The sequence below is a fragment of the Actinomadura sp. 1N219 genome (assembly GCF_044326405.1).
Lineage (GTDB): Bacteria > Actinomycetota > Actinomycetes > Streptosporangiales > Streptosporangiaceae > Spirillospora.
The window spans coordinates 1,479,349-1,702,515 of the sequence record NZ_JBIRAY010000001.1; the positions used below are offsets into that span (position 1 = coordinate 1,479,349).

Annotated in this window: 240 protein-coding genes, 2 tRNA genes, 1 pseudogene and 1 riboswitch (2 of these 244 cut by a window edge); of the genes and pseudogenes, 165 read left to right on the forward strand and 78 right to left on the reverse strand. The window is 70.9% G+C overall.

The features are described from left to right. The 5 genes from ACH35V_RS06730 to ACH35V_RS06750 form a co-directional block, all read left to right on the forward strand. On the forward strand, positions 1-706 hold the 3' portion of the coding sequence (locus tag ACH35V_RS06730; protein ID WP_395970652.1) for an alpha/beta fold hydrolase. It extends 104 nt beyond the left edge of the window; the window shows 706 of its 810 coding nt (coding positions 105-810); the start codon falls outside the window, past its left edge; its stop codon occupies positions 704-706. Continuing rightward, on the forward strand, positions 703-1,860 hold the full coding sequence (locus ACH35V_RS06735) for a thiolase domain-containing protein (protein ID WP_395970653.1): 1,158 nt from the start codon (positions 703-705) through the stop codon (positions 1,858-1,860). The genes ACH35V_RS06730 and ACH35V_RS06735 overlap by 4 nt, the downstream gene beginning before the upstream one ends. Continuing rightward, entirely contained in the window at positions 1,857-2,261 is a 405-nt protein-coding gene (locus tag ACH35V_RS06740) for a Zn-ribbon domain-containing OB-fold protein (RefSeq protein ID WP_395970654.1), read from the forward strand. Before ACH35V_RS06735 ends, ACH35V_RS06740 begins: the two co-directional genes overlap by 4 nt. Positions 2,262-2,820: 559 nt before the next feature. Next, positions 2,821-3,750: a hypothetical protein gene (locus tag ACH35V_RS06745; protein ID WP_395970655.1), complete on the forward strand. Its 930-nt coding sequence runs from the start codon at positions 2,821-2,823 to the stop codon at positions 3,748-3,750. A 139-nt stretch (positions 3,751-3,889) separates the two neighbouring features. Then, a complete protein-coding gene (locus tag ACH35V_RS06750) occupies positions 3,890-4,723 on the forward strand; it encodes a hypothetical protein (RefSeq protein WP_395970656.1) in 834 nt (277 codons plus the stop codon). A gap of 55 nt (positions 4,724-4,778) precedes the next feature. Here ACH35V_RS06750 and ACH35V_RS06755 read toward each other — a convergent pair whose 3' ends face one another. Next, positions 4,779-5,444, reverse strand: a complete 666-nt coding sequence (locus tag ACH35V_RS06755) for a GntR family transcriptional regulator (protein WP_395970657.1) — start codon at positions 5,442-5,444, stop codon at positions 4,779-4,781. Between the two features lie 165 nt (positions 5,445-5,609). Here ACH35V_RS06755 and ACH35V_RS06760 point away from each other — a divergent pair, with 165 nt between their 5' ends. The 16 genes from ACH35V_RS06760 to ACH35V_RS06835 all read left to right on the forward strand — a co-directional run bounded on the left by ACH35V_RS06760 (position 5,610) and on the right by ACH35V_RS06835 (position 16,780). After that, positions 5,610-5,756 (forward strand): hypothetical protein, encoded by a 147-nt coding sequence (locus tag ACH35V_RS06760; protein WP_395970658.1) that lies wholly within the window; start codon positions 5,610-5,612, stop codon positions 5,754-5,756. Positions 5,757-5,867: 111 nt separating this feature from the next. Beyond that, complete coding sequence (locus ACH35V_RS06765) at positions 5,868-6,182, forward strand: WhiB family transcriptional regulator (RefSeq protein ID WP_395970659.1); 315 nt, start codon at positions 5,868-5,870, stop codon at positions 6,180-6,182. A 203-nt stretch (positions 6,183-6,385) separates the two neighbouring features. Then, on the forward strand, positions 6,386-6,967 hold the full coding sequence (locus ACH35V_RS06770) for a hypothetical protein (protein ID WP_395970660.1): 582 nt from the start codon (positions 6,386-6,388) through the stop codon (positions 6,965-6,967). Beyond that, positions 6,967-7,878 (forward strand): DUF2637 domain-containing protein, encoded by a 912-nt coding sequence (locus tag ACH35V_RS06775; protein WP_395970661.1) that lies wholly within the window; start codon positions 6,967-6,969, stop codon positions 7,876-7,878. The genes ACH35V_RS06770 and ACH35V_RS06775 overlap by 1 nt, the downstream gene beginning before the upstream one ends. Further along, positions 7,875-8,180, forward strand: a complete 306-nt coding sequence (locus ACH35V_RS06780) for a hypothetical protein (RefSeq protein ID WP_395970662.1) — start codon at positions 7,875-7,877, stop codon at positions 8,178-8,180. The genes ACH35V_RS06775 and ACH35V_RS06780 overlap by 4 nt, the downstream gene beginning before the upstream one ends. Continuing rightward, the gene (locus tag ACH35V_RS06785; protein WP_395970663.1) at positions 8,177-8,524 is read left to right on the forward strand and encodes a hypothetical protein; all 348 of its coding nucleotides are present in this window, start codon (positions 8,177-8,179) and stop codon (positions 8,522-8,524) included. Before ACH35V_RS06780 ends, ACH35V_RS06785 begins: the two co-directional genes overlap by 4 nt. Next, the gene (locus ACH35V_RS06790; RefSeq protein ID WP_395970664.1) at positions 8,521-8,880 is read left to right on the forward strand and encodes a hypothetical protein; all 360 of its coding nucleotides are present in this window, start codon (positions 8,521-8,523) and stop codon (positions 8,878-8,880) included. The genes ACH35V_RS06785 and ACH35V_RS06790 overlap by 4 nt, the downstream gene beginning before the upstream one ends. A gap of 4 nt (positions 8,881-8,884) precedes the next feature. Further along, positions 8,885-10,900: a hypothetical protein gene (locus ACH35V_RS06795; RefSeq protein WP_395970666.1), complete on the forward strand. Its 2,016-nt coding sequence runs from the start codon at positions 8,885-8,887 to the stop codon at positions 10,898-10,900. Between the two features lie 232 nt (positions 10,901-11,132). Further along, complete coding sequence (locus ACH35V_RS06800) at positions 11,133-11,396, forward strand: hypothetical protein (RefSeq protein WP_395970668.1); 264 nt, start codon at positions 11,133-11,135, stop codon at positions 11,394-11,396. Positions 11,397-11,502: 106 nt separating this feature from the next. After that, positions 11,503-11,865 (forward strand): hypothetical protein, encoded by a 363-nt coding sequence (locus tag ACH35V_RS06805; protein ID WP_395970669.1) that lies wholly within the window; start codon positions 11,503-11,505, stop codon positions 11,863-11,865. Continuing rightward, positions 11,862-12,092: a hypothetical protein gene (locus tag ACH35V_RS06810; protein WP_395970671.1), complete on the forward strand. Its 231-nt coding sequence runs from the start codon at positions 11,862-11,864 to the stop codon at positions 12,090-12,092. The genes ACH35V_RS06805 and ACH35V_RS06810 overlap by 4 nt, the downstream gene beginning before the upstream one ends. Continuing rightward, positions 12,089-12,913: a hypothetical protein gene (locus ACH35V_RS06815; RefSeq protein WP_395970673.1), complete on the forward strand. Its 825-nt coding sequence runs from the start codon at positions 12,089-12,091 to the stop codon at positions 12,911-12,913. The genes ACH35V_RS06810 and ACH35V_RS06815 overlap by 4 nt, the downstream gene beginning before the upstream one ends. After that, positions 12,910-13,869, forward strand: a complete 960-nt coding sequence (locus ACH35V_RS06820) for a bifunctional DNA primase/polymerase (protein WP_395970674.1) — start codon at positions 12,910-12,912, stop codon at positions 13,867-13,869. Before ACH35V_RS06815 ends, ACH35V_RS06820 begins: the two co-directional genes overlap by 4 nt. Beyond that, a complete protein-coding gene (locus ACH35V_RS06825) occupies positions 13,866-15,035 on the forward strand; it encodes a DUF3631 domain-containing protein (RefSeq protein WP_395970676.1) in 1,170 nt (389 codons plus the stop codon). The genes ACH35V_RS06820 and ACH35V_RS06825 overlap by 4 nt, the downstream gene beginning before the upstream one ends. Before the next feature lie 186 nt (positions 15,036-15,221). Further along, entirely contained in the window at positions 15,222-15,416 is a 195-nt protein-coding gene (locus ACH35V_RS06830; RefSeq protein ID WP_395970677.1) for a helix-turn-helix transcriptional regulator, read from the forward strand. Then, on the forward strand, positions 15,413-16,780 hold the full coding sequence (locus ACH35V_RS06835; protein ID WP_395970679.1) for a tyrosine-type recombinase/integrase: 1,368 nt from the start codon (positions 15,413-15,415) through the stop codon (positions 16,778-16,780). Before ACH35V_RS06830 ends, ACH35V_RS06835 begins: the two co-directional genes overlap by 4 nt. 132 nt (positions 16,781-16,912) lie before the next feature. On the opposite strand, the gene ACH35V_RS06840 is transcribed toward ACH35V_RS06835, so the two are convergent. Continuing rightward, positions 16,913-16,984: transfer RNA gene (locus ACH35V_RS06840), tRNA-Arg, on the reverse strand. A gap of 129 nt (positions 16,985-17,113) precedes the next feature. On the opposite strand from ACH35V_RS06840, the gene ACH35V_RS06845 reads away from it, so the two are divergent. From ACH35V_RS06845 to ACH35V_RS06975, 27 genes are all read left to right on the forward strand, one after another. Beyond that, on the forward strand, positions 17,114-17,476 hold the full coding sequence (locus ACH35V_RS06845; RefSeq protein WP_138649149.1) for a response regulator transcription factor: 363 nt from the start codon (positions 17,114-17,116) through the stop codon (positions 17,474-17,476). A 10-nt stretch (positions 17,477-17,486) separates the two neighbouring features. After that, positions 17,487-18,173, forward strand: coding sequence for a DALR anticodon-binding domain-containing protein (locus ACH35V_RS06850; RefSeq protein ID WP_395970681.1), 687 nt, complete (start codon positions 17,487-17,489; stop codon positions 18,171-18,173). Next, positions 18,170-19,561: a diaminopimelate decarboxylase gene (gene lysA, locus ACH35V_RS06855; RefSeq protein WP_395970682.1), complete on the forward strand. Its 1,392-nt coding sequence runs from the start codon at positions 18,170-18,172 to the stop codon at positions 19,559-19,561. The genes ACH35V_RS06850 and lysA overlap by 4 nt, the downstream gene beginning before the upstream one ends. 14 nt (positions 19,562-19,575) lie before the next feature. Continuing rightward, a complete protein-coding gene (locus ACH35V_RS06860; RefSeq protein WP_395971141.1) occupies positions 19,576-20,868 on the forward strand; it encodes a homoserine dehydrogenase in 1,293 nt (430 codons plus the stop codon). A gap of 182 nt (positions 20,869-21,050) precedes the next feature. Continuing rightward, on the forward strand, positions 21,051-22,118 hold the full coding sequence (thrC, locus tag ACH35V_RS06865) for a threonine synthase (protein WP_395970684.1): 1,068 nt from the start codon (positions 21,051-21,053) through the stop codon (positions 22,116-22,118). A 15-nt stretch (positions 22,119-22,133) separates the two neighbouring features. Next, complete coding sequence (gene thrB / locus ACH35V_RS06870; protein WP_395970685.1) at positions 22,134-23,102, forward strand: homoserine kinase; 969 nt, start codon at positions 22,134-22,136, stop codon at positions 23,100-23,102. Between the two features lie 454 nt (positions 23,103-23,556). Continuing rightward, positions 23,557-25,698 (forward strand): transcription termination factor Rho, encoded by a 2,142-nt coding sequence (gene rho, locus ACH35V_RS06875; protein WP_395970687.1) that lies wholly within the window; start codon positions 23,557-23,559, stop codon positions 25,696-25,698. Positions 25,699-26,306: 608 nt separating this feature from the next. Then, positions 26,307-27,713, forward strand: a complete 1,407-nt coding sequence (locus ACH35V_RS06880; protein ID WP_395970689.1) for a sensor histidine kinase — start codon at positions 26,307-26,309, stop codon at positions 27,711-27,713. Positions 27,714-27,815: 102 nt separating this feature from the next. Next, positions 27,816-28,469, forward strand: a complete 654-nt coding sequence (locus ACH35V_RS06885) for a response regulator (RefSeq protein ID WP_395970690.1) — start codon at positions 27,816-27,818, stop codon at positions 28,467-28,469. Between the two features lie 207 nt (positions 28,470-28,676). After that, positions 28,677-28,895 (forward strand): 50S ribosomal protein L31, encoded by a 219-nt coding sequence (rpmE, locus tag ACH35V_RS06890; protein WP_121434040.1) that lies wholly within the window; start codon positions 28,677-28,679, stop codon positions 28,893-28,895. Between the two features lie 155 nt (positions 28,896-29,050). Beyond that, entirely contained in the window at positions 29,051-30,115 is a 1,065-nt protein-coding gene (prfA, locus tag ACH35V_RS06895; protein WP_395970693.1) for a peptide chain release factor 1, read from the forward strand. 109 nt (positions 30,116-30,224) lie between these two features. Next, complete coding sequence (gene prmC, locus ACH35V_RS06900; protein WP_395970695.1) at positions 30,225-31,085, forward strand: peptide chain release factor N(5)-glutamine methyltransferase; 861 nt, start codon at positions 30,225-30,227, stop codon at positions 31,083-31,085. A gap of 72 nt (positions 31,086-31,157) precedes the next feature. Further along, positions 31,158-32,021: an L-threonylcarbamoyladenylate synthase gene (locus tag ACH35V_RS06905; RefSeq protein ID WP_395970697.1), complete on the forward strand. Its 864-nt coding sequence runs from the start codon at positions 31,158-31,160 to the stop codon at positions 32,019-32,021. An 88-nt stretch (positions 32,022-32,109) separates the two neighbouring features. Then, on the forward strand, positions 32,110-33,177 hold the full coding sequence (locus ACH35V_RS06910) for a DUF2207 domain-containing protein (RefSeq protein WP_395970699.1): 1,068 nt from the start codon (positions 32,110-32,112) through the stop codon (positions 33,175-33,177). Between the two features lie 101 nt (positions 33,178-33,278). Then, complete coding sequence (locus tag ACH35V_RS06915; protein ID WP_395970701.1) at positions 33,279-34,430, forward strand: MraY family glycosyltransferase; 1,152 nt, start codon at positions 33,279-33,281, stop codon at positions 34,428-34,430. A 182-nt stretch (positions 34,431-34,612) separates the two neighbouring features. Beyond that, entirely contained in the window at positions 34,613-35,029 is a 417-nt protein-coding gene (locus tag ACH35V_RS06920) for a hypothetical protein (RefSeq protein ID WP_395970703.1), read from the forward strand. Positions 35,030-35,113: 84 nt separating this feature from the next. Beyond that, positions 35,114-35,335, forward strand: a complete 222-nt coding sequence (locus tag ACH35V_RS06925; RefSeq protein ID WP_395970705.1) for a hypothetical protein — start codon at positions 35,114-35,116, stop codon at positions 35,333-35,335. Between the two features lie 61 nt (positions 35,336-35,396). Further along, positions 35,397-36,191: a F0F1 ATP synthase subunit A gene (gene atpB / locus ACH35V_RS06930; RefSeq protein ID WP_395970706.1), complete on the forward strand. Its 795-nt coding sequence runs from the start codon at positions 35,397-35,399 to the stop codon at positions 36,189-36,191. 96 nt (positions 36,192-36,287) lie between these two features. After that, complete coding sequence (gene atpE, locus ACH35V_RS06935; protein ID WP_138646493.1) at positions 36,288-36,521, forward strand: ATP synthase F0 subunit C; 234 nt, start codon at positions 36,288-36,290, stop codon at positions 36,519-36,521. Positions 36,522-36,552: 31 nt separating this feature from the next. After that, positions 36,553-37,110: a F0F1 ATP synthase subunit B gene (locus ACH35V_RS06940; RefSeq protein WP_395970708.1), complete on the forward strand. Its 558-nt coding sequence runs from the start codon at positions 36,553-36,555 to the stop codon at positions 37,108-37,110. Continuing rightward, positions 37,107-37,934 carry a F0F1 ATP synthase subunit delta gene (locus tag ACH35V_RS06945; protein ID WP_395970710.1) on the forward strand — a complete coding sequence of 276 codons (828 nt, stop codon included), beginning with the start codon at positions 37,107-37,109 and terminating at the stop codon, positions 37,932-37,934. The genes ACH35V_RS06940 and ACH35V_RS06945 overlap by 4 nt, the downstream gene beginning before the upstream one ends. Before the next feature lie 38 nt (positions 37,935-37,972). After that, positions 37,973-39,607 carry a F0F1 ATP synthase subunit alpha gene (gene atpA / locus ACH35V_RS06950; protein WP_395970711.1) on the forward strand — a complete coding sequence of 545 codons (1,635 nt, stop codon included), beginning with the start codon at positions 37,973-37,975 and terminating at the stop codon, positions 39,605-39,607. Between the two features lie 5 nt (positions 39,608-39,612). Beyond that, positions 39,613-40,509 (forward strand): F0F1 ATP synthase subunit gamma, encoded by an 897-nt coding sequence (locus tag ACH35V_RS06955; RefSeq protein ID WP_395970713.1) that lies wholly within the window; start codon positions 39,613-39,615, stop codon positions 40,507-40,509. 2 nt (positions 40,510-40,511) lie between these two features. Next, positions 40,512-41,942, forward strand: coding sequence for a F0F1 ATP synthase subunit beta (gene atpD, locus ACH35V_RS06960; protein ID WP_395970714.1), 1,431 nt, complete (start codon positions 40,512-40,514; stop codon positions 41,940-41,942). Positions 41,943-42,020: 78 nt separating this feature from the next. Beyond that, entirely contained in the window at positions 42,021-42,410 is a 390-nt protein-coding gene (locus tag ACH35V_RS06965; RefSeq protein WP_395970716.1) for a F0F1 ATP synthase subunit epsilon, read from the forward strand. 40 nt (positions 42,411-42,450) lie between these two features. Next, on the forward strand, positions 42,451-42,915 hold the full coding sequence (locus ACH35V_RS06970; protein WP_395970718.1) for a DUF2550 domain-containing protein: 465 nt from the start codon (positions 42,451-42,453) through the stop codon (positions 42,913-42,915). Between the two features lie 163 nt (positions 42,916-43,078). Beyond that, complete coding sequence (locus ACH35V_RS06975; protein WP_395970720.1) at positions 43,079-44,605, forward strand: M28 family peptidase; 1,527 nt, start codon at positions 43,079-43,081, stop codon at positions 44,603-44,605. 4 nt (positions 44,606-44,609) lie between these two features. Here the strand turns inward: ACH35V_RS06975 and ACH35V_RS06980 are convergent, their stop codons facing one another. Both ACH35V_RS06980 and ACH35V_RS06985 read right to left on the reverse strand, forming a co-directional pair. Continuing rightward, positions 44,610-45,542, reverse strand: coding sequence for a DUF4097 family beta strand repeat-containing protein (locus ACH35V_RS06980; protein WP_395970722.1), 933 nt, complete (start codon positions 45,540-45,542; stop codon positions 44,610-44,612). A 136-nt stretch (positions 45,543-45,678) separates the two neighbouring features. Beyond that, entirely contained in the window at positions 45,679-46,305 is a 627-nt protein-coding gene (locus ACH35V_RS06985; protein WP_395970724.1) for a cob(I)yrinic acid a,c-diamide adenosyltransferase, read from the reverse strand. Positions 46,306-46,377: 72 nt separating this feature from the next. Here ACH35V_RS06985 and ACH35V_RS06990 point away from each other — a divergent pair, with 72 nt between their 5' ends. After that, a complete protein-coding gene (locus tag ACH35V_RS06990) occupies positions 46,378-47,970 on the forward strand; it encodes a GMC family oxidoreductase (protein WP_395970726.1) in 1,593 nt (530 codons plus the stop codon). A gap of 50 nt (positions 47,971-48,020) precedes the next feature. Here the strand turns inward: ACH35V_RS06990 and ACH35V_RS06995 are convergent, their stop codons facing one another. Then, a complete protein-coding gene (locus tag ACH35V_RS06995; protein ID WP_395970728.1) occupies positions 48,021-48,281 on the reverse strand; it encodes a DUF397 domain-containing protein in 261 nt (86 codons plus the stop codon). Further along, positions 48,278-48,982: a DUF5753 domain-containing protein gene (locus ACH35V_RS07000; protein WP_395970730.1), complete on the reverse strand. Its 705-nt coding sequence runs from the start codon at positions 48,980-48,982 to the stop codon at positions 48,278-48,280. The genes ACH35V_RS06995 and ACH35V_RS07000 overlap by 4 nt, the downstream gene beginning before the upstream one ends. A gap of 292 nt (positions 48,983-49,274) precedes the next feature. Here ACH35V_RS07000 and ACH35V_RS07005 point away from each other — a divergent pair, with 292 nt between their 5' ends. Continuing rightward, the gene (locus tag ACH35V_RS07005) at positions 49,275-49,589 is read left to right on the forward strand and encodes a hypothetical protein (protein ID WP_395970732.1); all 315 of its coding nucleotides are present in this window, start codon (positions 49,275-49,277) and stop codon (positions 49,587-49,589) included. Then, the gene (locus ACH35V_RS07010) at positions 49,586-49,873 is read left to right on the forward strand and encodes a hypothetical protein (RefSeq protein WP_395970734.1); all 288 of its coding nucleotides are present in this window, start codon (positions 49,586-49,588) and stop codon (positions 49,871-49,873) included. Before ACH35V_RS07005 ends, ACH35V_RS07010 begins: the two co-directional genes overlap by 4 nt. 305 nt (positions 49,874-50,178) lie before the next feature. Here the strand turns inward: ACH35V_RS07010 and ACH35V_RS07015 are convergent, their stop codons facing one another. From ACH35V_RS07015 to ACH35V_RS07035, 5 genes are all read right to left on the reverse strand, one after another. Further along, entirely contained in the window at positions 50,179-50,730 is a 552-nt protein-coding gene (locus ACH35V_RS07015; protein ID WP_395970736.1) for a hypothetical protein, read from the reverse strand. 1,038 nt (positions 50,731-51,768) lie between these two features. Next, the gene (locus tag ACH35V_RS07020; RefSeq protein ID WP_395970738.1) at positions 51,769-52,533 is read right to left on the reverse strand and encodes a hypothetical protein; all 765 of its coding nucleotides are present in this window, start codon (positions 52,531-52,533) and stop codon (positions 51,769-51,771) included. Further along, positions 52,530-52,895: a hypothetical protein gene (locus tag ACH35V_RS07025; RefSeq protein ID WP_395970740.1), complete on the reverse strand. Its 366-nt coding sequence runs from the start codon at positions 52,893-52,895 to the stop codon at positions 52,530-52,532. The genes ACH35V_RS07020 and ACH35V_RS07025 overlap by 4 nt, the downstream gene beginning before the upstream one ends. Positions 52,896-52,990: 95 nt before the next feature. Next, positions 52,991-55,204 carry a glycoside hydrolase domain-containing protein gene (locus tag ACH35V_RS07030; protein WP_395970742.1) on the reverse strand — a complete coding sequence of 738 codons (2,214 nt, stop codon included), beginning with the start codon at positions 55,202-55,204 and terminating at the stop codon, positions 52,991-52,993. A gap of 494 nt (positions 55,205-55,698) precedes the next feature. Beyond that, a complete protein-coding gene (locus ACH35V_RS07035) occupies positions 55,699-55,854 on the reverse strand; it encodes a hypothetical protein (RefSeq protein ID WP_395970744.1) in 156 nt (51 codons plus the stop codon). 54 nt (positions 55,855-55,908) lie between these two features. Here ACH35V_RS07035 and ACH35V_RS07040 point away from each other — a divergent pair, with 54 nt between their 5' ends. The 4 genes from ACH35V_RS07040 to ACH35V_RS07055 all read left to right on the forward strand — a co-directional run bounded on the left by ACH35V_RS07040 (position 55,909) and on the right by ACH35V_RS07055 (position 59,393). Next, positions 55,909-56,163, forward strand: coding sequence for a hypothetical protein (locus ACH35V_RS07040; protein WP_395970746.1), 255 nt, complete (start codon positions 55,909-55,911; stop codon positions 56,161-56,163). Then, the gene (locus tag ACH35V_RS07045) at positions 56,156-57,391 is read left to right on the forward strand and encodes a peptidoglycan-binding protein (protein ID WP_395970748.1); all 1,236 of its coding nucleotides are present in this window, start codon (positions 56,156-56,158) and stop codon (positions 57,389-57,391) included. Before ACH35V_RS07040 ends, ACH35V_RS07045 begins: the two co-directional genes overlap by 8 nt. A 53-nt stretch (positions 57,392-57,444) precedes the next feature. Continuing rightward, positions 57,445-58,095: an ABC transporter ATP-binding protein gene (locus tag ACH35V_RS07050; RefSeq protein WP_395970750.1), complete on the forward strand. Its 651-nt coding sequence runs from the start codon at positions 57,445-57,447 to the stop codon at positions 58,093-58,095. 149 nt (positions 58,096-58,244) lie between these two features. Then, entirely contained in the window at positions 58,245-59,393 is a 1,149-nt protein-coding gene (locus tag ACH35V_RS07055) for an ABC transporter permease (RefSeq protein ID WP_395970752.1), read from the forward strand. A 146-nt stretch (positions 59,394-59,539) separates the two neighbouring features. Here the strand turns inward: ACH35V_RS07055 and ACH35V_RS07060 are convergent, their stop codons facing one another. The 7 genes from ACH35V_RS07060 to nucS all read right to left on the reverse strand — a co-directional run bounded on the left by ACH35V_RS07060 (position 59,540) and on the right by nucS (position 64,695). Further along, on the reverse strand, positions 59,540-59,695 hold the full coding sequence (locus ACH35V_RS07060) for a hypothetical protein (RefSeq protein ID WP_395970754.1): 156 nt from the start codon (positions 59,693-59,695) through the stop codon (positions 59,540-59,542). A 130-nt stretch (positions 59,696-59,825) separates the two neighbouring features. Beyond that, positions 59,826-60,311, reverse strand: coding sequence for a GNAT family N-acetyltransferase (locus ACH35V_RS07065; protein WP_395970756.1), 486 nt, complete (start codon positions 60,309-60,311; stop codon positions 59,826-59,828). 7 nt (positions 60,312-60,318) lie between these two features. Then, complete coding sequence (locus tag ACH35V_RS07070; protein ID WP_395970758.1) at positions 60,319-61,818, reverse strand: aldehyde dehydrogenase family protein; 1,500 nt, start codon at positions 61,816-61,818, stop codon at positions 60,319-60,321. Positions 61,819-61,947: 129 nt separating this feature from the next. Continuing rightward, positions 61,948-62,742: a site-2 protease family protein gene (locus ACH35V_RS07075; RefSeq protein ID WP_395970760.1), complete on the reverse strand. Its 795-nt coding sequence runs from the start codon at positions 62,740-62,742 to the stop codon at positions 61,948-61,950. 90 nt (positions 62,743-62,832) lie between these two features. Then, positions 62,833-63,417 (reverse strand): TetR/AcrR family transcriptional regulator, encoded by a 585-nt coding sequence (locus tag ACH35V_RS07080; RefSeq protein WP_395970761.1) that lies wholly within the window; start codon positions 63,415-63,417, stop codon positions 62,833-62,835. Positions 63,418-63,455: 38 nt separating this feature from the next. Then, positions 63,456-63,863 carry a DUF3224 domain-containing protein gene (locus tag ACH35V_RS07085; protein ID WP_395970763.1) on the reverse strand — a complete coding sequence of 136 codons (408 nt, stop codon included), beginning with the start codon at positions 63,861-63,863 and terminating at the stop codon, positions 63,456-63,458. Between the two features lie 151 nt (positions 63,864-64,014). Next, entirely contained in the window at positions 64,015-64,695 is a 681-nt protein-coding gene (gene nucS / locus ACH35V_RS07090; RefSeq protein ID WP_395970765.1) for an endonuclease NucS, read from the reverse strand. Between the two features lie 147 nt (positions 64,696-64,842). On the opposite strand from nucS, the gene ACH35V_RS07095 reads away from it, so the two are divergent. Together ACH35V_RS07095 and ACH35V_RS07100 are read left to right on the forward strand one after the other, a co-directional pair. Further along, positions 64,843-65,034 carry a hypothetical protein gene (locus ACH35V_RS07095; protein WP_395970767.1) on the forward strand — a complete coding sequence of 64 codons (192 nt, stop codon included), beginning with the start codon at positions 64,843-64,845 and terminating at the stop codon, positions 65,032-65,034. Between the two features lie 150 nt (positions 65,035-65,184). Continuing rightward, positions 65,185-65,571 (forward strand): SCO5389 family protein, encoded by a 387-nt coding sequence (locus tag ACH35V_RS07100; RefSeq protein WP_395970768.1) that lies wholly within the window; start codon positions 65,185-65,187, stop codon positions 65,569-65,571. 64 nt (positions 65,572-65,635) lie between these two features. Here the strand turns inward: ACH35V_RS07100 and ACH35V_RS07105 are convergent, their stop codons facing one another. Further along, complete coding sequence (locus ACH35V_RS07105) at positions 65,636-66,628, reverse strand: LLM class flavin-dependent oxidoreductase (protein WP_395971142.1); 993 nt, start codon at positions 66,626-66,628, stop codon at positions 65,636-65,638. A gap of 55 nt (positions 66,629-66,683) precedes the next feature. Between ACH35V_RS07105 and ACH35V_RS07110 the strand changes: the two genes are divergently transcribed. From ACH35V_RS07110 to ACH35V_RS07125, 4 genes are all read left to right on the forward strand, one after another. Then, a complete protein-coding gene (locus ACH35V_RS07110; RefSeq protein ID WP_395970770.1) occupies positions 66,684-68,273 on the forward strand; it encodes a 3-hydroxyacyl-CoA dehydrogenase family protein in 1,590 nt (529 codons plus the stop codon). 13 nt (positions 68,274-68,286) lie between these two features. Continuing rightward, positions 68,287-68,613: an ATP/GTP-binding protein gene (locus ACH35V_RS07115; protein ID WP_395970772.1), complete on the forward strand. Its 327-nt coding sequence runs from the start codon at positions 68,287-68,289 to the stop codon at positions 68,611-68,613. A gap of 24 nt (positions 68,614-68,637) precedes the next feature. After that, positions 68,638-69,360 (forward strand): alpha/beta hydrolase, encoded by a 723-nt coding sequence (locus tag ACH35V_RS07120; protein WP_395970774.1) that lies wholly within the window; start codon positions 68,638-68,640, stop codon positions 69,358-69,360. A 128-nt stretch (positions 69,361-69,488) separates the two neighbouring features. Continuing rightward, positions 69,489-70,280, forward strand: coding sequence for an alpha/beta fold hydrolase (locus ACH35V_RS07125; RefSeq protein WP_395970775.1), 792 nt, complete (start codon positions 69,489-69,491; stop codon positions 70,278-70,280). Between the two features lie 16 nt (positions 70,281-70,296). On the opposite strand, the gene ACH35V_RS07130 is transcribed toward ACH35V_RS07125, so the two are convergent. The 3 genes from ACH35V_RS07130 to mce all read right to left on the reverse strand — a co-directional run bounded on the left by ACH35V_RS07130 (position 70,297) and on the right by mce (position 74,061). Beyond that, complete coding sequence (locus ACH35V_RS07130; protein ID WP_395970777.1) at positions 70,297-71,748, reverse strand: AI-2E family transporter; 1,452 nt, start codon at positions 71,746-71,748, stop codon at positions 70,297-70,299. A gap of 158 nt (positions 71,749-71,906) precedes the next feature. Then, positions 71,907-73,232: a DivIVA domain-containing protein gene (locus ACH35V_RS07135; protein ID WP_395970779.1), complete on the reverse strand. Its 1,326-nt coding sequence runs from the start codon at positions 73,230-73,232 to the stop codon at positions 71,907-71,909. Between the two features lie 394 nt (positions 73,233-73,626). Continuing rightward, complete coding sequence (gene mce, locus ACH35V_RS07140) at positions 73,627-74,061, reverse strand: methylmalonyl-CoA epimerase (protein WP_395970781.1); 435 nt, start codon at positions 74,059-74,061, stop codon at positions 73,627-73,629. A gap of 106 nt (positions 74,062-74,167) precedes the next feature. On the opposite strand from mce, the gene ACH35V_RS07145 reads away from it, so the two are divergent. Beyond that, complete coding sequence (locus tag ACH35V_RS07145) at positions 74,168-75,349, forward strand: acetyl-CoA C-acetyltransferase (RefSeq protein ID WP_395970783.1); 1,182 nt, start codon at positions 74,168-74,170, stop codon at positions 75,347-75,349. 134 nt (positions 75,350-75,483) lie between these two features. Continuing rightward, on the forward strand, positions 75,484-76,689 hold the full coding sequence (locus ACH35V_RS07150; RefSeq protein ID WP_395970785.1) for a serine hydrolase domain-containing protein: 1,206 nt from the start codon (positions 75,484-75,486) through the stop codon (positions 76,687-76,689). A gap of 30 nt (positions 76,690-76,719) precedes the next feature. Here the strand turns inward: ACH35V_RS07150 and ACH35V_RS07155 are convergent, their stop codons facing one another. The 3 genes from ACH35V_RS07155 to ACH35V_RS07165 form a co-directional block, all read right to left on the reverse strand. Then, positions 76,720-77,415: a DUF4230 domain-containing protein gene (locus tag ACH35V_RS07155; protein WP_395970787.1), complete on the reverse strand. Its 696-nt coding sequence runs from the start codon at positions 77,413-77,415 to the stop codon at positions 76,720-76,722. Positions 77,416-77,539: 124 nt separating this feature from the next. Continuing rightward, on the reverse strand, positions 77,540-78,958 hold the full coding sequence (locus ACH35V_RS07160; RefSeq protein WP_395970789.1) for a hypothetical protein: 1,419 nt from the start codon (positions 78,956-78,958) through the stop codon (positions 77,540-77,542). Further along, positions 78,951-80,138, reverse strand: a complete 1,188-nt coding sequence (locus ACH35V_RS07165; protein ID WP_395971143.1) for an ATP-binding cassette domain-containing protein — start codon at positions 80,136-80,138, stop codon at positions 78,951-78,953. The genes ACH35V_RS07160 and ACH35V_RS07165 overlap by 8 nt, the downstream gene beginning before the upstream one ends. A gap of 232 nt (positions 80,139-80,370) precedes the next feature. Here ACH35V_RS07165 and ACH35V_RS07170 point away from each other — a divergent pair, with 232 nt between their 5' ends. From ACH35V_RS07170 to ACH35V_RS07180, 3 genes are all read left to right on the forward strand, one after another. Beyond that, positions 80,371-81,327, forward strand: a complete 957-nt coding sequence (locus tag ACH35V_RS07170; protein WP_395970791.1) for a tetratricopeptide repeat protein — start codon at positions 80,371-80,373, stop codon at positions 81,325-81,327. A gap of 82 nt (positions 81,328-81,409) precedes the next feature. After that, positions 81,410-82,054, forward strand: coding sequence for an AAA family ATPase (locus tag ACH35V_RS07175; protein ID WP_395970793.1), 645 nt, complete (start codon positions 81,410-81,412; stop codon positions 82,052-82,054). Between the two features lie 54 nt (positions 82,055-82,108). After that, complete coding sequence (locus ACH35V_RS07180) at positions 82,109-83,512, forward strand: NAD-dependent malic enzyme (RefSeq protein WP_395970795.1); 1,404 nt, start codon at positions 82,109-82,111, stop codon at positions 83,510-83,512. Positions 83,513-83,526: 14 nt separating this feature from the next. On the opposite strand, the gene ACH35V_RS07185 is transcribed toward ACH35V_RS07180, so the two are convergent. Beyond that, positions 83,527-84,165, reverse strand: coding sequence for a hypothetical protein (locus tag ACH35V_RS07185; RefSeq protein WP_395970797.1), 639 nt, complete (start codon positions 84,163-84,165; stop codon positions 83,527-83,529). Positions 84,166-84,334: 169 nt separating this feature from the next. Between ACH35V_RS07185 and ACH35V_RS07190 the strand changes: the two genes are divergently transcribed. From ACH35V_RS07190 to ACH35V_RS07205, 4 genes are all read left to right on the forward strand, one after another. Beyond that, a complete protein-coding gene (locus ACH35V_RS07190; protein ID WP_395970799.1) occupies positions 84,335-84,910 on the forward strand; it encodes a YqgE/AlgH family protein in 576 nt (191 codons plus the stop codon). A gap of 10 nt (positions 84,911-84,920) precedes the next feature. Further along, entirely contained in the window at positions 84,921-85,187 is a 267-nt protein-coding gene (locus tag ACH35V_RS07195; RefSeq protein WP_395970801.1) for a DUF3039 domain-containing protein, read from the forward strand. Between the two features lie 198 nt (positions 85,188-85,385). Beyond that, positions 85,386-86,303 (forward strand): zinc metalloprotease, encoded by a 918-nt coding sequence (locus ACH35V_RS07200; RefSeq protein ID WP_395970803.1) that lies wholly within the window; start codon positions 85,386-85,388, stop codon positions 86,301-86,303. A gap of 108 nt (positions 86,304-86,411) precedes the next feature. Then, the gene (locus ACH35V_RS07205; protein WP_395971144.1) at positions 86,412-88,157 is read left to right on the forward strand and encodes a DEAD/DEAH box helicase; all 1,746 of its coding nucleotides are present in this window, start codon (positions 86,412-86,414) and stop codon (positions 88,155-88,157) included. A 57-nt stretch (positions 88,158-88,214) separates the two neighbouring features. Here ACH35V_RS07205 and ACH35V_RS07210 read toward each other — a convergent pair whose 3' ends face one another. The 4 genes from ACH35V_RS07210 to ACH35V_RS07225 form a co-directional block, all read right to left on the reverse strand. Next, on the reverse strand, positions 88,215-88,808 hold the full coding sequence (locus ACH35V_RS07210) for a Uma2 family endonuclease (protein ID WP_395970805.1): 594 nt from the start codon (positions 88,806-88,808) through the stop codon (positions 88,215-88,217). Positions 88,809-88,913: 105 nt separating this feature from the next. Next, positions 88,914-89,468 (reverse strand): gluconokinase, encoded by a 555-nt coding sequence (locus ACH35V_RS07215; protein WP_395970807.1) that lies wholly within the window; start codon positions 89,466-89,468, stop codon positions 88,914-88,916. Positions 89,469-89,470: 2 nt separating this feature from the next. Then, positions 89,471-90,052: an isochorismatase family protein gene (locus ACH35V_RS07220; RefSeq protein WP_395970809.1), complete on the reverse strand. Its 582-nt coding sequence runs from the start codon at positions 90,050-90,052 to the stop codon at positions 89,471-89,473. Between the two features lie 134 nt (positions 90,053-90,186). Further along, a complete protein-coding gene (locus tag ACH35V_RS07225; protein WP_395970811.1) occupies positions 90,187-91,539 on the reverse strand; it encodes a nicotinate phosphoribosyltransferase in 1,353 nt (450 codons plus the stop codon). Between the two features lie 97 nt (positions 91,540-91,636). Here ACH35V_RS07225 and clpS point away from each other — a divergent pair, with 97 nt between their 5' ends. The 9 genes and pseudogenes from clpS to rdgB all read left to right on the forward strand — a co-directional run bounded on the left by clpS (position 91,637) and on the right by rdgB (position 97,834). Beyond that, complete coding sequence (clpS, locus tag ACH35V_RS07230) at positions 91,637-91,933, forward strand: ATP-dependent Clp protease adapter ClpS (protein WP_395971145.1); 297 nt, start codon at positions 91,637-91,639, stop codon at positions 91,931-91,933. A gap of 4 nt (positions 91,934-91,937) precedes the next feature. After that, positions 91,938-92,468 (forward strand): DUF2017 domain-containing protein, encoded by a 531-nt coding sequence (locus ACH35V_RS07235; RefSeq protein ID WP_395970813.1) that lies wholly within the window; start codon positions 91,938-91,940, stop codon positions 92,466-92,468. A 52-nt stretch (positions 92,469-92,520) separates the two neighbouring features. Further along, positions 92,521-92,937, forward strand: coding sequence for a Mov34/MPN/PAD-1 family protein (locus tag ACH35V_RS07240; protein WP_395970815.1), 417 nt, complete (start codon positions 92,521-92,523; stop codon positions 92,935-92,937). A 273-nt stretch (positions 92,938-93,210) separates the two neighbouring features. Beyond that, positions 93,211-93,491 (forward strand): annotated as a pseudogene (locus tag ACH35V_RS07245) (MoaD/ThiS family protein). A 30-nt stretch (positions 93,492-93,521) separates the two neighbouring features. Further along, entirely contained in the window at positions 93,522-94,469 is a 948-nt protein-coding gene (locus tag ACH35V_RS07250; protein ID WP_395970817.1) for a PLP-dependent cysteine synthase family protein, read from the forward strand. Positions 94,470-94,529: 60 nt separating this feature from the next. After that, complete coding sequence (locus tag ACH35V_RS07255; RefSeq protein WP_395970819.1) at positions 94,530-95,324, forward strand: thioesterase family protein; 795 nt, start codon at positions 94,530-94,532, stop codon at positions 95,322-95,324. A gap of 378 nt (positions 95,325-95,702) precedes the next feature. Beyond that, positions 95,703-96,452: an MBL fold metallo-hydrolase gene (locus tag ACH35V_RS07260; protein ID WP_395970821.1), complete on the forward strand. Its 750-nt coding sequence runs from the start codon at positions 95,703-95,705 to the stop codon at positions 96,450-96,452. A gap of 20 nt (positions 96,453-96,472) precedes the next feature. Continuing rightward, complete coding sequence (gene rph, locus ACH35V_RS07265) at positions 96,473-97,198, forward strand: ribonuclease PH (protein ID WP_395970822.1); 726 nt, start codon at positions 96,473-96,475, stop codon at positions 97,196-97,198. 30 nt (positions 97,199-97,228) lie between these two features. Further along, complete coding sequence (rdgB, locus tag ACH35V_RS07270; RefSeq protein WP_395970823.1) at positions 97,229-97,834, forward strand: RdgB/HAM1 family non-canonical purine NTP pyrophosphatase; 606 nt, start codon at positions 97,229-97,231, stop codon at positions 97,832-97,834. 4 nt (positions 97,835-97,838) lie between these two features. Here the strand turns inward: rdgB and ACH35V_RS07275 are convergent, their stop codons facing one another. The 3 genes from ACH35V_RS07275 to ACH35V_RS07285 all read right to left on the reverse strand — a co-directional run bounded on the left by ACH35V_RS07275 (position 97,839) and on the right by ACH35V_RS07285 (position 100,755). Beyond that, the gene (locus tag ACH35V_RS07275; RefSeq protein WP_395970824.1) at positions 97,839-98,759 is read right to left on the reverse strand and encodes an anti-sigma factor RsbA family regulatory protein; all 921 of its coding nucleotides are present in this window, start codon (positions 98,757-98,759) and stop codon (positions 97,839-97,841) included. Beyond that, entirely contained in the window at positions 98,759-99,673 is a 915-nt protein-coding gene (locus tag ACH35V_RS07280; protein ID WP_395970825.1) for an MEDS domain-containing protein, read from the reverse strand. Before ACH35V_RS07280 ends, ACH35V_RS07275 begins: the two co-directional genes overlap by 1 nt. A gap of 77 nt (positions 99,674-99,750) precedes the next feature. Further along, positions 99,751-100,755: an anti-sigma factor RsbA family regulatory protein gene (locus ACH35V_RS07285; RefSeq protein ID WP_395970826.1), complete on the reverse strand. Its 1,005-nt coding sequence runs from the start codon at positions 100,753-100,755 to the stop codon at positions 99,751-99,753. A 245-nt stretch (positions 100,756-101,000) separates the two neighbouring features. Here ACH35V_RS07285 and ACH35V_RS07290 point away from each other — a divergent pair. After that, positions 101,001-101,085, forward strand: a tRNA-Leu gene (locus ACH35V_RS07290). Between the two features lie 17 nt (positions 101,086-101,102). Here the strand turns inward: ACH35V_RS07290 and bcp are convergent. Further along, positions 101,103-101,570 carry a thioredoxin-dependent thiol peroxidase gene (gene bcp, locus ACH35V_RS07295; RefSeq protein WP_395970827.1) on the reverse strand — a complete coding sequence of 156 codons (468 nt, stop codon included), beginning with the start codon at positions 101,568-101,570 and terminating at the stop codon, positions 101,103-101,105. Positions 101,571-101,708: 138 nt separating this feature from the next. Here bcp and ACH35V_RS07300 point away from each other — a divergent pair, with 138 nt between their 5' ends. Then, positions 101,709-102,032 carry a DUF3618 domain-containing protein gene (locus ACH35V_RS07300; protein ID WP_395970828.1) on the forward strand — a complete coding sequence of 108 codons (324 nt, stop codon included), beginning with the start codon at positions 101,709-101,711 and terminating at the stop codon, positions 102,030-102,032. Here ACH35V_RS07300 and ACH35V_RS07305 read toward each other — a convergent pair. The 3 genes from ACH35V_RS07305 to ACH35V_RS07315 all read right to left on the reverse strand — a co-directional run bounded on the left by ACH35V_RS07305 (position 101,983) and on the right by ACH35V_RS07315 (position 104,252). Then, positions 101,983-102,288 (reverse strand): anti-sigma factor family protein, encoded by a 306-nt coding sequence (locus ACH35V_RS07305; protein WP_395970829.1) that lies wholly within the window; start codon positions 102,286-102,288, stop codon positions 101,983-101,985. The two genes, ACH35V_RS07300 and ACH35V_RS07305, sit on opposite strands and share 50 nt — an antisense overlap. Positions 102,289-102,364: 76 nt before the next feature. Then, positions 102,365-103,039: an SIMPL domain-containing protein gene (locus ACH35V_RS07310; RefSeq protein WP_395970830.1), complete on the reverse strand. Its 675-nt coding sequence runs from the start codon at positions 103,037-103,039 to the stop codon at positions 102,365-102,367. A gap of 28 nt (positions 103,040-103,067) precedes the next feature. Beyond that, positions 103,068-104,252, reverse strand: coding sequence for an amino acid deaminase/aldolase (locus tag ACH35V_RS07315; protein WP_395971146.1), 1,185 nt, complete (start codon positions 104,250-104,252; stop codon positions 103,068-103,070). A gap of 191 nt (positions 104,253-104,443) precedes the next feature. On the opposite strand from ACH35V_RS07315, the gene purU reads away from it, so the two are divergent. From purU to ACH35V_RS07405, 18 genes are all read left to right on the forward strand, one after another. Beyond that, on the forward strand, positions 104,444-105,298 hold the full coding sequence (gene purU / locus ACH35V_RS07320) for a formyltetrahydrofolate deformylase (protein WP_395970831.1): 855 nt from the start codon (positions 104,444-104,446) through the stop codon (positions 105,296-105,298). A 135-nt stretch (positions 105,299-105,433) separates the two neighbouring features. Continuing rightward, the gene (locus ACH35V_RS07325) at positions 105,434-106,063 is read left to right on the forward strand and encodes a DUF6286 domain-containing protein (RefSeq protein WP_395970832.1); all 630 of its coding nucleotides are present in this window, start codon (positions 105,434-105,436) and stop codon (positions 106,061-106,063) included. A gap of 1 nt (position 106,064) precedes the next feature. Further along, a complete protein-coding gene (locus ACH35V_RS07330) occupies positions 106,065-106,598 on the forward strand; it encodes a hypothetical protein (RefSeq protein ID WP_395970833.1) in 534 nt (177 codons plus the stop codon). Positions 106,599-107,143: 545 nt separating this feature from the next. After that, positions 107,144-108,745, forward strand: coding sequence for an ATP-binding protein (locus tag ACH35V_RS07335; protein ID WP_395970834.1), 1,602 nt, complete (start codon positions 107,144-107,146; stop codon positions 108,743-108,745). Then, positions 108,742-109,413, forward strand: coding sequence for a response regulator (locus ACH35V_RS07340; protein WP_131964924.1), 672 nt, complete (start codon positions 108,742-108,744; stop codon positions 109,411-109,413). The genes ACH35V_RS07335 and ACH35V_RS07340 overlap by 4 nt, the downstream gene beginning before the upstream one ends. 47 nt (positions 109,414-109,460) lie before the next feature. Further along, a complete protein-coding gene (locus ACH35V_RS07345) occupies positions 109,461-109,685 on the forward strand; it encodes a hypothetical protein (protein WP_395970835.1) in 225 nt (74 codons plus the stop codon). 147 nt (positions 109,686-109,832) lie between these two features. Further along, entirely contained in the window at positions 109,833-110,312 is a 480-nt protein-coding gene (locus tag ACH35V_RS07350) for an Asp23/Gls24 family envelope stress response protein (RefSeq protein ID WP_395970836.1), read from the forward strand. Then, positions 110,309-110,629 carry a hypothetical protein gene (locus ACH35V_RS07355; protein ID WP_395970837.1) on the forward strand — a complete coding sequence of 107 codons (321 nt, stop codon included), beginning with the start codon at positions 110,309-110,311 and terminating at the stop codon, positions 110,627-110,629. The genes ACH35V_RS07350 and ACH35V_RS07355 overlap by 4 nt, the downstream gene beginning before the upstream one ends. A gap of 21 nt (positions 110,630-110,650) precedes the next feature. After that, positions 110,651-110,854 (forward strand): hypothetical protein, encoded by a 204-nt coding sequence (locus tag ACH35V_RS07360; RefSeq protein ID WP_395970838.1) that lies wholly within the window; start codon positions 110,651-110,653, stop codon positions 110,852-110,854. Then, positions 110,851-111,243 carry an Asp23/Gls24 family envelope stress response protein gene (locus ACH35V_RS07365; RefSeq protein ID WP_395970839.1) on the forward strand — a complete coding sequence of 131 codons (393 nt, stop codon included), beginning with the start codon at positions 110,851-110,853 and terminating at the stop codon, positions 111,241-111,243. Before ACH35V_RS07360 ends, ACH35V_RS07365 begins: the two co-directional genes overlap by 4 nt. Continuing rightward, complete coding sequence (locus ACH35V_RS07370) at positions 111,240-111,848, forward strand: DUF6286 domain-containing protein (RefSeq protein ID WP_395970840.1); 609 nt, start codon at positions 111,240-111,242, stop codon at positions 111,846-111,848. The genes ACH35V_RS07365 and ACH35V_RS07370 overlap by 4 nt, the downstream gene beginning before the upstream one ends. Next, complete coding sequence (locus tag ACH35V_RS07375) at positions 111,848-112,426, forward strand: alkaline shock response membrane anchor protein AmaP (protein WP_395970841.1); 579 nt, start codon at positions 111,848-111,850, stop codon at positions 112,424-112,426. Before ACH35V_RS07370 ends, ACH35V_RS07375 begins: the two co-directional genes overlap by 1 nt. Positions 112,427-112,773: 347 nt before the next feature. Further along, positions 112,774-113,937, forward strand: a complete 1,164-nt coding sequence (locus tag ACH35V_RS07380; protein ID WP_395970842.1) for a thiolase family protein — start codon at positions 112,774-112,776, stop codon at positions 113,935-113,937. Between the two features lie 19 nt (positions 113,938-113,956). Beyond that, a complete protein-coding gene (locus ACH35V_RS07385) occupies positions 113,957-114,403 on the forward strand; it encodes a winged helix-turn-helix transcriptional regulator (RefSeq protein ID WP_395970843.1) in 447 nt (148 codons plus the stop codon). A gap of 352 nt (positions 114,404-114,755) precedes the next feature. Further along, complete coding sequence (locus ACH35V_RS07390) at positions 114,756-115,397, forward strand: hypothetical protein (RefSeq protein ID WP_395970844.1); 642 nt, start codon at positions 114,756-114,758, stop codon at positions 115,395-115,397. Further along, positions 115,394-116,263, forward strand: coding sequence for a DUF692 domain-containing protein (locus ACH35V_RS07395; protein WP_395970845.1), 870 nt, complete (start codon positions 115,394-115,396; stop codon positions 116,261-116,263). Before ACH35V_RS07390 ends, ACH35V_RS07395 begins: the two co-directional genes overlap by 4 nt. Continuing rightward, the gene (locus ACH35V_RS07400; protein ID WP_395970846.1) at positions 116,256-117,101 is read left to right on the forward strand and encodes a putative DNA-binding domain-containing protein; all 846 of its coding nucleotides are present in this window, start codon (positions 116,256-116,258) and stop codon (positions 117,099-117,101) included. The genes ACH35V_RS07395 and ACH35V_RS07400 overlap by 8 nt, the downstream gene beginning before the upstream one ends. Then, on the forward strand, positions 117,098-118,462 hold the full coding sequence (locus ACH35V_RS07405; RefSeq protein ID WP_395970847.1) for a ferritin-like protein: 1,365 nt from the start codon (positions 117,098-117,100) through the stop codon (positions 118,460-118,462). Before ACH35V_RS07400 ends, ACH35V_RS07405 begins: the two co-directional genes overlap by 4 nt. 24 nt (positions 118,463-118,486) lie before the next feature. Here ACH35V_RS07405 and ACH35V_RS07410 read toward each other — a convergent pair whose 3' ends face one another. From ACH35V_RS07410 to gcvT, 4 genes are read right to left on the reverse strand one after another with little or no spacing between them, the layout of a single operon-like run. Next, the gene (locus tag ACH35V_RS07410; RefSeq protein ID WP_395970848.1) at positions 118,487-119,860 is read right to left on the reverse strand and encodes an L-serine ammonia-lyase; all 1,374 of its coding nucleotides are present in this window, start codon (positions 119,858-119,860) and stop codon (positions 118,487-118,489) included. A 56-nt stretch (positions 119,861-119,916) separates the two neighbouring features. Next, entirely contained in the window at positions 119,917-121,173 is a 1,257-nt protein-coding gene (gene glyA, locus ACH35V_RS07415) for a serine hydroxymethyltransferase (RefSeq protein WP_395970849.1), read from the reverse strand. A gap of 3 nt (positions 121,174-121,176) precedes the next feature. After that, on the reverse strand, positions 121,177-121,566 hold the full coding sequence (gene gcvH, locus ACH35V_RS07420; protein WP_395970850.1) for a glycine cleavage system protein GcvH: 390 nt from the start codon (positions 121,564-121,566) through the stop codon (positions 121,177-121,179). 40 nt (positions 121,567-121,606) lie between these two features. Continuing rightward, complete coding sequence (gene gcvT / locus ACH35V_RS07425) at positions 121,607-122,710, reverse strand: glycine cleavage system aminomethyltransferase GcvT (RefSeq protein WP_395970851.1); 1,104 nt, start codon at positions 122,708-122,710, stop codon at positions 121,607-121,609. 177 nt (positions 122,711-122,887) lie between these two features. Further along, positions 122,888-122,983, reverse strand: a riboswitch (glycine riboswitch). 196 nt (positions 122,984-123,179) lie between these two features. On the opposite strand from gcvT, the gene ACH35V_RS07430 reads away from it, so the two are divergent. Further along, positions 123,180-124,409 carry an RNA-guided endonuclease InsQ/TnpB family protein gene (locus ACH35V_RS07430; protein WP_395970852.1) on the forward strand — a complete coding sequence of 410 codons (1,230 nt, stop codon included), beginning with the start codon at positions 123,180-123,182 and terminating at the stop codon, positions 124,407-124,409. A 106-nt stretch (positions 124,410-124,515) separates the two neighbouring features. Next, the gene (locus ACH35V_RS07435) at positions 124,516-125,814 is read left to right on the forward strand and encodes a M50 family metallopeptidase (protein WP_395970853.1); all 1,299 of its coding nucleotides are present in this window, start codon (positions 124,516-124,518) and stop codon (positions 125,812-125,814) included. Positions 125,815-125,829: 15 nt separating this feature from the next. Here the strand turns inward: ACH35V_RS07435 and ACH35V_RS07440 are convergent, their stop codons facing one another. After that, positions 125,830-126,927, reverse strand: coding sequence for a PLP-dependent cysteine synthase family protein (locus ACH35V_RS07440; protein WP_395970854.1), 1,098 nt, complete (start codon positions 126,925-126,927; stop codon positions 125,830-125,832). Positions 126,928-127,030: 103 nt separating this feature from the next. On the opposite strand from ACH35V_RS07440, the gene ACH35V_RS07445 reads away from it, so the two are divergent. Further along, entirely contained in the window at positions 127,031-128,230 is a 1,200-nt protein-coding gene (locus ACH35V_RS07445) for a hypothetical protein (protein ID WP_395970855.1), read from the forward strand. A gap of 14 nt (positions 128,231-128,244) precedes the next feature. Here ACH35V_RS07445 and ACH35V_RS07450 read toward each other — a convergent pair whose 3' ends face one another. Continuing rightward, the gene (locus tag ACH35V_RS07450) at positions 128,245-129,771 is read right to left on the reverse strand and encodes an ATP-dependent DNA ligase (RefSeq protein ID WP_395970856.1); all 1,527 of its coding nucleotides are present in this window, start codon (positions 129,769-129,771) and stop codon (positions 128,245-128,247) included. 124 nt (positions 129,772-129,895) lie between these two features. On the opposite strand from ACH35V_RS07450, the gene ACH35V_RS07455 reads away from it, so the two are divergent. Continuing rightward, positions 129,896-130,609, forward strand: coding sequence for a hypothetical protein (locus ACH35V_RS07455; protein WP_395970857.1), 714 nt, complete (start codon positions 129,896-129,898; stop codon positions 130,607-130,609). 341 nt (positions 130,610-130,950) lie between these two features. Here the strand turns inward: ACH35V_RS07455 and ACH35V_RS07460 are convergent, their stop codons facing one another. Continuing rightward, a complete protein-coding gene (locus tag ACH35V_RS07460; RefSeq protein ID WP_395970858.1) occupies positions 130,951-131,919 on the reverse strand; it encodes a diiron oxygenase in 969 nt (322 codons plus the stop codon). A gap of 85 nt (positions 131,920-132,004) precedes the next feature. Between ACH35V_RS07460 and ACH35V_RS07465 the strand changes: the two genes are divergently transcribed. Next, a complete protein-coding gene (locus ACH35V_RS07465; protein WP_395970859.1) occupies positions 132,005-132,358 on the forward strand; it encodes a hypothetical protein in 354 nt (117 codons plus the stop codon). Then, on the forward strand, positions 132,351-132,611 hold the full coding sequence (locus ACH35V_RS07470) for a hypothetical protein (protein WP_395970860.1): 261 nt from the start codon (positions 132,351-132,353) through the stop codon (positions 132,609-132,611). The genes ACH35V_RS07465 and ACH35V_RS07470 overlap by 8 nt, the downstream gene beginning before the upstream one ends. Here the strand turns inward: ACH35V_RS07470 and ACH35V_RS07475 are convergent. Together ACH35V_RS07475 and ACH35V_RS07480 are read right to left on the reverse strand one after the other, a co-directional pair. Next, the gene (locus ACH35V_RS07475; protein ID WP_395970861.1) at positions 132,608-133,471 is read right to left on the reverse strand and encodes an SDR family NAD(P)-dependent oxidoreductase; all 864 of its coding nucleotides are present in this window, start codon (positions 133,469-133,471) and stop codon (positions 132,608-132,610) included. The genes ACH35V_RS07470 and ACH35V_RS07475 overlap by 4 nt on opposite strands. A gap of 14 nt (positions 133,472-133,485) precedes the next feature. Next, positions 133,486-134,592 (reverse strand): ferritin-like domain-containing protein, encoded by a 1,107-nt coding sequence (locus ACH35V_RS07480; RefSeq protein ID WP_395970862.1) that lies wholly within the window; start codon positions 134,590-134,592, stop codon positions 133,486-133,488. A gap of 110 nt (positions 134,593-134,702) precedes the next feature. On the opposite strand from ACH35V_RS07480, the gene ACH35V_RS07485 reads away from it, so the two are divergent. After that, positions 134,703-135,383 (forward strand): TetR/AcrR family transcriptional regulator, encoded by a 681-nt coding sequence (locus ACH35V_RS07485; protein WP_395970863.1) that lies wholly within the window; start codon positions 134,703-134,705, stop codon positions 135,381-135,383. Here the strand turns inward: ACH35V_RS07485 and ACH35V_RS07490 are convergent. Beyond that, positions 135,334-135,996 carry a TetR/AcrR family transcriptional regulator gene (locus ACH35V_RS07490; RefSeq protein ID WP_395970864.1) on the reverse strand — a complete coding sequence of 221 codons (663 nt, stop codon included), beginning with the start codon at positions 135,994-135,996 and terminating at the stop codon, positions 135,334-135,336. The two genes, ACH35V_RS07485 and ACH35V_RS07490, sit on opposite strands and share 50 nt — an antisense overlap. A gap of 83 nt (positions 135,997-136,079) precedes the next feature. Here ACH35V_RS07490 and ACH35V_RS07495 point away from each other — a divergent pair, with 83 nt between their 5' ends. Further along, positions 136,080-137,543, forward strand: a complete 1,464-nt coding sequence (locus ACH35V_RS07495; RefSeq protein WP_395970865.1) for a flavin-containing monooxygenase — start codon at positions 136,080-136,082, stop codon at positions 137,541-137,543. Between the two features lie 6 nt (positions 137,544-137,549). Here the strand turns inward: ACH35V_RS07495 and ACH35V_RS07500 are convergent, their stop codons facing one another. The 3 genes from ACH35V_RS07500 to ACH35V_RS07510 all read right to left on the reverse strand — a co-directional run bounded on the left by ACH35V_RS07500 (position 137,550) and on the right by ACH35V_RS07510 (position 140,352). Then, complete coding sequence (locus ACH35V_RS07500) at positions 137,550-138,197, reverse strand: TetR/AcrR family transcriptional regulator (protein ID WP_395970866.1); 648 nt, start codon at positions 138,195-138,197, stop codon at positions 137,550-137,552. A gap of 82 nt (positions 138,198-138,279) precedes the next feature. Then, positions 138,280-139,071 (reverse strand): NAD-dependent epimerase/dehydratase family protein, encoded by a 792-nt coding sequence (locus ACH35V_RS07505; protein WP_395970867.1) that lies wholly within the window; start codon positions 139,069-139,071, stop codon positions 138,280-138,282. A gap of 42 nt (positions 139,072-139,113) precedes the next feature. Next, positions 139,114-140,352 carry a helix-turn-helix domain-containing protein gene (locus tag ACH35V_RS07510; protein ID WP_395970868.1) on the reverse strand — a complete coding sequence of 413 codons (1,239 nt, stop codon included), beginning with the start codon at positions 140,350-140,352 and terminating at the stop codon, positions 139,114-139,116. A 380-nt stretch (positions 140,353-140,732) separates the two neighbouring features. On the opposite strand from ACH35V_RS07510, the gene ACH35V_RS07515 reads away from it, so the two are divergent. The 21 genes from ACH35V_RS07515 to ACH35V_RS07615 all read left to right on the forward strand — a co-directional run bounded on the left by ACH35V_RS07515 (position 140,733) and on the right by ACH35V_RS07615 (position 162,300). Further along, positions 140,733-141,728, forward strand: coding sequence for an ABC transporter ATP-binding protein (locus ACH35V_RS07515; RefSeq protein WP_395970869.1), 996 nt, complete (start codon positions 140,733-140,735; stop codon positions 141,726-141,728). A 127-nt stretch (positions 141,729-141,855) separates the two neighbouring features. Continuing rightward, the gene (locus ACH35V_RS07520; protein ID WP_279508641.1) at positions 141,856-142,557 is read left to right on the forward strand and encodes an ABC transporter permease; all 702 of its coding nucleotides are present in this window, start codon (positions 141,856-141,858) and stop codon (positions 142,555-142,557) included. 7 nt (positions 142,558-142,564) lie between these two features. Then, positions 142,565-143,395: an MlaE family ABC transporter permease gene (locus ACH35V_RS07525; protein ID WP_395971147.1), complete on the forward strand. Its 831-nt coding sequence runs from the start codon at positions 142,565-142,567 to the stop codon at positions 143,393-143,395. 1 nt (position 143,396) lies between these two features. After that, positions 143,397-144,671 (forward strand): MCE family protein, encoded by a 1,275-nt coding sequence (locus tag ACH35V_RS07530; RefSeq protein ID WP_395970870.1) that lies wholly within the window; start codon positions 143,397-143,399, stop codon positions 144,669-144,671. Further along, entirely contained in the window at positions 144,668-145,726 is a 1,059-nt protein-coding gene (locus ACH35V_RS07535; protein ID WP_395970871.1) for an MCE family protein, read from the forward strand. The genes ACH35V_RS07530 and ACH35V_RS07535 overlap by 4 nt, the downstream gene beginning before the upstream one ends. Further along, positions 145,723-146,838, forward strand: a complete 1,116-nt coding sequence (locus ACH35V_RS07540) for an MCE family protein (protein ID WP_395970872.1) — start codon at positions 145,723-145,725, stop codon at positions 146,836-146,838. Before ACH35V_RS07535 ends, ACH35V_RS07540 begins: the two co-directional genes overlap by 4 nt. Before the next feature lies 1 nt (position 146,839). Beyond that, on the forward strand, positions 146,840-148,096 hold the full coding sequence (locus ACH35V_RS07545; RefSeq protein WP_395970873.1) for an MCE family protein: 1,257 nt from the start codon (positions 146,840-146,842) through the stop codon (positions 148,094-148,096). Beyond that, the gene (locus ACH35V_RS07550; RefSeq protein ID WP_395970874.1) at positions 148,096-149,352 is read left to right on the forward strand and encodes an MCE family protein; all 1,257 of its coding nucleotides are present in this window, start codon (positions 148,096-148,098) and stop codon (positions 149,350-149,352) included. The genes ACH35V_RS07545 and ACH35V_RS07550 overlap by 1 nt, the downstream gene beginning before the upstream one ends. Position 149,353: 1 nt before the next feature. Continuing rightward, a complete protein-coding gene (locus tag ACH35V_RS07555) occupies positions 149,354-150,613 on the forward strand; it encodes an MCE family protein (protein ID WP_395970875.1) in 1,260 nt (419 codons plus the stop codon). After that, complete coding sequence (locus tag ACH35V_RS07560; RefSeq protein WP_395970876.1) at positions 150,613-151,149, forward strand: hypothetical protein; 537 nt, start codon at positions 150,613-150,615, stop codon at positions 151,147-151,149. The genes ACH35V_RS07555 and ACH35V_RS07560 overlap by 1 nt, the downstream gene beginning before the upstream one ends. Further along, positions 151,146-151,742 (forward strand): hypothetical protein, encoded by a 597-nt coding sequence (locus tag ACH35V_RS07565; protein ID WP_395970877.1) that lies wholly within the window; start codon positions 151,146-151,148, stop codon positions 151,740-151,742. Before ACH35V_RS07560 ends, ACH35V_RS07565 begins: the two co-directional genes overlap by 4 nt. A 20-nt stretch (positions 151,743-151,762) precedes the next feature. Beyond that, complete coding sequence (locus ACH35V_RS07570) at positions 151,763-152,422, forward strand: hypothetical protein (protein ID WP_395970878.1); 660 nt, start codon at positions 151,763-151,765, stop codon at positions 152,420-152,422. 17 nt (positions 152,423-152,439) lie between these two features. Next, on the forward strand, positions 152,440-152,994 hold the full coding sequence (locus ACH35V_RS07575) for a hypothetical protein (protein ID WP_395970879.1): 555 nt from the start codon (positions 152,440-152,442) through the stop codon (positions 152,992-152,994). 315 nt (positions 152,995-153,309) lie between these two features. Then, on the forward strand, positions 153,310-153,972 hold the full coding sequence (locus tag ACH35V_RS07580) for a hypothetical protein (protein WP_395970880.1): 663 nt from the start codon (positions 153,310-153,312) through the stop codon (positions 153,970-153,972). A gap of 85 nt (positions 153,973-154,057) precedes the next feature. After that, positions 154,058-156,175, forward strand: a complete 2,118-nt coding sequence (locus tag ACH35V_RS07585; RefSeq protein WP_395970881.1) for a hypothetical protein — start codon at positions 154,058-154,060, stop codon at positions 156,173-156,175. A 105-nt stretch (positions 156,176-156,280) separates the two neighbouring features. Further along, positions 156,281-157,093: a hypothetical protein gene (locus tag ACH35V_RS07590; protein WP_395970882.1), complete on the forward strand. Its 813-nt coding sequence runs from the start codon at positions 156,281-156,283 to the stop codon at positions 157,091-157,093. 84 nt (positions 157,094-157,177) lie between these two features. Beyond that, complete coding sequence (locus ACH35V_RS07595; RefSeq protein WP_395970883.1) at positions 157,178-157,831, forward strand: hypothetical protein; 654 nt, start codon at positions 157,178-157,180, stop codon at positions 157,829-157,831. A gap of 30 nt (positions 157,832-157,861) precedes the next feature. After that, complete coding sequence (locus tag ACH35V_RS07600; RefSeq protein WP_395970884.1) at positions 157,862-158,452, forward strand: hypothetical protein; 591 nt, start codon at positions 157,862-157,864, stop codon at positions 158,450-158,452. After that, entirely contained in the window at positions 158,449-159,648 is a 1,200-nt protein-coding gene (locus ACH35V_RS07605; RefSeq protein ID WP_395970885.1) for a helix-turn-helix domain-containing protein, read from the forward strand. Before ACH35V_RS07600 ends, ACH35V_RS07605 begins: the two co-directional genes overlap by 4 nt. A 167-nt stretch (positions 159,649-159,815) precedes the next feature. Beyond that, a complete protein-coding gene (locus ACH35V_RS07610; protein WP_395970886.1) occupies positions 159,816-161,066 on the forward strand; it encodes a helix-turn-helix domain-containing protein in 1,251 nt (416 codons plus the stop codon). A 151-nt stretch (positions 161,067-161,217) separates the two neighbouring features. Further along, positions 161,218-162,300, forward strand: coding sequence for a hypothetical protein (locus tag ACH35V_RS07615; protein WP_395970887.1), 1,083 nt, complete (start codon positions 161,218-161,220; stop codon positions 162,298-162,300). 3 nt (positions 162,301-162,303) lie between these two features. Here the strand turns inward: ACH35V_RS07615 and ACH35V_RS07620 are convergent, their stop codons facing one another. From ACH35V_RS07620 to ACH35V_RS07630, 3 genes are all read right to left on the reverse strand, one after another. Then, a complete protein-coding gene (locus ACH35V_RS07620; protein ID WP_395970888.1) occupies positions 162,304-163,020 on the reverse strand; it encodes a TetR/AcrR family transcriptional regulator in 717 nt (238 codons plus the stop codon). Between the two features lie 66 nt (positions 163,021-163,086). Continuing rightward, entirely contained in the window at positions 163,087-163,695 is a 609-nt protein-coding gene (locus ACH35V_RS07625; protein ID WP_395970889.1) for a lytic transglycosylase domain-containing protein, read from the reverse strand. 390 nt (positions 163,696-164,085) lie between these two features. Beyond that, on the reverse strand, positions 164,086-164,730 hold the full coding sequence (locus ACH35V_RS07630; protein ID WP_395970890.1) for a MarR family winged helix-turn-helix transcriptional regulator: 645 nt from the start codon (positions 164,728-164,730) through the stop codon (positions 164,086-164,088). A 212-nt stretch (positions 164,731-164,942) separates the two neighbouring features. On the opposite strand from ACH35V_RS07630, the gene ACH35V_RS07635 reads away from it, so the two are divergent. The 10 genes from ACH35V_RS07635 to ACH35V_RS07680 all read left to right on the forward strand — a co-directional run bounded on the left by ACH35V_RS07635 (position 164,943) and on the right by ACH35V_RS07680 (position 174,812). Next, positions 164,943-165,746 carry an MlaE family ABC transporter permease gene (locus ACH35V_RS07635; RefSeq protein WP_395970891.1) on the forward strand — a complete coding sequence of 268 codons (804 nt, stop codon included), beginning with the start codon at positions 164,943-164,945 and terminating at the stop codon, positions 165,744-165,746. Further along, positions 165,746-166,600, forward strand: coding sequence for an MlaE family ABC transporter permease (locus tag ACH35V_RS07640; protein WP_395970892.1), 855 nt, complete (start codon positions 165,746-165,748; stop codon positions 166,598-166,600). Before ACH35V_RS07635 ends, ACH35V_RS07640 begins: the two co-directional genes overlap by 1 nt. After that, complete coding sequence (locus ACH35V_RS07645; RefSeq protein WP_395970893.1) at positions 166,597-167,670, forward strand: MCE family protein; 1,074 nt, start codon at positions 166,597-166,599, stop codon at positions 167,668-167,670. Before ACH35V_RS07640 ends, ACH35V_RS07645 begins: the two co-directional genes overlap by 4 nt. After that, entirely contained in the window at positions 167,667-168,746 is a 1,080-nt protein-coding gene (locus tag ACH35V_RS07650; RefSeq protein WP_395970894.1) for an MCE family protein, read from the forward strand. Before ACH35V_RS07645 ends, ACH35V_RS07650 begins: the two co-directional genes overlap by 4 nt. Then, positions 168,746-169,768: an MCE family protein gene (locus ACH35V_RS07655; protein ID WP_395970895.1), complete on the forward strand. Its 1,023-nt coding sequence runs from the start codon at positions 168,746-168,748 to the stop codon at positions 169,766-169,768. Before ACH35V_RS07650 ends, ACH35V_RS07655 begins: the two co-directional genes overlap by 1 nt. Further along, positions 169,768-170,799 (forward strand): MCE family protein, encoded by a 1,032-nt coding sequence (locus ACH35V_RS07660; RefSeq protein WP_395970896.1) that lies wholly within the window; start codon positions 169,768-169,770, stop codon positions 170,797-170,799. Before ACH35V_RS07655 ends, ACH35V_RS07660 begins: the two co-directional genes overlap by 1 nt. Further along, positions 170,799-171,887 carry an MlaD family protein gene (locus tag ACH35V_RS07665; protein ID WP_395970897.1) on the forward strand — a complete coding sequence of 363 codons (1,089 nt, stop codon included), beginning with the start codon at positions 170,799-170,801 and terminating at the stop codon, positions 171,885-171,887. Before ACH35V_RS07660 ends, ACH35V_RS07665 begins: the two co-directional genes overlap by 1 nt. Continuing rightward, positions 171,884-173,185, forward strand: coding sequence for an MCE family protein (locus tag ACH35V_RS07670; RefSeq protein ID WP_395970898.1), 1,302 nt, complete (start codon positions 171,884-171,886; stop codon positions 173,183-173,185). Before ACH35V_RS07665 ends, ACH35V_RS07670 begins: the two co-directional genes overlap by 4 nt. Positions 173,186-173,209: 24 nt before the next feature. Beyond that, entirely contained in the window at positions 173,210-174,211 is a 1,002-nt protein-coding gene (locus ACH35V_RS07675; protein ID WP_395970899.1) for a hypothetical protein, read from the forward strand. A 97-nt stretch (positions 174,212-174,308) separates the two neighbouring features. After that, a complete protein-coding gene (locus ACH35V_RS07680; protein WP_395970900.1) occupies positions 174,309-174,812 on the forward strand; it encodes a MarR family winged helix-turn-helix transcriptional regulator in 504 nt (167 codons plus the stop codon). A 22-nt stretch (positions 174,813-174,834) separates the two neighbouring features. On the opposite strand, the gene rpsD is transcribed toward ACH35V_RS07680, so the two are convergent. Beyond that, positions 174,835-175,440: a 30S ribosomal protein S4 gene (gene rpsD, locus ACH35V_RS07685; protein ID WP_395970901.1), complete on the reverse strand. Its 606-nt coding sequence runs from the start codon at positions 175,438-175,440 to the stop codon at positions 174,835-174,837. A 67-nt stretch (positions 175,441-175,507) separates the two neighbouring features. Between rpsD and ACH35V_RS07690 the strand changes: the two genes are divergently transcribed. Together ACH35V_RS07690 and ACH35V_RS07695 are read left to right on the forward strand one after the other, a co-directional pair. Beyond that, a complete protein-coding gene (locus tag ACH35V_RS07690) occupies positions 175,508-176,311 on the forward strand; it encodes a DUF2470 domain-containing protein (RefSeq protein WP_395970902.1) in 804 nt (267 codons plus the stop codon). 319 nt (positions 176,312-176,630) lie between these two features. Next, positions 176,631-177,812, forward strand: coding sequence for a trans-sulfuration enzyme family protein (locus ACH35V_RS07695; RefSeq protein WP_395970903.1), 1,182 nt, complete (start codon positions 176,631-176,633; stop codon positions 177,810-177,812). 34 nt (positions 177,813-177,846) lie between these two features. On the opposite strand, the gene ACH35V_RS07700 is transcribed toward ACH35V_RS07695, so the two are convergent. Both ACH35V_RS07700 and ACH35V_RS07705 read right to left on the reverse strand, forming a co-directional pair. Continuing rightward, positions 177,847-178,998 carry a DUF5925 domain-containing protein gene (locus tag ACH35V_RS07700; protein WP_395970904.1) on the reverse strand — a complete coding sequence of 384 codons (1,152 nt, stop codon included), beginning with the start codon at positions 178,996-178,998 and terminating at the stop codon, positions 177,847-177,849. Positions 178,999-179,048: 50 nt separating this feature from the next. Continuing rightward, positions 179,049-179,822: a lysophospholipid acyltransferase family protein gene (locus ACH35V_RS07705; RefSeq protein ID WP_395970905.1), complete on the reverse strand. Its 774-nt coding sequence runs from the start codon at positions 179,820-179,822 to the stop codon at positions 179,049-179,051. Between the two features lie 155 nt (positions 179,823-179,977). On the opposite strand from ACH35V_RS07705, the gene ACH35V_RS07710 reads away from it, so the two are divergent. Beyond that, positions 179,978-180,832 carry a hypothetical protein gene (locus ACH35V_RS07710; RefSeq protein WP_395970906.1) on the forward strand — a complete coding sequence of 285 codons (855 nt, stop codon included), beginning with the start codon at positions 179,978-179,980 and terminating at the stop codon, positions 180,830-180,832. Positions 180,833-180,848: 16 nt separating this feature from the next. Here the strand turns inward: ACH35V_RS07710 and ACH35V_RS07715 are convergent, their stop codons facing one another. Continuing rightward, positions 180,849-181,526, reverse strand: a complete 678-nt coding sequence (locus ACH35V_RS07715) for a uracil-DNA glycosylase (protein ID WP_395970907.1) — start codon at positions 181,524-181,526, stop codon at positions 180,849-180,851. Between the two features lie 188 nt (positions 181,527-181,714). On the opposite strand from ACH35V_RS07715, the gene ACH35V_RS07720 reads away from it, so the two are divergent. Further along, positions 181,715-183,175: a wax ester/triacylglycerol synthase family O-acyltransferase gene (locus tag ACH35V_RS07720; protein WP_395970908.1), complete on the forward strand. Its 1,461-nt coding sequence runs from the start codon at positions 181,715-181,717 to the stop codon at positions 183,173-183,175. Here ACH35V_RS07720 and ACH35V_RS07725 read toward each other — a convergent pair. Further along, on the reverse strand, positions 183,162-184,163 hold the full coding sequence (locus tag ACH35V_RS07725) for a hypothetical protein (protein WP_395970909.1): 1,002 nt from the start codon (positions 184,161-184,163) through the stop codon (positions 183,162-183,164). The two genes, ACH35V_RS07720 and ACH35V_RS07725, sit on opposite strands and share 14 nt — an antisense overlap. 61 nt (positions 184,164-184,224) lie before the next feature. Between ACH35V_RS07725 and ACH35V_RS07730 the strand changes: the two genes are divergently transcribed. Continuing rightward, positions 184,225-184,797 (forward strand): helix-turn-helix domain-containing protein, encoded by a 573-nt coding sequence (locus ACH35V_RS07730; protein ID WP_395970910.1) that lies wholly within the window; start codon positions 184,225-184,227, stop codon positions 184,795-184,797. Here ACH35V_RS07730 and ddaH read toward each other — a convergent pair. Together ddaH and ACH35V_RS07740 are read right to left on the reverse strand one after the other, a co-directional pair. Continuing rightward, positions 184,794-185,618 (reverse strand): dimethylargininase, encoded by an 825-nt coding sequence (ddaH, locus tag ACH35V_RS07735; protein WP_395971148.1) that lies wholly within the window; start codon positions 185,616-185,618, stop codon positions 184,794-184,796. The genes ACH35V_RS07730 and ddaH overlap by 4 nt on opposite strands. A gap of 136 nt (positions 185,619-185,754) precedes the next feature. Beyond that, on the reverse strand, positions 185,755-186,282 hold the full coding sequence (locus ACH35V_RS07740; RefSeq protein WP_395970911.1) for an ATP-binding protein: 528 nt from the start codon (positions 186,280-186,282) through the stop codon (positions 185,755-185,757). A gap of 266 nt (positions 186,283-186,548) precedes the next feature. On the opposite strand from ACH35V_RS07740, the gene ACH35V_RS07745 reads away from it, so the two are divergent. Together ACH35V_RS07745 and ACH35V_RS07750 are read left to right on the forward strand one after the other, a co-directional pair. Beyond that, the gene (locus ACH35V_RS07745; RefSeq protein WP_395970912.1) at positions 186,549-187,733 is read left to right on the forward strand and encodes an XRE family transcriptional regulator; all 1,185 of its coding nucleotides are present in this window, start codon (positions 186,549-186,551) and stop codon (positions 187,731-187,733) included. Between the two features lie 18 nt (positions 187,734-187,751). Further along, positions 187,752-187,970: an excisionase family DNA-binding protein gene (locus ACH35V_RS07750; protein WP_395970913.1), complete on the forward strand. Its 219-nt coding sequence runs from the start codon at positions 187,752-187,754 to the stop codon at positions 187,968-187,970. On the opposite strand, the gene tgmC is transcribed toward ACH35V_RS07750, so the two are convergent. The 4 genes from tgmC to ACH35V_RS07770 all read right to left on the reverse strand — a co-directional run bounded on the left by tgmC (position 187,952) and on the right by ACH35V_RS07770 (position 191,932). Beyond that, entirely contained in the window at positions 187,952-189,145 is a 1,194-nt protein-coding gene (gene tgmC / locus ACH35V_RS07755; RefSeq protein ID WP_395970914.1) for an ATP-grasp peptide maturase system methyltransferase, read from the reverse strand. The genes ACH35V_RS07750 and tgmC overlap by 19 nt on opposite strands. Further along, positions 189,114-190,061: an ATP-grasp ribosomal peptide maturase gene (tgmB, locus tag ACH35V_RS07760; protein WP_395970915.1), complete on the reverse strand. Its 948-nt coding sequence runs from the start codon at positions 190,059-190,061 to the stop codon at positions 189,114-189,116. The genes tgmC and tgmB overlap by 32 nt, the downstream gene beginning before the upstream one ends. A gap of 5 nt (positions 190,062-190,066) precedes the next feature. Continuing rightward, positions 190,067-190,336: a putative ATP-grasp-modified RiPP gene (locus tag ACH35V_RS07765; RefSeq protein ID WP_395970916.1), complete on the reverse strand. Its 270-nt coding sequence runs from the start codon at positions 190,334-190,336 to the stop codon at positions 190,067-190,069. Positions 190,337-190,432: 96 nt separating this feature from the next. Beyond that, on the reverse strand, positions 190,433-191,932 hold the full coding sequence (locus tag ACH35V_RS07770) for a helix-turn-helix domain-containing protein (protein WP_395970917.1): 1,500 nt from the start codon (positions 191,930-191,932) through the stop codon (positions 190,433-190,435). Between the two features lie 117 nt (positions 191,933-192,049). Between ACH35V_RS07770 and ACH35V_RS07775 the strand changes: the two genes are divergently transcribed. The 3 genes from ACH35V_RS07775 to ACH35V_RS07785 all read left to right on the forward strand — a co-directional run bounded on the left by ACH35V_RS07775 (position 192,050) and on the right by ACH35V_RS07785 (position 195,072). After that, complete coding sequence (locus ACH35V_RS07775; RefSeq protein WP_395970918.1) at positions 192,050-193,303, forward strand: NAD(P)/FAD-dependent oxidoreductase; 1,254 nt, start codon at positions 192,050-192,052, stop codon at positions 193,301-193,303. Positions 193,304-193,432: 129 nt separating this feature from the next. Beyond that, positions 193,433-194,410, forward strand: coding sequence for a DUF2637 domain-containing protein (locus tag ACH35V_RS07780; RefSeq protein ID WP_395970919.1), 978 nt, complete (start codon positions 193,433-193,435; stop codon positions 194,408-194,410). Positions 194,411-194,463: 53 nt separating this feature from the next. Further along, positions 194,464-195,072: a hemerythrin domain-containing protein gene (locus ACH35V_RS07785; RefSeq protein ID WP_395970920.1), complete on the forward strand. Its 609-nt coding sequence runs from the start codon at positions 194,464-194,466 to the stop codon at positions 195,070-195,072. 80 nt (positions 195,073-195,152) lie between these two features. Here ACH35V_RS07785 and lpdA read toward each other — a convergent pair whose 3' ends face one another. Then, positions 195,153-196,556 carry a dihydrolipoyl dehydrogenase gene (lpdA, locus tag ACH35V_RS07790; protein WP_395970921.1) on the reverse strand — a complete coding sequence of 468 codons (1,404 nt, stop codon included), beginning with the start codon at positions 196,554-196,556 and terminating at the stop codon, positions 195,153-195,155. Between the two features lie 309 nt (positions 196,557-196,865). Between lpdA and ACH35V_RS07795 the strand changes: the two genes are divergently transcribed. After that, positions 196,866-197,459 carry a hypothetical protein gene (locus ACH35V_RS07795; RefSeq protein WP_395970922.1) on the forward strand — a complete coding sequence of 198 codons (594 nt, stop codon included), beginning with the start codon at positions 196,866-196,868 and terminating at the stop codon, positions 197,457-197,459. A 75-nt stretch (positions 197,460-197,534) separates the two neighbouring features. Then, positions 197,535-198,941, forward strand: coding sequence for an MFS transporter (locus ACH35V_RS07800; protein WP_395970923.1), 1,407 nt, complete (start codon positions 197,535-197,537; stop codon positions 198,939-198,941). 16 nt (positions 198,942-198,957) lie between these two features. Here ACH35V_RS07800 and ACH35V_RS07805 read toward each other — a convergent pair whose 3' ends face one another. Both ACH35V_RS07805 and ACH35V_RS07810 read right to left on the reverse strand, forming a co-directional pair. Beyond that, positions 198,958-199,095, reverse strand: coding sequence for a hypothetical protein (locus ACH35V_RS07805; RefSeq protein WP_395970924.1), 138 nt, complete (start codon positions 199,093-199,095; stop codon positions 198,958-198,960). A gap of 134 nt (positions 199,096-199,229) precedes the next feature. Then, entirely contained in the window at positions 199,230-199,550 is a 321-nt protein-coding gene (locus ACH35V_RS07810) for an ArsR/SmtB family transcription factor (protein WP_395970925.1), read from the reverse strand. A 213-nt stretch (positions 199,551-199,763) separates the two neighbouring features. On the opposite strand from ACH35V_RS07810, the gene ACH35V_RS07815 reads away from it, so the two are divergent. From ACH35V_RS07815 to ACH35V_RS07835, 5 genes are all read left to right on the forward strand, one after another. Continuing rightward, positions 199,764-201,194, forward strand: a complete 1,431-nt coding sequence (locus ACH35V_RS07815) for a family 2B encapsulin nanocompartment shell protein (RefSeq protein ID WP_395970926.1) — start codon at positions 199,764-199,766, stop codon at positions 201,192-201,194. Beyond that, complete coding sequence (locus tag ACH35V_RS07820) at positions 201,191-202,612, forward strand: family 2B encapsulin nanocompartment shell protein (protein WP_395970927.1); 1,422 nt, start codon at positions 201,191-201,193, stop codon at positions 202,610-202,612. Before ACH35V_RS07815 ends, ACH35V_RS07820 begins: the two co-directional genes overlap by 4 nt. A gap of 65 nt (positions 202,613-202,677) precedes the next feature. Next, positions 202,678-203,883 carry a family 2 encapsulin nanocompartment cargo protein polyprenyl transferase gene (locus ACH35V_RS07825; RefSeq protein WP_395970928.1) on the forward strand — a complete coding sequence of 402 codons (1,206 nt, stop codon included), beginning with the start codon at positions 202,678-202,680 and terminating at the stop codon, positions 203,881-203,883. A gap of 22 nt (positions 203,884-203,905) precedes the next feature. After that, on the forward strand, positions 203,906-205,420 hold the full coding sequence (locus ACH35V_RS07830; protein WP_395970929.1) for a serine/threonine protein kinase: 1,515 nt from the start codon (positions 203,906-203,908) through the stop codon (positions 205,418-205,420). Between the two features lie 31 nt (positions 205,421-205,451). Further along, entirely contained in the window at positions 205,452-205,700 is a 249-nt protein-coding gene (locus ACH35V_RS07835; protein WP_395970930.1) for a hypothetical protein, read from the forward strand. 5 nt (positions 205,701-205,705) lie between these two features. Here the strand turns inward: ACH35V_RS07835 and ACH35V_RS07840 are convergent, their stop codons facing one another. After that, on the reverse strand, positions 205,706-205,903 hold the full coding sequence (locus ACH35V_RS07840) for a DUF397 domain-containing protein (RefSeq protein WP_395970931.1): 198 nt from the start codon (positions 205,901-205,903) through the stop codon (positions 205,706-205,708). Next, positions 205,900-206,721 (reverse strand): helix-turn-helix domain-containing protein, encoded by an 822-nt coding sequence (locus ACH35V_RS07845; RefSeq protein ID WP_395970932.1) that lies wholly within the window; start codon positions 206,719-206,721, stop codon positions 205,900-205,902. The genes ACH35V_RS07840 and ACH35V_RS07845 overlap by 4 nt, the downstream gene beginning before the upstream one ends. 128 nt (positions 206,722-206,849) lie before the next feature. Between ACH35V_RS07845 and ACH35V_RS07850 the strand changes: the two genes are divergently transcribed. After that, positions 206,850-207,332 (forward strand): hypothetical protein, encoded by a 483-nt coding sequence (locus ACH35V_RS07850; protein ID WP_395970933.1) that lies wholly within the window; start codon positions 206,850-206,852, stop codon positions 207,330-207,332. 9 nt (positions 207,333-207,341) lie between these two features. Here the strand turns inward: ACH35V_RS07850 and ACH35V_RS07855 are convergent, their stop codons facing one another. Both ACH35V_RS07855 and ACH35V_RS07860 read right to left on the reverse strand, forming a co-directional pair. Next, positions 207,342-208,232: an LLM class flavin-dependent oxidoreductase gene (locus ACH35V_RS07855; RefSeq protein WP_395970934.1), complete on the reverse strand. Its 891-nt coding sequence runs from the start codon at positions 208,230-208,232 to the stop codon at positions 207,342-207,344. A gap of 54 nt (positions 208,233-208,286) precedes the next feature. After that, entirely contained in the window at positions 208,287-209,477 is a 1,191-nt protein-coding gene (locus ACH35V_RS07860; RefSeq protein WP_395971149.1) for an ABC transporter substrate-binding protein, read from the reverse strand. Positions 209,478-209,739: 262 nt separating this feature from the next. On the opposite strand from ACH35V_RS07860, the gene ACH35V_RS07865 reads away from it, so the two are divergent. The 4 genes from ACH35V_RS07865 to galT are packed head-to-tail and all read left to right on the forward strand — an operon-like array spanning position 209,740 to position 214,592. Next, entirely contained in the window at positions 209,740-212,391 is a 2,652-nt protein-coding gene (locus ACH35V_RS07865; protein ID WP_395970935.1) for a nitrate- and nitrite sensing domain-containing protein, read from the forward strand. A gap of 6 nt (positions 212,392-212,397) precedes the next feature. Beyond that, a complete protein-coding gene (locus ACH35V_RS07870) occupies positions 212,398-212,775 on the forward strand; it encodes a DUF742 domain-containing protein (protein ID WP_131965546.1) in 378 nt (125 codons plus the stop codon). Next, positions 212,756-213,481 carry a GTP-binding protein gene (locus ACH35V_RS07875; protein WP_395970936.1) on the forward strand — a complete coding sequence of 242 codons (726 nt, stop codon included), beginning with the start codon at positions 212,756-212,758 and terminating at the stop codon, positions 213,479-213,481. The genes ACH35V_RS07870 and ACH35V_RS07875 overlap by 20 nt, the downstream gene beginning before the upstream one ends. Positions 213,482-213,536: 55 nt before the next feature. After that, positions 213,537-214,592: a galactose-1-phosphate uridylyltransferase gene (galT, locus tag ACH35V_RS07880; protein ID WP_395970937.1), complete on the forward strand. Its 1,056-nt coding sequence runs from the start codon at positions 213,537-213,539 to the stop codon at positions 214,590-214,592. A 4-nt stretch (positions 214,593-214,596) separates the two neighbouring features. On the opposite strand, the gene ACH35V_RS07885 is transcribed toward galT, so the two are convergent. After that, a complete protein-coding gene (locus ACH35V_RS07885; RefSeq protein ID WP_395970938.1) occupies positions 214,597-216,042 on the reverse strand; it encodes a hypothetical protein in 1,446 nt (481 codons plus the stop codon). A gap of 106 nt (positions 216,043-216,148) precedes the next feature. Here ACH35V_RS07885 and ACH35V_RS07890 point away from each other — a divergent pair, with 106 nt between their 5' ends. Beyond that, positions 216,149-217,084 carry a hypothetical protein gene (locus ACH35V_RS07890; RefSeq protein ID WP_395970939.1) on the forward strand — a complete coding sequence of 312 codons (936 nt, stop codon included), beginning with the start codon at positions 216,149-216,151 and terminating at the stop codon, positions 217,082-217,084. On the opposite strand, the gene ACH35V_RS07895 is transcribed toward ACH35V_RS07890, so the two are convergent. After that, positions 217,081-217,206, reverse strand: coding sequence for a hypothetical protein (locus ACH35V_RS07895; RefSeq protein ID WP_395970940.1), 126 nt, complete (start codon positions 217,204-217,206; stop codon positions 217,081-217,083). The two genes, ACH35V_RS07890 and ACH35V_RS07895, sit on opposite strands and share 4 nt — an antisense overlap. A 10-nt stretch (positions 217,207-217,216) precedes the next feature. Beyond that, complete coding sequence (locus ACH35V_RS07900) at positions 217,217-217,594, reverse strand: nucleotidyltransferase domain-containing protein (protein ID WP_395970941.1); 378 nt, start codon at positions 217,592-217,594, stop codon at positions 217,217-217,219. Positions 217,595-217,758: 164 nt separating this feature from the next. Here ACH35V_RS07900 and ACH35V_RS07905 point away from each other — a divergent pair, with 164 nt between their 5' ends. Beyond that, the gene (locus ACH35V_RS07905; protein ID WP_395970942.1) at positions 217,759-218,817 is read left to right on the forward strand and encodes a LacI family DNA-binding transcriptional regulator; all 1,059 of its coding nucleotides are present in this window, start codon (positions 217,759-217,761) and stop codon (positions 218,815-218,817) included. A gap of 58 nt (positions 218,818-218,875) precedes the next feature. On the opposite strand, the gene ACH35V_RS07910 is transcribed toward ACH35V_RS07905, so the two are convergent. Further along, positions 218,876-218,998 (reverse strand): hypothetical protein, encoded by a 123-nt coding sequence (locus ACH35V_RS07910; protein WP_395970943.1) that lies wholly within the window; start codon positions 218,996-218,998, stop codon positions 218,876-218,878. 194 nt (positions 218,999-219,192) lie between these two features. On the opposite strand from ACH35V_RS07910, the gene ACH35V_RS07915 reads away from it, so the two are divergent. Further along, complete coding sequence (locus ACH35V_RS07915; RefSeq protein WP_395970944.1) at positions 219,193-219,738, forward strand: NADAR family protein; 546 nt, start codon at positions 219,193-219,195, stop codon at positions 219,736-219,738. 6 nt (positions 219,739-219,744) lie between these two features. On the opposite strand, the gene ACH35V_RS07920 is transcribed toward ACH35V_RS07915, so the two are convergent. Continuing rightward, positions 219,745-220,122, reverse strand: coding sequence for a winged helix-turn-helix transcriptional regulator (locus tag ACH35V_RS07920; RefSeq protein WP_395970945.1), 378 nt, complete (start codon positions 220,120-220,122; stop codon positions 219,745-219,747). Positions 220,123-220,185: 63 nt separating this feature from the next. On the opposite strand from ACH35V_RS07920, the gene ACH35V_RS07925 reads away from it, so the two are divergent. Continuing rightward, a complete protein-coding gene (locus ACH35V_RS07925) occupies positions 220,186-220,839 on the forward strand; it encodes a DsbA family oxidoreductase (RefSeq protein ID WP_395970946.1) in 654 nt (217 codons plus the stop codon). A gap of 9 nt (positions 220,840-220,848) precedes the next feature. Here ACH35V_RS07925 and ACH35V_RS07930 read toward each other — a convergent pair whose 3' ends face one another. Together ACH35V_RS07930 and ACH35V_RS07935 are read right to left on the reverse strand one after the other, a co-directional pair. Next, complete coding sequence (locus ACH35V_RS07930; protein ID WP_395970947.1) at positions 220,849-221,709, reverse strand: hypothetical protein; 861 nt, start codon at positions 221,707-221,709, stop codon at positions 220,849-220,851. Next, positions 221,706-222,290, reverse strand: a complete 585-nt coding sequence (locus ACH35V_RS07935; protein WP_395970948.1) for an RNA polymerase sigma factor — start codon at positions 222,288-222,290, stop codon at positions 221,706-221,708. The genes ACH35V_RS07930 and ACH35V_RS07935 overlap by 4 nt, the downstream gene beginning before the upstream one ends. A gap of 299 nt (positions 222,291-222,589) precedes the next feature. Here ACH35V_RS07935 and ACH35V_RS07940 point away from each other — a divergent pair, with 299 nt between their 5' ends. Further along, positions 222,590-223,167, forward strand: the 5' portion of a protein-coding gene (locus ACH35V_RS07940; protein ID WP_395970949.1) for an AAA family ATPase. The gene runs 2,818 nt beyond the window's last position; only the first 578 of its 3,396 coding nucleotides appear in the window; it begins with the start codon at positions 222,590-222,592; the stop codon falls past the right edge of the window.

Genomic DNA, 223,167 nt, shown 5'->3' on the forward strand with positions numbered 1-223,167 from the left:
CGGCGTGCAGTACCGGCACGTCGCCGCCGGCCTGGCCGAGCTGGGCTTCGGGGTCGTCGTGCCCGACCTGCCGGGCCACGGCCGCTCGGAGCCGGCGCTCGACGGCCCGGTCAGCGACCTGTCCTGGTACGCCGACTGGTGCATACGGCTGATCACCGCGCTGGGCCTGGAGCGCCCCTACCTCCTCGGCTGCTCGATCGGGGGCAGCATCGCACTCGACATCGCCACGAAGATGCCCGACGGCCTGTCCGGCGTGATCGCGCTAGACCCGTCCGGGGTGCTCGGCAGCGACGGCAGACCACCGCCGCCACCGTCCCTGGAAGACTCCGGCTCCCCAAGCATGCGCGACCGCACCTACTACGGCACGGTCGAAGCCTGCGGACGATCCGTCCCGCCCGAACGAGTCGAGCTGATCGCCCAAATGCACTGCCGCGAGGACTGGCACATCACCGTCAGCGACATCCACGGCGCGCTCACCCACGACATCCGCGACACACTGGCCCGCATCACGTGCCCGGTGCGGATCCTCGCCGGCGAGGACGACTTCTTCGTGCCGCCGAGCCGCGTCCGGCGCATCGCCGACCTCGTCCCGCACGCGGCCTTCGAGCTGATGCCGGGCATCGGGCACTACCCGATGGAGGAGATCCCGGACTTCCCGGCGCGCTTCGAACGCTGGGTGAAGGACTTCGAGGAGGTCGCGCCATGACGGTGCGCCGCGCCGCGTTCATCGTCGGCGCCCACGAGCACCCGCGCCGCGACATCCCCGACCTGTCGGTAGCGGAGATCCACGCCGAGGTGGCGCTCGCCGCGCTGGCCGACGCAGGGCTGTCCCCGCCGGACGTCGACGCGTACTTCTGCGACTCCGACGCTCCAGGCGTGGGGCCGCTGTCGATGGCGGAGTACCTGGGAGTGCGCTGCCGGTACCTAGACACGACCGAGACGGGCGGCGCATCGTACCTCTCGCACGTCGGGCACGCCGCCGCCGCCATCGCGGCCGGAAAATGCCACGTCGCGCTGGTCGTCATGGGCGGACGCCCGCGCACCTTGCGGCTCGCCTCCGGGCCGAACCTGTCCGGAGCACCGGAGACGCACTACGAGACGCATTGGGGGATCACGGACACCGTCCACAACTACGCCCTGGCCGCCATGCGGCACATGCACGAGTTCGGGACGACGAGCCGCCAACTCGCCGAGGTGAAGGTGGCCGCGTCGCTGCACGCGCAGCACAACCCGAACGCGTTCCTGCGCAAGCCGGTCACCGTCGACGACGTGGTGAACTCACCACTGATCAGCGATCCGCTGCACCGCCTGGACTGCTGCGTGATGACCGACGGCGGCGGCGCGGTGGTCGTGGCCAGCGCGGAGGTCGCCCACCGACTGCCGCGCCACTCCGTCGCCGTCCTCGGCCACGGCGAGGCGGCCAAGAGCGCCGGCGGCGACCTGACCCACACCGCCGCGGTCTGGTCCGGCCCAACGGCGTTCGCCGAGGCCGGCGTGACGCCCGCCGACATCGACTACGCGTCCGTCTACGACTCCTTCACCATCACCGCGCTGATGGCGCTGGAAGACCTGGGCTTCTGCGAGAAGGGCCAGGGCGGACGGTTCGTCCAGGACGGCACGCTCGTCGCCCCGCACGGACGCCTCCCGATGAACACCGACGGCGGCGGCCTGTGCAACAACCAGCCCGACAACCGGGGAGGAATGGCGCGGATGATCGAGGCCGTCCGCCAGCTCCGCGGCGAGGCCGCCGCGGAGGTACAGGTACCCGACTGCCGCCTGGCGGTCGTGCACGGCTCAGGCGGACGCCTGGCAACCCGAAGCTCCGCAGCCACCCTCATCCTGGGACACGAGGACGCATGAGCATGCCCACACCGTCCGAGCCCTTCTGGAAAGCCACCGCCGAGGGCCGCCTGCTCCTCCCCCGATGCGAACCCTGCACAACCGTGATCTGGTACCCACGCCCGTTCTGCCCGCACTGCGGCGGACGCAACATCACCTGGTTCCAAGCGTCAGGCGAGGCAACCATCTACTCCTACACAGTGGTCCGCAAAGCGCGCGGAGAATACCGCGACCTAACCCCATACGTCGTCGCCTACGTAGAACTGGCCGAGGGCCCAAAAATCCTCACCAACATCATCGCCTGCGACCCGTCCAAGATAAAAATAGGCCACCCCGTAACCCTGACCTTCGACCCCCCCACACCCGAGGACGACACCGTCAGCGCAAGGCTCTACCGCTTCCACCAAACAAACACCAACTGACCGGACGGTGCGAGAAAGAACATCACGGAACGAGGATCTGAGATACAACAGAGCCGAAACGGCCGCCTGTCCCCACCATCTGTGCGCCCCCTGCAGGATTCGAACCTGCGCACACGGCTCCGGAGACCAGCACCGATCAGGTCCCCCACCAGGGGGAACGTCCGTACGCCGCCGCAATCTGGACGCAGATGGAACACGCTGCACCTCACAGAGGGCTCCAGCGTGGAGCATCACGCCGTGCCTTGAACGGCGCTCTCCGGGGCCTCTCATGTAGGGGCCGCCTGGGCCGCGGACGAGCTGCGATTGGACTCGAACGGGTCGCATACATGTTCGATGCATGCTCATCCACCGGACGAGCATGGCGAACGGTCCCCCAGCCTCAGGTACGTCCACGGGCGTCCAGGGCAGTCGATACTCAGTTCGGTACTCGTGGAGGCACGCCAGACAGGAGCCGTGCGACACATGCGCGGAAGTTTTGGTCGTGACTGACGGATTCTGAACCTACGCCCTGCCTAGTGCCACGAACGCATAAGACACGGTTCCTGTACTATCGATGAATATGACTCTCGTGCTCACTGTGCACAACCGCGAAACTCTGTGGGTCGTGACCGATCGGCGACTCTCGTATAGCGATCGCAGACCCCCCATTGAGGATGCGATCAAGGTTATGGATCTAGAGACCATCGACGGTCGTGGTCTTCTTGCATACGCAGGTCTGGGCGCCACGTTGCTAGGAACTCACCCGTCCGACTGGATGAGTGCCGTGTTGCGCGGACACGGAGGTCTTAGGTTCGAACAGGCATTGGGTGTCCTTGCGGATGCCGCAAATAGAGAGCTCCCCAGGCACCTGGCTACCTTGCCAAGCGGGCGCCGTGCACATTTTATCCTAATCCCAGCTTTCTTGCGAGGGATCGGTTTTCAACTTTACAGCATTGACAACATAATCAACGCCAATACCGGGGATCATTGGTATCGCTACACACGCCATGTTGTCCCAACCCAGAAAGGCCCTATTAGTCCTCGTTTTGGCGTCACAGGGTCAGGGGGTATTTATCTTAAACAGAGAGTGAAGCAATGGCAGCGACCCCTATTGAGTCTACTTAAATCACATGATCGCGGAAAGATTTCGGATCTTTCAATCGCCGATTCGCTTGCTCGCCTTAACCATGAGGCTCACCAAGCAATTCAAGATGGCACAGTGGGGCCACAATGTCTCGTCGTATGGCGCCGAAACATGGCGACCAGAAAGCCCGCATCGGGAGGCGGACATCAATTCTATAATGGCATCAATCGTGACGGCACTCCCAAGCCAATACCCACCATCGCAAATGGAATGGACGTGCAATCCCTAGCCGGAGTGGTGATGGCGCAGTTCCAAGCACAGACGGCTGCATTCTTTAACGATGGCGCACCATTTACCTTTGATACTGTCGAGATGGATCGACTGGTGGGTGAGCTTCCCTCAGAACCTGATGACAAGCTTCGATAAGTGGAATCGTGAGATCTCGGTGTAGGAATCGGTTCAAACTCTGCAGAGCTCCGTCCCTTGGCGTACTCGGGTGGTCAGCACATCGCCACGATCACGGCAAGGTCTGGACTGCTGGTCTGAGGTACGAGAAACTTGCAGCATGGCCAAGCTGACTATGACGGCAAGCCGATGGGACGAACTCACCGCGTTGTTGCAGGACGGGCAGAGACTCCAGACTGAGTACCCCAAGGTCGCCGAATACCTCGACATGGCGGCACGGCTGGCAGGAACCGGTGACGACCAAGCCGACGCGCAGTTTGACCTACGGTTCGTGCACTACGTGACGGGCGGCAGCGCTGTGAGCTCGAACCCGTACTGGGACATCGTTGAACCGTTCGTGTCTGAGCATGAAGGCCGCCGGGTGGTGAATGGCGGTAGGCCCGAAGGAAGCGCCCGACTCGCCTTTGCGCGAATGCTTTTGCAAGCCACCTATGCGTATGCGGTACCGGCGCCACAGACCATCGGATGGATGAGGGAATTCTGCGCCAATCTCCCTATAGTTGAACTCGGAGCTGGACGAGGCTATTGGGCAGCACAGTTGGCAAACTCCGGACTGAGTGTTGAGGCGTATGACTCGGAGCCACCGGACAAGACTGAGAACATCTCATTTCCCAGAGCAGTAGGCCAAGCGGACATCTGGCACCCTGTGGGGGAGCTAAACGATTTCGCGACTCGTGCCCGACCTGCCAATTACACGCTGTTTCTATGCTGGCCGCCTGGCTGGGGAGACACGATGGCGTCTGAGGCGCTCACCCTTTTCGAGGATGCCGGAGGCGAGCGACTCATCTACATTGGGGAGCCGGAGGGTGGCAAGACAGGTAATGACGCCTTCTTCGACGCATTGTCCGCTCGCTGGACCCTTAACGCCGTGGATCCAAACTTCGTTTCTTGGTGGACGGAGACGGACACCGCCCAAGGGTGGATCCGGAACTGAGCCGCACACAAGGAAGGGGGGTGCCGAGCTACTCGGCACCCCCCTTCGTTTCCCTCTATTTGAGAGTCATGCGGAACACGAACGCGTCGTATCGGTCCCGCGGATACGACACGTCGGAAATCATGATGATTTGCTTGTCGGCGGAAATAAACCGCTGGTGAACCGTTTTGACGAGATCGCCGGGCGTGGTCCGCAGCCATTCGGCGTGCGTCGCTGTCGGAAGCTGATCGGAGATTGTCTCTTCCAGGAACGCGGCGTCCGAGATGTCGACAACGTCCAACGGATGGTAAGTGTCTGAGATCGAGATCGGCCGCCCAGCCTCGACGGCTCGGGTAATGACGTGGTTGATCTGCTCCCCTATTCGGATACCGAGACTCTCCGCGACTTCGCTCGTGGCGGGGATTTGCTCGGTCTCACGTTCTACTTGGATGTCTTGATCGGACTCGTTCTGGAACGACCGCTCGGCGCTCTCCAGCTGGCGTTCGGGAGATACGCGAACGAGGTTGGGACGGTCGGCGACGAAGACGCCTCGCCGTCGCACGGATCGAACAAGCCCCTGACTCTGGAGGAGTTCGAGGGCCTTCCGAACCACGATGTCTGACACACCGTGCTGCTGGGCGATCTCGGCGTAGCTCGGCAGCTGCGTGCCGGGCGGGAGCTCCCCACCGCGGATGCGTCGGGCGTACTCGCCTGCGATACGGACGTAGGCCGGTTCTGCCACTTCGGATCCCTTCGCGCGCTCTTCGATGGCCTGCTGACCAGCGTATACGCATCATCGTATACCTAAGGCTTGTGCGTATACGAAGTTACGTATACGCTGCCCTCAGTGACGCGCTCCCCCCGAGTGAGTCAGCGGCATCACTCGAAGGCGATCAGGAGGTTCCAGATGTTCCCTCAGAGTTCCAGCAAGATCGGCCAGTGGATCGCTGGTCTGGTTCTGGTGGTGTTCTGCTTCCAGAACCCGGAGAAGGCCGCGGCGTTCGTGACCGGCTTCTTTGACGCCGTATCGCGGTTCGCCAACGCGCTGGGCTGATCACTAGTGCCCGCGCTCCGTTCTTCGATCTCGCCGCCCTCGGCGCACAAGCCACCACGCACGCCGCCGAGGGCCTGCCCCCGACCGATCACGACCCGCATGGAGGGCCGCATGTCCGTTGACCCGTCCGCTTTGCCGCTGGTGGACCTGGTGACCGAGTTGGGTGAGCGCGGCGACTGCCGCCACGACCCCGATCTGCACATGGGCCCGGACGCGTTCGAGGACGAGCCGCTCGCCGATCGGCTGGCCCGGCAGGACGTGGCCCGTGAGGTGTGCGAGTCCTGCCCGGTGTGGGACCTGTGCCTGGACTACGCGCTGCGGGTCCGTCCCACGTTCGGCGTGTGGGCGGGCTACCTGCCGCGTGAGCTGGCCGCGCTGCGCCGTGAGGCCCGGACGCTGCCCGCCGCCCTGTCCGAGGTGGCCTGATCTTCGCGCCCCGGGACGCCGCTTACCGACCAAAGCAGTCGGCGCCCCGGGACTCCTCTCCCCAGGAAAAACCCAAGGAAGGAAGTTTCCACGATGGCTGACAAGCCGACCTCCGGCAAGTCCTCGACCTGGCCGAACGGTGAGCCCAAGTCCGTCCGGGACGCCTACGACGCCGCCCAGTCCGGCAAGAAGAAGTGATCGGCATGAGCTTCGTTCTCCACGACGCCGACGACCTCGACCGCGCCTCGGACGGCACGTCCCGGTACGGCGCCTACCTGCGTCAGAACGGCGCGCTGTTCGCCGACTGGGACGACGGCACGGTGACCGGTGACCCGGTCCAGTTCACTGTCGCCGCATGGCAGGTGGCCACGTCCCCGGTCATGGCGCCGCCGTATGTGTCCTGGACGGCCGAGCGGCTCCGGTCGGTGACGGTGACCAGTGGCGAGGACCCCGGCCTGCTGATCGCCCGTATCCAGGTGGCCACCCCGCGCCCGGCCGCACTGGCCGGACTGGCCGGGTTCACCGGCTGGGAGCGCCCGCCGAGCTGGCGCGAGACGCGCGGTTACCACACCCCCGGCGAGGAGTCGCTGAGGGTGCGTCCCGCGCTGCTGCCCTCGGTTGAATTGCTGTTCGCGGTCCCATACGACCTGCTGTGCGTCCCGCAGGACACGCCCGGTTCGCTGACCGCCGCCGACGCCAAAGCGTCGGTGCGGCGGCTGGCCGAGTTGCTGGACGCCTGCGTGGCGCCGGTGCTGGCCGCGGCCGACTCGGCGGGGGTGGCGTGATGGCCCGCACCGCACCGGCCCGGACCGGTGACCGGGTGATCCGTGTCAGCACCGCCGCGACCGTGGTGGGCATCGGCGGGATTGCCGCGGTGGTGTCGTTCCGGCATGCGCTGGAGGTGGTCCGCGCTAACGGCGAGTCGGGGCTGACCGCCTACCTGACGCCGTTGACGGTGGATGGGCTGGTGTTCACCGCGTCGATGGTGTTGCTGGACGCCGCGCGCCGCGGCGACCGCGCGCCGATGCTCGCCCGCGTGGCGCTGGCGCTGGGCATCGCCGCGACGGTGGCCGTCAACGTCCTGCACGGGCTGGCCCACGGCCCGGTCGGCGCGGTGGTCGGCGCGTGGCCGGCAGTCACGCTCATTCTCGTTGTCGAGCTGCTCATGGGCATGATCCGGCGCGGCCGCCGCAACGACTCCGCCCACCACGCCGCCGAGCCCGCCGCCGAGGGCGCCCCCACGTCCGGCCACGCGTCCGGCCGTACGTCCGGCGAGGTCGCCGCGTACCCGGCCGGTGACCGCGCTCACGGGCCGCGCCTTGTGCCCGTACCCGAGCCGGTGACCGTACCCGCGCCCGCACTCGCCCAGGCCGTACCCGAGCCCGTACCTGATGCGTCGCGTTCAGCTGGGCTCGACGCGTCCGGCGAGCGTGTACCCGCGCCTGCGCAGGTGCGCCCGCCGCGGCGCATCCGGGCGGGTGGCGATCCTGCCGAGGTGCGCGCGGTGTCGGTGTTCGCCGATGACATCGCGGCGGGTCAGGTGCCCTCGATTCGCCGGATCAAGGCCGCGCTGCGGTGCGGCCAGACCAAGGCGTCCCAGGTCCGCGCGTACCTGGCGACCCTCGACCCCGCCACCCACACCCCCGTCACCCACGCACCCGCCGCCGCGACGGCAGGCAAGGAGGTCCTGTCATGACCACCCGCACCCGTACCCGCACGACCCGCCCCACCCGTACCCGCACGGCCCGGACGGCCCGGACGGGTGGCCGTACCCGCCGGACGCGTCGCGGCGGCTACCGGCTGGCGTTCGCCGACCGGTTCATGCTCGCCGGTTCGGCCGGTGGCGCGATGTACCTGCTGGCGTTGCACCTGGTGGACCTGCCGACCGGCACGGCCACCGCCGCCGGGCTGCTGGTGTTCGCGTTCGCCCTCGGCGTGCTGGTGACCGTCAAGCGGCTGCCGCGCCTGCGGGCCCTGCTGGGGAGGGCGCGGCGATGACGCTGGACTACCCGACCCGCCCCGACCGCCCTCGCGAGACCCGCGCCCGCGTGCTGGCCGCGGTGTGCGCCGTCCTGCGCGGCGCGTGGGCGGTGGCGCGGCTGCTGGCCGGTGCACTGGCCGCGCTGCTCTCCGCTGCCCTCGGCACGCCCCCAGCCTCGGGGACCCGCCTGGGGCACCTGATCGCTGACGAGTACCGCGCCGGACGCGCGGGCGCGATCAACGCCGAGGTCATCGACGACCCCGACCCCGACTCCGACCGCGACGGCGCCGACGGCCCCCGGCTGGACGAGACCGAGCCCATGAGCTGTGAAGACGAGTACGTGAAGGAGGGTCGCCGGTGAGTGTGAAGCGGCGTATCCCGGAGTTGTCGAACATCGAGTTCACCGGCGCTAAGTCGATCACCGCCTACAGCAAGGCGTCCCGGTCGATCTGCCGGGACCTGGCGATGGAGTTCGACATGGCCGCCGATGAGGTCTACGGCGCCCTGATCGCTTCGCAGAAGGGGCACCCGGCCCTGTTCGGCGTGGACGTCAAGATGCGCGCCCGCCGGGTCCGTAACCGGCTGCGGCGCGCGTCCGAGCACGCCAAAGGCGCCGCGGTGGAATCGGTGAAGTTCCACAACCAGTTCCGCAAGGAGTTCGCCGACATCCTCAACCCGCCCAAGCGCAAGCCCAAGTTCGACTTCAAGGACGAGTGAGGTCATGGCCACCAAGAACACTCTCAAGAGCACCCAGCTCGCGACCGTGGACGACGCGTCGTGGGACAGGTTCAAGGCTGCCCAAGCGTCCAAGCTCGCCGTCCTCGCCCCGCCGTGGCTGGTCTGGCCGGTCGTCGCCGGTCTGGGCCACGCCGCCCACAACCTGTGGGGGACCGGGCAGGGCGCCGCGTGGTCGGCGATGGGCCTCACCCTGGGGACCGGGGTCCTGTCCGGCGTGACGTGGCTGGTCTCCCACACCCGCGGCATCCTCGGCCGCGGGTCGGCGACCGTGACCACGTTCGCGACCGGGATGTGGGTCACCTCCTGCTCGGTCGCTGGCATCGGCCAACCGGTCGTCACCTGGTTCTTCCTGGCCGGTGGGGTGGTGACCTGCACGGGCTGGAACATCCGGACCGTGATCCGGAGCAAGGCCGGACTGTCCGGCGTCACTGACCCGCTGGCGTTCCTGTTCGATCAGGGCAAGGACCGCACTGGCCTGGACGGCGCCCGCTTGGCCACGGTCAAGGCCGGTGACCGCAAGATCGACGCCGCGATGGCGCTGCCCGCCGGTCAGAAGACCGTGAGCGACGTGCAGAAGAAGACCGAGCACATCGAGGGCGCTATGGGCCTGCCGCCCGGCACCATCACCGTGGCCGCCGACACCGATCGCGCCGACCGCGCCAAGGTCACCCTGTCCGACCCGCGCATCATGCGGGCCCCGATCCCCTGGCCCGGCCCGTCCCTGCCCGGCGCGTCGATCGCCGAACCGGTCCGTCCGGGGGTGTGGCAGGACGGCGACGACGTCGCCGACACCATCCCCGGCAGCCACCGGCAGTTCATGGGCAAGACCGGCTCGGGCAAGTCCATCGGCGGGGCGTGGGACTACCTCGCCGAGATCATCACCCGGCACGACGTGGCCGTGTTCGCCGCCGACATCACCAAGGGTGAACAGACCCTCGGCCCGCTCCGCCCCGCCCTGCACCGCTTCGAGACCACGAAGACTGGTGTCCGGTCCCTGATCAACCACCTCCAAGCGCAGCTCAAACCCCGTACCGACTGGCTGTCGGCGCGCGGGTACGTCAACTGGGAACCCGGGTGCGGGCTGGCCTACTGGGTGCTGTGGCTGGAGGAGTTCCCCGACATCGGCGAGGCCCTCGGCGACAAGGGCATGGACACCTTCCTCAAGCTGCTCAAGGCGCTCCGGTCCGCTGGCGGGTCCATCGTCATGAGCCTGCAGCGCTCGGACTGGACGCAAATGCCCACCATCGCCCGCGGCCAGCTCGCCAACGTCTGCTTCGGAGTCGCCAACTCCCACGACGCCGCGTTCGGCCTCTCCGAGGCGCAAGACGACGCTGGCGCCCGCCCGGAGCTGTGGGGGTCCTCTCAGCCCGGCATGGCCTATCTGGACGCCCCTGGTATCCCCGCGGAGCGCATCGCGATGCCGCTGCGCACCTTCGCATGGCTCGATGCTCACGGGAAGCCCGACACCGCCGCCATCGCCGCCCACGCCGCCGACTGGCCCGCCGCCAGCAAGACCGCGGACGAGTTCACCGCAGCCATCACCACGAGCGCCACCACCGGCGGAACGGCCGCGGCCCGGCCGGTCGCCGAGATCGACCCGCCCGACACCGCCCAGGACAACGACGAGCGGGAGGACGACGACCGGGGATGGTCCGCCGCCGACGACCTGACCACCGAAGACCCCGACCCGACCATCACCGCCGACATGGACGACCCGATCGTGGACGACCCCGACGACCAAGAGTGGGAGTTCACCCGGCCCGAACCCGCCATGACCGCCGCCCAGGCCCGTCAGGCGCTGCGTGACCGCATCGCCGCATGGCACGCCGAGGGCCGCGCCGACTTCACCACCGCCGACCTGTCGGAGATCTGGACCAGCGCCGGTCTGTCCCGCCAATGGGCACAGAACCAAATCCGCCGACTGCGCGAACACGGCGTGCTCGGCTACGACGACGACGCCCAACGGCACCTGCTGCTCGCCGTCCCCGACGCCGCCTGACCACCCGCAGCCGTGCGCATGCACGCGTGCGCACGGCTGCGCGCAGGCCGCGCCCGAACGCAAGTTGATCATGGTGCAACGAGTGCCATGACCAGGTGCAACGCGGGGGTGCAAGGCCCCCTGCAACACCCGGGTGCAACACCCCTGTGGCACCCCCGCCGACCAGCAAACCAACCCCCAAACCCCCGCCCGCCCGCAACACCACCCGCAAATGCCGAGAAAGGACGCCGCCATGAGCGCCCCGAAGATCCGTGTCATCAAGGCCCGGCTGTCCGGCGAAGGCGACGACGCGGGCGCCGTCGCCGAGCTGCTCGCCCGGTTGCTGCCCGCGCTGTCGGAGGGCCGCTGCCAGGTCGGCGAGATCTCGCCCGCCTACCCCAACCGCCGCGGGACCGGCGCCCGCCGCTACTTCGACCTCTACCTGATCAACCCCGACACCACCGGACGCACCGGCACCGAGGACCGGCCCGGCGCCCGGCCGCCGCTGCCGGGCTAGGACGCAAAGCGGCCCTCGGCGCACAAGCCACCAAGCACGCCGCCGAGGGCCTGCCCCCAACCGATTCACGGACCCCAGCAGGGCCCTAGAAGGAGGCACCACCATCATGACACTGCCTGCCCCCGACCCGGCCGACTTCCCGCCGGTCCAGCAATGGCCGATCGTCACCCCGCCCGACTGCCCCCTGTGCGACCGGCCCGCCGACGTGGTGTTCATCGGACCCGCCACCCTCTACGACGGCGCCGAGGTCAACGCCTGGCACTGCCGCGCCTGCCGCCACGACTGGCACATCCCCGTCACCCGCTGGCCCGTCGAAGACGGCCCCAACTGCCCGCACTGCCTCACCCGGGACACCTTCTGGGCCGCGCTGGCCCTCGACATCCCCGGCGACCTGTGGCACTGCACGTACGGCCACGAATTCGTCCTCACCCCCGCCGGTGACATCGTCCGACCCCAGGACGCCGCATGACCCGCCCGCGTATCGGCCTGGACTGGCGCTCGGCCGTCCATTGGGGCGGTGGCCGGCGCCTGCCGTGCGTGCACTGCGGTGAGGGCGCGTTCTGCCGGGACGAGACCGGCCGCCCTAGCCACAAGACGTGCGCCGAGACCGTCATGCGCTACGCCGCCGACCTCGCCGCGCGGAACGGCGCCGACGACGCCTCCGGCGCCCTGGGGCTGGACGGTGAGGCCGCATGACCGCGCTCGGCTCCGAGGGGGCGCCGCTGTTCTACCTCGGCGCCCACCAACCGCACTGGCTGTGGATCGCCCGGTTCCCGCTGTTCGTCTCGCACCGCCAGCTCGCGCGCAAGGCTCGGCTACGTCCGGCGACCTGCCGCGCCGCGCTGGACTCGGGAGGGTTCACCGAACTGACGCTCAACGGCCGGTGGACCACCACGCCCGCCCAGTACGCCGAAGCGGTCACCCGCTACACCGAGCAACTCGGCGTCCTGGACTTCGCCGCGCCGATGGACTGGATGTGCGAACCGTTCATGATCGAACGGACCGGCCTGAGCGTCCGCGAACACCAAGACCGCACCGTCGCCAACTACCTCGACCTGCGCGCGCTGGCTCCCGCCGTGCCGTGGCTTCCCGTTCTGCAGGGCTGGACCCTGCCTGACTACCTGCGGTGCTGCGAGCTGTACGCCTCCGCTGGCGTGGACCTGGCCGCGCTGCCGCGAGTGGGACTGGGCTCGGTATGCCGCCGCCAGAACACCGGCGAGATCGGGCACATCGTGACCACCCTCGCCGCCCGCGGACTGCGTTTGCACGGGTTCGGCGTCAAGACCGGCGGACTACAGCGCTACGGCCACCACCTGGCCTCCGCCGACTCCATGGCATGGAGCTACAACGCCCGCCGTCTGCCGCCCCTGCCTGGCTGTCAGACGCATAAGAACTGCGCGAACTGCCTCACCTACGCCACCGCGTGGCGCGCCCGCCTGCTGACCGGCCTGGCCGCCCGCGGCCACCAAACCGACCTGTTCCCCCTGCCGACGCCAACCGAAGGGACGGCCGCATGACCACCACCCGTTCCGGTGCCCGCGCCGCCGAGGTGGCCGAAGCCGCGCTGGCGTGCGCCGCGCGCCGCTGGCACGTCTTCCCGCTCCGGCCGCGCGACAAGCGCCCGCTGGCCCGGTTCACCGACTGGGAGGCCCACGCCACCACCGACCCGGCCCGGATCCGCGCGTTCTGGGAACGTGGCCCGGCCTTCAACGCCGCGGTCGCGTGCGGCCCGTCCGGGCTGGTGGTGATCGACCTCGACACCCCCAAGCCCGGCCAGACACCGCCGCCCGAGTGGGACAAGCCCGGCGTCAACGACGGCGCCGACGTGCTCGCCGTCCTCGCCGAGCGGCACGGCGAGCCGTTCCCGCTGGACACCTTCACCGTGACCACCCGGCGCGGCGGAACGCACCTGTACTTCACCGCCCCATCCGGCGCCGAGCTGCGCAACACCTCCGGACGGCACGCCACCGGCCTGGGATGGCTCATCGACACCCGCGCCGCCGGTGGTTACGTCGTCGCACCCGGCAGCTTCGTGGACCTGCCGGACGGAACCGGCCCCTACCGCATCGCCAACGACGCCGCGCCCGCCCCGCTCCCGGAATGGCTGGCCCGACTGCTCACCGCCCCGCGCCCGGCTTCTCCCTTGGGTGCCCCGCCGATTGCCGGGACCGTGGCCGACCTACCCGCCTACGTCCAAGCGGCACTCAAGGGAGAAGCCGCGCGGGTCACCTCGGCTGTGGCCGGTGGCCGCAACCACGCCCTCAACAAGGCCGCCTACAACCTCGGCCGTCTCACCGGCGCCGGTGCCCTCGACACCGACACGGCCGCGACCGTGCTGTTTGAGGCCGCCGCCGTGCACTTCGGACCCACCAGCGCCGATGTCACTCCGGCCGAGGCGCGCGCCACCATCCGTTCCGCGCTCGCCGCGGGCGCCCGCAACCCGCGCACCATCACCAGGGGGAACCCCGCATGACCACATCCGACGACCAACCGCCGATCGACGGCGCCGCCCTGCTGGACACCGTGCACGACGCGCTGACCCGCTACGTCGTGCTCCCGTCCCCGCAGGCCGCCGACGCCGTGACGCTGTGGATCGCCGCCACGCACGCGCAACCGGCGTGGCCGCACGCGCCGCGGCTGGTCATCCGCGGCCCGGAAAAGCGGTGCGGCAAGTCCCGGCTGCTGGACGTGACCGAGGCGACGTGCCACACCCCGTTCATCACCGTGAATTCCTCGCCCGCCGCGGTCTACCGGTCCATCACCGACGACCCGCCCACTCTGCTGGTGGACGAAGCCGACACCATCTTCGGCGCCAAAGCCGAGGGCAATGAGGACCTGCGTGGACTGCTGAACGCCGGTCACCAGCGCAACCGGCCCGCCAAGCGCTACGACGCCAACGCCAACCGGGTCGAATCCATCCCCACGTTCGCGATGGCCGCGCTCGCCGGTATCGGCGCGATGCCCGACACCATCGAAGACCGCGCCGTGGTCATCCGGATGCGCCGCCGCGCCCCCGGCGAAACTGTGGCTCCGTTCCGGTACAAGCGCGACCGGCCACCACTCCGCCAGCTCGCCGCCGACCTCGCCGCGTGGCTGCGCGCTGACCTCGCCACTTTGGAAGCCGCTGAACCGGCGATGCCGGTCGAAGACCGCGCCGCCGACACCTGGGAACCGCTGGTGGTCGTCGCCGACCACGCCGGAGGGCACTGGCCCGACCGCGCCCGCGTCGCCGTCCTGGCCCTGACCGCCGAGGCCGAGGGCAACGGCGAGATGTCCACCCGGCTCCGGCTGCTCACCGACTGCCGCGCTGCATTCGACACCGACACCGCCCTCCCTACCGCCGTCCTCCTGGACCGGCTCAAGACCGACGCCGAGGCGCCGTGGAACGACTACGGCCCCAACGGGCTGACGGCCATGAAGCTCGGCACCATCCTGCGCGAATACGAGATCCGATCCAGCAACATCCGGTTCCTGGACGGCACCCAGGCCAAGGGTTACCAGCGCGCCGACTTCACCGACGCATGGGCCCGGTACTGCCCCCAACCCGCCCCGGCCGAGGGCGAGAACGCCCCGGACGGCGGGGGTAGCCGTCCCAGCCGTCCCAGCCTCGTCATCGCAGGTCAACGCGGGACGGCTTAAAACCCTGGGACGGCTAAGCCGTCCCAGCCCGACAAGCCGTCCCAGCCTGACCAGCACAAATGACCCTGGGACGGCTGGGACGGCTACCCCTCACCCAACCCCCACACACGGCCCGGCGCACAAGCCGCCAAGCCCGCCGCCGGACCACCCCAACCGATCAACCGCACTGCGGAGGTGCACCAACCCATGACCGAGAGGTCAAAGACTTGGATCACGGTCCCGGAGATCCTCGAAGAACTCGACATCACGCGACGGACGTGGCAGCGCTGGCGCGCCCTCGGTAAGACGCCGCCCTGCACTGTTCTGCCCAATCGCAAGCTTCGGATTCGCCGCGTGGATTTCGAGAACTGGCTCTCTAGCCTGGAAGAGAGGGCCGCTTGAATAAGAGCTACGACGTCCGATTCTGGAACGTCACGGTTAAGAAGGGCAGGAAGCGGCCCTACGTCCTGCGCTGGCTGGTGGGCGGCAAGGTCCACACCAGACCGTTCACCATGCGAGAACTCGCAGAGAGCTTCAAGTCGGAACTCATTCAAGCCGCTCGGCGAGGTGAGGCGTTCGACGTCGACACCGGCCTCCCCGAGTCCATGATTCGCGCGGCGCTGTCTGTGAGCTGGTATCAGCACGCGCGGGACTACGTTGACGACCGGTGGGGCAAGGTGTCCGCCAAACAGCGAATCTCGATCGCTGAAACGCTCACTGCCGTGACCGTAGCTCTCACCGCCGACCACAAGGGCGCGCCGGATGCGGCGACGCTGCGGAACGCGCTCCGCCGCTGGGAGTACAACAAGACTCGGCGCGGCATCGACCGCCCCGCCGAGGTGGCCGCGGCGCTCAACTGGGTCCGAAAGACAGCCGTGCCGCTGGCGGACCTCGCCGAGTTCGAGGGCATCACGCTGGCCCTCGGCGCGTGCGCGCTAAAGCTCGACGGCACCCCAGCCGCCCCGAGTTACTACACGCGGCGCCGACGCGTTCTCTACAACGTGCTGAAGTACGCCGTCCAGCGGAAACGCCTCGCGGTCAACCCAATCGACGGCCTCGACTGGAAACCGACCGAAGATGACGAAGTGTGGGAGGAAGTAGACCCGGCCGCCGTACCCTCGCCACGGCAAATGGCGGAACTGCTGACGGCGGTCAGCTACGCCGGACCTCGGCGAGGCCCTCGAATGGTCGCGTTCTTCGCGTGCGTCTACTACGCCATGATGCGGCCCGGCGAGGTCGTCTCTCTGCGCGAATCCGACTGCGATCTACCGGCGACGGGATGGGGTCGACTGATGCTCGCCGGTTCCAAGCCCTCAGTTGGAACCGAGTGGACTGATTCCGGTGAGTACCACGATGACCGCGGACTCAAAGGGCGAAATCGCAAGGCCAAGCGTCCGGTGCCGATCCCGCCGGAACTCGTCCGGATCGTGCGGGACCACATCAACCGGTACGGCGTTGCCCCGGACGGCCGGTTGTTCCGCACGGAGCGCGGGGGAGTGCTACTCCCGTCCGGCTACGGGCGCACCTGGCACAAGGCACGCACGCTCGCCCTGGCGCCCGCCGAGGAGGCGTCCGACCTCGCCCGGCGCCCGTACGACCTCCGTCACGCCGGCGTCTCGCTGCGGCTCAACGCCGGGGTGCCACCCACCCAGGTCGCCGAGTGGGCAGGCCACAGTGTGGAGGTGCTGTTGAAGATCTACGCCAAGGTCATCGCCGGTCAGGACCACGTGTGGCTAGGCCGCATAGACGACGCGCTCGACGGCTAGCGACTGGAACACAAATGGAACGCGTTCCGTGGCATTCCGCGTCCCGTGGTGGCATCTGATGTCACATGGCCCATGAACGACAAGAGCCGGTTTCCGCAGGTCAAGTGCGGGAACCGGCTGTTCGTTTAGGTGCGCCCCCTGCAGGATTCGAACCTGCGCACACGGCTCCGGAGGCCGTTGCTCTATCCCCTGAGCTAAGGGGGCGTGCGCGCCCCTGGGCGGCGCGGTAGAAGATTACCAGGGTTGGCGGGGTGACGCGCACGTGGGCGTTCGCCGTGCGTCACGGGGGTGGAGTGGGCTAACTTCGAGGCCGTGACCGAGCCACTGGGACGCGTGCTGGTCGTCGATGATGACGAGGTGATCCGCCAGCTCATCGCCGTGAACCTGCAACTGGAGGGGTTCGAGGTGTCGACCGCGGTGGACGGTCAGGACTGCCTGGAGAAGGTGGCCGAGGTGCGGCCGGACGTGATCACGCTGGACGTGATGATGCCCAGGCTGGACGGGTGGGTGACGGCGGTCCGGCTGCGCGAGGACCCGGAGACCGCGCACATCAGGGTCGTGATGATTACGGCACGCGCGCAGGAGCACGATGTGCGCAGGGGGCATGAGATCGGGGTCGACGCCTACGTGACCAAGCCGTTCGACCCCAATCAGCTGATCCAGACCGTGCGGAAGCTCGCCGCGGTGGCCGGATAGTCTCACCGGTGTGACTTCAGCCGATGTGAGCGGTGCTCTTGTGGGCGCGGTGCGGGACGCCGTGGCCGAGGGTGAGCTTGATGTGTCGGTGCCTGATGAGGTCGTTGTTTTCAGCCGGGGTGTTGGGGTTTACGAGAGTCCTGTGGCGTTGCGGCTTGGGGTCGATCCGGGGGTGATCGCGCGGCGGGTCGGGGGGTCTGTCAGTGGGAGCGGGTTCGTGCGGGTTGTCCTGTCGGTAGACGACGTGGTGGACGGGGTTCTGAAGGGTTTTGACGGCGTGCGGGTCAAGGGTGGGTGGAGTGAATGGCCTCGGACGTTTGAGAATCCAGGGTTTTCGGTGCGGTACGCCTATGCGCGGGCCTGTTGGGTGGGGCGTTGGGCTTTGGAGCTTGGGATCGGGCGGGGGCCGTTGCGGGACGTCCAAGCGGAGGAGCTTGAGCTTGTGGGGGCGCTGGGGGATGTGCGGGGGAGAGTCCTTCAAGCGGAGCGGGAACGGGATGCGAGGCCGCTGATGTTCTGTTTGGAAAGAGTGGCCGGGGCGTACCACGACGTCCACGAGCGGTGTCCTGCCGTGCCGAAGGGCGATGAGGCCCCGGGGGCGGTGCACGAGGGACGGGTCGGCTTGGCGGAGGCCGTGAAGGTCGTCCTCGGCGATGGGCTGAACATGATCGGTGAGACCCCTAGAGAGCGGATATGAGTCGAGTACATCCTGCTGGGCCGCGGCATGCCGACGTTCTGCCGGAGGACCATCCGGTCGGTCCAGCGGACGATCTGAACGCGTTGGAGCCTGCGGTCTGGCCGCGGAGCGCCAAGCGGGTCGGCGGTGTCCTGACGGTCGGCGGTGTCGATGTGCGGGATCTCGCACGGGAGTATGGGACGCCTCTGTACGTCTATGACGAGGAGGACGTGCGGAGCCGTGCGCGGGAGTATGCGGCGGCCTTCCATGACGGCGACGTGCATTACGCCGGTAAGGCGTTCCTCTGTACTGCTGTCGCGCGGTGGCTGAAGGAAGAGGGCCTCGGCCTGGACGTGTGTAGTGGGGGCGAACTCGCCATTGCGTTGGCTGCAGGGTTCCCTACTGAGCGCATCACTTTGCATGGGAGCAACAAGGCGTCCTGGGAGATTGAGCAGGCGCTTGATGCCGGCGTCGGACGGATCGTGCTGGATTCCTTCGAGGAGATAGCCCGGCTGGGTTATCTCGCCCAGGAGAAGGGTGTCCGGGCCAAGGTGATGGTCCGCGTCACTACGGGTGTCGAGGCGCACACACATGAGTTCATCGCGACAGCCCATGACGACCAGAAGTTCGGGTTCTCCAGGAGTTCCGGGGCCGCTCTGGAGGCGGTGCGGAGGGTACTTGAGCTGAAGCAGTTGGAGCTTGTGGGGCTGCACAGCCATATCGGGTCCCAGATTTTCGATGTGGACGGTTTCGAGGTGGCCGCGCACAGGCTCGCCGAGTTGCTGGTGGCCATCCGGGACGAGCACGGAATCGAGCTTCCGGAGCTGGACCTTGGGGGCGGCTACGGGATCGCGTACGTGCCCGGTGAGGAGCCGCACGACCCGAAGTCCATCGCGGACGGGCTGCGCGGCATCGTGGCGCGCGAGTGCCGGGCGTACGGGCTGGCCATGCCGCAACTGACCGTGGAGCCCGGACGGGCCATCATCGGTCCGGGCGGCGTCACGGTGTACGAGGTCGGGACGGTGAAGGACGTCGAGGGCCTGCGCACCTACGTGTCGGTGGACGGCGGCATGAGCGACAACCTGCGGACCGCGCTGTACGGCGCCGAATACACCGGGGCGCTGGCGAGCCGGTCGTCCGACGCATCGCCCATGCTCAGTAGGCTTGTCGGCAAGCACTGCGAAAGCGGCGACATTGTGGTGCGGGACCTGTGGTTCCCCGAAGATATTGCGCCGGGGGACCTTGTGGCGGTGGCGGCGACCGGTGCGTACTGTCGGTCGATGGCCAGCAACTACAACCACGTCCCGAAGCCCGCCGTGGTGGCGGTGAGGGACGGCAGGTCGCGCGTGATCGTCCGCCGGGAGAGCGCGGAGGACCTGCTGCGGCTCGATGCGGAGGTCGAAGCGTGAAACGCGGACTGCGCGTGGCGCTGCTCGGTTGCGGCGTGGTCGGGACGGAGGTCGTCCGGCTGCTGAACGAGCAGGCCGACGATCTCGCCGCGCGGGTCGGGGCGCCGCTGGAGCTGGCCGGGATCGCGGTGCGGCGGCCGGACCGGGTGCGCGAGGGCGTCGCCAGGGAGCTGCTGACGACGGACGCGCAGGCGCTGGTGACCAGGGACGACGTCGACATCATCATCGAGGTGATCGGCGGGATCGAGCCGGCCAGGTCGCTGATGCTGGAGGCGATGAAGTCCGGCAAGTCGGTCATCACGGCGAACAAGGCGCTGCTGGCGGAGGACGGCGCGACGCTGTTCGCGGCGGCCAGGGAGTACGGCGCCGACCTTTACTACGAGGCTTCTGTCGCGGGTGCCATTCCGCTGTTGCGGCCGCTGAGGGAGTCCTTGGTCGGCGACCATGTGCATCGGGTGCTCGGCATAGTGAACGGCACCACGAACTACATCCTCGACCAGATGGACACGCACGGCGCAGGGTTCAACGACGCGTTGGAGGAAGCGCAGTCGCTCGGCTACGCGGAGGCTGACCCGACCGCCGATGTGGAGGGTTTCGACGCGGCGGCCAAGGCGGCGATCCTGGCGCAGTTGGCGTTCCACACTCCGGTGACGGCCGCGGACGTCCATCGCGAAGGAATCACCGAAGTGAGCGCCGCCGACATAGCGGGCGCCCAGGGAATGGACTGCGTCGTCAAGCTTCTCGCCATATGCGAGCGCGTTCCTTCAGCGGACGGACACAACGGCAACGGCCGTGGGGTATCGGTTCGCGTCTATCCGGCGATGATTCCCAGGTCACACCCACTGGCGAGCGTCCGCGAGGCGTACAACGCGGTGTTCGTTGAGGCGAAGTCGGCCGGTTCGCTGATGTTCTATGGCGCGGGAGCCGGTGGAGCTCCGACGGCGTCTGCTGTGCTTGGCGATCTGGTCGCGGTGGCCAGGAATGTAGCCAGCGGTACGCCCGGCCCAGTGGAAGTGACGTATGCGGAGCTTCCCGTACTGCCGATGGGTGAGACGGTCACGCGCTACTACATCCAGGTGGACGTGACCGACGAGGCCGGTGTCCTCGCCACCGTCGCCGAAGAGTTCGCCAGGCACGGAGTGTCGATCCAGGCCGTCCGGCAGGTCGGGCTGGGCGAGGAGGCGCAGCTCGTGGTCGTGACGCACCGGGCCCCGGACGCGGCCCTGGCGGCGACCGTCGAGGGCCTCCGCGGGCTGGACATCGTCCGCGAGGTGACGAGCGTCATGCGCGTCGAAGGCGAGGAATGACCCCGCCGCCCCTAGGAATGACCTCCGCCTCGTAGGAGGTGGGCCCCGCCGTAAGAAACCCCCGTAGAGAGCCCGTCCGTAGGGGAATGTGTCCTGTCCGTAACCTGCGGCCCGGGGCCGGGGGAAACGCGGCGGCACCGGTAGACTCCCGGCAACATCGCAGGTCATTCAGGGAGACCGACGTGAACGCGAACGCCCGCCCGTGGCGCGGCCTGATCGAGGAGTACCGCGACCGGCTTCCGGTGTCGGACGCGACGCCGGTCGTCACCCTCCTGGAGGGTGGGACGCCGCTGCTGCCCGCCGGCCGGGTGTCCCAGCTGACCGGCTGCGACGTGTTCCTCAAGGTGGAGGGCGCGAACCCGACCGGGTCGTTCAAGGACCGCGGCATGACGGTGGCGATCAGCAAGGCCGCCGAGGACGGCGCGAAGGCGGTCATCTGCGCCTCGACCGGCAACACGTCCGCGTCCGCCGCCGCGTACGCGGTGCGGGCCGGGATGACGTGCGCGGTCCTCGTCCCCGCCGGCAAGATCGCGATGGGGAAGCTGGCGCAGGCGCTGGTGCACGGCGCGCGGCTCCTCCAGGTGGACGGCAACTTCGACGACTGCCTCGAACTGGCCCAGAAGCTGGCCGTCGACTATCCGGTGGCCCTCGTCAACTCCGTCAACAAGTACCGGCTGCAGGGCCAGAAGACGGCCGCGTTCGAGATCGTGGACGCCCTGGGCGACGCACCGGACGTCCACTGCCTGCCCGTCGGGAACGCCGGCAACATCTCCGCGTACTGGATGGGCTACAAGGAGTACGCAGACGGAAAGGCCGCCTCGAAGACCCCGCGCATGCTCGGCTTCCAGGCGTCCGGTGCGGCGCCGTTCGTGAAGGGCGAACCCGTCCTGAAACCGCAGACCATCGCGACCGCCATACGCATCGGCAACCCGGCGTCCTGGGATCTGGCGATCGCCGCGCGGGACGAGTCAGGCGGTGCCATCGATTCGGTCACCGACCGGCAGATCCTGGCCGCCTACCGGCTTCTCGCCAGGGAAGAGGGCGTTTTCGTTGAGCCCGCCTCTGCGGCGAGCGTCGCGGGCCTTCTGCAGGCGAGTGAGCAGGGTGTGGTCGCGTCCGGTTCCACGGTCGTCTGCACGGTGACGGGCAACGGCCTCAAGGACCCCGACTGGGCCATCTCAGGCGCGCCCGCCCCGACCACCATCAAGGTCGACGCGCATTCCGCCGCGTCGGAACTCGGCCTCACCTGACGTGAGCCGCAAGCCATGAGCCGCACGAACGGCGCGGGCTGGACGGAAGGGCCCGTCCTGGTCCGGACGCCGGCCACCAGCGCCAACCTCGGTCCCGGATTCGACTCGCTCGGCCTCGCGCTGTCCCTGTACGACGACGTCGAGGTCGAAGTCGGCACGGCGGACGGCGGCCTGGCGATCGAGGTGGACGGCGAAGGCGCCGAAGTCGCCGACCGGGCCGAGCGCCACCTCATCGTCAAGGTGCTCCGCCGCGCCTTCGACCTGCTCGATGACCTGGCCGGAACCGGACCTGTAACGCGCCCGGACGGCCTCCGCCTGCGCTGCCGCAACCGCATCCCGCACAGCCGCGGCCTCGGCTCGTCGTCCGCCGCGATCGTCGCCGGGATCGTCGCGGCCCGCGCGCTGCACCCGGCCGGGAAACTCCTGAGCGACGACGAGGCGCTGCGCCTCGCCACCGAGATCGAGGGGCATCCCGACAACGTCGCGCCGTGCCTCGCCGGCGGCCTGACCGTCGCCTGGACGACCCCGCGCGGCCCCCGGCTCGTCCGTTTGGAGACACAGATCACGCAGGTCACGGCGTTCGTCCCGGAGCAGCGCCTCGCGACGGAGCGGGCCCGCGGGCTGCTGCCCGAGACCGTCCCGCACGGCGACGCCGCCGCGAACGCCGGACGCGCCGCGCTGCTCATCGCGGCGCTCACCGGCGGCCTGGACGCGGACGTCCTCCTCGACGCGACCGAGGACCGCCTCCACCAGACCTACCGCGCGCCCGCGATGCCCGAGTCCGCCGCACTGGTCGGACGGCTCCGCGCCGCGGGCGTCCCGGCGGTGATCTCCGGGGCAGGACCTACTGTCCTGGCCTTCACAAGCGCATCACGAGTTGATTCGATAGTCCCCGAAGTGGGTAATGGGTGGCTCAAGCACCCGTTGGACGTCGCGACCCGCGGCGCACGCGTCGTGGCCGGAGAATCGGAGTTCCGGCCCTGATGGCGGCACCGCGGGCCGGGGGAGGCGTCTCGCCGCGGCCGACGCGGGTTCCGGCACGTTCCCGCTAGGTAAAATGCGAAGACATCGACCTCTGGGGAATAGCAGTGCGCCCTGGTGATGTTAGGCTGAATGCCGCACCAGATGCCCCGTTCGGGGCAGCGTGCTCGTCAGCCGCGCGTCACCTGACCGGCCTTTCGGCCGTGTCGGTCCCGCGTACTAGGCTTCCCGACACCGTGACATCCCGTTGTCCGGCATTCCAGCGAAACTTCGGACGTGGCGGTACCGGGAACACGTGCGAGCGAACCGTCCCGTCCACCATCTGGCTGTGCCCAGAACACGCAGATCCCGGCCCCACCGTGATCAGCGGAGCCCGTCCCGGCGCCCCCGCCGGGCCGCACTACCGGGTCGGCTGGCCGAACACCGGCCAACGCCCGCTCCCTGGGAAGGACCCTTAGTGAGCGAATCCAGCGAACTCCTTACGGACGCATCGAGCACGGGACCCGTCGACGCCGCGCAGGCCGCCGACGCCGAGCCCGCCACCCCCCGGCGCCGCCGGGCGGGCACCGGCCTGTCGGCCATGGTGCTGCCCGAGCTCAAGGCGCTCGCGTCCAGCCTCGGCATCACCGGTGTGACCGGGATGCGCAAGAGCCAGCTCATCGCGGCCATCCAGGAGAAGCAGGGCGGCCAGGGGCAGGGCTCGGCGGGGGGCGAGCAGGGAGACGCTGCCGCGGCCAAGCTCGACTCGGCCCAGCCCGACGCGGGACGCGCCGAGCGCCCCCGGCGGAGCCGCACGACCGCCAAGCGCGAGGTGTCCGACGACCAGGTGGCCCTCGCCGAGGTCTCGCCCGCGGGCGAGCAGGGCCAGGCCGCCGAGCAGGCGCCGTCGTCCGAGCAGGCGCCCGCCGCCGCACAGGCCGAGCAGGCCGGGACGGCGGAGAAGACGGAGCCGGCCGAGAGGCCGGAGAAGACGGAGCGGGACGGGCGCCAGGGCGGCCGGCAGCGCGAAAGGCAGGACCGCGGGGGCGAAGGACGCGGCGAGCGGGGCCGCGACCAGCGAGACCAGGGCCGGGAGCAGAACACCGAGGACGGCGAGTCCCAGGGCGGACGCGACGGGCGCGAGGGACGCGAGAACCGCGACGGCGGGCGCGAGGGACGCGAGGGCGGCGGACGCCAGCGCCAGCGCGGCGGCCGTGAGCGCGGAGAACGTGGAGAGCGCGGCGAGCGCGGAGAGCGCGGCGAAGGCCGCGACCGCGGCGAGCGCGGCGAGCGCGGTGACCGTGGCGAGCGCGGTGACCGCGGCGAGCAGGGCGGCGGCGGACGTCAGCGCGGCGGCCAGAGCCAGGGCGGCGGCCAGCACGACGACGACGAGAGCGGCGGCCGGAGCCGTCGCGGGCGCCGCTTCCGCGAGCGCAACCGCGGCCGTGGCCGCGAGCGCTACGAGGAGCCGGTGATCACCGAGGACGACGTCCTGATCCCGGTCGCGGGCATCCTCGACATCCTCGACAACTACGCGTTCGTCCGCACGACCGGGTACCTGCCCGGCCCGAACGACGTGTACGTGTCGCTGGCGCAGGTCCGCAAGAACGGGCTGCGCAAGGGCGACGTCATCACCGGGGCCGTCCGGCAGGCGCGCGAGGGCGAGCGGCGCGAGAAGTTCAACGCGCTGGTCCGCCTCGACACCGTCAACGGGGTGGAGCCCGACCAGGCCAAGGGCCGCGTCGACTTCAGCAAGCTGACCCCGCTGTACCCGCAGGAGCGGCTGCGCCTGGAGACCGACCCCGGCATCCTGACGACCCGGATCATCGACCTGGTGTCGCCGATCGGCAAGGGCCAGCGCGGCCTGATCGTGTCGCCGCCCAAGGCCGGCAAGACGATGGTGCTCCAGGCGATCGCCAACGCGATCACCAAGAACAACCCGGAGTGCCACCTGATGGTCGTCCTCGTGGACGAGCGTCCGGAGGAGGTCACCGACATGCAGCGGACGGTGAAGGGCGAGGTGATCCACTCGACCTTCGACCGTCCCGCCGAGGACCACACCACCGTCGCGGAGCTGGCCATCGAACGTGCTAAGCGGCTGGTGGAGCTGGGCCACGACGTGGTCGTGCTGCTCGACTCGATCACCCGGCTCGGCCGCGCCTACAACCTGGCGGCGCCCGCGTCCGGACGCATCCTGTCCGGCGGTGTCGACTCGACCGCGCTGTACCCGCCGAAGCGGTTCTTCGGCGCCGCCCGCAACATCGAGAACGGCGGCTCGCTGACCATCCTCGCCACCGCGCTGGTGGAGACCGGGTCCCGCATGGACGAGGTCATCTTCGAGGAGTTCAAGGGCACCGGCAACATGGAGCTGAAGCTCAACCGGGGCCTGGCCGACAAGCGGATCTTCCCCGCGGTGGACGTCGACGCGTCCAGCACCCGCAAGGAGGAGATCCTCATGGCGCCGGAGGAGCTGCGCGTCGTCTGGCAGCTCCGCCGCGTCCTGCACGCGCTCGACATGCAGCAGGCGCTGGAACTCCTCCTGGAGAAGATGAAGGAGACGAAGTCGAACGCCGAGTTCCTGCTGCAGGTCCAGAAGACGACGGTCTCCGACGACCGCTGAGCCTGAACGCCGCACGCCCCCGCCCGGAACGGTCCCGGCCGGGGGCGTCCCGCGTCCCCCCGGCGCCGCGTTCGCCCCGCGTCCGGACCTCGCCCCGCCCCGCGCCGCGTCCGCGTCCGCCCCCGCGCCGCGTCCGCGTCCGCCCCCGCGCCGCGTCCGCCCCGCCCCGCCCCGCGCCGCGTCCGCCCCGCCCCGCGCCGCGTCCGCCCCGCCCCGCGCCGCGTCCGCCCTGCGTCCGCCCCGCGCCGCGTTCGCCCCGCCTCGCGTTCGCCCTGTCTCGCGTTCGCCCCGCGTCTGCCCCCGCCCCGCGCTGCGTCCGCCCCCGCCCCGGCCGCGCAACGACCCCCACTGTCGCGATCGCGTCCGAAGGCAGGTTTCGAGCTCGCGAGAAACCTGATCGCGAAGCGAGCCGCCAGGCGAGACGGAGCGATGCCAGCGATCGCACGCATTTCTCGACGATGGAGGGCCCCCAGGGCCCGAAGGAGGAGAGAAAGGCAATAAGAAGGTGGGGTTAGCCCCACCCTCGAATGGGCGGCGGACATCATGGTCGCCCCACCTCGTGCCGGGCAGTCTTGGACCGTACGTTGGAACGGGCATGGAGGGACGACGTGGGCGAGCTGAGCAGGGATCGCGGGACCGGCGGCGCGACCGCCGGCGGCGCCGCCGCGCGGTGGGCGGCGGCGCGGTGGGCCACGGTGATGCAGGCCGGCGGGGACGCGGCGGCGACCGTCGCGAACACCCCGTGGACGCCGCTCGCCATGCTGAGGTCGTCGCTGACCTGGCGTTCGGCGATCTATCTGGCCGTCAGCATGGCGTTCGGGCTCGGCTGGTTCATCGTGCTGGTCGTCGGGCTGGCCCTGTCCCTCAGCCTGCTGATCATCTGGGTGGGCCTGCCGATGCTGGCGCTGATGATGATCGCGTGGCGGTTCGGCGCGATGCTGGAACGGCAGCTCGTCCGGGCGGCGTTCGGCGTCCGGATCGCGAGCCCGTACCGCCGGCTGCCGGCGGGCCGCAACCCGCTGACGAAGCTGAAGGGCATGGCGGGCGACCCCGCCACCTGGAAGGACCTCGCCTACCTCGCAGTGCTGTTCCCCATCACGCTGGTGGAGTTCGTCGTGTCCGTGACGGTCTGGTCGGCGACGGGGATGCTGCTGTTCATGCCGGTGATCGTGGCGGTGGACGGAAGCGGCGCCGAGGTCGGCGTCGGATTCGTCTCGTACTGGGCCGGCAACCCGCTGGAGGCGCTGCCGATCTCGGTGGGCGGGCTGTTCTTCCTCGTCCTGGCGATGTACGTGACGCGGATCATGGCGATCGGGCACTCGGCGTTCGCCGGGCTGATGCTCGGCCCGAGCCCGTCGCAGAAGGAGAACCTGGAGCTGCGGCAGCGGACGGAGCACCTGCGCGCCAGCCGCGCCCGCGGCGTTGACGCGGCGGAGTTCGAGCGGCGCCGCATCGAGCGCGACCTGCACGACGGCGCGCAGCAGCGGCTCCTGGCCGTGGCGATGGACATCGGACGGGCCCGCGCCAAGCTGGACGACGACCCCGAGGGCGCGCGGGCGCTGATCGAGCAGGCCCACGACGGCACCAAGGAGGCCATCTCCGAGCTGCGCGACCTGGCCCGCGGCATCTACCCGGCGATCCTCACCGACCGGGGCCTGGACCCGGCGCTGTCCGGCCTGGCGGGCCGCGCGCCCGTCCCCGTCGAGGTCGAGGTGGACCTGCCGGAGCGCCCGCCGGCGGCGGTCGAGAGCATCGCCTACTTCATCGTCGCGGAGTCGCTGGCGAACATCGCCAAGTACGCCCGCGCGACCCGCGCGTCCGTCCGGGTCGTCCGCGAGGACCGCTGGGTGGTCGTCGAGGTGATCGACAACGGGATGGGCGGCGCGGTGGCGCGGGCCGGGGGCGGGCTCGCCGGCCTCGCCGACCGGGCCGCGACGATCGACGGGATGCTCATCGTGGACAGCCCGTCCGGCGGCCCGACGATCATCCGCGCCGACCTGCCCTGCACCTGGTGACCCGGGACGGGGCCCGCCGCCACGGGCCCCGTCCCGTCGCCGTTGGGCCGCGCCCCGACGCCGCGGATCCCGTCGCGTCGCCGCAGGGCCGATAATGGGCGGATGCGGGTAGTGATCGCCGAGGATTCGGTGCTGTTGCGCGAAGGGCTCGTCCGGCTGCTCGACGACGCCGGGATCGAGACGGTGGCGACGGTCGGGGACGGCCCCGGCCTGCTCGGCATCGTCGAGGAGCACAAGCCGGATCTCGCGATCGTGGACGTGCGGATGCCGCCGTCCTTCACCGACGAGGGGCTCCGCGCCGCGCTGGCCGTCCGGGAGCGGCTGCCGGGCACGCCGATCCTCGTCCTGTCGCAGTACGTGGAGGAGCGGTACGCGACCGACCTGATCGGCGGCGGCGCCGAAGGCGTCGGCTACCTGCTGAAAGAGCGGGTGTCGGACGTCGCCGAGTTCATCGACGCGGTCCGCCGCATCGCCGCCGGCGGGACCGTCATCGACCCGGAGGTGATCGGCCAGCTGCTCGGCCGCCGCCGCACCGGCGACCCGCTGGAGGCGCTGACCCCGCGGGAGCGCGAGGTGCTGGCGCTGATGGCGCAGGGACGGTCGAACGGCGCCATCGCGGGGGACCTCGTCGTCACCGAGGGCGCCGTGGAGAAGCACATCTCGAACATCTTCATGAAGCTGAACCTGCAGCCAGCGCAGGGCGGGCACCGCCGCGTCATGGCCGTCCTGGCCTACCTGGGCCGCACCGACGCCTGAGCTCCGCGACGGCCGACCGGGACGCCGCCCGGGAACGTCCAAGATCGGGAATGCCCGGTGACGTCGGCACGTTCACCTATCTGGCACACTTGGGTAGCCAACCGCTGCGGTACCGGTTCACGTTCCCACGTTCTCTCGTGGCCCCGTCATGCGGACTCGGCCATGCGAGCCCGGAGCGCCCGGCGACCGCCAGAAGCGAGGAGAACCATGAAGCCCGACATTCACCCGAACTACGTCGTCACCACCGTGACGTGCACGTGCGGCAATACGTTCGAGACCCGCAGCACCGCCGAGAACGGCGTGATCCACGCGGACGTCTGCTCGAACTGCCACCCGTTCTACACGGGCAAGCAGAAGATCCTCGACACCGGTGGCCGGGTGGCGCGCTTCGAGCAGCGCTTCGGCAAGAAGAAGGCCGACAAGTAGAGGACGAGCGCCGCACCTACAGCGACCACTGACGGCCCGGGGACTCGCCATGGGTCCCCGGGCCTTCTGAATCGGCGTCGGAGGCCGCCGCGAACCGCCGCGAACCGTCGCGGTCCATCGCGGCCCCCGGCGCCGGAACGGGCCAGGAACACATCGTGAATCTCGACGAACTGATCAGCGAATACGCGGGCATCGAGGAACGGCTCGCCGATCCGTCCGTCCATGCCGACCAGGGCCTGGCGCGCAAGCTCGGCAAGCGCTACGCCGAGCTGCGGCCGATCGTCGAGACGCACCGGGAACTGGCGTTGACCGAGGACGACCTCGCCGCCGCCCGCGAGCTGGCGGGGGAGGACGAGGCGTTCGCGGCCGAGGCCGCCGACCTGGACGGGCGCCGCGAGGAGCTGGAGGAGCGGCTGCGGCGGCTCCTCGTCCCGCGCGACCCGAACGACGCCAAGGACGTCATCCTGCAGGTGAAGGCCGGTGAGGGCGGCGAGGAGTCCGCGCTGTTCGCCGGCGACCTGCTCCGCATGTACCTCCGGTACGCCGAACGCGTCGGCTGGAAGACCGAGGTCCTCGACTCGCACCCGTCCGATCTCGGCGGGTACAAGGACGTCACCGTCGCCGTGAAGGCCAGGGGCGCGCAGGACGAGGGCGTCTGGATGCGCCTGAAGTACGAGGGCGGCGTCCACCGGGTGCAGCGCGTCCCCGCGACCGAGTCGCAGGGACGCATCCACACCAGCGCCGTCGGCGTGCTGGTGACCCCCGAGGCCGAGGACGTCGAGGTCCAGATCGACGCGAACGACCTGCGCATCGACGTGTACCGGTCGTCAGGGCCGGGCGGGCAGAGCGTCAACACCACCGACTCCGCGGTCCGCATCACGCACCTGCCGACCGGCGTCGTCGTCTCCTGCCAGAACGAGAAGAGCCAGCTGCAGAACAAGGAGCAGGCGCTGCGGATCCTGCGGTCGCGGCTGCTGGCGATGGCGCAGGAGGAGGCCGACAAGGCCGCCGCGGCGGAGCGCAAGAGCCAGGTCCGGACGGTCGACCGGTCCGAGCGGGTGCGCACCTACAACTATCCGGAGAACCGGATCTCCGACCACCGGGTCGGGTACAAGGCCTACAACCTCGACCAGGTGCTGGACGGCGACCTCCACAACGTCACGCAGGCGCTCGTCGACGCGGACATGGACCGCCGGCTGGCCGAAGCCCAAGGATCATGAGCGCAGCGAACCGGGGGGCGCGGGGGGTCGTCCCCCCTCGGAAAGTCACGGTCATGAGCGCAGCGAACCGGGGGGCGCGGGGGGTCGTCCCCCCTCGGAAGGCAGATTCATGAACCTGCTGCTCGACGAGATCGCCAGGGCCACGGCGCGGCTCGCGGACGCGGGCGCCGCGTCGCCCCGCGCCGACGCCGAGGAGCTGGCGGCGGCCGTGCACCGGGTGAAGCGCTCGGAGCTGCACGGCGTCCCGGACGGCTCGTTCGACGCCCGGTTCTGGGAGTTCGTCGCGCGGCGCGAGGCGGGGGAGCCGCTGCAGCACATCACCGGACGTGCTTTCTTCCGCTACCTGGAGCTGAAGGTCGGGCCGGGCGTGTTCGTGCCGCGTCCGGAGACCGAGGTGATGGTCGGGTGGGCGCTGGAGACGCTGCGCGACATGGACGTCCGCGACCCCCTCGTCGTCGATCTCGGCACCGGGTCGGCGGCGATCGCGCTGTCGATCGGGCTGGAGGCGCCGCGCTCCCGCGTGCACGCCGTGGAGAAGGACCCGACCGCGTTCGTGCACGCCACCCGCAACATCGAGGAGCTGGACGAGCGCGGCCGCGTCCGGCTGCACCTGGACGACTTCGCCACCGCCCTGCCCGAGCTGGACGGGACCGTCGACCTGGTCGTGTCGAACCCCCCGTACATCCCGATGAGCGAGTGGGAGTACGTGCCGCGCGACGTCCGCGACCATGATCCGGCCGACGCGCTGTGGGGCGGCGGGGACGACGGCCTCGACGCGATCCGCGTGGTCGAGCGCACCGCGCGGCGGCTGCTGCGTCCTGGCGGCTACGTGGCGGTCGAGCACAGCGACCTGCAGGGCAACGGCGTCTACTGGGTGTTCGCGGAGGAGAACGGCTGGCGCGACGTCCGCAACCGACGCGACCTCACCAACCGGGACCGCTTCGTCACGGCCCGGATCGCGTCCGACTAGCGGTCTGGAGCGCCGCTATCCTGGGCGGTGCCATGCCGGACGAGCGCTGCGCAGATGGGAAGACGGGCGACCGTGAGCCGACGTTATGACTGCTCCGATCCGATGGAGCGCACCCGCGGGATCGCCGAGGCCGTGTCGGCCGTGCGGCGCGGCGAGCTGATCGTCCTGCCGACCGACACCGTGTACGGGGTCGGTGTGGACGCGTTCCTGGCGGACGCGGTGCAGAAGCTGCTGGACGCGAAGGGACGCGGCCGCGAGATGCCGCCGCCCGTCCTGGTCGGGTCGGTGCGGGCCGCGACGGCGCTGGTGGAGAACCTCGGCACCTACGGGCAGGACCTCGTCGACGAGTTCTGGCCGGGCGCGCTGACGCTGGTGTGCCGCGCCAACCCGAACCTCATGTGGGACCTCGGCGAGACCAAGGGGACCGTCGCGCTGCGGATGCCGATGCACGAGCTGGCGGTGGAGCTGCTGAAGGAGACCGGCCCGATGGCCGTGAGCAGCGCGAACCTCAGCGGCCGGCCCGCGGCCCGGGACGTCGAGGAGGCCGAGAAGATGCTCGGCGACGCCGTCTCGGTCTACCTGGACGGCGGCGTGTCCGGGCACGCCGACCCGTCGACGATCGTGGACCTGACCGGGTCGGTGCCGCGGCTGCTGCGCGTCGGCGCCATCCCCGAGGACAAGATCCGCTCGGTGGTCGGGGTGCTGCTGACCGAGGAGGACGAGGAGGACGAGGCGGACGAGCCCGACGAGTCCGGCGATTCCGAGGACTCCGACGGGCCCGCAGACGCCGCGTCCGGGCCGGAGATCGGTAAGCCTTCCCTCACCAAGGGAGACGGCGCGCACACCCAGGACGCGCCCGCTGAGCCGTCCCCCGAGGCCGCTGAGCCCGCAGAGGCCGCGGCGAAGCCGTCGCTCACCAAGGACGACGAGAAGTAGCGCAGGTCGAAGCCGTCCGGAAGCCTCTCCTAACCCGGCGAGAGTATCGGCGTCGTTACACCCGCATGATCTCGGCAACGGTGGAACCATGCCTGACGTGCGTGGCCGTGTCCGGGGGCCTGCGATCACCGCGGGCGTGCTGCTGACCCTCGTCCTAGCGCTGCCCGCCCCCGCCCCCGCCACCGCTTCCGCCTCCGCCTCCGCCTCCGATGAGCGCATCCCGACCTACGACGTCCTCCTCACGATCGGCGCGGACGGCGTCCTGTACGTCCGGGAGACGATCACCTACGACTTCGACCGGGGCGGCGAGCACGGGATCGTGCGGAGCGTCCCGTTCCGGCACGGCGACCGGGTGTACGACGTGCGGGACGTCCGGACCAGCTCGTCCACCGGCGCCCCGTCCCGGGTCAGGACGACGCGGTTCCTGAACGACGTGCGGATCAGCGTCGGGGACCGGAACCGCGAGGTCAGCGGGCGCCAGGCGTACGTGATCGAATACGCCGTGGCGTGGGCGTTCACGCCCCGCACCCGCCACGACGAGCTGCTCTGGGACGCCATCGGGACGGCCTGGAGCGTGCCGATCGGGAACGCGGCCGTCCGGGTGGAGGCGCCGGTTCCGCTGCGGCATGCCGCCTGCCGGGCGGGCGCCCCCGGCGCGACGACCCGCTGCCTGCGCGACCGCGACGGCCCCTACGCCGTGGACTTCATCCAGCGCGGGCTCGCCCCGCACGAGGGCATGACGATCAAGGTCAAGCTGCCGAAGCGGGCGATCGCCGTGCAGCCGCCGCGGTACGTCCCGCCGCGCTGGACGGGCGGCTGGACGGGCACCGCGCTGCTCGCCCTCGCCCTCGCCGCCGTGGCCCTGCTCGCCCGCCGCCCGGCGCTGCCGGGACGCGCCGGCGCGGGCCTGGCCGCGGCCGGATTCCTGCTGGTCGTCGCCGACGCGGGCGACGACCTGGCCGCCCATGGCGGATGGGCGTTCTCGCTCGGGGACCGGTGCCTCGCCGGCCTCGCGCTCATGATCGTCGGGGCGGGGATCAGGTGCGCCCGCCGGTTCCGGGACGGCGCGATCGGGCACCGGACGGTCGCCGGTCGGACTACAGTTGGTCGGTCGCGATGTGAACAGATCGTCCCGGCGAGCCGTCTACCAAGGTGACGGCCCGCGCGGACGGGGTACGGAGCGTGCGCGGGCGACCGCGAGGCGTGCGAGACGCGCCGGACGCGCCGGGCGGAATCGGTGAAGGGAGGCGCAGGGGAGTGCGGGAATACCTGCTCAGCATCCTGGTCGCCGCCCTCGTCGCCTACCTGCTGACGCCGCTGGTGCGCACGTTCGCCGTCTGGTTCGGCGCGCAGGCCGTCCCCCGCGAGCGCGACGTCCACGTCATCCCGACGCCCCGGCTCGGCGGCCTCGCGATGTTCGGCGGGATGGTCGCGGCGCTGGTGGTGGCGACCGGGCTGCCGGAGATGCGCAAGGTCCTCGCGGACGGCGACATCAGCGTCACCAGGGCGCTGCTGCTGTCCGGCGGCCTGCTGGTGCTGATCGGCATCGCGGACGACCGCTGGGAGGTGGACGCCCTCACCAAGTTCGCCGGCCAGGTCGCCGCGGCCGGGATCTTCATCATGCAGGGCATCCAGATCTACGTGATCCCGCTGCCGACGGGCGAGTCGCTGACGCTGCCGCCCGCCTACGGGGTGCCGCTGACGGTCTTCGTCGTCGTCGCGACGATCAACGCGGTGAACTTCATCGACGGCCTGGACGGCCTCGCCGCGGGCGTCGTCGGGATCGCCGCGCTGGCGCTGTTCTCCTACGCCTACCTGCTGTCGCGGACGGAGGGGCTCAGCACGCTGACCGCCGCGACCCTCATCGCCGCGATCCTGTTCGGGATGTGCCTGGGCTTCCTGCCGCACAACTTCAGCCCGGCCAAGATCTTCATGGGCGACACCGGCTCGATGCTGATCGGGCTGCTGCTCAGCGCGTCCACGATCATGCTGACCGGCCAGTTCGACCCGGCCGTGCTCGCCAACGGGCTGTTCCCGTTCTTCGTCCCGCTGCTGCTGATCCCGGCGGTGGCGGCGGTGCCGTTCATCGACATGCTGCTCGCGGTGTGGCGGCGCACCAACCAGGGCCGGTCGCCGTTCGCGCCCGACAAGCAGCACCTGCACCACCGGCTGCTGGAGCTCGGCCACTCCACCCGCCGCGCCGTCCTGATCATGTACTTCTGGGTCGGCCTGCTGGCGTCCGGCCTGGTCGGCCTGGCCCTGTTCGACGCCGCCTGGATGACACTGGGTGTCACGGTCCTCGTCGCGGTGGCCGGCGTCCTCGTCATGATCGCCAAGCCCCGCCGCCGCCCCGCCGCCGTCCCCGGCGGCGGCGACCGCTCCGCCGAGCGGCCCAGAATGCCGGTCTGACCTCGCCGTACCCCGGCGCGAGCAGACCCGGCTCCTGGGCTAGAGTCCGTGGTGCCTAGCGTGGGGGGTCGCTCTCTCCCCCCGGATCGCATTACCTCTAGGGTAATTGCGGACATACCGGACGCTTGTGATACCTTTCACGAACAACGGACGACCACTCAACGTGACCAGCCGGAGCCCTCATGCATACCTCCGACGCCCGGATGCTCCGCGGCGCCGCGATCCCGGCCGCCGCCGCCGGGGTGGGCGCCGTCCTCATCGGCCTGCTGACCGCCGGCGCCAAGGGCGCGTTCGCGGCGGCGCTGGCCACCGTCGTGGTGATCGCCTTCTTCTCGCTGAGCGCGCTCGCCGTCTCGTGGGCCGCCAAGTACTCCGCGCAGACGATGATGCTGGCCGCCCTCGCCAGCTACACGGTCAAGATCCTCGCGGTGATGGTGCTGGTCACCGCCATGGACGAGGTCACGATCTGGAACACCAAGGTCTTCGCCTGGACGGTCATCGGCCTCGCGCTGCTGTGGATCGCGGCTGAGTTCCGCCTCGCGATGCAGCAGAAGCTCTACATCGACGAACCCCAGAACGTCCTGGACCGGAGTCCGTGATGACGCACTCACGGACGGAGCCGGCCCGCAGGGACTACTCCAATATGACCACCGCATGGATGGCCTGCTATCGTCCGGAGCGCGATGAGCGAGCAGAAACGTCGGCCGGAGGACGGCCAACGGGAATTCGCCGATGCCGCCTGGTCCGTGCCCAGCTACCTCCTCTCCGGGATGATCATCTGGGGCGGTCTCGGGTGGCTGCTGGCCGAATGGACGGGCCAGAACTGGCTGACCGCGGTCGGTGTGGTCATCGGTGTCGGGCTCGCCGTCTACCTGGTCTACGTGAAGTACGGTCGCACCCTCTGAGCGGCCCCGCCGCCGAGGAAGCCTTCGTGAAACATCAACACAGTGATGAAGGGAACGCCGCGTGAACGCGCTGACGGTCCTCGCCTCCGAGGGGGCTGAGTTCCAGGCCCCTGGGACGGAGCTGTTCGAATTCCCGCCCCTCTTCGCCGGCGGCCCTGAGTGGCTCACCAAGCCGGTCGTCTTCGCGGTAGTCGGCTCGCTGGTGGTGTGCGTCTTCTTCTGGAGCGCGTTCGCCAAGCCCAAGCTGGTGCCGAAGGGCGTCCAGAACCTCGGCGAGATCGGCTACATGTTCGTGCGGGACGAGATCGCCCGCCCGTTCCTCGGCCGCAACACCGAGCAGTGGATGCCGCTGCTCATGTCGATCTTCTTCCTCGTCTGGATCTGGAACATCTTCGCGGTCGTCCCGATCATCCAGTTCCCGGTCGCCTCGCACATCGCGTTCCCGGCCGTGCTGGCGCTGTTCGTCTACTTCATCAAGGTGTACCTGGGCATCAAGCACCAGGGCCCGGCGAAGTACTTCACGAACATGATCCCGCGAGGCCTGCCGCTGCCCGTCTACTTCCTGCTGGTGCCGATCGAGTACCTCTCGACCTTCATCATCGCCCCGTTCACCCACGCGGTCCGGCTCTTCGCCAACATGTTCGCCGGGCACATGATCCTCGCGTTCTTCAGCCTCGTCGGCTTCTGGTTCCTGTTCGAGAAGCCCACGGTGGCCGGTTTCGGAGTCGGCATCATCGGGGTGCTGGTCACGATCCTGATGACCGCGTTCGAGCTGCTGATCCAGTTCCTGCAGGCGTTCCTGTTCACGATGCTCGCCGCCATGTACATCCAGAGCGGCCTGCACGCGGACCACTGAGCCCCAGGGCGGCGCCTCGACGTTCCGCCCGTACCGACAACCTCGTAAGCACAGACCGGCGAACCTTTCGCCGGCCGACAGAAAAGGAATGAAGCAATGGGAGTCCTCGCCGAGGTCAGCGGTAACGTCACCTCGATCGGGTACGGCCTTGCGGCCATCGGCCCGGGTATCGGCGTCGGCATCATCTTCGGCCAGGGCGTGAACGCCATCGCCCGCCAGCCCGAGCTGACCGGTGTCATCCGCACCAACATGATGCTGGGCTTCGTCCTCACCGAGGCCCTCGCCCTGATCGGCCTGGTCGCGCCGTTCATCTTCCAGGGCATCAAGTAGCGGGTCCGTCCCCTGAGGAAGGGCTGAAGACATGATCAGAGCGGCGTCCGTCCTCGCGGCGGAGGAGAACAACCCCCTCATCCCGCACACGTTCGAGATGGTCGTGGGCATCTTCTCGTTCGTCGTCGTCCTGGTCGTCGTCGGCAAGATGCTCGTCCCGCGGCTGCAGAAGACGCTGGAGGAGCGCACCGAGGCGATCGAGGGCGGCCTGGAGCGGGCCGAGCAGGCGCAGAAAGAGGCCAAGCAGGTCCTCGAGGAGTACAAGGCCCAGCAGAAGGCGGCCGCGGTCGAGGCGTCCAACGAGCGCCGCAAGGCCGAGGAGCAGGGCGCGCAGATCATCGCCCAGGCCAAGGAGCAGGCCCAGGTCGAGGCGCGCCGGATCGTCGAGAACGCCAAGGCGCAGATCGAGGCGGAGCGGCAGCAGGCGCTGCAGTCGCTGCGGGCCGAGATCGGCGCCATGTCGGTCGAGCTGGCCGGACGTGTCGTGGGCGAGTCCCTTGAGGACAGCGCGCGGCAGAGCCGGGTCGTCGACCGGTTCCTCGAAGAGCTCGAGGAGCGCGCTCGCACGCAGGAGCAGATCACATCATGACCATCACGGGAGCGGTGAGCAGGGCGTCGCTCGCCGAGGCCAGGGAGCGGCTGGAGTCGGTGATCGACTCCGGCGACTCCGGGCTGGCCGAGCTCGGCGGCGACCTGTTCGCGGTGCTGCACCTGATCGACCGCGAGCACGGCCTGCGGCGGGCGGTCTCCGACCCGGCGCGGGACGGCGCCGACAAGGCGCAGCTCGCCCGGATCCTGCTGGAGGGCAAGGTGTCGCTGGCCGCTCTCGGGCTGGTCGCCGACGTCGTCCGGCTGCGCTGGTCCAAGCCGTCGGAGCTGGCGGACGCGGTGGAGACCCTCGCGGTCACCGCCGAGGCCGCCCGCGCCGAGGCCGAGGGCAAGATCGACGACCTGGAGGACGAGCTGTTCCGGTTCTCCCGCGTCGTCGAGGGCGAGCCGGAGCTGCGCGGCGCCCTCGCCGGGCAGGGGCTGCCGGACGAGCGCAAGCTCGGCGTGGTCAACGCCCTGCTGGACGGCAAGGTCACCGCGTCGACGCTGACGCTGGTCACCGAACTGGTGCTGCGCCCGCGAGGACGTAGCCTGGAGGGTGGGCTCGCCGAGTACGGCAAGCTCGTCGCCCAGCGCAGGCAGCGGCTGGTGGCGCTCGTGCGCACGCCCGCCGAGCTGCCGGAGGCGCAGCGGACGCGGCTCGCCGCGGTGCTCGCCGCCGCGTACGGCCATGACGTACACCTGAACATCGAGATCGACCCCACGGTGATCGGCGGAATGTCGGTCGAGATCGGGGACGAGATCATCGACGGCACGATCGCCGGACGGCTGGACGACGTCCGCCGGCGGCTCGGTTCCGGCTGAGGCCGGCAGAGCGGACTCTGAGGAGCAAGAGAGGAATCATGGCGGAGCTGACGATCCGTCCGGATGAGATCCGGAACGCGCTGGAGCGCTTCGTCCAGTCGTACGAGCCCGATGCCGCCGCGCGCGAAGAGGTCGGCACCGTCGTCGATTCCGGCGACGGCATCGCCCACATCGAGGGCCTGCCGTCCGCGATGGCGAACGAACTCCTCGAGTTCGAGGACGGCACCCGTGGCCTGGCTCTGAACCTGGACGTACGCGAGATCGGCGCCGTTGTCCTGGGGGACTTCAGCAAGATCGAGGAGGGCCAGAAGGCCCGCCGCACCGGCGAGGTCCTCTCGGTCCCCGTCGGCGACGGCTTCCTCGGCCGCGTCGTGGACGCGCTGGGCAACCCCCTGGACGGCAAGGGCCCGGTGGAGAGCACCGAGCGCCGCGCACTCGAACTGCAGGCCCCCACGGTCGTGCAGCGCCAGTCGGTCAGCGAGCCGCTGCAGACCGGCATCAAGGCGATCGACGCGATGACCCCGATCGGCCGGGGCCAGCGGCAGCTGATCATCGGTGACCGGCAGACGGGCAAGACGACCGTCTGCGTGGACACGATCATCAACCAGAAGGAGAACTGGGAGTCCGGCGACGAGAAGAAGCAGGTCCGCTGCATCTACGTCGCGATCGGGCAGAAGGGCTCCACGATCGCGAACGTGCGCCGCTCCCTGGAGGAGGCCGGCGCGCTGGAGTACACCACGATCGTGGCGGCGCCCGCGTCCGAGCCTGCGGGCTACAAGTACATCGCCCCCTACACCGGGTCCGCGATCGGGCAGCACTGGATGTACCAGGGCAAGCACGTCCTGATCATCTTCGACGACCTGTCGAAGCAGGCGGAGGCGTACCGCGCCGTGTCGCTGCTGCTGCGCCGCCCCCCGGGCCGCGAGGCTTACCCCGGTGACGTGTTCTACCTGCACTCGCGGCTGCTGGAGCGCTGCGCGAAGCTGTCGGACGACCTGGGCGCCGGTTCGATGACGGGTCTGCCGATCATCGAGACCAAGGGCAACGACGTGTCGGCGTACATCCCGACGAACGTCATCTCCATCACCGACGGGCAGTGCTTCCTGGAGTCGGACCTGTTCAACCAGGGCGTCCGGCCGGCGATCAACGTCGGCATCTCGGTGTCCCGCGTCGGCGGCGACGCGCAGGTGAAGGCGATGAAGCAGGTCGCCGGCACGCTGCGGCTGGCGCTGTCGCAGTTCCGCGACCTGGAGGCGTTCGCGGCGTTCGCGTCCGACCTGGACGCCGCGTCCCGCGCCCAGCTGGACCGCGGCGCCCGCCTGGTCGAGCTGCTGAAGCAGCCGCAGGGCAGCCCGTTCCCGGTCGAGCAGGAGATCGTGTCCGTGTGGGCGGGCACCTCCGGCGAGCTGGACGACGTGCCCGTCGCCGACGTCCGCCGTTTCGAGCGCGAGTTCCTCGACTACATGGAGCGCGAGCAGAGCGGCTTCCTGACGTCGCTCCGCGAGACCGGGAAGCTGTCGGACGACGGCCTCACCAGCCTCAAGAGCGCGGTCACGGAGTTCAAGAAGGGCTTCCAGACCAGCGAGGGCGAGCTGCTGGCCGAGGAGCCCGTCGAGGCGATCGCGGACGAGGACGTCGAGCAGGAGACGATCACCCGCGTCAAGAAGGACTGACGGCGATGGCCGCACAGCTTCGCCAACTCCGGCAGCGGATCAAGACGGTCAAGTCGACCGCCAAGATCACGCGTGCGCAGGAGATGATCGCCACGTCGCGGATCGTCAAGGCCCAGCAGGCGGTGGCGGCGTCCAAGCCGTACGCCGACCAGATCACGCAGGCCCTGTCCGCGCTGGTGAGCCATCATGTGGGGATCGACCATCCGCTGCTGAAGGAGCAGCCGGCCGACACCCGCAGCGCCGTCCTGATCATCACCAGCGACCGCGGGTTCTGCGGCGCGTACAACGCGAACGTGATCCGCGAGGCCGAGTCGCTGATCAAGGCGCTGCGGGCCGAGGGCCGCGAGCCCGTCCCGTACGTCGTCGGCAACAAGGGCATCACCTGGTACCGGTTCCGGGACCGGGACGTCGCGCAGAGCTGGCACGGGTTCAGCGACCGCCCGGCGTTCGTGAACGCGGAGGAGATCGGCCGTCGGCTGACCGACGACTTCCTGAAGACGGACGCGGAGGGCGGCGTCGGCGAGATCCACGTGGTCTACACCGAGTTCGTCTCGATGCTGACGCAGGCCGTCCGGGTCACCCGGCTGATGCCGCTGGAGATCGAGGAGGCGTCGTCGGACAAGGTCCCCCCGGCGTACGAGTTCGAGCCGTCCGCGTCGGCCGCGCTCGACCTGCTCCTGCCCAACTACATCGAGAGCCGCATCTTCCACATGCTGCTTCAGTCGGCGGCGTCGTTCCAGGCGTCCGTCCGGCGGGCCATGAAGTCGGCGACCGACAATGCCAACGAACTGATCGGGGTCTACACGCGCCAGATGAACCAGGCGCGGCAGGCCGCGATCACCCAGGAAATCAGCGAGATCGTCGGTGGCGCTGACGCGCTCGCCGAGTCTGGCGGGGAGTGATAATGACTGCTCAGGTAGAGACGGCGACCGCCACTGGGCGCGTCGCGCGTGTCATCGGCCCGGTCGTCGACGTGGAGTTTCCCGCCGACAGCATCCCGGACATCTACCAGGCCCTCCACGCGCAGGTCGCGCTGGGCGGCGAGGAGAAGACCCTGACGTTCGAGGTCGCGCAGCACCTCGGCGACAACATGGTCCGGGCGATCTCGATGCAGCCGACGGACGGCCTCGTCCGCGGCGCGCCGGTGACCGACACCGGCAAGTCGATCGCGGTGCCGGTCGGCGAGATCACCAAGGGGCACGTGTGGAACTGCCTCGGTGACGCGCTGGACGTCCCGACCGCGTCCCTGGAGATCAACGAGCGCTGGGGCATCCACCGCCGCGCGCCGGCCTTCGACCAGCTGGAGTCGAAGACCGAGATGCTGGAGACCGGCATCAAGGTCATCGACCTGCTGTGCCCGTACGTCCAGGGCGGCAAGATCGGCCTGTTCGGCGGCGCGGGCGTCGGCAAGACGGTGCTCATCCAGGAGATGATCCGCCGGGTCGCCCGCAACTTCGGCGGCACCTCGGTGTTCGCCGGCGTCGGCGAGCGCACCCGCGAGGGCAACGACCTCTGGGTGGAGATGGCAGAGGCGGACGTCCTCAAGGACACCGCGATGGTGTTCGGCCAGATGGACGAGCCGCCGGGCACCCGGCTGCGGGTCGCGCTGTCCGCGCTGACGATGGCGGAGTACTTCCGCGACGTGCAGAACCAGGACGTGCTGCTGTTCATCGACAACATCTTCCGGTTCACGCAGGCCGGCTCGGAGGTGTCCACGCTGCTCGGGCGCATGCCGTCCGCGGTGGGCTACCAGCCGACGCTGGCCGACGAGATGGGCGTGCTGCAGGAGCGGATCACCTCGACGCGCGGTAACTCGATCACCTCGATGCAGGCGATCTACGTGCCCGCCGACGACATCACCGACCCGGCGCCGCACACCACCTTCGCGCACCTGGACGCCACGACGACCCTGTCGCGCGGCATCTCGGAGAAGGGCATCTTCCCGGCCGTCGACCCGCTCGACTCCACCTCGCGGATCATGGACCCGCAGGTGCTGGGGAACGAGCACTACTCGGTCGCGCAGGAGGTGAAGCGGATCCTGCAGAAGTACAAGGAGCTGCAGGACATCATCGCGATCCTCGGCATCGACGAGCTGTCCGAGGAGGACAAGGTCACCGTCCAGCGGGCGCGGCGCATCGAGCGCTTCCTGTCGCACCCGATGTACGTGGCCGAGCAGTTCACCGGCCAGCCCGGCGAGACCGTGCCGAAGGACGAGACGATCGCCTCGTTCAAGGCGCTGGCGGAGGGCAAGTACGACCACCTGCCCGAGCAGGCGTTCTTCATGTGCGGCGGCATCGAGGACGTCGAGCGGAAGGCCAGGGAGCTGGAGAAGTAGCCCGCACCGGCGGGGCCGCCGCTTGACTGCGAGGGGCGGCCCGCCGGCGACGGCTCCCGGTGGACTCGGAGGGAAAACGTGGCAAACCTGAAGGTCGGGCTGGTCTCGCCGGAGCGCGAGATCTGGTCCGGCGAGGCCAAGACGGTGGTCGCCCAGACCATCGAGGGCTCGCTCGGCATCCTGCCGGGCCACGCCCCGGTGCTCGGCATCCTCCTCGACGGCAGCGTGGTGAAGATCGAGCCGGCCGACGGCGGTGAGCCGATCACCGCGATGGTCGGCAGCGGCTTCTTCTCCGTCGCGGCGGACGAGGTGTCGGTGCTGGCCGAGCAGGCCGAGCTGGGCGACGAGATCGACGTCCCGGACGCCAGGCGGGCGCTGGAGGACGCGCTCGCGGCCGAGGGCGGCGACGACGCGACGCCGGAGCGGCGGGCCCGCGCGCGGCTGCGCGCCGCGGGCATCGAGGCCTAGCCGCGCGGGGCGCGGCGGCTCAGGGCGGACGGCGGGGGATGTGGGCGAGCACCTGGCATGGGACGCGGGCGGGGTGCTCGCCGCGGTCGTCGTGGTGGCGGCGCTGCTGTTCGCGTCCATGGCGGTGCGGCGTCGGCTGTTCACCCGCGGCGGCGGCACCGTGGAGTGCAGCCTGCGGGAGCTGTCCCCGGAGGGCGGAGCCCCGGGAGTGTGGCGGCTCGGCATCGGCCGCTACAAGGGCGATGTCCTGCACTGGCACCGCGTGTTCGGTTTCCGTACCAGGCCCCGGCAGGTGATCCACCGCCGGGGCCTCGTCGTGTCCAACCGCCGCCGTCCCGGCCCGGAGGAGGCGGAGGGCCTGCTGCCGGACGTGAGCGTCATCGAGGTCAGGGACGGCGACCTGACGGTGGAGCTGGCGATGGGCGCGGCGGCGCTGACGGGGTTCCTCGCCTGGCTGGAGGCGGCGCCGCCCGGCTTCCCCGTGGAGCTGCATCCCCCCGAATGACCTGGCCCTGGCCGAGCGCCTCCGTGATTGAGGCGGTCTTGGGTACGGGTTGGTAAGGCGCAGGTATGGAATTGGCGCGGGTGAGCGCGTCACCGTTGTGGGCCGGTGCGGCGCGGGTGAGGATCGCTGCTGGTCAGCTCCGTCCTCGTCCGCAGGAGTGCACGTGCGCAAGCTGCTCATCGGCGCCGCCGTGGCGTTGCCCCTCGCCGTTCTGCCCGCCGCCGTCATGCCCGCGGGGTCTCCGGCCTCCGGCGCCGGGCCTGGCCGTCCCGAACTCGCGAAGCTCGTCACGCTGAAGGACGTCGTGGCGCACCTGGAGGCGTTCCAGGAGATCGCCGACTACAACGGCGGCAACCGCGCGTCGGGCGGCGCCGGGTACGACGTGTCGGTGCGGTACGTCGCCGGACGGCTGCGGAAGGCCGGGCTCACCCCGAAGATCCAGAAGTTCGACTACCCGTTCTGGCGGGAGAGGTCGCGGGCGGTGCTGGCGCGGACGGCGCCGTCCAAGGCGTCCTACCGGCACGGCAGGGACTTCGCCACGCTCGCGTACTCGGGGGCCGGGAAGGTGACGGCGCGCGTGATCGCCGTGGACGTCCCGTCCAGGGGCGAGGGGACGAGCGGCTGCGAGAAGGGCGACTTCAAGGGCTTCACCCGGGGCTCGATCGCGCTCGTCCAGCGCGGGACCTGCACGTTCGCCGTCAAGGCCGCGAACGCGCGGGCCGCGGGCGCGTCCGCCGTCGTGATCTACAACAAGCCCGGCGAGCAGGGGCTGCTGAACGGCACGGTGGGCAAGCCGGCCGGGATCCCGGTCGTCGGCACGTCCCGGACGGTCGGCGTCGCCCTGGCCAAGGCGGCGAAGAAGGGCGGGGTCACGCTGCACGTGCGGACCGACACCGTCCACGGGAAGCGGCGCTCGTCCAACGTCATCGCCGACACCGGACGCGGACGGGCCGACAACGTGGTGCTGCTCGGCGCGCACCTCGACAGCGTCCCGGAGGGCGCGGGGATCAACGACAACGCCACCGGCGCGGCCGCGCTCCTCGCCATCGCCGCGAAGATCGGGCGCCTCGGCAAGGACGGGCTGCGCAACCGGGTCCGGTTCGCCTGGTGGGGCGCGGAGGAGGAGGGCCTGCGGGGCTCCACGCACTACGTGAAGTCGCTGTCCCGCGCGAACCGCGAGAAGATCGCGGTGGCCCTCAACTTCGACATGCTCGGCTCGCGCAACGGCACCCGCGGCGTCTACGACGGCGACCACTCCACCCGCGCCGGGACGCGCGGCCCCGCCGGATCGGGCGCGATCGAGAAGATGTTCCGCGACTACTTCAAGAGCCGCCGCCTGCCGACGACCGAGCACGTGTTCAGCGGACGCTCCGACTACGGCCCGTTCATCGAGGCGGGCATCGCGTCCGGCGGCATGGCCACCGGCGCGGACGGAGTCAAGACCGCGGCGGAGGCCAAGGCGTTCGGCGGCCGGGCGGGCAAGGTGTACGACCCCTGCTACCACGCCAGGTGCGACCGGCTGAAGAACGTCAACCACAAGCTCCTCGACACCAACGCCGACGGGATCGCGCACGTCACGCAGCACCTGGCCCGGACGACCGTCGCCGTGAACGGCGGAGCCCGCCTGACCGTCGGCGGCGTCCCGGCGTCCGACGCTCCCGCCTGGCAGGGCCCGTACCGGCTCCGCTAGGGCTCTAGGCGGGCGAGACGGTGATGCTGCCGTTGCCGCTGCGGAGCTGAAGCTGGTGCCGCGCGCCCGAGTCCTGCCGGACGGCCGAGTCGACCCGCTCGCCGCCGTTCGCGCTGGACATGCTGATCGCGTAGCCCTCGCTGGTCGGGACGCGGACGTGCACCGACCCGTTGTCGCTGACGGCGCGGACGCTCGTCGGCGGCGTGATGAGCCGCAGGTCGATGCTGCCGTTGCTCGTCTCGGCGGTGATCCGGTCGGTGGTCAGGTCGCCCGCGTCGATCGAGCCGTTGTCGGTGCGGACGTCGGCGACGGTGGCGCGTCCGCTGAGCTCGATGCGGCCGTCGTAGGTGTGGGCGGTGAGCTGGTTCACGGTGAGGCCGGTGGCGTTGATCGAGCCGTTGTCGCTGCGCAGGACGGCGGTCGTAGCGCGTCCGGCGACGTTGATCGAGCCGTTGTTCGAGCTGATCGCGGCCGTCGTCGCGCGCAGGTCGGTCACCTTCATCGAGCCGTTGTCGCTGTGCAGCTTCACGGCCCCGCTGAGCCCGGACGCGACGACCGCCCCGTCGGCGTTGTCGACCTCCACGGGCATGTTGTGCGGAACCGCGACGCGGTAGGAGACGCCGCAGTTCGTGTACCCGATCGTGGCCCTGGCGCACTTGGACGACAGCGAGAGCGTGTCGCCTTCGACGGTGTGCCGCGCCTCCGGCTTGTTCTTGTCGTTGGACCAGCGCAGCCGTTCCCGCACCTTGACGCCCGGGGAGTCGGACGCCGTGAGCACCAGCCTGTTGCCGTTCGACTTGATCTTCAACGCGGTGATCCCGGCGGGCGCGGAGTAGGAGCGGTCCTCCTGATGCGTGCCGAAGGTCAGGTTGCCGCACCCGGTCAGCGTCGCCGCGGCCGCGGCCGTCGCGACGGCCGTGATCGTCAGGGTCCTCACGTGGTCACTCCTGTTGTCGCTGTGCGCCCTGCGGAAAGCTGTGCGCCCGTACGGAACCAGCCTGCTCCGCAGGAGGCGGCGTCACCAGGAGGGGAACCGGTCTCCCAGGGGTGGGGCTAACCCCACCATGGTGGTCTCAACGTTCCCCGCCCGGCTTCCAGAGCACGTCGCCGTGCTCGGCGTTGGCGATGCGGCACAGGATGAACAGCAGGTCGGACAGCCGGTTGAGGTAGCGCGCCGTCAGCGGGTTCACGCCGCCGACCGGGGCCTCCGGGTCGCCCTCGGCGGCGGCGCCGTGCGCCTCGATCGCCGCCCACGCGGTGCGTTCGGCGCGGCGGCTGACCGTCCGCGCGACGTGCAGCAGCGCCGCGCCCGGCGACCCGCCGGGGAGGATGAAGCTGCGCAGCGGCGGGAGGGCCTCGTTGTGCTCGTCGCAGGCCGCCTCCAGCCGGTCGACGTACGACGCCTCCACACGCAGCGGCGGGTACGGCGGGTCGGGGACGACCGGCGCGCACAGGTCGGCGCCGACGTCGAACAGGTCGTTCTGGACGACGGTCAGCAGCGCGACGAGATCGTCCGGCAGGGCCCCCAGCGCGATGGCGGCGCCGATGGCGGCGTTGGCCTCCTCGACGTCGGCGTAGGCGGCGAGCCGCGGGTCGGTCTTGCTCGTCCGGGACGCGTCGCCCAGCGCGGTGGTGCCGTCGTCGCCCGTCCGGGTGTAGATCCGCGACAGGACGACGGGGTTGTCCCTGTTCTTCGCCATGTCGATCAGCCTAGCGACCGCCGCCGCCAGAAGGCCGTTCGGTAGGGTTCGAGAAATACCCCGGAGGCCGCCGTGTACGACTACATCATCGTGGGAGCGGGCAGCGCGGGCTGCGTTCTCGCCGCCAGACTGACCGAGGACCCCTCGGTGAAGGTCCTGCTGCTGGAGGCGGGCCCGCCCGACGCGGCCCCCGAGATCCACATCCCGGCCGCCGCCGCGACGATGTTCAAGGGCCCCTACGACTGGGACTACACCACCGTCCCGCAGGAGCACGCCGGGGGACGCGGCGTGTACTGGCCGCGGGGCCGGACGCTCGGCGGCAGCTCGTCCACCAACGCGATGATCTACATCCGCGGGTCCCGGTACGACTACGACACCTGGCGCGACTCCTACGGCTGCGAGGGCTGGGGCTACGAGGACCTGCTGCCCTACTTCTGCCGCGCCGAGGACCAGCAGCGCGGCGAGATCCCGTACCACGGCGTCGGCGGCCCCCTCCGCGTCGAGGACCTGCGCTACAAGCACCCGCTGACGCGCGCGTGGGTGCAGTCGGCCAAGGCGTACGGCCTCGCCGCGAACCCCGACTTCAACGGCGCCGACCAGGACGGCGTCGGCTTCTACCAGGTCACGCACAAGCGCGGCCGCCGCTGGTCCACCGCCGCCGGCTACCTCCACCCGGTCGAGAACCGCCCGAACCTCACGATCGTCACCGACGCGCTGGTGACCCGCGTCCTGTTCGAGGGCCGCCGCGCGACCGGCGTCCGGTACGAGGCGCGCGGCGAGAGCCTGTCGGCCCGCGCCGAGGCGGAGGTCATCCTGTCGGGCGGCGCGGTGAACAGCCCGCAGCTCCTCATGCTCTCCGGGATCGGCCCCGCCGACCACCTGCGCTCGCTGGGCATCGACGTCCTAGCCGACTCCCCGGTCGGGCAGCGCCTCCAGGACCACCCGTTCGTGACCGTCATGTTCGCCACCCCCCGGACCAAGGCCCTGTGGGAGCTGGCGCACAGGCGCTCCCTCGCCCTCTACCAGGCGTTCGCGCGCGGCCCGTACGCGTCCAACCTCGCCGAGGCGGGCGGGTTCGTCCGGACGGTGGAGGGCCTGCCCGCGCCCGACCTGCAGTACCACGTCCTGCCGTCGCCGTTCGTCAAGCAGGGCCTCACCGAAACGCACGAGCGGCTCCTGTCGATCCTCGTGGCCGCCGTCGCCGTCGCCGGCCGCGGCTCGATCACCCTCCGCTCCGCCAGCCCCCACGCCAAACCCCTCATCGACCCGGCCTACCTCGCCGACAAGGCCGACCTGGACATCCTGGTCGCGGGCGTCCGGCAGGCGCGCGAGATCGCCGCGTCCGGACCGCTGGCGTCCCTGACCGGCGGCGAGTGGGCCCCCGGCGAGCAGGCCGACACCGACGAGGCCATCGTCGACTTCGTCCGCCGCGACGTCGCGACCCTCTACCACCCCACCAGCACCTGCGCGATGGGCGCGGACGACGCCGTCTGCGACCCGGACCTGCGCGTCCGCGGTGTCGAGGGCCTGCGCGTGGTGGACGCGTCCGTCATGCCCGCCGTCCCACGCGGCAACACCAACGCCCCCACCATCGCGATAGCCGAACGCGCCGCCGACCTAATCCGCAACCACACCCCGCTAAAGCCCGCCACCGCCGAGAAATGAGAAACGCCCTCGTCCGGGGGACGAGGGCGCGCGTTGCTTCCTAGCTCGCGTTAGAGATCGAGCGCGCCCGCCTTAGCCTGAGCGAGCAGCTCACCGAAGGCTGCCCGGTCCATAGTGAAGTGCCCGGCGTCCGGGTCCTTGCTGTCCCGAACACCGATGACGGCGTCCGTCAACGCCACCTCAACGCACTGGCCGCTCTGCCCACCGCTGTAGCTGCTCTTGCGCCACCCTTGCGCGACCTCAACGCACATGCCGGTGTCTCCTCCGCTGTGGCTGCTTTTGCGCCAGCGGGCGGACGAGAAGTCGTTCATCTCCACAGTTCCTCCAACGCCTTGCGGATTGCGGCTTGCGAGTCTTCGGCGTTCAGCGCCTTGGACCTGATCAACTCAAACAGTATGCCAAGTTCGGCGACATATCCGTCATCATCGATCAGCCGCCCACGGCCGCCCGCCATCTCGGCGTATGCGGTGTCAGGCTCTCCGGGCGAGCACAAGATCGTGAACGACCCCTCCGGGAGCAGTTCAGCGTCCTCCGGGACCACGTGGATACGGATCTGGGGCAACGCCGCCAAGTCCAGCAGGCGCTCTAGCTGAGCACGCATGACTTCTCGGCCACCGAACGGACGGCGGAGTGCAGATGCGTCGATAAGCGCGACGATCACGGGTGGGTTCTCCCGGTGCAGGATCTCCTGTCTCTGCATCCGCTCAGCCACGACCTGTTCTAGTTTGCCGGGTTGTTGAAATGCCCGCAGGACGGCGCGCGCGTAATCCTCCGTGTGGAAGAGGCCGGTGATCGCGAAGTTCTCGTACTTCTTAATCATGGCGGCGTCGGACTCGGCGTCGACGAACTCGGGGAAGCCCGCCGGGAGGCCGGTCTCCTCGATGACGCGGGGGTAGAGAGCCTCGAAGAACTGCTCCAGGCCGAAGACCTCGTCGAACTTCTGGCAGACCTTGAAGGTCGGACGGCGTGCGCACAATTCGATCCCGCTGACCAGGCTGCCGGAGATGTGCACTTTCGCCCCAAGGGCGGGTTGTGACCAGCCTTTTCCCTCTCGCTGCTGCTTGAGGTGGTAGGCGAAGAATGCTCGGGCCGATTCGGACGGGGGCGGAGTCGGCATGGTGGCCCTTCCTCTCTACACGGGGCGATGTGCGGCGCCCTGGTCACCTGTGGAGATGAAGCTGTAGCCGAGAGTAATCGAAATCTCAAAGGATTGGTGGCCAGACGAAAAATCCCGCATGACAAAGAGGTCGATCATGGGAGCGCATGAACGGTGTCCGGGTACACGCCATTTCCCGGCGCCCCCGGTGGAAGTGAAGACGGAGAGCGGCCCGCAGACGCTGATTCCGCAGCGGGAGCGCGTCACATTCCTGGTCAGGCTCTCTGAGTCGTTCGGTCCGGTCGTGGGGTTGCTGACCGCGTTCGCCGTCATCAACGGCTACATGGTCCTCAACGTGATCCCGCAGGACGTTTCCGGGCGGGCGACGACCGTCGGGTGCCGCTACCGCGACGGGCAATGGTGGTTCTACTACGTCCACACGGGCGCGCCCATCCGTCCGGCCAACGAGCTGACCGCGACGGCGCACCAGATCAGGAACCACATAGAGGGAGCGGCGCGATGACGGAACCGACGACGGCGGACGGACGCCAGAACGCCGCCGACTACGTGTTCGCGCTGGCGGAGCTGCTGCGCGGCCACGGCTACTCGCCGGAACAGCTGGGCACTCGGCGGCTCCGGGTGACGGACGGGGAGGACTCGCGGGCCGTGGAGATTCAGTGCCACCGCAGGCGCGGGGACGCGGACCGCTGGTGGTTCACCTGGGGCGACGGATTCTGGATGTGCGAGGCCGACCACCCCACCGACGCCCTCGTCCAACTCAAAACCGCCCTCCACCGAGCGGAGTGAAGGCCCCCTTCCAGATACCGGGCGAGGATGAGACCCTCGCCCGGTATCAGCTCGTCTGTTCGGATTTCACGTCTCCGCTACTGCTGATCCGGTGCTCTGTCGGATCGGCGCGAGGCGGCCAGCCGCTCGAGCACTCGTTCAGCCAGATGCTGGAAGTCTGCGCGGCACATTTGAACGTATGTTTGCGTGCTGCCCGGTGCTGTGCTCCGTCGGCCGCTTTGAGATCGAACATGGGATTGCGTGCGTTGTACGCCGGCGACATCAGGCTCTGATGGCAGTTCGTTTTGCGAAATGCGGCTGCCGTACTAGTCTCCATGCTTCTTCAACAGCTCCCGAATCCTCTGGAGCTGCTTATCGCGATTCCGCTTCAATTCGATCAAAGCTTCGGAATTGGCTTCGATTTCCGCGTTCTGGTATTCGGACTCGACAGCGAATGTGACCCCCAGCAGGTTGACCTGATACTTGCACTGGACGTCTACTTTTGCGGCCCTGATTTCTTCTCTAGAAATCTTCGGATTGTTGAGGTTCCAGCGTTTGTCTGGCACTCGCATATCGAGGGGAGGTGACGCGAAGCCCTTCGCCTTTATGCATTCAGACCAAGATTTTCTTACTCTTATGACTCTTTGGTCGCTGAGCGCTTTCTCAAGGCTGTCGTGCGACAGCTTCGCGACCAGGTTCGACTCCGCACCAGGCACTTGCCAGATTGTGCGTGCTGCTTCCCCTCGGCATCCCCCTTGGGGCAGAGGCCGGCCCAGCAGGACGGTCGGTGGCTTCTTTTGCTGAGGTTCGGGCAGCATCTCTCCTGATGCGCTCACTCGTGCGGGAAACTCGCCGTACTTCGCCAGATGCTCATCCACTGAGAGGATCTCTTTGCTTCCGGGCTTTGCCGGCCCGCCGGCAACGGTTGGCACATGGTAGCCGAAGATTGCTACATCGTTCGGGTCGCTTACTCCGTAACGTCGCGACCTCAGCTGCTGGTCGGCTCTACTCGCCTCCCGAGATACCTGTTCCGACCCGTATGAGCGGGTGAAGCCGTATCGGCGCATGCAGGAGTTTATCAAACGGGCTTCCAGAGCTCTCTCCGGTGCAAGCTGCGCCAAGCTCAGTTCATACGTTTGGAGCGGCAATCGTAGCTGCGCCATACTGGTCGGTGTGGGGACCGGGACAGGACCCGTGCTCTTCGTGGCGGTGCTCGTCGCGCCGCATGCGGTTGCCAGACCGAGCGCCGATATTGCAGCTGCGCCCATCGGTAGCAACTTGGCAAGGTGAAGTTTTCGGATCAAGCAATTTCCTTGAATGATCGGCCGCGCACTATGCGGGGTGGCAGGGCTTGTGATCACCAGGGATACACGTAGGCGCAAGCCTCGTTGTTGCGTAGTGCGCCCAGGAGATTCCCGGCGTAGCCCGGCCTGACCCAGTCGACCCCACCGGTGCAGCCGACATATTGCCATGCGCCAACCGTGTAGCTTCCTTTCGATCCGATGGAGGCCGCATTGTTTCGGACCGACTGGCCAACTCCGAGCGTGCCCCAGCCGTGATCCCTGAATCGCCAGGAAGTCAGGTCCGAAGCGGTATTAGTGCTGCCCGTGGCTCCGTTCCACAATCCTGGGCTGTAATAGAGGCACCACGTCGAACACGTTTGCCCCCATGTACCCGGGCCCCAACGGCTGACGTCATCGGCGCCCGCCGACGTAGCGGTGAGCATCATCGTCGCACCGCCGGCGACTGCGGCCAAACCCGTCGTGATCGCCAGACGCCCAAGCGTGCTTCCCATTCACCGTCTCCTTTTCCAGGTAGCTGCCATAAAGGTACGAGAGTGGCCAAGCGGGACGGCGATGCAGCAGCCCCGTCAAGGGTTGTGCCTTGCCATGTCGCGCTGACTTGCTACTCGCTGTCTATCCGTGGGTCCTTTGGAGACGTGCCAGCTTCTTGGCCGTGCTCCGCCGTGCGGGGGAGGTGATGTCAATGCCTGACCCTGCGCCCATGCCGGGGGTGTCCTTCCAGCCTCGGATCTCTTGTGCGGCCTTTGCCAGCCTTGGGTCTCCGGGCTTGAGGTCAATGTAGAACAATGATTCGTCCGGCTTGCGGTCGTCGCCACCCCAGCGGACCACGCCGTCGAGTTCGGCGAGAATGTCACGGATGACGAGCTCCTGCTGTGGGTAGAAGCCACCGCGGGCACTCGCCGGGTAGTGGCCTGGGCGGATCTGCACCGCCGTCCCGGATGCCTGGTTGGACTCTGCCAGGTTCCGTCTCACCGTGTGCGGGGCACGCCATCCGACCACGTCCTCGTTACTGAGGAGGGTGTCGACCTCGTAGTGGAAACGGCGGATGACATGGACGAGGATGGTCTCGACCTCTCCCATGCGAACCTGAACCTCGATGGGAGTGCCGGGGGCGGGCCGGGTGTAGATGTGACCGCGGTCGTCTGCGACCTTCTCCATCTCCCATCCGTTCTTCGATGGGATGCCAGTCGAAACGTGCTCTTTGCGCTGGCGAGCACGCTCCTCGGCTCGTTTCACCGCTTCACGAAGCTTGTTCAGTTCTGGGTTCCGAGCGGATGCGTACCCTGGGCCGGCCAGGAACTGTGATCCGACGGCAGCTCCTGCCGCTATGAAAGCGGCACGCTGCAGAGCGGCGCGTCGTGTCAGGGGGGCCGTCACTTGGTGTCCTCCTTGTGTTTCAAGATCAGAAATCCGGTGAGCGCAATGGCGCAGAGGCCGAGCACGGCCGCGGACGGGTTGACGTAAGTGGGGATGATTGCCTCGACGGTGTGTCCGTCGCTGGCACGGCATCCGAAATGCAGCGGGATGAAAGACGGTTCGTATCCGACCAGGCGTTTCGCGCCCAGCACCTCGTTGCATACCCTGGACTGGTCGGGATCGTCGAAGAAGAGCAGGTGCAGAACGGCCCAGGTGTAGATGCCGATCGTGGCCGCCCAGGCCAAGACGGCTCCGGCCTTGACCGTCGCCCAGGCTGTTCTCGCGCGGCCGGCGCGTACGAGCAGGCGCACGCCGTACAGCACCAGCCAGACAGTGGAGGGGACCCCGATCAGAATCAGTAGTAGTACTGCCGCGGGGTTATGGCCGGAATAGGGTTCGTCTCCTGACACTGCTGCCCTTATGCGTTCCGGGAAATCGAGTTGTACTTCTCCATCACGTAGTACAACCCCATGCGCTTCTTCGCCTCGCTGAAAGCCGGTTCGGCAGGCCCTTGGTAGCGGCGCAGAACTTCGTAGATCTCCTGGTCGGTGTAGTCCAGACTAGGTCGCCGAAGTGCCGGAGAGTTGTCGTCGCCGCCGGGCTTCCCGTCGATGTCCCACATGTGGATCATGGCGACGCTGGTGAGGGCGAACCCCTCGTCCTGGTTCGCGTCTCTCCAGATCCCGTACTTGTCGGCATCCTTGTTCACGTCGAGGATCGGGCGGCCTGTGACATATCCCTGGCGGAGGCAATGGTTCCATGCTCCGATGAGCGTGATGGCTCGCTGTTTGCCGATGCCGGTGGAGGTGTCCCGGATGTACTTGCCGGTGGTGGCATAGGCGGCGATCACGGCGGCCCACGCGGCTTCATCGGCCGGATCGATATGCCGCATTTCCCAGTAAGTCGTCGTCTGGATCAACGCTTTGCGCATGTTGTACCTGTTCGACAGGCTGGTGATCAGCGCGTCGTGGTCGACAACGGTTGTCTGGAAGCATTTCCAGTGCTGGTAGCTTTTGGTGCCGCCGTCGTTCGGGTAACCGAGGGACTCCATGAACTTGCCGACATCGGTCTGCATGGCCGCGATATCCGCGTTGAGTCGGGTGTCGGGTTTGTTCGCTCGGGGCGTGTTGAAGGATCCCTGGCCGACGTCTCGTCCGGAGGCGATGTTGTTGTCGATCTCAATCCTGCCATCGCCAGAGCCGATGGTGCGCGTGACGATCTGGTCGTAGGCCCAGTTCGCCGGGAGGGGATAGCCGAAGTTCCCGGAGAACCCGGAGGACATGTCGGACACAAATGACGCGGACGCGTGGCCAGCGTTGGAGACGCGGGTGCAGACGTTGCGTGGTCCGTACACGCCGACCGTGAACCTGTTGCCGTCGTCGGCGATCGCGTCCTGGATGCCTTTGAAATGGGGGAGGACGGCATTGGTGACGTCCTGGTCGAGCGCGTCGAAGTCAACGGCGAAGAAGATCCGTGTCCCTGTCTTGAAACCGTGATCAAGGGCAGCGTTGATCGCGGCCTGGGCGGCGGCGCGTCCGAGTGGGTAGCTGAAGTCCTCGACGCCGCGCCCGTAGGTCTGGTAGATCGGGAAGCAGCGTAGTCCGTTGGCGGCGATGGTCTGCAGTTCGCCCGGCTGGACGGCCTTCTCCGGCAGTGACGTCGTGCTGGGGTTGGTGAGATAGCGGCCGACGTAGGTAATTCCGTTGTCCTTCAGCGTCTTGGCGCGGGCCGGGGTGATTTTCGTGACACCGTCGCACGCCGCACCCTTGCGGTCTTGATCGCCATAGGAGACCAGGAGTGAGGCCCAGGTCTGGAAGTCTCCCTTACCGGTCACCGGGAGTTTGACAAAGTCCTGGAACTCCCTCACCCGCTGGGCGAGATTGGCGTCGAAGGAGGCGGCGAAGGGGACGGGACGCTGGTTGAGCACCATCCCAGCAGAGAACAGCGAGACCCAAACCCCCGAGTCACCCGAAGCGACGGTGTGAGATTTCAGGCCAGACTGGGTACCTGGGCCAAAAACACCGTTGGCCGTGCCGTCGGCCATACCCAGTTCGTACTGGATGGCGAAGAGCATGAACTTGGCCACGTCTCGGGAGTTGTGGCCGTCGCATGGAATAATGAAGTAGTCTCTGCGTTTCACGTAGCGGCCGTTCAACCAACGCTGAACGCTCCGGATCGCATCGGAACCGGAGTTGATGGTGACATAGGCGTCCATGTTCAGGAGCCCCTTGAACACCTTCGGCGTGAGATCGCTGCCGGGAAAGGAGCCGTCCACACCCATATCCGTCTTCAGCTTGACCATCGCGGTTTGGACGCGAGAGTTGTACTGCCCGTCGATCTCGCCTCCGTCATAGCCCTTGCAGTAAAGGCCGGACTGAATGATCTTACAGAAGTTCGTATTCGGGACGGTCGACGCGTTGAGACTCGGATATCTCGAGGTGAGTGTGGCCAAGGTGGTTGGACCGAAGGCGTCGGACGGAGGTGAGATCCCGAGTTCTACCTGCAGAGCTCGGGTGAGGGCGTACATGGTCTTCCAACCCGTCTGCCCGTCCTCTTCGACGGTCATTCCGATCCGACTGCCATAAGCACTGTTAACGAACTGCTGTGCTCTCCGCACCATCTCGTCAGCCATCTGCATCGCCTTCCGGTTGGGGCTCCGCGGCAAGGTCCGCGTCTCAGTTCTGTTGTGAGCTGATGGGCGGGGGACCATCGTGGACTGCCGATACCTCGGCAAAGGGAGAGAAGCCGGCGGTGTCGCCATGGTTCGCGTTTCGAGTCGACGGCGCCTTTCGCGATGCGGTGCCGGCAGCCGTGATGACCGTTCGAATTCCTGGATGCCGGCTCGAGATCGACTGGATCGTAAGTGACCGGTCTCCAAGGCCACAAGAGGAAAAACGGTTGCCTGGTGGCTACGGTGCGTGAGCCTGCGTTTTGTGCGTCAGGTGGATGCGTTGGAGGCAAGACTAAGAACTGCGGCAATGCGAGCGCGCGCCATCGCTGGACCGCAGCGCGGAGAGGCGAATGTGATCTATATCACTCGACATCAAGTCATTCGTAACGGATCCGTAAACAGGTCGGTCAGCGCATTGCCCGGTCGCCCCGTGATCAGCGCTTTCTCGCATGGTGTCACCGGGTCGACACGCATACGAGCAGAGAAGCGGACTTGTCAAGGCCCTCGTTCGTCTGCAATATCTCCGTGAGAGCGAGATCGACACGGTGGGCGGGCAAAATGAAGAGCACGATTCGGCGGCTGGGCGTGATGGCGGCTTCGGCCACCGTCATCGGCGGCGGCTCCATGCTGTCAAGCCCGTCCCCCGGACGGGGAGTTCGGGGGAGATGGCGACCAACGGCCCGGGACGAACTCCGCCGGCGACGTTCCGGAGTCTGCCGCCGCAGGCAGAGGTCAAGGCCGCCATGGCCGACGTGGAATGTAAGTACCGGGTGAATCTGCTGGGCGTCATGTTCGCGGTCGAGTCGGAATACCAGAACGCGGCGATCGAGGAGAACGCGGAGGCGCTGGCCGACCTGAAGAAGAGACGGGAGGAGCAACTCCGGAAGTTCCGTGAGTTGCTGAAGCGGAACGGTGGCTGACGACCGCGGCACTAGGTCGACATTGGCCAGGCGGCAGCGGCTCCTGGTCGTGGGCGCATGCGCGGTCGCGGTGATCTCCACTGCGGGTCTGGGGGCGTCCACGCTGGTGACGTCCCCTGCCGAGGACGCGGTACGGACGAGCCCGCCCGACGCGAGTGTGCTGACGGCACCGGTCGAATCGAAGGAACTACGCAGAACGGTGGTGTTCCGCGGCCGGTTCACCGCTGCCCGATCCCTCACGTTCACCGCCTCGGCCGGGGTCGGGCCGGATGGGCGGGCCGTCGCGTCCGGGGCGCAGCAGGTGGTCTCCAAGGTGCCGCACCGGACCGGGGACACGGTTCGCGCCGGAGCGGTGCTGGCCGAGGTGTCGTACCGGCCGGTGTTCGTGCTGCCGGGCAGGATCCCGGCGGTCCGCGACCTGGCGCAGGGGCAGAACGGGGGCGACGTGACGCAGTTGCAGGTGGCACTGGCCGCGCTCGGGTACGGGCGAGGCAGCGATCGCGAGGGCGCCTTCGGCGCGGGGACCGCGGCGGCGGTCCGGCGCTTCTACCGCGCGATCGGGTACGCCGCGCCGGTCGCCGCAAGCGGCCCCCAGAAGCCGGACGGCGGCGAGCCCGGGGACATGGAGGGTTCCGATCCCGGTGGCGGCGGTGGGACACGGGTGATGGTGCCCCGGTCCGAGGTGATGTTCTCGCCGTCTTTCCCGGCGCGGATCAGCCGCATGGAGGCCAGGCTGGGGGAGCCTCCAGGTGAGCCGATGCTGACGCTCAGCGTCGGTGGCCTGAAGCTGATCGGCGAGCTGGACCCGACACTGGGGGACTCCGTGCGCGCGGATCAGCGGGTGCGCGTGCTGGCGGAGGAGAGCGGTCGCGAGTACGCGGCCTCCGTCGCGGAGATTGGCAAGATCGTCACCCCGAAGACGGAAGACGGCGGCCGGCCCTACATCCCCGTGCGGATCGCGCCGGAGCGGGCATGGAATCCGTCGCTCAACGGTGCGGACGTGCAGATCACCGTGACGACCGCGGTGACCGGGGGCACGGTGCTCGCCGTCCCGCAGGCGGCGGTCACGGCGCAGGCCGACGGGATGACGTCGGTGACGGTGCTGCCGCCATCGGGTGGACGGAGCCGGGTCCGGGTGACGGCGGGCATGTCGGCGGACGGGTTCGTCCAGGTGACGCCGGTGGGTGACGTGCTGCGTCCGGGGGACCGGGTGGTGGTCGGCCGGTGACCGCTGCGATCTCCGTTCGCGGGCTGAGCCGCACCTACCCGGGTCCTCCACCGGTGACGGCGCTTCATGAGGCTGACCTGGTCATCGAACGGGGCGAGCTCGTGGCCATCGTCGGTCCGTCCGGTTCCGGCAAGTCGACGCTCCTCAACCTGCTCGGCCTGCTGGACCGTCCGTCCTCGGGCGCCTACCGGCTCGACGGAGTGGACGTCGCGCCCCTGAGCGAGGCGGAGCGCACCGCGCTGCGCGGCCAGCGGATCGGCTTCGCCTTCCAGGCGTTCCACCTGCTCCCCTATCGCAGCGCGGTGGAGAACGTGATGCTCGCGCAGCTCTACGCACCGGGCCGGCGTTCCGGTCGGCGTTCCAAGGGGCAGCGCGCCGGACGACGCGAGGCTGCGCAGGCGGCGCTGCGGCGCGTTGGGCTCGGGCACCGCATGGACGCGCTGCCCTCGCGATTGTCCGGCGGCGAGCGTCAGCGGGTGGCCATCGCCCGGGCTCTGGTCAACGAACCGAGCCTGCTGCTGTGCGACGAGCCCACCGGCAACCTCGACTCGGAGACGTCCGCCACGGTCCTGGAACTGCTGGAGGCACTGCACCGGAGCGGCCAGACCGTCGTCGTCATCACCCATGACGCGGAAGTCGCGCGCCGGGCGGAGCGCATCGTCACGATCAGGGACGGCCGGCTTGGCGAGGACGCGGCGCCATGAGCCGCCGAGCCTGGCGCACCGGTGTCCGGCCGTCCCGGCTGCGCATGCGGGACCTGATCGCCGAGGCGGTCGCCGGGATCCTCCAGCGGCCGGGGCGATCGGCCCTGACAATGATCGGAACGGTCCTGGGCACCGGCGCGTTCGTCGCCGTGCTGGGGCTGACCGCCACCGTGTCCGGGCAGATCAGCCGGAAGTTCGATCCCCTGGTGGCCACCACGGTGAGCGTCGAGGTCGTCAGCGAGGCTCCGGTGGACGAGCCCGGCCCCGGTCACGGCAGGCCGGCCGGCCATGGGCGGGCCGACCCGGCTCCGATGGCCTTTCCCTCCGACGCGGACGGGCGCGTCGGCCGACTCAACGGGGTGATCGCCGCCGGTGTCTGGTGGAAGGTGCACTTCGGCACCGATCCGGTCATCGGTGCCACCCCCGCCGTGCGGGAGGGCAGTGACACCGACATCGGGTCCAGCACGCCGGTCCACGCCGTGTCGCCGGGGGCGCTCGCCGCCGTCCGACCACGGGTTTCGCACGGGCTTGTCTTCAACGCCTTCCACGACCGGCGAGGCGAACCGGTGACGTTGATCAGCGAGGCCACGGCCGAACGGCTGGGCATCACCCAGCTCGAAACCAGACCGGCGGTGTTCGTCAACGGGCGCCCTTTGACGGTCATCGGCATCGTCGCCGACACCGACCTGCTGCCCGAACTGATGTCGGGAATGCTCATCCCGCGCGGCACCGCGGAACGCTTCTACGGACGTGCTCCCGCCAACGCGCCCGAACAGATGATCATCCGGACCCGCATGGGGGCGGCCAGGCTGATCGCCCGCCAGGCGCCGGTCGCGCTGCGACCCGACCGGCCGGATCTGTTCACCGCGGTACCGCCACCGGAGCCCCGGGCCCTGCGCGACGGAGTTACCGGCGATCTCACCGGCCTGTTCCTGCTGCTGGCCGTGATCTGCCTCGTGGTTGGCGCGGTGGGGATCGCCAACACCACGTTCGTGGCCGTGCTCGAACGGACGGGCGAGATCGGTTTGCGACGCTCACTGGGCGCACGCCCCAGACATATTGCCGTCCAGTTCCTGACCGAGTCCACCCTGCTCGGTCTGCTCGGCGGCCTGCTCGGCACGTGCTCGGCAGTGCTGACCGTTCTCATCGTCGCGCTTACCAGGCAATGGACGGCCATCCTGGACCCTGTCGCCGTGCTGTCGGCGCCGTCCATCGGTGCCGTCACGGGGCTGCTCGCCGGTCTCTATCCCGCCCTGCACGCCGCACGCATCGAACCCCAAGAGGCCCTCCGGCACTGACGTGTCTGGATGTGCGAGGCCGACCACCCACCGACGCCCTCGTCCAGATCAAGACGGCGCTGCGGCGCGCTGCTCGCTGACGACAACGCAGCGCGCCCCCGTCCTTCTGGACGGGGGCGCGTGGTAGGGCGTACAGGCCGGGGGCGTCACCGCTTCAGGGCCTTCGCGATGCGGACGCGGCGGGCCTTCTTGGCCTCGTTGCGCAGCACCGTCACACGGTCGCTGATGATGATGTTGCTGAAGTCCGGGCGCATCATCTCGTTCTTCTCCTTGTGTCCTGCCGGGCCCTCTCGGCCCGACATCTACAAGGTTCGTCCTAAGGCCCCGGCCCCCACATCGGGACGACGCCTTATCTGAGCGTCCTAGGGCGCCTTAGATCCGCGGACGGTGCCGCGCGACCGGCTTAGACGGCGTCCGCCGACCGGTCCCGGCCTAGGCGACTTCTACGAAACCCAGGCGGTCGTAGAGGCGGCGGGCGCGGCGGTTGCGGCGGGTCACCGCCAGGGTGAGGGTGTCGTGGCCCTGGTCGGCGAGGGCGTGCATGACTGCCTGGACCAGCCCTCGTCCTAGGCCGCGGCCGCCGTGGGACTGGGCGACGAACAGGAACGCCAGGAGCGGGACGTCCTTGTAGAGGGTGACGAGGGCCCCGGCCACGGGACGTCCATCGTCCTCGGCGACGAACGACGCGTCGCGCAGGAACGTTCCGTATTCGCCGCTCAGGGTGAGGTGCACTTCGCGTGCAGCGCCCTTGAGATCTCCCACGTCGGCTTCGTCGGGGGTGCCGCGGTAGGCGTCCCACATGAGGGCGGCGAGCGCGGCGGTGTCGGCGTCGTCGAACGGGCGGAAGCCGGGCGGGGGCGGGGACGCGGCGTCCAGGGCCACCTGGAGGCGGCTGCGCACCGGTGCGCGGGAGGCCATGGTCCCCTCAGCGCTTGTAGCGGCGGCCGTGGATCAGGTTGATCATGTCGAGGACGCGGGCCATCTCCTTCTCGCCGCGGCCGAACGAGGTCAGGTTCATCGTCGCGAAGCGCTGCCGGGTGATCGCCTTCGGGCGGGTGAACTCGCGCAGGCCGTCCGCGCCGTGGATGCGGCCGAACCCCGACTCGCCGACCCCGCCGAACGGCAGCGCCGCGACCTGCGCGAACGCGGCGAACGCGTTGATGGACGTCATGCCGGACCGCATCCGGCGGGCGACGTCCAGGGCGCGGGACCTGTCGCCGGAGAAGATCGTCCCGGCGAGGCCGTAGGAGGTCTCGTTGGCCTTCTCGACCGCCTCGTCCAGGTCCTTGACGCGGTGGACGGTGATCGTCGGCCCGAACGTCTCCTCGCGGACGGCGGACGAGTCGTCCGGCACGTTGGTCAGCACCACCGGCTCCACGTACGGCTTGCGCACCGACTCGGCACCGCCCACGACGGCCTTGCCGCCCTTGGCGAGCGCGTCCTTGATGTGGCGTTCGATGACGTCGAGCTGGCCGGGCATCGTGATCGGCCCGTAGGCGGCCTCGCGGTCGAAGCCGGGACGCAGGTCGCGGGCCTTCTCGGTGATCTTGCCGAGGAACTTGTCGTACGCCTCGTCCACGACGTAGATCCGCTCGACGCCGATGCAGGTCTGCCCGGCGTTCGACATCGCGCCCCACAGCGCGGCGTCGGCGGCGGCGTCGAGGTCGGCGTCGGAGTCGACGATGCAGGCGTCCTTGCCGCCGCATTCGGCGACGATCGGGGTGAGGTTCTCGGCGCAGGCGGCCATGACGCGCTTCGCGGTCCGGGTCGAGCCGGTGAAGGCGATCTTGTCGACGCCGGGGGAGGACGCGAGCGCCGCGCCCGTCTCGCCCAGCCCCGTGACCGTCTGCAGGACGGGATGCTCCGGGACGACCGCGGCGAACAGTTCGGCGAGGAACACGCCGACGCCCGGGGTGAACTCCGACGGCTTGAACACCACGGCGTTGCCCGCGGCCAGCGCGTACGCGATCGAGCCCATCGGCGTGAAGATCGGGTAATTCCACGGCCCGATCACGCCGACGACGCCGAGCGGCTGGTACTCCAGCACGCACTTCTGGTTGATCGACATGATCCCCGGGTAGACGCCGCGCGGCCCGAGGACCTTCTGGGCGTTGCGGGCGGCCCAGTCGAGGTGCGTGATCGCCATGATCGTCTCAAGCTGGGCGTCCTGCAGCGGCTTGCCGGTCTCCTGATGGATGAGCTCGCCCATCCGGTTGAGGTTCCGGGTGAGCGCGCCCTTGACGTTCAGCAGGCGGAGGCGGCGCTCCTTCCAGCCGAGGGCGCGCCACCATCCGGCGGCCTCCCGGGCGCGCTCGACGGCCGCGGCCACGGCGGCGGCGTCCTGGACGGGGTGCTCGGCGACGACCTCGCCGGTGGCCGGGTTCAGCGACGCGAACGTCTCGGTGCTCTCCGTGGCCACGGACATGGGGAACCTCCCGGGAGGAGCCGTGTAAGTGCCTGCTTGCGCGATGGTACTCGCTAGTAAACCACCCTAGGCCCGGCCGCGGACGACCGGATCTCGGGTAGCCGACCGGATCTCAGGTGGCCGGCCGGATCACAGGTAGTCGTTCCACCACTGGAACAGCGAGTGCCCGACCTGGATCGGAAGCTCGCCCAGGCCCAGCACGCCGGTGACGTTGTAGATCAGGTCGAAGAAGGCCTCGTTGACCGGGCCCAGCCACAGCAGGGCGATCAGGACGAGGAAGACGTAGCCGCCGTAGGGGGTGAGCTGGTCCACCCAGCGGCGCGGCAGGTAGGGCTCGATGATCCCGAAGCCGTCCAGCCCGGGAATCGGCAGCAGGTTCAGGATCGCGGCCGTGACCTGCAAGAACGCCAGGAACGCCACGCCCAGCCAGAAGACGCCGTGGTCCTGGTGGGCGAAGTTCTTGTACAGGACGGCCAGCATCACCGCGAACATCGCGTTCGACAGCGGCCCCGCCGCCGAGATCAGGCTGTGCCTGATCCGGCCCGGGATCACGTGCCGGTCGATCCAGACGGCGCCGCCGGGCAGGCCGATCCCGCCGAGCAGGATGAACACCACCGGGATCAGGAAGCTGAGCAGCATGTCGGAGTACTTCAGCGGGTTCAGCGTCAGGTAGCCCTTGGCGACGACGCCGCGGTCGCCCGACCGGTACGCCATGTAGGCGTGCCCGAACTCGTGCAGGCACAGCGACAGCACCCACGCCGACAGGACGAACCCGAACACCGCGATCCGCGCCGCCATCGTCGGGTTCTCCCCGTACCGCCAGGCGACCAGGCCGCACAGGACGGTCGCCGCCACGATCCCGAGGAACACCGGGCTCGGCCGGACCGCCGCGGCCCCTCGCGTCCCGTGCGCAGTTCCCCTCATCGTTCCCGGCCCCTCTCGCCGCGCCGGCCGCCCGGCGTCCCGTCCAGCCTGATCTTCGCCGCCATCTCGGAAGCTACCTTCTCGCCGCGGTCATGGCGCCGCGATGACCGGAACGACATAGGTGCGCAGGAAGCGGCGCAGCCCGTCGGCGTCCCGGTCCCGGTCCATGACGATCAGCGAGGTGATGATCCGGAAGAGGAACTCGACCGTCCCCTCCACCTCGATGTCGGCCCTGAGCGTCCGCTGCCGCTGCGCCCGCTCGAAATGCGGCCGGACGTACTCGCAGCACAGCGCGAGCACGTGCTCCGCCGCGCCCGCCACCGCCGCCTGCATGTGGCCCGCCGCCTCCGGCGCCAGGAAGTGCGCCACGGCGGGCTCGCGCCGGACGTACTCGACCGCGTCCAGCGTGCCCTCCACGATCGCCTCCGGCACCGACCGCTCGGTGCGCAGCCGCTCGGCGAGCACGTCGAGGAAGCGGCGCAGGTCGCGCATCAGCACGGCCAGGATCAGCTCGTCCCGCCCGCCGGTGACGCTGCGGTACACGGTGGCCCGGGACAGGTTCGCCGCGGCGGCGATGTCCTCGACCGTCGTCCCGGCGACGCCGAAGCGGCCGAAACACTCTTCGGCGGCGTCGATGATCCGCTCGCGTGTCGCATCGGCGGTGACCGGGGGCATGCCTGAACATTACCGGCCGTCCGCCGCGGAACCGTTCCTCAGTCGAGCGTGTACTCCAGCGCCCAGGTGTGGCCGCCGTCCTCGGCGACGGTGATCTGGCCGAGGCCGCGGACGCCCGCCAGCTCGCCGGTGCCGGACGTCGGCACGATCAGCCACCGCAGCCACTGCGTGTCGGGCGTGCCGTCTTCGCTGCCCGCGCTGTGCTGCAGGACGAACGTCCCCTCGCGCCCGTGCAGGATGCCCTGGACGGTCTCGATCCCCACGTAGGCGACGGGCCCGGCGGCGGACTCCACGGTGATCAGTTCGCTGCTGCTCGTCCCGACGAGGTCGCCGTGGAACGTCTTGCCGACGTGGACCCGGGTCAGCTTGGTGCCGTTCTGCTCCTCATAGGGCTTCTCGGCTTCCCACGCGTCGATGTCGAAGCTGCCGCTGGCTTGAAAGGTCATGCCCGCAGTATTTACCCCATGGGGGCGACCCCCTGGAACCCCCGCCACGAGCCGGTCGATCCTCACGCCACGGTGCGGGTTCTGCGTGACCGTGCGGGATGGTGACCGTGCCGCTGCGGTCGCCCGGCTCGGCGGGTGACCCCGGTTGGGGTTAGAAGAGGGTTCCCTCGTGTTCGATGCCGCGGAGGGCGTCGTAGTCGAGGGTGACGCAGTCGATGCCGCGGTCGGTGGCGAGGACGCGGGCCTGCGGCTTGATCTCCTGCGCCGCGAAGACGCCGCGGACGGGCGCGAGGTGCGGGTCGCGGTTGAGCAGCTCCAGGTAGCGGGTGAGCTGCTCGACCCCGTCGATCTCGCCGCGCCGCTTGATCTCGATGGCGACGGTGGCGCTGCCCGCGTCCCGGCACAGGATGTCGACCGGGCCGATCGCGGTGGGGAACTCGCGGCGGATCAGCGTCCAGCCGTCCCCGAGCGTGGTGATGTGCTCGGCGAGCAGTTCCTGGAGGTGCGCCTCGACGCCGTCCTTCTGCAGGCCCGGGTCGACGCCCAGCTCGTGGCTGGTGTCGTGCAGGAACTCCTCGATGGTGAGGATGAGCCGCTCGCCGGACTTGCCGTGCGTGACCGTCCAGCGGGCGACGGCGCCGTTCTCCTCGTGCGGCTCCTCGCGCAGCGAGCAGGGCGGATTCATCCAGTTGAGGGGCTTGTAGGCGCGGTCGTCGGCATGGACGCTGACGCTCCCGTCCGCCTTGATCAGGATCAGGCGGAGTGCCATCGGCAGGTGGGCGGTGAGCTTGCCGGCGTAGTCGACGCTGCAGCGGGCGATAACGAGACGCACGGCGACCAACCCTAGTGCGGGCGGACGGCTAAGGCGCCCGGACGCCCGATATAAGGCGTCATGCCGATGTGGTGGCGGGGGCCTTAGAACGAGTCTCTTAACTGCGGGGCCGTGCTGTTCGGCCCGGCGGGGGACCTTGGAGGGGTCGTGTTCCACCACGAGATCATGCAGTCGATCATGCAGGAGCGGGGCCGCGAGCTGCGGGCGGAGGCGCGGGCCGTCAGGGCCGGACGGACGGCGCGCCGGGCCCGCGAGTACTGGGCGGAGCGCGCCGCCGCCACCGCCCGTCCCGTCCGGCGGCGGCGGCCGTCCGGGCACGGCGCCGCGCAGCCGCGCTGACCGCGTCCCGGCTCGCGGGGGCGGCCGGGACACGAGACGGCGCGGCGGTTCGCCGGTCCGGGGCATAGCGGAATGAAAACCTTTGTCAAGCCTGGTTTTCTCGGGGACGCGTGATTAGCGTCGTTGGCATCCGACGAAAGGACCCCCGCAATGTCTCTTGACGTGACCCCGGAACTCCTGGAGACGGCGAAGCAGGGCGAGGTCGGCGACGCGGAGTTCGTCGAGTGCATCAAGACGTCCCTCCCGTACGCGTGGGACATGGTCAGCGGCCTGGTGGCCCGGCTGCAGGTGGACGGCGGCGAGTTCGCCGACAACCACACGCCGCCGCCGGACGAGCAGGCCCGCGGCCAGCTGCTCCGGGTGCTCGCGAGCGACTCGATGCGCGGCGCGCTGGAGCGCTACTTCGGCGTCCGGCTGGCGTTCCAGAACTGCCACCGCGTCGCCGTCTTCCCGGACGGCGGCTCGGACGCCTACCGCACGTTCGTGACGCCCCGCGAGCAGATCCTCAACCAGTCGCCCGAACTCCGCGACTGCTGATCTACCGTCGCGGCGCGCCGAGCGGTTCGGCGCGCCGCGCATCAGCACCTAGGAAAAGCAGCCGTCACTTCTCGGCGACGGCGGAGCGGACCTTCGGCAGGACGTCCGCGCCGAGCCGGGCGATGTTCTCCAGCGTGGCCTCCCGGGACCCGGCGGCCTCGACCAGCAGGACCAGATGCCGGACGCCGGTGCGTTCGGCGGTCGTCACGAGCGACTCCACGCAGTCGTCCGGCGAACCCACGGGATGAAGCTCGCACATGCGGCGCGTGTAGCCGACCGGGTCGCGGGACGGCCGCGGACGATCGTCCACGGCGACGTAACCCTCCAGGCCAGGCCCGAGCCAGCGCGGCATCTCGTCCATGAGCGTCTTGACGGCCTCCTCTCGCGTGTCGGCGACCTGCGCCACATGGGTCGAGATGTGCGGGGCGTCCGGCAGCCCGTGGCGGGCCACGGCGGCGGCCTTCTCGTCCGGCCCGACGTGCATGCCCAGCAGCATCGGCAGCCCCCGCGCCGCGGCCAGCGATTCCGTCGCCGGGGACGTGCACGCGACCGTCACCGACGGCGGTGCAAGCGCGCGCGGGACGACCGGCACTTCACGGAACCGGAACTGCTCCCCGTCCCACGCGACCCTGTCGGAACGCAGCCACGCCAGCAGCAGGTCCAGTGACTCGGCGAAGCCGTGCTCGTAGCGGTCGAGACCCGTGCCGAAGACCTCCAGGTCGCGCCACGGGCCGCCGCGTCCGACGCCCAGGCGGAACCGGCCGCCGGACAGCAGCGACAGCATCGCGGCCTGCTCGGCCAGCGCCACCGGATGCTGGTTGGACAGCACGCTGACCGCCGTCCCCACGTCGATCCGGCCGGTGGCGGCCAGGATGTGCCCGGCGAGGACGGTCGCGGACGGGACGACCCCGTACGACATGAAGTGGTGTTCCGCGAGCCACACGTCGTCGAACCCGGCGTGTTCGGCGGCGAGCGCCGCCTCGACGGTCCGGGAGAGGGCCGCGGCGTCGTTCTGGCCGGGGAAACGGGCGGTGAGGAGGAAGATTCCGAGGCGCACGTCCCCGTCGTACCCGGCATCGTGGACGCCTGCGCGCTCTGCGAGACTGCCGTCCATGACTGGTCGTTCGTTCAGCAGGGTCGGGGTCGTCGGACTGGGCACGATGGGCGCGGGGATCGCCGAGGTGCTGGCGCGCGGCGGCCTCGCCGTCGTCGGCGTCGAGGTGGACCGGGACGCGCTGGAACGCGGGCGCGGGCACCTGGAGACCTCGACCGGACGGGCCGTCAAACGCGGGCGCCTCAGCGAGGAGGCGCAGCGGGAGATCCTCGACCGCGTCACGCTCTCCGTCGACTTCGCCGACCTGGGCGACTGCGACCTGGTCATCGAGGCCGTCCCGGAACGGCTCGACCTGAAGCGCAAGGTCTTCGCCCAGCTTGACCGGGTGTGCCGCGACGACGCCGTCCTCGCCACGAACACCTCCTCCCTGCCGGTCACGGACATCGCGGCCGGGACGGGCCGTCCGGCCAAGGTCGTCGGGGTGCACTTCTTCAACCCGGCGCCGGTGATGAAGCTCGTCGAGGTCATCGCGACCGTCCTCACCGAGCCGGACGCCGCCGCCCGCGTCGCCGAGCTGGTCAAGGGCCTCGGCAAGACACCGGTCTCGATCGGGGACCGGGCCGGGTTCGTCGCGAACCGGCTGCTCTTCGGCTACCTGAACCAGGCCGCGGCGATGCTGGAGTCCGGGCACGCCACCCGCGACGACATCGACTCCGCGATGACGGCCGGCGCCGGGCTGCCGATGGGCCCGTTCACCCTCATGGACCTGATCGGCCTCGACACCTGCCTCCAGGTGCTGGACGCGATCTACGCCGAGTCCCGCGACCGCCGCCACGCCGCCTCGCCGATCCTCCGCGAGCTCGTCACCGCCGGGCTGCTCGGCCGCAAGACCGGCCGCGGCTTCTACGCCTACGACGGCGGCAAAGCGGCCAAGCCGGACGCACCGGACGCGCCGGACGGCCCGCCGCCGGTCGTCGGCATCGTCGGCGTCGGCCCGCTCGCGGACGCGATCCGCGCCCTGTGCGACCGCGCGGGCACCCAGGTCCGCGACTCCGCCGCCGAGCTGGCCGGCTGCGACCTGGTCATCGAGGCCGCGGAGGACGCCGAGGCCGGCCGGGCGCTGCTGTCCGCCGCCGCCCAGGCCGTCAAGCCGGGCACGGTGCTCGCCGTCACGTTCGCGGACGGGTCGGTGATCCGGCAGGCCATGGCGACCGGACGTCCCGCCGACGTCGTCGGGCTGCACCTGCCCGAACCGGCGGCCCAGGCGAACCCGCTCGCCGAGATCGCCGCCACGGTCGCGACCGCGCCCGGCGTCGCGGACCGGGCCGCCGACCTCGCCGGACGCCTCGGGCTCACCGTCGTCCGCTGCCGCGACCGCGCCGGGTTCATCGTGGATGCGCTCCGATTCCCGTACCTGAACGACGCCGCCGCCATGCTCGGCGCCGGATACGCCGACGCCGACTCGATCGACGCCGCGATGACGCTCGGCTGCGGATACCCGACCGGCCCGATCGCCGACCTCGACCGCCTCGGCCTGGACCGCGCGGTCACCGTCCTGCGCGCCCTCCACACCGAGACCCGCGACCCCGCCCTCGCCCCGGCCCCGCTCCTCGTCGAACACGTCACAGCGGGCAGCCCGTTGCGCTGAATATCCTCGAAGCATGAGTCCCCGCAAGAACCGCCGTGCCGTCTCCGGTCGCCCTGGGAAGGGCGCTGGGGGCGGCGGGGGCGGGTCGTGGGCTCAGGAGACCGAGGAGGGGCCGGACGGGGAGTGGATCGTCCGGGCCGTGTCCGGGGCGGGCGCGGCCAAGGCGTACCGGTGCCCCGGATGCGATCAGGAGATCCCGCAGGGCGCCGCGCACGTCGTCGCCTGGCGGGCGGACGACCAGGGCGGCGAACACCGGCGGCACTGGCACCGCCCCTGCTGGCAGGCACGGTCCCGGCGCTCGCCCAAGGTGCAGCGCTCGCGCAACGCGCCCCGCTACTGACGCGCCCCGCTACTAAGGAGATTCATGGCTGAGATCAGGGCGTCCACGGTGCTGCCGGCGCGGCGCGAGGAGATCACGCTGCACACGTCCGACGGGCTGGAGCTGGTCGGCGAGGTGGCCCTGCCCGTCGACAGGCCGCCGGTCGCGACGCTGGTCTGCCTGCATCCGCTGCCCACGGCCGAGGGCATGATGGACAGCCACGTGCTGCGCAAGGCGTCCTACCGGCTGCCCGCGCTCGCCGGCCTCGCGGTGCTGCGGTTCAACACGCGCGGGACGACGTCCGCGCGCGGCACGAGCCAGGGCGAGTTCGGCGAGGGGGAGACCGAGCGGTTCGACGTCGCGGCGGCGCTGGAGTACACCGAGTACCACGATCTGCCGCGCCCGTGGCTGCTCGGCTGGTCGTTCGGGACCGAGCTGGCCCTGAAATGGGGCCGCGACCCGCTGGTCGAGGGCGCGATCCTGCTGTCCCCGCCGCTGCGCCGCGCGGCCGACGCCGACCTGGACGCCTGGGGCGCGGACGGGCGGCCCGTCGTGGCGCTCGTCCCCGAGTTCGACGACTTCCTGCGTCCGGCGGAGGCGCGGGAACGGTTCAAGCGCGTCCCGCAGGCCGAGGTGATCGCGGTCGACAACGCCAAGCACCTGTGGGTGGGCGAGCCGTACGTGCGGATCGTGCTGAACGAGATCGTGCGGCGGGTCGCCCCGGCGGCCGCGCCGCTCCCCACCGAATGGGACGAACCGGACAAGTAACTCCATGCGGCCGGTCACGGCCATTTCCGTCACGCCTGCCCCGATAGCGGGTAACGATGGTGGAGCCGGCGCGTTCCGGCCGCCGCGCCCACGGCGGCCCTCGGCGACGCCGTCCGGGAGGGCCGCCCATGACCGTGCAGCTGTACGCCAGGGACGTCGGATCCGGCCCGCCGCTCGTCCTGCTGCACGCGTTCCCGCTCTCCTCGGCGATGTGGCTCGCCCAGCGGGAGGGCCTCGCCGACCGGTTCCGGGTCATCACGCCCGACCTGCGCGGCTTCGGCGGCTCGCGGCTCGGCGACGACGAACCGTCCGTCGACGCGATGGCCGACGACGTCGCCCTCCTGTTCCGGCGGCTCGGCGTCCGGCGGGCCGTGGTCGGCGGGCTGTCCATGGGCGGCTATGTCGCGATGGCGCTGTGCCGGCGGCACCCCGACCTCGTCCTCGGGCTCGTGCTCGCCGCCACCCGCGCCGCCGCCGACACCGGGCCCGTCCGGGAGAACCGGCTGCGGCAGGCGGGACGGCTCGACGGCGACGGCGCCACGCGGGTCCTCGTGGACGAGGTGCTGCCCGCGCTCGTCGGGCCCACCACGTACCGGCAGCGCGCCCTGATCTACGGGCGCGTGCGCGGGCTCGTCCAGGCCACGCCGCCGCGGGCCGCCGCGTGGGCGCAGCGCGCGATGGCGGGACGCCCCGAGTCGTTCGGCACGCTCCGCGGCCTCCGCGTCCCCGCGCTCGTCATGATCGGGGACGAGGACACCCTGGCCACCGAGGACGAGGCCCGCGCCATGGCGGACGCGGCGCCGAACGCGGAACTGCTCGTCATCCCGCGCGCCGGGCACCTGTGCGCCGTCGAGCAGCCGGACCTGTTCAACCAGGCCGTGGCCGAGTTCGCAGCCGCCCTCGCCCGGACCGCCCACTGACCGCCCGGACCGGCCGCTACATCGTCTCCTGGCGTGGCACGACGATCTCGCGGATCAGCAGCGAGATCGCCGCCGCGGTCGGGATCGCCAGCAGCGCGCCGACCACCCCGAGCAGCGCCCCGCCGACCAGCGCCGCCACGATCGTCACCGCGGGCTGGACGTCGACCGTCCGTTTCATCACCCGCGGATAGACCACGTAGTTCTCGAGCTGCTGGTAGATCAGGTAGAAGATCGCGCAGACGATCAGGTCGGTGACGTTCCCGGTGAGGAACGCGACCAGGCACGCCACGACCGCGCCGATCGTGGCGCCGATCAGCGGGATCAGGTCGGTCACCGCGACGATCAGCGCCAGCGCGAGGGCGTATTTCACCCCGAGGATCGACAGGAAGACGTACGAGATGGTGCCCGCGATGAACGCGATCGTGAACTGCCCGGCGACGTAGCCGCCGATCCGGTCGAGGATCTCGTCGCCGAGCAGCGCGACCCTCGCCCTCCGGGAACGCGGCGCCAGCTTGTAGAAGAACGTCTTGATCTGCGGCAGCGAGCTCATGAAGTACAGCGTCAGGATCAGGATGGTGACCGTCTGGAAGACGCCGCTGACCGCGACCTTCCCGATCCCGGTGGCGATGTCGGTGAGGCTCTTCTGGAAGTCCTCGCCCTTCACCGTCTCCTCGGCGCGGTCCAGCAGCCCGTACCGCTTGTCCCAGTTGGCGAGCGTCTTGTTGTCCTGCAGCTGCTCGACGTACTCGGGGATGTTCTTGCGCAGCTCGGTGACCTGCTCGGACACCGGCTGGACGAGCGAGGCCACGAACCCGGCGAAGAACAGGATCACGACCAGGAACACCGCCGCGACCGCCGCGGACCGCGGCAGCCCGAACCTGCGGAGCCGCTCCACGGCCGGGTTGAGCCCGACCGCCAGGAACATCGCGACCACGATCATCACGATCACGGATTTGGCGTTGGACGCGGCCTGCACCAGCAGCCACGCGGTGATGACGCCGAGCGCGGCGGTGAACCCGAACACGAACGGGTGGGCGCGGCCGAGCGGCTGGCCGGGCCGTCCGAACGGGAAGCGGTGGTCGACGCCCGCCTCGCGCCTGCGCTGCTCGACGTCGTGCGCCGGGTCGGGCGCGCCCGGGTCGGGCGTCACCTGCGTACCCGCCGCCGTCGCCGTGGGCGCCGGGAGATTGACCGGGGCGCCGGTCGCCGGGTCGCGCTCGCCGACGGGCTCGTCGATCTTCTCGGGCCTCAACGCACCGCTCGGCGCCACGACCTCCGAGTCCGGCTCGGCGGGTTCGGTGGGTTCGGCGGGTTCGGCGGGTTCGGCGGGTTCGGATGGGGCGGGGCGGGCGGACGTGTCCTCTTCGTCGGCGGGTGGGGCGGGTGCGGGGACCTTGCCGCCGGTCGCCGGGCGCGCGTCGCCGTGCGTCGCCTCCTGGCCGTCCTCGTGGGGGGTCTGGTCGGGCACGCCGCTCTCCTCTTTCCGTCCGGCCGCAGTCGCCCGCCGACCCGGCGGCCCGGCCCCGGACAGGCGACTACGTGGTAAGACGTAGGAAAGCCTAGAGGCGTTTCCGGCCTCTAGGCTTCCCGTCGCACGTCGACCGCGTCACGCGGTCGTGAACCGGCTCACTCCTGCCACCAGTCCTCGTCGTCCTCGTCGGACTTCTTGGCCTGGCCCTGCTTGGCCGGCGCGCCCTTCGCGGCCGGCTGCTGCTGCTTCGGCTGCTGCTGCGCCGGGGCCGGCTTGGGGTCGGCCGCGGGGATCGCGGCCTTCTCCGGGGGCGCGGCCAGCTCGGCGTCGCCGCCCATCGTCGGCGCGACGCCGCCGATGAGCTGGCGCAGCTGGTTGAGGTGGCTGGTGATGCTGTCCCGCTGCCGGGTGAGCTCGTCCACCTGCCGCTGCGCCGCCGTCCGGACGCGGTCGGCCTCGGCCTTGGTCTCGGCGAGCAGCTGCTCGGCCTGCGCCTTGGCCTCGGCGATGACGTTGTCGGAGTTCTTGCGGGCGTTGGCCATGAGCTGCTTGGCGTGCGAGTCGGCCTCGCGCCGGGTCTGCTCGGCCTGCTGGGTCGCCTTCGCGGCCCGCTGCTCGGCCGACGCGGCGCGCTGCTCCGCCTCGGCGACCAGCTTCTGCGTGGCCTGCTGGGCCGCGGAGTGGCGCTCCGCGTCCTGCCGGTCGGCCTCCTCGCGGCGGGCGGCCAGCTGGATCTCGAACTCGGCCTCCGCCTGGGCGCGCTGGGCCTCGCTCTCCTCGAGGATGCGCTGGGCCTGGGCCCGCATCTCGTCGGCCTGCCGCTTGGCGGTGGTGAGGATCTCGTCCCGCTCGCGCTTGGTGGACGCGCGCAGCTGCGCGACCTCGCGCTCGGTCGTGGTCCGCAGCTTCGCGATCTCACGCTCGGCGGCGGCGCGCTTCTCGGCGACCTCGTGGTCGGCGGTGGCGCGCAGCTTGGCCACCTCGCGCTCGGTCGTGGAGGTCAGCTCGTCAGCCTCGCGGCGGGCTGACGTGCGCACCTCCTCGGCCTCGCGCTCGGCCGCGCCGCGCATGTCGTCGCCCTCGCGCTGGGCGTTGGCGCGCAGCTCGGAAGCGTCGCTCTCGGCGTTCGCGCGCTGCTCGGCGGCGTCGACCTTGGCGGCGGCCTTGATCTCGTTGGCCTCGGACCTGGCGGCCTGCACGAGCTCGGTGGCCTGCTCCTCGGCCAGCCGGAGCAACTGCTCGATGCGGGCGCCGAGCCCGGAGTAGGTGGGACGTTCCTGTTCCTGAAGCTGACGGTGGGCGTCCGACAGTTCCCGCTGCAGGGCCTGGGTCTGCTCGCGGGTCTGCCGGACCTCGTTGTCGAGCGATTTGATGTGCTCGTCGACCTGGTGCCGGTCGTAGCCGCGGAGCACCACGTCGAACTCGCGTGGGGGCGTGTCTTCGAAGAAGTTGCTGAGCTGGGCGTCGATGTCGGACTGCATGTGGCTCAATCCTGGATGTGACGGGGCTACCAGTGGTTCCGGGGACCGGTTGATCGCCTGGCATGACGGCATGACGGGCTCCATGACGGGCTCAGTGCCCCAGACCTCTTCCGGCGAATGAAGCCTACTCCCGACACTGCCGTGTTGGGGGTTCATCTTGACACGCTGCGTGGTTTGTCTGCTTTGTGATTGGACGGACCGGGTCCGAGAGACCGCAGGTGCCGGGCCCACAAATACACCAAATGTGTCTGAACGGTCACAGAGCGGCGGTCAGGGTCGGGCCGTCCGGCCGGGTGATATCGAACACGTCACGATCCGGTCGCACCCCGGCGCCGCGGCGCCGCAAGCCCCGCGGCGCCGCCGCCGCAGGCTCTCCGGCGCCGGCACCGCAAGATCATGCGGGGTCTCGGCGCTTCTGGACGAGCTCGGTGAGGACGCCGTGGCAGTCCTTCGGGTGCAAAAAGTTGATCAAGGATCCCATGGATCCGTTGCGCGGCGCGTCGTACAGCACGCGGACGCCCTTTCCCGCGATTCCGGCGGCCTCGTCGGCGACGGTCCCGTCCGTCCCGAACGCGATGTGGTGCACGCCCTCGCCGTTCTTCGCCATCCACTTGGCGACCGCGGAGTCGTCCCGGATCGGCTGGATCAGCTGCAGGTAGCTCGCCGCGCCGTCCCCGGTGTCGTTGATCTTGAGCATGCACTCCCGGACGCCCTGCTCCTCGTTCACCTCGAAGTGGGCGTCGGCGAAGCCGTAGGTCGCCTGGTAGAACTCGACGGTCGCCTCAAGATCGTGACAGGCGATGCCGATGTGGTCGATACGGGTCAGCACGGGCGTTCTCCCTACTCGGACGGCCAGGCGGGGCCGAACGGAACCGGACGGTGTCGTCCTGGGTATCGTGGCAAACGTCGCCCACGCACCCCTTGGAGGCCCCTGAATGTCCGTGATCGTCGCCGGCGCGCGCACCCCCATCGGACGGCTGACGGGCTCGCTGAAGGACTTCTCCGCGGCCGACCTCGGCGCCCACGCGATCAAGGCCGCGCTGGAGCGGGCCGGCGTGACCGGCGAGCAGGTGCAGTACGTGATCCTCGGCCAGGTGCTGCAGGCGGGCGCGGGACAGATCCCGTCCCGGCAGGCGGCGGTCAAGGCGGGGATCCCGATGAGCGTCCCGTCCGTCACGATCAACAAGGTGTGCCTGTCCGGGCTGGACGCGATCGCGCTCGCCGACCAGTTGATCCGGGCGGGCGAGTTCGACATCGTCGTCGCGGGCGGCATGGAGTCGATGACGCAGGCGCCGCACCTGCTGCCGAAGTCGCGCGGCGGCTACAAGTACGGCTCCGTCGAGGTCCTCGACCACATGGCCTACGACGCGCTGACCGACGCCTTCGACGGCCTTTCCATGGGCGAGTCGACCGAGCACCACAACGCCAAGCTGAACATCTCCCGCGAGGAGCAGGACGAGTTCTCCGCCCGCTCCCACCAGCGCGCGGCCGCCGCCATCAAGAACGGCGTGTTCGACGAGGAGATCGCTCCGGTCGAGATCCCGCAGCGGCGTGGCGAGCCGGTCGTGTTCGGCACGGACGAGGGCGTCCGCGGCGACACCACCGCCGAATCCCTCGGCAGGCTGCGCCCGGCGTTCAGCAAGGACGGGACGATCACCGCGGGCTCGTCCTCGCAGATCTCCGACGGCGCCGCGGCCGTCGTCGTGATGTCCAAGGCGAAGGCGCAGGAGCTGGGGCTCACCTGGCTCGCCGAGATCGGCGCGCACGGCAACGTCGCCGGGCCGGACAACTCGCTGCAGTCCCAGCCGTCCAACGCGATCAGGCACGCTCTCGGCAAGGAGGGCCTGAGCGTGGACGACCTCGACCTCATCGAGATCAACGAGGCGTTCGCGTCGGTGGGCGTCCAGTCGATGCGCGACCTCGGCGTCGGCCCCGAGAAGGTCAACGTCAACGGCGGCGCCATCGCGCTCGGGCACCCGGTCGGCATGTCCGGGGCGCGCATCGTCCTGAGCCTGGCCTACGAGTTGAAGCGGCGCGGCGGCGGCGTCGGCGCCGCCGGCCTCTGCGGCGGCGGGGGCCAGGGCGACGCCCTCATCCTCCGCGTCCCCGGCGCCTGAGCGGGGCCGCTCCGCCTAGGCGGGGTGGGGCTGGCACCAGTCCCGCCTCACCGGGCAGCCGCATCGTGCCCGCGCGTTCATGATCTCTAGCCTCGACGGACCGCACCGGACGACGAGGACTGGAGGAGCCGGCGATGCACTCGGACGCCGCGCGTGCGCGGAGGAGGCGTGGGCCACTGGCCGTGACCGGGGCCCTGATTCTCACGGCGGGGGTCGCGGTCGCGCCCGGCTCGGCCTCGGCCTCGGCGGGCGCCGATCCCGGCGATCGGCTGCGGCGTGACGTCGAAGGGCTGCACCGCCTCGGCATCACCGGTGTGCTCGCGGAGGCGCACACGCCGGAGGGACGAATCGCCGCACGCGCCGGCGTCGCCGACCTGCGGACCGGACGGCCCGTCCCGCCCGGCGCCCATTTCCGCGCCGCCAGCATCACCAAGACCTACGTCGCGACCGTGGTGCTCCAACTCGCCGGTGAAGGACGCCTCCGCCTGGACGACACCGTGGAGCGATGGCTGCCGGGGCTCGTCCGGGGCAACGGCAACGACGGACGGAAGATCACGGTCCGCCATCTGCTTCAGCACACCAGCGGCCTGCACAACTTCCTGCTGGACGTCCCGCTCCTGGAGAGCGCCGGCTACTACCGCGAGCATCGCTTCGACGACTACACGCCCGAGCGGCTCGTGGGTCTGGCGCTTGCGCACGAGCCCGACTTCCAGCCCGGCGAGACCCACCCCGACGGGACGCCGAAGTGGAACTACTCCAACACCGGCTACGTCCTGCTCGGCATGATCATCAAGAGGGCGTCCGGCAAGGACTGGCAGGACGAGGTCGGCGACCGCGTCATCCGCCCGCTCCGGCTTCACGGCACGTACGTTCCGGGGAATCGGGTGACGCTGCGGCGGCCGTTCGTCCGCGGCTACCACCAGTACGGCGCGGACGCGCCGCTGACCGACGTCACGCTCCTGGACCCGAGCGTGGCGGACGCGTCCGGCGCCATGATCACCACCCTTGGGGACAACAACCGGTTCTTCCTGGCGCTCATCGGCGGGCGGCTGGTCCCGGCGCCGCTGCTCGCCCAGATGCAGCAGACCGTCCCGACTCGATGGGACGGCCCGTACGGGGGCTCCCGGTACGGGCTCGGCCTGTTCTGGTATCCGCTGCGCTGCGACCGCGCGGGCTACTGGGCGCACGGCGGCGACATGCTCGGCTACAAGATCCGCGAAGGCGTCCGCGCGGACGGCGGCCGCGCCGTCACCGTCGCGATGGCGACCCAGCTCGCCGGTGAGCCCGCCGACCGTCAGGGCATGGCCGCCAGGACGACGATCGAGAACGCGCTCTGCTGACACTGCGCCCTCGCCCCCGCCTCTGCTCCGTCACTGGGATGAGGGGGTGATGGTCACGGTCGTGAAGCCGAGGGCCTTGAGCATGTTCTCCAGCATCGTCTTCGTGTTCGCGTCGGCGCGTTCCTTCAGGCCGCTCTGCGCGGCGGCCGTCTGGATCTTCTGGGACGCCAGCACGTAGAGCTGCTGCTGGTCGTTCGGGTTGCTGCTGAAGAAGTCGCCGAAGCGGTCGAACAGGCCGCGTTCGGTGGCGTGGACGTAGCTGTGCTTCGGGTCCAGGTTGGTCTTCTCCATCTGGGCGGGCGGCAGCGTGATGGTCGCGGTCGTCCGGTCGGCGTTCACCTTGACGGCGCCCGAGCCCAGCTTCGAGAAGTCCACATAGGCGTCGACGGAGCCGTTCCCGACGAACAGGGTGCGCTCGCCGCGCAGGCCGTCCGGCAGGAACTTGGCGTCCTTCTCCAGGTCGACGATGACCTGGAAGTTGCCGCTCGCCGCCTCGTAGCGGTGCAGGTCGCGGATCGACTGCAGCAGGACGGGCCCGCTGCGGTCCTTCGTCTCCTCGGCGAACGGGTTCAGCCAGCCGGGGAGGCCGCGCAGGGCCTGCTGGGCCAGCAGCACGACCGCGATGGTCGCGACGATGAGCAGTGCGGGCGCGAGCAGCCCGGCGCGCCGGGGCAGAACGGAGAAGGACCTGCGGGGCGCGTCGTTCTTCTGTTCCGAGCGAGCCATGTACGGGGCTTTCCCGCCTGGATCGTCCCGTATCTGGCGAGACGGTTAGGTCGGTGTGGGCGAAGAAGGCCCGCTGGTCGCCGGACCGTCGCCGGGCCGGGCCGCCGCCGGGCCGTCCGCCGTCTCAGCCTCCGCGCGCCCCGTGGTGTCCGCCGCGTCCTCCGCTGTGTCCTGCGTGTCCTCCGTGGCCCGCGTGTCCGGCGTGGCCTGTGCGGCCCAGGGCCTTTCGCTTCGGGACGGTGACGCGCGAGTCGGCCGCGGCGCGTCCCGACTGCTGTCCGGGCTGGACGGTGCGTGTCCCCGTCGTCCGGAAGTCGGCCGGGCCGAGCGCGCACGCGCGGTAGGCGGCGAAGTGCAGGCGCAGCCAGGCGCGCCGATGGCCCTCGCTCCACGAGGCGAACCGGCGCGCGGCGCGGACGTCGGGGACGGCGGGGGAGTCGTCGCCGAGGAGCCACGCGTCGACCATCGCGCGGTAGCCGTTCGGCTGGCCCACGCAGGTGCGGGTGTCCTTGAGGCTCTCGCTGATCTGCCGGACGGCCCGCGCCGCGTACCCGGGCGACAACTCCTCGTCGAGGTGGACGGTGGCGACGCCGTCCGTGACCGCGATCGGCGCCCACGCCGGGCGCTGCTCCACCGTGGTGAACGCGCCCGGCGTCCCGTTCAGCCGCGCGGCGAGGGGAGTGGCCGCCGCCATCAGCCTGGGCAGCGCGTCGCGCAGCGCGGGGTGGACGCACACGGTCAGCGGCCACTCGCGGCACACCGGCTCGGCCGCCACCTGCGCGACCGTCCCGCCGCCCGAGCGGTGCAGGCCGAGCGTGGCGGTGACCGTCGTGGCCAGCGCCACGACCAGCGGCAGCACGATCAGGAAGCGCCGCGTCGCCCACATCACGTAGCCGAGGATCAGCGCGGCGGTCAGCCCGGCCGTCCAGGTGACCTGGTCGGCGAGGACCCCGGGACGGAGGGTGGTGAACAGGGCGAGGTTGTCGAACGCCGCCGGGGGAAGCAGGCTCCACCACGACACGCCGGGGACGCGGGCCGCCGCCCACACCGACGTCACGGCGACGACCAGGGCCGCTGTGGCGCGATGCGGCACGACGCGTCCGGTCAGATAGCCCACGACGACGTGCAGGACGAGCGAGCCCGCTCCCGCCGCCACGCCCAGCGGGTGCGGGCTCCCGGTCTCCGCCTGCGCGAACGTGACGACGACGACCACCAGCGTCACCGCGACATACGAGGCCAGCGCGGCGGCGGACAGCAGCAGCAGATCGAACAGCACGCCCGTGGCGGGCGAACGGGCCGTGAGGTCGCGCAGATAGTCGAGCGGACGTTCCCGCACCGCCGTCCACGCGGCCAGGCCCGCCGCGACGGGCCCCAGGTAGCGGACGGCGTTGAGCAGCGCGACGACGGTGTTGTCCCAGTAGGCGACCGTGGTGCACAGCGACAGCGCGGCCGCCGTCGTCCCGACCGCGGTCAGAACCGGCACCGCGACCAGCAGTGCCGTGCGACGGGCGTCCAGCCGGAGCACCCGTCCCAGGTCAGACACCGGTGGCGCTCCCGGCGGGCGGCCGCCTCGCCCGCGGCCTCGCCAGCTGCGGCAGCGGCAGTTGCGGCAGGGACAGCTGCGGCAGCGCCGGCCGGGGCAGCGTCAGCCGCGCGGGACGACGATGACCCGCCGCCTTCCTCTTCCGCGGGCCCGCGGCGCCCGCATCGCCGCCGACCCCGGCGTCGCACGAGTCGGCGTCCGGAGCCACGCCGTCAGGATCCGCAGAGTCAAGGGGCGAGCCGTCTTGGGCGATGGCGCCGAGGACGCGGCGGTCGGCGGGGGTGCGGCCGCGGTGGGCGGCGGCCGAGTGGGTGGGCTGCTCGGTCAGCCGGCCGCGGGCGAGCGTGAGGAGCCGGTCGCACCAGCCGGTGAGCGTCTCCGGGGCGTCGGCGGTGATCATCACCGTCGGGGCGAGGGAGCGGAGGACCGGGATCAGCTCGGCCATGGCGGCGGTGAGCGCGTGGCGTCCGGGACCGGCGGCGCCGGTGGGCCAGGGTTCGGCGGCGGCGCACAGGTCGCCGAAGGGATCGTCCAGGAGGACGACGTCCGGCTCGTGGACGCACGCGGCGGCGAGCCCCGCGCGGAGGCGGACGTCGGCCGGCAGCAGCGCGAGCTCGGTGCCGGCGGCCTCGGCGAGGTCGAGCCGCCGCATCGTGGAGCGCGCGGTGGACGCGCTCGTCCGCTTGTAGTAGGCCGCGTACTCGACGAACTCGCCCGCGGTCATGTGCTCCGCGCGGGAGAACCGCGCCGGCAGGTATCCGATGCCGGCCCGCGCCGCGCGCAGGGCGGTGGCGTTCGTGATGTCGTGTCCGAGAATGTGCAGCGCGCCGGCATTCGGCCTGCGCAAGGTCGCGAACGTGGCCAGCAGAGTGGATTTACCGGCACCAGGTGGACCGGCCAAGCCGACCACGCCTTCGGGAACGCCGAAGGTCACCGGGCGCAGGAGCCACCGCCCCCCGCGGCGGACACCCATTCCTCGGGCCACGATCACGGAATGCTCCGCGATCACAAGATTCCCCCCATAGCTTGTCATGCGGTCGCGGCGCCGGCCGGGAGCCCGGTGCGGCGGATGCGCCGGTGGCCTCGGTCCCCCAACCCTGCCACTCGTCGCCCGCCCGACCGGGCCTCCGCCGTTCGGCGGGCCCGGCGCGCCGGTCGCTTTAGCCGTGCCGCGATGCATCGACACGGTGACTATAACCGGGCTTGGTGATGCCTGTCAGCAATCTTTTTGCCTTTACGTCGGTACTCCTGGATTCTTTGCCCGCCGCACCGAAGGTGAGAATTAGAAAAAGGCGGACAATTGTCGAACTATCCGCCGGATCGGGACGGGATGGGCGTCCGGCGCGGGCGGCGCGGTCCGCTTGGAGCGGACGGACGCGCAGCCACCGGCGGTCATGGGGCAGGATGGACCCATGTCTTCTCGGGACTTTTCGTTGCACGGGGCCATCGATCTGGGGGCGCGCCAGGCGGCCTCCAGGAAGCAGCAGGAACGCCGCGCCCAGGGCGGCGCGGCCGCGGGTGCGGCCGAGGGCGCCGGGCAGTACGTGGTGGACGTCACCGACCAGACGTTCAACACCGAGGTCGTGGAGCGGTCGCAGTCCGTCCCCGTCCTCGTGGACTTCTGGGCCGAGTGGTGCGGGCCGTGCAAGCAGCTCTCGCCGATCCTGGAGAAGCTCGCCACCGAGGCGGCCGGCAAGTGGATCCTCGCCAAGGTCGACATCGACGCCAACCCGCAGCTCGGCGCGTACATGCAGCAGATGGGCGTGCGCGGCATCCCGTTCGTCGCGGCGGTCGTCGCCGGGCAGCTGCTGCCGTTCCTGAACGGCGCCGCGCCCGAGGCGCAGGTGCGCCAGGCCATCGACCAGCTCTTCGAGGCGCTGCGCAAGGAGGGCATCCTGCCGGACGCCCCCGAGGGCGAGGAGCAGATCGCCGCGGACGAGGGGGAGGCGCCCGCCGCCGACCCGGTCTACCAGCAGGCGCAGGAGGCCTTCCACAGCGGCGACCTGGACGGCGCCAAGGCGGCGTTCGACCGGATCCTCGCGGCCGACCCGCGCGACGTCCAGGCCAAGCAGGGCCTCGCGGCGGTCGAGGTGAGCATCCGGGTGCGGTCGCTGGACGCAGAGCGCGTCCTCCGGGAGGCCGCGGAGAAGCCCGGCGACGTGCAGACGCAGATCAGCGCGGCCGACGTGGAGATGGTGTCCGGACGGCCGGAGCAGGCGTTCGAGCGGCTGGTGTCGGCGGTCCGGGCGAGCGCGGGCGACGACCGCGACGCCGCGCGCAAGCACCTGCTGTCGCTGTTCGAGGTCCTGCCGCCGGACGACCCGCGCGTCGCCAAGGCCCGCCGCTCCCTCCAGTCCGCCCTGTTCTGACCAGAGTCCGCCCTGTTCTGACCAGGAGCGTTCCGCGCCGCTCGCGAGTTCCGTCCATGCCCTGAGCGGGCATGGACGGGATGTGAGCGCGCGCGTGGTGACCATCTCCGCCACGTACGGGACGGGCGGTTCGAGCGTCGGCCCCGCCGTGGCGGACCGGCTCGGGCTGCGCTTCGTCGACCGCGCCGTCCCCGAGCTCGTCGCCGGCGAGATCGGCTGCACGCTGGAGGAGGCGCTCGCCCACGACGGCCGCGCCGAGAGCGGCATCGGCCGGATCCTCGCCGGGGCGGCGCGGCTGCCCACCGTCGCGCTCGGCATGGACGTCTACATCCCCGACCACGGGTTCGTCCCGCCCGAGGAGTTCGTCGAGCGCACCGAGAGCGTCATCACCCGCATGGCCGAGCGCGGCGGCGCCGTGCTGCTGGGCCGGGCGGCGGCGGTCGTGCTGGCCGGACGGGAGGACGCGCTGCACGTCCGGCTGGACGGCCCGAGGGAGCGCCGCCTCGCCCGCGCCATCGCCGCCGAGCCGCCGGAGGCGTCCGGGCCTCCCGACCGTGATGTTGAGCGTATGCTCGAAGACAATGACCGCGCCCGGACGGCCTACGTGAAGCACTTCTACGGGGTCGACCCCGCCGATCCACGGCTCTACCACCTCGTGATCGACGCGACGAGGCTGCCCGCGTCCGCGACCGCCGACCTCATCGTCGGGGCGGCGCGGGCGTTCTGAGCCGTCGGCCGGGCCGGGCCGCGGCCCCCACCCGGAGCAGAGGGAGCAGTAGTCGTGGCGAGCGTGCCGAGCGTGTCGTACTCCATCACCGTGCGGCTGGAGGTGCCGGCCGGCGGCCGGGCGGTCAGCCAGATCACCCACGTCGTGGAGAACGCCGGCGGCATCGTCACCGCCCTCGACGTCAACACCGCCGGGCACGAGACGCTCCGCATCGACGTCACGATCGCGACCCGCGACACCCAGCACGCCGAGGCGATCGCCGCGGCGCTGGAGCAGATCGAGGCCGTCAAGATCCACAAGGTCAGCGACCGGACGTTCCTGATGCACCTCGGCGGCAAGATCGAGATGCAGTCCAAGGTGCCGCTGCGCAACCGCGACGAGCTGTCGATGGCGTACACGCCCGGCGTGGCCCGCGTCTCCCTCGCGATCGCCCGCAACCCCGAGGACGTCCGCCGGCTGACGATCAAGCGCAACAGCGTCGCGGTCGTGTCGGACGGCTCCGCCGTGCTCGGCCTCGGCAACATCGGCCCGGAGGCGGCGCTGCCCGTCATGGAGGGCAAGGCGGCGCTGTTCAAGCGGTTCGCCGGGATCGACGCCTGGCCGATCTGCCTCGACACCCAGGACACCGACGAGATCGTCCGGACGGTCCAGATCATCGCGCCCGCGTTCGGCGGCATCAACCTGGAGGACATCTCCGCGCCGCGCTGCTTCGAGGTCGAGGCCCGGCTGCGCGAGCTGCTCGACATCCCCGTCTTCCACGACGACCAGCACGGCACCGCGATCTGCGTCCTCGCCGCGCTGACGAACGCGCTGGGCGTCGTCGGCAAGGACCTCGGCTCCGTCCGGATCACGATGGCGGGCGCGGGCGCGGCGGGCAGCGCCATCCTGAAGCTGCTGATCCACGCGGGCGCCCGCGACCTCGTCGTCTGCGACTACCGCGGCGCCGTCCACGCGGGCCGCGACGACCTGGACGACTCGCTCCGCTGGATCGCGGGCAACACCAACGCCGGCGGCTACGCGGGCGACCTGCGCGGCGCCGTGAAGGACGCCGACGTGTTCATCGGCGTGTCGGCCCCCGGGATCCTGAACGGCGACGACATCGCGACGATGAACGACGACGCGATCGTGTTCGCGCTCGCCAACCCCGAGCCCGAGGTATCGCCGGACGAGGCCCGCGAGCACGCCGCCGTCGTCGCCACAGGACGCAGCGACTACCCCAACCAGATCAACAACGTGCTGGCCTTCCCGGGCGTGTTCCGCGGCCTCCTCGACGCGCAGGCCGACGGCGTCACGCTGGACATGCTCGCCGCGGCCGCCAAGGCCCTCGCGGAGGTCGTCACGCCGGACGAGCTGGGCCCGAACTACATCGTCCCGAGCGTGTTCCACCCGGAGGTCAGCACCCGCGTGGCCGGCGCCGTCCGCGAGGCCGCCGGCGGCCGCCCCCGCACGGAAGCCTGACGCGAGACGAGAGCTTAGGAATTCTTCTTCGAGAAGATCTGGTCGCGGCGGCGGGGCCAGATCCCGCCGTACCAGAAGATGATCGCGCCGGTGAGGATGATGCCGACGCCGGTCGCGGCGCGCGCCCACAGGAGGTCGTCGGGCCCGGTGTGGGGGAGCTTGTCCGGCGGGGTCCTGGTCGGCTTCGGCGTCGCCGCCGGCCCTCCGCCGGCCTTCGCGCAGTTCGCCGTGACGGTCTTGGTCTCGATCCGCTTGTTCGCCCAGTTGACCGTGATGCGGGTGCGGCGGTCCTCGCGCAGCCGGACGGCCACCGTCCGGGACGAGTCCGGCCGGATCTGGCCGGGGATCGCGGCGCTGTCGTCGTTCTTCTCGATCCCGAAGTCCTCGGTCTTGTTACCGGTGTTGCGGACGGTGACGTTCACCGTCCGCGCCGGGCACGACACCGACCCGACGCTGGCCGTCACGGCCTGCCCGGGTTTCGACCCGGGCGGCGGCGTGCTCGGCTTGGAGCCGGTGGGGGACGGGCTGGAGGTGGTGTTGGCGGACGCGGCGCGCTCCGAGTCCGGCGACACCCAATTGATCAGGGCCGGGATCGCGATCAGCGCTCCGATCACGAAGAACACGGCGGCGATGACGACCCTGGGCAACTGCATCGCTGTCCTCCCCGGCCCGCCGGCGGGCGCCGAGCGGGTGGCCGATGATCCTAGATCATTGTCGACCTAGGTTCTTGTGGTGCCGATATCCCCATCGATAGGAATGCGTAACAGGCTAACGAGCCCTGGGACGTGCCGCCGGAGGTCCGCGCAACGCATGATGGAACGCATGGAAGACGGGATCAGGGTCGGGCTCCTGCTGGTGGCGACCCCTCAGCTGGAGGATCCGAATTTCCGGCGGAGCGTCGTCCTGCTGGTCGAGCACGACGTCGAGGGCGGGACGCTCGGCGTTGTCCTCAACCGGCCGACCGAGGTACCGGTCGACCGCGTCCTGCCGCCGTGGGCCGAGCTCGTCACCGGACCGGCCGTGGTGTTCCAGGGCGGCCCGGTCGCGCTGGAGAACGCGCTCGCCCTGGCCCGTCTCCCCGGCGAGGACGAGCCGCTCGGCTGGCGCGCCCTGGACGGCGGCACGGAGGTGGCCAGGGTCGGCCTGGTCGACCTGGAGGCCCCGCCCGGCCTGCTGGCCGCCGAGCTGCTGCAGTTCCGGGTGTTCGCCGGCTACGCCGGATGGTCGGCGGGGCAGCTGCGCGCGGAGATCGAGGACGGCTCCTGGTATCTGGTGCCGGCCGAGGCGGGGGACGTGTTCGCCGCCGACCCGGACGGGCTGTGGCGGCAGGTGCTGCGCAGGCAGGGCGGCGACCTGGCCTTCGTCTCCACGTTCCCCGAGGACCCGACGCTGAACTAAGGTGAAGCACGTGAGTACGAAGATCCTGCCCGACGGCGACACCCAGACAGATGTGCGGCCGGACCTCTCGCACGGTGACGGCGACCATGAGCGGTTCGCGCACTATGTGAAGAAGGCGAAGATCACCGAGAGCGCGGTGAGCGGCACGCCCGTGATCGCGCTGTGCGGCAAGGTCTGGGTGCCGAACCGGGACCCGAAGAAGTTCCCGGTGTGCCCGGAGTGCAAGGAGATCTACGAGTCGATGAAGCCGGGCGGCGGCGGCAAGGGCGACGAGTGACCGGCCGCCGCTGAGCGGCGGCCGAGGGCGCGTCGCCGGCATCGGCATGCGCGCGTGAGAGGTCCCGCGGTCGGGGGACGACCGCGGGGCCCTCCCAGTTCCACGGGGCTTGTACACATCTACGGGGGATCAATGCGGCGGATCGCCGGGGTTTCACTCTGCGCACTACTGGTCACACTGGGTGCCGTTCCGGGTTCGGTGAGTGACCGCGACCAGGTCACCGACCGAACGCCGGTCGCTGACCGGACGCGGGTCAAGGCCGCTCCAGCGGCGGCAAAGGACGACGGGTGCCCTCCAGAGGGCGACGCGCGAAGGACGCACCCCCGCGACCATGCCGATCTCGGCCACGACCAGGTCGTCGCCATGCTCGCCGACCTTCGCCGGACGCTCGTCGACCGGTTCGGCACGTCCGACGAGAAGCGCCTCGACTCGGCGCTGCGCAGGGCGCGGCATGTCGTCGTCCCGGTGCGGTTCCATGTCGTCCACAGTGGGGGCAAGGGGCGGCTGTCCAAGGCGGCGGTCCAGCGGCAGGTCTCCACGCTGAACGCCGCGTACGGCGGGAAGAAGGGCGGCGCCGACACGCGCGTCAGGTTCCGCCTCGTCGGCTACGACCGGACGAACAAGCCCTCGTGGTTCCACCATCCGCGCAGGAACGAGCGCGCGATGAAGAAGCGCCTGCGCAAGGGCGGACGCGGCACGCTCAACGTCTTCACCGCCGCCGTGGGCACCGACGTGCTCGGCTTCGCCACGTTCCCCCACCAGTACAAGAAGGACCCGCGCATGGACGGTGTCACCATCGACTACCGCAGCCTGCCGGGCGGGCCGTACAAGCCGTTCGACCGCGGCTACACGGCCGTCCACGAGATCGGGCACTGGCTCGGGCTGCTGCACACCTTCGAGGGCGGGTGCCTGCCGCCGGGCGACGGGGTGGCCGACACACCGTACGAGGCGGCGCCGGCGGAAGGATGCCCTGACTACCGCGACACATGCCCGCAGCGCGGCGACGATCCCGTGCACAACTTCATGGACTACGCCCACGACACCTGCATGCAGGAGTTCACCGCAGGCCAGGGCCGCAGGATCCGCGCCGCGTGGGCCGCGTACAGGGGCCGCTGACGGCGGACGCGGGTTGTGGATCTCGGCACAAGTGAGGCCGCGGCGGCGCGATCTGTCGGTGGGGCTCGGTAGCCTTCGATGACCGTGAGCACCTTCGCCGCATCGAGCATGCCTCCCGCCTTCCCCGAGCGGGCCGCCTGGGGGACGGCGTCGTCCCTGCGCGCCTGGCAGCAGCAAGCGCTGGAGGCCTACTTCGGGCGGGACGGCACCGAACCCGGCCCGCGCGACTTCCTCACCGTCGCGACGCCCGGCGCCGGTAAGACGGCGTTCGCGCTCCGCCTCGCCCGCGAGCTGATGGAGCGCCGCGTGATCTCGGCGATCACGATCGTGTGCCCGACCGAGCACCTCAAGCGGCAGTGGGCCGAGACCGCCGCCCGCGTCGGCATCAAGATCAACCCCGAGTACCAGAACGGCGACGGCCCGGTCGGCAAGGACTTCGACGGCATCGCCGTCACCTACGCGACCGTCGCGGCGCGTCCCGCGCTGCACCGCAACCGCACCGAGTCCCGCAAGTCGCTCGTCATCTTCGACGAGGTGCACCACGCGGGCGACGGGCTGTCCTGGGGCGACGCCGTCCGCGAGGCGTTCGAGCCCGCCACCCGCCGGCTGGCGCTCTCCGGCACGCCGTTCCGCACCGACATCAACCCGATCCCGTTCGTCCAGTACGACGAGGGACCGGACGGCGTGCGCCGCAGCCGCGCCGACTACACCTACGGCTACGGCCCGGCCCTCGCCGACGGCGTCGTCCGTCCGGTGATCTTCCTGGCGTACGCGGGGGAGATGCGCTGGCGCACCCGGGCCGGCGACGAGATCACCGCGACCCTCGGCGAGCCCCTCACCCAGGACCAGACCTCCCAGGCATGGCGCGCCGCGCTCGACCCGAAGGGCGACTGGATCAGGCAGGTCCTCGCCGCCGCCGACCGCCGCCTCACCGAGCTGCGCCGCGTCATCCCGGACGCCGGCGGCCTGGTGATCGCCACCGACCACGAGACCGCCCGCGCCTACGCCAAGATGCTGCGCGCCGTCACCGGCCAGGGCGCCACGATCGTGCTGTCGGACGACCCGTCCGCGTCCAAGAAGATCAAGCAGTTCACCGACACCGACGACCGCTGGATGGTCGCGGTCCGGATGGTGTCCGAGGGCGTCGACATCCCGCGGCTGTGCGTCGGCGTGTACGCGACGTCCACCAGCACCCCGCTGTTCTTCGCGCAGGCCATCGGCCGTTTCGTGCGCGCCCGCAGGCGCGGCGAGACCGCCTCGGTGTTCCTGCCCTCCGTGCCCACGCTGATGGGCCACGCCGCCGACATGGAGGAGGAGCGCGACCACGTTCTCGACCGTCCCGTCCGCGAGGACGGCCTGGACGACGACCTCCTCGCCGAGGCCAACCAGCAGAAGGACACGCCGGACGCGGTCGGCGAGGAGCTGCCGTTCGAGACCGTCGAGGCGTCCGCGACGTTCGACCGCGTCCTGTACGACGGCGGCGAGTTCGGCATGCACGCCCAGCCCGGCTCCGCCGAGGAGGAGGAGTACCTCGGCATCCCCGGCCTGCTCGAACCCGACCAGGTGTCGGCGCTGCTGCGCAAACGCCAGGCCGACCAGCTCGCCGGCGAACGCAAGAAGAAGACCGGCGACCCGCGCGCCGACCGCACCACCGCCGAAGACCTCGCGACCCTCCGCCGCGAGCTGAACGGCCTCGTCAACGCCTGGTTCCACCGGACGGGCCAGCCGCAGGGCGTCATCCACAGCGAGCTCCGCCGCTCCTGCGGCGGCCCCGCCGTCCCCCAGGCCAGCGCCGACGACCTCCGCAAGCGCATCGCCAAGATCCGAGACTGGGCCGCCAAACGCCGCCACTGACCGCGGCGGCATCCGGGGCGCGGTTACCCGATCAGGCGCGGATTGCAGGGCGTCTGTTCACGGCGACATCGGCGAATGCGACCGGAATTTGCCGGTGGGCAGGACGCCTTCGAGAGGCTCGGGCATGAGTAGATCCTCGCCGAGGGTGACCGAGGAGCTGTGCGAGTAATCGTTGCCGCGCGGCTCTGAGAAGATCGTGGCCTTGCCGTCCAGCCGGTCGATCAACAGGTAGAGGGGGATGTCGGCTGCAGCGTACCCCCGGCGCTTAGGCCCGCGATCGCGTTCAGCTCCCTTGTGGTCCCCCCGCCGACCGGAGGTCACTTCCAAGACCATCAGCACGCCGTCCGGCTTGGAGTGCCATTCCCGATCGTCGAATGTTCCTTCGGGAGCGGCGATTCCGTCGGGCACGTACTCACCCTCCGGGCTGATCAACGTCAGGTTTCGGTGCAACATCAGGTCATGGATCTTGCGTACCCAGGTGTCGATCGCCACGACGATGGTCTCGTGCTTGCCGTCGGGGGTCGGTGACACGATGATTTCTCCGTCTATGAGCTCGGCACGCATACCGGGCAACACTTCGAGCGCGGCGAACGCTTCTCGCAGGTCTTCACGGATGAACGACGGCTCTTCGGGCATGGGCATCGCCGCCATCGGAGGTCTCCTCGTCGGCTCGGACGGTGGTCTTCCTCAACCTAACATCGGGCCGTGGTCAGGGAGTTTGGAACGGCGTCCGGGGGCGGTCGGCTGGGCGCGCGGTCAGCTGGGTGTGTGGTCGGTCTCGCGGCCGGGGGTGAGGTCGAGGGTTTTGAGGAGGTGGGCGACGGTTTCCTCTGGGGGGCCTGTGATGGGGGCCGTGAGGACGTTCTCGTCCGGGGTCGGGGGTTCCAGGTCGGCGAACTGGGTGTCGAGGAGGTCGGCCTTGAAGTAGTGGCCCTTGCGGGCCCTCATGCGGGCGGCGATGAGGTCGCGGTCGCCGTCCAGCAGGACCATGCGGACGCCGGGACGGCCGCCCGCCACGATCTCGCGGTAGCGGCGCTTGAGGGCGGAGCAGGTGACGACGCCGGGACGGCCCGTGGCGAGGCGGTCGTCGACCCAGGCGGCGATGGCGTGCAGCCACGGGAGCCGGTCGGCGTCGGTGAGGGGGTGGCCCGAGCGCATCTTCTCGATGTTGGCGTCGGAGTGGAACTTGTCGGCCTCGGCGTACTCCCAGCCGAGACGTTCGGCGAGGAGGCTCCCGATCGTGGTCTTGCCGCTGCCGGACACGCCCGCGATCACGATGACCGTGGGGGGTCGGTTCTCGGGGGGTGTCATGGTCAGGTGGCCACGACCGGGGCGCCGGACATCATGATCCCCTCCTGCGCGAGCTCGTCCAGGGCGCGGTCGACGGTCGCCTTGCTGACCCCGGCGGTGAGGTCGAGCAGGACGGCGGTGCGCAGGCCCGCGCGGGCGGCGTCCACGGCGGTGGCGCGGACGCAGTGGTCGGTGGCGATGCCCGCGATGTCGACGGCGTCCACGCCGCGGGCGGCGAGCCAGTCGGCGAGGGGCTGCTCGTCGTCGGACGCGCCCTCGAAGCCGCTGTAGGCGGCGGTCTCGCGGCCCTTGCTGAAGACGGCCTCGATGGGCGCCAGCGCCAGGTTGGGGTGGAAGTCGGCGCCGGGCGTGCCGATCACGCAGTGCGGCGGCCAGGTGTCGGCGAAGTCGGGTTCGGCGGAGAAATGGTCGCCCGGGTCGAGGTGGAAGTCGCGGGTGGCCACGATGTGCGCGTACTCGGGCCGGTGGCCCGCCATGTACCCGGAGATGGCCGTGGCCACGTCCGCCCCGCCGGCGACCGCGAGCGAACCGCCCTCGCAGAAGTCGTTCTGAACGTCGACGATGATCAGAGCCTTCTTGCCCATGACCGCTCCCTGGACGAGTCACCTCGAACGAAGAGTCCGATTCATCCGCTCTCTTCTGAGACGTGGCATTCTCGGCCTGTCACAGGATGAAAAGGGCTCAATGGGGACCGTACCCCAGCTCCGCCTGGATGGTCTCAGCGGCGCGGGCCACCGTTGACGAACTCGGTGGGGACCGCGGGCTCGCCCTTGGAAAGCTGCGTCGCCGTCGGAGGCAGTTCGGCGATCGCCTGCGCGTGGCGTTCCCGGGCGTCCAGGAGCGATTCGCGTCCGATGATCTCGCCGTTCCGGACCAGCGGCACTTGCAGGACGCGGTCGCGCGGGCCGGGCGTCGGCTCACCGGTCGTGACGGTCTCGGCGAAGGCGGTGCCGTGGCCGTCGACGCGGCGGACGGCCGTCTTGCGTCCGCCGCGGCTCGGCTTGCCGGTGGAGCGTTTCGCGACCGGACGCATGGGCGCGTCGTCGTCGGGGGCGTCCGAGCGGGCGACGAGCTTGTAGACGAGCGAGGCCGTGGGCGCGCCGGAGCCGGTGACGAGGGACGTCCCGACGCCGTAGCCGTCCACCGGCACGGCGGCGAGCGCGGCGATGCCGAACTCGTCCAGGTCGCCGGTGACGACGATCCGCGTGTCGTGCGCGCCGAGCGAGTCGAGCTGGTCGCGGACGCGCCGCGCCATCACCCCGAGGTCGCCGCTGTCGATCCGGACGGCCCCCAGCGACGGCCCGGCCAGCTCCACGGCCGTCCGGACGGCCCGTTCGACGTCGTAGGTGTCGACGAGCAGCGTGGTGCTCTCGCCCATCGCGGCGAGCTGGGCCTCGAAGGCGTGCCGCTCGCTGTCGTGCAGGAGCGTGAAGGAGTGCGCGCTCGTCCCGGCGGTCGGCACCCCGTAGAGCCGCCCCGCCTCCAGGTTGGACGTGGTCGCGAACCCCGCGATGTAGGCGGCGCGGGCGGAGGCCACGGCGGCGCGCTCGTGGGCCCGCCGCGACCCCATCTCGATGATCGGACGGTCCTGCGCCGCCCGCACCATCCGGGACGCGGCCGACGCGATCGCGCAGTCGTGGTTCAGGATCGACAGCGCGAGCGTCTCCAGCAGGACGGCCTCCGCGAACGTCCCCTCCACCACCAGGATCGGCGATTCCGGGAAGTAGCAGTCGCCTTCGGCATAACCCCAGACGTCCCCGGTGAAGCGGTACTTCTCCAGCCATTGCGCGGTGGGCTCGTCCACGATGCCGTTGGACGTCAGGTAGTCCAGTTCGGCGGCGTCGAAACGGAACCGCTCGATCGCGTCGAGGAGGCGTCCCGTCCCGGCGATGACGCCGTAGCGGCGGCCGGCGGGCAGGCTCCGCGCGAACACCTCGAAGACGGCGCGCCGGCCGGCGGTCCCGCTGCGCAGCGCGGCCTGGAGCATGGTCAGCTCGTACCGGTCGGTGAGCAGGGCAGTACCGTCGCCAAGGTCCACAAGTGGAACCTTACGACCCGCTGTGGGCACCATGGTCGTGCAGGCCGCCACATCCGGCGGGAGCGGCGCATAGCATCGGGTGCGGTGGGCCACCGACTTCACAGAGAGGGAGGCGAGCGGTATGAGCGCCATGAGCACGGCGCCCGCGCCCGTCGAACTGGAACGGCCGGACGTCGACGAGGACGTGAGCGCCGACCGGCCCTGGCTGGCCATCGTCTGGAACGACCCGATCAACCTGATGTCGTACGTCACGTACGTGTTCCAGGCCGTCTTCGCCTATCCGAAGCCGAAGGCCGAGAAGCTGATGCTCGACGTCCACCACAAGGGCCGCGCCGTGGTGGCGAACGGCACCCGCGAGGAGATGGAGCGCGACGTGGAGATCCTCCATTCCTACGGCCTGTGGGCCACCGTCAAGCGGGACGACTGAGCCGGTGAGCCATGTGAAGAAGACCCGCCACGGCGTCCGGGTGCGGCTGGAGGCCGAGGAGGTCGCGCTCCTGCGCGCCCTGATGGAGCAGCTGCTCGCGCTGCTGGGCGAGGCCCCGGGCGAGGACGACGAACTGGCGTCGATGGGCATCGCCGAGAACGCCACCATGCCGGACGATCCCGTCCTGGCGCGGCTGTTCCCCGACGCCTACCGCGACGACGGCAAGTCGGCCGAGGAGTTCCGCCGCTACACCGAGATGGGCCTGCGCGACGGCAAACGGGAGGCGGCGGGGACGGTGCTGGCCTCGCTGGCCGGCGGTCCCGGGTCCGACGTCGTCCTGGACGAGAAGCAGGCGCAGGCGTGGCTGCGGGCGCTCAACGACGTCCGGCTGGCGCTCGGCACCCGGCTCGACATCACCGAGGAGTGGTACGAGGAGGCGGAGAGCATGACCCCGGACGACCCTCGCGCCCCCATGTTCGCCGCCTACGACTGGCTCACGTCGCTGCAGGAGAGCCTGGTCCGCGTCCTCTGGTGACCGCGCGGCCCCCGGGAGGGGGACGGACGCGCCGCCCGGTAGCCTTCGGGGCATGCTGACGATCGAACGGGCCCTGGTCGACGAGATCGTCGCGCATGCGCGCGCCGACCACCCCGACGAGGCCTGCGGCGTCATCGCCGGTCCGATCGGCTCGGACCGGCCCGTCCGGTACATCGCGATGACGAACGCCGAGCGGTCCCCGACGTTCTACCGGTTCGACTCCCAGGAGCAGCTCAAGGTCTGGCGGGAGATGGACGACCGGGACGAGGAGCCCGTGGTGATCTACCACTCGCACACCTCGACGGAGGCGTACCCGTCCCGCACGGACGTCTCCTACGCCGCCGAGCCGAACGCCCACTACGTGCTCGTCTCCACCCGCGACGAGGACGATCACGAGTTCCGGTCGTACCGGATCGTGGACGGCGAAGTGACCGAAGAAGAGGTCGCGATCGTCGACTCCTACGGCTGATGGCGGCGGGGATCGGCCACGACGCGCCCGGTAAACTGGCCGTCATGTGGACGAGTGAGCAGGGAACCGGCGGCCCGCGGCGCCGCACCGGTTCCGCCGCCGTGCCACCCGTACAGAGCTTCCTGTTCGGGCATTCGCGCGCCGAGGTCGTCTACGACTGTCGCTGACGCGCCGATCCTGCTGGAGTACGCCCGGAATCATCCCGCTGCCCGCCCGGTTGTGAGCAGGTTAGAGGGCGGGGAGCCCCGTACGACGTAGAAGGAGACCATCGCGATGGCGATCGAGGTCCGGATCCCCACGATCCTGCGCAATCTCACGTCCTCGTCGATAACGCCAAGGCCGTCGAAGGCAAGGGCGGCACGCTGGACGAGTTGTTCACCGACCTGGACACGCGGCACCCCGGCCTGCGCGACCGGCTGGTCGACGGCAAGGGCCTGCGCAAGTTCGTCAACGTCTACCTCAACGACGAGGACGTGCGCTTCCTCGGCGGGCTGGAGACCGAGGTCGCCGACGGCGACAGCGTCACGATCCTGCCCGCCGTCGCCGGCGGCTGACCGCCGCCCCCGAGCAGACAGAGCAGACTGATGCGCTTCGACTCGCTGCCGGACTCGCTCGGCCGCACCCCGCTGGTGGGGCTGCCGCGGCTCTCGCCGTCCGCCGACGTGCGGCTCTGGGCCAAGCTGGAGGACCGCAACCCCACCGGGTCCGTGAAGGACCGGCCCGCCTTCTACATGATCGAGAAGGCGGAGAAGGAGGGGCTGCTGACGCCCGGCTGCACGATCCTTGAGCCGACGTCCGGCAACACCGGCATCTCGCTGGCCATGGCCGCCACGCTGCGCGGCTACAAGATGATCTGCGTGATGCCGGAGAACACGTCCGCGGAGCGCCGCCAGCTCCTGGAGATGTGGGGCGCGCGGATCATCTTCTCCCCGGCGGCGGGCGGGTCGAACGAGGCCGTCCGGGTCGCGAAGGGGCTGGCGGCGGAGAACCCCGACTGGGTGATGCTCTACCAGTACGGCAACGAGGCCAACGCGCTCGCGCACTACGAGACGACCGGCCCCGAGATCCTCGAGGACCTCCCGACCGTGACGCACTTCGTCGCGGGGCTCGGCACCACGGGCACGCTGATGGGCGTCGGCCGGTTCCTGCGCGAGCGGGTGCCGGACGTCAAGATCGTCGCGGCGGAGCCCCGGTACGGCGACCTGGTGTACGGGCTGCGCAACATCGACGAGGGCTTCATCCCCGAGCTGTACGACGACTCCGTCCTGACCACCCGGTTCTCCGTCACGTCCGGGGACGCGCTGCGCCGCACCCGCGAGCTGCTCCAGCAGGAGGGCATCTTCGCGGGCATCTCGACCGGCGGCGCGCTGCACGCGGCGATCGGGATGGCGACCAAGGCGGTCAAGGCGGGCGAGCGGGCCGACATCGCGTTCGTGGTCGCGGACGGCGGCTGGAAGTACCTGTCCACCGGCGCGTACGGCGGCACCCTGGAGGAGGCCGAGGCCCGCCTCGAAGGCCAGCTCTGGGCCTGACCCGCCGTCGCGGTAGGGTGCGTTCTCGAACGTCATTCTAGAACCGCGGGAGGGACACGGATGATCGGGTTCGGCGCGGCGACCGCGGTCGAGCCGATGGGCGAGGGCCGGTACGAGGCCGTCCTGGACGCCGGCTACGGCATGGCCGAGGCGATCAACGGCGGCTACCTCATGGCCGTCCTGGGCCGCGCCGCCGTCGCCGCCTCCCCGCACGCGCACCCCGTCTCGACCGCGGTGAACTTCCACCGCGTCGCCAGGCCAGGCCCCGCCGAGGTGATCGTCGAACCCCGCAAGGAGGGGCGGACGGCGGCCACGTCGCGGGTCGTGCTCGTCCAGGACGGCCGTCCCGCCGCGGACGCGCTGATCACCACCGCCACCCTCGACGCCGCAGCCGAACCCGCCTGGACCGGCGCCGAGCCCACCGGCCTGCCTCCCCTGGAGGAATGCACCGAGTTCCAGCCCCCGACCGGCAGCCGCGGCTTCGCCGACCAGGTCGACATGCGCTTCGACCGCTCCACGATGGGCTGGCTGGACGGACGCCCCAGCGGACGTCCCGAGGTCCGCGCCTGGTTCCGCCTCCGCGACGGCTACCAGCCCGACGCGTACGCGCTCGCCCTCGCCGTGGACGCGCTGCCGCCCGTCGCGCTGAACCTCGGCGCGCAGGGCTGGGCGCCGACCGTCGAGCTGACCTGGCACATGCGGGCCGTCCCGGCGCCGGGCTGGCTCGCCGTCCACGGGAGCGGCCGCGTCCTCGCCGGCGGCTGGTTCGACGAGGAGGTCGAGGTCTGGGACACCGCCGGACGCCTCGTCGCCCAGAGCCGCCAGCTCGCCCGCGTCCCTCGCTCCCGCCCCTGACCCGCCCTCACCACCGCGGGACCTGCCGCCGCGCGGCTCACCGGCGTTTCGGGGCGGCGGGCGTCCGGATCGTGTGCGCGGCGCGTGAGCTGGGCGGTTTTCCGCCACGTGACGGTGTGATGTCCAACGCATGACGCGCTTGCGCGGGGTCCCGTCGCTTAGCCTTGTGCACCATGTCAGACCCATCGCGGGAGGACGGCCTCCCGACGCTCCCAACGGGATCCTCGACAGCGGCCCCCGCGGTCCCGCCGCCCGCCCGCACGGATCGCCCGCGCCTGACGGACGGCGTCTCGAATCCCGCGGGCGACCGGGTCACACTGGTGTGAAGGCGCCGGCTCTGACCACCTGATTCCTCGGGGACCCGAAGGAGGAGCGAGCGTGCGGGTCACAGTGATCGGCTGCTCCGGCAGTTTTCCCGGGCCGGACAGCCCCGCGTCCAGCTACCTGATCGAGGCGGACGGCTACGCGCTGGTGCTCGATCTCGGCAACGGCGCGCTCGGGTCGCTGCAGCGTTTCCGCTCGCTGTACGAGATCGACGCCGTCTGCATCTCGCACCTGCACGCCGATCACTGCCTCGACCTGTGCGGATACTGGGTGGCGCGGACGTACCGGCCGAGCGGCCCGGCGCCGCGGATCCCGGTGCACGGCCCCGAGGGCACCGCCGCGCGCATGGCGCGTGCCTACGACCTCGATCCCGAGCCCGGCATGTCGGGGGCGTTCGACTTCCAGACCCTGCGCCGCGGCCCCTACGACATCGGCCCGTTCCGCGTGACGACCGCGCTGATGCCGCACCCGGTGGAGGCGTACGCGTTCCGCGTCGAGCACGGCGGCAAGACCCTCGCCTACTCCGGCGACACGGGCGCGTCGGAGACGCTGGTCGAGCTGGCGCGCGGCGCGGACCTGTTCCTCTGCGAGGCGTCCTTCATCGACAAGCCGGGCCTCCCGGCCGAGCTCCATCTGACCGCCCGCGAGGCCGGCGAGCACGCCGCCCGCGCCGGGGCGGGACGGCTCGTCCTGACCCATCTGGTGCCGTGGAACGACGCGGACGTGTCGCTCAAGGAGGCCAAGGCCAGCGGCTACGAAGGCCCCATCGACCTGGCGCGCGTGGGCGCCCAGTACACCCTCTGAGTCCCGCTAGGGTGGAGCGCATGCCTCGCCCCGATGATCGCGCGCACGACCAGCTCCGCCCCGTCCGCATCCAGCGCGGATGGCTCGACCACGCGGAGGGGTCGGTGCTGATCGAGTTCGGCGCGACCCGGGTGCTGTGCGCCGCGTCCGTGCAGGACTCGGTGCCCCGCTGGCGGCGCGAGAGCGGCCTCGGCTGGGTCACCGCCGAGTACGCGATGCTGCCCCGCGCCACCAACACCCGCAACGACCGCGAGGCCGTCCGGGGCCGGATCGGCGGCCGCACCCACGAGATCTCCCGGCTGATCGGACGGTCCATCCGCGCGTGCGTCGACTTCAAGGCGCTCGGGGAGAACACCGTCCAGCTCGACTGCGACGTGCTGCAGGCCGACGGCGGCACCCGCACCGCCGCGATCACCGGCGCGTACGTGGCGCTGGCCGACGCCGTCTCCTGGATGCGCGCCCGCAAGATGCTCAGGGGCGGCGGCGACCCGCTGATCACGTCCGTGGCGGCGGTCAGCGTCGGCGTCGTGGACGGCGAGCCCCGCCTCGACCTCTGCTACGAGGAGGACGGCGCCGCCAACACCGACATGAACGTCGTGTGCACGGGCGACGGCCGCTTCGCCGAAGTGCAGGGCACCGCGGAACGCGCCCCGTTCGACCGCTCCGAGCTGGACGCGCTGCTCGACCTCGCGTCCGCCGGCTGCGCCGAGCTGACCAGGCTGCAGGACGCGGCCCTCGCCCGATGACGAAGATCGCCCCATGACGAGGATCGCTTGATGACGAGGATCGTGCTCGCGACCCACAACAAGGGCAAGGTCGCGGAGCTGCGGCGCATCCTCGGCGACCTCGACATCGCCGGACTCGACGACTTCCCCGGCGCGCCCGACGTGCCGGAGACGGAGCTGACGTTCGAGGGCAACGCGCTGCTGAAGGCCCGCGCGATCGCCGCGTTCACCGGCCTGCCCGCCGTCGCCGACGACTCGGGCCTGTGCGTGGACGCGCTGAACGGCATGCCGGGCGTCCTGTCCGCGCGCTGGTCGGGACGCCTTGGCGACGCCGCCGGCGACCGCGACGCCGCGAACCTCCGGCTCGTCCTCGACCAGATCGGCGACGTGCCCGACGACCAGCGGGGCGCGGCGTTCGTGTGCGCGGCCGTCCTGGTCGTCCCGGGCGGCGTCGAGCACTGCGTCGAGGGACGGCTGCGCGGCACGGTCGTCCGCGAACCCCGCGGCACGGGCGGTTTCGGCTACGACCCGGTCTTCGTCCCGGACGGCGAGACCCGCACGACCGCCGAGATGGCCCCGGAGGAGAAGGACGCCATCAGCCACCGGGGCAGGGCGTTCCGCGCCCTGGCGGAACTGATCCCCGCCGCCCTCGCCTGACCCGCTAGCGGACGCGCAGCCTGACGAACGTGCCGTCCCAGCCCGCGCGGAGCTCCATCAGGTCGACGAGCAGGCGGACGGTCCAGAGGCCGAACCCGCGCTGGAGGGCCGAGTCGGGCGGGATGAAGCCGGTGAGCGGGCTCGGGCCGGGGCGCCAGAATCCGTTGTCGCCGATCTCGCAGATCAGGTCGGCGCCGTCCTGCCACACCCAGAGCCCGATCGGGGGCGTGCCGTGCTGCAGCGCGTTCGCGGCGACCTCGTTGGCGGCGGTGACGAGGTTCTGCGCCCGCTGCTTGGCGAGGCCGTGCTTGACGGCGCGCTCGCCGACGAACGACCGCAAGGCGTGCAGGTCGTCGCCGTCGATGGGGAGGTAGTCGGCGTCGCGCGGACGGTCGAAGCGCAGGCCGCGGTCGCAGCCGGAGCCGAACGTCACCGGGTCGACGTACTCGCCGCTCGGACCGGTGTGCCCGGAGTCCACCAGGAAGGGATGGGTGCGCCGCGCCTCCGCGACGACCCGGGGCGGCAGCGTCGCGGTGTCGTAGGGGCACAGCGAACGGGCGCCCGAACCGTCGAACACCACGTTGATGAGGGACTCGTAGCGGATCCACTCCAGGGTCTGCCGTTCGTCCCAGCCGTCCCAGACGGGCTCGGCGAGGGCGCAGACGGTGCGCGGCACGCTCTCCTTCACGACGGCCTGGTAGTCCCGCAGGGTGTGGACGGGATGCTGGTAGAACTCAGCCGAGTCGAAGTACTGGATCGGCGCGGCGTCGCGGGCGAGCACGTCCCGCAGGGCGGTCAGGTTGGGTTCGCGGGCCACGGCGATCACGGCCTGGTCCCGCTCCAGCCCGGACCTGAGGAACGGGACGGTGACGTCCAGGAACTCCTCGACGTCGCGGTAAAGGAAGGCCTTGTGGTCCATGCTCATCAGCCGATCCCCTCCGAGTCGGAGAGCGCTCGCTCGCTGCCGCGGGCGATGCCCGGCAGCCGGTGCCAGCCGACCATCTCGATGACGCTCTCCACGTCCGGCGCGAGGTGGTCGAGGACCAGCGGCTCGCGCGCCGGCAGGACGGTGGCGTGCTGCGCCAGCAGGTGCAGGCCGCCGAGGTCGATGAACGCGAGCCGGGAGAAGTCCAGGTGGACGCGGTCGCGGTCCTTGCTCACCAGGGTGAGCTTCTCCGCGAACACCGCGTGCCTGGCGGCGTCCAGCTCGCCCTCGACGCGCAGGCCGTCTGGTTCGAATGTGCGCACTATCTTCAGGATCCCGTCATCGAATTCGGGGTTCACTTCCACGAGGACCTCGTGTGTGTCGCGGAGGGCGATGAGCTCGTCGCGCCGGCATGCGTGCCGGTCGATCTGGCAGATCGCCATCGCCATGGTGCTCGGCGAGACGGCGTCGCCGACCCGGTGCTCGCAGCCCAGCATCTGGCCGAGGTCGGAGCGGCGCGGCTCGTCCAGCAGCCAGCTGTAGTCGGTGGTGATGCGGCAGGCGCGGAAGCCCTGGCCGAACGCCGCGTCGACCTCGCGCCCGAGGGTGTCGACCATCCTGGCGGGCTCGAAGCCGCCGTACCGGTCGAGGCAGGCGTCCTGCCGCGAGATCACCCGCAGCTGGCCGGCCCTGCGGTAGGCGTCCACGTCGATCCGGTGCCGGGGCCCGAGGCCGGGGAGCCGGTCGGGCGGGGCGTCGGTGACGTACACGACCTTCTCGTTGGTCTCCAGGCCCTCCCGGACGAAGGGCCCGATGACCCGGTCGCGCTCCTCTGCGCCGCTGTAGGCCAGCCAGCCGTGATCTCCGGGCCGGACGCCGCTGACCGGGCGCTTGGCGAACCAGGGTGTCTCCATGGCCTGCCCATCGAGGTCGGTGATTGGTTCAGCGTACGCCGCCGCCGGATTTTTGGAAGCCCAACGCATAGAGTCCCTCACGCTCTGTCCACATCGGGTCGGGAAGAGGGAAGGGCCAGCCGCAGGCGGACGACGCTGCCGTGGTCGCCCGTCCGGATCTGGACGACCGAGCACAGCAGCCGCACCGCCCACAGGCCGAACCGCCCGCCGGACTTGGCGGCCAGGGGACGCGGCGGGATCAGCCCGTACCCGCTGCCGGGCGGCCACCGGCCCCCGTCGCTGACCTCGCAGACGAAGGCGGGCTGGCCGTCGGGCGCGTCCGTCCACATGCGCAGGACGATGGGCGGCTCGCCGTGCCGCAGCGCGTTGGTGACGACCTCGGTGACCGCGACGAGGAGCCGCTGGACGCCGTCCTCGGGCAGCGGCGTCGCCCGCGCGTACTCCGACACGTAGGCGCGCAGCCAGAACAGGTCCGGCCGGTCGATCTTGAAGGTGTCGGCGCCGGGCGGCGGCGCGGGCAGCGGCTCGCTGTCGCACTGCTCGCAGTAGGCCCACGGGTCGACGAAGCCGGGGTTGGCGAGGGCCCGCGCGCCGCGCAGGGTCTCGGGGTGCGTCTTGCGGGCGGCCGCGACGACGCCGGCGGGCAGCGTGGCCGCGTAGGGGCACAGGAGCGCCGCGCCGGTGCCGCGGAACGCGACGTTCAGGACGGCCTCGACGCGCTGCCATTCGGCGACCTCGAGCGGCGACCGCGACGCCCACACCGGGTCGCCGAGGACGCGGAGCCGGCGCCCCCGCCAGGCGGCCTCGTCGGCGTCGCTGAGGCAGTCGGCCAGCGTCCGGGACGGGTGCGCGTACCAGGCGGACGCGTCGGCGAACTCGACGCCCGCCGCGGCCGGGCCGAGCTCGTCGCGCAGCAGCGTCTCCCGCGCGGTCCCGCACACGGCGAGGACGCGGTCGCCGGCGTCCACGCCGTCGCGGAGGAAGGGCAGAGCGCCGTCGAGGAGCTGATCCATGCCGTCGTAGGGGAGCACGCGGTGCGTGAAGGAGGAGTCGTTCACGGCTGCCGCCGGGCTTGTGGTCATGGCGTCACCGACTGTGCGGGCGGACGGACTCATCAAGCCTAGGCCGCCCGCGTCCGCCTGCCGAGGGCGTTCCACAAATAGCCTGGTGGATTCTCCGAGCGCCTGTCCGCAATTCCGGTGACGGCGCGTCCCTTACCCGGACGACCAGGCGATCAGTTCCTCACTCGGCATCGACCGGCCGGCGAATTCCGTTGCCGGATCCGCCGACCGCGACGCTAAGCTGAACGCGCTTCTCCGAAGCGCCGGCGGGCGTGGCGAAATCAGGTATACGCGGCAGGTTTAGGTCCTGTTGGTGGCGACACCGTGGGGGTTCGAATCCCCCCGCCCGCACTGTGTCGAGGCTGGGGTCAGAGGTCGAGGTCGCGGCGGAGGCGGTCCACGTGGCCGGTGGCCTTCACGTTGTAGTACGCCTGCTCGATCTTGCCGTCGGCGTCGATGACGAAGGTGGAGCGGATGACGCCGACGACGACCCGGCCGTAGAGCTTCTTCTCCCCGTACGCGCCGTACGCCTGGAGGACCTCGGTGTCGGCGTCCGACAGCAGCGGGAAGGTCAGGCCCTCCTTCTCCCGGAACTTGGCGAGCTTGGCCGGCTTGTCGGGGGAGATGCCCACGACCGCGACGCCGGCGGACTCCAGTTCGCCGAGGCTGCCCTGGAAGTCGACCGCCTCCTTGGTGCAGCCGGGCGTCAGGGCGGCCGGGTAGAAGTAGAGGATCGTGCGCCGCCCGCGCAGCGAGGCCAGCGACACTTGCTCGCCGTCGGCGTCGGGAAGCTCGAAATCGGGGGCGACGTCCCCTGGCTGCAGCCGCTCGGACACCCTGTGCCGCCTTTCGCTCGGATGGTTGGTCCAACGGTACCGGCTGGGGTGCGGAGGGCGTCCGGCGGGAAGACCTGCCACACTGTTCGGATCACGCTTCGCTGGTCATGGATTCGCCCGACACGGTAAGGACACGGCATGGCTGACAGGGCCCGCGACCCGGACGCGCTGGAACGGGAGCTCCAGCTCACCCGCCAGAGCTTCGCGCGCACGATCGACGAGCTCGCCGCCCGGGTCAACCCGAAGAACGTCGCGCAGCGGGGCACCGAGCGGCTGAAGGAGGAGGCCGGTCAGGTCGCGCGGGCGGTCGGGTCGATGGTGCGGCCGTCCGAGGGGTCCGACGACTCCGACGCCAAGGAGGCGGGCGGCGGGATCGACAAGCGCCTGGTGCTGGCGGGCGTCGGGGCCGCCGTCACCGTGACCGCCCTGGTCCTCTGGAGCCGTAGGCGCAGGCGCCGCTGAGCCTCGTCCCGGAGGCGCCGGTCCGCTTGACGCGGCCGGCGCCTTTGCGTGCCGGGACGATGCGCGCGTGCCCCTGCCCGGGGGCGGGATGCTGCGCGGGGGCGGGGCGCTGCGCGATGGTGCGGCGGAGCAGCTCGGCGACGCTCCGCAGCTCGGCGAGCTCGGCGCGGCACGGCGGGCAGCCGAGCAGATGCGCCGACAGCTCGTCCGCCTCGGCGCCGGGCAGCCGTCCCAGGGCGTAGACGCCGAGGCCCACGCGGAACTCCCCGCAGTCCGGTCCTCCCACACCATGGAGTACGGGTGGCGGGCCCGCCCCGTTCAGCGGGACGGGGTCAGCGCGCGTCCAGGTCGGGCGGCGTCACGGTGAACCGGGCCTCCACGGTGGCGCGGACGATCTGCGTCGCGGGCTCCAGGTCGATCGGCTCGGGCTCCTCGGGGGCGCCGCCGACGCCGCCGTACGCGGCGGCCAGCGTGACGGGGCCGCCGGTGTCCTGGTGGCGGCCGAGGCCCTCGTCCGACAGCTCGACCAGCCCGGTCAGCCGGGAGCCGAGCGCGTCGGCGTAGCTGCGGGCGCGCTCGACGGCCTCGTGCGCGGCCTGCCGCGCCGCCCGCCCGTACACCTCGCTCTCGCGCCGCAGCTCCCACTCCGGGCCGTCCACGTAGGTGCGCTCCATGTCGCCGAGCCGGGTGACCAGCTCGCCGAGGATGGCGAAGTCGCTGACCGTGATCTTGATCCAGACGGTGCCGCGGTAGGCGCGGACGTCGCCCTCGCGCCGCTTGTACTTCAGCAGCGGCGTGATCGACAGCCCGCCCGTCTCCAGCTTCTCCACGGCCTCGCCGTAGGACCTGACCAGGTCGAGGCAGCGCTGGTTCCGCTCGGTGAGCCGGTCGACGGCCGTCCGCCGGTCGGACTCCTGCGACTGGACGTGCACCGACAGCCGCGCGATCTCCGGCTCGGCCTCCAGCACCGCCTCCCCGCGAACACTGATCATCGGAGCATCGCTCATGCCCCCAACCTATGCCCCCTGGAACCCTTTACAGGAAGGTGCGGCCTTCGCCTCGGTACGTGGGGACCGTGCGGGCAATCCGGTCGTCGTCGATCAGGTGGAGGGCGTCGAAGCGTTCGCACAGTTCTCCGGCCTTGGTGTGCCGGAACCAGACGCGGTCGCCGACTGACAGGAGGTCGGCGGCGCGTCCGAGCAGGGGCGTCTGCACCTCGCCCGCGCCCTCGTCGCGGTGGTAGGCGAGGCCGGCCGGCAGGAACGGCTGGGGGAGCCGGACGGCGTCGCCGGGCCCGGACGCGAGGTAGCCGCCGCCGAGGCAGGTCGCGACGCCGGGCGCGGGGCGCCGGACGACGGGCAGCGCGAACAGCGCGGCGGGGCGCCCGCTGAAGTTGGAGTACTGGTCGAACAGGTGCGGCTGGTAGAGGCCGGAGCCCGCCGCGATCTCGGTGACGGCGCGTTCGGCGGCGGTCGTCTCGACGCTGCCGGTGCCGCCGCCGTTGACGAACTCCAGGTCCGTCAGCGCCCGGACGGCCTTGACGATCGCGGCGCGGCGGCGGGCCAGCTCGATCCGGGACCGCCGCTGCATGGCGCGGATGGCGCGGCTGCGGGCGGGCCGTCCGGGCGGGACGTCCCCGACGCCGGCGATCTGCGACTCGTACGCCATCAGCCCGGCGAGGTGGAGCGACGGCCGCTTGAGCACCCGCTCGGCGAACGCGGCGACCTGGGCCGGGGTGCGGAGCGGGGAGCGCAGCGCGCCGATCCTGACGCGTCCGCCGAGGGGGCGGTACGAGGCGTCGATGTCGACGCAGACGCGGATCGGGCGGCCGCCCGCGGCGTCCTCGATCAGGTCGAGGTGCTCCGGCGAGTCGGTCATGAGCGTGATGGCGCGGGCGGCGGCGGGGTCGGCGGCCAGCTCGGCGACGGCGGTCCGGTCGGCGGTGGGGTAGGCGACGAGGATGTCGTCGCTGACGCCCTCCCGCGCCAGCCAGAGCGCCTCGGGGAGGGTGAACGCCATGATCCCGGCGAAGCCGTCCAGGGCGAGGACGTCCTCCAGGAGGGCCCGGCAGCGCACCGACTTGCTCGCGACCCGGATCGGCTTGCCGGCGGCGCGGCGGGCGAGGCCGGCGGCGTTGGCGCGGAAGGCCGCCAGGTCGACGACGGCGAACGGCGCCTCGATCCCGGCCGTCGCGGCGTCGTAGCGATCCCGGAGGTTCATGCTCGTCACGCGGCCAGTATAGGTCTAACGTGAAAACCTCTCACGTAAGGTTTGACTGTCGGTAACTACCGAGTTGTCTCTCCCGCCGGGCGCGCGGCGCTCAGGCCCGTGGAGGGCGGGTGGCGCGTAAGCTCGGAGGGACGTTCTGAGCTGCCGCTTCCCTGCCGCCTTCCCGTGCGAGAGATGAGACCGTGAACGAACATGTGCTGACCCTGTCGTGCCCCGACCGGCCCGGCATCGTCGCCGCCGTCTCGGGGCTGCTGGCCGAGCGCGGGTGCAACATCCTTGAGAGCCAGCAGTTCGGCGACGCCGATTCCGGCACGTTCTTCATGCGGGTCCAGTTCGCGGCCCCGCACGACACCGACCCCGATGAGCTGCGCGGCGCCTTCGCGTCCCTGGCGCCCGAGCTGGAGCTGCAGTGGCGGCTGCACGCGCTCGCCGAGCGGCCCCGCGTCCTGATCATGGTGTCGAAGGGCGGGCACTGCCTGAACGACCTGCTCTACCGGACGCGGTCCGGGCTGCTCGACATCGAGATCGTCGCGGTCGCGTCCAACCATCCGGACCTGCGGCCCCTCACCCAGTCGTACGGGATCGACTACCACCACCTGCCGGTCGGGTCCGGGGCCGGCGGCAAGGCCGCGCACGAGACCGAGATCCTGACGCTGGTCGAGCACTACCGCGCCGACCTGGTCGTCCTCGCCCGGTACATGCAGATCCTGTCGGACGACTTCTGCGCCAAACTGCCCGGCGCGATCATCAACATCCACCATTCGTTCCTGCCGAGCTTCAAGGGCGCCCGCCCCTACCACCAGGCGCACGCGCGCGGGGTGAAGCTGATCGGCGCCACCGCGCACTACGTCACCGCCGACCTGGACGAGGGCCCGATCATCGAGCAGGAGGTCGCGCGCGTCGACCACACCCACAGCCCGGAGAAGCTCGTGGCCGTGGGACGCGACGTCGAATGCCTCGCGCTGGCGCGGGCCGTCCGGTGGCACACCGAGCACCGCGTCCTGCTCAACGGGGACCGCACCGTCGTCTTCCGCTGACCCGGCGCCACCCCCTGCCAGTGGCTGACCTGCGCTTTCGTCCGGACGGTGTCGGCATGGCGTGTTTCACTCCACGTGGCGATGCCTCACCATGGGTGACGATGTCGGACGTGCCGATGGCTCACGGGGGTGGCCATGACCGAGACCCTGGTCCAGCATTCAGCTGACAAGGACGTGATCGAGGAGGCGCGGAACGAGCGGCGGGCGCGGCGGCTGGCCGTCCGCGAGTTCCGGCCCCGGCGCGCGCTCGCCGGGTTCGCGGCCGCGCTGCTGGTCACCGCCGTCGGCGGGGTCGCCGCGATCGAGCTGCTGGCGGCGGTGCTCGGGTCCGGCGTCCACCCGGTGCCGGGCGTCGCCGAGGCCGCGGACGCGCTGCGCGGGCGCACCTGGAACGACCAGGACGTCCGGATCGCTGCCGCCGGGGTCGCCGTCCTCGGGCTGGCGTTCCTGCTGGCCGCGCTGCCCGGACGCCTCCGCGGCATGCCGCTGGCCGGGTCCGACCCGCGGCTGGCGGGCGTCCTCGGACGCGCCGCCCTGCGCCGCACGCTGGCGGACGCGGCGCTCGGCGTCCACGGCATCGAGCGCGCCCGCGTCCGCCGCCGGGGCCTGTTCCGCAGGCGGTTCGTCGTCCGGGCGGCCACCCACTACCGCAACCCGGCGAACCTCGCCGAGCTGGTCGGGAAGGCCGTCGACGAGCGCCTCGACCGCATCGAGCCGATGCGCCGCCCGGACGTCGACGTCCGGCTCGGCTGGCGGAAGGACTGACATGCGGATCGCGATCGCGGCGACCGGGACGGCGCTGCTGCTCTGCGGAGGCGCGGCCCTCGCCGCCGGGCTCGGCGCGTTCGACGCGCTCCTCGCCGTGTCCGGCAGGCCGCTGCTCGACCCCGCCCTCCTGCGGTTCGCCGACGGCAGCGGCTGGTTCCTGCCCGTCGCCGCGGGCGTCGCGGAGATCGTGGCGCTCGCCGGTCAGCTGTGGCTGGTCTTCCAGTGCCGGGCGCTCGTCCACCGGTGGTGGCCGGACCTGGACGCGCAGACCCGCGCCGCCGCCCGCACCGCGGCCGACGAGCTGAACCGGGACGCGCGGGAGCTGCCCGGCGTCCAGGACACCCGCGTCCGGCTCACCGGCACGGCCACCCGGCCGCGGCTCCGCATGCGGGTCGCCTTCGCGGGCGACGCCCTCGTCGGCGAGGTGTACGGCGAGCTGGGCGCGGGCCCGGTCGAGCGGTACCGGCAGGCGGTCGGCATGCCGGACCTGCCGGTGGTGATCCGCTTCCGTCCCGCCTCGAAACGCGGGTGAAGGGGCCGCCCGGTGTCAGGAGCGGGGTGACTCTGACACCGGGCGGCTGCGCGCGGGCCCGGACGCCTGATAACGCGGTGTGCGCCCCTCCGGCGAGGGCGTCTGCGAAGCCCGGTGGTACGGCGCGCGCGCCGGGCCCCTTGCGGCGCGACGCGCGCGCCGAGCTTTCCGGCGTGACGGCCGTTTCCGTGTCGCACTTGTTTCTGTGTCGCACTCGCCCGGGCCGGCCTCGGCCATCCCGGCGTACGGCGCGTACTACGACGCGTGATGCCCCAGGCTGTGAGGCAAGGAGCGGCGCCCGTCCGGATCCGCTATTGCGGGGGCTGCGGATCCTGGACGGGCGCCCGCGCCTTGGCAGGCGTCCATGCGCCGGGCGGAGCGGGCGCATGCACACGGCGGACGCCTGCGCGAAAACGGGCTCGCAGGTTTGGAGCATGGGACGTCAGGGGCGGAGATCTGTGCACCCGTGACTATGCGCCGTCCGGTAACGATGGTCACGCTTGTGTACATTTCGTTCACGGCGTGGAGCGACGAAAGGTGCGACAGTGCGGCGTCCCGCATGGACGGTGCCCGGCCGCTGGAGCCTGGCGCGGCAGCTGCTCGTGCTGCAGGCCGCGATCGTCGGCCTGCTGGTCGTCGCCGGCGCGACCATCGCCTACCTGGACGCCGAGCGCCACGCCGACGAGGCCGCGAGGCAGACGGTGCAGGCGGTCGCGAAGGCCATCGCGGATGCCCGGGACATCCCGGCCGCGCTCGCCACCCCGGACCCGAGCAGGCTCCTGCAGCCGTACGCCGAGCGCATCCGCCGCGACACCGGTGTCGACTTCATCACGATCATGAGCCCGGCGGGGATCCGGTACACCCACCCGAACCCGGCCCGGATCGGCGGGCACTTCGTCGGCAACACCGCGCCCGCGCTCGCCGGACGGACGTTCACCGAGACCTACACCGGCACGCTCGGCCCGTCCGTCCGCGCCGTCACGCCCGTGCTCGACGGGAACCGCCGCGTCGTGGCGCTCGTCTCGGTCGGCATCACCGTCCGCGTGATCTCGGCGGAGCTGCGGCAGCGGCTCCTCTACGTCGTCGCCGTCGCCGGGGCCGTCCTCGCCGCCGGGCTCGGCTGCAGCTACCTGGTGTCCGCGCGGCTCCGCCGGCAGACCCGCGGCGCCGCGCCCGGCGAGCTGCGCGAGATGTTCGAGTACTACCAGGCGATCCTGCACGCCGTCCGCGAGGGCCTGCTCCTCCTGGACCGGGCGGGACGCATCGTCCTCTGCAACGACGCCGCCCGCGACCTGCTCGGCCTCACCGACGCCTCGCGCGGGCAGCCCGTCGCGAAACTCGGGCTGTCGGACGAGCTGGTCTCCACCTTCGTCTCCGCCAAGCCGCGGGCGGACGAGATCCATGTCAGCGACACCCGCGTCCTCGTCGTGAACACCTCGCCGGTCCGGTCGCACGACCGCGCGATGGGCAACGTGGTCACCCTCCGCGACCACACCGAGCTGATGGGGCTGACCGGCGAGCTCGACACCGTCCGCGGCTTCGCCGAGTCGCTGCGGTCCCAGGCCCACGAGGCCGCGAACCGGCTGCACACGGTGGTGTCGCTGGTGGAGCTCGGCCGTCCCGACGACGCCGTCGAGTTCGCCACCGCCGAGCTCGCGACCGCGCAGCGGCTCACCGACCGGGTCGTCGGCTCGGCGACCGAGCCGGTGCTGGTCGCGCTGCTGCTCGGCAAGTCGGCGGAGGCGGGGGAGCGCGGCGTCGAGCTCGTCGTCACCGACGACACCACCATCGAGGGGCTGGTGGAGCCCCGCGACCTCGTCACCATCCTCGGCAACCTCATCGACAACGCCGTCGACGCCGCGCTCGCGGGCGCCGGCACCCGCCCGCCGCGCGTGGTCGTCAGCGCACGGCGGGACGGCGGCGAACTCGTCCTGCAGGTCGCGGACAGCGGGCGCGGCGTCGACCCGTCCGCCGTGCCGGAGATGTTCCGGCGCGGCTGGACGACCAAGACGTCCGGCGGCCCCGTCGGCCACGGGCTCGGCCTCGCCCTGGTCGGGCAGGCCGTCCGGCGGCACCGCGGCGACATCCACGTCGGCCACGACGGCGGCGCCATCTTCACCGTCCGACTTCCCCTGGAGTCCCGATGATCAGAGTGCTCGTCGTCGAGGACGACCCCGTCGCCGCGGAGGCGCACCGCTCCTACGTCGAGCGCGTCGCCGGGTTCAGCGTCGCCGGCGTCGTCCATTCCGGCGCGGACGCCCTCCGCTTCTGCGAGCGGACGCCCGTCGACGTCGTCCTGCTCGACTTCTACCTGCCCGACACCCACGGCCTCAAGGTGTGCCGCGCGCTGCGCGCCGGCGGCAGCGACGTGGACGTCATCGCCGTCACCTCCGCGCGGGACCTCGCCGTGATCCGCTCCGCGGTGTCGGTCGGCGTCGTCCAGTACCTGCTCAAGCCGTTCACGTTCGCGTCCCTGCGCGACAAGCTCGTCGGGTACGCGCGGTTCCGGGAGCAGGCCGTCGGCACCGGCGAGGTCAGCGGCCAGGCCGACGTGGACGGCATGCTCGCCACCCTCCGCAGCCCCGGCCACCGCTCGCTGCCGAAGGGCATGAGCCGCGAGACGCTCCAGGCCGTCACCGAGGTGCTGGCCGGCGCCGCCGACGGGCTGTCCGCCGCCGCGGCCGCCGACCTCACCGGCGTGTCCCGCGTGACCGCCCGCCGCTACCTCGAATACCTCGCGGAGAACGGCCTGGCCCGCCGCCGGCCCCACTATGGTCAGGTGGGCCGCCCGGAAGTGCGCTTCTATCCGGGGTAGACGGGGTACGCATGGGACGACGGTGAAACGACATCGGGGGAGTCGTCGTGAACGAGAAGCCGGAGAAGGCAGAGTCCGAGACGACCGGGCAGGACCGCGAGAAGCGCCCGCCCGCCAAGGACAAGCCCCAGCCCCAGCCGAAGAAGAAGCCCGGCGACGCCGCCCGCAAGATGCGCGAGATGTTCAAGGGCCAGCCCCCTGCCGCCTCCGGCCGGCCCCCGGCCGCCCCCGGCCGCTCGGCCGCCGGTCCCGGTGCGGGGCCCGGCGGGTAAACCGGCGTTGACCTGCTCTTTCTCCGAAACGGCGGTTCGCTGCCGTGGGCGTGAGCATGAACCGGACGTCAGCCGACGCGTGGGAGACCTCGTGAGCGGGAGCGAACCGGGGACGTGGAGGGCCGGCCCTCCGCAAGGAGCCGAATCATGAGCCAGGACGACGGGCCGGGCACCGGCAGGGGCGGTGTCGGGACGATGCGCAAGCGGGGCGCCGACGGCGGCTCCAGCGAACTCGTCACCTCCGGCGGCCGTACCAGGATCGCCGACGCCGTCGTCGCCAAGGTCGCGACGATGGCCGCCAAGCAGGTCGGCGGCGTCCACGAGATGGGCGCCGGCATGTCCCGCACGATCGGCTCGGTGAAGGAGCGGCTGCCGGGCATGGCGTCCGACGCGACCCAGGGCGTGGACGTGCAGGTCGGCGAGCGCCAGGCCGCCGTCGACATCGACCTCGTCGTGGAGTACGGGCTGTCCATCCCCGACCTCGCGGGCGCGGTGCGCGACAACGTCATCTCCGAGGTCGAGCACATGTGCGGGCTGGAGGTCGTCGAGGTGAACATCACCGTGGACGACGTCCACGTCGCGGGCGAGGAGCCGGAGGAGCGGGACGAGGAGCCCCGCGTCCGATGATCGCCTGGACGGACACGGTGCACGCGCCCTCCGACCGGGAACCCCGCACCGACCTGGCGGACCAGGTCGCCGAGGCGGCCCTGGCCTGCCCGGACGTGCGGACCCTGACGGCCGGGCCGCACGTCCGCATCGCGACCTACCGCGCGGGCCTCCCGCTGGCGGGCGTCGCGGTGCGCGACGACGAGATCGAGATCGGCGTGGTCGCCGGCTACGGGCGGCCGCTCCCCGACATCGCCGAGGACGTCCGCCGCCGGGTCCGCCCGCTGGCGGGCCGCCGGAAGATCGACGTGCTGATCGCGGACCTGGCCGATGGGTGACGGCCCGAGAGGGAGATCCGGATGGACGTGAGACCGCTGTGGCCCCTGGTCGGGCTGTCCTTCGGCGCGGCGCTCGGATTCGCGGGCGCGTTCGGCGGGTTCGGCGCGTTCTTCATCGTCCTGTTCCTGGGCGCGCTCGGCTTCCTCGCGGGCCGCGCCGTCGAGGGCGACCTGGACCTCAAGCAGCTCTTCACGTCCATGAACACGGGCCGGCGCTCCCGATGACCGGTACCGACCCGATGACCGGCACCGAGCACGAGGCCGCGGCCCCGCCGCGGGGGCGGACGGTCATCCGTGACCGGGTGGTGGCGCGGATCGTGGCCAAGGCGGCGGAGGAGATCGACGAGTCCGGCGGGCTCGGCCGGACGGTCCTGCGGGTGCCGGTGCCCGGACGCGGCCCGGCGCGCACCGAGGTGCGGGTGAACGGGGACATCGTCACCGCCCGTGTGGCGATGTCGGTGACCTACCCGATGCCGGTGCGCGAGGTCGCGCGGCAGGTGCGGGAGAGCGTGCGGGGGCGGGTGGCGGAGCTGACGGGCTTCACCGTCCGGCAGGTGGACATCGACGTGGCCGAACTGGAGCATCCCGTCCCGGGCGAGAGGACCGTGCTGTGACCACGCAGGCGGGTGCGCGTCCCGCGACGGTGCGGCGTGCGCCCGTGGACGAGCCGCGGAAGGCCGACCGTGCGGCCAAGCACGCGTTCCGCTCGCGCCGGGTGCGGCCCGCGATGCTGTTCGCGCTGCTGCTGACGGCCGCCGGGGCGCTCACGGCGATCGAGGTGATCTCGGCGCTGTTCGACCGTCCGGCGCGCGTGTTCCCGTACGACTGGGCGAAGGACGCGGCGTGGGACGACTGGTACGCGCTCGCGATCTTCGGCGCCCTCGCGCTGGCCGGTCTGCTGTGCCTCCTGGCCGCGCTGCTGCCCGGCAAGTCGCGGATCGTCCCGCTGCACGGCCGGGATCCCAGCGTGATGATGGGGGTGAGCCGGCGCGGGCTGAAGGGCGCCGTCGCCGCGGCCGCTGAGGACGCGCCAGGCGTGTCGCGGGTGCGCCGGGTACGGCTGCGCCGCCGCCGGGTGAAGGTCGTCGCGGAGACGCCCGTGCACGAGCCCGAGGGGCTGGACGAGGGCGTCGCGGACGCCGTCCGTGAACGGCTCGACCGGCTCGAGCCGCTGCCCGCCCGGCGGGTCTCGGTGCGGATGAAGAAGGGGGACCGGTGATGGACCGGCGTCCCGCGCACCTCAACCGCACCGGGCTGACGCTGCTCGGCGCCGTCCTGGCCGCGGCCGGGGGCGCGGGCCTCGCCCGTGGCCTGGGCGCCTTCGGGGACGGACGGGCCTCCGCGCCCGTGCTCTCCGGCGAGGTGCGCCGCTTCGCCGACGAGCGCGGCTGGTTCTGGCCCGCGCTCGCCGCTGCGGCGGTCGTCCTGGCGCTGCTGGGGCTGGCGTGGCTGCTCGCGCAGGGGCGGTCCGGCAAGATGGCGGGCCTCGCGCTGGAGCCGGACGCCGACGCGGGCGGGACGCGGCTGTCGGCGAAGGCCGTCACGGGCGCGATCGAGGACGAGATCGGGGAGTACCCGGGCGTGCGGAAGGCGCGGGCCCGGCTGATCGGCTCGTCCAGGCGTCCCGAGCTGCGGCTGAACGTCGCGTACGGGCAGCGCGCGGACGCCGCCGAGCTGCGCCGGCGCATCGAGGAGGAGAGCGTGCCGCGGCTGTGCGCCGCGCTCGAACGCGACTCGGTGCCCACGGTGGTGCGGCTGCGCCTGGTGCGGAAGGAGCAGCCCCCGACCGTCGTCTGAGCCGCCAATCGTTACGGGCCTTTTGAAGTTGTTTGAGGGCCTATGGCGGCTTGCAGGGCTAATGTCCGAAGAGAACCTGACGTCGAGGCCATGAGGAGGCAGCGCTTGTCCGATCCTGCACTTCCGGGCGGCTCCGCCGAGGGGCGCTTCGACGTACGGAGGGAACAGACGGACCACAGCATGGGCCCCTCCCGCTGAGCGGCCCGATGACCCGGGGGTCGCGGCGATACGCCGCGGCCCCCGGGTTCGTCGTGTGAGCGGGGCCACCACCCTCGTGGGTTGTGTTTTCCAACTTACTGATCGGATACTGCGAGAGTGAGTTGGAAAAACAGACGGAGGTGGGGATCATGCGGGACGCGGTGATCGTGGAGGCGGTGCGCACGCCGCTCGGCAAGGGCAAGCCGAACGGGACGCTGCACGACGACCACCCCGCCGACCTCCTCGCGCGGACGCTCCAGAAGCTCGTCGAGCGCGCCGGCCTCGACCCCGCGCAGGTCGACGACGTCATCGGCGGCGTCGTCACCCAGGTGGGCGACCAGGCGCTCAACATCACCCGCACGGCCGTCCTCGCCGCCGGGTTCCCCGAGAGCGTCCCGGCCATGACGGTCGACCGGCAGTGCGGCTCGTCCCAGCAGGCTCTGCACATCGCCGCGCAGGGCGTGCAGAGCGGCGCGTACGACATCGCGATCGCGTGCGGCGTCGAGTCGATGTCCCGCGTTCCGATGGGATCGAGCGTCCTGCCCGGCAGCGACCCGTTCGGGCCGATGCTCGCCGAGCGCTACCCCGGCGGGCTCGTCGGCCAGGGCATCAGCGCCGAGCTGATCGCCGCCCGCTGGGACCTGCCGCGCGAGGACCTGGACGCCTACGCCCACGAGTCGCACCGCCGCGCCGCCGAGGCGTGGAAGAACGGCGAGTTCGACCGCGAGGTCGCCTGGCCGGGGCAGCGGGACGAGACCGTCCGTCCGGACACCTCGCCGGAGGTCCTCGCCGGGCTCAGGCCGGCCTACTACGACGAGCGGACGGCCGAGCGGTTCCCCGAGATCGGCTGGAAGATCACCGCCGGCAACGCCTCGCCGATCAACGACGGCGCCGCGGCCGTGCTCGTCATGGGCGCGGACGTCGCCGAACGCCTCGGCCTGCGCCCCCGCGCCCGCTTCCACGCGTTCGCCGTCACCGGCGACGACCCGCTGCTGATGCTCACCGCGATCATCCCGGCGACCGAGAAGGTCCTGAAGCGCGGCGGCCTCACGCTGGACGACGTCGACCTGTTCGAGGTGAACGAGGCGTTCGCCCCGGTCGTCCTCGCCTGGCAGCGCGAGACCGGCGCGGACCTGGCGCGCGTCAACGTCCGCGGCGGCGCGATCGCGATCGGCCACCCCCTCGGCGCCAGCGGCGCCCGCATCATGACGACGCTGCTGCACGCCCTCGAAGACCGGGGCGGACGGTTCGGCCTCCAGACCATGTGCGAGGCCGGCGGCCTGGCCAACGCCACCGTCATCGAGCGGCTCTGACGGCGGTTAGGCTGCCCGTATGCCGAAGGACGCCGCGCCGCGCGAGTGCTCCATCGCCGACACCCTGGACCTGGTCGGCGAGCGCTGGAGCCTGCTCGTCGTCCGCGAGCTGAGCTACGGGGTGCGGCGGTTCGACCAGATCGTCCGGAACACGGGCGCGTCCCGCGACATCCTCACGTCCCGGCTCCGCAAGCTGGAGGCGAACCGCATCGTCCGCCGCGAGCGCTACAGCGACCACCCGGCCCGCTACGAGTACCACCTGACGCGGGCCGGGGTGGAGCTGTGCGACGTCCTCCTCGTGCTGATGGCGTGGGGCGACCGGCACCTGCATCCGGACGATCCGCCCGTCCGCTGGCGGCATTCCTGCGGCCACACGGTCAGCCCCATGGTGATCTGCCGCCACTGCGGCGACGAGGCCCGCCGCGGCGCGCACTCACCGTCCGGCCGGGGCGTCCTGACCCCCTGAATCCAGCACCCTCAAAATGGTGCGCCGAGAATTGCCGACCGCGCCCATTCATGACCTATTCCCGCATACGACGACCTCTCGCACCTGAGTGGGCGGAGGGTTGGCTCGCACGCCGTGTTTCGGCTGCCGGTGGGGTCTTGTTGCTGGTCAAACGCATGCCTTCTTGAAGTGATCGTGTGGCTCGGCCATTAGCGGGTCAAGGGAAGAAGTGCGCGTTCTCCTGGACGTAATAAGTCGAGGCGTGCGGTTAGCGATCTTCGTTCCGGCAAGGGTGGATGAGGGTTCGCGGTGTTCATCGACATCGAGAGCCGAATTCGACATTGCCGCCGAATTCGCGGAAATCGGGGGAGCCATGGCAAGGGTGAAACGGGAGCACGACGGCCACGACGAGGCGGCGGACGCCGACGTGCTGTCCTCACAGGAGTACGCGGCCGAGTTCAGGGCGGACGCGAGCGGCGTCAGCTTCGGGGTGACGAGCTGCGGCGGCCCGGCCGAAGGGCTGGAACAGCACGTCTGCATGGGCCTGAACGCATGCAACGCCTTCGACGTCGACGGCGTGGCCCCGATGGCCGGAACCGGGAACTGCGCGACCGTGCGCCATGTCTGCCACGGCGAGGGGCAGTGCCGCGGGCAGGGCGGCTGCGGCTACGCCGGGAGCGACGAGCAGCAGTGGCGGCCCGGCGACCAGGCGTGCCGGTTCAACGGCAGCTGCGCCAGCCCGCTCAACGTCAGCCGCGTGTTCAGCTGCGGGCCGATGAAGGGCAAGAGCGTGTGGCTGCAGGCCAGGCGCATCATGGAGGACCGGATGTACCGGGCGGGGCTGGCCTACGGCCCGTCCCCGGCCGAGGGCATCCCCGACGACATGCTGCCCGAGTACGACATCGACGACGGCCACGACCTGCCGGACCCCCGCTCGAACGGGCACCGCAAGGCGAGCACCCGCAAGAGCACGACCGGGACGCGCCGGAAGGCCGCGTCCAGGAAGAAGCGATGACGCCGCCGAGCGCCGCGGAACGGCCGCTCGGATTCGGGCTGGGGCTGCGCGCGCCGCACATGGACCATGTGCGGCGCCGCTCGCCGGACGTCGGGTTCTTCGAGGTCATCTCGGAGAACTTCATGGACTGCGCGGGCGGACGCCGGCGCGCCCTGGACGCGATCGCCGACCGCTACCCGATCGTCCTGCACGGGGTCTCGCTGTCGATCGGCAGCACCGATCCGCTCGACTTCGGCTACCTGGCCCGCCTGCGCGACCTCGCCGACGCGGTCGGGGCCCGACTCGTGTCCGACCACGTCTGCTGGACGGGCGTGATGGGCCGCAACACCCATGACCTGCTGCCGCTGCCGTTCACGGAGGCGGCGCTGGCGCACGTGGCCGAACGGGTGCGTATCGTCCAGGACTTCCTGGGACGCAGGCTGGTGCTGGAGAACCCGAGCACGTACGTCGGGTTCACGGCGTCCACCATGACCGAGCAGGAGTTCATGTCCCGGCTCGCCGAGGACGCCGACTGCGGGCTGCTGCTGGACGTCAACAACGTCCACGTCTCGGCGGTCAACCACGACTTCGACCCGGTGGACTACCTCGACGCGATCCCGCTGGACCGGGTGGAGCAGATCCACCTGGCCGGGCACACCGACTACGGCACGCACATCATCGACACCCATGACGCCCCGGTCAGCGTCGAGGTCTGGGAGCTGTACCGCCGCGTCGCGGAACGCCGTCCCGACATCCCCACTCTCCTGGAGTGGGACGACAAGCTGCCGGGCTTCCCCGTCCTGGAGGCCGAACTCGGCAAGGCCCGGCACGTCGCCACCCGGGCCCGCCGGGAGACGATCCCGGCCGGAGGCCGCCACGATGGCTGAGCCGCCCGATCTCGCCGGGCTCCAGCGGTGGATGCAGGCCGCGATCCTGGACCCGGACGGCGATCTGGACGAGGCGTCCGGCGTGCTCACCGCGTCCGAGGCGCTGACCGCACCCCGGCGCCTGGCGATCTACTGGCGCGGCTACCGGCTCCGGTTGCTGGAGACGATGCGCGGCCTGCATCCCGGGCTGGTCCATCTGCTGGGCGAGGAGACGTTCGACCGCTTCGCGCTGGACTACCTCGACGCGCGTCCGCCCACCGCGTACTCGCTGTCCCGGCTGGACGAGGGTTTCGCGGGCCACCTGGCGGCGACCCGGCCCGACGACGCGCGGAGCCGGGAGGAATGGCCCGACCTGATCATCGACATGGCCCGGCTGGAGCGCGTCATCACCGAGGTCATCGAAGGCCCCGGCACCGAGGACGCCCCGCTCCCTGACCCGGACGACCTGCCGGCCCCCGCGGACCTGCCCGCCCTGCGCCCCGCGGTGGCGCCCTGCCTCCGCCTCCCGAGCCTGACCTTTCCCGTCCACGAGTACCTGGCGGCGGTCAGGCGAGGCGACGACCCTGCCCCTCCCCGGCCCCGTCCGGTGCGCCTGGCCGTCGCCCGCCGGGACTACAAGGTCACGATGCGGGAACTCGACCCCGCCGCTCACCGGGCCCTGCGAGCACTGGCCGGAGGCGCCACGGTCGGCACCGCCTTCGCGGACGCCGGAGAGACCCGCCCCGCCGCCCTCCTCCGCCGCTGGACCGAACTCGGCTTCTTCTCCCGCCTCCACGGACCCGACGTCCACGGGACCGGGAGCGGCATCGTCACATCCACCAGAAAGGGCGCACCATGACCACCAGGACGATCGGCACGAGAAGCCGCAAGACGGCCGCGAAGGCCCCGGCGAAGGCGGCCAGGGCCGAACCGATCCGGAGCGTCGATCCGGCGAGGGGCATCCAGAACGTGCAGGACCTGGCCGACCACCTGCACGTCGCCGCACAGGTGGAGCTGTCCACCATCCCGCTGTACCTGTACGCCGCCTACTCGATCAGGACCCGCGGGCACTCCCAGTGGGCGGCGCCGCGCGGCGTGCTGCGCTCGCTGATCGGGATCTCGATCGAGGAGATGCTGCACCTGGCGCTGGTCCGCAACCTGATGGTCGCGATCGGCTACGGCGACCAGATCACGTTCTACGACGAGGACTTCATCCCGTCCTACCCGAGCCTGATGATGCACCGCTTCAACCCCGACGACCCGGACGGCGAAGAGATCCTCCTCTCCCTCGACAAGCTGTCCAAGGATCAGGTGAGCACGTTCCGCAGAATCGAGATGCCGGACAAGGTGAAACCCGACGCGGTCACCTTCGAGGCGCATCCCGAGGACGTCGGGCAGTACAAGAGCCTGGGCGCGTTCTACCGCTCCATCCAGGACGGCTTCACCAGGCTGGACGGCAAGGGGGAGATCCGCTGGAGGCTCGAGGACGCGCGCAAGCAGTACAAGCGCGCCTTCTGGAACGAGTTCGGCAACGGGAAGCCGATCCGCGTCCACAACCTGGAGACCGCCCTCGCCGCGCTGAAGATCATCATCGAGCAGGGCGAGGGGACCATCAAGGACCACCAGCACATCAAGGTCAGGAGCGGCGTCGAGGACTACACCCACTACGAGAAGTTCCTGCGCATCCAGCGGGGCGAGGAGGGCATCGGCGCCGTCGACGGCGACAAGTACGAGATCAAGATCGACGACCCGAAGGCCACCTGGCCCGTCGTGTCCGACCCGCTGGTGTCCGACTTCGAGGACCAGCCGGGCATCCACAGCCTGATGACCCTGTTCAACGCCGCCTACTGCTACACCCTCTGCCTGCTGGACGAGGTGTACCGGCACTCCACCGACGACGTGAAGACGAGGAAGTACCCGGGCACCGACCGCGAGGAGTACTTCAGCCACCGGTACGGGCTCGAACGCAACGGCGTCGCGATCATGCAGGGCGTCCTGTATCCCATCGCCCAGGCGCTCGTCACGACCCCGATCCCCGCGGGCCCGTGGAAGGGGTACCACGCCGCGCCGTCGTTCGAGTTCTACGATTTCTCGAAAGAGCGGCGCATCACCAAGAAGCAGCAGCTCATCGACCTGTGCGACGAGGCGATCGACCACTTCCCGGCCCTCGGCGGCCCGGACGGGATCCAGCGCCAGATCAGCCTGCTCGCCGACATCTGACGTCCGGAACCCGCCCGGGGCCGGTCAGCATTCGATGACGTTGACGGCCAGGCCGCCCCGCGACGTCTCCTTGTACTTGTCGAGCATGTCGCGGCCGGTGTCGCGCATCGTCTTGATGGCCTTGTCGAGGGACACGAAGTGGCGGCCGTCGCCGCGGAGGGAGATGCGGGCGGCGCTGATGGCCTTGATGGCGCCGACGGCGTTGCGCTCGATGCAGGGCACCTGGACGAGGCCGCCGACGGGGTCGCAGGTGAGCCCGAGGTTGTGCTCGATGCCGATCTCGGCGGCGTTCTCGACCTGCTCGGGGGTGCCGCCGAGGACCTCGGTGAGCCCGGCGGCGGCCATCGAGCAGGCCGAGCCGACCTCGCCCTGGCAGCCGACCTCGGCGCCGGAGATGGACGCGTTCTGCTTGAACAGGACGCCGACCGCGCCGGCGGTGAGGAGGAAGCGGACGACGCCCTCGTCGTCGTGACCCGGGACGAAGCGGTCGTAGTAGTGCAGGACGGCCGGGACGATCCCGGCGGCGCCGTTGGTGGGGGCGGTGACGATGCGTCCGCCGGCGGCGTTCTCCTCGTTGACGGCGAGGGCGTAGAGGGTGACCCAGTCCATGGCGTGCAGCGGGTCGGAGGGCTTCTCGGCGGAGAGCTGCCGGTGCAGCTGGGGCGCGCGGCGGCGCACCTTGAGGCCGCCGGGGAGGAGGCCCTCGCGGGTGCAGCCCCGGTCGACGCACGCGCGCATGACCTGCCAGAGATCGAGGAGTTCCGCGCGGATCTCCTCGGGCGAGCGGCCGAACGCCTTCTCGTTCTCCAGCATCAGCGCGGAAATGGAGAGGCCGGTCTGGTGGCAGCGTTCAAGGAGTTCGGCCGCCGTGTCGAAGGGGTGCGGCAGGACGGTGTCGTCGGGCTTGATGCGGTCGGCGCCGGTGGCGTTCTCGTCCAGGATGAAGCCGCCGCCGACCGAGTAGTACACCTTGGAGCGCAGTTCGTTGCCCGAGTCGTCGCGGGCCGTGAAGCGCATTCCGTTGGGGTGGCCGGGGAGCGATTCCTTGCGCTCGAAGACGAGGTGCTCGTTGACGGCGAAGGGGACGTCGTGGTCGTTGAAGAGGTGGAGCGTTCCGCGGTCGCGGATCGCCTCCAGGCGCTCGTCGACCTTGTCCACGTCGACCAGTTCGGGCTTGTCGCCTTCGAGGCCGAGGATGACGGCCTTGTCGCTGCCGTGGCCCTTGCCGGTGAGGCCGAGCGAGCCGTAGAGGGTGGCGTGGACGGTCGCCGTCTTCTCCAGGAGGCCGTCCCGGTGCAGGCCGCGGGCGAAGCGGTGCGCGGCGGCCATCGGCCCGCCGGTATGGGACGACGAGGGTCCGATGCCGATCTTGAACAGGTCGAAAACGCTGATGGCCATTGCTGCCCCCTTAGGAGCCGCGCCCCCTCGCGGGTGTGCGAGGGGGCGCGGATACATCACAGGTCGGGATACAGGGGATGCTTGTCCGCCAGGGCCTTCGTCCGGGCGGACAGGGCGTCGCGGTCGTAGGACGGCTGCAGCGCCAGCGCGATGACGTCGGCGACGTCCGCGAAGTCGCCGGCGGTGAAGCCGCGGGTGGCGAGGGCGGGCGTGCCGATCCGCAGCCCGGACGTCACCATCGGCGGCCGCGGGTCGTTGGGCACGGCGTTGCGGTTGACGGTGATGCCGATCTCGTGCAGGCGGTCCTCGGCGTCCCGCCCGGTGAGGTCGGAGTCGACGAGGTCGACCAGCACGAGGTGGACGTCCGTCCCGCCGGTCAGGACCTTGACGCCGGCCTTCGCGGTGTCCTCGGCGAGCAGCCGGTCGGCGAGGAGCCGGGCGCCCTCGACGGTGAGCGCCTGCCGGGCCCGGAACTCCTCGGACGCGGCGATCTTGAGCGCAACGGCCTTGGCGGCGATCACATGCTCCAGCGGGCCGCCCTGCATGCCGGGGAACACCGCCGAGTTGATCTTCTTGCCGAACTCCTCGCGGGCGAGGATCAGCCCGCCGCGCGGGCCGCCGAGCGTCTTGTGCGTCGTGGTCGTGACGATGTCCGCGTACGGGACGGGCGACGGGTGCAGCCCCGCCGCGACGAGGCCCGCGAAGTGCGCCATGTCGACCATGAGCAGCGCGCCGACCGAGTCGGCGATCTCCCGGAAGGCCGCGAAGTCGAGCTGCCGCGGGTACGCCGACCAGCCCGCCACGATCATCTTCGGGCGCTGCTCGGCCGCGAGCGCGGCCACCTCGTCCATGTCGACGAGGCCGTCGTCCTCGCGGACGTGGTACGGCACCACGTTCAGGACCTTGCCGGAGTAGTTCAGCCGCATCCCGTGGGTGAGGTGCCCGCCGTGCGCGAGGTCGAGGCCGAGGATCGTGTCCCCGTGCTGCAGCAGCGCGAAGTACACCGCCGTGTTGGCCTGCGCCCCGCTGTGCGGCTGGACGTTCGCGTGCTCGGCGCCGAACAGCGCCTTCGCCCGGTCGATCGCGAGCTGCTCGGTGACGTCGACGAACTCGCAGCCGCCGTAGTAGCGCCGGCCGGGGTAGCCCTCTGCGTACTTGTTGGTCAGGACGGAGCCCTGCGCCTCCAGGACGGAGACCGGCGCGAAGTTCTCCGACGCGATCATCTCGAGAGTGGACTGCTGGCGCCGCAGCTCGGCGGCGACGGCCTCGGCGACCTCGGGGTCGGCCTCGGCGAGCGGGTCGTGCAGGCTCACCGGTCAGGCCTCCTCGATCAGCTTCTCGTAGGCGACGGAGTCGAGCAGGTCGCCCGGCTCGTCCGACACGCGGACCTTGAAGATCCAGCCCTCGCCGTACGGGTCGTCGTTGATGACCTTCGGCTCGTCCACCACCGCGCTGTTGATCGCGGTGACCTCGCCGCTGACGGGCGAGTAGATGTCGCTGACCGACTTCGTCGACTCGACCTCGCCGCACGGCTCGCCAGCCTCGACCGCGTCGCCCTCGGACGGCTGCAGCTCGAGGTAGACGATCTCGCCGAGGGCGTCGGCGGCGTGCGCGGTGATGCCGATGGTGACGATGCCGTCGTCGCCCCCCAGGCCGGACACCCATTCGTGTTCTTCGCTGTAGCGGAGCTGCTCCGGAACGCTCACGATCACTTCTCTCTCTTCACTGCGGGGGTTCCCCCGGATTTCAGGAACGCTTGTAGAACGGCAGGGCCACCACGTCCACGGGCTCGTGCCGGCCGCGGACGTCCACGGCGAGACCGGTCTCCGCGGCGCCGCTGTCGAGGTACGCCATGGCGATCGGCTCGCCCAGTGTCGGCGACGGGGCGCCGCTCGTCACGACCCCGCACGGCGTGCCGCCGGACGCGACGACCTGGTACCCCTTGCGCGGCGCCCGGCGCCCCCGCGCCACCAGTCCCACGAGCCTACGGCCCGGCGGGGTCTGGGCCACCGCCGCCAGGGCCGACCTGCCCACGAAGTCGCCCGGCTTGTCCAGCTTCACGACCCGTCCGAGGCCCGCCTCGAACGGCGTCGTCTCGGCGGTCAGCTCGTTGCCGTACAGCGGCATGCCCGCCTCCAGGCGCAGGCTGTCGCGCGCCGCCAGCCCGGCGGGGACGACCCCGTCGACCCCTTCGAGCGCCTTCCACAGCCGCACGGCGTCGGACGCGTCCACGAACAACTCGAAGCCGTCCTCCCCGGTGTACCCGGTGCGGGCGACGAGCGCGTCGACGTCCGCGACCCGTCCTGCGAGGATCGCGTAGTACTTGAGGTCGGCCAGCGGCGCGTCGGTGAACCCTTCGAGAATCGTCTGCGAACGCGGCCCCTGCAGCGCGATCAGCGCGTAGGAGGCGGACCGGTCGTCCACGGCGGCCTCGAAGCCCGCGGCCCGCTCGGCGAGCGCGTCCCGGACGACGTCGGCGTTGGCGGCGTTCGCGACGACCATCCACGTCGTGTCGGCGAGCCGGTAGACGATCAGGTCGTCGAGGACGCCGCCGTCCGGCCCGCAGATCATCGTGTAGCGGGCCTTGCCGACGGGCATCGCCGCCAGCTTCCCGACCAGCGCGTAGTCCAGCGCGTCGCCCGCGCCCGGACCGGAGAGGAAGATCTCCCCCATGTGCGACAGGTCGAACAGCCCGGCGCCGGTACGGACCGCCTGATGCTCGGCGGTCTCGCTCCTGTAGCGCAGCGGCATCAGGTGGCCGGCGAAGTCCACGAGGTTCGCGCCGAGGTCCTGGTGGACGTCGTGCAGCGGCGTCTTCTTCGGACTTTTCGCGGGTGGATCGGCGGGCATGGGTTCGGCTCCTTCGTCACGGGCACGCGTGGTCCATCGTCCCACTCGCGCACCGGGCGTATCGGTGCCTCCCCCTCTGTCATCGGCGCCTGAGAGCTTCACCCGTCCCCGCGTGACGGCGGGCGGACGGGCTTTCACCTTCGGCGGGGGACCGTGTCCCCGCTTTCCAGAGGTCGCCTCGCCCGTGCGGTCCGTGGGCCTGAGAGGTTCCGGGGAGGAGTTGCTCCTTCGGCGTCCCCCACCGGCTGCGAGGGACTCTCCCGCACGGGATCGTCGGCTGCCGGTCAGGCTAGCAGCGGCTCCCCCACACGACCACCCGTGGTCCGGACGTAGCCCGGCCACCGTCCGGCCGCCTGCGGCGCGGTGCCGCCTGCCGCGCCGTCCCGCGCAGGCGGCAGGCTTCCTCCGCGAAGATTCGACCGGACGGGGCCGTTGATGACCTTGAGTGGTTCTGTCGTACCCCACCGTTATGGTGCCGATCATGTCCCCCGCACCCATGGACCCGCCCCCCGAGCAGGAGGATCCGAGGCATGCCCGATACACCTATCGGGCCCGGCTGTCGAGCACGGCTGAACGGGCCCTGCGGGCGGAGTGGGATCGCTGCCGCTGGGTGTGGAACATGTGCGTGGAAGCCTCCAAGACCGCGCACAAGGCCGGTGAGAAGATCGGACCCGCCGGGCTGTGCAAGCTCCTGTCCGGCTGGCGCGCCGAACACGGCTGGCTCCGCGCCGGGTCGAGCGTGGCGCAGCAGCAGACCATCCGGGATTTCGGCAAAGCCCGGGCCAAGGCGATCAAGGACATCACCGACCGCCTGCCGATGCGGAGGCGGGCCGGGATGCCCCGGTTCAAGAGCAAGGCGCTGGCAGCGCCGACCCTGAACTACCACCGGTGGGGCTTCCGGCTCAAAGACGGCGGGGTGCATCTGGCGGGCGGGATCGTGGTGCGGGTGGTGTGGTCGCGGGACCTGCCGGCCGACCCGACATCGGTGCGGATATACCGCGACAGCCTTGGCCATTGGTATGTCAGCTTCGTGGTGCCCGCCCAGGTGGTCCCGCTGCCCCCGGCGAACACGATGATCGGGGTGGACTGGGGTGTGAGGGAGATCGCCACCACCACTTGCGACGCGCACGATCTGCCGCACCCCCGGCACGGCCGCAAGGCTGCCGCCGGGCTGTCCCGCTACCAGCGGCGCATGGCCCGGCGCCGGCCCGCCAAGGGTCAGAAGGCGTCCAAGGGGTATCAGCGGGCGAAGAAGCAGGCGGCCCGGGTCGCCAAGAAGGTCGCCCGGCAGCGGCAGGACACCGCTCGTAAATGGGCCAAGAGCGTGGTCCGCGATTTCGATCAGATCGCGGTCGAAGATTTCCGTCCCAAGTTCCTGGCCAAGACCACCATGGCGCGCAAGGCGGCCGACGCCGCGATCGGCGCCACCAAAGGCGCACTGGTGGAGATGGGCCGCAAACACGGCCGCGACGTCCGCCTCGTTCACCCACGCAACACCACGACCGACTGCGCGGCATGCGGTGCGAGAACCAAGCACCGCCTGCCGCTCGGAGAACGCACATACACCTGCATCACCTGCGGGGCGTCCCAGCCCAGGGACAAGAACTCCGCCCAGATGATGCTGGTCAGGGCCGGTTTCGTCCCTGCTGGTGCCGAGGGTGTAGGACCGCCGGGCCCGCCGGGCCCCGCGGCGACCTGAGCCAGAAATCCCCTCCCTTCAGGGACGGGAGGATTCAAGTACTCTGAGTTGGTTGCTGGAGATCACCCCCGGTGCGCGGGGTGCACGACCCGGAGGGCGAAGCCGCATGGCCTACCTGGCTGGAGCGCTGATCGTATTCTTCGGCCTGCTGGTGTCCATCGCCCTGCACGAACTCGGGCACTTCTCGTTCGCCAAGCTGTTCCGGGTGCGGACGACCCAGTTCATGGTCGGGTTCGGGCCCACGATGAAGTCGTGGCGGCGCGGCGAGACCGAGTACGGCGTCAAATGGATCCCGCTCGGCGGCTACGTCCGCATGATCGGGATGCTGCCGCCGCGCAAGGGCGACGCCCCCGGCCAGGTCCGCCAGGCTAGCACCGGCCCGTTCCAGGGGCTGATCGAGTCGGCGCGCGGCGCGGCGCTCGAGGAGGTCAGGCCCGGCGACGAGGACCGCGTCTTCTACGCCAAGAAGTGGTGGCAGAAGGCGCTGATCATGGTCGGCGGGCCCGCCATGAACCTGATCCTGGCCGTGCTGTTCTTCGCGATCCTGCTGATGGGCATCGGCACGAACCAGCCCCAGCCGGTGATCGACACGGTCGCCCAGTGCATCGTCCCGGCGAGCCAGTCCGAGCTCAAGGACTGCCCGGCGAACGCGCCGCCGACCCCCGCCAAGCAGGTCGGGCTGCTGCCGGGCGACCGCGTCGTGGCGTTCGACGGCAAGAAGATCGGCGACTACCGGGACCTCCAGGAGCAGATCCGCGACTCCGGCGGCCGGACCGTCCCGATGACCGTCCGGCGCGACGGGAAGGACCTGCGGCTCGACGTCCCGATCACCCGCAACAAGATGCGCGACCTCGACGACGAGGACGAGATCGTCAACGTCGGGTTCCTCGGCATCACCCCCGGCAGCGCGGTCGAGCGGCAGGGGCCGGGCGCGGTCGCGAGCACGATGGGCGACCTGACCTCGCGCACCGCGGGCGCGCTGGTGCGGATGCCGCAGAAGATGGTCGGCGTCTGGAACGCGGCGTTCGGCGGCGAGGAGCGCGACCCGAACGGCCCGATCGGCGTCGTCGGCGTCAGCCGGATCGGCGGCGAGTTCGCCGCCGACGACACCATCGCCGGGAGCCAGAAGGTCGCCTACTTCGTGATGCTGCTCGGGTCGCTGAACCTCGCGGTGGGGCTGTTCAACCTCGTCCCGCTGCTGCCGCTGGACGGCGGGCACATCGCCGGCGCCCTGCTGGAGGCGGTCAAGAAGCTGTTCGCCAAGATCTTCCGAAGGCCCGACCCCGGGTACGTGGACGTCGCCAAGGCCCTCCCGGTGACGTATGTGATGGCGGCCGTCCTGATCGTCATGGGCGGGCTGCTGATCTACGCCGACCTGTTCAATCCGGTTCGGGTCACGGGTTAGCCGGGCGCTACCGCGTTACGGGACGGCGGGCAGCTCGCCGGTCTTCAGGAAGTCGGTCAGCGCGGCCAGGTAAGGCTCGATGCGGAGGCCCTGCGCGGCGAGCCAGGCGTCCGAGCCGTAGGTGCCGGTGTAGCGTTCGCCGCCGTCGCAGATCAGCGTGACGACGCTGCCGCGCTCGCCGCTCGCCCGCATCTGCGCGATCAGCTCCGCCACGCCCCACATGTTGGTGCCGGTGGAGCCGCCGACGTCGCGTCCGCTGACCTCGTTCGTCCAGCGCATCGCGGCGATGGACGCCGCGTCCGGCACCTGGATCATCCGGTCGATCACCGTGGGCAGGAACGACGGCTCGACGCGGGGACGGCCGATGCCCTCGATCCGCGAGCCCGCCGCGGTCCGCTCCGGGTCGCCGTCGGCGAACGAGCCGTGGAACGCCGAGCCCTCCGGGTCGACGACCGCGAGCCGCGTCTGGAACCGCCGGTACCGGGCGTAGCGGCCGATCGTCGCGGACGTCCCGCCGGTGCCCGCACCGACCACGATCCAGGACGGTTCGGGGAACCGCTCCAGCCGCAGCTGCTCGAAGATCGACTCGGCGATGTTGTTGTTGCCGCGCCAGTCCGTCGCGCGTTCGGCGTAGGTGAACTGGTCCATGAAGTGCCCGCCGCACTCGGCCGCGAGCCGCCGCGACTCGTCGTAGATGGAGGAGGGATCGTCCACCAGATGGCAGCGGCCGCCGTAGAACTCGATCAGCTGGATCTTCTCCGGGCTCGTGGACGCGGGCATCACCGCGACGAACGGCAGCCCCAGCAGCCGCGCGAAGTACGCCTCCGACACCGCCGTCGACCCGCTGGACGCCTCGATCACCGTCGTGTCGTCGCGGATCCAGCCGTTCGCCAGCCCGTACAGGAACAGCGACCGCGCCAGCCGGTGCTTCAGCGACCCCGTCGGGTGGACGGACTCGTCCTTCAGATAGAGGTCGATGCCCCAGTCGGGCGGCAGGGGGAACACATGCAGGTGCGTGTCGGCGCTGCGGTTGGCGTCGGCGTCGACCAGCCGGATCGCCTCCGCGACCCAGGTGCGGTACGCGGGATCCCAGCGGTCCACGGTGCGGCTCACGGCGGCCCCCTTCGCTCATCGTCGTCGACCGGTGCCGTTTCGTGCCCTGGGCCCCACGATATCCATGCATGTCACCGGGCATGATGGGGGCAGCGGGGGGCAGATGATCGAGATGTTCGACGCGCGCATCGTGGAGACCGGGCGGCTGCCGCTGTTCGGCTTCTTCGTCGCGTTCATGATCACGTTCGTGCTGACGCGGGTGAACGTCCGGCTGATCCGGGCGGACGTGCGCTGGTTCCGGAACGTGACGGCCGGCGACGTGCACATCCACCATGTCGTGTTCGGGGTCGTGCTGATGCTGGCGGGCGGGGTGGCGAGCCTCGCCGTCCCGGACGGGCACGTCCGGCTCGACCTGCTGGCGGCCGTCGTGTTCGGGATGGGCTCGGCGCTCGTCCTGGACGAGTTCGCCCTGATCCTGCATCTCAGCGACGTCTACTGGACGGAGAAGGGCCGCGCGTCAGTCGACGCCGTGTTCGTCGCCATCGCGGTGACGGGGCTGCTGCTGCTCGGCGTCCGGCCGTTCGGGTACGAGGGCATCGGCATCGACCCCGGCGGCGGCGACCTCAGCGTCGGCTACGTCGCGTTCCTCGCCGGCAACCTCGCCCTCGCCGTGATCACGCTGCTGAAGGGCAAGATCTGGACCGGGCTGATCGGCCTGTTCCTGCCCGCGCTGCTGATCGTCGGGGCCGTGCGGGTGGCGCGGCCCGGCTCGCCCTGGTCGCGCTGGCGCTACGACGAGGCGTCGCGCCGGTTCCAGCGGGCCGTCCGGCGGGAGAAGCGGCTCCGGCGGCCCCTCATCCGCGGCAAGATCTGGGTGCAGGAGTTCATCGCGGGGCGGCACGACCTCATCCCGCCCGAGCTGCTCCAGCGCCGCACCGAGGCCGCCGAGCGCGCCCGCCGCCGCCTCCGCAGGGCGCGGACGACGGCGCGCGCCGAAAGCAAGGCCGTGGCCCGCGCGGAACGCAAGGCGGCCGCCCGCGCCGCTCGCGCCGCCCGCAGCGGACGCAAGGCCGGCGCGTGGCCCGACCGGCGGCGCGGCGAGGCACGCGAGCGGCGCCGCGCCGACTCCCGTGTTCCCCATGCCCGCGGGAAGGGCGCGTCCCGCCTGCGAATGCGCGCCGTTTCCAGGCGTCAGGCCCGCCGCACTGCCCCCGAACGCGCCCCTGAGCGCGTGGCGCCAGAGGAGGAATCGCCGCCGAACTCCCCGCCCGGCTCGGCGTCCTCGGCGTCCTCGGCGTCCTCGGCGTCCTCGGCGTCCGATCGCGCCCGGCCGACCGCGCTCGACGACCGCCCGACGACCTGACCCAGGGCGGCGCGTCAGTCCATGACGGGTGCGACGGCGCGCACCGTGTCGATGGTGTCGGCCTCGGCCGCGGACTTGTCGGGCCGGTACCGCAGGACGCGCGCGAACCGCAGCGCGATGCCGCCCGGGTAGCGAGGGCTGTGCTGGACGCCGTCGAACGCGATCTCCACCACCAGCTCGGGACGGACGTGCACCGTCCAGCCGTCCTCCCGCACGGCCAGCTCGCGGAGCCGCTTCGTCTGCCAGGCGAGCAGCTCGTCGGTGAGGCCCTTGAACGTCTTGCCGAGCATGACGAACCCGCCGGTCTCGGGGTCGCGGGCGCCGAGATGCAGGTTGGACAGCAGCCCCTGCCGCCGCCCGTGGCCCCATTCGACGGCGAGGACGACGAGGTCGAGCGTGTGCCGCGGCTTGACCTTGATCCAGCCCACGCCGCGCCGTCCGGCCGTGTAGGGCGTGTCGAGGGACTTGACCACCACGCCCTCGTGGCCGCGCGCGACCGCCTCGTCGAACACCTCCTTCGCGCGCGCCGGGTCGCCGGTGATCACGCGGGGCATCCGCAGCTCCTCGGGGACGGTCCGGACGAGCGCCGCGTTCCGCTCCGCGCCAGGTGCGTCGAGCAGGTCAGCATCGTCGAGATACAGCACGTCGAAGAGGTAGAGCGCCAGCGGCACGGGCTCGGTGTCCTTGGCGGTCCGGGTCGCGGTGCGGGCGGCGGTGACCTGGAACGGGTGGGGACGCCCGTCCGGCCGCAGCGCGATCAGCTCGCCGTCGAACACGGCGTCGCGGACGGGCAGCTCCCGCACCGCCGCCACGACCTCGGGGAGCCGGGAGGTGATCTCGTCCAGCGTCCGGGTGAACACCCGCACCTCGCCGCCGGAGACGTGGATCTGCGCGCGGATGCCGTCGAGCTTCCATTCCACGGCCGCGTCCGCCTTGAGTTTCGCGAACGCCTCGTCGATGGACGGCGCGGACGCCGCGAGCATCGGCTTGATCGGACGTCCGACCTCCAGCGAGAACGTGCGCAGCCCGTCCACGCCGTCGGCCAGCGCCGCCGTCGCGACGGGCCCGAGCGACCCGCGCAGCATGAACGCGCGCCGCACCTCGGCGGACGGCACCTCCGCCGCCGCCGCGATCGCCTCGGCCATCACGCCGTCCAGCGCGCCCTGCCGCAGCTCGCCCGCCAGGAGCCTGATCAGGAAGTCCTGCTCGGCGCGGGTGGCGCGGCCGAGCAGGCCCGCGACCAGCTCGCGCCGCCGGGCGACCGAACCGGCCCCGGACACCGCGCCGATCTCGGTGAACGCCGCGTCCACCTCCGGCACCGTCAGGGACGGCTCCGCGGCCGGTGGCGGGACGTCCCGCAGCGAGGCGTACCCGACGCCGATCTGGCGCTGCGGCAGCTCGCCGGACAGGTAGAAGACCACGATCGCGGCCTCGCCGGGCTCCGCCGCGCGCAGGCACTCGGCGAGCGCCGCGACCTTGGCCTTCCGCCCCGAGGTGGAGGCCACGGCCGCCGACGTCCGGGTGATGTCCGCTATCAGCACTCCTTCATTGTGTCCACCGGCACCGACAATCAACACCGGCCGGGGGCCTGGCCAGGGGCCGCGCGCCTGACCTACCTTGACGAGGGGCGGTTCGGTGATCGGACGGGGGAGTGAGGAGCGGGGCGTGGGCCTTCAGCGTCCGGTCGAGCCGTTCCACCGGCCGTACTCCCCGCCGGAGCCGCCGGCCCCGCCGCGCCGTCCGAAGCGGTTCGCGGTGCTCGCGGCCTTCGGCGTCCTCGCCCTCGCCGCCGTGGCGATCTTCCTGCTGGTGCCCGGCGGCCAAGGCCGGGAAGCGGCGACCGTGCGTCCGACCCCGCCCGCCGGAACGCGGCAGAGCCAGACGCTCACTGCGCTCCCGTCCCCGTGCGGGACGGTCTCGAAAGGCACCGTCGACCGCACCGTCCCTATGGCGACACGCACGGAGAGCGCGAACTCGACGCTCACGACATGCACGTACTCTCCGACGGGCGCGGCGTCCCCCTGGCTGCGTGTGGAGACGCGCCTGTACGCGTCCGGCAACACCACTACCCCGGTGGAGGACGCCGCGGAGTACTACGACACGCAGTGGGCGCAGGCGCACGAAGCCCCGCTCGTCCGGACGATCAGCCTGGCGCGCCACCGCGGCCTCGGGGACGAGGCGTACCGCTGGTTCCGCGCGGACGACGGGCGCCCGTCCGTGGTCGGGCAGGTCACGGCCAGGATCCGCAACACGGTCTTCACCGTCACCTACGGCGAGCGGGCGCCGGGCAAGGGCGCCCAGGACGCGCGCGAAGGGCCCTGCATCGCCAAGGTCACCGCCGTCGCCCGCGAAGTCCTCGCCGCGCTAAATCATTTCTGACCTGAATCGGCCGATCAAGGCATATGTGCTGTCAATAGCTTCTAAGGTGTTCCGGTAAGGGGAGGGGGCGCGCCGATCATGCTCCCGGGACCCTGCCAGGTCGTCGGCGCGCTTGAGATACCCGGGGAGGAGGAGGTCGACGACGTGACCGTGCAATCGGTAGGAGTGTCCTGGGTGAGGTGAGATCCCAGGTCAGCAACCTGTACGCGTCGACGGGCCGCGGAGTGGACCTCGCTCCGCGGCCCTTTGGGTCCCCTCCCCATGTACCAATGCCGAGCATTCGCGAACCATTTTCTCGAACCCGTTTCGACATCGAGTTAATGGTCGTGAAGGAGAACTCGTTACCGTTCTAGCAGGCCCGCTCGAACCCACACGTCACGGGCTCGTCCGTCCAGGAACCCGACCTCGTGGAAGAACGCGGTGCACTTCCGGAAGGCCCACGCCAGCGTCGCCCGCCGGTGCGGGCTGCGCGCCGCGACCCGCCGCGCGAGCGCCGGATCGAGCCCGACCGCCGTGTAGCACGACGGGTGGACCACCTGCGCGGCCATCAGCCGCGTCGCCTGCGCCAGCGCGTACGCCGCCATCCGCCGCCGCACCGGCGCCGCCCCCGCCACCAGCCGCTTCAACTCCTCCCGCGCATACCTGATGTGCCGCGCCTCCTCGACCACATGAATCCGCGTGACCTGCCGGATCATCGGCTGGACGGCCTCGTCCGGGAACGTCAGGCGCTGGAACGCGTCCGTGAACTCCTCCACGACCAGCGTCCCCGCGAACATCGGCATCGGGTCGTACACGGCCCCGAACGTCTTCGCGACGTGGTACTCCAGCGCCCGCGGCCGGTGGGTGCGCAGCCCGCACGTCCGGACCATCCGGGCGAACATCTTCGAGTGGCGGCACTCGTCCGCGATCTCCGTCAGCGCGTACGCGACATGGTCGCTGTCGTAGCGGTGCCGGTAGGCGTGCATCACCAGCGACTGCATCAGCAGCATCTCCGACCAGATCCCGAACGAGGCGATGCTGCACATCTCCCGCTTGGTCAGCTCCACCCGCTGCCGGTGCGTCAGCGCGTCCCACAGCGGCGTCTCGTAGATCGACGCGAGCTGTGGCGCCATGTAGAACACGTCCGGGTCCTGCGGCGCGTCCCAGTCCACGTCCGCGTCCGGGTCGAACGAGTGCTTCCGCGACGTGCGCAGCAGCCGCTCGGCGACCACCTCCCGGTGCGTCAGCTCCAGCGCGTGGTCCCCGTCCCCGCACCGGACCAGCGCCGTCCACGACCGCGGCCCCTCACTCAACAACACGTCAGACGGCATCGGTCCGTCTCCTCTCATGTGGTGCCACCTGGATGTCGGACGAGACGGCTACCCTCGCCCCAAGCTGCGAACGGAAAGGAATGAGATGGATGCGCAACGTGACGATGGCGACGAACCGCTCATCCCCATGCCGGAACTGACCTGGCCCGCGCTCCGCAAAGCAGTGGCGACGGTCGCGCCGTCGCGGCTCCGTGAACTGTTCGAGGACATGGAGAAGGCGTTCGTGCAGGCCGGGGAGGATGACAGCGCCATTCCCATCCGGGCGTTCTACCTGCAGTGGGGCGAGATCGTGGAGATCGAGCGGCGCCCGGAGGCGGCGCGCCGCCTGCGCGCGGCGGAACGTGCTGTGAACAGCGAAAACCGTGAGGTCAGCGCGCGTGCCGTACGGGAGGTGGGCGATATCGTCCGGGCTGCCCATCGAGCAGTCGCCGGTGACTGACTGGATCTGGGAGCACGACCCGGACGACCTGCTGGGAGGCCTGCCTGTCGAGGTCCTCGCCGAGGTGAATCGCCTGGCCGTGGAGGCTGCGGTTCGAAGTTCGCGGATCTTCCTTGAGAGACCGGCGCGCGGCGGTGACGTTCCGGTGCTGCGGACGGAGAACCGGGGGCGGCTCATGATGACCTACCTCACGGACATTCCCGGGAGGAGGATCGTCGTCGTCCGAGTCGTCTGGCTCGGACGACGGGCCTAGCCCCGGGGGGTGGGGATTTTGGCTAGGAGGCGTAGGGAGGCTGGGGAGACCCTGGACAGGGTGTGGAGGAGGTGGCCCTCGAAGTTGACGGGGACCACGGGCTTGTTCTTGACGATGGCCTGGACGATCCGCTCGGCGACCTTCTCCGGCGGGTAGTCGCGCATCTTGAGGGCGCGCTGGCCGCGTTCGCGGAGGCGTTCCCGGGTCGGCTCGTCGCCTCCGACGTAGGTTCCGTTCTTGACGATGTCGGTGGTGACGAAGCCGGGGCAGACGGCGGTGACGCCGATGCGGGAGCCCGCCAGTTCGGCGCGCAGGCACTCGCTGAGCATGAGCACGGCGGCCTTGGTCGTGCAGTAGGCGGGCAGTGCGCGGGTCGGGCTGTAGGCGGCGGCGGACGCGATGTTGACGATGTGGCCGCCGAAGTTGGGCTTGTCGGGCTTGTTGGGCAGGGCGTGGACGCGGTCGTGCATCTGCTTGCCGAACAGGCGGCAGCCGTGGACGACGCCCCACAGGTTGACGCCGAGGACGGCGTTCCAGTCGTCCAGTCCGGTGTCGAGGAACGGGCCGGCGACCGCGATCCCGGCGTTGTTGACGACGATGTCGGGGGCCCGGCGGGACTCCTTGACCTCGGCGGCGAAGGTCTCCATCGCGGCGGCGTCGGACACGTCCACCTGGTACGGGGTTCCTCCGGCGCCGACCGTCTTGGCGAGGGTGACGGTGCGCTCGGCGGCGGGCAGGTCGATGTCGGCGGCGATGACGTGGGCGCCGCGCTCGGCGAGGGCGAGGGCGGTGGCCCGGCCGATCCCGCTGCCGGCTCCGGTGACGACGGCGAGCGCTCCGTCGAAGTGCGCGAGTGGCATGCGGTCAACCGTACTCAGGACGCCGCGGCGTCGGCGATCACCGCGTCGACCTCGGCCCTGCGGTCGGCCTCCTCGGCGGCGAACCGTTCGGTGTCGAGCTTGTCGGCGAGCTCCTCGTCCTGGCTCATGAGGGCGTCGAGGTCGGCCTTGGACATGTCCAGGACGCCCATGTCGTCGTAGGTCCGCTGGATGCGCTCGCTCCACAGGCCGATGTCCTTGACGCACGGGACGATGCGGCTGAACAGCAGGCTCTGGAACATCCGCATGTAGGCGGAGTTCTCCACCAGCTCGTCGACCTCCTTGGCGTCGATGCCGAAGTTGGCCCAGATCTCCCGGCCGCGGATGCGGTCGCGCATCAGGTAGCAGCCCTCGATGACGAAGTCCTCGCGTTCGCGCAGCTCGGCGGGGGAGAGCTGCTTGTAGTAGTCGCGGAGGGCGAGGCGGCCGAACGCGACGTGGCGTGCCTCGTCCTGCATGACGTAGGCGAGGATCTGCTTGGGCAGCGGCTTGGTCGTGATGTCGCGGATGACGCCGAACGCGGCGAGCGCGAGGCCCTCGATGAGCACCTGCATGCCGAGGTAGGGCATGTCCCAGCGGGAGTCGGCGAGGGTCTCGTCCAGCAGGTCCTGGAGCTTGGTGTTGATCGGGTAGACCATCCCGACCTTGTCGTGCAGGAACCGGGTGAACAGCTCGACGTGGCGCGCTTCGTCCATGGTCTGGGTGGCGGAGTAGAACTTGGAGTCGAGGTCGGGGACCGACTCCACGATCCGGGCGGCGGTGACCATCGCGCCCTGCTCGCCGTGCATGAACTGGGAGAACTGCCAGGACGTGGAGTGCAGCCGCAGCTCACCGCGTTCCCGCTCCGACATCCGGTCCCAGTACTTCGTCCCGTAGATGGCGAGGGCCTGGTCGGGGATGCCGAGGGCGTCGTGCGGGTCGACGTCGGCGTCCCAGTCGATGCGCTTGGCGGAGTCCCACTGCTTGTCCTTGCCCTTCTGGTAGAGGGCGAGGAGGCGGTCGCGGCCGTCGTCGTACTCCCAGGTGAACCGGGCGTCGCCGGTCATGGGGACTTTCCAGGTGGACGTGCCGGCGGGCTCGGTGTAGAGGTCATGGGTCGACATGGTCGCTCCTCCCCGAGGGGGCGCGGACGTACGGTGTACGTCTCACGTACAATGTACGTACCGTGTCACGGGAATCTGACGGCTGTCAACGGCGGTAAAGGGCGGCATCGATGGCGAGGCATGTGACCTCCGACACCCCGCAGATGCGGCCGGTCCTGACCCGCGAGCGGATCGTCCTCGCGGCGGTCGGGCTGATCGAGCGGGAGGGCGCGGACGCGCTGTCCATGCGCCGGGTCGCGGGCGAGCTGGGCGTCGCCGTGATGTCGCTCTACAACCACGTCCCGAACAAGGGCGCGCTGCTGGAGGGCGTGGCCGAGCACGTCGTGGCGGGCCTTGAGCTGGAGGACGATCCGTCCGAGCCCTGGCAGGAGCGGGCGCGGGCCCTGGTGCGGGCGTTCCGGAAGGTCGCGCACGACAATCCGCGCTGCATGACGATCGTCCTCACCCACCGGATCGACACTCCGGTGGGGCTGCGTCCGGCCGAGCGGGCGCTGGCGCTGGCGGACGCGGCCGGGTTCGACGGCGAGACCGCCGTGCGGATCATGCGGGCGCTGCTCGCCTACGCACTCGGCGCGCAGCTGCGCGAGGTCGGGATGGCGAAGATGCTCGGCCATCTCGCCGAGACGGGCGCCGAGTCGTGGACGCGCCTCGACCCGGACGAGTTCCCGCACGTCATCGCCTACGGCCCGGCGCTCGCCGACATCGATCCCGAGACCGACTTCGAGTTCGGCCTCGACCTGCTCATCGGCGCCCTGGACCGGCTTCCCCGGCGTCCGGCAGGTACGGGCTGAGCCCGTTCCAGCAGAAGTCGGTCATGTGGCGTGCCGCGTCCTCGGCCGAGACTTCGGGACGCTGCGTCTGCCAGTGCGCCAGCCGTTCGCTGCCGCCCATGATGATCTGCGTGAAGGCGTCGATGACGGCGGCGGGCGCGCCCGGCGCGAACGTCGACAGCGCGCCCGCGATCAGCGCGCTCTGCTGCCTGCGCGTCGCCTCCACCGCCTCGACCGCGGACGGCGGGGCGGAGAGCGGCTCGCGCAGCAGCATGGAGAACGACCTGCTGTGCGCGTCGACGAAGCTGAAGTAGGCGGCCATCCCGCGCCACAGGATGTCCTTGGGGTCGGACGCTCCCGCCATGGCCTTCTGCGTGACGTCGAACAGCTCTGCCTTGGAGCGGCTCACGCAGGCCACGAGCAGGCCGTCCTTGGAGCCGAAGTACTCGTAGAGCATCGGCTTGGAGACGCCGCAGCGCTCGGCGATCTCGTCCATGGAGGTGGCCTGGTAGCCGCGCTCGCCGAACACCTCCTCGGCCACGTCCAGCATCTGCCGTTCGCGCTCGGCGCGCGACATCCGGCGGCGGCGGGACGGCGGGCGGCCGGACGGCCGGCGGGGTGTGGCGGCACTCACAGGAGAATCCTCCCAATTGGACCTACCGTCAGTAACCTACTCCCGGTAACTTACTGCGAGTAGGTTACGCGAGAGGACGGGATATGAGCGAGCGCGCCCCGGCGATCGTCGTCATCGGCTCCGGCTTCGCCGGCCTCGGCATGGCGATCCGGCTGAAGCAGGCCGGCTTCCACGACTTCGTGATCCTGGAGAAGAGCGGCGCCCTCGGCGGGACGTGGCACGACAACACCTATCCCGGCTGCGCCTGCGACGTCCCCTCGCACATGTACTCCTTCTCCTTCGAACTCAACCCGGGCTGGACGCGGATGTTCGCGCCGCAGCCCGAGATCCGCGCCTACATGGAGCGGACGGCCGGCAAATACCGGGTGCGCGAGCACATCCGCTTCGGCGCCGCCGTCGACTCGATGGAGTACGACGACGCGGCCCGGCGCTGGAACGTCACGCTCGCGGACGGGACCGTCCTCACCCCGAAGGCCGTCGTGTCCGGCATCGGCGCGCTGCACGTCCCGTCCTTTCCCGACCTGCCGGGCATCGAGCGGTTCCGCGGCGCCGCTTTCCATTCCGCCGAGTGGGACCACTCCTACGACCTCGCCGGCAAGCGCGTCGCCGTCATCGGGACGGGCGCGTCCGCGATCCAGTTCGTCCCGCGGATCGCGGAGCAGGCGGCGGAACTGGTCGTGTTCCAGCGGACGCCGCCGTGGATCCAGCCGAAGCCCGACTTCGCCATTCCCGCGCCCGCCCGCATGGCGTTCAAGAGAATCCCGGGCGCGGCGCGGGCATTTCGCGGCGGCATCTATTGGGCGCTGGAGGCACGTGCGATCGGCTTCACGATCGACCCGCGATTGTCCGGGCCGCAGGAGCGCGTCGCCCGCCGCCACATCAGGAACCAGATAGCCGACCCGGAACTGCGCGCCAAAGTGACGCCCGATTACACCATCGGCTGCAAGCGGATCCTGCTGTCCAGCGACTACTATCCGGCGCTCGCCCGGCCGAATGTGGAGCTGGAGACGTCCGGCATCGCCGAAGTGCGCGAGCACTCCGTCGTCACCGCGGACGGACGCGAGCACGAGGTCGACTGCATCGTCTACGGCACCGGCTTCAAGGTGACCGACGCCCTCACCGACCTGCGCGTCACCGGACGGGACGGCGTCAAGCTCCAGGAGATCTGGGCGGACGGCATCGAGGCCCACCGCGGCACGACGATCCCCGGCATGCCGAACTTCTTCATGCTGCTCGGCCCGAACACCGGCCTCGGCCACAACTCCGTCGTCTTCATGATCGAGGTGCAGATCCAGCACGTGCTGAGCTGCCTGCGCCTCATGCGGGAGCGCGGCGCGGACACGATCGAGCCGAGGCCCAAGGCGTCCCGCCGCTTCAACGACCGGCTGCAGCGGCGCCTGCGCCGCGCCGTCTGGAACGAGGGCGGCTGCGACAGCTGGTACCTGGACGACCAGGGCGTCAACCGCACGCTGTGGCCGGGCCACACGTTCGAGTTCTGGGCGGGCTCCCGCAAGGCCAGGCCGGAGGAGTTCCTCCTCACCCGCTGACGGCGGCTACTTCTGGGGCGCGAAGATCGGGCGGAAGCCCGCGATGAGCTGGCGGATCACGGGGCGCTGCTCGGCCGGGGTGCGGCCGCGCAGGTTGTGGATCGGGTCGAGGCCGTCGTAGTACGGGGCGAGGGCGAGGAACGGCAGCAGCGTCATCAGCCAGGTGGCGACGACGTCGAGGTCGGCGTCCTCGCGGATCTCGCCGCGCTCCTGCCAGAGCTGCAGCAGCGGATGGATGACTTGCAAGTAGTGCTGGTTGGCGGTGTCGCGGACGACGGACCGCACGCTGTTGTCGAGCTCGAAGTTCGTCGCGGCCGTGACGCCGCGCTCCAGCGGGTGCTCCGCCATGTACTCGGTCCAGTCGCAGATGGCGTCGAACAGCCATTCGTCGAAGGGCTGCTCGAAGTCGATCCGCTCCATGCGGCGTTCCATCTCCTCGCGGACGCGCCGGGACGCCTCGTCGCAGACGAACGCGAAGAACTCCAGCTTGTCGCTGAAGTACTGGAAGAGGGAGCCCTTGGCGATGCCGGCCTCGCGCGCGATGGTGTTCAGGCTGCCGGTCGAGTATCCGTTCTCTCCGAACTCGCGCATCGCCACCTCGAAAACCCGCTCGCGCTTGGCGACATTGAGGCGGAACCAGGTCGACGTCGGCATGGACCCCTTCGACTTTCCGTCAGGAACCGGTAATCCGACCGTCAGGATAACGCTCCGTCGGCGTCCCGTGTGACCCGGAACATCACCGGCGCCCGGGCGCGGACCGGTCCAGATACTGGAGCGTGAATTCCGCGGACGCGAAGTCCCCGCCCTGCGGCACGCCCGGTCCGAGGAATGTGTCCGGAATGTCATAGGTTGCCGCATTGTCGAGCGGTTCGTAGCCGAGCCGCCCGTCCAGTTCCCAGAATCGGCGCGCATTCGCGGAGACGGCATAGGCGGCGAGGAATCCCGGCGACGGGACGGTCAGCGCCGCGCGGACGAACCCGGCGCAGTCGCGGTGGCTCAGCCAGGTCGACAGGTGCCTGGGCTCGGTCGGATGGAGTTCCAGGCTGCCGATGCGCAGGCACACCACGTCCAGGCCGAACTTGTCGGCGTAGAGGCGGGCGAGCGCCTCCGCGGCGACCTTGCTGACCCCGTACAGGCCGTCCGGCCGCGGCGGCATGTCCGCCGACACGGTCTCGGTCGACGGGTAGCAGCCGGTCAGCCGGTTGCTGCTGGCGAGCACGACGCGGGGGACGCCGGTGACGCGCGCCGCCTCCAGGACGCGCTGCGTGCCGAGGATGTTGCCCTCGACCAGGTCGGGGAACGGCGCCTCGTCGGACACCCCGGCCAGATGGACGACCGCGTCCGCGCCGTCCATGATCTCCGCCGCGTCGGACAGGTCCGTCCGGTGGACGGTCTCGTTCGGCGCCTCGGCGCGCAGCGGCGCGAGATCGGCGAGGACGAGCCGCTCCGCCTCGTCCCGCAGCGGTGTCCGGAGCGCGGTGCCGACCCGTCCGGCGGCACCCGTCAGCACGATCGTTCCCAGTGTCATGGGCAGCAGTCTCGCACCCGGGCCGCGGGCGGACGGGCGGGGTCAGGGGCCGGGCCCGCCGCGCCGCCCGGTCGCGCGCCTGCCGGTCGCGCGGCGGCGGCGGTGCAGGCTCGCGGCGCGGAGGGTGGCGTCGAGGGAGAAGCGGGCGTCGGCGTCGTCCAGGCTGTCGCCGAGGTAGCCCTCGAGCTGGCGGAGCCGGTACCGGACGGTCTGCGGATGGATCTTGAGCCGCTCGCCGATGTCGACCGCGGTGGCCCGGGTGGTGACGGCCTCGGCGAGCGTCTCGACGAGGCGGCGGCGCTGGCCGTCCGACACGTCGCGCAGCGGTTCCAGGTGGCGGCGGGTGAGCTCCTCGATCAGCGGCGGGTCCGACAGCAGCCACATGGTCATGAGGTGGTCCCGGCACGGGATGAGGGAGCCGTCCCGGATGATGCCCTCCTCCGCGAGCCCGAGGACGCGCCGCGCCCAGCGCAGCGAGTGCGTGGCCCGCTCCAGCGGCAGGGTGAGGCCGATGACGGAGCTCGCGTCGCACAGCGCGGCGTGCAGCATGCCGTGGCGCGCCGTGGTGAGCGGCCCGGGGACGAGCAGGCACGGCTCCGTCGAGTCCAGGTCGGCGAGGACGTCGGCGTCCAGCGACGCCCGGGTGTAGGGGGCGTCGGCGTGGACGGCGACGAGCGTGGCCTCGTCGGGCAGCGGCCACCAGCCGGTGGACTTCGCGAGCTCCTCGATCGCCTCGGGCACGACGGCGGGCTGCTGGAGGATCAGGTGCAGGAGCTTCTTGCGGTCCTCGCGACGGCGGATGTCGGCGTGGCCGGTGGCCTGCTGGTGGCCGAGGCGGGCCTGCGCGACGGCCTCGTCCAGGTAGACGAGCATCGCGTCGACGATGGTGGAGACGACGCCGGTGGGGATCTGCTCGCGTTCGGCGACGATGACCGTCCGCCGCCAGGCGATGTGGAAGGCGATGCGGGTGGCGGCCTGGAGGAGGTCCAGGCTGCGCCCCTCGACGGCCTCGAAATGGCCGAGCGCCCGGCAGGTCTCGTCGCGCTGGGCGGTGGGCGCGCCCGGGTCGGCGACCTTGTCCAGGAAGCCGGAGAGCAGCAGGTCGACGCTGAGCCGCAGTATCTGGTCGTAGGGCGAGAGGGGCGCCCTGTCGTACTCGGGGATCGTCTGCTTGATCTCGGTGACGACCTCCTGCGCGACGTCGGGCAGCTCCGAACGCAGCAGGTCGAGAAACCGGCCCTGGCTCCGGTTGGTTTCGGGCAATTCCAATGCCTGCGACATGGCAAAGGCGACCTCCGCATCGGCCTGCTCGGACCCGGTGCCGCGAACATAAAGTCGCCACCCGTCGCTGGCAAGGCTTTCGCGCCCGGCGGCCGGCGGGGCGGCGCGCTTTTGCGCGCGAAGTGACAAGAACGGGGTTCGGTTGCTGGCTCGTTGACAAACCGGTGCGGGCGGACCGGGGCGGCCCGGCCGTGAACCCCCTCAAGTTACCGCCAGGTAGTCACCGGCGATGCGTTTCCGGAACGCGAAGACTAACCCGATGACAATTTTGGACGCCATTCAACGAATTGCGTCCAGAATCCTGCGAAGCCCTATTGCATACGAGGGCTACTCGGCCGTAACTTCCTCGCGACGTGCTTATCGGCGAGCGGTGGTGTGCCTTGGGAATTGAAGTCGTCGTCGAGGGCCTGACCAAGGCGTTCGGCCCGCAGGTCATCTGGCGCGACGTCACCCTCACGCTGCCCGCCGGCGAGGTGAGCGTCCTGCTCGGCCCGTCAGGCACCGGCAAGACCGTGTTCCTCAAGTCGCTGATCGGCCTGCTCAAGCCGGAGGAGGGACGCGTCCTGATCGACGGCGTGGACATGGTCAACGACCGCGACCGCAAGGTCTACGAGGCCCGCAAGCGGTTCGGCCTGATGTTCCAGGACGGCGCCCTGTTCGGCTCCCTGACCCTCTACGACAACATCGCGTTCCCGCTCCGCGAGCACACCCGGAAAAAGGAGGCCGAGATCCGGCGCATCGTGCTGGAACGGATGGAGATGGTCGGCCTCACCGGCGCGGAGCGCAAGCTGCCCGGCCAGCTCTCCGGCGGCATGCGCAAGCGTGCCGGGCTCGCCCGCGCGCTCGTCCTCGACCCGGAGATCATCCTGTGCGACGAGCCGGACTCGGGGCTGGACCCCGTCCGCACCGCGCACCTGTCGCAGCTGCTCATCGACGTCAACGCGCGGATCGACGCGACGATGCTGATCGTCACCCACAACATCGAGATCGCCTCGACCGTCCCCGACAACATCGGCATGCTGTACCGCCGCGACCTGATCGCGTTCGGGCCCCGCGAGGCGCTGCTGACCAGCGACGAGCCGGCCGTCGCCCAGTTCCTGCACGGCGACGTCCGCGGCCCGATCGGGATGTCGGAGGAGAAGGACGCCGCGCTGCTCGCAGCCGAGGCCGCCGCGGCCGCCGACGGTCCGCAGCGGAGCCGCACGATCGAGATCCCGCCGCAGCTCCGCCCGACCCCCGGGATGCCGCCCCGCCAGGGCGAGTTCCGGCACGCGCTGCGCGTCGACGCCATGTTCCCGCAGCTCTCGCCCCAGGCGCAGCAGGCCATCCGGGCGAACAGGAGCCGGCAGGAGGGGATCGGCCATGGCGCGTCCTGAGACCGCGGCGCCCGACGGCACCGGCCTCGATCCCGCGACGCCCGAGCCGGCCGCGCCCGCGGTGCCGGGCGCGGGCGCGCTGCGCCAGGTCGGACGGCTGTTCGCGCTCGCCGGGACCGTGCTGGCGATGACGTTCCGCCGCCCGTTCCAGGTCCGCGAGCTGATCCAGCAGTTCTGGTTCATCGCCTCGGTCGCCATCCTGCCGACCGCGCTGGTGTCCATCCCGTTCGGCGCGGTCATCTCGCTGCAGGTCGGGTCGCTGGCCAAGCAGCTCGGCGCGCAGTCGCTCACCGGCGGCGCGAGCGTCCTCGCCGTGGTGCAGCAGGCCAGCCCGCTGATCGTGGCGCTGCTGATCTCCGGCGCGGCGGGCTCGGCGATCTGCGCCGACCTCGGCTCCCGGACGATCCGCGAGGAGATGGACGCGATGGAGGTCATGGGCGTCTCGCCCATCCAGCGCCTCGTCGTCCCGCGCGTCCTGGCGTGCATGGCGGTCGCGGTGCTGCTGAACGGGCTCGTCTCCGTCGTCGGCGTCGCGGGCGGCTACTTCTTCAACGTGCTGATGCAGGACGGGACGCCCGGCGCCTACCTGGCCTCGTTCTCCGCGCTGGCGCAGCTCCCCGACCTCTACATCAGCGAGCTGAAAGCGCTGATCTTCGGGTTCATCGCGGGCGTCGTGGCCGCCTACCGGGGGCTGAACCCGAGCCCCGGCCCGAAGGGCGTCGGCGACGCGGTCAACCAGTCGGTCGTCATCACGTTCCTGCTGCTGTTCTTCGTCAACCTCGTGCTCACGGCGATCTACCTCCAGGTCGTCCCGCCGAAGGGAGCGTGACGTGGCGATCCCCGGGGCGCGGCGGCTCCGTCCGGTGAAGCTGGTGTCGTGGCTGGACGGGCCCGGCGACCAGCTCGGCTTCTACGTCCGGGCGCTGCTGTGGACGCCGCGCGCCGTCCGCCGCTACATGAAGGAGTCGCTGCGGCTGCTCGGCGAGGTCGCGTTCGGCAGCGGCGCGCTCGCGGTCATCGGCGGCACCGTCGGCGTGATGATCGGCATGACGGTGTTCACCGGCGTCGTCGTCGGGCTCCAGGGGTACGCGGCGCTCGACCAGATCGGGTCGGCGGCGTTCACCGGGTTCGTGTCCGCGTACTTCAACACCCGCGAGATCGCGCCGCTGGTCTCCGGGCTCGCGCTGTCGGCGACGGTCGGCGCGGGCTTCACCGCGCAGCTCGGCGCGATGCGGATCAACGACGAGATCGACGCGCTGGAGGGCATGGGCATCCAGTCCGTCCCGTACCTGGTCACGACGCGGATCATCGCGGGGACGGTGGCGATCGTCCCGCTGTACGGGATCGGGCTGCTCAGCTCCTATCTGGCGTCCAGGCAGGTGACGATCTGGTTCAACGGGCAGTCGGCCGGGACGTACGACCACTACTTCAACATCTTCCTCGCCCCCGAGGACGTGGTGCTGTCGTTCGCCAAGGTGCTGATCTTCAGCGTCATGGTCGTCCTGGCGCACTGCTACTACGGCTACCGCGCGGCCGGCGGCCCCGCCGGCGTGGGCGTCGCCGTCGGCCGCGCGGTCCGCACCGCGATCGTGCTGATCAGCGTGACGGACTTCTTCATCAGCCTCGCCATCTGGGGCGCCACGACGACGGTGAAGGTGACGGGCTGACATGCCGCGACGAACCACCCGGCACGTGGTCGGGCAGCGCCTCACCGGGGTGGCGTTCCTGCTCGTCCCGGCGCTGCTGATCTGGCTGTCGATCGCGATCTACGACAAGCGGTTCACCGAGGTGACGACGGTGACGCTGCGCACCTCGACCGCGGGGCACGAGATGCATCCGCTGGCGGACGTGAAGGTCCGCGGCGTCGTCGTCGGCGAGGTCCGCTCCATCACGGCGGACGGGACGGGCGCGAAGCTCGAACTCGCGCTGAAACCGGAGCTGGCGGGCCGCGTCCCGGCGGACGTCCAGGCGCGGCTGCTGCCGACGACGGTGTTCGGCGCCCGGTACGTGTCGCTCGTCCCGCCGCCGGGGACGTCCGCCGGGCCGATCGCGGAGGGCGACGTGATCTCCGAGGACCGCAGCGAGAACGCGGTGGAGCTGTCGGAGGTCCTCAACCACACGATGGACCTGCTGAACACGATCCAGCCGGCGAAGCTGTCGGCGACGCTGAACGCGATGGCGACCGCGCTGCAGGGACGCGGCGACCAGATCGGACGCAACTTCGAGCAGCTCGACGCGTTCCTCCGGAAACTCAACCCGGAGGTCCCCGCGCTCACCCGCAACCTGGCCGAGCTGGCGGAGTTCTCCCGGCACGCCTCGGACGCCGCGCCCGACCTGCTCCAGGCCCTCACCGACTTCACGGTGACCAGCCGCACCATCGCCGAGCAGCGCGCCGCGCTCGCGACCCTGTACCCCGAGGTGTCCCGGCTGGCCGACAAGCTCCTCGACTTCATGCACGCCAACTCCGGCACCATCGTCCACTTGGCGGCCGAGAGCCGGGGCAGCCTGGAGCTGATGGCCCGGTACGCCCCGGCCGCGCCCTGCACGTTCCGCACGCTCGCGGACTTCGTCCCGAAGATGGACCGGGTGCTCGGCAAGGGCACGGACCGGCACGGCGCGCACGGCATCGTCGTGTCCGTCCCGCACAAGGGCCGCTATCTGCCCGGCAAGGACCGGCCCCGGTACGGCGCGGGCGGCGGGCCGCGCTGCCCGAGCGTCCCGTACCTGGCCGCGGCCGGGGCGCGCGTCCTGCCCGCGGGCGGGGTGCCGGGCCAGGGCGGCGCGGCCGGGAGCGGGCTCGGGCCGGCCAACTCCGCGTCCGAGAACGACCTGGTCAACGAGCTCGCCGGGCCCGCGCTCGCCGAGGTCCCCGAGGAGCTGCCGGACTGGTCCAGCGTGCTGGTCGGCCCGATCTACCGGGGCGCGGAGGTGACGGTCAGGTGAGGCTCACCGGACAGGGGGTCAAGGGGCTCGGCGTCCCGCTGGCCAGCTCGCTGGTCTTCATCGCGGTGACGGTGCTGGCGACCGGGCTGCTGGCGTCCAGCATCACCGGCGCGACCAGCGGCGACCGCGCCGTCTACTACGCCAAGTTCACCGACGTCGCCGGGCTGCACCCGGGCCATGGCGTGCGGATCGCGGGCGTCGAGGTCGGCCAGGTCGAGGAGATCGAGGTCAGCGACCGGCGGCTGGCCCGCGTGAGGTTCGAGGTCGACCGGGACCGGCGGATCCCCGCGTCGGCGACCGCCGCCGTGAAGTACCTGAACCTGGTCGGCGGACGCTACATCGCGCTCGGCCAGGGCACCGGCGCTCCCGGCCAGGCCCTGAAGCCCGGCGGGACGATCCCCGTCCGGCAGACGCAGGGCACGCTCAACCTGACCCAGCTCTTCCAGGGCTTCCAGCCGCTGATGCAGGCGCTGTCGCCCGGGGACGCCAACCGGCTCTCGGAGTCGATCGTCAAGGTGCTGCAGGGCGAGGGCGGCACCGTCGAGAGCCTCCTGCGCACGGTCGGCGAGCTGACCACCGCGCTCGCCGCGAAGGACCGGGTCATCGGCCAGGTCATCACGAACCTGAACAGCGTCGTCCAGACGGTCAACGCGCGGGACCGGCAGCTCGTCGACCTGATCACCACGCTGCGCCGGTTCACCTCCGGGCTCGCCGCCGACCGCGTGCCGATCGGCGAGGCGGTCGGCTCGATCGGCGAGCTGTCCAGCGCGACCGCCGGGCTGCTCCAGGTCGCCCGGAAGCCGCTGAAGGACGACATCGTCCAGCTCGGCAGGCTCAGCGCCAACCTCGACCGCGATCAGCCGCTGCTGGAGCGGTTCCTGCAGCGCTCGCCGGGGAAGATGGCGACGCTCGGCCGCGCCGGCTCCTACGGGTCGTGGATGAACTTCTACCAGTGCGAGGTCAAGCTGATCGGCGTCACGTTCGCCGGCTCCGACGTCACGGACCAGCCGCCGCCGACCGGCATCCCGATCAAGGACGCGAGGTGCCGCGGATGACCGCCCCGCCGAACGGGCCCACGCCCCCGCCGAACGGGCCCACCGCCCCGCTGCCGCGCGCCCTCCCTCGTTTGAAGAAGGAGCGGCCGAGGCTCAAGCCGCTTCGGGAGCGCAACCCGGTCGCGGTGTCGGTCGTCGGGATCGTCCTGCTGCTGGTGCTCGGCCTGCTTGCCTTCCGCGCCGACGACCTGCCCGTCATCGGCGGCGGGACGACGTACCGCGCCCACTTCTCCGAGGCCGCCGGGCTGAAGAGCGGCCAGGAGGTCCGCGTCGCGGGCGTCAAGGTCGGCAAGGTCACCGGCGTCGCCCTCAAGGGCGACAGGGTCGAGGTGACGTTCCGGGTCAAGGACACCTGGATCGGGGACGCCACCCGCGCCACCATCATGATCAAGACGCTGCTCGGGTCGAAGTACCTCCAGCTCGACCCGCTCGGCTACGCCGAGCAGGACCCGGACCGGCCCATCCCGCTCGCCCGGACAATCGCGCCCTACGACGTCACGACCGCGTTCGAGGACCTCGGCAGGACGTTCGACCGGCTCGACACCGTGAAGCTCGCGGCCAGCCTGGAGACTATCTCCACGACGTTCGAGGACACCCCGGCGAGCGTCCGCGTCGCGCTGAAGGGCCTGTCGTCGCTGTCGACCACGATCGCGTCCCGGGACGCCGAGCTGGCGCAGCTCCTCGCCGGCACCAAGAAGCTGTCCGGCACCCTCGCCGCGCAGAACGCCCAGTTCGAGACCCTCTTCAAGGACGGCAACCTGCTGCTCGGCGAGCTGCGCAGGCGGCGCGAGGCGATCCACACGCTGCTCGTCGGCACCCGGCGGCTGGCCGAGCAGCTGCTCGGGCTGGTCGAGGACAACCGCCGGACGCTCGGCCCCGCGCTCGCGTCCCTCAACGAGGTCACCGACGTGCTGCAACGCAACCAGAAGAACCTGGACCGGGCGCTGGAGACGGCCGTCCCGTACATCCGCGTCGTCGGCAACTCGATGGGCAACGGCCGCTGGGTGGACGGCTACCTGTGCGGGACCGTCCCGAAGAACTACCTGGAGAACGGCAAGTGGACGCCGCCCGTGAAGGGCTGCGAACCGCCGCGCCTGACGGGAGGCCGCTGACATGGCCGCCACGCGCACGGCGAAGCCGCCGCGGCTGCCGTCCCTGATCCGCGGCCACCGGACGCGGACGCTGGAAGCCCTCGTCGTCGTCGCCGTCATCCTTGCCGCGGTCGCGCTGATCCCCACGCTGACCGGCGGCCCGACCCGGCGGATCACCGCCTACTTCGCCACCGCGATCGGCGTCTACCCCGGCTCGGACGTCCGCGTCCTCGGCGTGAAGGTCGGGTCGATCGACTCCATCGAGCCGCTCGGCGCCCAGGTCAAGGCCGTCATGCGGGTGGACGAGGAGGTCGACCTCCCGGCCGGGGCCCGCGCCGTGGTGATCGCGCCGAACCTGGTGTCGGACCGGTACGTCCAGCTCGACCCCGCCTACAAGGGCGGTCCGAAGATGGCGGACGGCGCGTCCATCGACGTGAGCCGCACCGCCACCCCGATGGAACTCGACCAGCTCTACGACGCCGTCCGGCGGTTCTCGTCCGACCTCGGGCCGCAGGGCGTGAACGCGCAGGGCGCGCTGTCGGACGTCATCCGCGTCGGCGCCGCGAACCTCGCCGGGAACGGCAAGGCCCTCAACACCACGATCGCCGACCTGGGCAAGGCGTCGCAGACGCTGTCGGACTCCAGCGACGACCTGTACGCGACCGTCGCGAACCTCAACAAATTCAGCGAGATGTTCCGGACGAACGACGGGCAGATCCGGCAGGCGGAGAGCCAGCTCGCGGAGGTCAGCGGTTTCCTCGCCGCCGACCGGGAGGAGCTCGGCGCGGCGCTGGCGCTCCTCGCTCAGGCGCTCCCGCAGGTGAAGGACTTCGTCGAGGACAACCGCGGGCTGCTGAAGGGCAACATCGACAAGCTCGCCCGCATCACGCAGGTGCTGGTCGACCAGCGGGCGGCCCTCGCGGAGCTGCTCGACACCGCGCCGCTGCTGACGCAGAACGCGCTGAACGCCTACGACCCGAACACCCGGTCGCTGATGACGCGCGGCAACCTGCTGGAGATCACCAAGGCGTTCGGCGGTCCGGGCCAGGCGGGCGTCGACCCGCCCGCCGCCGAGGCGAGCCCGGTGTGCGCGGCGGCGGCGTCCGCGACGAGGGCGCTGCGCGACCAGTGCGAGCGGCTGGAGAAGGGCGGGCTGGTCGCGGTGCCGCCGGCGGAGACGTCCGGCGTCCCGGCGCTGCCGTTGCCGCCCGCCGGGCCGACCTACGCCGGTCCCGGCTCCGGGTCCGGTTCCGGGTCCGGTGGAGAGGGAGGCCGCTGATGCGTGCGCCACAGCTCGTCGTCGCGGTCTGCACCGCCGCCGCCGTCCTGGCCGCGGGCTGCTCGACCCGGATCGAGGACATCCCGCTGCCCGGCGGCGCCGACCTCGGCGACCACCCGTACACGGTGAAGGTGCAGTTCGAGGACGCGGTGAACCTCGTCCCGCAGGCGGCCGTCCGGGTCAACGACGTCCCGGTCGGGAGGGTGAAGAAGGTGACGCTGCCGGACGGCGCGTGGCACGCCGAGGTCACGGTGGTCGTGCACGGCGACGTGCGCCTCCCGGAGAACGCGGTCGCGAACCTGGAGCAGTCCAGCCTGCTGGGGGAGAAGTACATCAAGCTCGCCGCGCCCACCGGCGTGCCGTCCGCGCGGCGGCTCGCCGACGGCGCGACGATCCCGCTCGCCCGGACGACCCGCAACGCCGACACCGAGGAGGTGTTCGGCGCGCTGTCGCTGCTGCTGTCCGGCGGCGGGCTCCCGCAGATCCGGACGATCAACCGGGAGCTGAACCAGGCGCTCGGCGGCCGGGAGGACAAGGTCCGCTCCGCGCTGGAGAGCCTCAGCGCCTTCACCGGCACCCTCAACCGGAACCGCCAGGCCATCGTGGACGCGCTGGACGGCCTCAACCGGCTGTCGTCCACGGTCGCGTCCCGCAACGGGCAGGTCGAGACCGTCCTGGACGGCCTGTCACCGGGCCTGAAGGTGCTGCACGAGCAGCGCGCCCAGCTCCTGGAGATGCTGCGCAAGCTGGAGAGGCTCGCGGACATCACCATCCACACGATCAACGCCAGCAAGGAGAACACGGTCGCCGACCTGCGGTCCCTCGCGGTCGTCCTGCGCAAGCTCGCCGACTCCGGCCGCGACCTGCCGAAGTCGCTTGAGGTGCTGCTCACCTACCCGTTCACCGACGAGGCGCTCAAGGCCGTGAAGGGCGACTACCTGAACGGCTACCTGACCGTCGTCGCCGCGGCGGGCAACGACTGCGTCGTCCCGCCGGCGAAGGAGTACGACCCGCGCGCCGACCTGCGGCGGCTGCGGGCGCTGGCCGCCGAGGCCCCGCCGCCCACCGGACCGCTGCCGGTGCCGTGCCCGGACGTCGGGAAGGGCGAGCCGGAGTCCGGCACGCCGTCCGCGTCGCCGCCGCCCGGCCCGGCGGCTCCGTCCGCGCCGGAGGCGCCGCCGGGCGGCCAGGGCGGCTCGGGCGGCTCGGGCGGGGAGCCCGCCCTGCCGCTGCCGACGCTCGGAGAGGGGAACTGACATGCTGACCGCGGTCACCCGCGTCAAGATCGTCGCGTTCGTCCTCATCGCGGTCGTGGTGGTCGGCTACCTCGGTGTCGGCTACGCCGATCTCGGCCGCTACGTCGGGATGCGGGGGTACTACACCGTCCGGCTCGACCTGGCGACCACCGGCGGGCTGTTCGAGGGCTCCGCCGTCTCCTACCGGGGCGTGACCGTCGGCAAGGTCGGCGGGCTCGACCTCTCGGACGACGGCGTCATCGCCGAGCTGCGCATCGACGGCTCGGCCCCGAAGATCCCGAAGAACCTGCAGGCCGTCGTCGCGAACCGGTCCGCCGTGGGCGAGCAGTACGTCGACCTGCGTCCGAGTGCCGACTCCGGGCCGTATCTGGCGCAGGGGAGCACGATCCCGCGCAGCGTCACCGTCACCCCGGCGCCGGTGAACGAGACGCTGAAGAGCGTCAACGACCTCGCCGCGTCGCTCCCGCTGAACGACACCAAGGTCCTGATCGACGAGCTGGGGCTGGCGTTCGCCGGGCAGGGCCCGCACCTCCAGCAGCTCCTCGACACCAGCGCGCGGTTCGTGGAGGCGTCCGACCAGGCGTTCCCCGACTCCCGCGCGCTGATCCACAACGGTGCGGCGGTGCTGCGGACGCAGAACGAGATGTCGGCGGCGTTCAAGTCGTTCGCGTCCAGCTCCCGCCTGCTGGCCGCGCGGCTGCGCGCGTCCGACGGCGACCTGCGCCAGGTGATCGAGTACGGGCCGGGGGCGGCGAACGCCCTGTCCGGACTGCTCGACGACCTCGACCCGGGCTTCGGCCTGCTGCTGTCCAACCTCCTGACGACCGCGCGCGTGGCGGCGCCGCGCCAGGCAGGTATCGAGGAGCTGCTCGTCAACCTGCCGAAGGTCGCGGCCGTGGGCTCCACGATCGTGGCCGGCGGCAAGATCCGGCTCGGCCTGGTGACCACGTTCTTCAACCCGCAGCCCTGCACGCGCGGCTACGGCGGGACGCACTACCGCAACGGCCTCGACCTGTCGCCTGCGCCGGCGTTCAACACCCGCGCCCGCTGCGCCGAGCCGCCCGGCAGCGGCATCAACGTGCGCGGCACGGCGAACGCGCCGCGCAAGGGCGTCCCGGCGCCCGCCAGGCCGGGGACGCTCGGCGGCACCCCGACCGGCGACCTGCTCACCGCGCTCGGGCTGCCCGGCGCCGGCGCCCCCGCGCCCGCCCCGGCGCCCGCGACCGACCTGCGCACACTCCTCGGACTCGGGAGCCCGTGATGGACGCCGGAGTGCTCCGCGCGCCCGTCCGGTCGATCCGTCCGGCGGGCTACGTGCTCACGGCCGCCGCGACCGTTTTCCTGTGCCTGTCGCTCTGGTCGCTGATCCAGTCGGGCCGGGGCGCCGACCACGATCTCGCGTCCACGCGGGACGAGGTCAGCCGGACCGCCGTCCGCCACCTCGCGCTGCTCAACAGCGTCGACCCGAAGGTCGCGGAGCTCGACCTGACGCATTGGCTGGACGTCGCCACGGGCCCGTTCCACGACGCGCTCAAACGCGACATGCCCGCCGCGCGGGCGAGGGCCGCCAAGCAGAAGGCCGCCTCGCGCGGGCGGGTCACCGCGCTCGCCGTCACGCGCCTCGACCGCGGCGAGGCGGCGGTGATCGCGTCCGTCCGGATCTTCACCGCACCCGCCGGGGACGGAGCCCAGGGCACGGAGCTCCGCAGGCGGTACGAGGCAGAGCTTCGGCGGGTCGGCGGCACGTGGAAGATCAGCGCGCTGCGACCGCTGGCGCCCGCCGGGGGTACGCCATGAGCGTCACCGGACAGGACCGGCGGCCCGCGCGGCGCGTCCCGATCCCGCGGCAGAAGAAGCCCTCCCGGCACCCGCTCAGACCGGCACTCGGGCGGGTCGCCGGGCTGGGGTGGCCGGTGGCCCTCGCCCTGGCGATCTGCCTGTCCGCCCTCGCCGTGGACGGCTGGGCCGGCAGGCGGAGCGAGCGGTCACCGGCCGCCAACCGCGCCCTCGTCGAGAAGGCCCGCACCGGCAGGGTCATCGCGGACGTCTCCGCGAAGATCACGCGGATCTTCACCTACACCCACACCGACCCCGCGGCCACCGAACGGGCCGCGAACGAGGTGCTCACCGGCCGCGCCAGGGACGACTACCGGCGGCTGTTCGGCCTGGTGAGGCAGAACGCCCCGGTCATGAGGCTGACCCTCACCACGAAGGTCGCCAAGGCCGGGCTGATCAAGCTCACCCGGGACGGGACGGCGGTGCTGCTGGTCCTGCTCGAACAGACGGCGACCCGCGACGGCAAGCCCACCGGCTCACCCGTCGCGGCGCAGCTCGTCGTCACGGCCCGCGACGACCACGGCCGGCGCATCAGCGACCTCCGTGCCGCCTGAAGGAAAGGGGTGGAATTCAGGTGACCAGGACGAAGACGGCAGACCCGGTGGTGAACGAACCCGAACCCGAACCCGAGGCCGAGACCGGGACCGGGACCGGCGAGACCGAGGCCGGGGCCGAGACGGGTGGGAGCGGGACCGCGGCCGGAGAGCGGGAGCCGTCCCGCCGCCTCCGCGGGGACCCGCTGGTCAGAGTGGCCCTGGCGATGACCCTGATCGCCGCCCTGGCCTGCGGGTGGTTCGGCCATTCGTACCGCTCGGCGTCCGGCGACGACTCGCTGGCCTACGCCGCCGACCGCGACGAGGTCCTCGCCGCCGCCGGGCAGGCGATCGTCAATCTCAACACCCTCGACCACCGCAGCGTGGACGCGGGCCTGAAGATGTGGCAGGACTCCTCGACGGCGCAGCTCTACGACGAGATCGTCCAGGGGCGCTCGCGGCTCAAGAGCGATATCGAAAAGGCGAAGACGACGAGCACCGCGAAGATTCTCGAATCGGCCCTCACCGAACTCGACACCCGCGCCGGAAAGGCGGCCGTGATCGCCGCCGTGAGCATCACCATCGCCCGCGATGGAGGGCGGCCGACAACGAACCTGCGCCGGTTCGCCGGACAGCTCACCAGGACGTCCGCGGGCTGGAAACTGTCGGCTCTCGGGCAGGCGCCGTCCGGAACGCCCTGAGCGGGAGGAGCACGGAAATGGTAGCGATCAGCACGCTCGGACGCGCGCTCCCGGGCACCGGCCGCGGCCGTCTCGTCCTATTCCTCGGCGCACTAACCATCGCCTTCGGCGTGGCCGCGGCCTGGCTGCACGGCCAGACCGGCGAGCTGGCGGGCGCGGCGTCCGCCGAGAACGACGCGCTCAGCGACAACGGCCGCACCGCCGAGGTCAAAGGGCAGATCACCACGGCGGTCAACACGGCGTTCTCCTACAACTACGCCGACGTGGCCAAGACCGAGAAGGCCGCGCAGGAGGTGCTCACCGGAAAGGCCGTCCAGCAGTACAACGAGCTCTTCGCATTGGTCCGCAAGCAGGCGCCCGAGCAGAAGCAGGTCCTCACCACGACGGTCACCGACTCGGCGGTGAAGTCCCTTTCCGGGGACGGCGCCCGCCTGCTCGTGTTCGCCGACCAGCGCAACACCCGCACCGACAAGAACCAGACGAGCCACTCCGCCGCCGTCTTCGCGGTGGACGCGATCCACGCCGGCGGCAAATGGAAGATCAGCGAGATCGACACGCTGGCGGGAGGATGACGTCCATTAAGCATTGTTCCCGGCGACAGGAAGAGCAAGATCAAAGGCTCAGCAGGTGACAATTTTTCGCGAGGCTGGACGAATTGTCCAAGAAAATTGCGAGCGGGTATTGAAGAACAGGTTACTCGCGCGTAGTTTCCTTGGTAGGAAAGGCGGCGGGACAGGGGTGGTCCTGGGCCGGAGCCGATGTCCGAGAAAGGCTTCGGAGGGTCTCGCCGATCGTCCGTCCCCGCGAAAAGGAGTTCGCCTTTGTTGAAACGCGGTCAGTGTCCCTACTAGCCGAGCAGCCACCCCCAGAAGGGAAGCAGAACTGACATGCGAAAGCTCATCCGCACCAGCCTGACCGCGGCGGTCCTCGCCGGCACCGCCCTTTCTCTCACCACGACCCCCGCCTCCGCGGCGACCTGGAACGTCCAGAACGGCGGCGCGCGCACCTTCCACAACACCATCAACCTCATCGCCGAGGACATCGAGACCGGCGCCGTCGTCGCCTGCAACAACTCCACGGGTGGAGCGACCCTCGACAACGGCGTCAGCGACAACGCCCCGCTCGCCACGGTCGACAGCATCGAGTTCCACCACACCGACAACGTCGGCGGCGAGTGCAACGGCCCCGGGGGTCTGCTCGTCGAGATCCAGGCGGTGGGCCTGAAGTGGAACCTCATCGGCGAGACCTACGACGCGGTCAACGGCGTGACCCACGGTCGCATCGAGGGCGTCAAGGCGCACATCGTCGGCAGCGACGGGTGCGAGGCGGACATCGCAGGACCCGGCGGCATCGGAGGCGTCATCAACGGCCGGTACACCAATTCCACCGGCAAGCTCAACCTGTCGGCCAGAACCGACAACAACCTCCAGGTCGTCTCCGACAACGGGCTCTGCGATCCACTCCTGATCAACGTCGGCGACCACATCGGGCTCGACGGCGAGTACATCATCGACACGCCCCCGGCGTTCCCGATCATCACCATGTCCTGACCGGTGGCACCGATCGGGTCCTGAGATAGCGCGGGCCGCATCCCCGGCGAGGGGATGCGGCTCCACCCGAAGAACGAGGATGTCCATGAAGCTCGTATCCCGCAGATCGGCCCTGAGCACCGGAGCGACGGGGCTGGTCGTCGTCGGCGGCGTCATCGCACCCCTCCCCGAGGCGGTGGCCACGACCGGGAACGATCTTTCATATGTGTGCTCGACGCCGTCCGGCACCTATGACGTCACGCTGCGCGCATCCAGCTCGCGGGTCCGCCTGACGGCGAAGCCGGGCAGGACACTGGCGCCGGGAGACGTGACCCTTTCGCTGCGACTGCCGGAAAGGATGGTCACGGACGTCCAGCGGCAGGTCGGCAAGGCGGAAGACCCCGTCCAGGCCGCGGGCATGCCGGGGACGCGCCTGTCGGGCATTCTTCGCAGCGCGGTGACCATCAGTCATGGCGGCCGGCTGGCGGACGCGGGATGGCCGAGTTTCCATCTCAGGACGAGCGGAGACGAGCCCGCGCGTCCCGGACCGCTCGTATTGAAGGGGACGAGTCCCGTTCCCGCGGTCATCGTCGTCTCTCCAGGAGAGGTGGCCTGGATCGCGCCGAACCTCAAACTTGACCTGAATGGCGGCGAGGGGAGCACGGGCACGCCGCCCGTGCAGGCTGTCTGCGCCCTGAAGAGCTACGGCACGCTCATTCGCGGATCCGTTTCGGGCAGCGGAACCGCCCTGGCACCCGGAGGCGAGCCCACCGGTGGCACGGCCGCGGACGGGCAGCTTCCGGATGAGGATCCGAACTGCGCCGCGATGCCCGCGCCGACCGAGCCCGGCGGCGGATACAACAAGGATCCGGCAATGGCGGTGGACACCGCGGACTTTCCGAAGGCACCCCCGGAAGCCCGGTATCTCTCGAGCGCGGGGCGTCCCCAATGCGCCCGTCAGTCGGGATTCGCCAACTCCAAGAAACTGGGGACCGCGTTGCCGCTCGGCGTGCAGGGACGGATCCGGAACAGTGTCGAGGCATGGGTCGATCGGAGCGACAACAACTACATTCAGTACCGCGGCTATATTCTGGCGGTGCCTGCCACGTCACAGGCGACCATGCTGGGCTTCGGGTTCATGCCCACCACGGTTGCGGCGAAGGTCGTCCAAGTCCCGACTGCCCAGTCGAACGGGAACAGGAACGCCAATTTCCGTGCCGACATGTGGAACGACGGCAGTATTCCTTCCGTTGCGGTGAACACGATCTGGGTCAAGGCGAGCACGAAGGTCCAGGTAGCGGGTGTCACGGTCAATGGAACACCCATCGCGGTCGGCGACGAATGCAGTGCCGGCCCGATGCCGCTGACGGTTTCGAGCTATCTCGGGAACGAAAGAATCGGGGCGAACAACTTCACCGACGGCGGTACCTACACCGGCCATGTCGAGGTGCCGGCGTTCAGTGGTTGCGGTGAAGGCGAGGACCTGAGCCCACTGCTGACCGCGACGACGTCAGGTGCGGGCAACTATGTGCAGCTCGAGTCGGGCCGGTGGTGCACCCTGAACGCCGGTAACCCGGACCCGTCGAAGTGCCCGGCGGACACCAACACCGAGCCGAAGACGGTCACGGTAACGCCGGGTGGAGAAGTGACCGCGGTCGCGAAGCCGTTCGAGATGCGCGAGTACGACGGGCTGCGCCGCGTGATCAGGTGCGAGACCGCCAGCATGAAGTTCACCCTCCCGCGCGGCCAGTGGCAGCCGAGATTCAAGCTCGCAACGATCAAGCATCGGGAATTTTCCGGATGCAGCTACGGCGCCGCATCGGATATTCCGGTGACCGTCCGGGCCAACCCTGAGCCCTGGACTCTCAACGTCTCTCATGTGCTGGGTGCCAATGGCGAACCCAATATCCAGGTGCAGGCTGTGCAGTTCACCGTCGCGGTCAAGGATCAGGATGTCGACGGCGATGGCGCCAAGGAGACCTGCGAGCTGCATCTCGGCGACAGCGCAGCATTGCCGTCCGGTGGCACGTACCGTGGATATACCTCTTTCCTCGGCACCTATTCGGACAACAAGTTCCAGGCGAATGGGATCAACAGTAATCTCCAGACCGGTGACTGCCCGCCAGGAATGTGGACAGAAAATCGGTCCGACATGCAGGGTGTGTTCAATTTCCTGCCGGTCCCGCCCGGGCAGAAGATCATCATGTCCAAGCCACCCGAATAGAAATTTCAGTGCTGTCCTTTCTCGCCAGGAAGGCCGCAGTTTCCCACCGCTGTTTCGCCCGGGACCGGCCCACGGTCCCGACCAGGTAGGAGGAGAGGACCGACAGTGAAGGCAACCAGAGTGATCAGGAGGATCGGCAAGGTCGCGCTGCCCGTGGCGGGCATGGCGACCGCGCTGACCATGGCGGCCGGAATCCCCGCGCAGGCCGCGCCCGCCGCCCCCGCGCTCGCGGACGACCCCATCCCCACCTTCGACTTCTCCGACTGCCCGACGCTGCCCGCCGGAGCGGAGCCCAGGTCGTCGCTCTGCTTCAACGCGGTCGTGACGAGCGGCCAGATGGTGCTCGGGAAGTTCACGCAGAACATCGACAAGCCGATCCGGATGACGTTCGCGACGTCCTACGATCCGGCGACCCGCGAGCACACGCCGATCTTCGGCACGCTCCGCTCCGAGAAGATGCTGGTCATGCCGGGCATCTTCGGCGACCCGATCCTGACCGCGGTCTATGCCAAGCCGGAGTACGCGGGCGGCTTCCAGTACTCGAACTTCCAGGTCAAGATGAACATGAAGATCCGGCTGACCAACCCGTTCATCGGCGGCAGCTGCATGATCGGCAACGACAGCGTCCCGATCAAGCTCGACCTGATCACCGGCACCACCAGCCCGCCGCCGCCGAACACCCCGATCACCGGCAAGCCGCCGGTGATCATCGGCACCGACGGCCCGGTCGTCATCCGCTCGGTCGGCCATGTCGACAACTCGTTCTCGGTTCCCGGCGCCCGCGGCTGCGCCCTCGACTTCGGCCTGGTGAACGAGATCGTGAACCTCCAGGCGGGCGTCCCGTCCGCCGCGGGCAAGAACTCGATGGTCTTCAACGAGTACGTCGGCTACCGGACCTACGCCTCATTGCCGGCATAGCCGCACAGCCAGGCCGCGCCTGCGAGCCGACCACCCCCCGCGGGCGCGGCCTGCCCTCGTCCGGCACGCCGAAAGGAACGGGCCATGCGCTTGTCCTCGTTCACCGCGCCGGGCCTGCGCCCGGCCCTCGTCCTCGCGACCCTGCTCGCCGCGGTGCTGGCCGCCCTCGTCACGGCACCCGTCCGTCCGGCCCACGCGAACGCGGACACCTGGACGGTCTCGCCCGGCGGCGGTGTCGCCGCCACGGCCCCCGCCGAGATCCGCAACACGACCAAAGGCTGGACGATCAGATGCACCGCGTCCTTCTCCGGAACCGCGCCGCCGGGCGCGGACCAGTCGGGCTACGGCCTGATCTCGTTCGACCAGGGTTCACTCGCCGGCTGCAACGGCCCGAACTCCCTCACCACCACGGCCGCCGTGGTCAACCTCCCCTGGGACCTGTACGCGACCGCCCACGACGCCGCCACCGGCAGGACGACCGGCACGTTCAGCAACATCAACCTCACCCTGGACGCGTCGAACGGCTGCCGCATGGACGTCAGCGCCCCCGACGGCGGCCCCGGCTGGACGGACGCGACCTACGCCAACGGCGACCACATCCTGAATCTCACCGGTGCGCACCTGAGCGTCACCTTCACCAACTACCGCTGCACCACCGATCTGGTCGCGACGGGCGACGCCGTCGAACTCGCGGCGTCCCTCCCCGTGTCCCCGGCGCAGACCATCTCCAGCCCCTGACCGCATGATCGCGAAGCCCTGAAGGAAGAAATGCGCAGAATCGGTTACCGTCGGCCGGCGGCGATCGCCCTGGCCGGTGCCGGCGTTCTCGCGACTGTGGCCGCCGGCACCACCGCCACTTGGACGTTCCTCCCCGGTGGGGAGATCACCGCCCACAACATGCTCAACCTGAATGTCGAGAATATCGATACGGGCGCGGTGGTCACCTGCGACGACTCGACGTCGACATCGACCGCGAAATCGGGAACCGGGCTCTCCGGAGAAGACCTGGTGGCCATTGATGCGATCAGTTTCTCGCACACGGACAATGGGGACGGCGAGTGCAACGGCCCTGGTGGGCTGCTGGTTCGTGTGACGGCGCTCGCGCTCCCGTGGAGGTTCCAGGCTCAGTCCTACGACGTGATCGCGGGAACGGTGAAGGGCAAGGTGACCGGGGTCGTCGCGAAGGGCGAGGGCAGCGACGGCTGCGAGCTCGAACTGGGCGGTCCCGGCGGGCAGCCGGGCGCGGTGGGACTCTCGTACCAGAATTCGAACGGCCAGATCACGATCGAGGATGGTCTGGGAGGCCTCGACGGAGGATACGTGCAGGACGGAGATCCCCACACGGTGACGAGTCCGTGACCGGGACGCTCGCTGGGCGAGGGCGTCGTCCTGGGCCGATTCCGCCCCAGGTCATCGCCATCCTGAGCGCCGAGCTGCCGTCGCTGGCCGAGGAGGTCATCGGGGAGGTGCGGCGGTCGGTGCCCGAGTACGGGCGGCAGGAGGGGACGCCGAAGCCGGCCGCCTTCCGGGTCACCGTGGAGCAGGCCATGGCGGCGTTCGTCGACCAGGTGTCCGGGGGCCGCGACTCCTACGAGCGGCGGGACGAGCTGTGCCGCGAACTCGGGCGCAGCGAGGCCTACCAGGGGCGGAGCCTGGACGCGCTGCAGGCCGCGTACCGGGTCGGCGTGCAGGTCGCGTGGCGGCGGGTCGCGCATGTCGGGCGGACGAGGCGCCTGCCGTCCGACGTCATGACGCGGCTGGCCGACGCCCTGTTCTCCTACATCGACGAGCTGGCGTCGCTGTCGGTGCAGGGCTACCTGGAGGCGCAGTCGTCGGCGGACGAGGTGTCCGGCGTCCACCGGCGGCTGCTGCGGCTGGTGCTGCGGCCCGGGGCGGCGGGCGGCGCGCTGGCCGAGTCGGCGGAGGCGGCGGGGTGGCGGGTGCCGGACGAGGTGACGATGGTCGCCGTCCCGGCGGGGGCGCGGTGCGTCAGGGACGCGCTGGACGAGGACGTCCTCGCCGATCTCGCGGACGCCGAACCGCATTTACTGGTTCCGGGGGGCCATGACGCGGAGCGGGGGGCGATGCTGCACGGCGCGTTGCCGGACCGGCGGGCCGCGGTGGGGCTGACCGTCCCGCTGGCGGAGGCCGCCGACTCGCTGCGGTGGGCGCGGCGGGCGCTCGGCCTGGTGGAGGCCGGTGTGCTGGAGGACGCGGGCCCGACGCTGTGCGAGCGGCATCTGCTGGAACTGTGGCTGCTGTCGGACGGGGCGCTGCTCGACCAGCTCGCCCGGCGGGAATTCGCGGCCCTGTCGGGAATGACACATAGCCGGCGAATGCGCATGACCGAAACCCTGGGCGCGTGGTTGGAGGCGCAGGGAAACGCGGTCGAGGCGGCCCGGCTGCTGCGGCTGCATCCGCAGACCGTGCGGTACAGGATGCGGCAGATCAGCGCGACTTTCGACCGGCAGCTGGCCGATCCGGCGGCGCGTTTCGTCCTGGACGCGGTGCTGCGGGCGCACCGGTTGCGGGACCGGAGAGCGTCGCTGCGATGAGCCCGCCTTTATTGGACGCTGAGTGTCACTACGGCTTGACACACTGGTGAATTTGCCTTTTCTTTACCTTGAGACCTGACATAAGTGATCTACCTTCAATGTGGTTCGGCTCACATGTCGCGGGACACGCCAGGGCCCGCGGCGGCGGCGTTCTCGGAGGTGTGCCGATGGCGCAGACGATGACGCCGGGAGTCGTGCGACGGCGGACCAGGCTGCCGCGCAGGCTCGCCGTGCTGATGCGGCCGGAACTGCCCAGCCTCGCGCAGGAGATCGTCCACGAGGTGCGCGGGACGATCCCCGAATACGGCCGCCACCTGAAGGGCCCGTATGTGGAGGCGCTGCGAATCGGCGTCGAACGCGCCCTGACCGATTTCGTCGAGCAGGTCGCGAATCCGCTGGCCCCGCGCGAACGGCATTACGAGACGTACCGGCGGCTCGGCCGATTCGAGGCGCAGGAGGGCCGGACGCTCGACACGCTCCAGTCCGCGCTCCGGCTCGGCGCGCAGGTCGCGTGGCGGCGCATCATGAAGGTCGGCCCCCGCAGGCACCTGTCGCCCGAGGTCATGGCGCAGCTCGCCGACGCGCTGTTCGCCTACATCGACGAGCTCGCCGCGCTGGCGCTGGAGGGCTACCTGGACGCGCGGCCGGACGGCGAGGCCGAGAGCCACCGGCGGCGGCTGCTGGAACTGCTGATGCGCCCGCTCGGGTCGCCCCGCGTCCTCGCCGACGCCGCCGGACGCGCCGGCTGGCAGATCCCGGACGAGGTCACCGTGGTCGTGGCCCCGCCCGGCGCGCAGTACGTCCGGGCGGCGCTGGAGGACGACGTGCTCGCCGACCTCACCGCGGCCGAGCCGTTCCTCGTCGTCCCGGGCGCGCTGACCCCGGAGCGGCGGCAGGCCCTGCTGCGCGTCCTGCCGGACGGGCAGCTCGTCGCGGGCCCGGCGGTCCCGGCCGGCCACGCCGCCGACTCGCTGCGCTGGGCGCGGCACGCCCTCGGGCTGGTGGAGTCGGGCGTGCTCGGGGACGCCCCGGTGACCGACTGCGAGGAGCACCTGATCACGCTGCTGCTCCTCTCCGACCAGGCCCTCATCGACCAGCTCGCGCGCCGCCACCTCGGCGCGATGGCGGGGTTCAGCCCCCGGCAGCGCGACCGGCTGCTGGACACGCTGCGCGCCTGGCTGGTGAGCCGCGGGACGGCCGCCGGCATCGCCAAAGAGCTCGATATCCACCCGCAGACCGTCCGCTACCGGATGCGGCGCCTGGAGGACATCCTGGGCGACCGGCTGACCGATCCCGACGCGCGTTTCGCGATCGAGGCCGTGCTGCGCGCGATGTGGCTACGTGATCATGGCACGGTGGAGAAACAAGCACTTGTTGACAATCAGGGAACGTCCGATCGGCGCTTCACAAGCAACTGACGCGGACCTTTGCACGCAGGGTTGAATTATCTGTTCGCCCCATGCTTCCATCCGATTGGACGCAATTCCGGCGGGATGGTCGCGACGCGGCGGAGGTGTTTTCAGGGTGCGCTCACGATCGGCCCGTTCGGTCCTGGCAGGATTCGCCGTGATGGCGGTCGTCGGAATGGCGGGCGCGCCCCCGGTGATCGCGGATCCCACTCCGGACCCGTCCGCGACCTCCACCGACGCACCCTCCGAACCGCCCCCGACCGATCCACCCACCACCGACCCGCCGACCGACCCGCCCACTGATCCGCCGACGGACCCTCCAACGGATCCGCCCACCGATCCGCCGACGGACCCGCCGACCGATCCGCCGACGGATCCGCCGACTGACCCTCCGACCGATCCGCCGACCGATCCGCCGGACCCGACCGATCCGCCCGTCGATCCGCCGGACCCGGGTCCCGGCGAGCCGAAGAATCCCGTGCTGTCGCTCGGGCTGACGGTGTCGGACGCGACGATGCGCCCCGGCGGCTCGGTCACCGCGACCGTGCGCGTGTCGTCCAGGTACGCGACGGCGGGGAACACCGTCCTGCGGCTGTCGGCGTCCGGCGCCTCGGTGAGCCCGCGGACGCGGAGCCTCGGCTCTGTCGGCGGCGGTGGAACCTCCACGCTGGCGACCGTGCGGGCGCCGTCCGACGCCAAGCCGGGCCTGATCACGGTGCGGGCCGCGGCCTCCGCGAGCAAGGCCAGGAGCGTGTCCCGCAAGTACAAGCTGATCGTCACGGACGCCTCCGGAGCGCTGCCGCCCGGGGTGAGCCTCGCGAACCTGCCGCCCGGGATCCCGCCGCTGACCCCGTCCGGGTTCAACCCGCTCGCGGGCATGCGCGGACCCCAGGTGGCGCTGCCGCCGATCGCCCAGCCGCAGATCGCGCCGAGCTCGGGGCCCATGGTTCCGGTGTCCGGCCTGCGTGAACTTCCCGACGAGCCGATCACCGTCCAGGACCTGGGCGCGCTCCAGGCCGGATTCCTGTCGGCGCTGACGGTGTCGGTGACGCTGCTGCTGCTCAGGCTGCGGCTGATGCGCCGGGCCGTCGACGTCCGGCCGCCGCGGGCCGTCCGGCGGCGCACCCGGGTCGCGGGGAAGAAGCTCACGCCCGCCCGGCTCCGCACGCTCCCGCCGCAGCCCGCCGCCCGCCCCAGGCCCGCCTTGTTCTCGATGCGGCAGGCTCGTCCCGCCCGGCTCTGACCCTCAGCGGGCCAGGCGGATCAGGATGCGGCAGACCTCTTCGATGATCTCCGTGGCCTCGGTCTCGCTCTCGGCCGTGGCGATCTCCCGCCCGGTCTCGCCGATCACCGTGGTGAGGACGAGGCTCAGCACCTGCTCGGGACGTCCGGCCGGCTCGCCGGTGGACGGCCCGCGCAGCAGCTTGGTGTTCTGCGCGATCCAGTGCTGGGCGCGGCTGCGGCGCATCAGCGACGACCCGGACGGGCCCTCGCCGCCGAGGAACAGCCGGGCGGCGTCCCGGCGCTCCCAGCACACCCGCAGGTAGGCGCGGGCGCCCGCGATGAACAGCGCGATCGGGTCGGACTCGCCGTCCTTGCGCGCGGCGGACACGGCCTGCGCGGCGCTCGCCTCCTGCTCGGCGCTGAGGTCCTCCCACAGCGCGACGTACAGCCCGGCCTTGCCGCCGTAGTGGTGGTAGAGGCTGCCGACGCTGATCCCGGACCGCTCGACGATCTCGGCGATGCCCGCGTCGGCGTAGCCGCGGTCGGCGAAGACGTGCAGCGCGGCGGTCAGCAACGCCTGCCGCGTGGCGTCGGCCCGCGCCCACTGGCGCCCGCCACCGCCGCCCGCGCCCCCGGCGCTCTCACCGCCGCCCGCGCCCGCGCTTCCGCCACCGCCACCGCCTCCGTCACCGGTGCCGCCGGTCGCCTCGCCGCCCTCGCGGGCCCTGCTCGTCCGCATCCCACCATGGTGCCAGGCGGCCCACCGCCCGCACCCGGCTCTCGGCGAGGCTCGACTAGCGCGGCCTCAGTACCAGTTGTTGTTCTGCCAGAACGACCACGCGCCGCACGGGTCCTTGTAGCGGGCCTTGATGTAGCCGAGCCCCCACGCGATCTGCGTCGGCGTGCTGGTGCGCCAGTCGTTCCCGGCGCTGGACATCTTCGAGCCCGGAAGCGCCTGCGGGATGCCGTAGGCGCCGCTGGACGGGTTCTCGGCCCGCTCGTTCCAGCCGCTCTCGTGCATCCACAGCGTCAGCAGCGACGGCCAGCAGCGGTCCCACCCCTTGAGGGCGTTCATCTTCTTGCCGTACGCCTTGTTCTGCCCGGCGCTCGGGTTCAGCTTGGCGAGCCGCTCCTTCTCCTGCTGCGCCTTCAGCTTCGCCCGCGCCGCCGCCTCCTTCTCGGCCTTCTTCTTCAGCGCCGCCAGCTCGCGCTTGTGCTTCTCGTAGGCGCGCTTCTTGGCGGCGGCGACCGCGTCCGCGACGACCGGGTCCATGTCGGACGCGGCCGTCAGCCTGGTGAGCATGTCGTTGGTCGACAGGTCGCCCGCGGCCATCTTCGGCGGCTTGGTGTCGTCGCCGGCGAAGCGTCCGATGTCGACGAGCGCGACCACCGCGACGATCGCGCAGATCGCCACGACCGTGATCGTGACGTTGCTGGTCAGCAGCCGCCGTATCCGCCGTTTCCCTGGCGGGCGGGCGCCGCTGGGCGGCGTCCCGGTCCCGTGCGGGTCGTACGGATCGTAGGGAGGGTACGGCCCCGGTCCGCGCCGGCCGCGTGCGTCGGGCGCCTCGCGGGGTGGGGGGACCTGCACGGCGTCGCGGCCGCGACCCTCCGATCCCCGCGGCCCGGAACGGGCGCGTCGGGAGGAGGCGGAGGGACGTCTGCGTGTGCCGTGACTCTGTGGCATAGGAGAAGACTGCCTTATCGCCCGGGGTCGTGTCGTCCATGTGATCGTCCACGAACGAGGCTCAGCCGTCCACAGACGAGGTCCATGTGCCTGTACGGGGACCGGGTGACCCGCGGTTCACCCGTCGCGGCGCCCCCGATCCCGCCCCGCGCCAGGGTTCAAGAGTTCCACATCTCCGGCCGCCAGTCGCGCCGGTTGCAGCGCCTCGAAGATCTCGCGGTGCCGCCCGTCGAACGCCGCCAGCTCGCCGTGGGGGGACTCCAGCGCCAGGCTGACCTCGTTGGCCCGGTCCCGTCCGGCGGCGGTGATCTCCACGAGGGTGGCGCGCCGGTCGTTCGGATGGGGGCTGCGGGCGACGAGGCCCACCGCCTCGAGCTGGTCGACGGTGAGCTTCACCGTCGTCGGGTGCATCATCAGGATCCGGCCGAGCGTGCTCAGCCGCGCCCGCCCGTGGACGGTGAGCGCCAGCGTCGTCAGCAGGAAGTAGCCGGTCCGGGTGAGGTCCAGCCGCTTCAGCTCGATGTCCAGGGCCTTCTTCAGCAGCTGGTTGAGCCGTCCCACCGCGCAGATCGCCATGAACGGCCAGGGCCCGCCGCGCAGCCCCTGCTCCTCCCAGCGGTCGCGGACGCCCATGACCAGCGGGTCGACCCCGTTCGCGGCGTCCCCCGCCAGGTCCTCGGCATCCGCCTCCAGGTCCGCCATGTCGGCCGCCATGCCCGCGGTTCCGTCCCGTCCGGTGTCGTGTCGCGCCTCGGTTCGCACCGGATGATCTTAGCCGCGGAAGAATCGACATGTAAGTACTCGCTTCTTAGACCTTCTTCCAATAGAGTGCCTCAGATCACATGCGGGGTTGCCCGAGTGCTTGCTTGGGCGCACTGCTCCGCGTGTGGTCTATCGGATGAGCGCCGACGTCCGAGAACGAAGGAGGCTGGGTTGTACCTTCACCAAACCCCCTTGGGGGAGGGCACCGGCTGATGGCCCTGAGCCTCGCGAAGGCCCCGGACCTGGCGCGCAGACGCGTCGGGCGGACGCTCGACGAGACCGGCCTGCTGTGCGTGACCCTCCTGGAGGGGCTGCGCCGCACCTGGGACGTGCGCCAGTGGTGGGGCGAGTTCATCGAGCAGTGCTGGTTCCTGGCGCGCGTCACCAGCGTCCCGGTGATGCTGATCGCGGTGCCGCTCGGGGCGACCATCTCGCTGCAGGTCGGCGACATCGCCCGGCAGCTCGGCGCGCAGTCCGGGACGGGCGCGCTGCTGACCGCCGCGATGATCCAGCAGGTCGCGCCGCTGGCCGCGGCGCTGCTGGTGTCCGGGGTCGGCGGGTCCGCCATCACCGCCGACATGGGGGCCCGCAACATCCGCGACGAACTCGCGGCCATGGAGGTCATGGGCATCAACCCGGTCCACCGCCTGGTCACCCCCAGGCTGTGGGCGGCGAGCATGGTGTCCGGACTGCTCTGCTCGGTCGTGATCCTGGCGGGCGTCCTGGGCGGCTACTACTTCAACGTCATCCAGCAGGGCGTCAGCCCCGGCGCGTTCTTCGACGGCGCCACCACCCTGCTGCAGTTCTCGGACCTGGTGATCACCCTGTTCAAGGCGTGGGTGTTCGGCTTCATCGCCGCCGCCGTCGCCTGCTACATGGGCATGAACTGCGACTACGGGCCGGTCGGCGTCGGCCGCGCGGTCAACAGGGCGGTGGTGGTCACCTCGATCGTGGTGTTCGCGACGAACTACATCCTCACCATGATCTACCAGGTCCTCTTCCCCCCGAGGTTCTGATGGTCGCCATTTCCCCCGTACGCAAGCTGGGCCGGGCCGTCCGCGGCCGGGCCGCCGGGCTCGCCGGCTCGGCCGACCTGCCGGTCTTCCTCGGCCGCGTCCTGTACCACCTGGTCGTCGACATCGTCATCAGGCGCAAGTACGGCCGGACGCTCGCCAAGCAGGTCAGCGACATCACCGTCGGCGTCGGCGCGCTCGTCATCGGCGGCGGCATGATCTTCGTGATCGCGACGATGTCGCTCGCCACCGGCGCGATGGTCGGGCTGCAGGGCTACCCGGGCCTGGAGCGGATCGGCGCGGAGGCGTTCACCGGGCTGGTGTCGAGCTACTCCAACGTCCGCGAGGTGACCCCGATCATCGCGGGCGTCGCGCTGGTCGCGCAGGTCGGCACCGGCTTCACCGCCGAGATCGGCGCGATGCGGATCTCCGAGGAGATCGACGCGCTGGAGGTCATGGGCATCAACTCGCTGGCCTACCTGGTGTGCACGCGGGTCGCGGCCGGGGTCATCGCGCTGGTGCCGCTGTATCTGGTGTCGCTGTTCATGGCGTTCTTCGCCACCAGGTTCATCACCATCCAGTACTTCGGGCTCTCACCCGGCATCTACGACTACTACTTCCACCTCTACCTGCCGCCGATCGACGTGTTCTACAGCGTCATCAAGGTCGCGGTGTTCGCGTTCATCATCATGTTCATCCACTGCTACCGCGGCTACTACGCGGCGGGCGGCCCGGTCGGCGTCGGCGTCGCCGCGGGACGCGCGATCCGGGAGTCCACCATCCTGATGATCCTGATGAACCTGGTCCTGTCGTACATCTTCTGGGGCCACGGCAGCACGGTGAGGCTGACCGGATGAGCGAGGAGACGCTGTCGAGCCGCTCCCGGACGGTCTTCGGGCTGGTCGGCGCGGGCGTGATCGCGGCCGCCGCGGCGTTCGTCGCGGTCGGGACGACGCCGTCGCACGAGGGCTCCACCTACTACAACGCGACGTTCGGACGGGCCGGGCAGGGCCTGGACCCGGGCAAGTCGGACGTCAAGGTCCGCGGCATCGCGGTCGGCGCCGTCGACAAGATCACCCTGGTGGACAGCGGCCGCGTCAACGTCCGGTTCCGCGTCGACAAGGGGATCAAGGTCGCCGACACGACGGTCGCGGCGGTCGAGCCGGTCTCGGTGTTCGGGCCGAAAGACCTCGCGCTGGAGCTGGGCGCGCACGAGCTGACCGGCCCGTACCTGGAGGACGGCGGCAAGATCGCCAAGACGCGGGACCCGGAGGAGCTGTCCGACACCGCGTGGCCCACCTACAAGCTCACCAAGGCCATCAACCCGGACGAGCTCGCCACGATCCTGCACACCTTCGGCAGCGGGCTCTCCGGCCAGGGGCCCGCGCTGCGCCGGACGATCGACAACGGCGCCATCGTCGTCGACGCGACGTACGAGAGCCGCGCCGCGATCAACGCGCTGCTCGCCGACCTCAACGGCCTGTCCGGGACGTTCGCCGACCGCGGCGACACCATCGCCGGCTTCGCGGGCGACTTCAACCGGCTCTCCCGGACGATCAACGAACGTCCCGACAAGGTCTCGCAGCTGCTCGACGAGTCCGGCCGGCTGGGCGACACGCTCGGCAACAACCTCCAGCGGCACGGCGACAACCTCGGCAACATCATCGACTCCGGCGGCCCGGTCGTCGCGGTGTTCAACGGCCAGCGCCGGAACATCCCCGTGCTGCTGGACAGCCTGAACGGGTTCTTCAACCTGCTGGCGCAGATCATCCGCGTCCCCGGCCCGGAGGGCACGATGATCGCGCAGGCGCGCGACGACCTCCCGCTGGACATCTGCCAGATCTTCATCGACATCTGCCCGGTCAACCCGGCCACGACGGCGTTCACCGCGGCGCCGACCCGCAAGTCCAATGGAGGGCGGCCGTGAGCGCCCGGCGGCGCGCCAGGTCCGCGCGCGGCCCCGGCGGCGCCACGACGCTGAAGTTCCTGGTGTTCGTGGCGGTCACCGGGCTGCTCACGTTCTTCATCGGCCAGCAGATCCTCGGCACGAGCTTCGCGTCCCGCTACCGGCTGACCGCGACGTTCGACGACGTCACCGGGCTGCTGGAGGGCGACGACGTGAAGGTCGCGGGCACGCCGGTCGGGCAGGTGAAGGGCATCAGGGTCGAGCGGGGCAAGGCCGTGGTCGACATGGCCGTGGACGACGACGTCCGGATCCCGTCCGACTCCACGGCCTCGATCCGCTGGCGCAACGTGATGGGCCAGCGGGTCGTCTACCTGGAGCCGGGGAAGCAGCGGACGATGCTGGACGACGGCGGCCGCGTCCCGCACACCAGGTCGGTCGTGGATCTCGGCGCCATCGTCAACGACCTCGGCCCGCTGACCCGCAGCCTGGACCCGAACCAGCTCAACAAGATCCTGTTCTCGTTCTCCCAGGCCCTGGACGGCAACGAGCAGAACATCACCCTGCTGACCAACAACCTGGACGTGCTGCTCCAGACGTTCGCCGCCCGCCGGAAGACGATTCAGAAGATGATCGACGACTACGAGACGGTGAGCACCGCGGTCGCCACCCGCGACAAGCAGATCGCGGCCAGCGTCGACAACCTGGAGTCGCTCACCAAGGTCTTCGCGAACAACCGCAGGCTGCTGGAGAACGCCGTCGTGGAGGTGTCCGGCGTCACCACCAACCTCAACCAGGTGCTCGGCGGCAACGACGCGCAACTCGGCCGCATCATCGACAACCTCGGAAAGTTCAGCGAGACGTTCCGGCTGAACGTCGACCAGCTGGAGAAGATGGTGCAGCAGCTCCCGCTCACGCTGCGGCAGCTGTTCTCGTCCGCCAACGGCGGCCACTACCTGCGGACGAACGCGCTCTGCCTGAACATCATGCAGGGCCCGTGCCCGTTCCCGATGTCGCTGCCGAGGTCGCCGGGCGCGGAGGCGCCGTCCAAGGACGACCTCACCAAGCTGCGGAAGATGCTGCTGGGGGTGGGCGGCTGATGGCGCTGAAGTCGCTGCGGGACGTCGACCAGAAGGTCGTCGCGATCGTCACCCTGGCCGCGCTCGCCGCCGGATGCGTGTTCGCGTTCGCCGTCGGCCAGCTCCACCTGCTCGACCGCGGCTACACGATGACCGGCGAGTTCAGCGACGCCGCCGGGCTCAAGAAGGGCCAGGACGTCCGGGTCGCGGGCGTGAAGTCGGGCCGGATCACCTCCGTCGAGCCGGACTTCCGGCGCGGCAAGATCATCGTCACCTGGCATGTCGACGCCGGGATCGACCTCGGGCCGAAGACCCGGGCCGAGATCCAGACGACGACGCTGCTCGGCGGCCGGTACCTGCGGCTGTCGGGACCGGTCGCGAAGCCGTACATGGCGGACGTGCCGGAGTCGCGGCGCCTGATCCCGCTGTCGCGCACCAGCGTCCCGTTCACCGTCCCGGACGCCCTGGAGGGCGCGCAGAACATCGTCGGCAAGCTCGACCAGAAGAGCATCGACCGGCTGCTCACCCAGGTCAACAAGATCGAGTCGCCGGGCGCGGTGAAGCTGAACCGCGTCCTGGTCAACATCCAGGACATGTCCCGGATGCTCAACGACTCCTATCCCGAGATCCAGAAGCTGATCGAGAACAGCAAGACGATCACCGGCACGCTGGCCGCCAAGGACGAGCAGCTCCGCGAGATCATCAACGCCAGCCAGGTGCTGCTGCAGACGCTGGTGCGCCGGCGCGACGAGCTGGCCGCGACGATCGGGCAGGGCAGCCGCACCGTCCGGACGCTGTCCAACGTGATCTCCAGCAACCAGAAGGAGCTCAACACGCTCCTGGACAACCTGCACCTGCTGACCACCAGGCTCGCCCCCAACATGGACGCGCTGAACACCGACTTCTCGCTGCTCGGGCCGACGTTCCAGCAGCTCGCCGTCCTCAAGGGCAACGGGCCGTGGGTGGAGGGCGTGCTCACCGGCCTCGGCCCGCTCCAGCCGCCTGGCCCGGTCTCCACCCGGCGCCAGCAGGGAGGCAACTGATGAGCAGGGTGCGAATCGCCGGGGTCGCGCTGGTCCTGGCCATGACCGCGTCGCTCGGCGGCTGCTCGATCACCTCGTCCGGCGGCGGCGATCAGCGGACGATGGTCGTCTACGTCCCGAAGGCCCGCTCCTTCTACCCGGAGTCCAAGGTCAAGGTGATGGGCGCGGACGTCGGCCTGGTCGAGAAGGTGGAGAACCAGGGCGACAAGGTCAAGGTGACGTTCCAGCTGCGCGACGACGTCCCGCTGCCGAGGGGCGTGCAGGCGTCGATCGTCCCGCTGAACCTGATCGGGGAGCGCAACCTCGTCCTGCATCCGGCGTGGAAGCCGGGGCAGCCGAAGGAGACCTCCGACGTCATCCCCATCGAGCGCACGCACGTGCCCGTCGAGGTGGACGACGCGCTCAGCTCGTTCACCAACCTCGCGAACGCGCTCGACCCGACGAAGATGCAGAACGCGCTCGGCAACGCCGCCGACACCGTGAACGGCAACGGCAGGCAGTTCAACGCCACCCTGGAGCAGAGCGCCCGCCTCGTCGAGAACGTCGCCGGGCAGGACAAGGAACTGATCGAGGTCGCGCAGAACCTCAGCCGCCTGGCCGGGGTGGTGCGCGGACGCGAGCAGGTCCTCGGGTCGGTGATCCGCGACTTCGGCGAGGCCAGCCGGGTGCTCGCCGCCGAGCGGGGCGCGCTGCAGCAGCTGATCAGCGGCGTCCTGGAGCTGGCGGACAACGGCGACAAGCTGATCCAGAAGTACAAGGGACGGCTCCCGTACGACCTGGCCGTCCTCACCCGGACCGCGCTCACCCTCAAGGGCAACGCGAAGGAGCTGGCGCAGCTGATCCAGGCGCTGCCCGGCGTCAACGAGCTGCTCCTCAACGGCTACAACCCGAAGAACAAGTCGCTGCAGATCCGCTTCGCCACCGACGCGTTCCTGCGGACGTGGCTGAAGGGCCTGATGAACAGCGACGACGTCGACTGCCCGCTGCCGCCCCCGAACTCCAACTGTCCCTGGCAGAACGGAGGCAACTGATGGGGAGGACCGTTCTCGTTCTCATCGTCGCCCTGGCCCTGGCTGTCTCCGGCTGCTCCTACACGACGGCGGGCGCGCCGAAGGGCGGCCTGACGCTGACGGCCACGTTCGACGACGTCCAGCAGCTCGTCGCCGGGCACAGCGTCAAGATGTCCGACATCACGATCGGCAGCGTCACCAAGGTCCGGCTGGACGGCTACCGGGCGAAGGTGACGCTGTCCATCGAGGACGACGTCAAGATCCCGAAGGGCACCCGGGCCGAGATCAGGGTGACGTCGCTGCTCGGCGAGAACTACGTGGACCTGCGGATGCCGCCCGGCGGGAGCATGGGCCGCGGCCCGTTCCTCGCCACCGGCGACACGATCGCGCAGACCAGCGTTCAGCCGGCGTTCGAGCAGGTCGTCGGGCAGGCGGGCCCGCTGATCCAGGCGCTCGCCGGGGACGACGTCGCAACGGTCGTCAACGCCGGGGCCACCGCGCTGGACGGCAACGGCCAGAAGCTCAACATGACGATCGCGCAGGCCAGCGGGCTGATGAAGATGTTCGCCGACCAGCGCAGGGAGCTGGGCGAGTCGGTCGACCGGTTCGCCAAGCTGGGCCGTTCGCTCGCGAAGGGCGACGACGCGCTGAACGAGGCGCCCGGCCAGCTCGAACGCACCACCCGGATGCTGAACGACGACAAGGACAAGATCGTCAAGACGGTGGACCGGCTCACCCGGATGGCCCGCCAGCTCAACGACAAGGTCCTGGAGGGACGCATCCTGCGGTTCCGGAAGCTGCTGGCGGACCTCGACCCCGTCCTGCACCAGCTCGGGAACAACCGCAAGCGGCTCACCTCCCTGGTGGAGGGCCTGGTCGCCTTCTCGAGGAAGATCCCGCTGGCCACCTATGACGGCCAGTTGCTGCTCTACCCGATCGTCCGCATCGTCTGGCCGGACGGGACGCCGATCTTCCCCGGCCTCAGCGAGAAGCCGAAGAACAAGAAGGACAAGGGCACCGGGCAGGACCCCGCCCCCGCCCCCGAGCTCCCGGACCAGCTCGAAGGCGCACTCCCCGACCTCGACGCCATCCTGGGAGGACGCGGATGACCAGGCGGCTGACGATCAACCTGGCGGTCTTCGCCGCGCTCGCCATGGTGATGGCCGTGTGGGCGTTCAACAACGTCATCCGGTTCGACTTCATCGACCGCCCGTACCGGCTCACGGCGGAGTTCGAGTCCTCGCCCGGCCTGCACCCGAACTTCGAGGTCGACTATCTCGGCCTGCGCGTCGGCAAGATCGACTCGGTGAAGCTGGAGAGGAACAAGGTCGTCGTCCGGATGGACATCGAGCGCGGCGTCACGATCCCGCAGGGCGTGAGCGCCGCAGCGGCCCGCAAGTCCGCGGTCGGCGAGCCGGTGGTCGAGCTGACCCCCGGCTCCGGAAAGGCCGGCGCCCCGCCGATGAAGCCCGGCAGCGTCATCCCGGTGTCGCAGACGAAGGTCCCGCCCAAGTACGGCGACCTGTTCGGCGCGGTCATCGACACCCTCAAGGCGATCAACCCCGACGACGCCAAGGTCCTCACCCACGAGCTGGCCGAGGGCTGGGCCGGGCGCGAGGACTCGCTCCGCCAGATCATCAACGGCGGCGACGACCTGACGCAGACGTTCGCGCAGAACACCGAGCTGCTCGACGGGCTCACCAGGGACCTCGGGCGGATCACCCGCGTGCTGAACCAGAACCGCGGCTCGCTCGGCTCCGGGATCGACGACCTGGCCGCGCTCACCGCCGCGCTCAGCCAGGTCCGCGGCCAGATCGCGCAGCTGCGCGACCGGGGGCCCGGGCTGCTCGACACGGTCAACGACCTGCTGGACGAGACCGGCCCCGACTTCGGCTGCGCCGTCGACATGCTCGGCACCCTGGGCTTCTCGCGGTACAACCCCGACTACCTGACCGACCTGCGGAAGACGCTCCAGTACGCGCCGGCGCTGAAGGTCGTCCTGGACAACGTGATCGGGATCGACCAGGGCCAGCCCGTCCTGAACGTCGTCTTCCAGGTCACGCTGAAGGAGCCCGCGGCGCTGGAGTACAAGTACCCGCTGCCGCAGCCCGCGGTGAACAAGATGCAGACCTGCCCCGGCGGGCGGATGCCCGCGGTGACGCCGCAGAAGACCTACCGGGCCAAGAACCCGGGGGAGACGATCCCCACCCACGACCCCGCGCTCGACCGGAAGAACGTGCAGGCCGAGAAGGCCGCGAATGCCAGTGAAGACTCTTCCGGCGGGCCGCCGGCGTGGCTAGTGTACGTCCCCCCGGTCATCGCCCTGCTGGTGCTGATCAGGGTCATGATGGGCTCGGTGCCCGTGGTGTCCCGCCTGACCCGACCGCGTCGTCGGGGCAAGGACTGACCCCAACCCCGAGGAGTGCCCGAAGTGACAGCCAAGACCACCAGGGACGGGACCGGCAAGGTCCCGGACGAGGCGGACGCGGCGCCGCAGGAGACCGAGGCGCCGGAGGAGACCGAGGTCGCGGAGCGTCCGGCACGCCCCGCCGCCAGGCGCAAGCGCCGGGTGCGGGTCATCGAGGTCATCGACGACGAGGACCTGGACGAGGTCCTGGAGGCCCTGGACGCCGAAGACGAGCAGGACGAGGAGCCCGAGGAGGCCCCCGCGCCCCGTCTGACCAAATCCGCGGCCCGCCCGGCGAAGCCCGCCGCCAAGCCCGCGGCGAAGGCCGCCAAGCCCGCGGCGAAGGCCGTGCCGAAGCCGCGCCCGTCCCGCATCGAGGCGCCGGACGAGGAGCCGGAGGAGAAGGAGCCGGTCGTCATCCGGTCGACCGTCTTCGGGCTCGGCACCGCACAGGCCGTCGTGGTGGTCGTCCTGGTCGCGCTGCTGGCCAGCCTGGCGATCTGGCAGTGGCGGAGCGCGAGCTCCAACGCGGCCAAGGAGGACGACCGGGCGGCGGTGAGCAAGGTCGCCTCCGCCTACGGCAACGCGGCGTTCAGCTACAACGCGCAGAACTACCAGACGCAGGCCGAGAAGGCCCAGAAGCTGATGGCCGGCGATCTCCTCGACGAGTTCAAGAAGAACACGATGCCGTCGCTGACCAACGCGTTCAAGTCCGATGCGCAGGTGGCGGTGACGTCCAAGACCGACCAGGTCTTCGTGGGCAGCGTCGACGGCAGGTTCGCCACGGCGGTGGTCATGGTGGAGGTCTCGCTCAAGACGAAGGACGGGCAGGCCACCGAGCCCGCGACGCTGCTGCGGCTGTCCCTGAGCAAGGTCGACGGCGAGTGGAAGGTGACCCAGCAGTACGCGTCGGGCATCAACGAGCAGAACAAGAACCAGCAGCCGGGGCAGCAGCTCCCGGGCGTCCCCGGCGGTGGCGCGTCGAAGTCGCCGAAGGCGGAGAAGAGCGGCACACCGGGCAATTGACCATCAAGCCGGGCGCCCCGCGTGGAAGCCGCGCGGGGCGCCGCGCGTTGTGCGGATGGACGGGGTCGCTGGACGAAGGCGGGGCATCATGTCGACCGTGACGGAAACGGAACCGGGCGAGCGCAGGACCGACGGCGGAGTCGTCCCGGACGAGCTGGTCCACGAGTTCGGCGCGCTGCTCAGCGCCGCGTCCGTGCTGGAGCGGATCGCGGGCCGGGAGCTGGAGCGCCGCTGCGGCATCCGGCACGCGGTGTTCGAGGTCCTGCTGAAGCTGTCCGGCGCCGCCGGTTCCGGCCCGCACACGATGGGCGACCTGGCCGGTGAGCTGATCCTGACCAGCGGCGGCATGACCCGGATCATCGACCGGATGGTGGAGGCCGGCCTCGTCCGCCGCGAGCCGGCCCCTGGGGACCGCCGCCGCCAGCTGGTGGAGCTGACCGACGCGGGCCGCGCGAAGCTGGACGAGGCCCTGCGCGTCCACGCCGAGACGCTCCGCGAGCATTTCGCGGGCCCGCTGACCGACGACCAGCGCCACGTCCTGGTGGACGCCCTGCGAACCCTCCGCGCCACCGCCCGCAAGGAACTGGGCGCCCTCCACTAACTCAAGGAATACGGCTCCCGGGTCACCTGGAGTAGTGCTCGACGACCAGTTGCTCGTCGCAGATGACGGGGATCTCGCGGCGTTCCGGGAGCCTGGTCAGCTGCGCGGCGAGGGCGTCGTGGCGGACGTCGAGGTAGGCCGGGACGTTCTCGGTGTGGCCGCCGGCGGCGGCGATCTGGAAGGCGTCCATGGCGCGGCTGCGGCCCGCGACGGTGACCACGTCGCCGGGGCTGACCCGGTAGGACGGACGGTCGACGCGGCGGCCGTTCACCAGGATGTGCCGGTGCACGACGAACTGCCGGGCCTGGTAGATGGTGCGGGCGAACCCGGCGCGCAGGACGATCGCGTCCAGCCGGCGCTCCAGGTCGACGATCAGCGCCTCGCCGGTCTTGCCGCCGGTCCTGGCGGCCTTGGCGAACGCGTTGCGGAGCTGCGCCTCGCGGATGTTGTACTGCGCGCGGAGGCGCTGCTTCTCGCGGAGCCTGACCTTGTAGTCGGACTCCTGCTTGCGGGCGCGGCCGTGCATGCCCGGCGGGTAGGGGCGGGCCTCGAAGTACTTCACGGCCTTCGGGGTCAGCGGGATGCCGAGCGCCCGCGAGATCCGCACTTTGGGACGAGGGTTGTTCATCACGCTCCTTTGATGGTTAGGTATGCCTAAGTTAGGTAAGCCTAACCTAGTAGGTCAAGGAGGCAAGGTGCGGCGAGCGGAGACCACGAAGACGGTGGACGGCCCCACGGCGGCGGAGCGGGCGCGGACCCTCGCCTACGGCGTCGCGGACGGCGTCCTCGTCGCGCCCGGCGTCCCGTACGCGCCCGTCCCGGCGCACACGACCGACCGGGACGGCAGGCCGCTGCTGCTCGTCCAGTCCGCGTCGCCGATCGCCGCCGGGCTCCGGAACCCGGCCCCGGACGCGGACCCCGACGTGCCCGCCACGCTGCGGATCTCCGACGTCGCGCCGGTCGCGCTGGCGGACCGCGTCCGCGGCCGGGCCTGGCTGCACGGCTGGCTCAGCGAGGTCCCGGACGGCGAGCTGCGCGCCGCCGCGCTCCGCCTCTCGCACGCCCATCCCCGTCCCGAGCTGCTCGACCTCGCCGCGGAGCGGGACGGCGCCCGGGACGCCGGGCGACCGGAATGGACGATCCTCGCGCTGGAGGTCGCCCAGGTCGAGATCGACGACGCCTGGGGGAGCGCGTCCCTCGAACCCGAGGAGTACGCCGCCGCCGCGCCGGACCCGTTCGTCGCCGTCGAGTCGGGCATCCTCACGCACCTGGACACCTGCCACCGCGACGAGCTGACGGGGTTGCTGCCGGACTCCGTGCCGCCGGGAACGGTCCGGCCGCTGGCGCTCGACCGGTACGGTATGTGGCTGCGCCGCGTCGCACCGCCACCGGACGCTCACGCTTCGTTCGACCTGCGGCTCCCGTTCGCGGAGCCTGTCAGTGATCTCCACGGTCTGCGGTGCGTGTACCGGCGCCTGTTCGCCCGGGCGACCCCTTAGTACGTAAAAACCCTGATCCGGACGAAAGCGACGAATTGCCGGTGATCTCCCGGATGGCGGCGGGGCCCCGTTCCGGGCGATGCTCGGTACACCGGCCGAGGGACGCCGAGCGTCACCCGTCCGGTACGACCCCGATCGCCGGCTCGCCCTCGCGGGGTGGGTGAGCCGGCGACGGGGACCGTCACCGGGTTGCCGGGGCGCCCGGTGCGCCCCCGGCCGGGCCGGTGGTCCGGCGCCGCGACATCTCGGGGGACGTGGTCCGGGCCACTGGTTGGAATTGGCCGTTTCCGCGGCCGGGCTTCCGCCGCAGGCTGGAGGCATGACCGGACACCATCCGCAGACCCGAGCCGTCCACCCGCCCGTGATCACGCCGGCGGGGAGCCGTCCGCTCTCCGTCCCGCTCTACCAGGGCCACCTGTTCTCGTTCGAGGCCGCCGACGATCTCGCCGCCGCCTTCAACGGACCGGACGAGGCCTTCTTCTACGCCCGCATGGCCAACCCGACCGTCCGCTCCCTCGAACGGGCCGTCACGGAGCTGGAAGGCGGGGCCGGGGCGCTCGCCACCGCGTCCGGCATGGGCGCCGTCAGCACGGTCCTGATGAGCCTGCTGCGCAGCGGCGACCACGTCATCGCGCAGACCACCCTCTACGGCGGCACGTACGCGCTGTTCGAGGACCTCGCCGAACGGTGGGGCGTCGACGTCACCTACGTCTCGGGCGACGACCCGGCGGAGGTGCGGGACGCGCTCCGTCCCGCGACCCGCCTCCTCTACCTGGAGACGGTCGCGAACCCCACCACCCATGTGACGGACCTGCCCGCGTTCACCGCCGCCGTCCAGGGCACGGACGTGCTGACCGTCGTCGACAACACCTTCGCCCCGCTCCTCTGCAAGCCCATCGAGCATGGCGTCGACATCGTCATCCACTCGGCGACGAAGTACCTGAGCGGGCACGGCGACGTCATCGGGGGCATCGCCGTCTTCGCCGACCCGGACGTGTACCGCCGCGTCTGGGACCACGCCATCGACCTCGGGTCCGTCGCCGACCCGTTCGGCGCGTGGCTGACCGTGCGCGGCCTCGCCACGATGCCGCTGCGGGTGGCGCGGCAGAGCGCGTCCGCGCTGGACATCGCCCGCCGCCTCGCCGCGCACCCGTCCGTCACCCGCGTCCACTATCCGGGGCTGCCCGGCCACCCGCAGCACGAGGTGGCGCGGCGGCTGCTGCCGGACGGGAGCGGCGGCGTCCTGGCGTTCGAGCCGGCCGGCGGGCGGGACGCGGGCCGCGTCTTCTCCGAGGCCGTCCGGCTGATCTCGCTCGGCCCGTCGCTGGGCAACATCGCGACGCTCGTGATGCATCCCGCGAGCACGTCCCACCGGCAGATGGACGCCGCGACCCTCGCCGCCGCCGGGATCGGCGAGGCGACGGTGCGGCTGTCCATCGGCCTGGAGCACCCCGACGACCTGTGGTCCGACATCGACCAGGCCCTCGCCAAGGCGACCTGACCAGTTCGAGGCGACCTGACCAGTTCGAGGCGGCCTACAGGTAGAAGCCGGTCGCCGTGGCCGGTACGTCCTGGCCCTCGGGACGCTTCTCGCCCTTGCGGAGCGCGACCAGTTCGGCGAGCGTCGCGCCATCGTCGCCGATCTCGCTCGACGGCGCCTCGGCCACGTCCAGCCAGGACGTCGCCTCCGCGCGGGTGAGCCGGCCCACCTCGATCTGCGCGAGGCAGCGGCCGGGACGGACGACCGCCGGGTGCAGCATGGCGAGGTCCTCGTTGGTGGTGATGGCCACCAGCACGTCCCGGCCCTGCCCGAGCATCCCGTCGGTGAGGTTCAGCAGCCGCGACAGGCCCTGGCCCGTCGACTGCTTCGCCTCGCCGCGGATCAGCTCGTCGCAGTCCTCGAGGATGAGCAGCCGCCAGCGGCGGTTCTCGTCCTCGTCGTCGCCGACCGCGACCTCCATCAGGTAGCTCGGCGTGCCGAACAGCGCCTCCGGGTCGAGGACGCAGTCGGACTGGCACCAGTCGTTCCAGGCGCGGGCCAGCGCGCGCAAGGCCGTCGTCTTGCCGGTGCCGGGCGGGCCGTGGAGGAGCAGCAGCCGTCCGGACACGTCGTCGCGGCCGAGGCGCATGACGTCGTCGAGGGCCTCGGCGACCGGCGCGGTGTAGTTGCGCCGGATGTCCGCCCACGAGTCGGCGGTGATCGCGCGCTCGCTGCGGACGGGCCCGTGCGTGCCCATGTGCCAGAAGCCCATCTCGACGCTGGTCTCGTCCACCTTGGGCGGGTCGGTCGCGTCCTTCACGGACGCGTCGAGGACGGTCTCCGCCAGCTCCTCAGACACGGCCGACACGGCGACGTACGCGACGCCGTTCTTCCACCGGTTCGTCAGCAGCGTCCAGCCGTCGCCCTCGGCCAGCACCGACTCCTTGCCCTTCTCGTGCGCCACCCGCACCAGCCGGGCGTCGCCGGGACGCAGCGGCGCGTCCGCGCGGACGTGCTCCAGCCGCGTCGACCGGGACCAGGGCTGCTCGCCGGACGCGAACGGGCGCAGCGACAGCACGTCCATCACGTCGGCGGGCGAGTTGTTGTCGCTCAGGTTGAAGACCACGGGCAGCGTCGAGTCCGGCCCGGGGTCGGTGGCGTTCTCCCCGGACTCGACGAGATGGAGGATCTCCTGCGGCGTGGTCATGTCCAAAATGATCAGGCCCCGTGACCGGCCGCGTCCACCGAATTAGGGCGTCAGGGGGCGGTGTCGTCCGCGCGGCCGGCGGCCTTGCGCGCCTCGATCTCCTCCAGGTCGAGCTTCTCGGCCTCCTCCGGAGTCGGGGCCGTGCCGCCGAGGTAGGCGGGCTGCCACCACGTCTCGTCCGCCTTCGGGACGTCGGGGTACTCGCGCTGCGCCTTCTCCAGCAGCTCCGACATCCGGGCGTGCAGGTCGCGGGTGAACTGGTCGTAGTCGTCGCCGCGCTTCGGGTGCAGGGGCTCGCCGACGAGGATCGTCACCGGCACGCCGCGCTGCAGCAGCCTGCGCTTGCGGCCCTTCGTCCACAGCCGCTGCGGGCCCCAGATCGCGACCGGGATCAGCGGCACCTTCCCGGCGACCGCCATCCGCACCGCGCCGTTCTTGATGTCCTTCACCGTGAACGAGCGGCTGATCGTCGCCTCCGCGAACACCCCGACGATCTCGCCGCTCTTCAGCGCCTTCAGCGACGCCGCGTAGGAGGAGGCGCCCGCGTCCCGGTCGACGGGGATGTGCTTCATCCCGCGCATCAGCGGCCCGCCGATCCGGTTGTCGAAGATCTCCTTCTTCGCCATGAACCGCACCAGCCGCTTCGCCGGATGCGCGGTGAGCCCGGCGAAGATGAAGTCCAGGTAGCTGATGTGGTTGCTGACGAGGACCGCCCCGCCGGTGCTGGGGATCTGGTCGGTCCCCTCCAGACGGATCTTGATGTTCAGGGCCCTGAACACGCAGCGAGCCGTCAAGATCACCGGTGGATACACGATTTCGGGCATGGGAGCACGGTACTTGAGGGCTTCATGATCAGCGAGTGCGGGCGGGGATCCGGATGGCTCCCACAACCGACCGGAACTCTGAGAAGGTGGGGGTTGTGACGTGAGCCGCCGAAGCCCGAAGATCCCCCTGAGGGTGGGAAAGGGGATGAGCACAGATGGAACCGTTGGACGCGGCGGCGGACGTGCACGCGCTCATCCGCGACGTGCTGCCCGCCCTGGCGCCCAGCGCCTGGTTCGACTCCGGCACCTCCGAGGTGGTGCTGCCCGTCGGCCGGTCGGAGGCGCGGGCCTCCAGCTGGACGGTGCTCGAGCGCTGCGCCCGGGAGCCGCGCTCGGCATGGCCGAAGGTGGTGGACGAGTGGGTCCGCGAGGTCGGCGACCGCGCGTTCCTGGCCGTCGGCGAGATGGAGCTGTTCGGCGACGTCAGGGAGCTGCTGCGGCTGCGGATCGTCCCCAAGCTCGCGCCCCGCGACCGGGAGGGCCTCGTCGTCGTCCCCGCCGGTGACCACTTCGACGCGATGGTGATGATCGAGCACCCCCGCTACGGCGGCCCGCTCACCAAGGCCCGCGCCGGGCTGCTCGGGCTCCACAAGCTCGGCTACGTGATGACGAACACCCATGACCGCGAGCTCGCCGACGTCGCCGTCCGCGACCAGCCGCTGCTGCCGGGCCGCAACGTCCGCGTCGTCACCAAGCCGGGCAGCCGGTACGTGTCCGCGCTGCTCAGCGAGGTCGACCAGTTCCTCCCATGGCCGAACGAGCACGGCGCGCTGGTCGGCGTCCCGTGCCACAGCACGCTGCTGCTGTACCCGATCATGTCGGCGGCCGTCCGGGACGTGCTGCCCGTCTTCTCCGACGTCGTCCGGGAGATGCACGCCGACGCCGAGGACCCCTGCGCCCCCGGCGTCTACTGGAGCCACGGCGAGCGCCGCCTGACGCCGCTTCCCGCCGACCCCGACAAGTCCCCGGAGTTCGCCACCCTCCTGCACCGCCTCCCCGAAGAGGTCTAGCGAGGCGGCAGAGGGGCTAAGGCAGCTTCCAGTCCACGGGAGCGGCGCCCTGCTGCTCCAGGAGCTGGTTGGCGCGGCTGAACGGGCGGGAGCCGAAGAAGCCGCGGTCGGCGGACATTGGGCTCGGGTGCGCCGACTCGATGCACGGGACGCCGCCGAGCAGCGGCTTGAGGTTGCGCGCGTCGCGGCCCCACAGGATGGCGACAAGCGGGCGGCCGCGGGCCGCGAGGGCGCGGATGGCCTGCTCGGTGACCTCTTCCCAGCCCTTGCTGCGATGCGAGCCCGGCTTGCCCGGCATGACGGTCAGCGACCGGTTGAGCAGGCAGACGCCCTGCTCCGTCCACGGGGTGAGGTCGCCGTTCGACGGCTCGGGGTGGCCCAGGTCGCTGCCGTACTCGCGGAAGATGTTGATCAGGCTGCCGGGCAGCGGGCGGACGTCCGGCGCGACGGAGAAGCTGAGCCCGACCGGGTGCCCGGGAGTCGGGTAGGGGTCTTGGCCCATGATGAGGACGCGGACGTCGTCGAACGGCTGGGTGAAGGCGCGCAGGATGTTGTTCCCTGCGGGGAGGTAGCGGCGTCCGGCGGCGACCTCGGCGCGGAGCCAGTCTCCGGCGGCGGCGATCGTCCCGGCGACCGGCTCCAGCGCGGTCGCCCACCCGGCTTCGACGATCTCCGTGAGTGGTCGTGCCGTCATGGGGCACAACCCTAGTGCGATGATCATGCGGCCGCCCCGCGAACGCCTTTTCGGGCGGCTGTGTGAATCGCGTGAAACGTCCTGTTAAGTCCGGGTTACTTCCTGCCGGACCGCGTTGACCTGCGGTCTTCGGCGGCATCTCCTTAGAGGGCAGGACAGGCGCAGAACGAGCGGACGGACGAGAGAGCATGAGCCAGCTGACCACCGTGGACGCCACCTTCCTCAACGCGGAGACCGGCACCACCCAGGCCCACATCGCCGGGCTGGGCATCCTCGACGCGGCCGCGTGCCCGGGGGGCCGGCTCACGGTGCCGCTGGTCGCCGAGCTCGTGCGGGGCCGCGCCCATCTGGCGGCCAGGCCGCTGCGGCAGCGGCTCGTCCAGGTGCCGTTCGGCCTCGACCACCCCTACTGGGAGGACGACCCGGACTTCGACCCCGTCCGGCACATCTTCGAGATCGGCCTCCCGGCGCCCGGCACCGACCGGCAGCTCGCCGACGTCGTCGCGATGCTGCACGAGCAGCCCCTCGACCGGTCCCGCCCGCTCTGGGAGATGTTCCTCATCCAGGGCCTCGCGGGCGGGCTGACCGCCGTCTACGTGAAGGTGCACCACGCCGCCGTCGACGGCGTCATGGCCGCCGAGACGCTCGCCGCATTGCTGGACCTGTCGCCCGAGCCCCGCGAGCTGCCCGCCGACGAGTCCGAGCCCGCCCGCGCGCCCGGCACCGCCGAGATGGTCGGCAGCGGGCTGCTGAGGACCGCGCTGCATCCCGTCCGGACGGCGGTCTCCGTCGCGCGCACCGCCCCGTACCTGGACGAGATCCCCGGGGTCTCGTCCATCCCGGGCGTCGGGCTGATGTCGTCGGTCATGCAGGGCGCGCTGCGCCGCCCCGAGGTGCCGCGGGCGCCGCGGCTGAGCGCGCCGCCGACCCCGTTCAACCAGCCGATCGGACGCCGCCGCGCCGTCGCCTGCGGCGAGCTGCCGCTGGACACGGTCAAGGAGATCAGGAAGGGGCTCGGCGGCAGCGTCAACGACGTGGTCATGGCGCTGTGCGCGACGGCGCTGCGGCAGTGGCTCGACAAGCGCGGCGACCTGCCGGACCGCCCGCTCGTCGCGGCCGTCCCGGTGTCGCTGCGGCGCGGCCGGGCGCGGAGCGGCGCCGGGCGCACCGACTCCGGAAACCAGATCTCGATGATGGCGACGCCGCTGGCCACCGACATCCCGGACCCGGCCGAGCGGTACCTCGCCGTCCGGCGCGCGATGGATACCGCCAAGCGGCGGTTCACCGGGTCGTCCGGCAGCTGGGTACAGGATCTCAGCGGCCTGGTGCCCGCGCCCATCGCGGGCGCCGCCACCCGCCTCGCCCTCCAGGCCGCGCCGACGATGTCGCTGCGCCCCATCAACCTGATCATCTCGAACGTGCCGGGACCGCAGTTCCCGCTGTACCTGTGCGGGGCGCGGGTGCTCGCCTACTACCCGATCTCGGTGATCACCGACGTGACCGGCGGGCTCAACATCACCGTCTTCTCCTACGACGGCAGGGTGAACGTCGGCATCGTCGCCTGCCGCGAGCTCGTCCCGGACCCGTCCGAGATCGTGGACCACCTGGTGGACGCGCTGGACGAGCTGAGGGACCTCAGCCGGGAGTGATCCCGAGCGCCGCCCGGTGCCGCCGCGCCAGCTCCAGTGCCGCGGCCCCGGCCGGTTGCATCGGCTGCGGGACCGTACGGTCGAACGGCCGCGTCGACACCTCGCCCTCGTCGTTGACCGCGACCAGCCCGCCGAAGATCCGATCGAACGCCTCGTCGTCGATGACGACCGCCGTGAGCAGGTCGAGCGCGAACGTGAGCGGATCTACGCCGAGCCCGAGGAAATGCGCGCGCATCCGCCCTTCCTCACGGGCGGACGTCAAGGCCCGATGGAACGGCCATTCATGTTGGACGAAGCCTTCGCCGTAGTCCTCGTCCATTCCGAGCAGTTCTTCCGCGTATTCGCGGACCATGCACGCCCAGAGGTCCGGCCGCTCGTCGTTCAACGGCTGGAAGACCCCGACCGGCATCACCTGGTGGAGCCCGCCCGCGTGCGCCACCTTGCCCGGGTCTCGCCAATGCAGGACGTACGAGCCGGACGTGGTGACGGTCGCCGTCGTGATCGCGGGGAGGACGGTTCGCCGGGCCAGGTCGCAGGGATCGCCGATTCGGGTGCGCAGGGGGAGACCGTCCACCTCGGCCGCCAATTCGTGGGCGGCCGACTCGCCCACGTTCACGCCGTCGAAATACCGGGCCGGGCCGAGGCGGAGCACTGGGGGCCGGGCGTCGAGGAGGCGGTAGCTCGGCCGGTCCTCGAAAATCTTCGGCGGAGCGAGGGCGGCCATTGCCTCGGCGTACGTGCGATAGCCGTCCGGCAGCCCCTCGGACGGGTCGGCCACGGCTGGCGGGGCGCCGTGCACCTCCCATTCCAGCCGGACGTCTTCCAGCGGTATGGGAGCGTCCGGGATCCATTCCTCACGGCACAGCAATGACGTCCCGGCGACACGCGGAACGTCCGGATACAGCGCGCTCGCCGCCTCGCCGAGCGGCCCGCGCGAGGCGTTGAGCCTGGCCCGCTCGTCCCGCCATCGCCGCTCGCCGGGTCCCATGGCAGCCACCCTAGAGGGCCTCGCATTTGACAAACCGCGTTGCCGTTCCTGCAATGAACGCATGGAGACGACCGAAGACGTCCTCGCCGGTGTCGGGCCCAGGCTCCGGCGGCTGCGGCAGGAACGGAGCGTCACGCTGACCGCGCTCGCCGAGGTCACCGGGATCTCGGTGAGCACGCTGTCGCGGCTGGAGTCCGGCAAGCGGCGGCCGAGCCTGGAACTCCTCCTCCCGCTGGCGCAGGCCCACCACGTCCCGCTGGACGAGCTGGTCGGCGCCCCGGAGGTCGCCGACCCGCGGATCAGGCCCCGCCCCCAGCGCATGCGCGACATGACCGTGCTGCCGCTGACGCGGCGTCCCGGCGGGGTCCAGGCGTTCAAGATGATCGTCCCGGAGCGCCGCTGGACACCCGACCCGCAGACCCACGAGGGCTACGACTGGCTGTACGTCCTGAGCGGGCGGCTCCGCCTCGTCCTCGGCGACCGGGAGCTGATCCTGGAGGCGGGCGAGGCCGCGGAATTCGACACCCGGCTGCCGCACTGGTTCAGCGGCCACGGCGGCACGGTCGAGCTGCTCAGCCTTTTCGGGCCGCAGGGCGAGCGCATGCACCTGCGCGCCAGACCCAAGCAGTCCTAACGCAGTTCCAAGGTGCAGCACTTGGGCCCGCCGCCCGCCTTTCGCAGTTCCGACAGGTCGACCGGGACGGGGTCATATCCGCGGCCCCGCAGCGTCTCGATCAGCTCGACGGCTTCGGCGTTGACGACGACGTTGCGGCCGTCGCAAACGGCGTTGAGGCCGAGCACCGCCGCGTCCCGCTCGCCCGCCAGGATCGCGTCCGGGAACAGCCTTTCCAGCACCGCGCGGCTGCCGGGCGAGAACGCTCCGGGGAAGTACGCCACGTTGCCGCCGCCGAGCGAGAACAGCGCCGTGTCCAGGTGGTAGAAGCGCGGGTCGACGAGCCGGAGTGTCACCACGGGCCGTCCGAGGAACTCCTGCGCCTCCTGGTGCGCGGCGATTTCCGTCCGGAATCCGGTCCCCGCCAGGATCACGTGATCGAGCGTGAGGAAATCGCCTTCGCCCTCGTTGGTGTGCTCCGCGTCCAGCACTTCCGAGTACCCGTTCTTCCGCAGCCACCGGGAATACGCGGGCCCCTCGGCATGCCGTTCCGGATGTGTGAATCGCGCGCCGTAGACACGTCCGCCGACGACCAGGGCGCCGTTCGCCGCGAACACCATGTCGGGCAGCCCCTCGATCGGCTCGATGAGGCTCACCTCATGCCCGAGGGTCAGATACGCCGCCCGCAGCGCCTCCCATTGCGCGACCGCCTTCGCGGCGCTGGCGCCCGCCGCCGGGTCCATCCACGGATTGATCGCATAGGTGACGGCGAAGTGCTCGGGACGGCACATCAGATACCGCCGCCGCCGCGCCGTCCGCTCAGCACCGACACCGGGCGCCATCGCCGGCAGAACGCTCATGCACATCTCCAGGGGCTAGGTTCGACCGATCGAAAGCCTAGAAACCCAGCGCCCGCGATCCAATGCGTCAACCTTGCTCCGACCTGGCGTTTCGTTGCGTCTCTGGTCCTCTGGCGGCCTATTTGTTGTGTGCTCTGGACTGAGACCTGCTCCTGGACAAGACGCGCCTGAAGAGCGGCACCCCGACCAGTGGCTCACGCACCTCCAGGACCTGCGTCCACCACACGGTCTTGCCGCCGCCCGGTCCGGGGTGCCAACCCCAGCGGTCCGCACAGCCCGCGACCACGACCATGCCGCGCTGTCCCTCGTCGGTGTCGAGCGCCGCCACGAGCCGCGGGCAGCCCGGCTCCGGGTCGGTCACGTCCACCCGGAGCCGCCCCTCCGTCACGCACACCCGGACCCAGACCACTCCCGCCCGAAGCTCGGCCCGCACGTGCCGGATGGCGTTCGTGACGACCTCCGACGTCAGCAGCACCGCGACGTCGATGTCCCCCTCCGTGACGCCCCACGCGGTCAGCGTCTCCCGCACCGCCCGCCGAGCGGCACCCGCCGTCCGCTCCTCCAATCCCCACTCGAACGTCCGCGCTCCCCGTGCCGCGCGAGTGATGCCGCCCCGCCGCGCGAGGGTGCCCATACGGTCCTCCATGATTTCGACCTCTCGTCTTCTCGGACGCGGACGCGAGTTCCGCTTTAACTCAGTGAAACCGTCCGCACACGGACCGAGAAAGGCGACAATGGAGTCGTTGGACCCCAGTCCCCGCTTCCCCCGGTCGAAGGGCGCCGATCCCAATGACTGATCAGCCACGCCCCCAGTGGGCCGAACGCATCGAGGCCGAACGCCTAGCTCGTGGTTGGGGCCCGTTCAAAGCGGCCCGCCGTCTCTATGCCGCGGTTGGCATAGACGATCCCGATATGAGCCAGGTCAAGAACCTCTCCCGCCAGATCAACCGCCACGAGAAAGGCATGGTGTTCCCCGCCGACTGGGGCTCCGCCTACGCCACCGTGTTCGGAATGGAGGAGAAGGACCTCTTTGGGGAGGAATCGTCCGATCACCCGGCGGGTACCGTAGAGCCGAGCCCTATTTCCGACGATGGGGACGAGGACGTGAAGCGACGTGCCGCACTGCAACTGATCGCCGCCCTCGGTGCTGGGACGGCGATTCCCCCTGGAGTCCTGGAAGAGATACTCTCCGGCATCGACCGCGCCACCGGCCAGAACGTTGACGTGGACGAATGGGAGCAGACCGTCCACGAGTACGGCCAGCAGATCGTGGTCCGGCCGACCGGGGCGCTGGTCGGGGACCTGACGGCCGACATCATCGCCGTGGGCCGACTGCTCGAACAGCCGCGTGCCGCCTATGAGCTTGCCCGGTTGTGGCGAGTCAGCGCAGGTCTCTCCGGTCTCTTGGCGATCGAACTCGGCGACGCGGGCGAGGAGCGTTCCGCCAGGGTCTCCTGGGGCACTGCTCGCCGGGCCGCCGACGCATCGGGTGACCGCGACCTCCAGGTGTGGACGCGCGGTCGAGCGGCACAGGACGCATTCTGGGCCGGACGCCCTTCGGAGGTCGTGACCGCTCTGACCGGTGAGGCCATCGCCATCGCCAAGGGGACGCCGTCCGCCGGATTGGCCCGGGCACATGCCGCCCGCGCGTATATGGCAGCAGACCGAGGAGATGGGCGTGAGGCTCTCATCTCACTGAACAAGGTCGAGGAAACGGTTGATGGACTACCACAACATGGTGAGACCCAGACCGTCCTGGCATACCGTGAGAGCCAGTTTCGCTGGGCAGAGTCTTACGTGCTGACGCGCATCAGGAACTCCAAAGCTCTAGCTGCGCTCGACCAGGCCATCGGCGTCTACCCATCAAGCTCAGTCGTGCCGCTTAAGGGGCTGTCCCTGATGCGAGCTGCGGCTCTCGTGCGGGCTCGTGAGATCGACGCTGGTCTGCAGCAAGCATTGACGACCCTTCAAGAACGGCCTGATTTCGTGGGGAAGGGCACTGATTCTCTCGTGAAACGCGTGCTCGTAGCTCTTCCTAAGCGGGCTCGGGCGCTGCCGGCGGCGCGGGAGTTGCGCGAACTCGCGGCCGCCACCTGATCGGCAGGTCGATAAAGAATGGCCGAGTTGACCACGCAGCAGGCGGCGGACCTGCTAAACGTGTCCCATTCGTTCTTGACCGGGTTGCTGGACGCGCAACGAATTCCCTATCGGATGGTGGGGAAGGAACAGCGCGTCACGGCTGAGGCGGTCATGGAGTACAAGCGCCGCGACGACGCGAAACGACGAGCCGCCGCTAGGGAGCTTGCTGAGCTTGGTCAGGAACTCGGAGCCTGAGCGGCGGGCAGCGTGTACGACAGGTCGGTGGCGGTGACGTGGTGAATCCGCTGATGGCCGTTGTCGATGCTCATGCGGAAATATTCGGGGCCGGGCCGGTCGGCCTGGTCCCACGAGTCCAAGGTGTCCTCAACGGCGTCCCAAAGCCGCAGCGGCCCGGCCTGCCGGACGTGCCGCTCTCCTTCATCCGAGGCGAGCACGGCGGCGGAGCCCGTGGTGACGTCGATGAGGCACGTGGTGTCGGCGGACGTCACGAGTTGCGCGTTGGGGACGGCAAGCTGGGCGAGGAACCGTCCGAAGAAACCTTCCTCCGTGGCCGCCTCTAGACGTTCCGGCCCATGCCGGACGGCACGTGCATCCGCGTTGCGAGCGAGAGAAGCCCAGTGCGCCGGGTTGCCGGGTTCCGGCCTTTCCTGGACGCGCGCGCTCATGAACGAGATCGTGCCAGGCAACAGCGGCCCCTCAGCAGTGCCGTCCTCCTGGACGGTCAGGAGCACGCGCGCATACCCGTACAGCCACCCGGACAAAGTGGTGAGAATCTTCCCGCCCGGTCGTGACTGGGCAAGCCAGGCATGCGGGACGGTACGCACCGAGCATGCCGCGACGATCCGGTCGTACGGTGCGCACGGCCAGTACCCGTAGAGCCCATCCGCCACGGCGAGGTCTGGGACGTAGCCGCACGCATAGAGAGCCTCGGCGGCCTGGCTGAGTCGGTGCCCGTCAACCTCCACGGACGAGACGTTCCCGCTGCCGCCGAGCCTTTCGCAGGCGAGAGCGGTCGAATAGCCGGTCCCGGTCCCGATCTCCAGGACGTCATGGCCGTCTTCAAGTTCCGCGTCCACCCACATCCGCACGACAAGGGAAGGCAGCGTCGAGGACGAGGTCGGAGCGCCACCGATCCGTGGCACGGGATGATCCCAGTCGGGCTCATCGCCATCGAATTGGGTGATCAGCGTCGTGTCGGCCTGGATGGCCTTCAGCCAACGTTCCCGGTCGAGGGCCTCGGTCACCGGTTCCCAGATGGTCAACCCGTCCTCGGACCGCTTCCCGGAGTCGGCGTAGAAGCCCGGAACGAACCGTTGCCGAGGCACGGCGTCCACCGCGCGACGCCACACCGGGTCGTCCACAACGATTGCCATGACGTCATCCTGCCTGGAGAAGTGCGGCGAAGGCATCCGCGATGGCACCGGAGTCCGGCAAGAAGCCCCACTGCCCGTTCGGATTGCATTCGATGAAGTTCAGTTGCCCCGTGACACGGTCGACGGCGAAGTCGAAGCACCCGAACGCCAGGCCGAATCGGTCGAGGTAGGCGACGAGCCGAGCGGCGAGGTGCTCGGGCAGGTCGATCGAGGTGTACTTCAACTGGTCCCAATCGCCGGAGCGCCAGTCCAGGAGTGGGTTGGGTGCTTCGATGCGCGAGGCGAACGCATCGCGGCCGACCACGGTGATCCGCACGTCGGCGGTCTTCTCGACCTCCGCCTGGAACATGTGCGCGGTGACCGACAGCGTCTCGTCCAGGTCGGCGGCCTTGACGCGCTGCGTCCAGATCACTCCCGTCACACCGTCCGAGGGCGGCACACCCCGGAATGACTTGTAGATGACGCCGCCGTGCTCGTCGGCGAACCGGCGGGCAGCGGCCACATCGTTCGTGATCAGGGTCGCCGGGACGGTGAAGCCCAGTTCGGCGGCGGCCCGGAGCTGGGACGGCTTGTACTCGGCGCGTGCGTTCGCCAGAGGGGCGTTCACATGGAGCACGGGCAAGTCGTTGAGAACGCCCGTCAGCCCGTGCCGGGCTTCGGCTGCCGCGAAGTCGCGAGTGCGTCGCTCCAGGTGGTCGAACCGCCATGGTCCCGGTCGCCGGTGGTACACGGAACGCACGCGTCCCAGGTCGAGGTCACGGGTCCGGGTGTGCGCCCGGCCGCACCACGTGGGCTCAACGTCCCCGATGCGGGCCGCGAAGGTGAGCCCGTCCCCGATGTCGGCCGGATCGAGGCGGACCACAGGAACACCGCGCCGGTTCAACTCCGTGATGACCAGGTCCGCGGTCACGTCCTCGAGACTGGTGACGACCAGCACCGGTTCGTCCGCCATTGGGGTTAGTCGGACTCGTAGTCGGTGGTGGAGTCGTCGACGGTCTGGACCTGGGGCTTGTTCCCGTCCCCGCCGCCGGACTTGCTGGCCGTGCTGGTCTGCCGGTTCGTCCCGTGCTTGCCCATCTCGATCACCTGACCCTGCTGGTCCAGGTAGCGGCCGGTCTGCGTGGCCGCGTCCAGCGCCACCTGGGCGTAGCAGGGTGGAGCCGCGGGCAGGCGGGCGGTCATCCGCGTCCACCCCCACGGGATCGGATTCCGAGCGTTGTTGATCATTGGCGCTCCCTGTTGCCGGCGAGTTCCTGCTAACTCAGTGAAGCCGAGCGTTCACGCGGCCGGCCGGGGACAAGGGGGACATGGGGAGGACATGCCTTAGTCGAGAAGAGCGGCCAGTTGGAGGCGCAGGGCCAGGCGGGTCTCGGCGGACGCGAGGTCCAGCGGTGTTACCTCGGTCATTCGCTTCAGGCGGTGGCGGAGGGTGTTGGGGTGGACGTCCAGGGCGTGTGCCGTGCCCTTTGTGTCGCCGTAGTGGTCTAGCCAGGCGGCGAGTGTTGGCAGGAAAGCCGTTCCGTGGTTCTCGTCGTGGGACTGGAGGGCAGGGAGGGGGCCGCCTAGGCGGGACGTGTCGGTGGCCCTTCGGGCGCGTTCGACTGTGACCGCGTCCCAGGTGTCGTCCAGGAGGTGGAGGCCGGGGGAGAGGCGGCCGGACGCCGTCAGGGCGGCCAGTTCGGCGGCCTCGGAGCGGGAGCGGGGGAGGTCGGCGGGGGTGTGCGCGAGGCCGCCCGCGGTGGCGTAGAGGGCGGGGTCGTGGGAGCGGACGCGGGTCAGGACGTGCTCCAGCCACGGCATCGTCCCGGCGTCGCGGCCGGGGCCGGCCGGGACGGTGAGGACGGCGTAGAGCGTGTCGTCCAGGTCGGTGAGGAGGGGGCGGTGCCAGCCGAAGCGGTGGGTGATCGCCTCCCACAGGTCGAGGCGGCGGCGCAGGTCGCCGGTGTCGCCGCCGAGGGCCACCACGCGCCACGGCGGACGCGCGGGGACGGGCGCCGTGGTCCCGTCGCGCAGCGCCGCGCGGAGCTGGTCGGCCGACGCGCGCCGCGCCACCCCGGTCTCGGCGCGGAGGCGCAGCAGGTGCAGGGCAACGACGGACGCCAGGTCGGTGAGGCGTTCGACGCGGTCAGGGGGGATCGGAGTCTTGGCCACGATCCAGATCGAGCCGAGCCATTCGCCCCCGGCCCGGACCGGGATCACGAGGCGCGGCAGCATCCCGTCCGGGCCCGCCGGGACCAGGACGGGGTTGCTTGAGCGGGCCAGCTTGCGGAACACGCCGCAGGCCCGGAGGTGGGCGATGACCTGCGGCGGGACGCGGCGGCCCACGATCGTGGAGACGCGGGCCGGGTCGGTGCTGTCCTGGAGACCGGAGTAGGCGAGGACGCGGGAGCGCGCGTCCTCCAGCGTGACGGGCGCGTCCGCGATCTCGGCGGCGGCGTCGGCGAGGGCGGACAGGTCGTCGCCGGACTCGCCCGGAGGGGCGTGGGCGTGGTCGATGGCGGCGCGGACCAGCCAGATCACGTGCGTCCAGGACGTCTCAGGCTGGAGTTCGATGAGCGCCGGGCGCAGCCGCCGGGCGGCGGCGACGACCTCGGGGGCGAGCGGGGCCTTCAGGACGACCCCGGACGCGTCCGCCGCGTCGGCGCGTCCGAGCAGTGCCAGGGCGTCGGGAGCGGTCGTCACCCCGGCGCCCAGGACGATCTCGCCCGGCCGTCCGGCGGCCTCGTCCGGCACGGCCAGGACGACGTCGTGCACCTGCGCGTCGCGTCCCGCCGCCACCAGCCGGAACAGGCCGGGGCCGAGCGAGTCGACGAAGTCCGTCACCTTGATCATTGTGCGTTTCACACTATGCGACCCGTTCGTGTTGGCCGAAATCAACAGGGGCGCCGGGGCGGTTCGGAGTCACCATCGGAGTGGCATCGTTGAAGAGGAGGGGTGGTCATGGCTTCCAGCGCCGGTCCGCGCCGTGTCGCCGTCGTCGGCGCCGGCATGGTCGGGCTGTCCACGGCGTGGTTCCTGCAGGAGCGAGGCGCCGACGTCACCGTGTTCGACCGGAAGGACGTCGCGGCCGGAGCGTCCTGGGGGAACGCGGGATGGCTGACGCCCGGCCTGGCGACCCCGCTGCCGGAGCCCGCCGTCCTGTCGTACGGGGTGCGCGCGGTGCTCAGCCCGTCGTCGCCCGTGTACGTCCCGCCGAGCGCCAGCCTGCGGCTGCTCAGGTTCCTCGCGGGGTTCGCGCGGAACAGCACCGCGGCCCGCTGGCGGCGGTCGATGGAGTCGCTGGTGCCGATCAACGGGCGGGCGCTGCCGAGCTTCGACGCGCTGGCCGACGGCGGCGTCAAGGCCGAGACCAGCGACGCCGGGTCCTTCCTCGCCGCCTACCGGACGGCCGAGGAGCGCCGCTTCCTCCTGGACGAGGTCGAGCACATCCGCGCCGCCGGCCAGGACCTGGAGTTCGACGTCCTCACCGGGGATGAGGCGCGGTGGCTGGAGCCCACGCTGTCGGACGAGATCGGCGCGGCGATCCTGCTGCGCGGGCAGCGCTTCATCAACCCCGGGCGGTTCGTCCACGCGCTGGCCGACGCCGTCATCGACCGCGGCGGCAAGATCCAGACGGGCGCCGCCGTCACCGACGTCCGCGACGTGCGGAGCGGCGTCGTCGTGCACACCGCGGGGAGCGGCCCCGAGCACTTCGACACGGCGGTGATCGCGAGCGGCGTGTGGCTCGGCGGTCTGGCCCGCAGGTTCGGCGTCCGCGCCCTCGTGCAGGCCGGCCGCGGCTACAGCTTCAGCGTGCCGATGGACCGCGTCCCGGACGGCCCGCTCTACTTCCCCGCCCAGAAGGTGGCCTGCACGCCGCTCGGCGACCGGCTCCGCGTCGCCGGGATGATGGAGTTCCGCGACCCCGAGGCCCCGCTCGACCAGCGCCGGATCAGGGCGATCGTCGAGGCCGCCCGCCCGCTGCTGCGCGGCGCCCACCTGGACGCCCGCCAGGACGAGTGGGTCGGGTCGCGCCCGTGCACCCGGGACGGCCTGCCGCTGATCGGCGCCACCCGCTCGCCGAACGTCTACGTCGGGGGCGGGCACGGCATGTGGGGCATCACCCTCGGCCCCGCCACCGGAAGCCTCCTCGCGGAGGAGATCACCACCGGCCGCCGTCCCGCCGAACTGGCCCCGTTCAACCCGCTCCGCTGAGCCGTCTGACACCGCACACCCCGATGACCTGGGGGTTCTGGACGGTTATGACTGATTCGTCCGGACGGGGCCGTCGGCACGCTACGGTCACCTGGTGATCGCGTAGACACCTCTATGCGGGAGGACGTCATGACCAGCGAGGTGCGGACGCCCCTTGGGAAACCGGGCGTCCCGCTGACCCGGGCGCAGAAGTTCCTGGCCGGGGTCGGCGGGCTGTTCTTCGCCGGGCTCGCCGGCCTGGGCGGGTACGGGTCGTTCGCCTCGGTGCGGGACGTGGCCGAGCCGTGGTTCGGCGACCAGGCGTGGATCGTCCCCGCCGGGGTCGACCTCGGCATCCTCGCGCTGGTGTCGGTGGCGCTGCTGCTGGAGTGGCTGGCCATGCCGATGCCGGCGCTGCGCTGGATGGCGATGGCGTTCACCGGCGCGACCGTCTGGCTGAACGTGTCGGCCGCGCACGGCGACGCGACGGGCATGGTGATGCACGCCTCGATGCCGGTGCTGTTCGTGACGTTCATCGAGGCCGTCCGGCACGCGATCCGGCGGCGCGCCGGGATCGCCGCCGGGACCGTCCGCGAGGGCATCCCGGCCACGCGGTGGCTGCTGGCGCCGCTCTCCACGTTCCGGCTGTGGCGCCGCATGGTGCTGTGGCAGATCACGTCCTACCCGCAGGCGCTGGTGGCCGAGCAGCGCCGCCGCCACGCCCTGGCCCTGCTGGACGCCCACTACGGCCGCAAGTGGAAGTCCAGGGCCCCCGCCGACATCACCTGGATGCTGCGCGACGGCGTCATGCTCGACCAGGCCCTCGCCCGCGTCACCGAGCTGACGGCGCCCGAGCCGCCGGCGCTGGAGCCGGAGCCGCCGAAGCAGGCTCCGCCGAAGAAGGCGCCGCGACGGCAGCCCGCGCGTCGGCAGGTTCCGCAGCAGCGCGTCCCGCGCAGCGTCGCGACCGACAACGAGGCCCGCGCGCTCGCGATCATCGACGCCGAACCCGACATCACCGGCGCCGAACTGGGCCGGCGCCTGGACATCAGCGCACGTCAGGGGCAGCGGCTGCTGAGCCGGCTGGCCCGTCCGGCCCCGTCCTCCTCGGCCGGTCGCGCGTCCTGACGGTCACGTTTCCTTCCCCCGCTTCGTCAATGCGGAGACGGAAGGAGAAACACGTGGCTAAGCACGACATGACACTGATGTACGCCATGCACAACGCTCTCAGGCGGGAACTGGAGCACCTGGCGAAGCTCGCCGCCCGGGAGGACGACGACCCGCGCCGCCTCCTGGCGGCCGCGCCCGGCTGGGAGCTGTTCAAGAAGGCGCTGCACGCCCACCACACCGCCGAGGACGAGGCGCTGTGGCCGGTGATGCGCGAGGCCCTGGCCGGACGCCCCGGCGACCTCGCCCTCCTCGACGCGATGGAGGCCGAGCACGCCCGCATCGACCCGGTCATAGAGGCGATCGACGGGGGTTCGGAGCCGCTCGCCGAACTGGTCGGCGCCCTCGCCACCGGCCTCACCGGCCACCTGAAGCACGAGGAGGACGAGGCGCTGCCCCTGATGGACGAGGCCGTGACGCCCGAGCAGCTCGCGCTGTTCGGGCAGGCCCACGCCGCCGGGATCGGCCCCGACGCGCCGCGCGTCCTCCCGTGGCTGGTGGACGGCGCCGACGCCGGAACCGTCGCGGCGACGCTCGCCCCGCTCCCGGAGCCCGCCCGCGCCGCGTTCGAGAACGAGTGGCGTCCCGCCTACACGGCCCTCAACCGGTGGAACACCCCGTGACCCGCTGACCGCCCCGAGGCCGGGGGGCGGTGGCGTAGCGGCCGGGGCGCCGGACGCGTCCGGCGCCCCGGAAGGGCCGCTCAGAGGTTGATCATGTGACCGGCGAGGCCGTGCACGGCCTCCTTCATCGCCTCGCCCAGCGACGGGTGCGCGTGCACGTTCCGGGACACCTCGTGGACGGTCAGGTCCCACTGCTGCGCCAGCGTCAGCTCCGGCAGCAGCTCGGTGACCTCCGGGCCGATCATGTGCGCGCCGAGGATCTCGCCGTACTTCGCGTCGCTGATCACCTTGACGAACCCGTCGCCCTCGCCGAGGCCGAGCGCCTTGCCGTTCGCGCTGAACGGGAACTTCGCGGTCTTGACGTCGAAGCCCTTCTCCTTCGCCTGCGCCTCCGTCCAGCCGAACGAGGCGACCTGCGGCTGGCAGTACGTGGCGCGGGGGATCATCACGTAGTCGAGTTCCATCGTCTCGGCGTTCCCGATGGTCTCCGCCGCGACGATGCCCATCGCCTCCGCCGCGTGCGCGAGCATCAGCTTGGCGGTCACGTCGCCGATGGCGTAGATGTGCGGGACGGACGTGCGGCAGCGCCCGTCCACGTCGATCGCGCCGCGCTCGGTCAGCGCGACGCCGGTCTTCTCCAGCCCGTAGCCCTCCACGTTCGGCTGGAACCCGATCGCCTGCAGCACCTTGTCGGCCTCCAGGACCTGCTGCGCGCCGTCCTTGCCGGTGACCGTGACCTTCACCTTGCCGCCGGAATCGTCGACGGCGTCCACGCGGGTGGAGGTCAGCACGTCCACGCCGAGCTTGCGGTACCGCTTCGCCAGCTCCCTGGACACGTCGGCGTCCTCGTTCGGGACCATCCGGTCGAGGAACTCGACGATCGTCACCTTCACGCCGTAGTTGTGCAGCACGTACGCGAACTCGACGCCGATCGCGCCCGCGCCCGCGATGACGATGCTCTCCGGCAGGTCCGAGCTGAGGATCTGCTCCTCGTAGGTGACGACGCGCTCGGACAGCGACGTCCCGGGCAGCAGCTTCGTGTGCGCCCCGGCAGCGATGATGCAGTTGGCGAACGTCACCGTCTCGGTGGAGCCGTCCGTCCTGATGACCTGGAGCGTGTTCGGGTCGGTGAACGCGCCGCGCCCGTCATAGGACGTGATCTTGTTCTTCTTCATCAGGAACTGGACGCCCTTGACGAGCTTGTCCGACACCTGCCGGCTGCGCTCGTAGGCGACGCCGTAGTCGAACGAGACCCGTCCCTCGACGTTGATCCCGAAGGTCTTCTGCTCCTGGGTGAAGATGTGCGCCAGCTCGGCGTTGCGCAGCAGCGCCTTCGAGGGGATGCAGCCGACGTTGAGGCAGACGCCGCCCCAGTACTTCTCCTCGATGATCGCCGTCTTCAGCCCGAGCTGCGCCGACCGGATCGCGGAGACATATCCGCCCGGGCCCGCGCCCAGGACCACGACGTCAAAGTGTTCGCTCATATCCATGGACGATATTCGCCGCGCGCCGGTGCTCGCATCCCGGCCCGGACGTGACCCCGGTCGCGGGACACACCGGCCCGGACGTGACCCGTCGCGCGGCGCCGGTCGACGGAGCAGCCGTCACACCCTGTTAGTGTTTTGATCGGCCCCCCGCCGGTGCGAGAACCGCGGGAGGCGAGACGGCGCCCGAGCGGCGCCGGTCCAGCACACCGTCCCGGCCGCGGAGCCCGGCGGTGCCCCGCCAAGCAGGAACACCGCGCCACGGCCCGGTCGTTGTCCACGTTTCAGGCCGAGTGGAGGAGAAGACGAGTGCGAATTCCCAAGCGCGTCAACACCGTCCTCGACTGGATCGAGGAGCACTACCTCGCGCTTGGAGCAGTCGTCGCGCTGATCGCGGTCGCGCTGGTGGCGACGCTCGCGCCGCGGTCCGTCGGCATCCCCGTCTCCGCCTTCATCCTGGGCCTCGCCGCCGGCGGGTTCGCCGTGCACGTCCGGGCGAGCCGCCGCGTCGCCCGCGTCCGCGCGGACGTCGACAACCTGCTGCGCGAGAACGGCGCGCTGCGGCACCGCAACACCGTCCTCGCCAGCGGCGTCATCACCCGGGAGGCGCAGGAGACGCAGGCGCTGATGTCCATCCCCGAGGACGACCTGCCGCTCGCCGACGAGGACGTCCTCGACCCCGACGCGACGCAGGCCACCGTCACCCTCGACGAACTCATGGACGGCGACCCGCAGAGCACCGACGAACTCCCCGACGAACTCGTCAAGGAAGGTCAGGCCGAGGAGAAGGCGGAGGAGGCCGAGGAGAAGGCGGAGGACGACGATCCGCAGCGCACCACCGTCCTCCCCGTGATCCCGGACGACCTCGCCGACCAGAAGAGCGCGAGGTCCCGGAGGGCGTGACCGGACGGTTCCCCTGAGTCATCGGGGAGCCTCCCGCGGCGTTAGCTTTGCGGATCTTGGGGCAGATCAACGCCCGTGGAACCGCCGAACGACGAGCCCGGCCCGAGGGATGCGACCACCTCGAAGGACGCGGCGGCCTCGACGGACGAGGCCGACGTCGCCGCCGTCCACAAGGCCGTCATCGCCTCCGCGATCGGGAACTGCGTGGAATGGTTCGACTTCGGCGTGTTCAGCGCCGGGGTGATGACGGCGATCATCGGCACGGTGTTCTTCCCCGAGGACGCGGGCGGCAGCGCGTCGCTGCGCTCGTTCGCGCTGATCGCGGCGGCGTTCCTGGCCCGCCCGTTCGGCGGGATGTTCTTCGGCCCGATGGGCGACAAGCTGGGCCGCAAGCGGGTGCTGGCCACCACGATCATGCTGATGTCGGGCTCCACGTTCATGATCGGGATCCTGCCCGGCTACGGCACGATCGGCGTCGCCGCGCCGCTGCTGCTGCTCCTCGTCCGGCTGGTCCAGGGCTTCTCGACGGGCGGCGAGTACGGCGGCGCCGCCACGATGATCGCCGAGTACGCGCCGACGCGCCGCCGCGGGTTCTTCGGCAGCTTCCTGGAGATGGGCACGCTGACCGGCTACATCCTCGGCGCGGGCCTCGTCCTGCTCATGGACCTGGCGCTCACCACCGAGGCGATGCACGGCTGGGGCTGGCGGATCCCGTTCCTGCTCTCGCTGCCGCTCGGCCTCGTCGGCCTCTACGTCCGGACGCGCATCGAGGACACCCCGACGTTCCAGCGGATGGAGGAGGCGGGCAAGAAGGCCCAGTCGCCGCTGAAGGAGACGCTGGAGCACTACTGGCGCGTCATCCTGATGCTGATCGGCATCGTGTTCCTGCTGAACGTCGCCGACTACACGCTGCTGACGTTCATGCCGTCGTACCTCGTCGACTTCCTGGAGATGAACGACACCACGGCGCAGCTGATCACCATCGGCGTGGAGGCGGTGATGATCATGGTGATCGTGCCGCTGGGCGCGCTGTCGGACCGGATCGGCCGCAAGCCGCTGCTGATCACCGCGGCGGTCGGCTACATCGTGCTGTCGTGGCCCGCGTTCGCGCTCATGCAGACCGAGAACGCGATCGGCGTCGCGCTCGGGTACGCGATCGTCGGGGGCCTGCTGGTGCTGATCCTGGCGGTGATCGCGGCGACGTTCCCGGCGATGTTCCCGACCAAGGTCAGGTACGGGGCGTTCGCGATCGGCTACAACATCTCGACGTCGCTGTTCGGCGGGACGGCCGCGGTCCTGGTCGGGTCGCTGATCGACGCGACGGGCTCCAACTACGTCCCGGCCTACTACCTGATGCTCGCCGGGCTGGTCGCGCTCGTGCCGATCATGAAGATCCCGGAGACGGCAGGGGTCCCGATCGAGCAGGCCGGGGAGCTGAAAGCCCCGGAACCCGCGGGCTCCGGGGCAGGCTCCCGCGCTTAGCCCGCGGGACCGACGGCTAGGCCGCGGGGCCGGCCTCGGCTTCGGCGGGACCGGCGTCGCGGGTGAAGTGCCGGCGAGCCCAGCCCGCCAGCGAAGCCGCGACGACCAGTGCGGCGCCGGTCTCGATCGCCAGTGCTGTCCAAACCACGGTCACTGGGAGCCTCCCCTCCGAACTCGCCGGGCCCTTCCGAACCGGGCCCGATGCTCAGTACGCGTAACACCAGTACGCATAACACCAGGATGAGGTCGATTTTTCCTTGCCCGATCCGTCGGGACGGGTGATTCGCCTCACCCGCCGCCAGGTCGATCGGCGGCGTCGAGGTGCTGTTCGAGGGCGTCCAGGCGGGCGGACCACGCGCGGCGGTACGGCGTCAGCCAGGCGTCCACTTCGGCCAGCGGTTCCAGGCGCACCTCGTACACGCGGCGCTGCGCGTCCTGCCGGGCCCGGACGAGCCCGGCGTCGCGCAGGACCCGCAGATGCTTGGACGTCCCCGGCTGCGTCAGCCCGAGCCGCTCGACGAGCTCGCCGACCGGCCGGGGACGCTCCAGCAGCAGGTCGAGGATGCGGCGGCGGGTGGGCTCGGCGAGCGCGGCGAACGCGGACGACATGGCCCCATCATAACCGTCCGCTCATATGAATTACATGGCATATTCGGCCGTCCTCGCGGTGCTATCGCGGGCGGGTGCGACTTGTGTGGCGACGTGGCAAAGGAGAGGTGAGGCCATTGGCTCATTGCGATCACTTGATTACCGTCTGTAGCGTCACGGTTGGCCGAACCCGGCCGCATCCTGACAGACCGGCGACGAATCGGTGGTGTGGACGTGACGGAACAGCAGGAACAGCAGCAGCAGGAACAGCAGCAGTTGAGCCTCGGTACCGCGGCGGCACGGAACCTGGCGACCACGACCAAGTCCGTCCCCCAGATGCAGGGCATCACCTCGCGGTGGCTCCTGAAGCTGCTGCCCTGGGTCCAGGCGGCCGGCGGCACGTACCGCGTCAACCGGCGCCTCACCTACACGCTCGGCGACGGCCGGGTCACGTTCGTGACCACCGGCGCCGACATCCGCGTCATCCCGCGCGAGCTGGGCGAGTTGGCGCCGCTGCGCGGCTTCGACGACGACCTCACGCTCGACGCCATCGCGGGCCGCTTCACCCAGCAGGAGCACGAGCCCGGCGACGTCATCGTCGAACGGGGCCGTCCCGTCGACCGCGTCATCCTCGTCGCGCACGGCAAGCTCCAGCAGATCGGCGCCGGCGAGTTCGACGCCGACGCCGTCCACGGGACGCTCGCCAACGGCGACTTCTTCGGCGAGCAGGCCCTCGTCGGGACGCCCGAGGGCGACGAGCCCGCCACGTGGGAGTACACGGTCAAGGCCGTGACGGCCTGCACCGTCCTCAGCATGAGCGAGTCCGACTTCCAGGAGACGCTCGGGCAGTCCACGTCCCTGCAGGCGCACCTCGACGAGTACCGGGCCAGCCCGACCCGCCCGCACAACGACCACGGCGAGGCCGCCATCGACCTCGCGTCCGGGCACGAGGGCGAGCCCTTGCTGCCCGGCACGTTCGTCGACTACGAGGGCTCGCCGCGTGAGTACGAGCTGAGCGTCGCGCAGACCGTCCTGCGCGTCCACACCCGCGTCGCCGACCTCTACAACGAGCCGATGGACCAGGTCGAGCAGCAGCTCCGCCTGACCGTCGAGGCGCTGCGCGAACGGCAGGAGAACGAGCTCGTCAACAACCGCGACTTCGGGCTCCTGCACAACACCGACCTGTCCCAGCGCATCCATACCCGCACCGGCCCGCCCACCCCCGACGACATGGACGACCTGCTCACCCTCGTCTGGAAGGACCCGGCGTTCTTCCTCGCCCACCCGAAGGCGATCGCCGCGTTCGGGCGCGAGTGCAGCGCGCGCGGCGTCTACCCCAGCCACGTCGACGTCGGCGGCAACAAGGTGCCCGCGTGGCGCGGCGTGCCGATCTTCCCGTGCAACAAGATCCCGGTCAGCCGGACGCGGACCAGCTCGATCCTGCTGATGCGCACCGGCGAGGAGAAGCAGGGCGTCGTCGGCCTGCACCAGGTCGGGCTCCCGGACGAGTACCAGCCGGGCCTGTCCGTCCGGTACATGGGCATCGACGACAAGGCGCTCCTCTCCTACCTGGTCAGCGCCTACTACTCGGCCGCCGTCCTGGTGCCCGACGCGCTCGGCATGCTGGAGTCCGTCGAGATCGCGCACGGCGGTGCCGCGTCGTGACCGAGACGCCCCCCGCGACAGCAGGATCCGCGACGGAGGCCGCCGCCGACGAGCGGCAACTCGCCCTCAGCACGAGGGCCGCACGCAATCTGGCGACGACGACCAAGTCCGTCCCGCAGATGCAGGGCATCACCCCGCGGTGGCTGCTGCAGCGGCTGCCGTGGGTGCGGGCGGACGCCGGCACCTACCGGGTGAACCGCAGGCTCACCTACCAGCTCGGCGACGGGCTGGTCACGTTCGTCAACGACGGCGCCGCGATCAGGGTGATCCCGCCGGAGCTGGCCGAACTGCCCCCGCTGCGCGGCTTCGGCGACACCGCGCTGCTGGACGGGCTCGCCGGACGGTTCGTCCAGCACGAGTACGCGCCGGGCGACACGATCGCTGAGGCGGGCCGTCCCACCGACGCGGTGCACCTCATCGCGCACGGCAAGGTCGAGGTGATCGGGCCGGGGGAGTACGACGCCCACGCCCGCGTCGACATCCTCGACGGCGGCCGGTTCTTCGGCGACCGCGCCCTCCTCGGCGCGGACGACGACGCCTGGCCGCACACGTACCGGGCGCTCACGCCGACGACCGTCCTCCAGCTCTCCCGGGAGGCGATCGACGAGCTGACCGGCCGGTACGACTCGCTGCGCGCCCACCTGGAGGAGTACCGGAGCGCTCCCGTCCCGCCGCAGACCAGGCACGGCGAGGCGGCGATCGACCTGGCGTCCGGGCATGACGGCGAGCCGGCGCTGCCGGGGACGTTCGTCGACTACGAGGCGTCGCCGCGCGAGTACGAGATGAGCGTCACGCAGACCCTGCTGCGCGTCCACACCCGGGTCGCCGACATCTACAACGGGCCGATGAACCAGCTCGAACAGCAGCTCAGGCTCACCATCGAGGAGGTCAGGGAACGGCAGGAACACGAGCTGATCAACAACCGCGACTTCGGCCTGCTGCACAACGCCGACCTGCGGCAGCGCATCCAGACCCACGGCGGGCCGCCGACGCCCGCCGACATGGACGAGCTGCTGGCCCGGCGCCGCAAGACGCGGTTCTTCCTCGCCCATCCGAAGACGATCGCCGCGTTCGGCCGCGAATGCACCCGCGTCGGCCTGTACCCGGCGGACGTCGAGGTGGACGGGCACCGCGCGCGGGCCTGGCGCGGCGTCCCGATCTACCCCTGCGACAAGATCCCGATCAGCCCGTCCGGGACGAGCTCGGTGCTCGCGCTGCGCACCGGCGAGGACGACCAGGGCGTGATCGGCCTGCAGCGGACCGGGATACCGAACGAGGTCCGTCCCGGCCTGTCGGTCCGGTTCACCGGAATCGACGACAAGGCGATCATGTCGTACCTGGTCAGCGCCTACTACTCGGCGGCCGTGCTGGTCCCCGACGCGCTGGGCGTCCTGGAGAACGTCGAGATCGCCCGCTAGCGCGCCCGCCGTGACACACCCGCCGTGACACACCCGCCGTGAAGACCAGCATGAGAGGGGACGACATGCCCGTCTGGGGAGACGACCCGGCGGTCCTCCGCTGCGACCACCGCCCGGCCGCCGGTCCCGAGGCGGACGGCCGCGCACCAGGTGGCCGGGCGCCGGACGGTCAGGAGCCGGGTGGTCGAGCCCTGGGCGGGCGGGGGCCGGGCGGCGATCCGGAAACGGGCGCCGCCCGGTCGGCGGCGGAGATCCTGGCCTGGAGCCGCCGCCTCTTCGACCCGGCGATGCGGGACGCGATCGAGACCCTGCCGGACGCGATGCAGGGCATCGCCGCGTACCACTTCGGCTGGCGGGACGAGCGGGGACGCCCGCTCGACAGCGCGGCGGGCGCGTCCGGCAAGGCGATCCGTCCCGCGCTGGTGCTGCTGACGGCGCAGGCGGTCGGCGGGCCGGCCGCCGCCGCGGTGCCCGCGGCCGTCGCCGTCGAGCTGGCGCACAACTTCTCGCTCCTGCACGACGACGTGATGGACGGCGACGTCACCCGCAGGCACCGCCCGACCGCCTGGAGCGTCTTCGGGACGGGCCCCGCCGTCCTGGCCGGGGACGCCCTGCTGGCCGCCGCCTTCGAGACCCTCGCGGGGGAGGGCGCGGCGGGGCAGGCGGCGGCGATCGTCCCGCGCGCCGTCCGGACCCTCGGCCGGGCCGTCATCGAGCTGGTCGAGGGCCAGAGCGCCGACCTCGCGTTCGAGGAGCGCGGCGACGTGACCCTCGACGAATGCGTCGCCATGGCGTACCGCAAGACCGGCGCGCTGCTCGGCGCCGCCTGCGCGCTCGGCTCCGACCACGGCGGCGGCAGCGCCGCGCAGACCGCCCGCCTCCGCACCTTCGGCGAGCGGCTCGGCCTGGCCTTCCAGCTGGCGGACGACCTGCTCGGCATCTGGGGCGACCCGGCCGTCACCGGCAAGCCCGTCCACTCCGACCTCCGCACCCGCAAGAAGTCGCTGCCCGTCGTGGCCGCGCTCAACTCCGCCACCCCCGCCGCCCACGAGCTGGCCGCGCTCTACCTGCGCGACGAGCCCCTCACCGACGACGACGCGTCCCGGGCCGCCGCGCTCATCGACGCCGCCGGCGGACGCGCCTGGACCACCGCCCGCGCCGACGCCGTCCTCGCCGACGCGCTCCGCGAGCTGGACGCCGCCTCCCCCGCCCCCGTCGCCGCCGCCGAACTCCGCACGCTCGCCCGCCTCATCGCCCACCGCGACCGGTGAGGCACGCCCTACACTGCGAGGCGTGCCGCCCCTAGAACCCGACGATCCACGACAACTCGGCGTCTACCGGCTCACCGCCCGGCTCGGGCAGGGCGGCCAGGGCGTCGTGTACCTCGGGCATGCCGGGGACGGCGCCAGGGTCGCGGTGAAGGTGTTCCACGCGCAGCTCACCGCCGACTTCGGCACCCTCGACACGTTCGCCCGCGAGATGGACGCGGCGAAGCAGGTCGCGCGGTTCTGCACCGCGCAGGTCCTCGACTCCGGCACGTTCGGCGATCGGCGTTACATCGTCACCGAGTACGTCGACGGGCCGCCGCTCAGCCGCGTCGTCGCCGAGCAGGGCCCGCGCTCCGGCGCCGCGATCGACCGGCTCGCCGTCGCGACCGCCACCGCGCTCGTCGCCCTGCACGACGCCGGCATCGTGCACCGCGACCTCAAACCGGACAACGTGCTGATCGGCGCGGACGGCCCGCGCGTCATCGACTTCGGCATCTCCCGCGCGCTGACCGGCGCGCAGACGATGGTCAGCCGCGCGATCGGCACGCCCGCGTACATGGCGCCCGAGCAGCTCCAGCCCGGCGAACTCGGGCCCGCGGTGGACGTGTTCGCGTGGGCGTCGACGATGGCGTTCGCCGCGACCGGGCGTCCGCCGTTCGGCAACGAGTCCATCCCGATCGTCTTCAACCGGATCGCGAACGGGGAACCGAACCTCGACGGCATCGAGGAGCCGCTGCGGGGCCTGCTCGCCGAGTGCTTCGCGAAGGACCCGGCGCGCCGTCCGTCCGCGCAGGACATCCTCGACCGCCTCGTCCGGCGGACGGGCCGCGCCCGTCCCGCCGTCCCGCCGATCATCCCCGCTCTCCCTTCGGACGCGCTCCCGCCCGACCCCCTGCCGTCGGACGCGGTGACAGCACCGCACAGCCACGGCCCACCCATCCCAGCCGGTCCGCCGCAGTCGGGCGGCACACAGCCCGGCCCGGTCGACCCGCGCGGCGGGCGCCGCAAGGGTGCGGTCATCGCCGGTGCGGGCGGCGCGGTCGCGGCGGCCGTCGCGATCGTGTTCGCGGCCGTCTGGTTCGCGGACGGCGGCTCCCCGGACGACGGCGCCCGAGCAGAACCGCGCGCCTCGACCGGCGCGGTGACCTCCCCGTCCGCCAACGCGAGCCAGGCGGGCGGCCAGGGCACGGTCGCCCCGCCGAGCCCGAGCGCGTCGAACACGGCCACGTCGAAGCCGTCGTCCGCGACGTCGTCGAAGCCGAGGCCGTCGGCGTCGCTGCCGAGGCGTCCGAAGCCCGTCCGGGTGGATCTCGGGCCCGGGCATTTCACCGCGTACTGCAAGAAGCTCGGCTGGGAGTGGGTCGAGTACCGGACGTCGCCGAGCACCGGCGCGTACTGCGTCAAGAACTCGGGCGCCACGATGAAGCTGTCGGCGGCCCAGCTCGACGCCGGATGCCAGTGGCGGTACGGCGACTCCCGCGCCCGCCACTACTTCAACGGCAAGTCGAACTGGTGCTACGCGATGAAGCCCGCTTCCTGATCGATCACCTGTTCGAGTAGAGTCTCGTGCCGTGCAGGCGAAACAAACAGGCGTCCGCGACCATGTGCCGTTCCTGTGCCCGGCGGGCCACCGGCTCGAACCGGGCCGCGTCATCGTCGGCTGGTCGCCGTGCATCTGCCCGCCGTGCGACGAGCGCGGCCGCGGGCTGCGCGGCCACCGCACGTACCTGTGCCTCGACTGCAAGGACGAGCACGTCACGACCAAGTGCTACCTGCCGCACCACGTCCCCGCCAACAACACCGCCTACCGCTGGCCGTGAGCTGGCTATCGCTGCCGCTTGATGCCCGCGATAAAGGCGCGCCACTCTCCGGCCGCAAGGACGAGCTTCGGCCCGTCGGGGTCCTTGGAGTCACGGACGGCCACGGCCGGGTCGACCACCGCGACTTCGATGCACTCGCCGCCGGTCTCGCCGCTGTGGCTGCTCTTGCGCCACAGTGCGGACGACAGGTCCAATTCGATCATGTGCCCTCCACCGCATCGTTTAGGAGTTTCAGGGAGTCATCGGCGGATTTCGCCGCACTCCTGATCAAGTCGAAGCGTATCCGGTACTCCTGGACGGTGGCCTCGGAGTCGGTGAGATGCCCGCCGATGTGGCCTTCGGTGTAGACGATGGCGGGCTTCTTGTGGAACTCGAGGATGGTGAACGCACCCATGAGCCCTCCGTATGCGCCCGCGGTGCTGGGGACGATTTGGATCGAGATGTTGTAGCGTTCCGCCTCCTCGATCAGGCGTCGATACTGGTTGCGCATGACCTCTGCGTTGCCGAGCACGCGGCGGAGCACCCATTCATCGAAGATCGCAATGATGCGCGGAGGGTGCAGTCGCGTGAGAATGCTCTGCCGCTGCATCCGTTCGGCCACCAGAGGTTCGATCTCCTCCTTGTCCCGACCCGACTTCAGTACCTCGTGGGCGTACTCAGGGGTCTGGAACAGTCCGTGGATGACGAGTGGGTTGAAGATGTACGCCGTCGAGGCGATGGCCTCGTTCCGGACGTATTCGGGGAAGCCCGGCGGCAGGGCGGCGTAGCGGCGGTGTTCCTGGATGCGCTTCCAGTGGCGCACGAAGACGCCGTTGGTCTTGAAGTAGGTGTCGAGGTTCTCCGCGAAGTCGCGGGACGGGACGGCCTTGGCTGTCTCGACCTGGCTGATCCACGTCGACGAGTAGCCGAGGTCCTCGGCCAGCTTAGACTTCGTCAGACCGGCGAGTTCACGCCAGGCGGTGAGTTCGTCCGCGAAAGCGCGGATGGCGGGCTCGTCGTGCGGTTCCTTCTGTGCGGGCATGGTGACCCCCCGGGGAGTAGAGCCGGATGGCGCTGTCACCTCGGAAATATCACACTCAGAAGCGATGAGTTGCCGAAAGTAATCAATTGGGGGCGGGTCAGCCTCCGTCGTTGAGGCACACTCATCCCGTGATCGACTTCATCGACGAGTTCCTCAGCCTCAGGCCCGGCACCATCGTCTACTATCCGGCAGACCTCGACCATCCAGTCGCCGGGACCTGGAGCATCGACATACCCCTGGAGCCCTTCTCCGCGGACGGCGAATACGAACCGGAGACCTTCCGTCCTGGACGAGGCGGGCCCACGCTCGTTGATACCGCGTTCAGCCTCGACTCCATCAGCCTCCCGGCCGCGAGCCTCGCCGAGCTCAGCGGCCGCGCGTTCACCTTTCCGGTGAATCCCGAAGAGGGCTACATCGACGGGTCGATCTACATGGTGGCCACCCACAACCCTGTCGACGTCACTCGCATCGTCTTCGGCGAAGCGGCCGAGGACATGATCCCCGCGACACTGCATGCGGAACTCATCCTGGAGACCGTAGAGATGAACAACCGCACCGCCATCCTGGAGACGACACTGCGCTTCAAGCACTGCCAGCTTGCGGTGTCGTGAGCCCGCGCGTCAGGCGTTGCGTTCCTGGGCTACCTGTGTGCGGACGGCCGGGACGACGTCCTCCGCGAAGCGCCTGATCTGGGTCTCCTGGTCGCCCTCCGCCCAGAGGACGAAGGTGTCCATTCCGGAGCCGACGGCGAGGTCGGTGAGCTCGTCCGTCCACTGGGACGCGGGGCCGCGCAGGAAGCCCTCGGACGCGCCGCCGGTGATCGTCCCGCTGATGTTGTAGAGCCTGCGGACGTCCGCCGGGTCGCGGCCGGCGGACGCGGCCGCCTCGTCGATGCGCGCGTGCATCCCGGGCAGCCGCTCCGGGGTGGCCCAGGGCGAGGACGGGAGCCAGCCGTCGGCGGCACGTCCCGTCAGCGCCAGGCCGCGCGGGCCGCCGACGCCGAGCCACAGCTCCATCCGGTGCGCCGGGACGGGCCCGGCCTTGGCGCCCTTCAAGCGGTAGTGGTCGCCCTCGAAGCGCAGGTTGCGCTCGCCGCTCCACACCTTGCGGATGACGGTGACCGCCTCTTCCAGGGCGTTCGCGGCCTCCTTCGGGGTGCGGCGGGGGCCGCCGAACGCCTCGATCGCGTCCCAGAAGCCGCCCGCGCCGAGGCCCAGTTCGGCGCGGCCGCCGCTCAGCACGTCCAGGCTCGCGGCGGCCTTCGCCAGCACCGCCGGGGGACGCAGCGGCAGGTTCGCCACGTCCGGGAAGACGCGGACGCGTTCGGTGACGGCCGCGACCGCGCTGAGGAGCGTCCACGTGTCGACGTAACGGCGCTGGTAGGGGTGGTCCTGCACGCCGATCAGGTCGAGGCCCGCGCGGTCGGCGGCGCGCGCCGTGTCCAGGAGCGGGTCGTCGGCGTTCGGGACGAGGAAGTAGCCGAATTCCAGTGGCCTGCCGTAGTCGCTCATGCCGCCGAGAACCCCGCGCCGTGACGCCTTGTTCCCGCCTGGATCAGGGCCTGGTCAGCCCTTGATCTGCGTCCAGGCCTGGGCCCAGCGGGAGTAGTCGACGCAGGAGTCGCCGCGGTCGTCGCCGCAGTCCTTCGTCGGCGTCCGCCAGAACGCCAGGCGCTTGTAGAACGCCTGGTCGCCGACGCGGAACGTCGAGCAGAAGCCCTTCGCGGTGTACCGGCACGCCTTCGGATTGGCGGGCGCCTCGCCGAACCACTGCGCCACCTGCGCCTGCACCCTCGGCGCCGTGATCCAGTTCATCCACTTGTACATGCAGGTCGGATGCTGCGCCTTCGAGGAGATCATCCAGGTGTCGGACCAGCCGGTCGCGCCCTCCACCGGGATCGTCGTCGCCACCGGCGCCTTCTCCGCCAGCGCCAGGTTCGCGGTGACCTGCCAGCCGATGCCCGCGTAGTTGTACCCGCTCGTGAACGAGTGGAGCTCGTCCAGGTAGGACACGAAGTACTGGTTGACGTTCGGCCGCTGCCGCTTGAGCAGGTCGACCGCGGCGGCGAACTGCTCCTCGTCCAGCGCGTAGACGTCGGTGATCTTCAGGTCGGGGCGGTGCGTCTTGAGGTAGAGCGCGGCGTCGGCGATGTAGATGGGCGAGTCGTAGGCGACGACGTGCCCGGCGGCCGGTGAGTTCTCGTCCCAGATGACGTTCCAGGACGTCGGGCGCTGCTGGAACTTGTCCGTGCGGTACATCAGGACGTTCGCGCCGTACCCGTGCGGGACGCCGTACATCTGCCCGTTGACGGAGTTGTACGGCTGGTTCTTCAGGTATCCGGCGATGTCGGCGTAGTTTCCGATCAGGCCGGTGTTCACGGGCGCGACCAGCCCGCCGTGGACGAGCCGCAGGCTCGCGTCGCCGGACGCCGACACGCCGTCGTACCGCCCGGTCTCCATGAGCGCGACCATCGCGTCCGACGTGTCGGCCACCTTCGTGGTGACCTTGCAGCCGGTGGCCTTCGTGAACGGGGTGACCCAGTCGACCTTCTTGTCGTTGGAGCCGTTCTCGGCGTAGCCCGTCCAGACGACCATGTCGAGCCGGCCCTCCGGGGTGCCGAGCTGCTGCGCCATCGGGATGTCGGGCGGCGCGGCGGAGCCGCCGGAGTCGCCGCCGCACGCGCCGGTGAGCGCCACGGTCGCGGCCAGGGCGGCCGCGGCGAGCAGGATCTTCGTCGCGTGCGGAGTACGAGCCATCACGCTGAGGCATCGTAGGGGGATTTCGGGTCGTTGGTGTGCACAAAACGTGATGATCTGGAAACTGTCGACACACGGCGGCGCGCGGTTCTAGGCTCTCCTGCGTCCCGCGCCCGCTCTCCGTCGCCCCGCGCCCGCCGTCCGTGACCGCCATCCGCCCCGTTTTCCGCGTCCGTTCTCCGCCCGTTCCCCGCCGTCGTTCTCCGTCACCGTCGTCCGTCCGAGTGAAGGTTCAGCCGAAGTGCCAAATCGAGGCCGCACCGTGGACTCAGCCGCCGGCCGGCGGCGCGTCCTCAAGGCGGCGCGATTCCGCTCCATCCGCTTCAAGGTCGTCCTGATGGTGACCGTGTCGGTGGTCTCGCTCGGCGGGCTGTGGGCGTTCGCCGCGAGCATCGCGCTCGGCGAGGGCCTCAACCTCCGGCACGTCGAGACCGTCCAGGACCACTACGGGTACCCGTCCGGCGCGCTCGGCAGCGCGCTGCAGGCCGAGCGGCGGCTGTCGATGGTCTACCTCGGCGGCCGGGCGGACGGCGACCGGGCGTCGATGGAGTCGGGCCGGCTGGTCACCGACCGGCAGGCCGCCCTGTTCCGCCGGCTCGTGACCGACCGGGGCGCCCGCGACGCCGCGTCCGCCGACACCCGCCGCCTCGCCGACAAGATCCTCCGTGAGCTGGACGGCCTGGACGCCCGCCGCCGCGCCATCGACGCCGGCAGGACCGACCGGACGCGCGCCTTCGCCGACTACACGGCCCTCCTCGGCGACGTCGGCTCGCTCCAGGGCTCGCTCGCCACCCTCGACAACTCCGAGATCGCCAGGGACGCCCGCAACGAGACGGCGCTGGCCCGCGCCCGCGAGATCCTCGCGCAGGAGGACGCGCTCCTCGCCGGCGCGCTCGCCGCCGGACGCGTCACGCCCGCCGAGCACGCCCAGTTCATCAAGCTCGTCGGGACGCAGCGCGCCCTCTACGGGTTCGCCGCGTCCGAGCTGCGGGCCGCCGACCAGGCCTACTACAAGCGCGTCGTGTCGATGCCCGAGTACGGCAGGCTCCGCACGCTGGAGGACCGCTTCGTCGCGTCCCCGCGGCTGATCAACGCCGCGGGCGGCACCGGCGTGCTGTGGAAGACCACCGCCGACTCCAACCTGACCCGGCTGCGCGGCCTCGAACTGGCGGTGTCGGCGGGCGCGGAGAAGCGCGCCGAGCCGATCTCCGGCGCCATCATCACCCGGGTCGTCCTCGCGGGCGCGCTCGGGCTCGTCGCCGTCGCGGCCTCGCTCGTCCTCGCGGTGTGGGTCGCCCGGTCCATCATCCGCGAGCTGGCCGGGCTGCGCCGCGAGGCGCTCGACCTCGCCGACGTCCGGCTGCCCGGGGTGATCCGGCGGCTGCGCCGCGGCGACGAGGTCGACGTCGCCGCCGAGGCCCCGCCGCTCGGGTTCGGCACCCGCGAGATCGACCAGGTCGGCGAGGCGTTCAACGCGGCCAGGCGGACGGCGATCCAGAGCGCCGTCGAGGAGGCCACGCTCCGCCGCAACGTCAGCGACGTGTTCGTCAACCTCGCCCGCCGCAGCCAGACGCTGCTGCACCGCCAGCTCAAACTGCTGGACGCGATGGAGCGCCGCATCGAGACGCCCGACGACCTGGAGGACCTGTTCCGCGTCGACCACCTCGCCACCCGCATGCGCCGGCACGCCGAGGGTCTGATCATCCTGTCCGGCCAGGTGCCAGGCCGCGGCTGGCGCAGCCCCGTCGCGATCGTGGACGTCGCGCGCGCCGCCGCGTCCGAGGTCGAGGACTACACCCGGGTCAACGTCGCGCCGATGAGCCGCGCCGCGATCGTCGGCCCGGCCGTCGCCGACGTCATCCACCTGCTCGCCGAGCTGATCGAGAACGCCACCGTGTTCTCGCCGCCGCACACGACCGTCCAGGTGCAGGGGCAGCCCGTCGCGCACGGCTTCACGCTGGAGGTCGAGGACCGCGGCCTCAGCATGGACGCGGCCGGGCTCGCCGCCGCCAACGAGCGGCTCGCCAACGCCGCCGAGTTCGACCTGTCCGACAGCGCGCAGCTCGGCCTGTTCGTCGTCGGACGGCTCGCGCGGCGGCACCGCATCAGGGTCACGTTGCGGACGTCCCCGTACGGCGGGATGACCGCGATCGTGCTGCTGCCCGAGGACCTCGTCGTCCGGGACGGCGCCGACGCCGAGCCGGGCGGCGCGCCCGCGCTCACCACCGGCCGCGGGGAGGACGCGCTCGTCTCCGCCGGGACGGTCCTCGGCGGGCAGTCGGCGTTCGACCAGGGCGGATCCGTCCTGCAGCTCCCGCCAGGACGCCACCAGGCCCCGCCGGACGCCGGCGATCCCATGGGCGGCCGGCTGAGCGACCCGCTCGGTGATCCGCTTGGTGGTCCGCTCGGCGGGTCCGCGCCTTCCGACTCCGATGCCAAGACCGGCCCTCTTCCCGTGTTCGAGGAGCCGATGCAGGGACCGCCCCCGCTCGCGCGGCGGACGCCGGCGCCGTCGGCATGGGGTGAGCCGCCGTCCGCCACGGCGGCGGTCGCGGAGCCCGAGCCGGAGCCCGAGCCCGAGCCGGCGCCTGCGTGGGAGCGGCCGCCCGGGATCCCGCGATCGCCGCGCGAGGTCCGGCGCCGTCCCGCCGGGGGAGGCGGCGCCGAACGGCCGCCGCTGCCGAAACGCGTCCGGCAGGAGAACATGGCCGCCCAGCTGCGCGAGGCGCCCCTCGCCGGGTCCGTCCCCCTCTCCGCCCCCGTGCCGGACGCCGAGCCCGAGCCCGGCGCCGATCCGGGATCCGAGGGGGCGCGCCCCCGCCGGACGCCCGAGGAGCTGCGGTGGATGATGTCGTCCATCCAGCAGGGCACCAGGCGCGGCCGCGCCGAGATCCTGGACAACGAGGACATGTGACGGACCATGACCGGTCCTGGCGCCGAATGGCTCGATGAGGAGGCGGGGCCGATCGTCCGGTCCTACGCCCTGACGCGCGGCCGGGCCAGGCCCGCGACCGCGGAGCCCTTCGACATGATCACGATCATCTCGACGGCGGCGCGGCCCCGGTCGGGCTCGCCCGGCATCGGGCCGGAGCATCTCGACATCCTGGAGATGTGCCTGCAGCCGCAGCCGGTCGCCGAGATCGCCGCCCGGATGGGGCTGCCCCTCGTCGTCGTGCGCGTCCTGCTCGGGGACCTGCTGCACCACCGGCTCATCACCGCAACCCGCCCCCCACCGGAGAGCGCGCTCTCCAAGGAACGCCTGTTGAAGGAGGTGCTCGATGGCCTCCAAGCGCTCTGACGGCGCAGGATCGGTCGTCCAGGCCGCGGCGGCCTCGCCCTCGGCCTCGTCCCCGTCCTCGGACCCGCCCTCGGATTCGAACGCGCCCGCGTCCTCGGCCGAGTCGGCGCCGGTTCCGGCGGCGTCGGCCCCGGCTCCGGTCGCGGTGAAGCTCCTGGTCGCCGGGGGATTCGGCGTCGGCAAGACGACGCTGGTCGGCGCCGTCAGCGAGATCCGCCCCCTGCAGACCGAGGAGCTGCTCACCGACCGGGGCCTCGGCGTCGACGACACCGGCGGCGTCGAGCGGAAGACCACCACCACGGTCGCGATGGACTTCGGCCGCATCACGATCCGCGCCGGGCTCGTCCTGTACCTGTTCGGCACGCCGGGCCAGGACCGCTTCTGGTTCATGTGGGACGAGCTGTCCTACGGCGCGCTCGGCGCCGTCGTCCTCGCCGACACGCGCCGCCTCACCGACTCCTTCGCCGCCGTCGACTACTTCGAGAACCGCGGCCTCCCGTTCGTCGTCGGCGTGAACCGCTTCGACGACGGCTACGACTACACCGCCGACGAGATCCGGGAGGCGCTCGACCTCGGCGAGGGGCCGCCGGTCATCCTCTGCGACGCGCGCGACCGCGCGTCCGGGAAAGAGGTCCTGACGACGCTGATGAAGCACATCCTGGCCGTCCACCGGGCGCGGCGCCGGTCGAGCGCGCCCGCCCTTTAGGCGGGCCCGCGGGCGGGCGGCTCGGGCTCGTGGCCCGCCGGTACGCTGCCGGGACATGCATCGGACACGCGCGCGGCTCTCGGACGGCCGCGAGATCGTCTACTACGACGAGGCCCCGGGCCGGGCGCCCGCCGCCGACCCGCGCGGCCTCCCGCCGGTCGAGCCGGTGTGCGAGGTCCGCCGCGACCCGCTGACCGGCGACCACGTCACGATCACGGCGCACCGCAACACCCGGACGTTCCTGCCGCCCGCCGACCAGTGCCCGCTGTGTCCGGGCGGCCCGGCGTCGGAGGTCCCTGATCCGTCCTATGACGTCGTGGTTTTCGAGAACCGGTTCCCGTCCTTCGACGTCCGGACGCCGCCGCCCATCTCGTCCCCGGTCGACGGGGTGGAGCGTTCCCGTGGCACCGGACGCTGCGAGGTCGTGTGCTTCACCGACGAGCACGCCACGTCCATGTCGCGCCTGCCGGTGTCCCGCGTCCGGACGGTCGTCGACGCCTGGGCCGACCGCACCGCCGAACTTTCGGCGCTCCCGGACGTCGAGCAGGTCTTCGTCTTCGAGAACCGAGGCGTCGAGATCGGCGTGACCCTGCACCATCCGCACGGGCAGATCTACGCCTACCCGTTCGTCACGCCCCGCACCGGACGGATGCTCGCGCAGGCCGCCGCCCGTCCCGGCCTGTTCGGCGACGTGCTGACGGCCGAGCGGGCAGGGGCCCGCGTCGTCCTGTCCGGCGAGCACTGGACGGCGTACGTCCCCGCCGCCGCCCGATGGCCGGTCGAGGTGCACCTGATGCCGCACCGCCACGTCCCCGACCTGGCCGCCCTGCGCTCCGCCGAACGCGACGAGCTGGCCGTCCTGTACCGCGACCTCCTCCGCCGCTGCGACGCCCTCTACGACACGCCGCTTCCGTATGTGGCGGGCTGGCACCAGGCGCCGGCAGGCGAGGGACGCGACCTCGTCCGCCTGCACCTCGAGCTGTTCTCCGTCCGCCGCGCGCCCGGCAAGATCAAGTACCTGGCCGGGTCCGAGTCGGGCATGGCCGCCTGGATCAACGACGTCCCGCCCGAGGACGCCGCCGCCCGCCTCCGGGATATCACCGGCGGCTGATGCGTCATTGGCGGCTGATCGTCCGGCTGACCCCGGCCGCGATCGTCGTCGCGAGCACCCAGCCGCCGATGACCAGCCCGTACGCGAGCCACTGGTACCCGCCGGACGGCTTGAACGCCTTCTCCTGCCCGAAGTCGATGATCGGCAGCATCAGGTCGAGCGTGTAGAACAGCGCGTTGAACGGCGGATGCTCGTCGGCCTTCAGCGGCTCGGGCGGACGCGCCCCGAACGCCGCCGCCCCGGCGGCCAGCAGCCCGCCCAGCCAGGCCGCCGCCCACACCGGACGGAACCCGTACCCGACCGTGACGTCTTGCAGGTATCCCCAAAGCCGCGCGTACCAGGGACGCGTCCGGCGGAGCCTGCGCTGCTTGGCGAGCTGCACGTTCCGCGCCGCCCGGTCGTCCCCGGCCTGCCGGTACGCGGCGGCGAGCTGCTCGTAGGCGTGCGGGACGTACCCCTCCGCGTCCTGCTCCAGCATCGCGATGCGCACCTTCGCGGGGAGGCGCGGGGCGAGCGCGCCGTACGTCAGCCCGTCCAGCCACACCGTGCCGCCCAGCGCGCCCGGCGGGACGTGCAGCAGCCCGAAGGTGCCGCGGAGCAGGTTGGCCTCGCCGTCGACCCTGCCCTCCCGCAGCCACACCTCCCCGATCGTGGCGCTGGTCGCGCGCAGCGACGACAGCCGCGCCTCCGTGAAGACGAGCAGCCCCGGGATCGTCGCGCCGCGCAGGTTGACCTCCCCGTCGAACCGGGCCCGGGTGGCGATCACGTCCGTTCCGGCGGTGAGGTTGTCGGCGCACAGGGACAGCCCGCCGGGGTTGGCGACCACGGCGCCGACCAGCTTCACCCTGCCGGAGACCGTCGCCCCGTCCAGCCGGACCTCCCCGTGCACCACCAGCCCGTCGCCGACGAGGTCGCGTTCGATGGCGGAATGGCTGAGCTGCAGGACCTCCTCGCCCGGCGCGTCCTCCCGCCCGATGCGCGCCCGCTCAAGGAAGAGAGCGTCGGACAACCGCGCACCGATGAGCCGGACCTCTCCGAGGATCCGGCAGTCGGTGAGGCGCAGCGTCGTCTCCACCCGCAGGCCGCCCGCGTCCAGGCCCGGCAGGTAGGACTCGGACAGGTTCAGCCGCCGGAGGCGCGCCCCGAAGAGTATGGGCGGCTCCTCGAAGTGGCACGCGGTCAGCCGCACGGGATGCTCGACCGTCACGTAGGGCGCGCTGAGCACGCCGACGATGCGCGCGCCGGTGAGCCGCAGCGCCGCGACGTCGCCGTCCACCAGCGGTCTCAGCAGCAGCTTGCGCAGCACCTCGGCGCGCACCGTGCGCGCGGGCCCCCAGGCGGCTCCGTTCTCCGGATCGTCGTCGGCGCCGTCCCGGAGGTCGACCGATGCCCCGGTGGGGAACGCCCGCCAGACGCGCCGCTCGACGGGCGTGAGATCAACCGGTTCCACGACGAACGAACCTAGCCCAACCCGGCGAATCCCGGCGGCTCGCCGGATAGGCATTGTTTCGCCACTTCGTGGAACGATCTGAGGCCGGTGCCCTACCCTCCCTCGCATGCCGGAAAGCGTGCAGGCGACCCCGCTGGCGGACGGGTCGTTCGACGGCGTCGCCGCCACCGCGCAAGGCCCGCCGCTGGTGTTCACGTCCCGGACGGCTCACGGCGCGAACACCGGCCAGGCCTGGGACCTGGCGACGCGCGCGGTCCTCGGCCCGCCGGTCCCCGACTTCCCCGCCGAACGCGCCGAGTGGACGTTCGGCCTCCCCACCGGATCGCCGACCGTCGCGTGGACGCACCGCGACCGCGTCCACGTCCAGGACGTCCGCACGGGCCGCGAGCTCGTCCTGGACGGCCAGCCCGACCTGCTCGCCCTGGCCGTCCACGGCGGCCGCGGCGCCGTCGTCGCGGTCTTCGGTCCCGCGAACGACGCCGAGGTCGTCGTCTGGGACGCGCTGACCGGCGAGCGCCTGGCCGAGTTCGCGCTGTGGCTCGGCCACCGCACGGCCATCGACCGCACGGCCCTGCACGCCACCCCGGCGACCGGCCCGCTCATCGCCCTGACCGGCGGCGCCTCGGACGCCGTCGTCGTGGACGTCGAACGCGGCGAGGACGTCGCGGCCGTCCCGTCCACCCGTGCGGCGCCGCCGCCGTCGCCGCACGGCCTGGTCCTGGTCCAGCCGGTGGAGAGCGCCCTGCACGTCCGGGGCCTGGACGGCGACAGGCTCGCCGTCCTCACGGCCCCCGCCCCATGCGACCGGGTGGCGACGTCCGGCACCGGCGGCACCGGCCGTCTGCTGGTCGCCGCCGGCCTTGAGGGCGACCCCTGCACCGTCCTGGCCTGGGACGCGGCGCTGACCGGGAACGGGATGCCCATCGCCCCGTCCCACTGCGTCAAGGTCCCGGCCCCCGTCAACGACCTGGCCCTCACCCCGGACGGCACCCTCCTGACCGCCACCGACGAGGGCCTCCACGCGACCCCCCTGCGCCCCTAGGCGGCGAGCAGGCCCTCGATGACGCCGACGACGTGGTCCGCGTAGGGGCGAAGCCGGTCCCGGAGGTCGTCCCACTGATCGTCGCGGTCACCGAGGTAGATCGACCTGGCTCGGGCCAGCACCGGACGGTGCTCAGCGGGCAGCAGGCCGGTCCGGGCTCGGGCCCGGCGGCGGAATCTCGCCGCGCTCGAATTCGGCGCGCAGCCATTCCCCGTACTGGAATTCGCAGTCCGGCGGGTAACGCCACGGCCGGACGGCCGACTGGACGACGACGGTCAGCTCCACGGGACGCGTCGCGCCCTCGGCCGGATAGCGGGAAACCGCGAGCAGCCCATCGCTCAGAACCCGCCGCGCCTCGGCCGTCATCGAATGTTCCACCACCACGAGGACGTCCAGGTCGCTGTGCGGTCCCAGCTCGCCGAGCACGGCCGAGCCATGCGGATAAGCGCCCACGGCGTCGGCCTCGAAAACGCCGCGGATCAGCCGCACAATGCCGTCGATCTGCGTCACCGCCAGCCCCTTCGCCGCCATGCCGGACGCTATCAACGCGCCCGTGTCATCGCCTCATCGATTCAGCGGAAACGGCGCGTCTCGTCCTGGCGGAACCGCGAATTGGAAAGCGCTTTCCGAGGTACCGTGAGGGGCGTCACAGGGCGCGGTGAGGAGGGGCGGCGATGACGGCGCAGGGGCCCGGGGCCGGTGGACGGGCGTACGTGACCCTGCAAGACGTGGCGCGGGAGGCCGGCGTTTCGCTCGCCACCGCGTCGCGCGTCCTCAACGGGACGGCGCAGGTCCGCGCCGACCTCCGGGAGCGCGTGCTCGCCGCCGCGGCCGACCTGAGCTACACCCCGAACGCGCACGCGCAGGCGCTCGCGAGCTCGTCCAGCAAGTCCGTCGGGCTGGTCTGCCACGACGTCAGCGACCCGTACTTCGCCGCCATCGCCCACGGCGTGATGCGCACCGCCGCCGAGCACGGCATGCTCGTGATGCTCGCCAGCACGTTCCACGACCCGGCCCGCGAGGTCGCGTACGTCGCGATGCTGCGCGCCCAGCGGGCCCGCGCGATCCTGCTCATCGGCTCCGGCTTCGAGGACCACGACTGGGAGCGCTCGATGGCCGCCGAGCTGGACCCGTACCAGCGCACGGGCGGCCGCGTCGCCGTCCTCAGCCGGCACCGCGGCCTCAAGGCCGACGCCGTCCTGCCGCAGAACCGGGAGGGCGCCGCCGCCCTCGCCCGCGCCCTGCTCGACCTCGGCCACCGCCGCTTCGGCGTGCTGGCAGGCCCGCGCGTCCTCACCACCGTCACCGACCGGCTGGGCGGCTTCACCGGCGCGCTCGCCGGCGCAGGCGCCCGCGCCGGGCCCGAGCACATCGTCGAGGCGGCCTTCACCCGCGCCGGCGGCTACGCGGCCGCGGTCGAGCTGCTCCGCCGCGCGGACCGCCCGACCTGCGTGTTCGCCGTCAGCGACCTGATGGCGATCGGCGCCCTGGCCGCGTTCCGCGACAACGGCGTGTCGGTGCCCGGCGACATCTCGCTCGCCGGATTCGACGACATCCCGATCGTCCGCGACCTGACCCCGGCCCTCACCACCGTCGCGCTGCCGATGGACGCGATGGGCGAACGCGTCATGGGCCTGGCGCTCCGCGAGCCCGCGTCCCGCCGCAGCCGCGTCGAACGCGTCTCCGGCGAGGTCGTCCTGCGCGCCAGCACCGCGCCGCCGTCGGGCGGGTGAAGCAGAGAACCCGCCCGGAGATTCCGGACGGGTCCTGATCTATCGGCCGGGGAGGCCGTCAACGCGTGGCGTCCTCGTTCGCCTCCGACTCCGCGGGACGCTCGGACTCCGCGTCCTCCGGCAGCCGCTCGGGCCACTCGACGACCTTGGTGCGACGAGGGTTCGCCAAGGGATTGCTCATCGTTACCGCTGTCCTCCTCTTCGGGTCGGCCGAAACAAGGGAAATGTTCCCGATGACCGGCCCGGTTCCGCAAAATGGTCTAGACCGCGCGCTTCACCAGGCCCGCGACACTTCCCCCAACACCGCTGCCCGATCGCCCATTCCCGTCCGAAACCCGCTCGCGGACTGTCGCACGTCCCTGACACCCTCTCCCCATGGACGTCGCCGACCTGATCCGCCTCCAGAACGAGGGCACCCGCCTGAAGTTCCTGTTCTTCTGGGGACACAGCACCCCCGGCCCCGGCTACCTCAGCCAATGGTGGCCGTCCCCTTTCACCGTGGACGGCACCGTCTACGCCACTGCCGAGCACTACATGATGGCCGAAAAGGCCCGCCTGTTCGGGGACGAGAAATCAGCGGACGCCATCGTCGCCGCGTCCCACCCGCGCCGCGCGAAAGACCTCGGCCGCCGCGTCCGCGACTTCGACGAGCAGATCTGGCAGGACAACCGTTTCGCCATTGTCGCCAAAGGCAATGAGGCCAAGTTCGCCCAGAACAACGAACTCCTCGACTATCTCCTCGGCACCCGCAACCGCATCCTCGTGGAGGCGAGCCCCCGAGACCGCGTCTGGGGCATTGGCATGGCCGCCGACGACCCAAACGCCGAAAACCCCTCAGCCTGGAAAGGCCAAAACCTCCTCGGCTTCGCCCTAATGACCGCCCGCGACTCCCTCGGCGCTTACACCGGCACCGAGGGATGACGGCGCCTAGCGGGTGGCGTCGTGGTGGGCCTGAGCGGCAAGGACGTCGTCCGCGCGGCGGGCGATCCACTCGATCAGGCCGCAAAGGGGGAGGACGCCCTCGCGGCCGAGCGGGGTCAGGGTGTACGAGACGCTGGGCGGCGTCGTGGGTTCGACGGAACGGTCGAGCAGCCCGTCCCTGCGGAGCACGCGCAGGGTCTGCGAGAGCATTTTCTCGCTGATCCCGCCGACGCCGTCGCGGAGCTGATGGAAGCGGAGCGGACCGTCCTTCAGCGCGACCAGGACGAGGACTCCCCACCGGCTGGTGATGTGGTCGAGGACCTCGCGGGCGGGGCAGTCGCCGGTGAGGACCTCGGCGGCGGGATCGGCGGGTCGTGACGTCATGACAGGAGCTTACCTTCAGGTGCGTACTTTCTAAAGGTTAGCTGCTTCCGTATCGTGGGCTTCATGGATTCGGTGACCGTGGACGTGTGGTCGGACGTCGTCTGCCCTTGGTGTTACATCGGTAAGCGCCGGTTCGAGACGGCGCTGGACGGGTTCGGGCACCGCGACTCCGTGCGGGTTCGGTGGCGCAGTTTCGAGCTGGATCCGTCCGGAAGCCGGGAGGCCGAGCTGACCCTGCCGGAGCGCATCAGCCGTGATCTGGGCGGTGACGTCGAGCAGGCCGCGCAGCGGATCGCGATGGTCAGCGGGCTGGCCGCGGAGGCCGGCCTGGACTACCGGCTCGACCGGGCCAGGCCGGTGAACAGCTTCGACGCCCACCGCCTCATGCAGTACGGCGATCAGGCCGGGGCCGGCGAAGAGGTGCGCGAGCGGCTGATGCGGGCTTACACGGCCGAGGGGGCGGTGGTGTCCGACATCGACACGCTCGTCCGCATCGGCGCGGAGGCCGGGCTCGACCCGCGCGGCACGGAGAAGATGCTGCGCGGGACGGACTTCGCCGACACCGTCCGGGCCGACGAAGACCTGGGGCATCGCCTCGGTGTGTCGGGCGTGCCTACGTTCGTCTTCGCCGGCCGGTACGCGGTGTCGGGCGCTCAGCCCGTCGAGGTCTTCATGAGGCTTCTGGACGAGGCGGCGTCGGCTTCCCAGGACTCATGACCCGGGGTCCTAGCCTTTGGCCTCCGGGGCGGGGCCGACGAACAGGAGGACCTGGTTCTCGGCCCACGGGGTGGCGTCATGGACGAACCAGGTGGGCGGCACCTGGCCGGGGCGCAGGTCCCTGCTCTCGTTTCCGTCCATGGCGCGGTACTCGGGGACGGTGACGTTCCGCTTCCGGAGGGCGGCCAGCACCTCGCCGACGCGGTGGTTCCGGAACGTCATCCCGTGCATCACCTCGCCCGGGGCCGTCACCGGCGCGGTGCTGTCGTACTGCTCGCCGGGACGCGCCGCGCGTCCGAAGACGATTTCAGCGCTGCCCTTGTAGTCGGTGCGGATCCGGACGCCGACGGGGCACTGGTCGCCTCCGCCGCCGGTCTCGCACTCGCCCTTGGCGGTGATGGCCGTGACGTCGTCCTCGCCGGTGCCCTCGCTCGTGCCCTCCATCACCACGGTGCCGACGATGGAGGGCGAGGACGGCACCAGCGACAGCCTGACGTCGAGGCCGCGGGCCTTGAACTCGGCCCGGTACCGTTCCGGGTCGGCCAGGGGGTCGCGGACCCGGACGTCGATGTAGTCGCCGCCGGCCGTGAAGGCGAGGGCGGCGGCCAGCCTGACCTGGGGGGCCGGCTTCGCCGGATCGTCCTGCGTGACCACGACCGTGACGGCCGCGCACGCCGCCGCGGCGGTCGCCAGCGGGATGCCGACGGTCACGAGCGCCGGACGCCGCCTGCGCGGCGCGGCCGGGGCGGGGACGGTGGCCGTGATGCGGTCGGCCAGACCGGCGGCCGTCTCCTCGGACATCAGTTGCGCGGCCCGCTCGTCGGTGATTGGGGCGAGCCTGCCGATCAGGGTGTCGATGTCGCGGTTCATGCGCGTTCTCCGTTCGGGACGGTGGCGGGCAGGGGACGGGCGTCCGTTTCCGTGCGCTCCAGCGCGCGGGCGAGCCGGCGGCGGGCGCGGTGCAGGCGGATCCGGACCGCGTTGCGGGAGCAGCCGAGGACGGTGGCGATCTCGCCGTGGTCGAGGCCCTCCCAGCCGACCAGGGACAGCAGCTCCCGGTCGGGCTCCGGCAGGCTCCGGAACGCGGCGGCGACGTCCGCGAGATCGCTTTCCGGGCCGGCCGGGCCGGTCGGGTCGGCGAGGTCGGTGCGGAGCCGCGAGCCGAGGTCGGCGGCGAGCGCGGAGCGGCGGCGCTCACCGCGGTGGTGGTTCGCCAGGATCCGGCGGGCCACCCCGTACAGCCACAGCCGCGTTTGAGCGCCGGACGGGACGTCGTCCAGCCGCCGCCAGGCCGTCAGGAACGTCTCCGCCAGGACGTCCGCCGCGTCCTGCGGGTCGGCGGTGCGGCGCAGCGCGTATCCGAGGATGGCGGCGCGGTTCGCCGTGTAGACGTCCTCGAAACGTCGCCGCCTGTCGTCGGGCGGGTGGGAATCCTCCAAAGGGGATGGCAATGCCCCTCCTCTCGGCGCACGCCGCTGGGCGCACTGAATTGACCGGACACACGTCACATGTCCGGACACCGCCCAGCATTTCGCGCGGGCTCTGATCAACTCGCGGAGCGATGCGGACGTAGCATGGGCGGGGGTTGGCGGGCGGCGTTCGGAGGGTGTGCATGCGGCGGCGGCAGGGTCCCGTCTTTCCCGGGTACCTGATGATTCTGCTGGTGGCGTTGCTGGGCCTGGCATTGCAGGTTTCTCCACAAACCACGCATGTAGTGCAACAGTGGGCGCTTCCGGTCATCGTGCTGTGCATGCTGCTGATTCCGCTCGTCCTGGCGTGGGAGAAGGGGCAGGAGCGGCGGAACCTGGCGCGGCCGGTGTGGAAGGGCGACCGGTCGCCGTATCCCGGGCTGGACGCGTTCACCGAGGACGACGACGCGGTCTTCTTCGGCCGGGACGGCGAGATCCAGGAGCTGATGGAGCGGCTGCGCGGCGAGCGGCGGTCGATCGCGGTCACCGGGCCGTCCGGGGTGGGGAAGTCGTCGCTGCTGCACGCCGGGCTCCTGCCGAGGATGGCGCAGCAGCGGCGGTGGGTCATCGTGCCGTCGATGACGCCGGAGGACGACCCGTTCCGGTCGCTGTCCTACAGCCTCGCCGACGCACGGGGCGTGGACGCCGCCGGCATCGAGGCGGATCTGCGGCGGGACGGCCGGGACGGGCTCGGAAGGAGCCTGGACGCCCTGCGCAAGGGGCGGCGGAATCGCGCGGTGCTGGTCGTCGTCGACCAGGCCGAGGAACTCCTGACGCTGGGCGGCGACGACGACCGCGACGCGTTCCTGGGCATGCTCAAAAACGCGATCGACGGCGACCCCAAGCTGTGGGTCGTGTT

Coding starts and splice junctions, on each gene's coding strand:
- ACH35V_RS07640 (WP_395970892.1), top strand. CDS start 165,746: ATGGTCGCCATTTCCCCCGTACGCAAGCTGGGCCGGGCCGTCCGCGGC.
- ACH35V_RS07125 (WP_395970775.1), top strand. CDS start 69,489: ATGACCGTGCAGCTGTACGCCAGGGACGTCGGATCCGGCCCGCCGCTC.
- ACH35V_RS07085 (WP_395970763.1), bottom strand. CDS start 63,863: ATGACCTTTCAAGCCAGCGGCAGCTTCGACATCGACGCGTGGGAAGCC.
- ACH35V_RS07145 (WP_395970783.1), top strand. CDS start 74,168: ATGTCCGTGATCGTCGCCGGCGCGCGCACCCCCATCGGACGGCTGACG.
- ACH35V_RS07385 (WP_395970843.1), top strand. CDS start 113,957: ATGCCGAAGGACGCCGCGCCGCGCGAGTGCTCCATCGCCGACACCCTG.
- ACH35V_RS07840 (WP_395970931.1), bottom strand. CDS start 205,903: ATGATCGAATTGGACCTGTCGTCCGCACTGTGGCGCAAGAGCAGCCAC.
- ACH35V_RS07710 (WP_395970906.1), top strand. CDS start 179,978: ATGGAACCGTTGGACGCGGCGGCGGACGTGCACGCGCTCATCCGCGAC.
- ACH35V_RS07855 (WP_395970934.1), bottom strand. CDS start 208,232: ATGAGCGACTACGGCAGGCCACTGGAATTCGGCTACTTCCTCGTCCCG.
- ACH35V_RS06815 (WP_395970673.1), top strand. CDS start 12,089: ATGACCGCGCTCGGCTCCGAGGGGGCGCCGCTGTTCTACCTCGGCGCC.
- ACH35V_RS07185 (WP_395970797.1), bottom strand. CDS start 84,165: ATGCAGTTGCCCAGGGTCGTCATCGCCGCCGTGTTCTTCGTGATCGGA.
- ACH35V_RS07205 (WP_395971144.1), top strand. CDS start 86,412: ATGCCTCCCGCCTTCCCCGAGCGGGCCGCCTGGGGGACGGCGTCGTCC.
- ACH35V_RS07390 (WP_395970844.1), top strand. CDS start 114,756: ATGGCAAGGGTGAAACGGGAGCACGACGGCCACGACGAGGCGGCGGAC.
- ACH35V_RS07350 (WP_395970836.1), top strand. CDS start 109,833: ATGAGCCAGGACGACGGGCCGGGCACCGGCAGGGGCGGTGTCGGGACG.
- ACH35V_RS07715 (WP_395970907.1), bottom strand. CDS start 181,526: ATGACGGCACGACCACTCACGGAGATCGTCGAAGCCGGGTGGGCGACC.
- ACH35V_RS07285 (WP_395970826.1), bottom strand. CDS start 100,755: ATGACCACAAGCCCGGCGGCAGCCGTGAACGACTCCTCCTTCACGCAC.
- ACH35V_RS07845 (WP_395970932.1), bottom strand. CDS start 206,721: ATGCCCGCACAGAAGGAACCGCACGACGAGCCCGCCATCCGCGCTTTC.
- ACH35V_RS07645 (WP_395970893.1), top strand. CDS start 166,597: ATGAGCGAGGAGACGCTGTCGAGCCGCTCCCGGACGGTCTTCGGGCTG.
- ACH35V_RS07360 (WP_395970838.1), top strand. CDS start 110,651: ATGGACGTGAGACCGCTGTGGCCCCTGGTCGGGCTGTCCTTCGGCGCG.
- ACH35V_RS06910 (WP_395970699.1), top strand. CDS start 32,110: ATGCCTGACGTGCGTGGCCGTGTCCGGGGGCCTGCGATCACCGCGGGC.
- rdgB (WP_395970823.1), top strand. CDS start 97,229: ATGACGAGGATCGTGCTCGCGACCCACAACAAGGGCAAGGTCGCGGAG.
- ACH35V_RS07410 (WP_395970848.1), bottom strand. CDS start 119,860: ATGGCCATCAGCGTTTTCGACCTGTTCAAGATCGGCATCGGACCCTCG.
- ACH35V_RS07365 (WP_395970839.1), top strand. CDS start 110,851: ATGACCGGTACCGACCCGATGACCGGCACCGAGCACGAGGCCGCGGCC.
- ACH35V_RS06805 (WP_395970669.1), top strand. CDS start 11,503: ATGACACTGCCTGCCCCCGACCCGGCCGACTTCCCGCCGGTCCAGCAA.
- ACH35V_RS07150 (WP_395970785.1), top strand. CDS start 75,484: ATGCACTCGGACGCCGCGCGTGCGCGGAGGAGGCGTGGGCCACTGGCC.
- ACH35V_RS07460 (WP_395970858.1), bottom strand. CDS start 131,919: ATGCCGTCTGACGTGTTGTTGAGTGAGGGGCCGCGGTCGTGGACGGCG.
- ACH35V_RS07330 (WP_395970833.1), top strand. CDS start 106,065: ATGCGGATCGCGATCGCGGCGACCGGGACGGCGCTGCTGCTCTGCGGA.
- ACH35V_RS06780 (WP_395970662.1), top strand. CDS start 7,875: ATGACCACCCGCACCCGTACCCGCACGACCCGCCCCACCCGTACCCGC.
- ACH35V_RS07910 (WP_395970943.1), bottom strand. CDS start 218,998: ATGAGCAATCCCTTGGCGAACCCTCGTCGCACCAAGGTCGTCGAGTGG.
- ACH35V_RS07915 (WP_395970944.1), top strand. CDS start 219,193: ATGGACGTCGCCGACCTGATCCGCCTCCAGAACGAGGGCACCCGCCTG.
- ACH35V_RS07405 (WP_395970847.1), top strand. CDS start 117,098: ATGACCACCAGGACGATCGGCACGAGAAGCCGCAAGACGGCCGCGAAG.
- ACH35V_RS07465 (WP_395970859.1), top strand. CDS start 132,005: ATGGATGCGCAACGTGACGATGGCGACGAACCGCTCATCCCCATGCCG.
- ACH35V_RS06985 (WP_395970724.1), bottom strand. CDS start 46,305: ATGGCGAAGAACAGGGACAACCCCGTCGTCCTGTCGCGGATCTACACC.
- ACH35V_RS07545 (WP_395970873.1), top strand. CDS start 146,840: ATGGCCGCCACGCGCACGGCGAAGCCGCCGCGGCTGCCGTCCCTGATC.
- ACH35V_RS07100 (WP_395970768.1), top strand. CDS start 65,185: ATGTCTCTTGACGTGACCCCGGAACTCCTGGAGACGGCGAAGCAGGGC.
- ACH35V_RS07250 (WP_395970817.1), top strand. CDS start 93,522: ATGCGCTTCGACTCGCTGCCGGACTCGCTCGGCCGCACCCCGCTGGTG.
- rpsD (WP_395970901.1), bottom strand. CDS start 175,440: ATGAACAACCCTCGTCCCAAAGTGCGGATCTCGCGGGCGCTCGGCATC.
- ACH35V_RS07720 (WP_395970908.1), top strand. CDS start 181,715: ATGAGCCAGCTGACCACCGTGGACGCCACCTTCCTCAACGCGGAGACC.
- ACH35V_RS07400 (WP_395970846.1), top strand. CDS start 116,256: ATGGCTGAGCCGCCCGATCTCGCCGGGCTCCAGCGGTGGATGCAGGCC.
- ACH35V_RS07655 (WP_395970895.1), top strand. CDS start 168,746: ATGGCGCTGAAGTCGCTGCGGGACGTCGACCAGAAGGTCGTCGCGATC.
- ACH35V_RS07550 (WP_395970874.1), top strand. CDS start 148,096: ATGCGTGCGCCACAGCTCGTCGTCGCGGTCTGCACCGCCGCCGCCGTC.
- ACH35V_RS06765 (WP_395970659.1), top strand. CDS start 5,868: ATGTCCGTTGACCCGTCCGCTTTGCCGCTGGTGGACCTGGTGACCGAG.
- ACH35V_RS07665 (WP_395970897.1), top strand. CDS start 170,799: ATGGGGAGGACCGTTCTCGTTCTCATCGTCGCCCTGGCCCTGGCTGTC.
- ACH35V_RS07765 (WP_395970916.1), bottom strand. CDS start 190,336: ATGATCAACAACGCTCGGAATCCGATCCCGTGGGGGTGGACGCGGATG.
- galT (WP_395970937.1), top strand. CDS start 213,537: ATGCATCGGACACGCGCGCGGCTCTCGGACGGCCGCGAGATCGTCTAC.
- ACH35V_RS07695 (WP_395970903.1), top strand. CDS start 176,631: ATGACCGGACACCATCCGCAGACCCGAGCCGTCCACCCGCCCGTGATC.
- ACH35V_RS07775 (WP_395970918.1), top strand. CDS start 192,050: ATGGCTTCCAGCGCCGGTCCGCGCCGTGTCGCCGTCGTCGGCGCCGGC.
- ACH35V_RS07375 (WP_395970841.1), top strand. CDS start 111,848: ATGGACCGGCGTCCCGCGCACCTCAACCGCACCGGGCTGACGCTGCTC.
- tgmB (WP_395970915.1), bottom strand. CDS start 190,061: ATGGCGGACGAACCGGTGCTGGTCGTCACCAGTCTCGAGGACGTGACC.
- ACH35V_RS07725 (WP_395970909.1), bottom strand. CDS start 184,163: ATGGGACCCGGCGAGCGGCGATGGCGGGACGAGCGGGCCAGGCTCAAC.
- ACH35V_RS07565 (WP_395970877.1), top strand. CDS start 151,146: ATGAGCGTCACCGGACAGGACCGGCGGCCCGCGCGGCGCGTCCCGATC.
- ACH35V_RS07780 (WP_395970919.1), top strand. CDS start 193,433: ATGACCAGCGAGGTGCGGACGCCCCTTGGGAAACCGGGCGTCCCGCTG.
- tgmC (WP_395970914.1), bottom strand. CDS start 189,145: ATGCCTTCGCCGCACTTCTCCAGGCAGGATGACGTCATGGCAATCGTT.
- ACH35V_RS07905 (WP_395970942.1), top strand. CDS start 217,759: ATGACGGCGCAGGGGCCCGGGGCCGGTGGACGGGCGTACGTGACCCTG.
- ACH35V_RS07600 (WP_395970884.1), top strand. CDS start 157,862: ATGCGCAGAATCGGTTACCGTCGGCCGGCGGCGATCGCCCTGGCCGGT.
- lpdA (WP_395970921.1), bottom strand. CDS start 196,556: ATGAGCGAACACTTTGACGTCGTGGTCCTGGGCGCGGGCCCGGGCGGA.
- ACH35V_RS07595 (WP_395970883.1), top strand. CDS start 157,178: ATGCGCTTGTCCTCGTTCACCGCGCCGGGCCTGCGCCCGGCCCTCGTC.
- ACH35V_RS06750 (WP_395970656.1), top strand. CDS start 3,890: ATGGCCAAGCTGACTATGACGGCAAGCCGATGGGACGAACTCACCGCG.
- ACH35V_RS07510 (WP_395970868.1), bottom strand. CDS start 140,352: ATGTCGCAGGCATTGGAATTGCCCGAAACCAACCGGAGCCAGGGCCGG.
- ACH35V_RS07540 (WP_395970872.1), top strand. CDS start 145,723: ATGACCGCCCCGCCGAACGGGCCCACGCCCCCGCCGAACGGGCCCACC.
- gcvT (WP_395970851.1), bottom strand. CDS start 122,710: ATGCCCGCCGATCCACCCGCGAAAAGTCCGAAGAAGACGCCGCTGCAC.
- ACH35V_RS07280 (WP_395970825.1), bottom strand. CDS start 99,673: ATGGAGACACCCTGGTTCGCCAAGCGCCCGGTCAGCGGCGTCCGGCCC.
- ACH35V_RS07810 (WP_395970925.1), bottom strand. CDS start 199,550: ATGTCGTCCGCGTTCGCCGCGCTCGCCGAGCCCACCCGCCGCCGCATC.
- ACH35V_RS07210 (WP_395970805.1), bottom strand. CDS start 88,808: ATGGCGGCGATGCCCATGCCCGAAGAGCCGTCGTTCATCCGTGAAGAC.
- ACH35V_RS07860 (WP_395971149.1), bottom strand. CDS start 209,477: ATGGCTCGTACTCCGCACGCGACGAAGATCCTGCTCGCCGCGGCCGCC.
- ACH35V_RS06825 (WP_395970676.1), top strand. CDS start 13,866: ATGACCACATCCGACGACCAACCGCCGATCGACGGCGCCGCCCTGCTG.
- ACH35V_RS07560 (WP_395970876.1), top strand. CDS start 150,613: ATGGACGCCGGAGTGCTCCGCGCGCCCGTCCGGTCGATCCGTCCGGCG.
- ACH35V_RS07240 (WP_395970815.1), top strand. CDS start 92,521: ATGCTGACGATCGAACGGGCCCTGGTCGACGAGATCGTCGCGCATGCG.
- ACH35V_RS07500 (WP_395970866.1), bottom strand. CDS start 138,197: ATGCCGACGTCGACCTGGTTCCGCCTCAATGTCGCCAAGCGCGAGCGG.
- ACH35V_RS07575 (WP_395970879.1), top strand. CDS start 152,440: ATGGTAGCGATCAGCACGCTCGGACGCGCGCTCCCGGGCACCGGCCGC.
- ACH35V_RS06735 (WP_395970653.1), top strand. CDS start 703: ATGACGGTGCGCCGCGCCGCGTTCATCGTCGGCGCCCACGAGCACCCG.
- ACH35V_RS07170 (WP_395970791.1), top strand. CDS start 80,371: ATGTCTTCTCGGGACTTTTCGTTGCACGGGGCCATCGATCTGGGGGCG.
- ACH35V_RS07555 (WP_395970875.1), top strand. CDS start 149,354: ATGCTGACCGCGGTCACCCGCGTCAAGATCGTCGCGTTCGTCCTCATC.
- ACH35V_RS07395 (WP_395970845.1), top strand. CDS start 115,394: ATGACGCCGCCGAGCGCCGCGGAACGGCCGCTCGGATTCGGGCTGGGG.
- ACH35V_RS07615 (WP_395970887.1), top strand. CDS start 161,218: ATGGCGGTCGTCGGAATGGCGGGCGCGCCCCCGGTGATCGCGGATCCC.
- ACH35V_RS07875 (WP_395970936.1), top strand. CDS start 212,756: ATGGCCTCCAAGCGCTCTGACGGCGCAGGATCGGTCGTCCAGGCCGCG.
- ACH35V_RS07750 (WP_395970913.1), top strand. CDS start 187,752: ATGGCCGAGTTGACCACGCAGCAGGCGGCGGACCTGCTAAACGTGTCC.
- ACH35V_RS07700 (WP_395970904.1), bottom strand. CDS start 178,998: ATGACCACGCCGCAGGAGATCCTCCATCTCGTCGAGTCCGGGGAGAAC.
- ACH35V_RS07480 (WP_395970862.1), bottom strand. CDS start 134,592: ATGTCGACCCATGACCTCTACACCGAGCCCGCCGGCACGTCCACCTGG.
- ACH35V_RS06820 (WP_395970674.1), top strand. CDS start 12,910: ATGACCACCACCCGTTCCGGTGCCCGCGCCGCCGAGGTGGCCGAAGCC.
- ACH35V_RS06955 (WP_395970713.1), top strand. CDS start 39,613: ATGGCCGCACAGCTTCGCCAACTCCGGCAGCGGATCAAGACGGTCAAG.
- ACH35V_RS07585 (WP_395970881.1), top strand. CDS start 154,058: ATGAAGCTCGTATCCCGCAGATCGGCCCTGAGCACCGGAGCGACGGGG.
- ACH35V_RS07275 (WP_395970824.1), bottom strand. CDS start 98,759: ATGAGCATGGACCACAAGGCCTTCCTTTACCGCGACGTCGAGGAGTTC.
- ACH35V_RS06830 (WP_395970677.1), top strand. CDS start 15,222: ATGACCGAGAGGTCAAAGACTTGGATCACGGTCCCGGAGATCCTCGAA.
- ACH35V_RS06770 (WP_395970660.1), top strand. CDS start 6,386: ATGAGCTTCGTTCTCCACGACGCCGACGACCTCGACCGCGCCTCGGAC.
- ACH35V_RS07035 (WP_395970744.1), bottom strand. CDS start 55,854: ATGACGGTGGCCGAAGCCGCCATCACGCCCAGCCGCCGAATCGTGCTC.
- atpE (WP_138646493.1), top strand. CDS start 36,288: ATGGGAGTCCTCGCCGAGGTCAGCGGTAACGTCACCTCGATCGGGTAC.
- ACH35V_RS07520 (WP_279508641.1), top strand. CDS start 141,856: ATGACGTTCCGCCGCCCGTTCCAGGTCCGCGAGCTGATCCAGCAGTTC.
- ACH35V_RS07495 (WP_395970865.1), top strand. CDS start 136,080: ATGAGCGAGCGCGCCCCGGCGATCGTCGTCATCGGCTCCGGCTTCGCC.
- ACH35V_RS07705 (WP_395970905.1), bottom strand. CDS start 179,822: ATGCCCGAAATCGTGTATCCACCGGTGATCTTGACGGCTCGCTGCGTG.
- rph (WP_395970822.1), top strand. CDS start 96,473: ATGCCTCGCCCCGATGATCGCGCGCACGACCAGCTCCGCCCCGTCCGC.
- ACH35V_RS07070 (WP_395970758.1), bottom strand. CDS start 61,818: ATGTCCGTGGCCACGGAGAGCACCGAGACGTTCGCGTCGCTGAACCCG.
- ACH35V_RS07115 (WP_395970772.1), top strand. CDS start 68,287: ATGAGTCCCCGCAAGAACCGCCGTGCCGTCTCCGGTCGCCCTGGGAAG.
- ACH35V_RS07505 (WP_395970867.1), bottom strand. CDS start 139,071: ATGACACTGGGAACGATCGTGCTGACGGGTGCCGCCGGACGGGTCGGC.
- ACH35V_RS07430 (WP_395970852.1), top strand. CDS start 123,180: ATGGTGCCGATCATGTCCCCCGCACCCATGGACCCGCCCCCCGAGCAG.
- clpS (WP_395971145.1), top strand. CDS start 91,637: ATGAGCACGGCGCCCGCGCCCGTCGAACTGGAACGGCCGGACGTCGAC.
- ACH35V_RS06920 (WP_395970703.1), top strand. CDS start 34,613: ATGCATACCTCCGACGCCCGGATGCTCCGCGGCGCCGCGATCCCGGCC.
- ACH35V_RS07580 (WP_395970880.1), top strand. CDS start 153,310: ATGCGAAAGCTCATCCGCACCAGCCTGACCGCGGCGGTCCTCGCCGGC.
- ACH35V_RS07310 (WP_395970830.1), bottom strand. CDS start 103,039: ATGAGCGATGCTCCGATGATCAGTGTTCGCGGGGAGGCGGTGCTGGAG.
- ACH35V_RS07635 (WP_395970891.1), top strand. CDS start 164,943: ATGGCCCTGAGCCTCGCGAAGGCCCCGGACCTGGCGCGCAGACGCGTC.
- ACH35V_RS07155 (WP_395970787.1), bottom strand. CDS start 77,415: ATGGCTCGCTCGGAACAGAAGAACGACGCGCCCCGCAGGTCCTTCTCC.
- ACH35V_RS07380 (WP_395970842.1), top strand. CDS start 112,774: ATGCGGGACGCGGTGATCGTGGAGGCGGTGCGCACGCCGCTCGGCAAG.
- ACH35V_RS07340 (WP_131964924.1), top strand. CDS start 108,742: ATGATCAGAGTGCTCGTCGTCGAGGACGACCCCGTCGCCGCGGAGGCG.
- rpmE (WP_121434040.1), top strand. CDS start 28,677: ATGAAGCCCGACATTCACCCGAACTACGTCGTCACCACCGTGACGTGC.
- ACH35V_RS06945 (WP_395970710.1), top strand. CDS start 37,107: ATGACCATCACGGGAGCGGTGAGCAGGGCGTCGCTCGCCGAGGCCAGG.
- ACH35V_RS07730 (WP_395970910.1), top strand. CDS start 184,225: ATGGAGACGACCGAAGACGTCCTCGCCGGTGTCGGGCCCAGGCTCCGG.
- ACH35V_RS07075 (WP_395970760.1), bottom strand. CDS start 62,742: ATGAGGGGAACTGCGCACGGGACGCGAGGGGCCGCGGCGGTCCGGCCG.
- thrB (WP_395970685.1), top strand. CDS start 22,134: ATGAGCCGCACGAACGGCGCGGGCTGGACGGAAGGGCCCGTCCTGGTC.
- ACH35V_RS06940 (WP_395970708.1), top strand. CDS start 36,553: ATGATCAGAGCGGCGTCCGTCCTCGCGGCGGAGGAGAACAACCCCCTC.
- ACH35V_RS07745 (WP_395970912.1), top strand. CDS start 186,549: ATGAGCCAGGTCAAGAACCTCTCCCGCCAGATCAACCGCCACGAGAAA.
- ACH35V_RS07030 (WP_395970742.1), bottom strand. CDS start 55,204: ATGGCTGACGAGATGGTGCGGAGAGCACAGCAGTTCGTTAACAGTGCT.
- atpD (WP_395970714.1), top strand. CDS start 40,512: ATGACTGCTCAGGTAGAGACGGCGACCGCCACTGGGCGCGTCGCGCGT.
- ACH35V_RS06885 (WP_395970690.1), top strand. CDS start 27,816: ATGCGGGTAGTGATCGCCGAGGATTCGGTGCTGTTGCGCGAAGGGCTC.
- ACH35V_RS07920 (WP_395970945.1), bottom strand. CDS start 220,122: ATGACGTCACGACCCGCCGATCCCGCCGCCGAGGTCCTCACCGGCGAC.
- ACH35V_RS07120 (WP_395970774.1), top strand. CDS start 68,638: ATGGCTGAGATCAGGGCGTCCACGGTGCTGCCGGCGCGGCGCGAGGAG.
- ACH35V_RS07165 (WP_395971143.1), bottom strand. CDS start 80,138: ATGCATCGCGGCACGGCTAAAGCGACCGGCGCGCCGGGCCCGCCGAAC.
- ACH35V_RS07040 (WP_395970746.1), top strand. CDS start 55,909: ATGGCGACCAACGGCCCGGGACGAACTCCGCCGGCGACGTTCCGGAGT.
- ACH35V_RS07325 (WP_395970832.1), top strand. CDS start 105,434: ATGACCGAGACCCTGGTCCAGCATTCAGCTGACAAGGACGTGATCGAG.
- ACH35V_RS07315 (WP_395971146.1), bottom strand. CDS start 104,252: ATGAACCTCCGGGATCGCTACGACGCCGCGACGGCCGGGATCGAGGCG.
- ACH35V_RS07930 (WP_395970947.1), bottom strand. CDS start 221,709: ATGAACCGCGACATCGACACCCTGATCGGCAGGCTCGCCCCAATCACC.
- ACH35V_RS07890 (WP_395970939.1), top strand. CDS start 216,149: ATGCCGGAAAGCGTGCAGGCGACCCCGCTGGCGGACGGGTCGTTCGAC.
- ACH35V_RS07080 (WP_395970761.1), bottom strand. CDS start 63,417: ATGCCCCCGGTCACCGCCGATGCGACACGCGAGCGGATCATCGACGCC.
- ACH35V_RS07925 (WP_395970946.1), top strand. CDS start 220,186: ATGGATTCGGTGACCGTGGACGTGTGGTCGGACGTCGTCTGCCCTTGG.
- ACH35V_RS07670 (WP_395970898.1), top strand. CDS start 171,884: ATGACCAGGCGGCTGACGATCAACCTGGCGGTCTTCGCCGCGCTCGCC.
- ACH35V_RS07530 (WP_395970870.1), top strand. CDS start 143,397: ATGCCGCGACGAACCACCCGGCACGTGGTCGGGCAGCGCCTCACCGGG.
- ACH35V_RS07355 (WP_395970837.1), top strand. CDS start 110,309: ATGATCGCCTGGACGGACACGGTGCACGCGCCCTCCGACCGGGAACCC.
- ACH35V_RS06925 (WP_395970705.1), top strand. CDS start 35,114: ATGAGCGAGCAGAAACGTCGGCCGGAGGACGGCCAACGGGAATTCGCC.
- atpA (WP_395970711.1), top strand. CDS start 37,973: ATGGCGGAGCTGACGATCCGTCCGGATGAGATCCGGAACGCGCTGGAG.
- ACH35V_RS07485 (WP_395970863.1), top strand. CDS start 134,703: ATGGCGAGGCATGTGACCTCCGACACCCCGCAGATGCGGCCGGTCCTG.
- ACH35V_RS07190 (WP_395970799.1), top strand. CDS start 84,335: ATGGAAGACGGGATCAGGGTCGGGCTCCTGCTGGTGGCGACCCCTCAG.
- ACH35V_RS06745 (WP_395970655.1), top strand. CDS start 2,821: ATGACTCTCGTGCTCACTGTGCACAACCGCGAAACTCTGTGGGTCGTG.
- ACH35V_RS07110 (WP_395970770.1), top strand. CDS start 66,684: ATGACTGGTCGTTCGTTCAGCAGGGTCGGGGTCGTCGGACTGGGCACG.
- ACH35V_RS07660 (WP_395970896.1), top strand. CDS start 169,768: ATGAGCAGGGTGCGAATCGCCGGGGTCGCGCTGGTCCTGGCCATGACC.
- ACH35V_RS07870 (WP_131965546.1), top strand. CDS start 212,398: ATGACCGGTCCTGGCGCCGAATGGCTCGATGAGGAGGCGGGGCCGATC.
- ACH35V_RS06995 (WP_395970728.1), bottom strand. CDS start 48,281: ATGAACGACTTCTCGTCCGCCCGCTGGCGCAAAAGCAGCCACAGCGGA.
- ACH35V_RS07475 (WP_395970861.1), bottom strand. CDS start 133,471: ATGCCACTCGCGCACTTCGACGGAGCGCTCGCCGTCGTCACCGGAGCC.
- ACH35V_RS06760 (WP_395970658.1), top strand. CDS start 5,610: ATGTTCCCTCAGAGTTCCAGCAAGATCGGCCAGTGGATCGCTGGTCTG.
- ACH35V_RS06800 (WP_395970668.1), top strand. CDS start 11,133: ATGAGCGCCCCGAAGATCCGTGTCATCAAGGCCCGGCTGTCCGGCGAA.
- ACH35V_RS06810 (WP_395970671.1), top strand. CDS start 11,862: ATGACCCGCCCGCGTATCGGCCTGGACTGGCGCTCGGCCGTCCATTGG.
- ACH35V_RS07445 (WP_395970855.1), top strand. CDS start 127,031: ATGATCGAGATGTTCGACGCGCGCATCGTGGAGACCGGGCGGCTGCCG.
- lysA (WP_395970682.1), top strand. CDS start 18,170: ATGAGTCGAGTACATCCTGCTGGGCCGCGGCATGCCGACGTTCTGCCG.
- ACH35V_RS07065 (WP_395970756.1), bottom strand. CDS start 60,311: ATGGCCTCCCGCGCACCGGTGCGCAGCCGCCTCCAGGTGGCCCTGGAC.
- ACH35V_RS07255 (WP_395970819.1), top strand. CDS start 94,530: ATGATCGGGTTCGGCGCGGCGACCGCGGTCGAGCCGATGGGCGAGGGC.
- ACH35V_RS07135 (WP_395970779.1), bottom strand. CDS start 73,232: ATGCAGTCCGACATCGACGCCCAGCTCAGCAACTTCTTCGAAGACACG.
- ACH35V_RS07010 (WP_395970734.1), top strand. CDS start 49,586: ATGACGGAACCGACGACGGCGGACGGACGCCAGAACGCCGCCGACTAC.
- ACH35V_RS07740 (WP_395970911.1), bottom strand. CDS start 186,282: ATGGAGGACCGTATGGGCACCCTCGCGCGGCGGGGCGGCATCACTCGC.
- ACH35V_RS06795 (WP_395970666.1), top strand. CDS start 8,885: ATGGCCACCAAGAACACTCTCAAGAGCACCCAGCTCGCGACCGTGGAC.
- ACH35V_RS07825 (WP_395970928.1), top strand. CDS start 202,678: ATGCCCGTCTGGGGAGACGACCCGGCGGTCCTCCGCTGCGACCACCGC.
- ACH35V_RS07215 (WP_395970807.1), bottom strand. CDS start 89,468: ATGACACCCCCCGAGAACCGACCCCCCACGGTCATCGTGATCGCGGGC.
- ACH35V_RS07435 (WP_395970853.1), top strand. CDS start 124,516: ATGGCCTACCTGGCTGGAGCGCTGATCGTATTCTTCGGCCTGCTGGTG.
- ACH35V_RS06775 (WP_395970661.1), top strand. CDS start 6,967: ATGGCCCGCACCGCACCGGCCCGGACCGGTGACCGGGTGATCCGTGTC.
- ACH35V_RS07060 (WP_395970754.1), bottom strand. CDS start 59,695: ATGTCGGGCCGAGAGGGCCCGGCAGGACACAAGGAGAAGAACGAGATG.
- ACH35V_RS07300 (WP_395970828.1), top strand. CDS start 101,709: ATGGCTGACAGGGCCCGCGACCCGGACGCGCTGGAACGGGAGCTCCAG.
- ACH35V_RS07220 (WP_395970809.1), bottom strand. CDS start 90,052: ATGGGCAAGAAGGCTCTGATCATCGTCGACGTTCAGAACGACTTCTGC.
- ACH35V_RS07225 (WP_395970811.1), bottom strand. CDS start 91,539: ATGGTGCCCACAGCGGGTCGTAAGGTTCCACTTGTGGACCTTGGCGAC.
- ACH35V_RS07620 (WP_395970888.1), bottom strand. CDS start 163,020: ATGCGGACGAGCAGGGCCCGCGAGGGCGGCGAGGCGACCGGCGGCACC.
- ACH35V_RS06740 (WP_395970654.1), top strand. CDS start 1,857: ATGAGCATGCCCACACCGTCCGAGCCCTTCTGGAAAGCCACCGCCGAG.
- prmC (WP_395970695.1), top strand. CDS start 30,225: ATGAACCTGCTGCTCGACGAGATCGCCAGGGCCACGGCGCGGCTCGCG.
- ddaH (WP_395971148.1), bottom strand. CDS start 185,618: ATGGCGCCCGGTGTCGGTGCTGAGCGGACGGCGCGGCGGCGGCGGTAT.
- ACH35V_RS07610 (WP_395970886.1), top strand. CDS start 159,816: ATGGCGCAGACGATGACGCCGGGAGTCGTGCGACGGCGGACCAGGCTG.
- ACH35V_RS06785 (WP_395970663.1), top strand. CDS start 8,177: ATGACGCTGGACTACCCGACCCGCCCCGACCGCCCTCGCGAGACCCGC.